Raw genomic sequence first — 230,686 nt, forward strand, 5'->3', positions numbered from 1 at the left:
GCTATCGAGGTGCCCGTCGCAAAGACCAATATGAACGTCCCCGGGAACTTTTCAGCGCGATTTCGCGTCTTTGTAGAAAAAGTCTCCGCAAAAGGCGGTTTGCGTTGGGCAAGCCGAAGTTTTACAGACATAATGTCTATGTGACATCTGCGACCCATGCCCCCAGTACCCCTGCGCACCCCACGCTGAACCGCCCGAACATGGTCTCCGTCGGGACCGTCGTCTGGCTCTCCAGCGAGTTGATGTTCTTCGCCGGTCTCTTCGCCATGTACTTCACACTCCGGTCCACTTCCGGGCAGATGTGGGCGGAAGAGACGGCCAAGCTCAACTTCCCCTTTGCGCTTGTTAACACGATCGTCCTCGTGGCAAGTTCCTTCACTTGCCAGATGGGCGTATTCGCCGCCGAAAGGCTCCAGCCGCGACGCAGCGGCAGGCCGCTCCAGTTCACCCGCTGGGGCATGAACGAATGGTTCACCCTGACCTTCCTCATGGGCGCATTCTTCGTTGCCGGCCAGACCACGGAATACGCCATGCTGGTCTCCGAGCACGTGTCGCTGTCCTCCAACGCCTACGGCTCCGCCTTCTACATGACCACCGGCTTCCACGGCCTGCACGTCATCGGCGGCCTGGTCGCGTTCCTGCTCATCATGGGCCGCTCCTTCGCCGCCAAGAAGTTCGGTCACTTCGAGGCGACCTCGGCCATTGTCACCTCTTACTATTGGCACTTCGTGGACGTCGTGTGGATCGGCCTCTTCCTGGTCATCTACGTCCTCCAGTAGTCCAGACTTTTCTCCCTCTTCTCCAAGAGAACGAATTTCAAGAAGCGGCTCACGGAGCCGACGCACGATCGAATAAAGGAACCACCACGTGAAGGCACTCTCGCAGAAGCGACGTCACCCACTGGCAGCAATAGCCCTGCTGTTGATGGGCCTCCTCCTCACTGGTGGGCTGTACGCCGTTGCCACTACCGTCAACGAGGCCAAAGCCAGCACTGCAGAGTTCACCGCCAGCGATACGCAGGAAGGCCAGAAGCTCTTCGAAGCCAACTGCGCCACCTGCCATGGCATGGGTGCCAGCGGAACGCAGGATGGTCCCTCACTGGTTGGCGTCGGCGCCGCCGCTGTTGACTTCCAGGTCGGCACCGGACGCATGCCCATGCAGATGAATGGCCCCCAGGCCTACAAGAAGCCGGCCCAGTTCAACGACACCCAGACCCACCAGCTGGCCGCATACGTAGCCTCGCTGGGTGCAGGTCCGGCCATCCCGGCCGACGAATACCTGGATGAGAAGGGCAACGCCGCCGAAGGTGGCGAGCTGTTCCGCGTGAACTGCGCCATGTGCCACAACGCTGCGGCAGCCGGTGGCGCACTCACCCGCGGCAAGTTTGCCCCGGCCCTGGCCGACGTCACGGGCAAGCACATCTACGAAGCCATGGCGACCGGACCGCAGAACATGCCGGTGTTCAATGACTCGAACATCTCCCCTGAAGGCAAGCGCGACATCATCACCTTCCTGAAGCAGATTGAAGCCAACGGTTCCCCGGGCGGCGCAGACCTGGGTGCACTTGGTCCTGTTTCTGAGGGCCTGTTCGTGTGGATCGCCGGCCTGGGCGTCATCATCGCCTTCACCATCTGGCTGACGTCCCGCTCGTCATAGCCACACCAGGCACAACAAGAACGTCCTGCTGATTACACAGCAGGTTTGGAACTGAACATAACTCGGCAAAGGCCGAGACGAGAGAAGGATGAGGCGAATCATGGGCAACCATAGTGACGGCAGTCCGAACCACTCGGGCACCGTAGCTACGGCTGGTCAGCATGAGGTGGAGAAATTCCAGGATCCTGGAATTCCCCCGCACCGCTTGCGCCTGGCTGACACGGACCCGAAAGCCGCCAAGCGGGCAGAACGGCAGGTTGCTGCTCTGTTCGCAACCTCAGTCATTGGCACGGTGGTCTTCCTGGTGGCGTACTTCGCCATCGACCTGGGAGACGACTCCAGCATTGCCACCATCCGGCTGCAGAATGCGCTGCTCGGCATTGGCACGGCGTTCGCCATGCTTGGCATCGGCACGGGTATCGTGCACTGGGCCAAGGCTCTGATGCCGGACCACGAAGTCTCCGAGGAACGCCACGCGATCCGCGAGGAGGACGACCGCCAGGCTGCGGTCCGCATCGTGGACGACATCGTGGAGGAAACGGGCATCAAGCGCCGTCCCCTCATCCGGAACACCCTGCTTGGCGCCATGGCACTGGCACCCCTGCCGGCCATCGCCATCTTCGGTGACCTCGGACCGCGCCCGGACGACAAGCTGGCGCACACGATGTGGGCCCCCCAGGACGGCAAGCTCAAGCGACTCACCCGCGACCCCGATGGAACCCCCATCAAGGCCTCGGATGTCACCATCGGTTCCGCCTTCCACGTGATCCCGGAAGGCCTCAACGAACTGCACGAGGGCAAGCTGAACGAAAAGGCCAAGGCCGTCGTTCTCCTGATGCGCCTCGACCCCGCGTCGCTGAACCCCTCCGCGGGACGCGAAAACTGGGGCTACAACGGCATCGTTGCCTACTCCAAGATCTGCACCCACGTCGGTTGCCCTGTTGCCCTCTACGAGCAGCAGACGCACCACCTGCTGTGCCCGTGCCACCAGTCAACCTTCGACCTGACCCAGGAATGCAAGGTTATCTTTGGCCCGGCCAGCCGCCCGCTCCCCCAGCTGCCCATCGCAGTTGACGATGAGGGCTACCTGGTCGCCACCAGCGACTTCAAAGAACCTGTAGGACCAAGTTACTGGGAGCGTGATGAGCATGAGCGCAGCATCAACAGCTGAAGCCCCCGCCTACGTAGCCAACACCAAAGTCGGACGTTTCACTGATTTCGTCGACGAGCGCGTCGGCGGGTCGGGAATCCTCCGCGAATTCGGCCGCAAGGTATTCCCGGACCACTGGTCCTTCATGTTTGGCGAGGTGGCGCTGTATTCCTTCGTCATCCTGCTCCTGTCGGGAACGTTCCTGACGTTCTTCTTCGATCCGTCGATGGCCGAGACGCACTACGCCGGCTCCTACACGCCGCTGAAAAACGTCGAAATGTCCGTCGCCTACAGCTCCTCGCTGGACATCTCCTTCGACGTCCGCGGCGGTCTGTTCATGCGCCAGGTCCACCACTGGGCAGCGCTGCTGTTCGTGGCCTCCGTTGCGGTGCACATGCTCCGTGTGTTCTTCACCGGCGCGTTCCGCAAGCCCCGTGAGATGAACTGGGTGGTGGGCGGTGTCCTGCTGATCCTGGCCATGGCTGCCGGCTTCACCGGTTACTCGCTCCCCGATGACCTGCTGTCCGGTAACGGCCTGCGCATCATCGACGGCGTCATCAAGTCGATCCCCGTGATCGGCACGTACATCTCCTTCTTCCTGTTCGGTGGAGAGTTCCCCGGCACGGTCATCATCAGCCGCCTCTACACGCTGCACATCCTGCTCGTTCCGGCACTGATCCTGCTCATGATCGTCGTGCACCTCTTCATGGTGGTTGTCCACAAGCACACGCAGTACCCCGGCCCGGGACGCAACGACCGCAACGTCGTCGGCTACCCCCTCGGCCCGGTCTATGCTGCGAAGGCCGGCGGATTCTTCTTCATCGTCTTCGGTGTCATTGCGCTCATGGCCGGGTTCTTCACCATCAACCCGATCTGGAACTACGGCCCGTACGATCCCTCCCCCGTGTCCGCAGGCACCCAGCCTGACTGGTACATCGGCTTCGTCGACGGTGCCTTGCGCCTGATGCCCGGTGTGGTCAGCGGCTTCCACTTCGAATACATCATCTTTGGCCACGTCCTCACGCTGAATGTCCTGCTTCCGGCACTTGTTCCGGCTGGCATCATTTTTACCGTGCTGTTCACCTACCCGTGGATCGAGCGCTGGATCACCAAGGACAACCGGGAGCACCACGTGCTCGACCGTCCCCGGAACGCTCCCACGCGTACCGCGATCGGTGTAGCCGGCTTCACCTGGTACAGCGTCATGTGGGCCGCCGCCGGTTCGGACCTCATCGCCACGCACTTCCACGTGGCACTGAATGACGTCACGTACTGGCTGCGCGCACTGTTCTTCATCGGGCCGGTCATCGCGTTCGTCGTCACCAAGCGTGTGGCCCTGGCCCTGCAGCGCAAGGACCGCGAAATCGCCCTCCACGGCCGCGAGACCGGACGTATCGTCCGCCTCCCGCACGGCGAGTTCATTGAGGTTCACGCTCCGCTCGACGAGTACAAGCGCTACAGGCTGGTTGGCTTCGAGTCGCCCGCACCGCTGCCGGCCGAGCCGAACGAGCACGGTGTGGTGACCCGCAAGGAAAACCGCCGCGCCAAGCTGTCCCGCTGGTTCTTCGAGGACCGGGTTGCTCCGGCATCGCCGGCCGAGCTGGAAGCCAGCCACGGCCACCACGAGGCCGTTGAAGCCGGCGAGGGACAGAAAACCCTCAGCCACTAAGGCAGCAACGCTTCACCAAGAAGCACACAGAGAAGGCCCGGTCCGCCAGGACCGGGCCTTCTCTGCATCTCCGAACAGAAGTCTTTGCGGCAGGCGGCAGCCGGCCGGGCTACTGCTGCCGGTAACCCGATGCGTAGTTGCGGGTGGGCCGGACTCCGGGCCGCTGCAGCGGCACCCAGAGCTTGTACCGGTCAGCGCGGTAATAGGAGACGGAGTAGTCCACCATGGCCCGGGCAACGAAGGCATGCCGCTGGATCTTCAGCAGCGGCGCGCCGATTTCAACGTTGAGCAGCCGGGCGGTGGAGGGCGATGCGGCCGTGGCCTCGATCATATCCTCGCCCCATTCCATGACGAGGCCGAACTGTTCGCTCAGCACGTTGTAGAGCGAGGTGGGCGGCTCGCCGTCGAGCAGCCCCGGCACCCGGTGGGCCGGGATGAAGTTCTCATCCACGCTCATTGGCTCGTTATCGGCCAGCAGGAGGCGCCGGAAGCGCACCAGGGGTGTTCCCTCCTCCAGCTGCAGTTCGCGGGCCAGGAAGGCGCTGGCGGCGATCTGTTCGAAGCTCAGCACCTTCGCTGCGGGCACCATGCCGCGGCGCTGCATCTCCTCGCTGTAGGAGGTCAGCTTGACCTGGAGGTCCAGCTTCGGTTTCCGGACGAAAGTGCCCAGGCCGACGACCCGTTCGATGACCTCCTCCCCCACCAGGGCGTCGATGGCCTGCCGGACGGTCATCCGGGCCAGGCTGAAACGTTCAGCCAGGTCCCGTTCGGACGGCAGCGCCGAGCCTGGCGGGCAGGACGTCGCAATGTAGGTCCTGAGGATCTCACGGAGCTGGACGTAGATGGGCGTCCCGCTGGTTCTGTCGATTTCACCGGCGATGCCGGCGACGTTAGCCGCCACGGCGGCGGCTCCTGTAATGCATGCTCACAGTTCAAGGGTAAGCCAACGAGGCCACAGGTCTAGACCAGGCCGTCCCCGGCAGAAGGGCGCCACAGGGGCCGATATTCTTAGAGGCGAACAAAATGGAAAGACGACGGCGGCTTCCCCCCAAAGTGCCATCCCGTCCAAGACGAAGGAGTCCAGTTGCCCGTTCGTAAGGCAATCGTTTCTGCGGCCATCGGTCTGCACGCCAGGCCGGCAGCGGTGTTCGTCCGTGCGGTCACGGAGACAGGGCTACCGGTGACCATCCGCAAGGACGGCATTGACGCCGTGGATGCCCGCTCCCTGCTCGAGGTCATGACTGCTGACTTCAACTACGGCTGCGAGGTTGAGCTGGCAGTCAAGGAATCGGCCCTGCCTGCGGGCAAGAGCCTCGGCGAGGCCGAGGCGGCCCTCTCGTGTCTCGTGGAGCTGCTGGCATCGCAGAAAGCCAGCTAGTGCCGCTTTAAAGACAAGTAGAACGACGGCGGGCCCCACCAAAAGGTGGGGCCCGCCGTCGTTCTATGAAACAGAAAACGCTAGTGTGCGTGGTCTCCGCGGCTGTACTCGTAGACCCAGCCTACGAGGGCCACCAGCGCCATACCGCCGGCGATGAACACGATCCAGAACCCTACGGCCAGACCGAGGAATCCTGCGGCGCAGGACAGGCCCAGGACCAGCGGCCACCAGCTCCAGGGGCTGAAGTGGCCCTGCTCGCCGGCGCCTTCGTGGATTTCTGCGTCAGCCCGGTCCTCGGGACGCATGCCCACCCGCTTGCCGGTGAAGCCCAGGTAGGCACCGATCATGCCTGCCAGGCCACCCACCAGGAGGATTCCCAGGATGCCGACCCACTCAGACCAGTTGGTGAGGAAGCCGTAGATGATGGAAACCGGAACGAAGAAGAAAACTCCTGCTCCAAAAATCCAGGACTCGATTCTCATTGCGCAGTGTCCTTCTGATCGGCGTTGCCCAGCACGCTTGCTGCAGGTGCCGGCGACTCAACGGTGTGTGACTGGGAGAGCTCAGGGTGGTGCAGGTCCAGTGCCGGACGCTCCGAGCGGATCCGCGGCAGGGACGTGAAGTTGTGCCGCGGCGGCGGGCAGGACGTGGCCCACTCCAGCGAGGCACCGAAGCCCCAGGGATCGTCAACCTGAACCTTCTCCGCACTGCGTGCGGTGATGTACACGTTCCAGAAGAACGGGATCAGGGAGGCACCCAGGACGAACGAGGCAATGGTGGAGAACTGGTTCATCCAGGTGAAGTTGTCCTCGACCAGGTAGTCGGCGTAGCGGCGGGGCATGCCCTCGACGCCGAGCCAGTGCTGGATCAGGAACGTGCCGTGGAAGCCAAGGAACAGGAGCCAGAAGTGGATCTTGCCGAGGCGCTCGTTGAGCATCTTGCCCGTCCACTTCGGCCACCAGAAGTAGAAGCCGGCGAACATCGCGAACACCACGGTGCCGAACACCACGTAGTGGAAGTGGGCCACCACGAAGTAGGAGTCGGAGACGTGGAAGTCCAGCGGCGGGGAGGCCAGGATGATGCCCGTCAGGCCGCCGAAGAGGAACGTGATGAGGAAGCCGATGCTCCACAGCATGGGGGTTTCGAACGTCAGCGAACCGCGCCACATGGTGCCGATCCAGTTGAAGAACTTCACACCGGTGGGAACCGCGATGAGCATGGTCATGAAGGAGAAGAACGGCAGCAGCACGGATCCGGTGACGTACATGTGGTGCGCCCACACGGTCACGGACAGGGCAGCAATCGCGATGGTCGCGTAAACCAGGCCCTTGTAGCCGAAGATCGGCTTGCGGCTGAAGACCGGGAAGATCTCGGAGACGATGCCGAAGAACGGCAGCGCGATGATGTACACCTCGGGGTGGCCGAAGAACCAGAACAGGTGCTGCCACAGGACGGCGCCGCCGTTCTCCGGGTCGAAGATGTGGGCGCCGAAGCGGCGGTCCGCACCGAGGGCGAAGAGTGCTGCGGCCAGCGGCGGGAACGCCATCAGGACCAGGATGGCCGTGACCAGGGTGTTCCAGGTGAAGATCGGCATGCGCCACATGGTCATGCCGGGGGCACGCATGCAGATGATGGTGGTGATGAAGTTGACCGCGCCCAGGATGGTGCCGAAGCCGGACAGCGCCAGGCCGAAGACCCACAGGTCACCGCCGACGCCGGGGCTGAAGGTGGTGTTGGAGAGCGGCGCGTAGGCGAACCAGCCGAAGGATGCAGCACCCTGCGGGGTGATGAAGCCGGAAACGGCGATGGTGGAGCCGAACAGGAAGAACCAGAAGGCCAGCGCGTTCAGTCGCGGGAACGCGACGTCCGGTGCACCGATCTGCAGCGGCATGATCACGTTCGCAAAGCCGGCGAACAGCGGGGTGGCGAACATGAGCAGCATGACCGTGCCGTGCATGGTGAACAGCTGGTTGTACTGCTCCTTGGTCTGCAGGATCTGCATGCCCGGCTCGAAGAGCTCGGCGCGGATGAGCAGGGCCATCACGCCGCCGAAGCAGAAGAACACGAAGGACGCGATCAGGTACATGTACCCGATGGTCTTGTGGTCCGTGGAGGTGATCCAGTTGACGACGATGCGCCCCTTGGATTTGGGTACTACGGGAGCCTCGAGGATCCCGGGGGTCTGGGTGTAAGTAGCCACTTCGCTTCCCTTACTTCGATTCGTTCAGGTTCGGGTTGCGGTCATACTCATCGCCAAGCAGGCCCGTGTTGCCGTCCTGGCGCAGCTGGTTCATGTGAGCCTGGAATTCGGACTCGGAAACAACCTTGACGCGGAACAGCATTTCGGAGTGGTACTCACCGCAGAGCTCGGCGCACTTGCCGTCGTAGGTGCCCTCTTTGGTGGGGGTGAACCGGATGTAGTTGGTCTTGCCCGGGATCATGTCCCTCTTCTGCAGGAATGCAGGAACCCAGAAGGAGTGGATGACGTCGCGCGAGTTCAGTTCCAGGTCAACGGACTTGTTGACGGGCAGGTAGAGGGTGGGGAGCTTCTCCTTGTCCACTTCCTCGCCTGTCAGGTGCGCCTGGACGCCGGCTTCGTGGGCGTCCTCGGTGATGACGTCGCCCTTTTTGTAGTTGAAGTCCCATGCCCACTGCTTGCCGCGGACGTCCACTACGACGTCGGCCGGCTGCGAGCGGTCATCGATCGCCTGCTGGTCACGGTCGGTGAAGTAGAAGAACACCAGGACCATGAAGAGCGGGATCGTCAGGTAGAAGACCTCAAGGGGCAGGTTGAAGCTGGTCTGCCGCGGGAAGCCCACGGTGCCCTTGCGGCGGCGGTAGGCAACGAGGCACCAGACGATCAGGCCCCAAGTGATGATGCCCACCACGAGGGCGGCAATCCATGAGTTGACCCAGAGGTCCATGATGCGGTCAGTGTGATTGGTGGTGCCACGCTCAGTGGGCAGCCACCCCTTCTCTACCTCTGGCGAACATCCAGTCAAAACCAACGCGCCGGCAGTTGCCAAGCCAGTGATCGTAGTGATCGTTTTGCGTCGGCTGCCGGTTCGGTTCTGCGAACTCACAGACGGCCCTTCCTACTTGTTGCTGTTGCCAGGGCGGCAAAAAGCTTCCCGGGCACACTAAAAGTTTTACTACTCGGTGTAGAGCTTACCGCTCCCCGCAGGTTTTCGCCCACATGTCCCCACCGTGTGGCGGCGCCGGTTTTCACCGGCGCCGCCAAGAGGTTCAGGAAGGGCTTACTTACCCTTTAGTGGAACGAATCACCGCAGGCGCATGAGCCGCCCGCATTCGGGTTGTCAATGGTGAAGCCCTGCTTGGAGATGGTGTCTTCAAAGTCGATGCTGGCACCGCTGAGGTACGGCACGCTCATCTTGTCGACGACGACCTCGACACCGTCGAAGTCGCGTACCGCGTCACCTTCAAGGAGGCGCTCGTCGAAGTACAGCTGGTAAATGAGGCCTGAGCAGCCACCCGGCTGAACGGCTACGCGGAGGCGAAGATCGGTACGGCCTTCCTGCTCCAGGAGGCTGCGGACCTTGCCTGCTGCAACGTCCGTCAGCTGAACCTCGTGGCTCGCCAGTTCCGCACTGGCCGTGCCGGTGGATTCGGTGCTGTTTTCATTGGTCGTAGTGCTCATTGGCCTACCTTACTAACGACGGTTGTGGCTGCCCCGCTTGCACGGTGCCTGCCCCTACGGAAACAGTACGGGCTATAGCTACATGCTACGTCGATCCGGCGCGGAGCTCTAACTTCAGGCGTAACCCTTCCAGGCCCTTCGTTGTTCCCTCCGCGGCCTGCTAGTCCGCGGCCTGCTAGCGGAGCCCCTCTGAATTCAGCCGCGCCAGGAGCAGCGCCTCGGCAACCACCGCGTTGCGGAAGTCCCCCAGGTGCAGCGACTCGTTGGCGGAGTGCGCGCGCGAATCCGGGTCCTCCACGCCCGTCACCAGGATCTGGACCTCGGGGTACAGCTCGGTCAGGTCGCTGATGAACGGAATCGAACCGCCAATCCCCATTTCCACGGCCGGAACGCCCCAGGCCTCGCCGAGCGCCCACAAGGCGATCCCGGCAGCTGCCGAACCTGTGTCCGTCTGGAAGGCGTTGCCGCTCTCCCCCGGCGTGAAGGTCACCTTGGCGCCGAACGGTGCGTGGGTTTCAACGTGCCGGCGCACCGCTTCCATGGCCTCCGCCGGGTCCTGCCCGGGGGCCAGCCGCAGGCTGAACTTGGCCCGGGCGCAGGGCAGCAAGGTGTTGGAGGCGACGCTGACGGCCGGCGCATCGAAGCCGATGATCGACAGGGCCGGCTTGGTCCACAGCCGCGAGGCGATCGTCCCCGTGCCTGCCAGCTTCACGCCGTCGAGCACTGACGAATCCGCCCGGTACTCCTCCTCTGTAAGGTCCACGGCGGTTTCGTCCCTGCTCATCAAACCCGCAATGGCCACGCTGCCATCGTCATCGTGCAGTGTGGCGATCAGGCGCGAGAGCAGTGTAGGCGCATCGAGCACCGGCCCGCCGAACATTCCCGAATGCACGGCGTGGTCGAGGACCTGCACCTCGATGGTTCCGTCGACCAGTCCGCGCAGGCTGGTGGTCAGCGCCGGCACGCCCACCTTCCAGTTGCTGGAATCGGCCACCACGATGACGTCGGCACGCAGCAGTTCGCGGTGGGTTTCGAGGAACGTCCTGAAGGTCGGCGAACCGGCCTCCTCCTCCCCTTCGAAGAACAGGGTAACGCCCAGCCCGAATTCATCACCGAGTACCCGCGTGACGGCGCCGTAGGCGGCGACGTGGGCCATGATCCCGGCCTTGTCGTCGGCCGCGCCGCGCCCGTAGAGGCGCCCGTCGCGTTCGACGGCGGTAAACGGCTCGGACTCCCACAGTGCCGGATCACCGGGCGGCTGGACGTCGTGGTGGGCGTAGAGAAGAATCGTCGGCTTGCCGGGTGCGGCCTCGCGGCGGGCCACGACGGCGGGCCCGCCGGGGGTGCCGTCCTCCTTGTCGCACCGCAGGATCCGGACGTCCCCGATGCCCGCCGCGCGCACCAGGCTGGCGACGGCCTCGGCGCTGGCGTCCAGCGGGGCGGGGTCAAAGCTGGGCCAGGCGATGCCGGGTATGGCCACCAGGTCCTTCAGCTGTGCAACTGTGGCGTCGAAGGCCGCATCAACGGCGGCCCGCAGGGCACCGGTGTCGACGCCGGCCACGGCCTCGCCGTACTGTTGCGGGGTCGCCGCAGGGAATGTAGTCATGGCCAAACACTACCTGTGTCAAAAGCCACAACAAACACCGCCGTCAGCGGGCACCGCTCGCCGCGGCATGGCGTTCCGCGGGCAGCCGGACATGACCGGGGGCACAGCCCGCCAAGGTATTCTGGTGTGGTGTTCGGACGTAAAAAGGAAGCGCCAGTGGCGCAGGATGTAGTTGACCAGCAGGCTGCCGAGGCAGCCGCAATAGCAGGCAAAGGCGCTCCCACGCCCAAGCGCAGGGCACAGGAAGCGGCCCGCAAGCGCCCCCTCGTGCCGGAGGACCGCAAGGCCTCCAAGGAAGCGGAGCGTGCCGCCGCCCAGGAGCAGCGGCTGAAGATGCGCCAGGCACTGGATACCGGCGACGAACGGTTCCTGCCGATCCGCGACAAGGGCCCGCAGAAGCGGTTTGCCCGTGATTATGTGGACGCCCGCTTCAGCCTGGGCGAGTACCTGATGTTCGGGGCCCTGGTGTTCGTCATCATCTCCCTCGTCGTTCCGTCCAACAGCAGCATGATGATTTACGTGCTGGGCGGCTTCTGGGTCATGTTCCTGGCTGTTTTCGTGGACGTGTTTATCCTGTCCCGCAAGCTCCGCAAGCGCCTCGCCGAGAAGTTCGGGGAGGTGGAGCGCGGCACCGTCTGGTACGGCTCCATGCGTTCCCTGCAGTTCCGCAAGCTTCGCCTGCCCAAGCCCCTGGTCCGCCGCGGGCAGTACCCGTCCTGATTCCTCGTCCTCCTGCGGCCCAGCCCGCCAGGAGCCGGTCCCGGACCTAAACACAGCAGCCCGGCGGTGAAACCGCCGGGCTGCTGTGTTTAACGGGTTTTCCGGTGGTTCCTGGCCAGTTCCTTGTTGATCCGGGCGGCCCAGAACGGTCCCTCGTACAGGAAGGCGGTGTAGCCCTGTACCAGGGTGGCGCCGGCGTCGAGTCGGTCCTGGACGTCCTCGCCGGTCTCCACGCCGCCCACGGAAATCAGCGTCAGCCTGTCCTGCGTGACCGACTTCAGTCGGCGCAGCACCTCCAGCGAACGGCTCTTCAAGGGAGCACCCGACAGACCGCCGGCACCGCAGGCCTCCACCTTTTCCGTTGCGGAATCCAGCCCGTCGCGGCTGATCGTGGTGTTCGTGGCAATGATGCCGTCCAGGCCCAGGTCCATCGCCAGCCGGGCGACGTCGTCGATGTCCTCGTCGGTGAGGTCGGGGGCGATCTTGACCAGCAGCGGGACGTGCCTGCCGGCGGACTTGTCAGCTTCCTCCCCCACTGCCTTCAGCAGCGGCCGGAGCGTCTCCACGTTCTGCAGGAGCCGGAGCCCGGGCGTGTTCGGCGAGCTGACGTTCACCACAAGGTAGTCCGCTGCCGGGGCGAGGCCGCGCGCGCTGATGAGGTAGTCCTCCACGGCTTCGTCGAGTTCCACGACTTTGGTTTTGCCGATGTTGACGCCGATCACGGGCCGCACCTTGGCATGGCGCCGCTGCAGCGCGGCCCGGGCGGCCTTCAGCCGCGGAGCCACAGCAGCGGCGCCGTCGTTGTTGAATCCCATCCGGTTGATGACGGCCCGGTCCTCGATCAGCCGGAACAGCCGGGGTTTTTCGTTGCCGGGCTGGGCCTGGCCGGTGATGGTGCCCACCTCAACGTGACCGAATCCAAGCTCCGTAAGGGCCTCGATCCCGTGGCCCTCCTTGTCGAAGCCGGCGGCCAGCCCGAACGGCGACGGGAAGATCAGGCCGAGCGCGTTCGTCTGCAGGGACGCCGGCGGTGCCGTAAACCGTTCCAGCAGCCGGCCCGCTCCCACGGAATGGACCAGCCGGATCCCTTTGAAACCGATCTTGTGGGCGCGTTCGGCGTCCATCCATGAAAAGGCCAGCCTGAAAAATGTGGGGTATACGCGCATGCCTCTAGTTTTCCGTCTTCGGCGGTACAGACCAAACCGGGCTGACACAACAGCACCCGGGCAGGGACTGGAAAGCCTACGCTGTTGACATGGAGTGGCAGAACGACATCCTGGGGCCGGGCTTCGAGTCCCGCGCCTTCGAAGCCGCGGGCGACGACGGCGTTCGCCGCAGGGCGACGCTGGTCCGTTTCACTCCCCCGGATGCCTCCGCGGTCCGTCCTCCCGGGCCGCGTCGGGCGGTGCTCTTCCTGCATGGCTGGAGCGACTATTTCTTCAACGTAGAGCTGGCGCGGTTCTGGGCAGGGCAGGGCTTCGAGTTCTTTGCCCTGGACATGCACAACCACGGCCGCAGCCTGCAGCCGGGCACGCACGGCGGCTACGTCGCGGATCTGGGAAACTACGACGCCGAGATCGGCACCGCGGTGGGTATGATCGCCGAGTCCGGCGGGGCGGGACCCGTGCAGCTCGCGCTCATGGGACATTCCACCGGCGGCCTGGTGGCAGCCCTGTGGGCCAGCCGCAATCCGGGCGCGGTTTCCCAGCTGGTCCTGAACAGTCCGTGGCTCGAAATGCATGGAAGTGCACTGGTCAGGCGAGCGGCCTGGACCATGGTGGAGCCGATCGCCCGCCTGCGGCCCGAGGCGGTGCTCAGGCTGCCGGAGCGCGGTTTCTACTGGCGCAGCATCAGCAGTTCCGCCGAAGGCGAGTGGGCCCTGGACGATGCCTACCGGCCGCCCCTGGCTTTTCCGGTGCGCGCCGCCTGGCTCAGTGCCATCCTGGCAGGGCAGGCCAAGGTGGCCCGCGGACTGGGCATCGCGGCGCCCATCCTGGTCCTCCTGTCGGCGGCGAGTGAGAACGGGATGGTCTGGAACGAGGAAATGCGCCGGACGGACGCTGTGCTGGACGTCAACACCATTGCCGCCCGTGCCATGTCGCTTGGCAGGAGCGTCACCGTGGAGCGTATTGACGGCGCGCTCCACGATGTGTTCCTTTCCCGTGCCGACGTGCGGGCCGACGCCTACGGGCGGCTGGCCAGGTGGGTCAGGGGTTACGCCGCCTGAACCGGTTGCAGGGTGGCCGGAACCTAGAGGGCCTGGCTTTAGAGGGCCTGGCTTTAGAGAGCTTGGGCGGCGTCCACCGCCCCGCCGTACCGGCGGTCCCGCTGCGCATAGATCTCCACGGCGTCCCAGAGGGTCCGGCGGTCGACGTCGGGCCACAGGGTGTCGAGGAAAACGAACTCCGCGTATGCCGACTGCCACAGCATGAAGTTGGACAGGCGCTGTTCACCGGAACTGCGGAGGAAGAGGTCGACGTCGGGAAGGTCCGGCTCGTCGAGGTACTTTTGGATCGTCTTCTCGGTGATGGCCCCGGGCTTGAGCCTGCCGTCGGCTACATCCCGGGCAATGGCGGACACAGCGTCAGCTATTTCCGCCCGGCCCCCGTAGTTCACGCACATGGTCAGCGTGCAGGTGCTGTTACCGGCGGTGTACGCCTCCGCCTCCTCGAGTTCGCGGATCACGGAACCCCAGAGCCGGGGACGCCGGCCGGACCAGCGGATCCGAACGCCCCAGTCATCGAGCTGGTTGCGCTGCCTGCGCAGCACCTCCTTGTTGAACCCCATCAGGAAGCGGACTTCCTCGGGAGAACGGCGCCAGTTCTCCGTGGAGAAGGCGTACACGCTGACGTATTCGATGCCGAGTTCAATGGCGCCGGCCACGACGTCGAGCAGGGCGGGCTCCCCTGCCTTGTGGCCTTCGATCCGTGGCAGGCCGCGCTGGTTGGCCCACCTGCCGTTGCCGTCCATCACAATGGCCACGTGCCGGGGCACGAACTCGGCCGGAATCGACGGCGGAACCGCGCCTGACTGGTGCGGGTACGGCGCCACCACCGGAGCGGTGCGACGCCGGGCAGGACTGGTCTTCTTTCCCAAGGACACTGTTAGGTACGCTCCACATGTTTGAGGGATTTCAGGACACGCTCCAGGTGCCACTGCAGATAACTGGCCACCAGACCCGCGGATTCCCGGCGGTTCAGCGGAAGGGAGGCATCCGCCGTCGGCCAGTCCCCGGTGAGCAGCGCACCCAGCAGGGAGACGGTCTCCGGCGCCGGTGCCGGTGAGCCCGGCGGGCGGCAGTCGCCGCAGACCATGCCGCCCAGCGGGGCAGAGAAAGCGGTGTGCGGTCCGGGCGCCCCGCAGCGTGCGCAGTCCGTGAAGCTGGGTGCCCAGCCGCCGGTGGAAAGGGCCCGCAGCAGGTAGGAATCCAGGATCAGCTCCGGTGCGTGGTCCCCGCGGCTCAGCGAGGCCAGGGCGCCGACCAGCAGGTTGTACTGCGCGGTTCCGGCTTCACCGTCGACGTCGGTCAGCTTTTCGGCGGTTTCGGTCATGGCCGCGGCCACCGTGTACCGCCCGTAGTCGGCGGCGATGTTGCCCCCGTATGCCCCTTTCGCGACGGCCTGCGTCACGATGTCGAGGGTCTTGCCGGACACGAGCTGCAGGTCTGCCACCATGAAGGGCTCCAGGCGGGCTCCGAAGCGGCTGGTGGTCCTCCGGACCCCTTTGGCCACTGCCCTGACCTGGCCGTGGTGCTTGGTCAGGAGGGTGATGATGCGGTCCGCTTCGCCCAGCTTGTGGGTGCGCAACACCACGGCGTCGTCGCGGTAGCTGCGCGCTGCAAATGATTGGACCACGCTTAATCTTCCCATTGACTCCGTGAAACAGCTCAGCCGCCGAAACAGCTGCGCCGCCGGTGTGGACCGGCGGCGCAGCTGTCAGGAAGCTCAGGCCTGGGCGTCCCGGATGGCCCGGTTCACGGCGGAGATGACTGCCTTCAGCGCCGAGGTGCTGGTGTTTGAATCGATGCCGACGCCCCACAGGACGCGTTCTCCCACGGCGCACTCCACGTAGGCCGCAGCGAGGGCGCTGCCGCCTTCAGACAGGGCATGCTCGCTGTAGTCCAGCACCCGTACGTCCACACCGTCCTGGCCGAGGATGTCCAGCAGCGCGGCGATGGGGCCGTTGCCGGTGCCGGTGCGGCTGACGTGGGTGCCGTCCACGCCCAGCGAGGCGTGCAGGGTCATGGACCCGTCCTCGTCGGTTTCGGTTTTCACCGAACCGAGCGAGTAGCGGCCCCACTGGCTTTCCGCCTTGGCGGAGGGCAGGTACTCGTCCTGGAACAGCTGCCACAGCTGGGCACCACTGACCTCGCCGCCCACGGTGTCGGTTTGCCGCTGGATGACGCCGGAGAATTCGATCTGCGCCCGCCGCGGCAGGTCCAGGCTGTGCTCGTTCTTCAGCAGGTAGGCCACGCCGCCCTTGCCGGACTGGGAGTTGACGCGGATCACAGCCTCGTAGCTGCGGCCGAGGTCCTTCGGGTCCACGGGCAGGTAGGGAACCTGCCAGGTGAAGTCGCTGACATCCTTGCCTGCGGCTGCCGCGTCCTTTTCCAGGGCTTCGAGGCCCTTCTTGATGGCGTCCTGATGGGACCCGGAGAACGCGGTGAAGACGAGGTCGCCGCCGTAAGGTGCACGCTCCGCGACGGGCAGCTGGTTGCAGTATTCCACGGTGCGCCGGACGTCGTCGATGTCGGAGAAGTCGATCATCGGGTCAATGCCCTGCACGAACATGTTCAGGCCCAGGGTCACCAGGTCCACGTTGCCGGTGCGCTCACCGTTGCCGAACAGGCAGCCCTCGATCCGGTCGGCGCCGGCCTGGTAGCCCAGCTCAGCCGCGGCCACGCCGGTGCCGCGGTCGTTGTGCGGGTGCAGGGAGAGGATGATGCCTTCACGGGGGTGCAGGTGACGGCTCATCCACTCGATGGAGTCCGCGTAGACGTTGGGGGTGGCCATTTCCACGGTGGCGGGCAGGTTGATGATCACCTGGCGGTCGGCGGATGCCTCGAAAACGTCGGCGACGGCGTTGCAGACGCGGACCGCGTACTCCAGCTCGGTGCCGGTGAAGGACTCGGGCGAGTACTCGTAGGTGATGTGGGTGTCCGCCAGCGTTTCTTCGTACTTCTTGCACAGGCGGGCGCCCTGAAGCGCAATGTCCAGGATGCCGTCCTCGTCCTGGTTGAACACCACGCGGCGCTGCAGGACGGACGTTGAGTTGTACAGGTGCACGATGGCCTGCTTGGCGCCCACCAGGGACTCGTAGGTCCGCTCGATGAGGTGTTCGCGGGCCTGGGTCAGCACCTGGATGGTGACGTCATCCGGGATGTGGTTGCCCTCAATCAGCTGGCGGACGAAGTCGAAGTCAGTCTGGGACGCGGAGGGGAAGCCGACTTCGATTTCCTTGTAGCCCATCCGGACCAGCAGGTCGAACATCTTCATCTTGCGCGCCGGGCTCATGGGGTCGATCAGTGCCTGGTTGCCGTCCCGCAGATCCACGGCGCACCAGCGCGGGGCCGTGGTGATGATCTTGTCCGGCCAGGTGCGGTCCGGCAGATCGACCTTGATCTGGTCCTGGAAGGGGATGTAGCGGTGGATCGGCATTCCCGAGGGCTTCTGTGCGTTTCGCATTAATCTGGCCTTTTCTGTGATTCCTGAGTGAAAGGGTGGCCGGGCAACGCAAACTCCGCGACGAGGGTGGGCCTTGCGCTAGATCGCGTCTGAGGCCTCGCCGCGGCAGCTAAGAAGAAGGAGTTCTGCACGCACCATTTCACACTAACACGGGTGCGTAAGATGAAGGGGCAACACCTCCAGCAACGTCCACCATGCAGACGCTGCACCGGTGAAAGTGCCGGCCGCAGCACGTCATCGAAGGAGCTCCTGTGCCAATTTCGGGGATCGCCCTGTCAAACATCGACCACAGCGTGAGGCCACAGGACGACCTCTACCAGCATGTGAACGGCGCCTGGCTCAAGGACACCACCATCCCTGACGACCGTCCGCTGGAAGGCACCTTCACCGCCCTTCGCGACGGCTCCGAACTGGCAGTCAAGGAAATCATCGAGGAAGCCGCGGCCAAGGGGTCCGAGGCCAGCGGTATCGAGCGGAAGATCGGCGATCTCTACAGCAGCTTCATGGATGAGCCAGCCATCGAGGCCAAGGGCCTTGACCCCATCCGCGGACGTCTGGCCGAGGTCTTCGCCACGGCCAGCATTTCCGAGCTGCTGGCACTGGCTGGCCGGCTCTTCCGTGCCGACGTTTCGGGACTCTTCTACATTTACCCGGCGCCCGACGCCGGCAACCCCGACCGCGTGCTGCTGTACACGGGCCAGGGCGGCCTCGGGCTTCCCGACGAGTCATATTACCGCGAAGCGAAATTCGCCCCGGTGGTGCAGTCCTACCGGGAGTACGTGGGCACCATGTTCGGCCTGGCCGGCGTGGCCGATCCCGAAAACGCCGCGGCCCGGGTGGTGGCACTGGAGACCGCCCTCGCCTCGCACCACTGGGACAACGTCACGCTCCGCGACCCGCAGAAGACCTACAACCTGAAATCGGCGGACGAGGCACGCGAGCTGTTCCCCCTGCTGGACACGTGGTTCGACGCCGCCGACATCGCTGCGGACAAGCGGCAGGAGATTGTGGTCAGCACCCCTGACTTCTTTGCCGGCGCTGCCGCACTGCTGGCCTCGGAGTCGCTGCCGGTGTGGCGGGAGTGGCTTGCCCTGCGGGTCATCAATTCGGCGGCCCCTTACCTGTCTTCCGCCTTTGTGGACACGAACTTTGCCTTCTACGGCACTACCATCAGCGGCACGCCGCGGAACAAGGACCGCTGGAAGCGGGGCGTCGCCGTCGTCGAGGCGGCACTGGGCGAGGCCGTAGGCCAGATCTACGTGGCCAAGCATTTCCCGGAGGGCCACAAGGCTCGCATGCAGACGCTCGTGGGCAACCTGATCGAGGCCTACCGGCACAGCATCAGCGCCCTGGAATGGATGGGCGAGGACACCAAGGCCGAAGCGCTGAAGAAACTGGGGGCCTTCCGGGCAAAGATCGGCTTCCCCGACGAGTGGATCGACTACTCGGCAGTGGTGATCGACCCCGCCGACCTGCTGGGGAATGTGGAACGGGCGCACAATGCCGACGTCGACCGGCACCTGGACGAGGTGGGCAAACCCGTGGACCACAACAAGTGGCTCATGACCCCGCAGACCGTCAATGCGTACTACCACCCGATGCTCAACGAGGTCGTCTTCCCGGCCGCCATTCTGCAGCCGCCGTTCTTCACCGCCGAAGCGGACGATGCCGTGAACTACGGCGGCATCGGGGCCGTGATCGGCCACGAGATCGGCCACGGCTTCGATGACCAGGGCTCACAGTTCGACGGCACGGGCGAACTGCGCAACTGGTGGACAGAGGATGACCGCAAGGCCTTCGAAGCCCTGACCGGACGCCTCGTGGACCAGTTCGACGCGCTGTCCCCGTACGCCGCACCCGGGCACAACGTCAACGGCAAGCTCACGCTGGGCGAAAACATCGGCGACCTTGGCGGACTCACCATTGCGCACAAGGCCTACCGCCTCAGCCTCGACGGCCAGGAACCCCCGGTGCTCGACGGGCTGACGGGTGAACAGCGCTTCTTCGCTTCCTGGGCCGCCGGCTGGCGCCAGGTGATCCGCACCGAGGAGGCCATCCGGCGCCTCGCCACGGATCCGCACTCCCCCAATGAGTTCCGCACCAACGCCATAGCCAAGAACCTCGACTCCTTCCACGCCGCGTTCGGCGTCACGGAGGAGGACGGCATGTGGATGCCTCCGGAGGAGCGCGTCAGCATCTGGTGAGCGCAGAAATGCCGGGCCGCCCCGTTCGGGGCGGCCCGGCATTTTTGTGTCCGGCTACTGGATGATCACTGCTGGACGATCAGCTCCGGGTTTGCCTGCTGGCAAACCGTGTCGCTGGCTGTCTGGTTGACGATGTCCTTGGGAACCGTGGTCTTGCCGTACTTGGTTCCGGACGGGAAGTCGCTGCCCAGGTACAGCTGCACTCCCGTGACGCCGGAGGACGGCGCCACCTGGGCGGCCGGAATGCCGAACAGGGCTGCCACATCTGCGGCGACGTCTGCGAACTCGGGTCCGTAGTACACCATGGTCTTTGCCGTGGTGTCGGCTTCCAGCTGCCCCACCTGGGTGAAGCCGCCGGCAACAACGGCCTCAACGATTTCCTGCGTCCTGGTGCCTGAGCCGCTTCCGTTGGCCACGGTGATGGGCTGCAGCGCCTTGTCATACGGCGCCGCCGTCGCCGTGGGCTTCGGAGTGGCCGTCGGAGTGGAGCTGGCCGAAGGTTTGGGCGTCGCCGACGGTGAAGGGGTTTCCTTCCCGTCCGGGTCCGTCAGGTCGATGTCCTTGCGCAGGGCAGCGAACAGCTGGGAGGACGCCGGCTGCGCGGCTTCCAACCGGTTGGGATCGCTGCTGGCCGGGACAGTCGGCAGCGCCACAAACGCGACCTTGCCGACGTCGATCGTCTTGAGCCGGTTGGCGATGGTGATCATCGACGGTACGGAGGAGAGTCCGTCGTCGACAGTCAGGTTCTTGGTGATCACGTCGGCGATGTTCAGCAGCTTCGCCGGGTTGGAGAGGGTGCCGTCGTCCTTGATCTTCCGGGTCAGCGAGGACAGGAAGCCCTGCTGCGCCTTGATGCGGCCGAGGTCGCCGCCGTCGCCGAAAGCGTGGCGCGTGCGGAGGAACGCAAGGGCCTGTTCGCCCTGCACCTGGGAGGTGCCCTTGGGCAGCCGCAGCCGCGAGTCGGGGTCATATACAGCATCGCTGATGCAGACCGAGACTCCGCCCACCGTGTTTGACAGCTCCTTGACGGCGTTGAAGTCGGCCATCATGAAGTGGTCCACCTCCATGCCGGTCAGCTTGTTGACCGTGTCCACGGCGCAGCCGATGCCAGCCTCTTTCATGGCTTCATTGATCATGATGCCGGTGCGCGCCGGATACTGCTTGCCGGTCTTCTGGTCAGTGCACTTGGGGATGTCCACGAGCAGGTCGCGGGGGAAGCTGATGACGTTGACCCGCTTGTTGTCCTCAGAGATGTCCATGAGCATCATGACGTCGGAATTGCCGTAGCCGGTGGAATCCTCGGTGCTGCCGTAATTCGAGTTCTTGCCGTCGCGGGTGTCGGAGCCCAGGATCAGGATCTGCAGCCTGCCGGTGGCGTCGTCCGTGGTGTCGGTGCGGCTGCTTCCGGCGCCCAGTGCGGCCGTGGAGATGTTGGACTGCAGCCTGATGTACCAGTAGCCGGCAAAGGCCAGGCCGCCAGCCAGGACCACAGCGACGACGGCGGTGGTCACCTTGAGCCACGTGGGCATGTGGCGCACATTCAGGTGCCGGGCAGCGCCCAGCCGGGAGTCCTCGGCATGCCGGGCAGCTGGCTCGGAACGGGCGGGAGTGCCCGGTCCTTGGGCGCGGTTGTCGCGGCGTCGCACCACAGGGTGTACCTTCCTCGAAAAAATGGGATCCGGCCTATTTTAGTAGCCGTTTCTGGGAAAACGCCGGAAATCCGGCGTTCGCGGCCCGGCGCACAGGCGCCAGCCCCGGAATGCAGGCGGCAGCGGGTCAGAACCCGAGCTTCACCAGTTGCTTGGGGTCGCGCTGCCAGTCCTTGGCCACCTTGACGTGCAGGTCGAGGTAGATGCGTGTGCCCAGGAGCGCCTCGATGCCCTTCCGGGCGTTGGTGCCCACCTCCCGCAGGCGGCTTCCGCCCTTGCCGATGATGATCGCCTTCTGCGACGGGCGCTCCACGTAGAGGTTGACGCGGACGTCGAGGAGCGGGTTGTCTTCGGTCCGGCCCTCGCGCGGAACGATTTCCTCCACCACCACGGCCAGTGAGTGGGGCAGCTCGTCACGCACACCCTCCAAGGCGGCCTCCCGGATGAGTTCGGCCACCATGACCGCCTCCGGCTCATCGGTCAGCTCGCCGTCCGGGTAGAGCGGGGGCGACGGCGGCATGTGGCTGATCAGGACGTCCGCCACCGTGCCCACTTGGAACCCGTCCGCAGCTGAAACCGGTACGATGTCCTTCCAGCCGTCCTCGCCCAGCACCTCCCTGCCGAGCTCGGCGACGGCCAGCAGCTGCTCCGTCAGGGCCTGCCGGTCCACCAGGTCTGCCTTGGTGACGAGGGCAATCACCGGCTTCCGGCCGACGGCAGCGAGCTGGGCGGCAATGAACTTGTCACCTGGGCCGATCTTTTCGTTGGCGGGGATGCAGAAACCGATCGCGTCCACTTCTGAGAGTGTGTCGGCCACGAGGTCGTTCAGGCGCTTGCCCAGCAGCGTGCGGGGCCGGTGCAGGCCCGGGGTGTCCACGAGGATCAGCTGGGCGTCCTCGCGGTGGACGATTCCGCGGATGGTGTGCCGCGTGGTCTGCGGCTTGGCGGACGTGATGGCCACCTTCTTGCCCACCAGGGCGTTGGTGAGGGTGGATTTGCCCGCGTTGGGCCGACCCACCAGCACCGCGAATCCGGCATGGTACCCGCCGAACGGTTCGCCGCCGTCGGCCTTATTCTGCTTGCTCACGTGGAACTCCCTGTTGCATTGATTCGGCCTCGTCGAGAAGTTCTTCAAGGTCAGTATTTTGTGGAACGGGGCCTTTCGGCGCGGCGCCCGCAATAATGTGGCTGACGCGGTTCCGGCGGCCCTCCAGCCGCTCGGCGCGCAGCGAAACGCCGTCGACGTCAACGGCGCTGCCCACGATCGGGACCCGGCCGAGGGCCTTGGCCAGCAGGCCGCCCACGGTGTCCACCTCGTCGTCGTCCAGTTCGATGCCGAACAGCTCGCCGAGATCGTCGATCCCCATCCGGGCACTTACCCGGTACGTGCCGTCGCCCAGATCGACGACGGCGGCGCTCTCGGAGTCGTATTCATCCACGATTTCGCCGACGAGTTCTTCGATCAGGTCCTCGAGCGTCACCAGCCCCGCGGTTCCGCCGTATTCGTCGATGACGATGGCCACGTGGGTGGATTCCTTCTGGAGTTCCCGCAGGAGGTCGCTCACCGGCTTGGAATCCGGAACGTAGCGGACCTCTCGGGCCAGTGCGTCCACCACGGGCGGTTCGGCCTCCGGGTCCATGCTGTGGATCGCGGCGGCCACATCCTTGAGGTAGATAATGCCCAGGATCTGGTCGGTGTTTTCGCCGATGACGGGGATCCTGGAATAGCCGGATCGGAGGAAAAGGGCCATCGCGCTGTGCAGGCTCGAACCGGCGTCGATGGTCAGGATGTCCGTCCGCGGCACCATGACGGCGCGGACCAGGGTGTCGCCGAATTCGAAGACGGACTGGATGAGTTCGGCCTCGTTGTCCTCGATCATGTCCGACTCGGTGGCCCGGTCAACCAGTTCGCGGAATTCCTCCTCGCTGAAGTAGGAGTCGTCGCCATTGGGCGAACCGGGGGCCACAGCGCTGCCCAGCCGGACCAGCCAGGCGGGGATCGGCCCGAGTATCCAGGCCAGGAACCGGACCAGCGATGCCGAATACTGCGCCACGGCCGCCGGATGCGAACGGCCCAGCTGGCGGGGCGAGACCCCCACCAGCACAAACCCGAGGACCGCCATGATGCCTGTCGCGGCCAGGCCGGCCAGCCAGACGCTGTCCAGCAAGCTGTAAAGCAGCACAGCCACGGCCACGGCGGAGGCCGACTCGAACCAGATCCGCCAGAAACGCAGGGCACGCATGTGCGTCATCGGCTGATCCAGGATCCTCCGCAAGGCCGGGCCCTGGCTCCCCTGCACCGCCTGCTCGGCGTCGTGGCGCGGCAGAAAGCTGAACGCCGCCTCGGCAGCAGTCAGCAGCGCTGCGGCACCGAGAAACGCCAGCGCCATGCAGACAAGGAGCAGGGAGGTCACTGGGTGGTCTCGGCCGGTGCTTCTTTGCCGGTGAATGCCGTCAGCAGGTCGCGCTGCAGGCCGAACATTTCTGCCTTCTCCTCAGGTTCGGCGTGGTCATAGCCGAGCAGGTGGAGGATTCCGTGCGTGGTCAGCAGCAGCATCTCGTCCTGCGTGGAGTGTCCGGCGTTGCGGGCCTGGACCTCAGCCACCTGCGGGCAGATCGCGATGTCGCCAAGCATGCCCTGCGGCGTCGGCTTGTCCGGGGTTCCCGGGGTGAGCTCGTCCATGGGCACGGAGAGCACGTCGGTGGCTCCGGGCTCATCCATGAGTTCGATGTGCAGCTTTTCCATGGCCGGCTCGTCTACCAGCAGGATGGACAGTTCCGCCTGCGGATGGATGTACAGCTGCTCGAAGATGAAGCGTGCCAGCGCCACCAGCTGGGCTTCGTCCACCTGGATGCCGGATTCGTTGTTAACTTCGATGCTCATGCGTGCTCTCCCGTCGTTCCCGGGGAACGGAATGCTTGACCCGGTTGCGTTGTGCTTCGTCCCAGATGCTGTAGGCGTTGACGATGTCCCCCACCAGGCGGTGGCGGACGACGTCGGCGGCGTCCAGAACGGAGAAGCTGACGTCGTCGATTCCGGTGAGGATCTCCTCGACGATGCGCAGGCCGGAGCGGGTTCCGAATGGAAGGTCCACCTGCGTGACGTCGCCGGTGACCACCATTTTGGAGCCGAAGCCGAGGCGGGTCAGGAACATCTTCATCTGTTCCGGCGTGGTGTTTTGTGCCTCGTCAAGAATGATGAAGGCGTCGTTCAGCGTCCGGCCCCTCATGTAGGCCAGCGGCGCCACTTCGATGGTTCCGGCCGCCATCAGCCGGGGGATGGACTCGGGGTCCATCATGTCGTGCAGCGCGTCGTACAGCGGACGCAGGTACGGGTCGATCTTGTCGCTGAGCGTGCCGGGGAGGAAGCCAAGCCGCTCGCCCGCTTCGACGGCGGGGCGGGTGAGGATGATCCGGCTGACTTCCTTCTGCTGCAGGGCCTGCACCGCCTTGGCCACCGCGAGGTAGGTCTTGCCGGTACCGGCGGGGCCGATCCCGAAGATCACTGTGTTCGCGTCGATGGCGTCCACGTAGTTCTTCTGGTTCAGCGTCTTAGGCCGGATGGTTTTGCCGCGGCTGGACAGGATGTCGTGCGTCAGCACCTCTACCGGGTTCTGCAGCGACTGGCTGCGGAGCAGCGAAACCAGCTGCTGGAGAACTGCCGGCGTAATAATGGTGCCGCGGGCCACGAGCCCCCGGACCTCGTGGAGCAGGCGCATGATCCGCGGAACATCGGCCGCGGGTCCGTTGATGGAGAGTTCGTTGCCGCGGACGTGGAAACTGACGGCCGGGAACTGGTCCTCGATGAAGCGGAGGGCCTCGTCGTGGCTTCCCAGCGACTGCACCATCTGATCAGAGTTATCGAAGATGACCACCTCCGTCCGGACACCGGGAAGAGTATGGGGGAATTCGCCCGTGGTTCGGTCCCCCGTGTTGAGGCGGCGCTTTCCGTTAGCTGATTCAGTCATGGTGACGGCCCACAGGCCTTCAGTTCCCTCCAGTTCGGAATATAACTCGTTTGTGTCTTTACATCTTACGCCAGCGCACGCCTCGGCCCGCCGTCCCGGAAGGTCACAGCGGACCGCAATTCCGTAACGCGTTCCCGCAATTAGGTATCAACTTTGTATCGGCCTCATATCGTTCCCGTTGCAGTTCGGCCGTCTGCCGCGAAAGGCACGCAGTGCCCCAAAGACTCGTGTAATGCTGGAAAAGGAGCTCGCCGGCAACGGTCCGGCGTGCCCGCAAGCAACTGCTTATTCGAAGGGATCGCCAGCATCAGTCAGCCAGGAACTCCGGGACGGAAAGTACCGCGGATGCGCTCCGTGCTGCTGTCCGCGCTGCTTCCGGCTGCCCTGCTGATGTCCGGCTGCATCGCCGATCCAGATCCCGCGGTGACCTCCGCCAACTCTCCGACGTCGTCGTCGCGCCGGGCCGCCGGCACGGATGGCGTCCCCACTACCAGCGCGCCGCTGGAAACAACGCAGTCCTCGAACAAGGCGCCGGTCTACTGGATCGGGCGCAGCAACAGCAACGTGTTCCTGTACCGCGAGTTCCGCGACGTGCCGGACGATGAGAACCCGATCACGCGGGCCCTTCGCGCCATGATGTCGGAGACGCCGCTGGATCCGGACTTCTTCACGCCGTGGCAGAACCCCAAGAACCTCGCGACGTCGATCTCGGGCACCAACGTCATTACCGTGGACGTTTCCGCCGATGCCTTCAACAGCAACCTTGACGCGGACATGGCCCAGCGGGCCATCCAGCAACTGGTATACACCGCAACAGCCGCCGGAGCCAGCTCTGGCCTGATTGACGCCGGCCAGCAGATCGAAGTGGTGATCCTGGTGGACGGGCACACCGATTACCTGGCCTTCAAGCACGTCAAGCTCGGTGCCCCCACATCCCGCAGCGCCGGAATGGTGGCGCCGGTATGGATCATCGATCCGCAGCAGGGCACCGAAGTCGGCGACGGCCGGGTCAAGATCTCCGGACGAAGCACCGTCCCCAAAGGCAAACTCCAGTGGCGCATCCTCAAGGTCCAGGAGAACGGCGACAAGGAAAGCTACCTGACTGGAGAAGCCACGGCTGCCGCGGATCCCGCCGCCTCCGGGGTCTTCGGCATCACGGTCAATCTCGCGCCCGGCAACTACGAGGTGCGCGTCTCCCAGATCGACCCGGGCAAGCCTGAGGACGAACTCAACGTGGACTCGCGCGGGTTCACCGTTCGTTAAGTCCACCGTTCGCTAGATTCGATGTTCACCGGTTGCTGCCGCTGTCGAATCGTTCGCTGGTTGGAGCTACCAGCGGCCCAGGACGTCGCTTGCTACCACGACGCCGGCCGGTCCCGCCGTCGATGACCGCAGGACGTGCGGACCCAACAGTGCCGTGACAGCCCCCGCGCTGCACAGCCGGGTAACCTCCCGGGGACTGATGCCCCCTTCGGGACCAACGATGAGGAGGATCTCACCGGCGCCAGCCGCCTCTTGGCGCTCCTCAGACCACTTGCCGAGGACCCGCCGCAGCGGCGTCACCGCATCTTCGTGCAGAATCACGGCAAGGCCGGCCTCCGCCACGGTCTTTGCCAGGGCCTGGGTGTCGACGGCGGGGCGCACCTCAGGAATCCAGGCACGGCGCGCCTGCTTCGCAGCCGCAGCCACGGTGGACTGCCATTTCCCGTGCGCCTTGGCCGCCCGGTCACCCTTCCACCTGACGATGGAACGTTCGGACTGCCAGGGAATCACGGCGTCGATCCCCAACTCGGTTGCGGTTTCGATCGCGAGTTCGTCCCGGTCACCCTTGGCGAGGGCCTGGACGAGGACCAGGCGTACGTCCGGCCGCGGTTCCACGCTGACGGAGGTGCATTGGACCGTCAGCACGGCGGGGGCGGCATCGGTCACCGTTCCGGTGATGCGCTTGCCGGCGCCGTCGGCAAGGTCCACCTGCTCGCCCACCGCCAGGCGCTTGACCGTGACCGCGTGCCGGGCCTCGGCGCCGTCGAGGACGAACACAGAACCGGGAACCGTGCCGTCCAGCGCGCCGGCCGGGGTGAAGAATACGGGGTTGCTCACCGCTACAGGTTACCGAGGCGGTCCCGCAGTTTGGCGAAGACGCCGCCGCTGGCTGCAAGCTTGCCCTCGGAGAACTGCTCGCCGCGGAGCTTGGCCAGCTGCCGGAGCAGGTCCTCCTGCGCGGAGTCGAGCTTGGACGGGGTTTCCACCTGCAGGTGGACCTTGAGGTCACCGCGGCCGTAGCCCCGCAGGTGGGTGACGCCGAGGCCGCGGAGGGTGATGATCTCGCCGGATTGGGTGCCCGCCTTGACGTCGATCTCCTGCTTGCCGTCGAAGGTTTCCAGGCTCAGTTCCGTGCCAAGGGCAGCGGCGGTCATGGGAATGTTCAGGGTCGCGTGGAGGTCGTCGCCCTCGCGGACGTAGGTGGCGTCGTTGTTGACCCGGATTTCCACGTAAAGGTCGCCGGACGGGCCGCCCGCGGGGCCGGCCTCACCCTGCCCGGAGAGCTGGATCCGTGTTCCGGTGGCAACACCGGCCGGAACCTTGATGGTCAGGGAGCGGCGGCTGCGGATGCGGCCCTGGCCGCTGCATTCGTTGCAGGGGTCCTTGATGACGGTGCCGAAGCCCTCGCACGAGCCGCAGGGGGCGGCGGTCATGACCTGGCCGAGGATGGAACGGACCGCCCGCTGAACCTGTCCGCTGCCGCCGCAGATGTCGCAGCGCTCCGGATGCGTGCCCGGCTGGCAGCAGGAGCCTTCGCAGGTGGGGCAGGTGACGGCCGTGTCCACTTCCAGCTTCTTGTTGACGCCGAAGACGGCATCGCGCAGGTCGATCCGGACGCTGATGAGCGCGTCCTGGCCGCGGCGGACGCGGGACGCGGGCCCGGAGGTCCCGCCCGCGCCGAAGAAGGTGTCAAAGATGTCCTGGAACGCGAAGCCCTGGCCGGCGTAGCCGCCGCCGCCGAAGCCGTTGTCGGTGCCGTTCTCGTTACCGGTGGTGTCGTAGACCCTGCGCTTCTGCGGATCGGACAACACTTCATAGGCGTGGGTGACGGCCTTGAACCGTTCGGCTGCGTCTTCCCCGGAGTTGACGTCCGGGTGCAGCGAGCGGGCCAGCTTGCGGTAGGCCTTTTTGATCTCCTCGCCGGTGGCTTCCGGGGAGACTCCAAGAACGTCGTAGTGGCTGCTCAAAGTTCGTATCTCTTCCTGGTTGTACTGCCTGTGGTCAAAGGATGTCCGGGGCGTGCGGTCACGGGCCCAGAATCCTCGAAAGGTAGCGGGCCACCGCGCGCACGGCGGCCATGGTGGTGGGATAGTCCATCCGGGTGGGGCCAAGGATGCCCACCTTGGCGCTGGCGTCAGGGCCGTAGCCGGTGGCCACCACCGATGCCTCGGCCAGCCCGTCGTAGGGGTTTTCGCGGCCGATGCTGACGGCTACGCCCCTGGGGTCCTGCGCCATGTCGCTCAGGAGCCGCAGCATCACAACCTGCTCCTCGAGGGCTTCCAGCACGGGTCCGATGCTGAGCGGGAAGTCCACGTTGGACCGCGCCAGGTTCGCCGTTCCGGCCAGGACCATCCGGTCCTCCCGGCTGTTATGGGCGAGGCCCTCCAGTCCCTTGGCGAGGGCCATGGCAACGGGGCGCTCGGCCGGCGTGCAGCCAGCCACGACGGCGGCCAGGTGCTGGGGCAGGATGGCCACCGGTGTGCCGGCCAGACCGGTCAGGAACCGGGTGCGCAGGGCGGCGAGTGTGTCGTCGGACAGGTCCTGTCCGGCGTCGACGACGCGCTGGTCCACCTTGCCGGAATCGGCGATCAGCACGATCAGCACCTTCCGCGGCGCCAGCAGCACGAATTCAATGTGCCGGACCACGGCGCGGCTCAGGTGCGGGTATTGGACGACGGCGACCTGGTTGGTCAGCTGGGACAGCAGCCGGGCCGTCCGGTCCAGGACGTCGTCAAGGTCCTCCGACCCCTCAAGCAGGGTCTGGATGGCGCGCTTCTCCGCCGGTGAGAGCGGCTTGACCGCCGAGATCTGGTCGACGAACAGGCGGTAACCCTTGTCCGTGGGAATCCTGCCTGCGCTGGTGTGCGGGGCCGTGATCAGGCCCTCGTCCTCCAGTGCCGCCATGTCGTTGCGGATGGTGGCACTGGAAACGCCCAGGTGGTGCCGTTCCACCAGGGCCTTGGAGCCGACAGGTTCGCGGGAATGGACATAGTCCTCCACGATGGCGCGCAGCACCTCTAGCTTCCGTGGTTCGCTCACAGTCCACCTCCTTTTGGCCATAACCGCGCCGGGCGTTAATCCTGCCCGCAACGCTGTGGTTAGCACTCGACATGCCTAAGTGCTAACAAGTCTAATATGAGTCGCCGCGTTGTTAGCATTGGTACCGCTCCGGGCGAAATTCCGGGCGCCTGTCCCCCGGCGGCATGTCCGCGGCCGGAGCGGCTCCTTCCGAGTGCAGAGCGGTGAACGAATGCAGTACCAGACCTGGGGCGCGCAGGAGATCGCAGCGCCCGCCAAGAACAGCCTGCCCGAGGTGCCGGTGGAGCGCGGCATGGTGCTCGAGGATGTCCAGTCCGGCTGGGTGGGCGCAGTGACCCGGGTGGAGAAGTCCGGCGGCATGCACCTGGTGGCGCTCGAAGACCGCCGCGGAAAGTCACGGTCCTTCAAGCTGGGCTTCGGATTCCTCCTGGAGGGGCAGCCGATCCGCCTGATGCCCCCGGCCCCCAAGGCAAAGCCCGCAGGGCAGGGCGCCGCACGGACGGCGTCGGGTTCGGTCCGGGTGGAAGGGCAGCGCGCGCAGGTCGCCAAAGCGAGCCGGATCTGGGTTGAAGGCAAGCATGATGCCGAACTCGTGGAAAAAGTCTGGGGCGACGACCTCCGGGTGGAGGGCATCGTCGTCGAGCCCCTCCATGGCATCGACGACCTGGCGGCCGCAGTTGCCTCCTTCCGCCCCGGTCCCGGCCGCCGGCTGGGCGTTCTGGTGGACCACCTGGTCCCGGATTCCAAGGAGTCCAGGATCGCCGACGCTGTGATGGCGTCCCCGGGCGCCGCCGGGAACGTGCTGATCGTGGGCCACCCCTACGTCGACGTCTGGCAGGCGATCCGGCCATCGGTACTTGGCATTCCGCAGTGGCCGGTGGTGCCGCGCGGCACAGACTGGAAAACCGGTATCCTCACCGCCTTCGGCTGGCCGCACGAGACCAAGGAAGACATTGGCCTGGGCTGGCAGAAACTCCTCGGCGCCGTGCGCACCTACGCCGACCTCGAGCCTGCCCTGCTGGGCCGGGTGGAAGAAGTCATCGATTTCCTCACGGTTCCATAGATCCGGTCCCGCGATTCGGCGTTGAGCCCGCGATTGCCCGTACGGGCCGGTATCCTTGGTACGGCACCACGCCGCACCGCGGCCCCGGCGCCCTCCAACGCACTATCGCACCAACGCAAGCTAAAGGAAGACACCGTGGCAGACGACGCTCGCGACCGCAGGGACACACAGTCCGGCCAGGACCTGCCCCAGTACCATGGGGTTCCGGCCAACGCGCTTCCGCTGACCGCCAGCGAGGACCGGCAGTGGGCCACCCTGGCGCACTTCGGCGGCATCCTCGGCTGTGTTCCGGCGCTGCTGATTTACCTCATCTTCCGCGACCGCGGCCCATTCACCGCACAGGAGTCCAAGGAAGCCCTCAACTTCACCCTGCCGCCGACGATTGCGGCCTTCGTGGCCAACCTGCTGGTGCTGCTTCCCGTCGTCGGCAATCTGTTCGCCGTCGTGGCCACGCTCATCTGGATTGCGCTGACCTGCTTCGCGGTGTCCGCGGGCGTCCACGTCAACAAGGGCCAGCCGCACCGGTACCAGTACAACCTCCGCTGGATTAAGTAGTCCCCACCCGCACCCTAGCGCAAGCCCGGCCAGGGAACCCTGCGGGCGCGGGCTCAGCGCAGGCAGGCGGCGTGGCCATACGCTAGTCGGGCAGGATCCTGCGGACCACGGCGTCCGCCAGCAGGCGGCCCTTCAGCGTAAGAACCAGGCGGCCCCGGAAGGCCTCCTCGGGCACCACGAGGCCGTCGGCGATCAGCCCGGCCACGGCCTTCCGGCCTGAGGGCGAGAGCGCAGCGGTTTCCAGCCCGGAAGAAAGCCGGGCTTCCAGCATGACCTTTTCGACGCTCCGGGTTTCCGCGTCAAGGGTCTCCCGGCCTGCCGCCGGTGAAGCGCCTGAGCCAAGCCGGCCGGCATACGCGGTGGGGTGCTTGACGTTCCACCAGCGCACCCCGCCCACATGCGAGTGCGCGCCGGGTCCGATGCCCCACCAGTCGTCCCCGCGCCAGTAGGCGAGGTTGTGACGGCACGCCTGCTCCGGCGTCGCGGACCAGTTGCTGACCTCGTACCAGCGCAGGCCGGCGTCGGAAATCATCCGGTCGGCGAGTTCATATTTATCGGCGTGGTCGTCGTCGTCGATTCCCGGAACTTCGCCACGGCGGATCTGGGCGGCGAGCTTGGTGCCGTCCTCCACAATCAGCGCGTAGGCGCTGATGTGGTCCGGCCGGTACGAGAGTGCGGTTTCCAGCGAAAAGCGCCAGTCCTCCAGTGACTCGCCGGGGGTGCCGTAGATGAGGTCCAGGCTGACGGCGAGTCCGGCGTCGCGCGCCCACTGCACCACGAGCGGGACACGGCTCGGAGTGTGGGTGCGGTCGAGGACCTTCAGCACGTGCGGCACGGCCGACTGCATGCCGAAGGAGACGCGTGTGAAGCCCGCGTCCGCGAGCAGCTGCAAAGACTCCGGCGTGACGGAATCCGGGTTGGCTTCCGTGGTCACCTCGGCACCGGGTTCGATCCCCCAGGTGTCGATGGCGGCCCGGAGGATTCGCGCCAGGTCCTCGGCCGGCAGAAGCGTGGGCGTGCCGCCGCCGAAGAAGACGGTGCTCAGCTTGCGGGCAGGCAGGCCCGACTCCGCAAGGACCCGAGCGGCAAAGTCCACCTCCGAGATGGCGGTAGAGGCGTAGGCGTCCTGGGATGCGCCGCCGCCAAGCTCGGTTGCTGTGTAGGTGTTGAAGTCGCAGTAGCCGCAGCGCACCGCGCAAAACGGGATGTGCACGTAGAGCCCGAAGGCCCGGTGGGCTGCACCGCTGGCCGCCTGCGCCGGCAGGAGGCCATCCGACGGCGCGGGGTCACCCAGGGGAAGAACGCTAGGCATGCGTGCGGCCTCCGGAGGTTCCAGCCACGGTCTTCACCACTACTTCTTGGCCTTGTCCTTGGATTCGTCGGTGGTCAGGGCGGCGATGAAGGCTTCCTGCGGCACTTCCACGCGCCCCACCATCTTCATGCGCTTCTTGCCTTCCTTCTGCTTTTCCAGCAGTTTGCGCTTACGGGAGATGTCACCGCCGTAGCACTTGGCCAGAACGTCCTTGCGGATGGCGCGGATGGACTCGCGGGCGATGATCCGGGACCCGATGGCCGCCTGGATGGGCACCTCGAACTGCTGGCGCGGGATGAGTTCGCGCAGCTTGCCGGTCATCATCACGCCGTAGGCATAGGCCTTGTCCTTGTGGGTGATGGCGCTGAAGGCGTCCACCTGTTCGCCCTGGAGCAGGATGTCCACCTTGACAAGGTCGGCGACCTGTTCGCCGTCGGCCTTCCAGTCCAGCGAGGCGTAGCCGCGCGTCTTGGACTTGAGCAGGTCGAAGAAGTCGAAAACAATTTCGGCCAACGGCATCCAGTACCGCAGCTCAACCCGGTCCTCGGACAGGTAGTCCATGCCGCGCATGACGCCGCGGCGGCCCTGGCAGAGCTCCATGATGGCACCGACGAACTCGTTGGGCGCGAGGATTGTCGCGGCCACCATGGGTTCGCGGACCTCGTTGATCTTCCCGGAGGGGAATTCGCTGGGGTTGGTCACAGTGACCACGTTCTTGTCCTCGAGCGTGACCTCGTAGACCACGTTCGGGGCCGTGGAGATCAGGTCCAGGTTGAATTCGCGTTCGAGGCGCTCACGGACGATCTCCAGGTGCAGCAGGCCGAGGAAGCCCACGCGGAAGCCGAAGCCGAGTGCTGCGGAGGTTTCCGGTTCGTAGATCAGGGCGGCGTCGTTCAGCTTGAGCTTGTCCAGCGCGTCGCGGAGCACCGGGTAGTCGGTGCCGTCCAGCGGGTAGAGGCCTGAGAACACCATCGGCTTGGGATCCGCATAGCCGCTCAGCGATTCCGCGGCCGGCTTGGCGAGGTTGGTGACGGTGTCGCCCACCTTCGACTGGCGGACATCCTTCACGCCGGTGATGAGATACCCCACCTCGCCGACGCCCAGGCCCTTAGACGGGATGGGCTCCGGGGAGCTGACACCGATTTCCAGGAGTTCGTGGCTGGCCTTGGTGGACATCATCTGGATCCGCTCACGCGGGTGCAGCATGCCGTCCACCACGCGGACATAGGTGACCACGCCGCGGTACGTGTCGTAGACGGAGTCGAAGATCATGGCCCGGGCAGGCGCCTCGGGGTCGCCGACCGGCGCGGGCAGGTCGCGCACGATCTTGTCCAGCAGTGCCTCGACACCCACGCCGGTCTTGCCGGAGACCAGCAGCACGTCTTCGGGATCGCCGCCGATCAGGCTGGCCAGCTCGGCGGCGTACTTCTCCGGCTGGGCGGCCGGCAGGTCGATCTTGTTCAGGACCGGAATGATGGTGAGGTCGTTTTCCATGGCCAGGTAGAGGTTGGCGAGCGTCTGGGCCTCGATGCCCTGCGCTGCGTCCACCAACAGAACGGCACCCTCGCAGGCGGCGAGGGAACGGGACACCTCGTAGGTGAAGTCCACGTGGCCCGGCGTGTCGATCATGTTCAGGGCGTAGCTCTTGCCATCGAGCTCCCAGGGCATACGGACAGCCTGGGACTTGATGGTGATGCCGCGCTCCCGCTCGATATCCATGCGGTCCAGATACTGGGCCTTCATGTCGCGGGACTGCACGACGCCGGTGAACTGCAGCATGCGGTCGGCCAGGGTGGACTTACCGTGGTCAATGTGCGCGATGATGCAGAAATTCCGAATAATGGCCGGATCTGTCGCGGCGGGCACCGGGGCGGTGCGGGCCATGGGAGACACGCAGGGTCCTTACTGTTGGCATTTCAGCGGCGTTGTTCAGGCTGAACTCTGGCCATCCTGCTGCCTGCCGCAATATCTGAACTTCTAGTCTCCCACGTCCCGGGCGCTGGCAGTACATCTTGCGCGCCCCGCACGCCCTGAGGCCCGGCAGTTCCGGAGGCCGCGCCGGTAGGGTGGCCCGCATGGCATTGAACTTCTCCTCCATCGGCGGCGCCGTCCGAGCATCGCTCCGCTTCCTCGGCGTGCTGAGGAAACCGGCGGACCCAACTCCGGCACCCGCCACTCGGGCGCCCGCCCGGGGCAGGTCCGGAAACGCACCCCGGCTCCGGGCCGGCGTAACGGGGACCTACCCGGGCGACTTCACCGGCACGGCGGCGCTGCGGTACTCCCCTTCCCCGGACGGTCACCCGGACCCCGGCGAGATCGTGTGGACCTGGGTTCCCTTCGAAGAAGACCATTCACAGGGCAAGGACCGGCCGGTCCTCCTCGTTGGCAGCCATGGGCGGTACCTGCTGGGTCTGATGCTGACCAGCAGGGACCATGACGGCCACCCGCGTGCCCGCCGCGATTACGTGGATATCGGCACGGGCCCCTGGGACAGGCAGGGTCGCCCCAGCGAAGCCAAGCTGGACCGCGTCCTGCAGATCCATCCGGCCGACATACGGCGCGAGGGCTCGGTTCTGGAGCGGAAGAAGTTCAGGCTGGTGGCGGACGAGTTACGGCTGCTGCACGGCTGGAAATGACGCCGGCGCGCCGTCCGCGGGCTAAATGGCCACAAATGGCCGCGACCTGCTAATATTTATAGCTGTGTGTCCGTGCAGGTCGACGGTCACTGATGGCTGGCCGCCATAGGTATCCCCACGCCGCTCAGTCAAGGCCAGCTTGAAAGCCCTCTAGACCATTTCCGCATTACAAAGAGAGTTCACACGTGGCAAATATCAAGTCCCAGAAGAAGCGCATCCTGACCAACGAGAAGGCTCGCCTGCGCAACAATGCAGTCAAGTCCGAGCTGAAGACGGCCATCCGCGCCGTCAACACCGCCGTTGAGTCCTCCGACAAGGAAGCTGCTACTACTGCGCTCGTTTCTGCCAGCCGTAAGCTGGACAAGGCTGTCAGCAAGGGTGTTCTGCACAAGAACAACGCTGCAAACCGCAAGTCGGCGATCTCCAAGAAGGTCAACGCACTCTAAGGTTTTCCAGTTCATCTGAACTGATGCTTGTGGCCGGCACCGTTGGTGCCGGCCACTTCTCTTTTAACCTCCGACGGCGGTGCTTCCGACGACGGCCCCGGACCCCCGCCCCCTGGCCGCCTAACGTGGGCAAGGGCGAGTCCGGTCGTCAGTCACAACTGCCCCCTGACCCCCGGCCTGCAAATTGACCGGGTCTGCAAGCTGACCCGGCGCCTACATGCCGGGTTAGTACTAGCGGCCGCGGGCAGCAGCGGCTATCACGGTCACGGCGTGTTCCACGGCGTAGACAGGATCACGCGATAGTCCCTTGACCTGCGCGTCGGCTTCGGCGGTGACCTGGATAGATCGCGCAAGGCCCTCCGGCGTCCACCTCCGAACGTCCCGCTGCGCCTGCTCCACCAGCCACGGCTGCATGCCCAACTGCTTGGCGATGTGCGCCGCCGAGCCCTTGGCGCCGGCGACCTTGGCGACTGTCCGCAGCTTCGCCGCCAGGGCCGCGACCAGCGGCACCGGGTCGGCGCCCGTGGCCAGAGCGTGACGGAGTGTGGACAGGGCCACCGGACCGTTGCCTGCCATCGCGGCGTCTGCCACCTTGAAGGCCGTTGCTTCGACCCTGCCGCCGTAGTAGCGGTCGACCATGTCAGCGTCAACGGCCGTGGAGGCGTCGGCAATGAGCTGGCTGCACGCCGCCGCCAGCTCGGACAGGTTGGCGCCGACCGCGTTGACCAGGGACTGCACTGCTTCCGGAGTGATCCGCCTGCCGGCGGCCTTGAACTCCGCGGTGACAAAGGCTGTCTTTTCCGCATCTTTTTTCAGCGGCTGGCAGTCGACGGTCGGCCATCCCCCGGCCTTTACGGCGTCGAGCAGCTTCTTGCCGCGGGTTCCGCCGCCGTGCCGGAGCACGAGGACAGCGTCCTGTTCCACGTGCTTGAGATAGGTCAGTGCGTCTGCCAAGAAGGCGTCGTTCATCGCTTCGAGGCCGTCCACCTCGATCAGCTTGCTCTCGCCGAACAGTGACGGGCTGACATTCATGGCCAGCGCCCCGGGCTCGTACGCTCCGGCGCTGAGCCTGGTAACTTCCACGTCCGGCGCGGCCGCCCGTACCTGTGTCCGGATACGGTCCATCGCCCGGATGCCGAGGTACTCCTCGGGACCCGTGATCAGGACGACTGCCGCAGGGGTTACGTCCCGCCAGGACGCCGAATTGGCTGCCGGCGTCTTCGGTCGTTGCTGGGCAGCGGCCACTGGTGATTCCTCCCGGAGTTCAGATTGCAGACTCTAAGTCTCCCATGACCGCTCGGGCCGCCGCGGCGTAACGTGGCCTCCGGCAGGCGGTCCAGGAGCCGGACAATGCCGGCGTGCGCGGCGAGAACGAGTTTGATGGTGCCTGCGGGATGCGCGGCCATCCATACGGCGAGCAAGGTCACAATGGAGAACAACACCATGGTCAGCAACCCGAACACGCCCTCCGGCCAAGGAGGCGCGGCGCCGGGAAGACCCGCCGTGAACCGGGCGATGGATGCCACACCACCGGCAAAGAAGCCGGCCACGCCGATCAGTACCGCCGCCAGCCAGGGTGCGAAGGGCAGCAACGCCACGGCAGCCGTGCCCAGGATGGTCACGGGTGCTACGAGCGGGGCAACAAGCACATTGGCCAACAGCGAATACGTCGAAAACTGTGGCTGCAGCACCACGATGACGGGGCCGCACAGGACTTGGGCTGACAGGGGTACGGCGATAGCTGCCGCCACCCAGCGTGGCACGCTCGCTGGAAACCAGCCCATGACGCACCGGCCCAGCACGATGATCCCGAGCGTGGCAAGGACCGAGAGCAGGAACCCGAAGCTGACGCCCAGTTCGGGCTCCACGAGCAGCAGGGCAATCACGGCCAGGCAAAGGAAACTCAGCCCGCGGCCGGCCCGGCCGCCTGCCAGGGACGCGACAGCAACCGCGCCCATCAGCGATGCCCTCAGCACGCTGGCATCGGGACCCACCATGAGGACGAACAAGCCGAGTCCGGAGAGCGCGACGGCCGCGGCCGGACGCCTGGCAAGGCGCAGCGAGCGTGCCGCCAGCAGCAGGGCGCCGAGTATGAGGCTGCAGTTGGCCCCGGAGACGGCCGTCAGGTGAGTCAGGCCCACGGTTTTCATGGCTGTCTCGAGCTCCTCGCTCAGGCCGCCGGTATCGCCCGTGACCATGCCCGGGAGGAGACCCCTGGCGTCGGGGGCCAGCCAGGCGGCGTCCGACGCGAAACGCTTGCCCAGGGCGGCAGGCGCCTGCTGCCAATCCTGCGCTGCTGCGACCCTGACGGGCGGTGAGGACGCGCTCAGGATCGCAGCCTCCACCCGGCCGGCGTCCGGCGGCCGGAGCTTTCCGGTGACCCGGAGCACCTGGCCGGTGCCAGCGCCCTGCCACTCCTGCCCGCCGATGATGACCACCGGCAGACGCGCATGCGTTACCTGGCCTCCCGACGTCAATGACAGGGCCACCGCAGCCACTGCCCAGCGTTCGGCACGCCCGGAGGGGCCGGGCGTCTTGAGTGCACGGGGTGCCGCGCCGATCTCAGCTTCCGCCACCACCGATGCCCGCCCTTCGACCAGTCCTGCCACCTGCTCGTCGTGGCGCTGGGCCGACGAGACTGCCGAATGGGCAGTCGATGCCGCGGCAAGCATGAGTGCAGCAGTCAGGGTGGTCAGGAAGCTGTGCCGCCAGTGACCTGCGGCCTTCTTCCTGCGCAAAACGATGGCAAGCAGCGCTCCGGCGCACATGGCGAGACCGCCCCACGCGAGCAGGAGTGTGGCTGGTGTCAGCCATGGCGCCGCGACGGTGGCTGTCCACACCAGTAGTGCAGCCGGGGCAAGGCGAAGGTCGGTACGGCGGCGGGTCGATTCGGTTGCGGCAGCATCCCGTTCGTCGGGCAGCAGACGACGGCGGACGTCAGCCCGGATCTTCTGTCCGAGTGCTCTCGCGGGACCGGAGCGGGACGTAGGCTGTGACGGCCAATAGTCAGCAGACGCGGAATCGCCAGGGGAAGGTTCGCCCGGCGTGGAGCCGGCCCGTGGGCAATCCACGGCCGCCTCGACGTAGCGGTGCCACCGGCTGGGCGCGCGTCCGTTCCTGCCGTCCATTTCAGACGGTCACCAGCGGAAGCAACGTTTCCAGCATTTTGGGACCAACTCCGTCGACGGCGTCCAGTTCCTCAGGGGATTTGAAAGGGCCCTGTTGTGTGCGCCAGTCGACGATGCGCTGGGCCAACACGGGGCCAACCTTCGGCAGCGCAGCGAGTTCTTCCGCAGTGGCGGTATTGAGGTTGATCTTGCCTCCGCTGCCCTCGCCCGCAGGCCCGCCGGTTCCTTCGGTTTCGGCGGCGCCTGCTCCTGATGTGCCGGCCGGGGCAGATTTGTCAGCTGGTGCTGCCTTGCCCGGTGCTGCCTCGCCGCGGCGCGTCACGTAAATTTTCTGGCCGTCTTCCAGCAGGGAGGCGAGGTTGAGTCGGTCGAGGTCCGCCTCCGGGCTGGCTCCCCCGGCGGCAGCGATGGCCTCATGTACCCGGCTTCCCCGCGGGAGCCGGACCACTCCGGCCTTCTTCACCGCACCGGCGACGTGCACCACGACGTTCCCGGCCGCCGTCCCATGACTGCTCGTCCCGTCAGTGTTAGTCCCGTCAGTGTCGTTCCCGTTTCCGTCCGGCCCACTGCTTTCCGTGCCGCCGCTATCAGGGCTACTGCTCTCCTGGTCATGAGTGCTGGCGGCTGGCTTTCCCGCCGCGCCGTGGCTCACCGAACTGAGCGGAAGGACAACAGGACCGTTGGCAGCCACCTGCCACCAGAGCAAGGCTGCGGCAATCAGCGACAGCACACCCACCAATACCGCGGCACGGATGCCCAGGCGCCAGCGGAACCGCGGTTCGGCCACTACGCGGGACATCCCAGATCCCGGGGCACCCGTCTGCCGGCCGTAGGCGAAGCCGCCGCCCGTTCCCGCGTCCAGCAGTCCCGCGGAGCCACCCGGCTGCCTGATGGGCTCTTCATCGCCGGTAAGGCCCGGCACGGCAGTCGGCCCGAGCGAGGCGGCCAGCCTTCTGGCTGCCCGCCCATCCGTGGCACTCCGCTGCACGGAGCCACGTCCATGACCGGCGCCCTCACCAACGCGCGGTTGAGCGCTGGCTGCGGCTCCAGCGGTCCGGCGTGACATATCCACCACGCTAGGAAACGGGCGGCCCTCCCGACAGCCCCGTCATGCCCTATGTGGATAGCGGCACTACCGCTGGTACGTGATGTACGCCTCGTACTGCACGCGCCACTTCTCCGGCTCCTTGGGATCAGGGATTGTGGTGGTGAGGAACTGGACGCTGGTCACCTGGCCTTTCAGGTACTTCAGCCATTTCGTGACTTCGTCGGCCACGTCCCGGTCCAGTTGGGCTACGTGGTGGACTTGCATGGACATGGAAGCCTCCTTGCTCGGTGGGGAGACTGTACTACCAGTGGCAAACCACTGCTAGGGCGTGATAATCCCCCAGGCAGCGGCATGTGTGCGCGCCGCCGGACGGTCTGTTGGGTGGGCGCAGACCGACGGCAGCGCAATCTTATGCTGCGTCGAATCTTCCCCAGTCAGGCAGGGGACCTACCGGCAGCAGTGGTTCCAGGCCGTCGAGAGGTCTGGGCCCATTGCGGCGGCCGAAATCCTCTGACCCGTCTGGCTCGTCCTCCCAGTCCGGCGGCTCTGACCCGTCTGGTGGATCGGGCCACTCTGGCGGCGCGGACCAGTGTAGCCATTGCCGTTCTTGGCCGGGCGGCGGATCCGGCCATAGTGGTGGTTCCCAGTCCTGGCGTTCACTGGGATAGGACCGACCCGAGGGTGAGATCCAGCCGGGCGACATGTCCTTGGTGGCGCCGGTGGGTTTCCATGCGGTGTTGTGTTTCAGGCGGTGGTGCTTAGGGCAGGGCTGGCCGAGGTTGGTGATGCCGGTGGTCCCGCCGTCGGCCCAGGCCAGTATGTGGTCGGCGTCGTTGTCCAGGGAGTGGTTGTTGCAGCTCGGGAACGTGCAGCGCGCGTCCCTGAGGTGCAGCCATTGGCGCATCGGCTTCGTCAGCCGGTAGCTGGTGCGGCCGATTTCCAGCGGCGCCCCGTCCCGCGGGTCGGTCAGGACCCGCAGAAATGATGTCCCGCCGTCGGCAACGAGCCGGCGGGCCATGGACAGCGGGATCGGCCCGTACCCGTCCAGCGTGGCAGGTTCGGTGCCGGCACCGAGCAGCGAAAATACCGGGACGCTGACCAGGACCTGCGCCGCCGGGGACGGGATTCCTTCGGCCATCCCGCCCAGCAGCCAGGCGGCGGCGACATCGGCCCGCAACTGGGTCAGGGTCCGTGACTCTGCCGGGCCCTGCAGGGTCCGGGCGGCGGCGGTGGTACGTCCCAGATCCCGGCCGCCTGGTCCGCGGGCAGATACGCCGAGAGCCAGGCCATGCCGTCCCGGTCCGGGACGTACTCCAGCCGCCGGTCCTTCGCACTCTTGGTGTGGCGGGCCTCGATGCTGACCGGGTGGTGCCGCTCCCGCCAATACCGTGCCTTGGCCCGGAACCTGCCCGGTGTCAGCTCCCCGGCCGGGCACCCCCGCGCCGGGTTGGGAGCGTGCGGGTCCAGGAAATGCGCCTCCAACGCCGCGGCGGCCGCCGGATCCAGACCGTCGGTTTCATCGCACATCACCCGCGCGTGCTGCCACGACACAGTCCCCGCCTGAAGGGCGGCCAGCGTCAACGGCAGGTCCGTGCTCACCTTGGCCGATTCAGCGAGAAGCCGAGCCGCCGACCCCTCGCTCACGGTCAGGGCGCCAGCAACCTCAGCGGTCACGGACATCCGCCGGGCGGCGCGGTCCTGCACGGACGCGTCAGGCGGGGTCATGGCCTCCTCCGCCGCGGCGAAACCGGCAGCGAGCTGCACCTTCACAGCCGCCAGCCGGGCCTCCATCCCAGCCACATCTGCCAGCCCGTCCAGGCACGCATCCGCCTGATCCGCCAGTGGATCCGCGCCATCCGGCTGCGGACCCGCGCCCGCCGTGCCCGGATCAGCCGCACCGCGAAGCTCAGCAGCCAGCGAAAGAGCGGCACCGATGGCCTCCAACGTCTTCACAACTGCATTGTCGTTCATGCTGAGAGCATCCCACGAGGCGCTGACAATTTAGCCGCGGCACCGCATCGAACCAGACGCAGCTGGGCCTCAGGTGGCGGCCTCAGTGCCGCCGGCACCGGCGGCGAGGCAGCCTGCCACGGACGAGCTGCTCTCCCCCACGATCACCGCGAGGACGCCAAGCCCGGCGTGCGCCGCCAGTACCGCGGGCAGCGAGCTGATCTGGGCTGGCGGAACGGCCGGGAGCTTCGCCGCGAGCCGGGCGGCGAGCATCTCGGCCTCGGGCCGGTTGCCGAAGTGGTGGATGGCCAGCCGGGCCTCGCCCAGTGGCCGTCCCGCGGCCTCCGCCACCACGATCTCCTCAAGCCGGGCAATGGCTTTCGCTGCGGAGCGGACCTTTTCCAGCGGAACGATCTTGCCGTCGTCGACAGCGAGAATGGGCTTGATGGCGAGCATGGCTCCCACCAGCGAGGCAGCAGCTCCGATGCGTCCGCCGCGCCGCAGCTGCTCCAGGCTTGGCACGTAGAAATACACCTTGGACCGTGCGGCGCGTTCCTCGGCGAGTCGGCGCACTTCGCTGGCATCACGGCCGTCCGCGGCTGCCACCACGGCGCTCTGGACGGCGAGTCCCTGCGCCATTCCCACGGTGCGGGTGTCCAGCACCTCCACGGGAATCTTCACCCGGCCGGCAGCAAGGCGGGCGGCATCAGCGGTGCCGGATAGGCCACCGGAAATATGAATGGACACAACGGACTCAAAGCCCTGCCGTTCGGCCGCCAGGTAGGCCTGCTCAAACTGGCCCGGCGACGGCCGGGAGGTCTTGACGGGCGTCGCGGCAGCCAGGGCCACCGCGATGGTACCGGCAATGTCGTCCTCGCCCTCGCCGTAGATCTCCTCACCCACCATGACGGGCATGGGGATGACGGCCAGCCGGCCGTTGATGGAGAAGGCCCGCACCCAGTCGGCGGGCAGGGCGGCGGCCGAATCCGTCACCACAGCGGTGCGGACGACGACGGCGGGCTCACCCGTGGGCGGGACCTGGCCCGGCCTGGTGGCCTGGCGGAGACGGACCAGGTGCTCCTTTAACCACAGCCAGGCTGCCGGTTCGCGGTCAATCACGGCACACCCCCTGCAGTTGTTTCCGGCCGCCGGCATTGCCGGCGGCCGGAACCCGGCCAGTCAGTCGGTCCCGTTAGGCCGGGACGATGTTCACCAGTTTAGGTGCACGCACGATCACGGTCCGGATGCCGCGGCCGTCGAGGGCACGCTGAACGTTCTCGGAGGCCAGCGCAAGCTCGCGCAGGTCGTCCTCGGAGATAGCCGGTGAGACCTCAAGCCGGTCCCTGACCTTGCCCTGGACCTGGACCACCGCGGTGATGGTTTCCTGCACCAGCAGCGCCTCGTCGTGCGAAGGCCAGCCGGCGTTGGCCACCGATGCCGGGTGCCCCAGGACGTTCCACAGGTCTTCCGCCGTGTAGGGCGCGAAGAGGCTCAGGATGACGGCGACAGCCTCGGTAGCCTCGCGCACCGCCGGGTCAGCACCGCCGGCGCCCGAGTCGATGGTCTTGCGGGTGGCGTTGACCAGTTCCATCAGCTTGGCCACCACGACGTTGAACTTGTTGTTGTCCAGCAGCTCGGCAGCGTCCGCGATGGTCCTGTGCGTGACCGAGCGCAGCGCGCGGTCACCGGTGCTGAAGTCAACACCGGGGGCGCTGGACACGTCCTGCCCAAGGCGCCATGCGCGGGCCAGGAACTTCGCCGAGCCCGACGGCGAAACGTCAGCCCAGTCGACGTCGTCCTCCGGCGGGGAGGCAAAGATCATGGTGAGCCGGACGGCGTCGACGCCGTACTTGTCCAGCTGCTCGCCCAGGTCAACACCGTTGCCCAGCGACTTGCTCATCGCCTTGCCGCCATTGAGCACCTGGCCCTGGTTGAGCAGGGCGCTGAAGGGCTCGTCCGCTGCCAGGAGCCCCATGTCATGAATGACCTTGGTAAAGAAGCGGGCGTACAGCAGGTGCAGAATGGCGTGCTCGACGCCGCCGACATACTGCCCGACCGGCATCCAGTCGTTGATCTTCGCGGGATCGAACGGACCCTCGGTGTAGTGCGGGGAGACGAAGCGAAGGAAGTACCAGGACGAGTCCACGAACGTGTCCATGGTGTCCGTGTCCCGCTGGGCTGCACGTCCACAGTTGGGGCATTCGACATTGACCCATTCGGCGGCAGCGGCCAAGGGGGAGGTCCCCCTCGGGGACAGTGCCTCGCCACGCAGGTCCTCGGGAAGCGTCACCGGCAGTTGCTCGTCGGGCACCGGCACTTCGCCGCACTCGGCGCAGTGGATGATGGGGATCGGGGTGCCCCAGAAGCGCTGGCGGCTCAGGAGCCAGTCGCGCAGCCGGAAGTTCACAAACTTCTCGCCTGTGCCCTGACCTTCGAGAATTCGGATGGCTTCAGGAATCGCTTCGCTCTTGGGCAGGCCGTCCAGCGTGCCGGAGTTGATGAGCGTGCCCTCCCCCGCCGTTGCCTTGCCCGAGACGGCGGGATCCTCTTCGCCGGTGTCCAGCACCGCGCGCACAGGCAGGCCAAACTCCTTGGCGAAGTCGAGGTCGCGCTGGTCGTGCGCGGGGACGGCCATAATGGCACCCGTGCCGTAGTCGGCCAGGACGTAGTCCGCTGCCCACACGGGCAGCTTCTCACCGTTCAGGGGATTGATGGCGTAGCGGCCGGTGAAAACACCGGTCTTCTCGCGCTCGGTGGACTGGCGTTCGATGTCCGAAAGGGCCTTGACCTTTTCACGGTAGGCCATGAGTGCGTCGTGGTGTTCAGAAGTGACGAGGTCCAGTGCCAGGTGCGCGTCCGCGGCCACCACAAAGAAGGTGGCCCCATACAGGGTGTCCGGACGCGTGGTGAAGACCGTGACTTCGCGCTCGGCACGTCCATCCGACGCCTCGATCACGAAACGAACATGCGCCCCTTCCGAGCGGCCGATCCAGTTTCGCTGCATCGCCAGTACTCGCTCGGGCCAATGCCCCTGCAGCTCGGACATGTCGTCCAGCAGACGGTCCGCGTAGTCGGTGATCTTGAAATACCACTGGTTCAGCGACTTCTTGGTCACCGCAGTGCCGCAACGCTCACAGGCGCCGTTGACCACCTGCTCGTTGGCCAGCACGGTCAGGTCTTTGGGACACCAGTTGACCGGTGAGTCCTTGCGGTAAGCCAGGCCGCGCTCGTAGAAGCGCTTGAACAGCCACTGGGTCCAGCGGTAGTACTCGGGGTCGGAGGTGTGCAGCCGGCGGGACCAGTCGGCGGAGATGGCGTAGCGCTTGAACGAGGCCGCCTGGGTGTCAATGTTGGCGTAGGTCCACTCGCTCGGGTGGGCGTTGCGCTTGATGGCCGCGTTTTCCGCGGGGAGCCCGAACGAGTCCCAGCCGATCGGGTGCAGCACGTCGTATCCCTGCTGGCGCAGGTACCGCGCCACCACGTCGCCCATGGCAAACGCCTCGGCGTGACCCATGTGAAGGTCGCCGGACGGGTAGGGGAACATGTCCAGGACATAGCGTCGCTCCCGGGATCCGTCGTCGGCGGGGGTGAAAACCTTCAGGTCTTCCCACACCTGCGGCCACCGGGCCTCCATCGCCGCGAAGCTGTACGCGCCCTCTTCGGGCATCCCCGCTCCACCTGCTGCTGTTCCGGTTTCGGTCTCCGGCTGAACGCTCACTGCTGCCCTCTTCTGTTCTGTCATGACCCTCTGTCCTGTCACAACGGTCTGATCCCCGCCGCCTGCCGGGAAGGTCTCCCCGGACACACAAAAGCCCCTCGACATGGAGGGGCGGCCGCTCGATAATCCGTATTTGTTCGGGATACCAAGCGGCTAGCTAAGCAGAAGGATCGCACGCATACAGCCACCTTACCGCTTGTCCACCAATACATGGAAACAAGCGCCGGCGGCGGGCAGCCCCGGAAAGGTTGAGGGAAGGCGGCCCCTCGCCCGGGTGTGGTGGGCACCGCGAAGCGGGCGGGGCAGGGGCCGCCTTTTCTCAACCGCGAACCGGCTACCTCACGTCCGCATCGACCCAGTCCATGGACTTGGTGACGGCCTTCCTCCAGAGCCGCAGCTGCCGTTCCCGCTCCTCGGTGTCCAGGTTCGGCTCCCAGCGCTTGTCCTCCGACCAGTTGGCGGACAGCTCTCCGAGGTCCTTCCAGAAGCCGACGGCGAGGCCCGCCGCGTACGCCGCACCCAGAGCCGTGGTTTCCACCACCTTCGGGCGGATGACCGGCACGCCGAGGATGTCCGCCTGGAACTGCATGAGGGCATCGTTGGCGACCATCCCGCCGTCGACCTTCAGTTCCGTGAGCGGAACGCCGGAGTCAGCGTTGACAGCGTCCAAAACCTCGCGGGTCTGGAAAGCCGTGGCCTCGAGCGCGGCCCTGGCGATGTGGCTCTTGTTAACGAACCTGGTCAGGCCGACGATGGCGCCCCGGGCGTCCGAGCGCCAGTAGGGCGCGAAGAGTCCGGAGAACGCGGGCACGATGTACACGCCACCGTTGTCCTTGACCGAGGCGGCGAGGGCCTCCACCTCGGGGGCGCTGCTGATCATGTTCAGGTTGTCGCGCAGCCACTGGATGAGCGAACCGGTGACGGCGATCGACCCTTCCAGCGCGTAGTGCGGTGCCGCGTCCCCCAATTTGTAGCCGACGGTGGTCAGCAGCCCGTTCTTGGAGTGCACGATCTCCTCGCCGGTGTTGAAGATCAGGAAGCACCCGGTGCCGTAGGTGTTCTTCGCTTCCCCGGTTTCGAATGCAGCCTGGCCGAAGGTGGCGGCCTGCTGGTCACCGAGGATGCCGGCCACCGGGACCTCCCGCAGCAGCTGCGAGGTGTGGACCGTGCCGTAGACCTCGGAGGAGGACTTGATGGCGGGCATCATGGACGCCGGAACACCGAAGATGCCCAGGATCTCCTGGTCCCACTGCAGCGTGTCGAGGTCCATGAACATGGTCCTGGAGGCGTTGGTCACGTCGGTGACGTGCACGCCGCCGTCAACGCCGCCAGTGAGGTTCCACAGCACCCAGCAGTCGGTGTTGCCGAAGACCAGGTCCCCGGCCTCGGCCTTCTCCCGCGCGCCGTCGACGTTGTCCAGGATCCACTTGATCTTGGTTCCGGAGAAGTATGTGGCGAGCGGCAGCCCCACCTTCTGCTTGAACCGGTCCGCTCCCCCGTCCTTCGCCAGTTCGTCCACGATGGGCTGGGTCCGGGTGTCCTGCCACACGATCGCGTTGTAGATCGGCTTGCCGGTGGTCTTGTCCCAGACCACCGCCGTTTCACGCTGGTTGGTGATGCCGACGGCGGCAATGTCGTGCCGGGTCAGGTTCGCCTTGGACAGAGCGGAGCCGATGACTTCGCGGGTGTTGTCCCAGATTTCCGTGGGATCGTGCTCCACCCAGCCGGCCTGCGGGAAGATCTGCTCGTGTTCCATCTGGCCGGAGGACACGATGTTGCCGCTCTGGTCGAAGACGATGGCGCGGGTGCTGGTGGTGCCCTGGTCGATGGCGATTACGTATTGGCTCATGATGACGTCCTTGTCGTTGTGCTTGCGTTTGAAGAGATGTGGCTATGGATATGGTTTCGGAAATGGGTGCCGCTTATAAAGGCACCGTTCGAAAACGGCTATAAAGGCACAGTTCGAAAACGGCGCCGGTCGAAAAAGCCCCGGTTCAGGTGGCCGCAGTGAACACGATGGGAAGCAGCCCCACGAGGCCGGCCAGGGTGCCGCCGACCAGCGGGCCCACCACCGGGATCCAGGAGTAGCTCCAGTCGCTGGATCCCTTGCCTTTGATGGGCAGGACGGCGTGCGCGATGCGGGGTCCGAGGTCACGGGCAGGGTTGATGGCGTAGCCGGTGGGTCCGCCCAATGACACGCCGATGCCGACGACGAGCAGCGCAACGGCCAGCGGGCCAAGTCCCGACGGCGTTCCGCCGAAGGTGAGGATCACGAAGACAAGCACAAACGTGCCGATGATTTCCGTGATCAGGTTCCAGGGGGTGGAGCGGATCGCCGGACCGGTGGAGAAGACGCCAAGTTTGTTCGCAGGCTCGGGTTCGGCGTCGAAGTGCTGCTTGTGCGCCAGCCAGGTCAGCACGGCACCAAGGAAGGCGCCGGTAAGCTCACCGCCGAAGTACGTCAGCGTGGAGGCAAAATCCACTGGAACGCCTGTCGCATACTCCGGTTTGCCATTCACAAGAAGGCCCAGCGTGACGGCCGGGTTCAAGTGCGATCCCGACCTGGCGGCGACGTACACGCCGGCGAAGACGGCGATGCCCCACCCCCAGGTGACCATCAGGAATCCCCCGTTGTTGCCCTTCGTGCCTTTGAGCGCAACGTTGGCCACCACACCACAACCCAGCAGGGTCAGCATGGCGGTTCCGAAAACTTCGGAAAGAAAAACCAATCCAAGAGACATCTTTGACTCCTCTATTTTCTGTTGTCAGTCCTTCGCGTATTTGAAGGACTGTTTCCCGCTAGGCGACGAGGCTGTGGACCTCGACGCCGTGGTACCGCTTCAGCACCTCCTGAGCGTGGTTGATTTCAGCGGCAACTCCTGCCGCATCCCAGCCGAGGGGTTCGGCCAGGGCCCCGGCAACTTCGTTCAGCAGCTCCCCGGTGACCAGCCCGCGGAAGGCGAGCGAGGTGCGCCGGATCAGCACGTCCACGAGGTGGCCGATCTGTTCGTGGGCCGCCATGAACTGCAGTTCCCTGAAGCTCAGCTCCCGGGTGGAGCGGAGCAGGCGGTCGGGCCCGGCGTCGAGATAACTGATGACTTCCTCGGCACGGGTGCCGTACCTGGTGAGGAGTCCGGCGGTCCGGTCGGCGTCGCGGGCTGCGGTCATGTGGGCCTTGATCCACTTCTGGATTCCGGCCTCGCTGTCCGGGAAGCCGGAGCCGCCGCCGATGGCGAGTTTCGCCGTCGAAATTTTCCGTTCCATGCCCAGTTCGGCGAGGACGTCGTCGGCCAGGTGTTCGGCCAAGGCACGGAAGGTGGTCCATTTGCCGCCCACCAGGCTGAGCACTACCGCGCCGCCCTCCTGGGAGCCTGGCTCCGGAGCACGCCGTTCGATGCGGTAGTCCCGCGATACGAACCCCGGCTGGGTGGCGTCGTGCCGGGGCAGCGGACGCACGCCCGAGAACGTGTAGACGACTTGTCCGCGATTCACGGCGATATCCGGGAAGACGTGGCCGATCAGGTCGAAGAAATAGTCGATCTCGCCGTCCGTGCAGACGGCGTCTTCGGACATGTCGGCGTCGACGTCGGTGGTTCCCACGAGCACACGGTCGCCCATGGGATAGATCAGAACGATCCGGCCGTCAGTGTGTTCGAAGAAGATCTCCCGTCCCTTGCAGGCAGCGAGCAGGCCCGGGTGGTCAAGGACGATATGCGAGCCCTTCGTCCCGCCCATGAACGAGGTGGGCGCACCCATGGCCTGGTTGGTGAGGTCCACCCACGCGCCGGTGGTGTTGACGATGACGTCCGCTGTGAAAGTGAACTCCTCGCCGTTGAGTTCATCACGGAGAACCGCGGTACTGGAACCGTCTGCGTTGGGCCTGACGGACGCCAGGGACAGGTAGTTGCTGGCCCGGCCGCCCGCCTTCTCACCGTCCTGCAGGACGTCGAGGGTGAGGCGCTCGGGGTTGTGCACGGACGCGTCGAAGTAGGTGGCCGTGTATTTGACGGCCGGGTGCAGCATCGGAAGTTCGGCCAGGGCCTTTTGCCGTGTGCGGAACTGGTGGCGCGGGACGCTGCCGCCGTCGCGGGAGAAGGAGTCGTAAAGGCTGAGTCCCAGCTTGATGAGGAACGCGCCGCGCTCCTTGGGCTTGCCCTGCTGCTTGTGGGTCAGGAACCGCAGGGGCGCGGCCAGGACACCGGAGAATGTGCTGAAGATCGGAATGGTGGTCTGCAGCGGCTTCACGTAGTGGGGTGCGATCCGAAGGAGCCTGTTGCGCTCAACCACGGATTCCCGGACGAGGCGGAATTCGCCGTTTTCCAGATAGCGGATGCCGCCGTGAATCATGTGCGAGGAGGCACCGCTGGCGCCCTGGCAGTAGTCGCCGCGCTCCACCAGCGCCACGTCGACGCCCTGCAGGGCGAGGTCGCGGAATGTTCCGACGCCGTTGATGCCGCCACCGATGATCAGGACCCGGGCGTTGGGCCGCCGGCGCAGCCGGGAGACGGACCCGCGCTCCGCCCCGCGGGCGGTAGCGCTGTTGGTATGGCCGGATGAATCCTTGAGTCCCAAATCTGCTCCTTTGGGTTTGGTTCGAAGGGTTGTTGCAGGCGGCGCACCGAAAGGTGCGGGGCCGTTCACCACTATTGTTTGAATTATTGGAAAATAACGTCAAGCACTATGCACAAACGTGCAGAACGGAAAGATGCATGCCCCGTCCCCGACACTCTGACGCGCTGCGCGCCGCCCAGCTGTACTACATGCAGGACCTCACCATGGACGCCATCGCCCGGGAATTGCGGACCTCCCGCTCCACGGTTTCCCGGCTGCTTTCAACGGCCCGGGAAACGGGCCTGGTGCAGATCCAGATCCGCAGCCCGCTGGACACAGGCCCGGAGCTGGAGCGGCTGATCCGGGCGCATTACAAGGTGGATGTGCACGTGGTGCCCGTCCTGGACACCCTGAATGAGGCGGAGACGCTGGACCGTGTGGCAATGCAGGCCGCACGTACCATCGGCCCGGTTGTGGACTCCAACGCCATCATCGGCGTGGCCTGGGGCTCCACCCTGAGCGCGGTGAGCCGGCACCTGACGCGCAAGATCACCCACGACAGCGTGGTGGTGCAGCTGAACGGTGCGGGCAACATGCAGACCACCGGCATCACCTACGCCAGCGACATCATGCGGCGCTTCGGCAGCGCCTACGGGGCGCGGGTTGAACAGTTTCCCGTGCCGGCCTTCTTCGACCATGCCGCCACGAAGACCGCGATGTGGAATGAGCGGAGCGTGCAGCGCATCCTCGATCTGCAGTCCCGCATGAGCATCGCGATTTTCGGCGTGGGTTCAGTGGATGCCGATTACCCCAGCCACGTGTACGCCGGCGGCTACCTCGACGAGGACGACCTGGCCACCCTGGCGAAGTCCGACGTCGTCGGGGACGTGGCCACGGTCTTCTTCCGCGGCGATGGCTCCTCGGACGGCATCACCCTGAACGAACGCTCCACCGGACCATCCTTGGACCAGCTCCGCCAGGTGCGCCGCCGGATCTGCGTGGTGTCCGGCGCGTCCAAGATCAACGGGCTCCGCGGGGCGCTGGTGGCCGGGCTGGCGACCGACCTGATCCTCGATGAGGCCTCGGCCCGGCGGCTGGTTAGCTTCGAGGAGGCCGTCTGAACTGCGGGCGGGACAGGTGAGGCAGCCGGCGTTGTCCGGACGCCGTCAGCCGGCTGCTCCGCGTCGGTGCCCCGCGCCGGCCGCATCTGCGGCCGGCGCGGATGCCCCGGTCAGGACAGGTCGAAGCGGTCGAGCTCCATGACTTTCACCCAGGCTGCCACGAAGTCGTTGACGAACTTCTCCTTGGCGTCATCGCTCGCATAGACCTCGGCCAGTGCCCGGAGCTGCGAGTTGGAGCCGAAGACCAGATCGACCGGTGTCGCGGTCCACTTCAGCTCGCCGCTGGCGACGTCGCTGATCTCGTAGACGTTCTCCTCTCCCTCCGACGCCTTCCAGCGGGTGCCCGGGGAGAGCAGGTTGACGAAGAAGTCGTTTGTCAGGACCTGGGGCCTGTCGGTGAGGACGCCGTGTGCGGAACCGCCGACGTTGGTGACCAGGACACGCATGCCGCCGATGAGCGCTGTCAGCTCCGGCGCGGAGAGGTCCAGCAAGTACGCCTTATCGAGCAGGAGGGTCTCGGGCTGGAGCTTCTCGCCGGGGCGCACGTAGTTGCGGAACCCGTCCGCCCGCGGCTGCAGGTACTGGAATGACTCGACGTCGGTCTGGTCCTGGGAGGCGTCGGCGCGGCCGGGCCGGAACGGCACCGTGACGTCGAAGCCGGCGTCCCTCGCGGCCTTCTCCACAGCCGCGCAGCCGCCGAGGACGATCAGGTCTGCCAGCGAGACCTTCGTGCGCCCGGTCTGGGCGGAGTTGAACTGCTGCTGCACCCTCTCGATGGCCTGCAGCGCCGTGGCCAGCTGTCCGGGTTCGTTGACTTCCCAGCCGCGCTGCGGCTCCAGCCGGATCCGTGCCCCGTTAGCGCCGCCGCGCTTGTCGGTCTTGCGGAAGGTGGACGCCGCGGCCCACGCCGTGCCGGCAAGCTGGGAGACGGACAGGCCCGAGTCCAGGAGCTGGGCCTTGAGCGAGGAGATGGCCTGCTCGTCAATCAGCTCGTGGTCAACGTCCGGGATGGGGTCCTGCCAGAGCTGCGGCGCGGGGACCCATGGTCCGAGCAGGTGGGGGCCGACGGGGCCCATGTCGCGGTGCAGGAGCTTGTACCAGGCCTTGGCGAACGCGAGTGCGAAGTCGTCCGGGTTTTCCAGGAAGCGCCGCGAGATCTTCTCGTAGGTGGGGTCGATGCGCAGCGAGAGGTCAGTGGTGAGCATTGTGGGCCGGTGCTTCTTCGCCGGGTCGTGGGCGTCCGGGATGATCTCCGCGCCGTCCTTGGCCACCCACTGGTGGGCACCGGCAGGGCTCTTGATGAGCTCCCAGTCATGCTCGAACAGGATCTCGAAGAAGCGGTTGCTCCATTGGGTCGGCCGGTCCGTCCAGGTGACTTCAAGGCCGGATGTGATTGTGTCGGCCCCCTTGCCGGTCCCGTAGGTGCTCAGCCAGCCCAGGCCCTGCGACTCGAGGTCGCCTGCCTCCGGCTCCGGGCCGACATGCGCGTCGGCGTCGCCGGCGCCGTGGGTCTTGCCGAAGGTGTGGCCGCCGGCGATCAGCGCGACGGTTTCCTCGTCGTTCATGGCCATGCGTTTGAAGGTCTCGCGGATGAACGCCGCGGCCTTGGCAGGATCCGGATTGCCCATCGGGCCTTCCGGGTTGACGTAGATCAGGCCCATCTCGGTGGCACCCACGCCCTCCGCCATTTTGCCTTCGCCGACGTAGCGTTCGTCGCCGAGCCACGTGTCCTCGGGACCCCAGAAGATCTCCTCGGGCTCCCATACATCCTCGCGGCCGAATGCGAAACCGAACGTCTTGAAGCCCATCGACTCAAGGGCGACGTTGCCTGCGAGGACGAGAAGGTCGGCCCAGGAGAGCTTTTGGCCGTACTTCTGCTTCACAGGCCACAGCAGCCGCCTGGCCTTGTCGAGGTTGGCGTTGTCCGGCCAGCTGTTGAGCGGCGCGAACCGTTGGCTGCCGTCCCCGGCACCGCCGCGGCCGTCGTGGACCCGGTAGGTGCCCGCAGCGTGCCAACTCATCCGGATCATTAGGCCGCCGTAGTGGCCGAAGTCCGCGGGCCACCAGTCCTGTGAGGTGGTCAGGACGCCGATGATGTCCTGCTTGAGCGCCTCGACGTCGAGCTTCTGGAACTCCTTGCGGTAGCTGAACGTGGGGCCGAGCGGGTTGCCTGCCGGGTGGTGGGCGTGAAGCACGGAGAGGTCGAGCTGGTTCGGCCACCAGTCCGCGACGGTCCGCGGCCGGTGCGCCTTGGGCTGAGGCGCGTCGATCGCCGGGTTCTCGCTCTCGCTGCCGTGCGCAGTCACGCTGTCAGGGTCGGCCGGGCCCCCTCCCGCGGCCTTGACGTCCGGGTCCTGGGAGCTTTCCGGAGTGGGGACCGGGGGCTGGTCCTGGCGATCGCTCATGTTGTTCCTTCCATATGGCCGAGGCCGTGGTCGGACTCGGGCAGCCGGTCTAACCCTCCTATTTGACCACGGGCGGAGGCCGCGGGGAGAGCCTCCTCGGCACTGGCAGGTCCGGTCGTCCGCCGCACCGGCTGCGTGAGCGCTACACCGATGCCGGGTGGGAGGCGGAGCGCGTGTGATGGCGCCTCCCGTGAACACCGGTCCGGCCAGCTCCCGCCCTGAAACTCTCGGCAAATCGCTGCCGTCATGCAAGGATGACCGCATGAAAATCACCAGAGAGATTGTCGTGTTCGACGCCGCCGACCTCCCTGCCGAGAGCGCCTTCTGGGCCGGACTGCTCGGTGGCATCGTGGACGCGGAGGACGACTGGCACACGGTAAGCGTCGACGGGAACCCGCGCCTCGGCTTTCAGCTTGCGCCCAACCACGTGCCGCCGGAATGGCCTGACGGGAACCCGCAGCAGATCCACCTTGACCTCTATGTTGAGGACGTCTCGTCCGCCCACGAGGAGGCAATGTCGCTCGGTGCGCGCCTGCTGAAGCCAGCGGACGACATCACCTCCGCCGAGGGCTTCCAGGTCTACGCGGACCCGGCCGGCCACCCCTTCTGTCTCTGCTGGGGCTGAGTCCCAGCCAAACCAGGGGCTAACACTGCGACTGCCGGTCACGCGCGCCGCGGCGCGGTATCGGTAGAGTCGTATCCATGACTACCTCTCCCCGGCTCAGCCTGAACAACGGCGTGCTGATCGACCAGTTGGGCTTCGGGCTTTACAAGGTTCCGCCAAAAGACACCGCCAACCTGGTATTGACCGCCTTGGACGCCGGGTACCGGCATTTTGATACGGCCGCCATGTACGGGAACGAATCCGGAGTGGCGCGCGGCCTGGTAGACCTGTTCGCCACGGAAGCCGCCGCCGGCGGTTCAGGCGAGGCGGCCCACAGTACTTCCCGCGAGGATCTGTTCATCACCACCAAGGTCTGGAACGACGACCACGGCTACGACGCGACACTGCGGGCCTTCGACAAGTCCATGATCAACCTCGGCCTGGAATACGTGGACATGTACTTGATCCACTGGCCGTGCGCGAAGCGGGGACTGTTCCAGGAGACGTACCGCGCCCTGGAGACGCTGTACCGCGAGGGCAAGGTGAGGGCCATCGGCGTGTCCAACTTCCAGCCGCAGCACCTGGACCAGCTGCTGGAGACAGCCGAGGTGGTGCCGGCCGTCAACCAGATCGAACTGCATCCGTGGCTGCAGCAGGCCGAGCTCCGGGAAAAGCACCGCGGGCTGGGAATCCTCACCGAGGCGTGGAGCCCCCTGGGCCGCGGCCAGGTGCTGGAGGATCCCGTCATCGGCGCCCTCGCGGCCGAGCACAAGGTGAGCGCCGCGCAGGTCATCCTGCGCTGGCAGCTGCAGCTGGGCCACGTCACCATTCCCAAGGCAAGCTCTGCCGCCAGGATCCGCGAGAACCTCGACGTCTTCGGCTTCGAGCTCTCTGCCCTGGACATGGCTGACATCGATGCCCTGGACCGCGGCCACCGCACAGGCTCCCACCCCGACAACGTCAACTAGGACTCCCCCAGCAGATGAGAACAGCCGACTCCGAGCCCGCTACAGCACCGTCCTTCGTCAGCAGCGGACTCGCCGCCCGCACCCGTGCATCCACAACGCAGCTGGCCGGCAGTAACGTTGCCTACTGGGTCTACGAACCGGAAAAGACCACGGCTGAAACGCGGACCGTCCTGGTCATCCACGGCTTCCGCGGCGACCACCACGGGCTGCTGCGGGTGGCCGACCAGCTGCCGGAGATGCGCCTGATCATGCCGGACCTTCCCGGTTTTGGCAGCTCCGGCCCGTTCACCGACGCCGCCCACAGCGTGGAACGCTACGGCCGCTTCATCAGCGACTTCATGGCCGCCCTGGGACTCGGGCCGGACACCGTCCTGCTGGGCCACTCGTTCGGCTCCATCGTGGCCGCCCACTTTGTTGCCGCCCATCCCGACGCCGTCCGCCCGCTCATACTGGTCAACCCCATCGCAGCGCCCGCGCTCGAAGGCCCCAAGGGCCTCATGACCCGGCTGGCCGTGCTGTACTACCGCCTCTCCGCGCGCCTCCCCCGCCCCCTTGGCCTGGCCCTGCTTCGCAGCCCGCTCATCGTGCGGGTGATGAGCATGGCTATGGCGAAGACGAAGGACAAGGACCTGCTGCAGTTCATCCACGGGCAGCACCACGCGTACTTCAGTGCGTTCGCGAACCGGGAAAGCCTGCTGGAATCCTTCACCGCGTCCGTCAGCAGCAACGTGGCCGAGGTCGCGCCCCGGCTCACCCTGCCCGTGCTGCTGGTCGCCGGCGAAAAGGACGAAATCGCCCTGCTGCGGGACCAGCACCGGCTTGCCGGGCTGCTCCCCGACGCAACGCTCGATGTCATCCCAGGCGTCGGCCATTTGATCCACTACGAAACGCCCGAACCTGCCGCAGGATTCATCCGCAGCTTCCTTAAGGACCACCCCGCGTGAAGATAGTCATCGACGCCCGTTTCACCCGGACGGACCACCACGACGGGATCAGCCGCTACGGCTCCAGCCTCATCGCCGCCGTCTCAAAGATCGCCGATGTGTCCATGCTCATCAGCGACCTCCGGCAACTGGCCCTGCTTCCCGATGTTCCGTACACGCTCATCAGCAGCCCGCTCTCCCCCGCCGAGCTCTTCGTGGCGCGGAAAGTCAATCAGCTCGGGGCGGATGTGGTGGTGTGCCCCATGCAGACCATGGGCACGTGGGGGCGCAAGTACGGCCTGGTGCTGACCCTGCACGACCTCATCTACTACGAACACCCGGCACCGCCGGGCTTCCTGCCGGCCCCGGTGCGGATCCTGTGGCGCCTGTACCACAAGGCGTTCTGGCCCCAGCGGCTCCTGCTTAACCGTGCCGACGTCGTCGCCACCATCAGCAGGACCACCGAGGCCCTGATGTCCAAGTACCGCCTGACGAGCCGCCCGGTGCGGATCGTCAGCAACGCTCCGCAGCCGGCCCAGCAGCCCCGCGACCCGGCCGTAGCGCCGGAGAAGACACTGCTGTACATGGGCTCGTTCATGCCCTACAAGAACGTCGAAACGATGCTCGCCGGGATGGCCGGACTGCCTGGCTACACGCTGCACCTGCTCAGCCGGATCACCCCGCACCGCCGCGCCGAGCTGGAAGCGCAGATCCCCGCCGGCGCGAACGTTGTGTTCCATAACGGCGTCACCGACGACGAATACACGGCCCTGCTGAACCGCACCACCGCGCTGGTCACCCTGTCCAGGGCCGAGGGCTACGGCCTGCCCCTGGTGGAGGCCATGGCACTGGGCACCCCGGTCATCGCCAGCGACATCCCGATCTTCCGCGAGGTGGGTGCGGATGCCGCCACCTACGTAGATCCGGGGTCGGCGCCGGAGTTCGCCGCCGCCGTGCGCCGCCTCGCCGACGGGCAGCACTGGCAGGACGTCTCCCGGCGGTCGGCGGCGCGCGCACGGCAGTTCAGCTGGGACGAATCCGCCCGCCAGCTGGTGGACGTTGCGGCAGAGGTAATGGCGCTCCGCCGCAGGTAACCTGACAGCCGGGGTCAACGCATTGGCGTCAGAGCACGTCGACCCCGTCGAGCCGCAGCTGCACCGGGTCCTCCGTGCGCTTCGCCGCGCCTGCGGCCTTCGCGGCCCGCAGCACCCTCGTGACGGTAGCGGCCTGCGCGTACGGAATGAACAGCAGCGTGCGCACATCCTCGTTTTCCGTCCTTGCCGTCTGCAGCAGCGGTGCCGGGCCCGCAACGCGCAGCTCCACGCCCTCGGCGGCGAGAAGCTTTGTGGCCGAGGCGGTGAAATGCCCGACGGCGGTGCTGCCGCCGGTGACGGCGGCTACCCTCACCGCCGGGGGAAGCTGCAGCTCAGCGCGCAGCCCCAGCTCACGCTGGGCATAACCGGCCGGGTCCCACCGAAGCAGCGCGCCGACGGCGGCAGTGTCGTCCGCGGTGATGACGACGATCCCGCCCTCAGTGAAAGGCCGGACGAGGGCAGCGGCGTTGAACCAGCGGCGTACGGCGTCCTCGCCCGCGCGCAGGTTCTCCCGGCGCAGCAGCGAGTCACCGTCGAGCAGCAGCGCCGCAGCGTACCCGCCCGGAGCCACAGGCTCGGCGCCCACCGTGGCCACCACCAGCGCACAGGCATCCGGCACCGTGGCCTTGACGTTCTGGCCGGAGGACGTGACCACGGCCTTGCCTGGAAACGCCCGGCCCAGCTCCTCAGCCGTGCGGAGCACGCCGGCCGCACCACGGCGCAGCCGGGTGCCGTTACAGTGCCCGCAGCGCCACTCCGGTGCCGGCGTCGAACACCACCGGCATTGGGGGACGGCGGCGCTGCCCGCAATGGCGAGCGGTCCCTGGCAGGATGGGCAGCGCGCCGGTTCCCGGCAGGTTTCGCACGCCAGCGACGGCGCATACCCGGCACGGGCAACCTGCACCAGGACCGGGCCGCGTTCCAGTGCTTCCTTGGCGGTGCGCCACGCTGCACCTGGCAGCCTTGCCAGCCGGGCGAGCGGGTCGCGCTCCTGCTCAAAGCTGTCGGCGGTGTTGAGGACCCGGGGCACCGTGCGGCGCAGCACCGTGCGTTCGGCTTCCACAGGCATCGCCCAGCCGGCGTCCACCAGCCGCTGCACCTCCGTGCTGCGCGCGTGACCTGCCAGCAGGCACGCAGCCCCCTCCTGCTCGGCACGGAGCAGCAGCACCTCGCGGGTGTGGGCGTACGGGGAACGCTGTTCGGTGTGGAGGTCGTCGCCGTCGTCCCAGCACACCACGAGTCCCAGGTTCTGTACCGGGGCGTAGGCCGCCGAGCGTGTGCCCACGGCGACGCCCGCGGAACCTTTGAGGATTCTGAGGTAGTTGCGGTACCTGGGTGACTGGCCGTCGTCGGCCGTCAGCCGGGCAACGTCATCGGCGGGAAGGATGTCCTCGAGGGCAGCCTGGACGCGGTCCAGATCGCGGTAGTCGGGAACGACGACGACGGCGCCGCGTCCGGATGCCCGGACCGCCGCCACAGCGTCCGCGATGAGCCGCGGCCAGCCGTCCGGGCCAAACCCCTGCAGCGAACTGAGGGCAGCCCTGGGTGAGCCTCCGGACGCAAGATGGCGGAGGAAGGCGGCGCCGTTGCGGTAGGCGGTCCAACCGGAGCCGGACAAGTCATGATCCGCCGCGGGAGGCCCGGCCGGCTCAGCGTCGGCAAGCTCCTTCTCCACCTTGACCACCCGCGGCGGGATAGCCACGCGGAGGACGTCGCTGACGGTGCCCGCGTAGCGTGCGGCCACGCGCCCGGCGAGTTCCTGCAGGGCCGTGGTCAGGACGGCGACCGGCGAGACGACCTTGTGCAGCGGGACGAGGGGCTGGCCGGCGTCGGACTCCTCAACCCGGTCCAGGATGTAGCCGCCGAGTTCCTGGCCGCTGAACTTCACGCGGACACGGACGCCCGGCTGGGCGTCCTCATCCAGTTCGGCCGGAACGCTGTAGTCGAAGGGCCGGTCCAGGTGCGGCAGCGACGACTCGATGAGCACGCGCGCCACCGGACGGTCGGCCGCCAGCGGCGGGCCGCTGGCCGGCCTGGCCGTGGCCGGAAACCCCTGCAGCAATGACAGCTGCTGTGGCTCCGGCGCGGGGTGCGCAGAGGTTGGGTGCGCAGACGTTGGGTGCGCAGACATGCGGTTCGAAGACCTGCTGTTCGAAGACCTGCTGTTCGAAGACATGCTGTTCAAAGACATGGCGCCTTACCTCCGTCCTGGCTTACTCATCAGCCAAGCACACGGGTCTGACATCCCGGTGCTGACGGCCGTGGACAGACGGCTCAGGCGTTGAAGTAGGCCTTCAGGTCATCCACGCGGTCCAGGCGCTCCCAGGTGAAGTCCGGATCATCGCGGCCGAAGTGGCCGTGGGCGGCCGTCTTGGCATAGATGGGCCGCTTCAGGTCCAGGGCGTCGATGATGGCCCGGGGGCGCAGGTCGAAAATCTCCGCAATCGCGGCGCTGATCTTGGCCGGGTCCACGGTCTCGGTCCCGAACGTCTCGACGTAGGTTCCCACCGGGCGGGCCTGGCCGATCGCGTAGGCGATCTGGATTTCGGCGCGCTTGGCGAGTCCCGCTGCCACCACGTTCTTGGCAACCCAGCGCATGGCGTACGCTGCGGAGCGGTCCACCTTGGACGGGTCCTTGCCGGAGAAGGCACCGCCGCCGTGGCGGGCCATGCCGCCGTAGGTGTCCACGATGATCTTGCGGCCGGTGAGGCCTGCATCGCCGACGGGGCCGCCGATCACGAAGGCGCCGGCCGGGTTCAGGATGTTGACCGTGCGGGAAATGTCCAGGTCCGCGAGGGCGAGGACGGGGTCAATGACGTGCGTCGCGAGGTCGGCCCGCAGCTGGTCAAGGCTGAAGCCGTCGGCGTGCTGGCTGGAGATCACGATGGTTTCCACCGAAACCGGCCGGTCGCCGTCGTAGCCGATGGTGGCCTGGGTCTTGCCGTCCGGGCGGAGGTAGGAGAGTTCGCCGTTCTTGCGGACCTCGGTGAGGCGCTCCGAGAGGCGGTGCGCGATCCAGATCGGCGTGGGCATGTAGGAGGGGGTCTCGTCGCTGGCGTAGCCGAACATCAGGCCCTGGTCGCCGGCGCCCTGGAGGTCGTAGTCGTCCTCCTGGCGGCCCTCGCGGGCTTCCAGGGAATTGAAGACACCGCCGGCGATGTCGTTGGACTGCTGGCCGATGGACACGGAAACGCCGCAGCGGGCGCCGTCGAAGCCGTTGGCGGAGGAGTCGTAGCCGATGCCCAGGATGGTCTCGCGGACGATCTGCGGGATTTCGACATAAGCGTCGGTGGTCACTTCGCCGGCGACATGGACCAGGCCGGTGGTGGCCATGGTTTCGACGGCGACGCGGGACTCGGGATCCTTGTCCAGCAGGGCGTCCAGGATCGCATCACTGATCTGGTCACAGATCTTGTCCGGGTGCCCTTCAGTGACCGACTCCGAGGTGAAGAGCCGAAGCGCGGCGGGCGTGGACCCGTGGGATTCTGGAATGTGCAGCGGTAAAGTCACTCAACTACCTTACTGGTTGGCAAACGGAGGGGCGGCAGCGTGTGTCCCCATGCTAAGGAGACGTTGCTTACGCCGGTCAGGTTCGCGGAAAGACCCGGCTTAGTTCGGAGCCGATGCGGTCAATGACGATGGCGGCGACGTCCTGCTTGGAGCCGGAGGCCGCCTGGGGCTCGGAACCGGCCCGCGAGAGGATCACCACGGAGTTGTGGTCCTGGCCGAACACCTTGTCAGCGCCCACGTGGTTCACCACCAGCAGGTCGCAGCCCTTGCGCTTCAGCTTGGCCTCCGCGTAGGACAGCACATCACCCTGCTCATCACCCGTCTCGGCGGCAAAGCCCACCACGAGCTGGCTGCTGCCGGCGGTGTCACGGACCGCGACGAGCTCGTGCAGGATGTCGGGGTTGCGGACCAGCGTGATCACGGGGTCGGCGGTGTCGTCCCGCTTCTTGATCTTGCTTCCGGAGACCTCCGCCGGCCGGAAGTCGGCCACCGCCGCCGCCATGATGACGACGTCGGAATCGGCTGCCGCTGCCAGCATGACTTCGCGGAGCTGCAGGGCCGTTTCGACGGCGATGAGTTCGACGCCCGCCGGGGCGGGCACTTCCATGTGGGCGGCTACGAGCCGCACGGTGGCTCCGGCGTCGCGGGCGGCGGCGGCCAGCGCCACGCCCTGTTTGCCGGAGGAGCGGTTGCCCAGGAACCGGACGGGGTCCAGGGGCTCCCGGGTGCCGCCGGCGCTGATGGTCACGGTGCGGCCGGCCAGCGGGAGATGCGCCGGAACGCCCGTGTCCTGCATCAGGGCGATGGCGGCGTCGAAGATGGCTTCGGGCTCGGGCAACCGGCCGGGCCCGGAGTCGCTGCCGGTCAGCCTTCCGCTGGCGGGTTCCAGGACGGTCACGCCACGGCTGCGCAGAGTTTCGACGTTGGCCTGGGTGGCCGCATGCTGCCACATCTCGGTATGCATGGCCGGGGCGAACAGCACCGGGCCGCTCGCCATGAGAAGCGTGTTGGTAAGCAGGTCATTAGCCTGGCCGGTGGCGGCACGGGCCAGGAGATCGGCGGTGGCGGGGGCCACCACGATCAGGTCTGCCTCGTGGCCCAGCCGGACGTGCTTCACCTGGTCAACGTCGTCGAAGACGCTGTTGGTCACCGGGTTACCGGACAGCGCCTCCCATGTGGCCACGCCGACGAAGCGGGTGGCTGCTTCCGTGGGAATGACGGTGACGTCATGGCCGGCTTCAGTAAAAAGCCGGAGGAGCGATGCCACCTTGTAGGCGGCGATCCCTCCCCCGACTCCGAGGACTATGCGCACGTGAACTCCGTCAGCAGGCAGTCTGTTTACTCTGCGGTGGTTACTCTGCAGCTTCGATCGGCGTGGAAACCAGCTTGCCTTCGTTGATCTCGCGCAGGGCGATGGACAGCGACTTCTCGTTCAGCTTGGTGTCAACCAGCGGTCCGACGTACTCGAAGAGGCCCTCGTGCAGCTGTGCGTAGTAGGCGTTGATCTGGCGTGCACGCTTGGCACCGAAGATCACCAGGCCGTACTTGGAATCGGCTGCCTCGAGCAGCGAATCGATCGGCGGGTTGATGATGCCTTCAAGGTTCGTGGACACGAATTCTCCAAATATCTAGCGGGCTGATGGCGTCTGCGGCTGGCGCGGGTGCGGGGTCAGCCCCATGAGTGAAACAAGCTCGTCCGCTGCCCGGCGGACGTCGTCATTGATGACGGTGTGGTCGAACTCCGGTTCAGCAGCAAGCTCTACTTTACCGGTTTCCAGCCGGCGCTGCTGTTCCTCGACCGATTCCGTGCCGCGGCCCACCAGCCGGCGGACCAGTTCTTCCCAGCTGGGCGGTGCCAGGAACACGAACTGGGCATCCGGAACCGCCTGCTTCACCTGGCGTGCCCCCTGCAGGTCGATCTCCAGCAGCACGGAGCGGCCCTCGGCGATTGCCTGGTTGACGGTGCTCTTCAGGGTTCCGTAGGTGTTCTGCCCGTGCACCACGGCCCACTCCAGGAATTCGCCGGCGGCCACGAGGGACTCGAACTCTTCCTTGGACTTGAAGTAGTAGTGCACGCCGTCGATCTCACCGGGCCGCGGGGCCCGGGTGGTGGCCGAAACGGACAGCCAGACTTCGGGGTAGTTGTCGCGGATATAGGTGGACACGGTGCCTTTGCCAACAGCCGTAGGACCAGCGAGGACTGTCAGTCCGGGTTTGTTGCTCACGTATTCCTTTGGGCGGTCTGCAGATGAATCTGTTCGGATAAAGCTATTTCTCGTTCATAAAATCTACCAGCGCCCGGCGCTGGTGAATGCCCAGCCCACGGACCCTGCGGGACGCTGCGATGCCGAGGCTGTCCATGATGGCCGCGGCCCGGACCTTTCCGATCCCCGGCAGGGCCTCAAGGAGTTCCGAAACGCGCATCCGCGCTATGGCCTCCTCGGTGCCGCCGGAGTCCAGGATCTGGGCCACGGTCAGCTCTCCGGATTTGAGCCGTTCCTTGGCCGAGGCCCTGGCAGCCCTTGCCGCCGCGGCCTTCCTGAGTGCGTCGGAACGTTCCTGCGGTGACAAGGGTCGCAAGCTCACGGTCATTTCCCCTGGGGTCAGCCAACGGATCCGCGGCCGGCGGCGTTGAAGCAGCCACGGATTTGTCCTGAACCTACTCCCTGCCGGCCGGAGAAATCAATGGACTATTCGGAGCGGAGTCCGGCGAGGGTACGCTGCGCCGCCTCGGTCAGCTCCCGGACGCCGGGGCCGGCCTTGAGGATGTCGCGGCTGGAGGTTCCCAGGACCTGGGAGTAGGCGCCGCCGAACGTCCTCCGCAGGTCTGCGGGTGTGGCCCCCTGGGCGCCCAGGCCCGGCGCGAGGATCGGGCCGCGGACGGCGGCCAGATCCAGCTGCAGGTCGGCCAGCGCCGTGCCCACGGTGGCTCCCACCACAAGGCCCACCGAGCCCAGGGGCCCGGAGTAGCGTTCGTTCTCCGCGGCTGCGGCCTCAACAATCCGGCGCGCCACGGAATCGCTTCCGCCGACGTGCTGCACAGAAGCGCCCTCCGGGTTGGAGGTCAGCGCCAGGACAAACACGCCCCGGCCGTGCTCGGCAGCGAGATCCAGGGCCGGCCGGAGGGACTCGAAGCCCAGGTACGGGCTCAGGGTCACGGAATCCGCGGCGAGGGCAGAGCCGTCACGGAGCCAGGCGTCGGCGTACGCGGCCATGGTGGACCCGATATCGCCGCGCTTGGCGTCCGCGATGGTCAGCACCCCCTCGTCCCGTGCCACGGCAAGAACTTCTTCCAGCACGGCCATGCCGGCCGAACCGTGGCGTTCGTAGAGCGCCACCTGCGGCTTGACCGCGGCAGCGAGTGAACTGACTGCCTCCAGGGCGGTGAGCGAGAAGCGCCTGAGGCCGGCGGCGTCGTCGTCCAGTCCCCAGCTCTTCAGCAGGGCGGGGTGCGGGTCAATGCCGACACACAGCGGACCGCGGTCCGCCATGGCCCGGCCCAGCCGGGAGCCGAACGACTCCCGGCCAGCGCCTGCGGCAATGCTGCCGCCTGCGGCAATGTTGCCGCCCGCGGAAGTGTTCCCTGCCTCAGGCATTCTGCGCTGCCGGGCTCTGTGCGGCTGCCTTCTGCAGCGCTGCCTCCTGCGAGGCAACGAGCGCCGCGGCGTGCTCCTGCAGGCTGGTCACGGACCAGGCGTAGGTGCGCAGTGCCTCGATGGCCTGGACGGCGGCGTTGAACTCGGCCACCGTGGTGATGCAGGGGATGCCGATGGAGGTAGCCGCGGCACGGAGTTCGTACCCGTCGCTGCGGGCCTCGCCGCCGGAGGGGGTGTTGAACACCATGTCGATTTCGCCGGCAATCACGAGGTCGGCGATGGTGCCTTCACCTTCGGCGCTGCTGCCCTCGGCCACCTTGCGCACCGGGGTGGCCTGGATGCCGTTGCGGCGCAGCACGTCGGCGGTGCCGCCTGTGGAGACGATCTCGAAGCCGAGGTCGGAGAGGCGCTTGACGCCCATGATCACCGAGCGCTTGTCCCGGTTCGCCACGGAGACGAAGATCTTGCCTTCCGTGGGCAGGGCGTTGTTTGCAGCAGCCTGGCTCTTGGCGAAGGCGGTGTCGAAGTGCTTGTCGATACCCATGACCTCGCCGGTGGAGCGCATCTCCGGTCCGAGCAGCGAGTCAACGACCTTGCCCTCCGGGGTGCGGAAGCGGCTGAACGGCAGGACCGCTTCCTTGACGGAGACGGGCGCGTCCAGCGGCAGCGTGGAGCCGTCGCCGGTTTCCGGCAGTATCTTGTACGCGCTGCGGAGCTGGCCGATGGTCACACCGGTGCCGATCAGGGCAGCGGCCTTGGCCATCTGCACTCCGGTGGCCTTGGACACGAAGGGCACGGTCCGGGAGGCGCGCGGGTTGGCTTCCAGGACGTACAGGACGTCGGAGGCCAGCGCGAACTGGATGTTGATGAGGCCGCGGACGCCCACACCCTCGGCGATGGCCCGGGTGGCGGTGCGGACGCGTTCCAGCACGTTGTTGCCCAGAGTAATCGGCGGCAGGACGCAGGCTGAGTCGCCGGAGTGAATGCCGGCCTCCTCGATGTGCTCCATGATGCCGCCCAGGTACATGTCCGTGCCGTCGAACAGCGCGTCGACGTCGATCTCGACGGCGTCTTCGAGGAACCGGTCGATCAGCACCGGGTGCTCGGCGGTGATCTCGGTGGCGTTGGCGATGTAGCGGGACAGGTTCGGCTCGTCGTAGACGATCTCCATGCCGCGGCCGCCCAGGACGTAGGACGGGCGGACCAGGACGGGGTAACCGATTTCGTCGGCGATCTTCTTGGCGTCCTCGAAGGAAACGGCGGTGCCGTTCTTCGGGGAAACCAGGCCGGCCTCGTCCAGCACGCGGGCGAAGGCGCCGCGGTGTTCGGCGAGGTCGATCGCTTCCGGCGAGGTGCCCAGGATGGGCACCCCGGCGTCGGCCAGCTGCTGGGCCAGCTTCAGCGGGGTCTGGCCGCCGAGCTGGACGAAGACGCCCATCACGCCGCCGGTGCGTTCCTCGGCGGCGATGACCTCGAGGACGTCCTCGAGGGTCAGCGGCTCGAAGTACAGCCGGGTGGAGATGTCGTAGTCGGTGGAGACGGTTTCCGGGTTGCAGTTGACCATGACGGTCTCGTAGCCGGCCTTGCGCAGCGCCATGGAGGCGTGAACGCAGGAGTAGTCGAACTCGATGCCCTGGCCAATGCGGTTGGGACCGGAGCCGAGGATGAGGATGGACGGCTTGGAGTGCAGCGCCACCTCGTCCTCTTCGTCGTAGGCCGAGTAGTGGTACGGCGTGTAGGCGGCAAACTCGGCGGCGCAGGTGTCCACGGTCTTGTAGACCGGGCGGATGTCCAGTGCCTGCCGGACGCCGCGGACCACGGCCTCGGAGTTGTGCGTCAGCGAGCCGATCTGCTCGTCGGAGAAGCCGTGCCGCTTGGCGCGGCGGAGCATGTCCTCCGTGAGGGCGCCGGAGCCGCCGATCTCGTGGGAGATCTCGTTGAGCAGCTGGAGCTGGTCCAGGAACCAGGGGTCAATCTTCGTGGCCTCGTGGAGTTCCTCCACGCTGGCGCCGCCGAGCAGGGCGCGCTGCACCTGGTGCAGGCGTTCCGTCGTCGGGCGCTTGGCCTTTTCGATGAGCTCCGGCACTTCCCATTCGGGGACCGAGCTGAAGTCCAGCTGCGAGCCCTTCTGTTCGAGGGAGCGCAGGGCCTTCTGGAGGGCTTCGGTGAAGTTGCGGCCCATGGCCATGGCCTCGCCCACCGACTTCATGGTGGTGGTGAGGGTGGGGTCGGCGGCCGGGAACTTCTCGAACGCGAACCGCGGGACCTTGACCACCACGTAGTCGAGCGTGGGCTCGAAGGAGGCGGGAGTCTTCTGCGTGATGTCGTTGGGAATCTCGTCCAGGGTGTAGCCGAGCGAGAGCTTGGTGGCGATCTTGGCGATCGCGAAGCCCGTGGCCTTGGACGCCAGCGCCGAGGAGCGGGACACGCGCGGGTTCATTTCGATGACCACGACGCGGCCGGTCGCGGGATCGATGGCGAACTGGATGTTGCAGCCGCCGGTGTCCACGCCGACTTCACGGATGACCGCGATGGAGATGTCGCGCAGCCGCTGGTATTCGCGGTCAGTGAGGGTCAGTGCCGGGGCAACGGTGATGGAGTCGCCGGTGTGCACGCCCACGGGATCAAAGTTCTCGATGGAACAGACGACAACCACGTTGTCGTTCTTGTCCCGCATCATCTCGAGCTCGTATTCCTTCCAGCCCAGGATGCTCTCTTCGAGCAGCACCTCGCTGGTGGGGCTGTACTGCAGGCCCTGGCCGACGATGCGGCGCAGGTCCTCTTCGTTGTAGGCCAGGCCGGAACCGAGGCCGCCCATGGTGAAGGAGGGGCGGACCACCATGGGGTAGCCGAGGTCGTCGGCTGCCTTCAGGGCCTCGTCCATGGTGTGGATGATGTGGCTGCGGGCGGATTCGGCGCCGCAGCGCTCCACGACGCCCTTGAACTTCTCGCGGTCCTCGCCGAGCTCGATCGCGGCGATGTTCGCGCCGATCAGTTCCACGTTGTACTTCTCCAGCACACCGTTCTTGTCCAGCGCGATGGCGGTGTTCAGGGCCGTCTGGCCGCCCAGGGTGGGCAGCACGGCGTCCGGGCGCTCCTTGGCGATGATCTTCTCCACCACCTCGGGGGTGATGGGCTCGATGTAGGTGGCGTCGGCGAACTCCGGGTCGGTCATGATGGTGGCCGGGTTGGAGTTCACGAGGATGACGCGCAGGCCTTCCTCCTTGAGGACGCGAAGGGCCTGCGTGCCGGAGTAGTCGAATTCGGCGGCCTGGCCGATGACGATCGGGCCGGAACCGATGACCAGGACGCTCTTAAGGTCAGTTCTCTTGGGCATTACTTCTTGTCCTCAGTCTTGTTGTCAGTCGTGTTCGGCTCGGCGGCCTGGTTTTGAAGGGCACCGTTCTGCTGGGCCTCTGCAGGGTGCTGGGCGTCCACGGGTTCCTTGGAGAGGTTGGCGGTGCGGCCGTCCCGGGTTCCTTCCATCAGCTCGATGAAACGGTCGAAAAGGTACGCGGCGTCGTGCGGGCCGGCGGCGGCTTCGGGGTGGTACTGGACAGAGAAAGCCGGGATGTCCAGGCAGGCCAGGCCCTCCACGACCTCGTCGTTCAGGCTGACGTGGCTGACCTCGACCCGCCCGTAGCGCTCTTCCGGCGCGTTGGTGGGTCCGTCCAGCGGGGCGTCGACGGCGAAGCCGTGGTTCTGCGAGGTGATCTCCACCTTGCCCGTGCGGCGGTCCATGACGGGCTGGTTGATGCCCCGGTGGCCGTAGCGCAGCTTGTAGGTGCCGAAGCCGAGGGCGCGGCCCAGGATCTGGTTGCCGAAGCAGATGCCGAAGTACGGCAGCTTCTCGTCCAGGACGGTGCGGAGCAGCTTGACCTGGTTGTCGGCGGTGGCGGGGTCGCCGGGGCCGTTGGACATGAAGAAGCCGTCGGGGCTGACGGCCTTGACGTCGTCGATGGTGGCCGTGGCGGGCAGCACGTGCACGCGGACGCCGCGCTCAGCGAAGCGCACCGGCGTCATGGCCTTGATGCCGAGGTCGATCGCCGCGATGCTGAAGCGCGCGTCGCCGTCCCAGCCGTGGTCCTTGGGCTCCACGACGTAGGCTTCATCGATGCTGACTTCCTCGGCAAGCCGGGCGCCCTCCATCGGCTCACTGGCGAGCACGGCGTCGATGAGTTCCTTGTCGGTCGCCTTGGCCGCCTCGCCGGAGAAGATGCCGGCGCGCATGGTCTTGTGCTCGCGCAGGTGGCGGGTGATGGCCCGGGTGTCCACGCCCTGGATGCCGACGATGCCCTGCTCGACGAGTTCAGAGTCGAGAGACCGCTCAGACCGCCAGTTGGACGGACGGCGGGCGGCGTCACGGACGATGTAGCCGGCCACCCAGATGCGGCGGGATTCGGCGTCCTCGCTGTTCACACCGGTGTTGCCGATGTGCGGTGCCGTCTGCACCACCAGCTGGCGCGCGTAGGACGGGTCCGTAATGGTCTCCTGGTAACCGGTCATGCCGGTGGCGAAGACCGCTTCCCCCAGGGCGGTGCCCTGCGCGCCGTAGCTGCGGCCGCGGAAGATGCGGCCGTCTTCGAGCACCAGGACGGCGGGGGCGGAGCTTGCTGTGTTGTTGTCCGTCACTTTATTACTTTCCACTATGGGCACCTGTCTGAGGGCCTGGGGAGATCATTTCCTGAAGTTGTTGAAGGATGGCCGGCTTGTCCGCGGCGCGGCGGGTGCGGAAGCCGGTGTCCAGGGCGTGGGTTCCGAGCATCCAGCTGAGGATCAGCAGCCCGTCCTTTTCCACGAACTTACCTGCCATGCCGCTGTCCTGCCGGACGCCCGCCAAAGTGGCCGCCGGGATGAACAGCGGACCGGCGCCGGAGCGGTCCAGGAGCACGCCCTCCGGATGGATGGAAAGCTGCGCGTTGGTGCGGATGCCGAGGCCGTGCACGGCAATCCTGTCCAGCCAGTCACCCGCGGTGGTCGAGGCCACATACTGGCCCTCCGCCGAGAGCAGCGGTTCGCCCAGCCCGGCAGGAACCGCGGGCAGCGCCTCGATCCCGGTTTGCCGCCGGAGCCGGTTGCGCCAGCCCAGCCACATCAGGCCAAGGACGACGGCGACAAGCACCGCCGTGATCAGCCCGGCGAGGAGTTCCTTTTCCATCAGTTCGCACCCGCGGCGCCGGCAACCGGCGCTTCGGAGGGGTAGCGGTAGGGCGTGTTGAGCTTGCCGTCCAGGACCGTGGGGTGGCCCCTGAAGAACGTGGCCACCACCTTGCCGGGGAGTTCCATGCCGCGGAACGGCGAGTTGCGTCCCATCGTTGCCATCGCGGAAGGATCCACGGTCCAGCGCGCGGCCGGATCCACGAGGACGATGTTGGCGGGTTCGCCCTTTTCGAGCGGCCGGCCCTGGTCCGTGAGCCGTCCGATGCCGGCCGGCGCGGTGGAGGTGACCCTGGCAAAGTCGGCCCAGGTCATGAGGCCGGTCTCGATCATGGCGTGCTGGACCACGGACAGGGCGGTTTCCAGCCCCGTCATGCCCATGGCCGCCTGCGCCCACTCGCACTCCTTGTGCTCGCTCGGGTGCGGGGCGTGGTCGGTGCCGACGACGTCGATGGTGCCGTCGGCGAGGGCGGCGCGCAGTGCCTGGACGTCGTCGTTGGTGCGCAGCGGCGGGTTGACCTTGTAGACGGGGTCGTAGCTGCGGACCAGGTCATCGGTGAGCAGCAGGTGGTGCGGCGTCACTTCGGCGGTGACGTTGATGCCGCGGCCCTTGGCCCAGCGGATGATCTCCACTGAACCCGCGGTGGACACGTGGCAGACGTGGAGCCGGGAGCCCACGTGCTGGGCCAGCAGGACGTCGCGGGCGATGATGCTTTCCTCGGCGACGGCCGGCCAGCCGGTCAGGCCGAGGACTGCGGACACTTCGCCTTCGTTCATCTGGGCACCGGCGGTGAGGCGCGGTTCCTGCGCGTGCTGGGCCACCACGCCGTCGAACGCCTTGACGTACTCGAGGGCGCGGCGCATCAGGACGGGATCGTGGACGCAGATGCCGTCGTCGGAGAACATGCGGACCTGGGCGCGGGAATCGGCCATCGCGCCGAGCTCGGCGAGCTGCTCGCCGGCCAGCCCCACGGTGACGGCGCCCACCGGGCGGACATCCACCCAGCCGGCGGACCGGCCCAGGCTGTAGACCTGTTCCACCACACCGGCGGTGTCAGCCACCGGTGTGCTGTTGGCCATGGCGTGCACGGCGGTGAAGCCGCCGAGCGCTGCGGCGCGCGTGCCGGTTTCCACCGTTTCGGCGTCTTCGCGGCCCGGTTCACGGAGGTGGGTGTGGACGTCCACCATGCCCGGCAGGGCGACGAGGCCGTCGGCGTCAATCACCGTGGCTCCGTCCGCTGCGTCTGTCTTCGACAGATCGGAGCCCCGGGCCGTGATCACGCCGTCGCGGATGAGCAGGTCCTCGCGGTCGCCGCCAAGGATCGCGGCGCCCCGGATCAGGTACGTGGTTTCGTCAGCCATCAGTTGCTCTCCTTCAGGGTGGTGGCTGGTTCACGGGTATCCCCGGAGAGCAGCAGGTACAGGGCGGCCATGCGGATCGACACGCCGTTCTTGACCTGTGCGAGCACGGTGGAACGGGGCGAATCGGCGGCGGCCGCGGAAATTTCCAGGCCCCGGTTCATGGGTCCGGGGTGCATGATGATGGTGTCCTTCAGGCCCAGCCTGTCCAGCGCGCGGAGCCTGTTGTCGTCGAAGCCCCAACGGCGGGAGTACTCCCGGGTGGACGGGAAGAACGAGGCGTTCATCCGCTCGCCCTGGACGCGGAGCATCATTACCGCGTCGACGCCCTTTTCCAGGGTCTCGTCCATGTCATAGCTGATGCTGCAGGGCCACTGTTCGACGCCGATGGGCAACAGTGTGGGCGGCGCCACCAGGGTGACGTCGGCGCCGAGCGTGCGCAGCAGCCAGACGTTGGACCGCGCCACCCGGGAGTGCAGGACGTCCCCGGCGATGGCGACGCGCATGCCGCGCAGGTCCGCCCCCGTGGAGGGCAGGCCGGAGAGTTTGGTCCAGTGCCGCCGCATGGTGAAGGCGTCCAGCAGTGCCTGGGTGGGGTGTTCGTGGGTGCCGTCGCCGGCGTTGATCACTGCGGCATCGATCCAGTCGGTGGCCGCCAACCGGTGCGGGGCACCGGAGGCCCAGTGGCGGATGACGACGGCGTCGGCCCCCATGGCGGACAGCGTCTGGGCGGTGTCCTTGAGGGACTCGCCCTTGGAGACCGACGAGCCCTTGGCGGCGAAGTTGATGACGTCCGCCGAGAGCCGCTTGGCTGCGGCTTCGAAGGAAATGCGGGTCCTGGTGGAATCCTCGAAGAACAGGTTCACCACGGTCCGTCCGCGCAGGGCGGGAAGCTTCTTGACTTCGCGCTCCCCCACGGTCGACATCTCTTCGGCGGTGTCGAGGATGCGGACGGCGTTGGCCAGGCTGAGGTCTTCGGTGGAGAGCAGGTGCTTCATGCGCCGCCCTCGATTACCACTTCGTTGACTGCCTGGCCGTCGACGGCATCGGTCTCCTCAAGCCGGACCCGGACCTTTTCTGCGGAGGAGGTGGGAAGGTTCTTGCCCACGTGGTCGGCGCGGATGGGAAGTTCGCGGTGGCCCCGGTCAATCAGGACAGCCAGGCGGACAATGCGCGGCCGGCCGAGGTCCACCAGCGCGTCCAGGGCGGCGCGGATGGTCCGGCCGGAGTACAGGACGTCGTCAATCAGCACAACGACCTTGTTGTCGATGCCCGTCAGCGGCAGCTGCGTGTGGTGCGGCGGCCTGGTGGGCTGGGAGGAGAGATCGTCCCGGAACATGGTGACGTCCAGCTGGCCGACAATGGCGCTGGCATCCACTGCGGGATCGGCGGAGGCGATTTTCTGGGCGAGCCGGACGGCAAGCGGGTAGCCGCGGCGGGGAATGCCCAGCAGCACCAGGTCCTGGGAGCCCTTGTTGGCCTCAAGGATTTCATGGGCGATACGAGTGAGGGCACGGTCAATGTCCGCCTGGTTAAGAACAACCCTGGCCGGAACCGGTGCCTGCGTGACAGGAGTCATCGCTCGTCTCCCCTTTCCCCGCCTCACGGGACGGAATTAAAAAAGGAACATTTGCCTTCCAAAATTACCACACGGGCGCCTGCCCCCGGCCCCGCCAGAAGGCGTCGTCCGTCACACCAGGGGGCACTGTGGTTTGTTGCGCTCCCCGGCGCCGCCAGCCCCTGTGCTTTGTTGCCTACCCTGCGGCACATAGGCTCGTATCTATGTCGATCAACCCGCAGCAGCCGCCCTCCGGCCCGGGCCGGAACAGCTCAGCCTGGAACCGCCCGGGCGGTCCCGGGCGGCAGTTCCAGGACCAGCCCGCGAATCCCAGCTGGATGGGCCATGTCCAGCCGCAGAACTACCGGCCGGCGCCCGGGCACAGCGGCGGAGCCGTGCACCAAGTCATCCCGGAAGCCGCCTCCACCGTGGCCGCCCGCCCGGGGGCAGGGACCCTGGGACTCGTCGTGGGCGGCGGGATACTCGCGTTCGTCAGCCTGTTCCTTGTGGTGCCGTTCCTCCTGGCGAGCACCGGCGTCACCGGTTTCGTCGTCGGGTTTGTTGCCTCGCTGATCCCGCTGGCGGCGGTGCTGTCCGCCGTGGCCGTCATTGACCGGTGGGAACCCGAGCCGAAGCGCCTGCTGCTGTTTGCCTTCACCTGGGGCGCAGCCGTGTCCATTGCCGTGACGCTGCTCATCCAGCCGGTGTTCGCCCTCGCGGCTCCGGCCACTGATGAGGCGGCCTTCCGGGATTTCATGACCACAGTGCAGGCGCCGGTGGTGGAGGAGTTCGCGAAGTCCCTGGGCCTGCTGCTGCTTCTCTTGTTCGCCCGCCGCAACTTTGACGGCCCCGTCGACGGCGTGGTGTTTGCCTTCACCATCGCCGGCGGCTTCGCGTTCACCGAGAACATTCTCTACTTCGGCCGGGCGATCGCCGAGTCCGGAACGCCCGGCAGCGACCTTGTGCAGATTTTCTTCCTGCGCGGTGTGATGTCGCCGTTCGCGCACGCCATCTTCACCGGGACCACGGGACTGATCATGGGCCTGGCGGCGCGGCGCTGGCACTCGGGCGTCTCGGTGCTCGCGTTCTTCGTGGGCCTGGTTCCGGCCATGATCCTGCACAACAGGTGGAACAGCATGGGACAGGACTTCCTGGCCCAGTACGTGCTGGTGCAGGTTCCCATCTTCCTGCTCGCTGTGGTGTGCATCGTGGTGCTGCGGGTCGCAGAAACGCGCCTCACCCGGCAGCGCCTCCAGGAGTACGCCGCAGCGGGGTGGTTCGCGCCGGCGGAGGTGGAGCTGCTGTCCACTCCCGGAGGCCGCCGGCAGGCTGTGCGCTGGGCGGGGTCGTACAACCGGGGCCACGAGATGAAGGAGTTCGTCAAGGCGGCGACGCGCCTGGCCTTCACCCGGCAGCGGATCCTCAGCGGCAGGGACGTGCCGCTGCACCAGCAGGACGAGGTGCAGCAGCTGCGCCACCTGACCGCGCTGCGGGCCGCCGTTCAACAGTAGGTGGGCTCCAATAGCGAGGAGTTTACGCATAAAGCCCCTGCCGGGGTAACCCGGCAGGGGCTTTCTGCGTATGGCCCAGCTCAGGCGAGCAGGGACGGCTTCAGCTGCTGAAGGCGCCCCAGGAGGCCGTTGATGAACGACGGCGACTCGTCGGTGGAGAGCGTCTTGGCCAAAGCGACGGCTTCGCTGACGGCGACGCCGTCGGGAACGTCGTCGTTGTAGAGCAGCTCCCAAGTGCCGATCCGCAGGATGATCCGGTCCACGGACGGCATGCGCTCCAGTGTCCAGCCCTGTGAGTAGGTCTCCAGGAACTCGTCGATGGTGGCCTGCATCGACACCACGCCTTCGACGATCTCGAGGGTATACGGATTGACGATCTGGTCGGTCCTCTCGCGGCGCGCACGCAGCACGTCGAAGGCCGAGACAGAGCGCTGCTCGGCTTCGAAGAGGACCTCAAGAGCCCTGTTGCGGGCTTTACCGCGGGCGCTCACTAGTCGTTGACCCGGCCCAGGTAGCTGCCGTCGCGGGTGTCGACCTTGACCTTGGTGTTGTTCTCAACGAACAGCGGCACCTGGATCTCGTAGCCCGTCTCCAGGGTGGCGGGCTTGGTGCCGGCGGAGGAGCGGTCGCCCTGCAGGCCCGGCTCGGTGTAGGTGATTTCGAGGACAACGCTCGGCGGCAGCTCGATGTACAGCGGGGTGCCTTCGTGGATGGCGATGTTGACCATCTGGTTTTCCAGCATGAAGTTGGTGGCGTCACCCACGGTGGCGCCCGAAACGGTGATCTGGTCGTAGTCCGAGGTGTCCATGAAGACGAAGTCCGCGCCGTCCTGGTACAGGTACTGGTAGTCGCGGCGGTCCACGGTGGCGGTCTCGATCTTGAGGCCAGCGTTGAACGTCTTGTCCACTACCTTGCCGGACATGACGTTGCGCATCTTGGTGCGCACGAAGGCGCCGCCCTTGCCCGGCTTGACGTGCTGGAACTCGATGACGTTCCAGAGCTGGCCCTCGAGCTTCAGGACGGTCCCGTTCTTGATGTCGTTTGTGGTTGCCACTGGTTTCCTCTGGTTGTGTGTGACTGGTTCTGGCTGCCAGCTGGTTATGCCAAGCAGGCATGCCGAACGGCGCGCCAGCGTGTGTTTATCAAAAATCCAGAAACTATTCTAGCGGAAAAGGCTGGCACGCTTTTCGGGCCCCCTGGCGGTGCGGCCGGAGGACCGCTGCGGCGCAGCCGGAAGACCCGTCAGGAGGCCAGTTCGAAGACGTCCCGTGCCCGCTGCAGCGCCACCGTTGAGGAGTAGATAAGCGCAGCGTCGGCGGACTGCGCCACCCGGAGATCGAGCGCCCGGGTGAAGGATTCCACCGCAGCGCCGATGTTTCCCGCGGCGAAGTACGCCCGGCCAAGGTACTGGTGGGCGAGGGCTTCGTTGGCCGTGCCCTGTGCCTCGGTGAGGAGCTGCCGGAAGAGTTCGACCGCGCGGTCATAGCGGTGGGAGACGCGCAGGACATCCGCTTCATACGCCCGGAGCCGGAACGACTCGGGGTCCCGGTAGCGGGCCTCTGCCAGCACTTCGGCCGCGTCGCCGGCGCGTCCCTCGGCGAGCAGCACAAGGACCCGCTCGGCGGGGTCGGTGGATGCCTCAAGCGCGGCGGCGCACGTCTCTTCGCTGATAATTTCGGGAAGCAGCGATTCGGGGTTGACCCGGATCCCCGGGAATCCGCCGTCGGGCCATTCGATCGTTCCGGTCTGGTCGTCGCGCATCAGGAAGCAATCTCCTGGTAGGCGGCGAAGAGCAGGGAGGTATCGGGCACGTCCAGGATCCCCGGCTTGGCGATCCCGTCGAGGACGACGAAGCGGAGCAGGTCGCCGCGGGACTTTTTGTCGCGGCGCATGCCGTCCAGAAGGCCCTGCCAGCGGTCGCGCCGGTACGTGACGGGCAATCCGAGGGATTCGAGGATGCTGCGGTGCCGGTCGGCGTCGGCGTCGCTGAGCCGGCCCACGCTGCGGGACAGCTCGGCCGCAAACATCATGCCCACCGAGACGGCAGCGCCGTGCCGCCAGGAGTAGCGTTCCACGAGTTCGATGGCGTGGCCCAGGGTGTGGCCGTAGTTAAGGATTTCCCGGAGTCCGGATTCCTTGAGGTCCTCCGAGACGACGCGGGCCTTGACGGCGATGGCGCGTTCGATGAGCTCACGCAGAACGTCGGAGCCTGGATCGGTCACGGCATCCGGATCCTTTTCCACGAGGTCCAGGATGGCGGGATCGGCAATGAAGCCGCACTTAATGACCTCGGCCATGCCGGAGATGATCTCGTTCCGGGGCAGGGTCTTGAGCGTGTCCAGGTCCGCGAGGACAGCGGCGGGCGGATGGAAGGACCCAACCAGGTTCTTGCCTTCGGCCGTGTTGATCCCGGTCTTGCCGCCCACGGCGGCGTCGACCATGCCGAGGAGGCTGGTGGGCATGTGGATGACCTTGACGCCGCGCAGCCAGGTGGCGGCCACGAAGCCGGCAAGGTCGGTGACAGCGCCGCCGCCGACGGAGACCACGGCATCAGAGCGGGTGAAATCGTTCTGGCCCAGCACCTGCCAGCAGAAGGCGGCAACCTGGATGTGCTTGCCTTCCTCGGCGTCGGGGATTTCCGCGGTGACGGCGGTGAAGCCGGCAGCGGCCAGTTCATCCCGGACGGTGTCGCCGGTGAGCCGGAGGGCCCGCGGGTGGATGACGAGGACGCGGCGGACGCGCTCCCCCAGCAGTCCCGGCAGCGTGCCGAGCAGGCCGCGGCCAACTACGACGTCGTAGTTGTCCCCGGCGGACTGGCCGGTGACCTTGATGACGGTTGATTCGCTCACTTTTCAACTTCCTGTTTCGCGGCAGCACTTCCGTTGGCTGCCGTCGTCGCGGTTTTGTTGATCTCGCGGGTGGTGGTTTCGTGCGGTTTGCCGGCGGCGAAATCACACAGCGCCGTTTCCAGTTTGAGCCCCAGCTGCGGCACGGTTCCCTGCCGGACGTCCAGCACGATGTCCGCGAGGCGCTCATAGACCGGCTTCCGGGTGGCGAACAGCGCCTTCCAGCGCCGGATGCCGTCACCGGCCAGCAGCGGCCGGCCGGAATTCTTGGCGATACGGGCGGCGACGGTATCGGCGTCACACTCCAGATAGACCACCGTGCACCGCTCCAGCAGCTGCTGCGTGCCGGAGTCCAGCACCGACCCGCCGCCCAGGGAAACCACGGTGGCGGTGCCGGCCGCGGCCTCGAGGATGCGGGCCACCGTCCGGGCTTCGATCTCCCGGAAGGCACGCTCGCCGCGGCTGGCAAAGATGTCCGCGATGGAACCGTGGCCCTCCACGATGACCGCGTCGGTGTCCACGAACGGGGCGTCCAGCTGCTGCGCCAGCTGCTGCCCGATCGCCGATTTGCCGACCGCCATGGGCCCGATGAGCACAATGGGCCGGTCCCCTGCGGCGCAGGGTGTATTGCTCCGGGGCACTAGAGTCCGATCGTATCCAGCGACGCCGGAATGCTCTCGAGGTAGCCCTTGATGTTGCGGGCGGTCTCGGCCACGGAGTCGCCGCCGAACTTTTCGGTCACGGCCTCGGCCAGGACCAGCGCAACCATTGCCTCGGCCACCACGCCGGCAGCCGGAACCGCACAGACGTCCGAGCGCTGGTGGTGGGCCTTGGCCGCCTCGCCGGTGCTGATGTCGATGGTCTTCAGGGCGCGCGGCACGGTGGCGATGGGCTTCATGGCAGCCCTGACGCGCAGGACGTCGCCGATGCTCATGCCGCCTTCGATGCCGCCGGCGCGGTTGCTGGTGCGGATGATCCTGCCGTCAGCGTCCTTGATGATCTCGTCGTGGGCGGCGGAGCCGCGGCGTGCGGCGGTGAGGAAACCGTCGCCCACCTCAACGCCCTTGATGGCCTGGATGCCCATGAGGGCGGCGGCCAGGCGGGAATCAAGGCGGCGGTCCCAGTGGACGTAGCTGCCGAGGCCCGGGGGCAGTCCGTAGGCGAGCACTTCCACCACGCCGCCGAGGGTTTCGCCTTCCTTGTGGGCGGCGTCCACCTCCGCAACCATGGCGTCGGACGTTTCGCGGTCAAAGCAGCGCAGCGGATCGGCGTCGAGCGCGATCACGTTGTCCGGCAGCGGCAGCGGCCGGCCCTCCGGAACGGTCACGCTGGCGATGGAGACTGTGTGGCTGACCAGCTCAATGCCCAGGTGTTTCAGGAACTGGGCGGCGACCGTGCCCATGGCAACGCGCGTGGCGGTCTCGCGGGCGCTGGCGCGCTCAAGCACGGGACGGGCCTCGTCGAAGCCGTATTTCTGCATGCCGGTGAAGTCAGCGTGTCCGGGGCGCGGCCGGGTCAGCGGGGCGTTCCGGGCCTGCCCCGCGAGTTCCTCGGGGTCCACCGGATCGGCTGACATGATCTGTTCCCACTTGGGCCATTCGGTGTTTCCCACCTGGATGGCAACCGGGCCGCCCTGGGTGATGCCGTGGCGGACACCGCCGAGGATGGTCACGACGTCCTGCTCAAACTTCATCCGTGCCCCGCGGCCGTAGCCGAGCCGCCGGCGGGCAAGGGCATCGGCGATCTGCCCGCTGGTGAGTTCAACACCTGCGGGGACGCCTTCAATAATTCCGACCAGTGCCGGGCCATGGGATTCACCGGCGGTCAACCAACGCAACATAAAAACCATCCTGCCATGTCTGGCGGTCAGGACACCCGCCGGGGTGCCCCGACTGCGTCGCACATCACATCTATGACTTCGGCACTGCCGGCCTCGGCGAGGCCGGTGAAATGGCGGACCTGCTCCACCGCCTGGTAGAGCAGCATTTCAAGTCCGGGGACCACTGTTCCGCCTCCGGCGTGCCAGGCCGCGGCGATTTGGCTGGGCCAGGGGTCGTAGGCGACGTCCAGCAGGACGCCGTCCGTGCGCCGCCCCAGCGCTTCGAGTTCTGCTGCCATCCCGTCGGCCGCCCGCGGCGGCAGTGTGGAGATTACGACGCCGGCACCGGCCATCGCTTCGACGGCACCGTCGAGGGAATGGACGGTGATGTCCATGCCGAGCCCGCTGGCCGCAGCCCTGGCTTCTTCAGCCCGGGCCGTGTTCCGCACGTACAGGTCCACCTTCACGGCACCAAGCTCCTGCAGGGCTGCCACTGCCGCGGCTGCCGTTCCGCCGCCGCCAAGAATGACGCCCGAGGGGCCGTCACCGGCCCCGGCGTTGCGGAGGGCGTTGACGATCCCCGCGACGTCGGTGTTGTAGCCGATGCGCCGGGTGGAGTCCCCGACGCCCTCGAACACCACCGTGTTGATGACGCCCAGGACCCGGGCCACTCCGCGGACCTCGTCCACCTCGGCGACCATGGCTTTCTTCAGCGGCATGGTGATGGACAGTCCCCGCCAGCCGGGCTCGGCGCGGACGGTGTCCATGAACGCCGGCAGTGACTCTTCGGTCACGTCGATGGCGCTGTAGCCGATCTCCGCCCCGAGCCGGGCGTAGGCGGCAAGGTGCAGCGCCGGTGACTTCGAATGGCCGATGGGGTGCCCCAGGACGGCCGCCCGCAGGCTCATACGCAACGGCCCGGATTAGCCTCGCACCAGGCGTTGTACTGTTCGACGTAGCCGTTGTGCTCGGCCAGCGTCTTGGAGAACTTCGTCTCCTTGGTGTCGAGGTTGATGGTCACCCAGTACAGGTAATCGTTGTTGTTCGGCTTGGCCGCCGCGTCGATGGCCGTCGTGCCCGGCGATCCGATGGGCCCGGCAGGCAGGCCTTGGATGGCGTACGTGTTGTAGGGGTTGGACTTGTCCGCCTTTTCGGCCTCATCGATGTGGAAGGTCTTCTTGCCCAGGCCGTAGGTGACGGTGGCGTCCGACTGGATCAGGCCGTTCGTTTCGGTGTTGGTGGGCTTGAGGCGGTTGTAGATGGCACCGGCAACATCCTTGTACTCAGCCTGGCCGCCCTCTGCCTGCACGATGCTGGCGACGGTCACGACGTCGTACTGTTTGGCGGCGTCCGTCACGCCCTGCGACTTGAGTTCATCCTGGGTGCTCTTCACCAGCTTGGTGAGAATCTCCTTGGCGGTGGTGCCCAGCGGGAAGCGGTACTCCCCCGGGGCCAGGAAGCCTTCCAGGTTCTTCGCCTTGGAGGTCAGCCCGAACTGCTTGGGCGAGTTGCTGAGCGCCTTCAGCTGGGCCAGGGAAAGGCCCGAGCCCTCCGAGATCGCCTCCAGCGATTCATCGATCCGCAGGCCCGCGCTGAGGGCAAAGTACATGACCTTGGCCTGTCCCTCGTTGAGAAGTACGGAGACGGCGTCGGAGTTCTTCATCTCCTGCTTGAAGTCGTACTCCCCGGGCGAGAGCGTGCCGCCGGATGCGGACAGCGCCGCCATGAAGGTGTCGGCGTTGGCCACGACCTTCGCGTCCTCCAGTTTGGCCGCGACTGATACCGGGCCTTCGCCCGGAACGACCGATACCTTGACCTGGCCGGTACCGGGGCCGGGATAGTCGGCCGGCTTGTCGTTCCCCAGCAGCGGCTTCAGGAACTGCGCGCCGACGACGGTGGCTGTGACGAAGAGCGCGAGGGTCAGCAGCAGGGCCACGAGCCGGCGCCGGCGCCGGACTTTCTTGGAGGGCCGTGTCACTGTGGCTGCGTTCTCGGCGCCGGCCAGGAGCTGGTGCCCCACGGCCTGCTGCTCGTAGGGCACATGCTCCTCGTAGGGCGGGTGGGCTACTGCGTCATGGTGGACGTCATAATGGTGGCCATCCTCATGGTGGACAGCTCCGTGATGGCCATCCTCGTGATGGACGGCTTCGTGGTGAATGTCAGCGTGGGACTCGGCGTGGCCGTGCGCAAACTCGGCAAAATGCGGGGCGTCCTCAGACTGGGCGCCGTGGACCTGGGCGGCAGCGTCCCCATGCACGGCGGGGTCCGCATGTTCAGCAGGGTCGTGGATGGTTGGCGGAACCGGCGGAACGTCGGGAACCTCGACGGCCGGAACAGGCTCTGCAGTGGGAACGGCAGCCGGAGGTGTGGCTATTGCCGCCGTCCGGGGGCTGCCAGAACCGGAAGCCGCAGCCGATGACCCGGTCCGCTGCGCGGCGCCCACGCCCACGTGCAGCTCTTCGACGGACTCGTAGGCCTGCTCGGGCACGGCATCGCCGGACTCGGCGGTGACGGCCTTCTCGCGGGCGCGGATCTCTTTGCGTGTCAGGGGCCGTCCGGCGTCCGCGAAGGGGTCGCCGGCGGAGTCGTCGCTATTGACCGGGCTCACTGTAGCTGTCCATCCTCTGAAGATCGTGTTTCCTTTTCCGGGTCAGGCCGTTCAGCAGTATCTGCGGCGGCATGTCCGGGCAGCCCCGTACGGGGAAGCGCGCGCACACGGCTCCCCACATCCGTTCCCCTGGCTTTTTGCATGTCGATGGCGTGCTGCAATATTCCTGCAGCCGCAACCTGATCCACCACTTTACGGTGATTTTTGCTGCTCATGCCAGCTTCGTGAAGGTTGCGGTGGGCCGTGACGGTGCTGAGCCGCTCATCAACCAGGTGCACCGGGACGTCCGAACCTGTGCGGTCCAGTTCGTCAGCCAGCAGCTGGGCGTACTCCGTGGCCATGCGGGCTGAGGCGTGTTCCTCGCCCTTCATGGTCCGTGGCAGGCCAACGAAAATCTGCACGGCTCCCCGGTCTGCCGCGAGGGCGGCAATGACCCTGACATCCGAGTTTTTCTTGGCATTGCGGTCCAGCGTCTTCAGCGGTGTGGCCAGGATCTCGTCCCGGTCACAAATGGCGACGCCGACACGGACGGTCCCCACGTCCACCCCCAGTTTGATGCCTCGGGGGTGAACGTGCGGCTCAGCGGATGAAGTCACGGTTGGTTAGCGCCTGGTGACGGCGTCGACGACGGCGGTCAGTGCGGCGCCAACCTTGGAGGCGTCGGTGCCGCCGCCCTGGGCGACATCGTCCTTGCCGCCACCGCCGCCACCGAGGATTCCGGCGGCGAGCCGGACCAGGGCACCTGCCTTCACGCCGGCTTCACGGGCGGCTTCGTTGGTGGCCACCAGGATGACCGGGCGGTCGTTGCTGACGCCGGCCACGGCAACCGTGGAGGCTTCGGACCCAAGCCGGTTGCGGAGGTCCAGGGCGAGACCGCGGATGTCGTCGGCGCCGCTGACCTGGCCGGCGTCGTGCGCGATGACCCGGACGCCGGCGGCGTCCACGGCGGTTCCCGCGAGCTGGGCGGCAGCGGCGGCGAGCTGCTCCTTCCGGAGCCGTTCGAGCTCCTTTTCCGTGGCCTTCAGCTTGGCGAGGGTCGCGGAGATGCGGTCAGCCAGCTGCCCGGAGGGCACCTTGAGCATTTCGGTGAGTTCGGTCACGAGTGCGCGCTCCGCAGCCAGGTGCCGGAAGGCGTCCATGCCGACGAACGCCTCGACGCGGCGGTTTCCCGACCCGACGGACTGCTCGCCGAGCAGGGACAGGCTGCCGATCAGCGAGGTGTTGGACACATGGGTGCCGCCGCACAGCTCACGGGACCACGCGCCGTCGATCTCCACGACCCGGACCTCGCTGCCGTAGTTCTCGCCGAACAGCGCCATGGCGCCCAGGGCCTTGGCCTCGGCGAGGCCCATGACCTTGGTGTCCACGTGAAAGTTGTTCCGGATGGCGAGGTTGGAGACTTCCTCGATTTCGGACTTGGTGGCGGCGCTCAGTCCCTCACCCCAGGCGAAGTCGAAACGCAGGTAGCCGGCCTTGTTGAACGAGCCGCGCTGGGTGGCCTGCGGGCCGAGGATCTGGTGCAGTGCCGCGTGCACGATGTGCGTTCCGGTGTGCGCCTGCTCGGCAGCGTGGCGCCGTTCACGGTCCACAGCGGCACGGACCAGTGCGTCGGAGGCGATCTCGCCTTCGCGGACGATGGCCTTGTGGACGCTCAGGCCCTTGAGCGGACGCTGGACGTCGAGAACCTCGACGACGAAGCCGTCGCCGGTGATGAGACCGGTGTCGGCTGCCTGGCCGCCGGCCTCGGCGTAGAACGGGGTCTCGGCGAGCACGAGTTCGATTTCGTCGCCGGTGGCAGCCTGGGACACCTTGCTGCCGCCGCTGAGGATGCCGCGGACCCGGGATTCGCCTTCGAGGTCGGTGTAGCCGGTGAAGACGGTTTCGCCCTCTGCCAGCAGCTCCTGGAAGGCAGAGAGGTCAGCGTGGCCGCCCTTCTTGCCCTTGGCGTCGGCCTGGGCGCGCTGGCGCTGCTCGAGCATGAGCTTGCGGAACTCGGGCTCGTCCACCTTCAGCCCGGCTTCCTCGGCCATTTCGAGCGTCAGGTCGATGGGGAACCCGTAGGTGTCGTGCAGGGTGAAGGCGTCGGCGCCGGAGAGGGGGCGGCCTGCGGCCTTGGATTCGTTGACGGCGTCCTCGAGGCGGGCCGTGCCGGACGCGATGGTGCGCAGGAACGCCTTTTCTTCGGCGTAGGCGATCCGGCTGATCCGGTCGAAGTCGGTGTCCACGATGGGGTACACGCCCTTCATGGCGTCGCGCGAGGCGGGCAGGAGGTCCGGAAGGCAGGCCTGTTCCACGCCGAGCAGGCGCATGGAGCGGACCGCGCGGCGGATGAGGCGCCGCAGCACGTAGCCGCGGCCTTCGTTGGAGGGTGTGACGCCGTCGGCGATGAGCATCAGGGCCGAGCGGATGTGGTCGGCGACGACGCGCATGCGGACGTCATCGGTGTGGTGCGGATCGTCCTCGGTCTCGGCGGAGGTGTATTCCTTGCCCGAGAGCTTGGCGGCCATGTCGATGACCGGGCGGACCTGGTCGGTCTCGTACATGTTCTCGACGTCCTGCAGGATCATGGCAAGACGTTCCATGCCCAGGCCGGTGTCGATGTTCTTCTTGGGCAGTTCGCCCATGATGTCGAACTCGACCTTGGAGCGGACGTTGTCGATCTGGTACTGCATGAACACGAGGTTCCAGATCTCCACGTAGCGGTTCTCGTCGGCGATGGGGCCGCCCTCGGCGCCGTAGGCCGGGCCGCGGTCGTAGTAGATCTCCGAGCAGGGGCCGGCGGGGCCGGGCTGGCCGGTGGACCAGTAGTTGTCCGACTTGCCCATGCGCTGGATGCGCTCAGCGGGTACTCCGGTGTTCTTGAGCCAGAGTTCCTCGGCTTCGTCGTCCTCTTCGTAGACGGTCACCCACAGCCGTTCCGGCGGAAGTCCGTACCCGCCGTCGGCGACGCCCGTGGTCAGCAGCTCCCACGCGAACTTGATGGCGTCTTCCTTGAAGTAGTCCCCGAAGGAGAAGTTGCCGCACATCTGGAAGAAGGTGCCGTGGCGGGCGGTCTTGCCCACTTCCTCAATGTCGCCGGTGCGGATGCACTTCTGGACGCTGGTGGCCCGGGTGTAGGGCGGTTCCTCTCGCGCGGTCAGGTACGGGATGAACGGAACCATGCCGGCAACCGTGAACAGCAGGGAGGGGTCGCTGGAGACCAGCGATGCGGAGGGAACCGCCGTGTGGCCTTTGCTGACGAAAAAATCGACCCAGCGCTTTGTGATCTCCTGCGACTTCATGAGCTGATTACTTACCCTTCTTGGTTCACGCATGCTGGCGCGTGACAGTTTGATTCAGAGGCAGTTCCGGTCTTGGACGGCACTGCAGGTTTTAATTCTCGCGCGTTTAGCGGCGGACGACGTCCTGGGACTCAACACCCAGCGCGGAGCGCAGGTCCGTTTCCCGTTCGCGCATGCCGGCGCGGACGGCATCGGCGAAGTCGTAGACTCCGTCGGCGAGCCGGCCCACGGCCCGGTTCAGGCCTTCGGGGCCCAGCGCTGACTGCGCCTCGGTGACCTTGCGGAAGGCAATGACCCCGATGGCCACGCCGATTCCCATCCAGACAAGTCGTTTCATTTCAGTTCTCCGGGTGGGCTTAGCGGCTGCGGCGGCCGGTGGCGGGCTTCTTGCGGGTGGCGAACGCGGTACGGACGCCGTAGCTGAACGCGGCCACCTTGATCAGCGGCGAACCGACAGTCGCGGCCACGAGGGAGGACAGCGCGGAGATGTTGGCAGAGGCGTCCGAAACGTTGGAGGCAATGCCGTCCACTTTCTTCAGCTGCTGGTTGGTGGTGGAGACCGTCGCGGTGACCTCGTCCATGAGCGGGGTGGCGCCGTCGCTGATGGAACGGATGGATGTCCGGACCTCGTCGAACACCCGCCCCAGCTTGAGGATGGGCACAGCCAACAACAGGACCAGGAGCGCAAATACCCCGGCCGCGATCAGGCCGGCAATATCGCCACCAGACATAGACGTTCATCTCCTTGAAACTCCGTGGAACTGTACCGGACGTGCGGCGGCCAACATGCTGCAGCCGAAAATGTCCCCCAAGTACCTTACATACAAAGAAGCCCGCGGCGCTTGCCACGGGCTTCTCTGTATACGCTGCCGGAATTTAGCGTGCGTAGAATTCGACGACGAGCTGCTCTTCGCAGGTCACGGGGACCTCGGCGCGCTTCGGGCGGCGAACCAGGCGGGCCTGCAGGGCGTCCAGCTTGACGTCCAGGTAGGCCGGAACCTGGGGCAGGACGTCGCGGTGTGCGCCGGCTGCTGCAACCTGGAACGGAGGCATGGTTTCGCTGCGGCTGTGAACGTGGACCAGCTGGCCCTCGCCGACGCGGAAGGACGGGCGGTCAACGCGGATGCCGTCAACCAGGATGTGGCGGTGCACAACCAGCTGGCGGGCCTGTGCGATGGTGCGGGCGAAACCGGCACGCAGCACGAGGGCGTCGAGGCGCATTTCGAGCAGTTCGATGAGGTTTTCACCGGTCAGGCCCTTGGTGCGGCGTGCTTCTTCGAAGGCACGGGTCATCTGAGCTTCGCGGATGCCGTACTGGGCGCGCAGACGCTGCTTTTCGCGCAGACGTACGGCGTAGTCGGAGTCCTGCTTCTTGCGGGCACGGCCATGCTCACCGGGGCCGTACGGGCGGCGCTCCATGTACTTGGCGGCCTTGGGGGTCAGAGCGATGCCGAGGGACCGCGAGAGGCGGGCCTGACGGCGAGCACGAGTGTTGTTAGCCACTTGTGTCCTTCCAATATCTGCGGTGTGTCAGTGTTACTGGCCTCCACGATGGAGAGCATCGGCCAACCGCTGCCTTTTGCTACTGGGCACAGGGCACAGCTCCGTCGAACTAAAATTCGGTGGATTGTGCGTCCGTGCCTTGCCAGACAAACATCCATCCTACCACGGCGGTCACTTCCCCCGGACGATCTTCCGCAGCCGTTCAAGCCGGACGGCGATGTCCCGCTCGGCACCGTTTGCAGTGGGCTCGTAATAGTCGCGGCCCACGAGGTCGTCCGGCGGGTACTGCTGGGCGGCCACCGAGTGCGGGGCATCATGGGCGTACTTGTAGCCCACGCCGTGGCCCAGCTGCTTTGACCCTGGATAGTGCGCGTCGCGCAGGTGCGCGGGAATCCCGTTGCCCAAGCCCGCCCGCACGTCTGCGATGGCCTTGTTGATGCCCATGTAGGCCGCGTTGGACTTTGGCGCCGTGGCCAGGTGGACCACCGCCTCGGCGAGCACGATGCGGCCCTCGGGCATTCCGATGAGCTGCACGGCCTGCGCCGCGGCCACGGCCGTCTGCAGCGCCGTCGGATCCGCCATGCCGACGTCCTCCGCGGCCGAGATCACGATGCGCCGGGCCACGAAGCGCGGGTCCTCCCCCGCCTCCAGCATCCGCGCGAGGTAGTGCAGGGCCGCGTCCACGTCGGACCCGCGGATGGACTTGATGAATGCGCTGGCCACGTCGTAGTGCTGGTCCCCGGCGCGGTCGTAGCGGACGGCTGCGGCGTCCAGGGCACGCTCGGTGTGCCGCAGTTCGACGGCGACCGGCTGGCCAGCGCCGCTGTCAACTGGTCCGCTGTCGCCGGTGTCACCGTCCCCCGCACCGGAATGTCCGACGTCGTCCGCGTCACCGAACGCAACGCCGGCGGCGGCTTCCAGCGCGGTCAGCGCCCGGCGGGCGTCGCCGCCGGAAAGCCGCACGAGGTGTTCCAGGGCCTCGTCGCTGAGCCGGACGTTGCCGTTCAAACCGCGGGGATCCTCGACGGCCCGCACCAGCAGGCCCTCGATGTCCGCGTCGGTGAGCGGCTTGAGCGTCAGCAGCAGGGAGCGGGACAGCAGCGGGGAGACCACCGAAAACGACGGATTTTCCGTGGTTGCCGCTACCAGGACGACCCAGCCTTTTTCGACGCCGGGCAGCAGCGCATCCTGCTGCGCCTTGTTGAAGCGGTGGATCTCATCGAGGAACAGGACGGTGGTGGTCTTGTACAGGTCACGGGCGGTCAGGGCGTCGTCCATGACGCGGCGGACATCCTTGACCCCGGAGGTGATGGCTGAGAGCTCCACGAACTTGCGCCCGGGCCCGCGTGCGATCACGTGGGCCAGCGTGGTTTTCCCGGTGCCCGGCGGCCCCCAGAGGATCAGCGAGCTGGGGCCGGCAGGACCGGCGGCGTCGGCACCTGCTGCCAGCTGCCGCAGCGGGGACCCCTGGCCCAGCAGGTGCTGCTGGCCCACCACCTCGTCAAGCGTCCGCGGGCGCATCCGGACTGCCAGCGGGCTGCGCGGCGTTGAACGGGACTGCGTTGAACGGGACTGGGCGGCGTCGCCGGCGTCGTCGTTGTCGCCGTCGTCGCTGTCCTGGGCCGCCGAACCAAAAAGATCATCCACATAGATAGGCTACTTCTAGATTCAGCAGGAAAAGTCCGGCCACGAAAGCGGGGAATTCGCAATGCCAGGCAGCCGTCCGACGCAGGGACGTCCGGCGTCCACCAGGACCGCGTTCATCCCCGGCACGCGGCTGGCCGGCTGGGTGGAACGGTTCGCCGCCAGCCACGGTCACCTCGAATATGAGGACCACGACGACGGCGTGCGGCTGGCTGCCGCGGACGGCGCCACCGCCCTGCTGGTGGCGCCGTGGCCCGACGACGGCCGGCCGGGGCGGGGATCCGGCCTCGTGGAACGGCTGGCTTCCCTGGCTTCCCAGCCGCGCACGGTCGGCCTTGTCCTGGTCCGCCGTGGAGGGTACGGCGTGGCCGTCGCCAGCGAGGGGATCATTCTCGCGGCCAAGACCGGTTCCAAGTATGTGCAGTCCCGCACCGCCGCCGGTGGCCAGTCGCAGCAGCGGTTCGCCCGGCGCCGCGCCAACCAGGCGGACGCGATGGCGGAAGCGGTGGCGGAGCAGGCGCGGCTGGTTTTTGCCGGCCAGGCCTTCGAGTACATCCTCCCGGGCGGTGACCGCGGCCTGGCCGACGAAGTCCTGGCGCTGCCTGCCCTGAAGCCCTGGGCGGGCCTGCCGCGCCTGGCCTACCTCGATGTTCCCGATCCCCGTGCCGCTGTCCTGAAGAAGGCCGCGGCGGACGCGTGCGCGGTGCGGGTCACGGTGACTGACCCGCCCGGGAGTTAGCTCCCTGGCCCTGGCCGCGGCCTGGCCTTTACTCCTCAGGGGCCAGCGTCACGGTCGCCCCGTTGAGGTCCCGGCTGAAGCCCACCTGGCAGGAGAGCCTGGAGCCGCATTCCCGGTAACCCTTGGCCTCCACGAGCAGCTCGAGTTCGTCCTCGCTGCGTTCCTCCAGGGTGTCGAAGACCTCCTGCTCCAGGAACACGTGGCAGGTGGCACAGGAGGCGGTGCCGCCGCACGATGCCAGCACGGGCAGGTCGTTGTCCCGGAGGGCCTCCATCATGCTCTGGTCCGGCTCCCATTCGAGGTCATGGGTGGCGCCTTCGCGGTCGACGACGGTAAGTGTGTTGTTGCTGATGGCGGTGTTGCTCATGCTGGTGTTGCTCATGTCGGTTTCCTTAGGATCGCGCTGCCGTAAGGTCAGCGTCGGAGTGGTTGGGTGTGCCGGAAATGGCCTCGGCGAGGGGGATGCCGGGGTCCGCGGCCAGCAGCGGGTCGATCCAGGCTCCGTGGCCGATCAGCCGTTTGGCCGTGCGGAAGTCGGAGAGATTGGCGATGGTGTCGACGGCGGCGAGGCGGCCGTCGCGGAGGTAGACCACGGAGAATTTGCCGCCGGAGGGTTCACCGCGGACTATCACCTGGTCCTCCGGATGGCGGACGCCTGCTGTCTGCAGCCGGACACCGTGCTGGACGGTCCAGAACCAGGGGATTTCCGGTTCAGCGGCCACCTGGCCGGCGATGTGTGCGGCCACGCAGTCTGCCTGTGCCAGCGCGTTCTGGATGCATTCGAGCCGCTGGCTGGCACCGTCGATGGGACTGGTGAACCGCGTCACGTCCCCGCTGGCGTAGACGGCAGGATCGGAAGTCCTGCCGTCCCCGTCCACGAGGATGCCGTCCCGGCAGTCGATGCCGGCACCGGCGGCCAGCTCCTGGTTGGGTATGACGCCGATGCCCGCGAGGACGACGTCGGCAGGAAGGACCGTGCCGTCGGCGAGGGTCACGCGTTCAGCCCGTCGTCCGCCGTCAATCGAGGTGACCGCGGCGCCGAAGACAAACCGCACCCCGTGCCGCTCATGGAGCTGCTCGAAGTGGCGCGAGACGGGCGCTGACGTTACCCGGCTCATCACGCGGTCCTGGAATTCGAGCACGGTAACCTCGCAGCCCTTCGCGGCCGCAGCAGCAGCCACTTCCAGCCCGATGTACCCGGCACCGATGATGGCCACGCGCGCTCCCGGAACCAGCAGCTGCTTGAGTTCGAGGGCGTCGCCCCGGGTCCGCAGGGATCTGACTCCCGCCAGACCGGCACCCGGCACGGTGAGGGGCCGCGCCCGCGTACCTGTGGCGATGACCAGCCGGTGGTAGGCCTGCCGCGTCCCGTTGGACAGCAGCACTGTCCGGCCGTTCCTGTCGATGGATTCCGCGGTGACCCCGGCGAGCCGGCCGATGCCCTTGTCCGCATAGAACTTCTCCTTGCGGAGCACGGCTGACTCATCCGGGGCGCCGTCCTTCAGGAGTTCCTTGGACAGCGGCGGCCGCTCATAGGGCAGTTCGTTCTCCGCGTCGATGAGCAGAATGCCGCCTCCCCAACCGCGGGTGCGGAGCCCTGCGGCGACAGCGACGCCGGAGTGTCCGGAACCGACAATGACCACCGGGTCCTGGATCGCCACCGGGTCCTGGGCCAATGCCGGTGCTGCAGTTCCCGTCCCGCTACGCATTGGTCTGCCCTGCGTTTACCTGCTGCAGCAGCACGTGGAGGTGCTCTGGGCCCGAGTTCGTCAGGTTGTTGCCGCGCACGTATTCGATGGGTTTGTCCGGGTCCAGCGTGAGCGAGGCAAGTTTGCCAAGCCAGGAGCTTGACTGTGACCAGGACCTCAAGCCTGGCAAGGGGCGCGCCGAGGCAGCTGTGGACCCCGTGCCCGAAGCCGAGGTGGCCGTCGGTGTTGCGGTCAATGTCGAAGCGCTCGCCGTCGGGATACTTGCTGCTGTCCCGGTTGGCTGCGGCGGGCAGCAGGCGGACGATGGCGCCGGCGGGAATCGTCACGCCGGCAACTTCCACCTCCTCCGTGGTGATCCGGCTGGCCCGCTGGACGGTGCCGCGGTAGCGGGCCAGTTCCTCAACGAAGAGGTTCGCATCGTCTGGATTCAGGCGGATCCGTTCCAGCAGGCCCGGCTGTTCGCTGAAGATCCGGAACGCGTTGGCCAGCAGGATGGTGGTGGTGTCATGGCCGGCGACGAAGACAAAGGCGCAGAGTTCCTTGGCTTCCTTCTCGCTGAGCAGTCCTTCCTTCCACATCCGGGCGATGTGTCCGCCGACAGAGTCGCTCCCCTCGCGGTACAGGCGCTCCATGGTGTCTTTCAGGTAGGCGAAAAACTCGAGGGTGCTCTGCTCGTCGGTGCCGGTGCCCTGGGCGTTTCGGGCGAGCCGGCCGAAGTAGCTGAAGGTCTCGTCGGACCAGAATTTCATCTTCTCGAAGTCCTCGGCCGGAACGTCGAGCAGGGCGCTGATAGTGGACATGCTGAGCGGGATGGCGTAGTCGTCCACGGCGTCCCCGCCGCCCGCGGCCAGCATCGGTGCCAGGTACATTTCGGCGTTCTGCCGCACCCGGTCCTCGAAGCGGGCGATGGCCTTGGGAATGAAGGCCTGCGCCACCACCTGGCGGAGCCTCGTGTGGTTCGGGGCGTCGAACAGCGTCAGGAAGGTCAGCGGGACCGGGTCCACTACCTGCGAGGAGAAGACTTTCGGTGCCCGCATGGCCCGGCGGACGTCGTCGTACCGGGAGATGAACCAGACATCGGATACGGGTGAATGCGCGCGGAGCACCGGAGCGTTCTGGCGCATCCACTGGTAGTGGCGGTAGGGGTCGCCCTGGGTCCCGTCGTCCACCACCTTGAACGGCGCCAGGCCCTCGGGCCAGTCCAGTTCATGCGAGTAGGGCGGCAGTGCGGTGACTTCGCCTGCATTTCCACCGGTGCTGATGTGCGTGGAGACCGGGGGTGTTGCTGTCATCGGGCAAGACATCATCGTCCTTCTTTCCGGTTGGCTGCGGCGTGATCCGGTGTGATCCGCCTCTCACTCCACCTTGCGGGATGCTCCATGGCCGCCCCCACAGGTCTTCCGTTCATCGGTTGCGAAAGTCCGCCTGCCCTTCAGGCTGGGCGGATTTCAGCTGGACCGGCCGTCAGGCCGGGCGGATTTCAGCGCGCGGGAGATCCCGTGCGCAGCGGTCAGCAGGGCCGGGACGATCAGCGGAACAGCCGCTTCTTGCCGCGGCACGATGGCGTTGAGCGCTGCAGCTATCGTGTTCCCGGGCCCGAAGACGGGCACGGCAATGCCCATCCATTCGGTGACGCCAATGCCGGGCAGGGCCACGTAGCCGCGCTGCCTGATCTCGGCCAGGTGCTTGCGGATGAGGGCAGGGTCGGTAATGGTTTCAGGGGTCACGGCCGTCAGCGCCTTGGACAGCACCTCGGCCTGGACGGCGGGCGGCGAGAACGCCAGCAGCACCAGGCCGGACGAGGCTGCGTGGATGGGCATCCGCTGGGCAATGTGGGCGGCATCCAGGCTGGAGTGCGGCGAGGAAAGGCGCTCCACGTACAGCACGGTGCCGTGGTCCAACACGGCGAGGGTGGTGTGCTGGTGGACGGCTGCCTGGACGTCCTCCATGAACGGCAGCGCCAGCTCACGAAGGTTAAGTGCGCGGGAGCCCCGGGCCGCGAGCTCCCACATGCGCATCCCGGAGCACAGGTTCCCGTCAGGCAGCCGCTCAATCAGGCCGTGGAGGACCAGGTCGTCCACGAGCCGGTGCGCGGTGGTCAGTGGCAGGTCGGCGCGGCGGGCGAGGCCGGAGAGCGTCATGGCCGGCAGGTCCCGGTCGAAGGCGCTCATGAGCCGCACCACGCGGCTGATCACCGATTCCCCCGAGGGAGAGTTGGCCATGGCGGTCTCCGGGCCCGGTACCTAGCGGCCCGCCACGTTGGACGGACGGGACGCGTTGCGTTCCCCGGCAAGCCTGGCGATGTCCCGTCCGGCGCGGTAACCGAACACCAACGCCGGGCCGATGTGGGAGCCGTAGCCGGGGTAACCGCCGCCGAAGACGCTCACCGCGGCCGCCCCCACGGCCAGGAGCCCGGGAACCACCGATCCTTCAGCCGTGACCACTTCGGAGTGTTCATTGATGCCGAGGCCGGCGAAGGTGCCCAGATCGCCCATTTGGATCTTCGCCGCGTAGTACGGGCCCTTGCCCACAGGCGCGAGGTTCGGGTTCGGCTTGTGCTCGAGGTCGCCCCGGAAGTGGTTGTACTGGGTGGAGCCGCGGCCGAACGCGGGGTCCTCGCCGCGCTCCGCTGCCGGGTTGAAGTCAGCGACGGTGGCTTCAAGGCCCGCGGCATCGATGCCGAGCTTGCCGGCCAGCTCAGCAAGGGTGTTCCCCCTGACCAGGTAACCGGTCCGGTAGAAGTAACCGCGCGGCATCGGCCAGGGCTTGGCATAGCCGATGCCGTATTTATGCATCGTTTTCGCGTCACCGATCACGTAGCCGAAGGTCCTGTCCTCGTCCTTGTTGTGCTCGATCATGGCCCCGCCGAAGTCGTGGTAGCTCAGGGCCTCATTGCCGAAGCGCCTGCCGTGGCGGTCGACGGCGATCAGCCCGGGCAGGCCGATGGCCCGCAGGTGCGGAAAGAGCCGCTGTTCGCCGCTGAGGTACCTGAACACGGTCACCGGCGCCCAGGAGCCGACGCTGAACACGGAATCGTCGATGTAGCCGCCGGCGCCCATCGCCAGGGTGGCGGCGTCCCCGCCGTGGCCCACAGTGGGAGTGAAGTGGTCGTCGCCGCCGGCGTCATGCGGGAAATAGCGCCGCCGCAGTTCCCTGTTCCCGGAGAATCCCCCGGCGGCGAGGATGACGCCGGCGCGCGCCGTGACGGTGACGGCGTGCTCTCCCCCGATGACCGCCCCGGTGACGGTTCCGGCGTCGTCCCTGGTGAGGGACAGCGCCGGTGAGGCCTTCCACAGCCGGACGCCCAGGTCGTCGGCGCTCTTGACCATGCGGGTCATCAGGGCGTTGCCGTTGGAGCGCAGGACCGGACGTTTGTAGCGGGCGGCGTCGGCCCAGGTGCGCAGCAGCTTCTTGGCGACATAGATGAAGGACTTGACCGACTGGTTCACGTGGAAGAACTCCTTAATGTCCGGCCCCACCTGCGGCATGTAGCCGAAGACTGTATACGAGCTCATGTACGGCTGCATCAGGAGCCGCTTGTCCCCGAGCACCCGTGCGTCGACGTCCTGCGGCAGGATGGCCCGGCCGGACAGCCTCGCCCCGGGCAGGTCCATCTGGTAGTCCGGGGCCTTCTCCGGGTACGTGAACTTCACGTCGGTTTCGTTTTCGAAAAAGGAGATCGCCTCCGGCACAGTGTCCAGGAAGGTCCGGACTCCCGCTTCGTTGAACGTCTCCGGCGCCAGGTTTTTCAGGTAGGTCTCGGCGTCCTCGCGGGTGTCGCCCTGTGCAGCGCCGTGCTTGTTGCCGGGGACCCAGGCCCATCCCGCGGAAATGGCGGTGGTCCCGCCGAAGTACTGCTCCTTTTCCGCGACGATCACGCTCAATCCCTGCGAAGCGGCCTTCAGTGCTGCGGCCATCCCGGCCACGCCCGATCCGATGACGAGGACGTCACAGACCGCCGTCGTTGCAGTTTCTGTCATGGTTCCTGCTCCGTTCTGCCTGCAGGCCACTCCTTTGCGGCGGCAGGCGTTGACTGACAAACCCCCAGTAGATCCGGCAGCACGGCCCCCCGGGAGGAGGATTACCATTGAGCGGGAATCGACAGGAGGAACCGTGGCCAACTCCGCATCCGGCGAGTCGATCATCGGCCGCTTCGTGAAGATCGTGAGCGCCTTCGATGACCGGCACCCCGCCATGAGCGTTGCCGAGCTCGGGCGGCGCACCGGCCTGCCGGTGACCACCACGTACCGGCTGGTCAACGACCTGCTGCTCGAGCGTCTGCTGGAACGCGAGCCCGGCGGGGACATCCACATCGGCACGCGGATGTGGGAACTGGCTTCCCGGGGCTCCAAGATGCTGGGCCTGCGCGAGGCCGCCCTGCCCTTCATGGAGGACGTCCAGGCCGTGGTGCAGCACTCCACCACGCTGGGCATCCTCGATTCGGACGAGGTTCTGTACATCGAACGGCTCGGCTCGGACAAGACCATCGTGGACATCACCAAAATCGCCGGCAGGCTCCCGGTCCACGCCACGTCCTCGGGACTGGTGCTGCTGGCACACTCCCCCGCCGCGTACCAGGACGCCTTCCTGGCCCGGCCACTGACGAAGTTCACCGAGACGACCCTGACCGAGCCGGCCGCGCTCCGGCGCCACCTGGCCGAGATCCGGCAGCGCGGCTTCGCCGCCATGCCCGGGGTGATCGTGCCGGAGTCCAGCGGCATCGCCGTGCCGGTGTTCGGTCCGGACAACACCGTCCGTGCCGCGCTCAGCGTGGTGGTGCCGCGCCACGAGGAGAACGCGCCTGCCCGGGTGCCCGTCCTGATGGCCGCCGCGCGCGGGATCTCACGGGCCTTGGGCTGGCGGGGCGAGCTGAAGGGGACGCTCCGGCAAAGCCACTAAAGGCCGGCCTTGCCGTTCATCGGTAATCGTGTGGTTCCGCTCACAGATCCCCTGCCACGCTGGCTGGAAAGCAGCGACGAGGCTGCAGGATCACGAGGAGCACCACATGAATCCCATCCAGAAGCGCGTGGCCGGAAAGACCGCCATTGTGACCGGAGGCCGCGGAGACCTGGGCGGCGCCACTGCCGCCCTCCTTGCCGAACACGGCGCGAAGGTTGCCAGCCTGGACGTTGCCGGCATCCCCGCCGCCGCGGCACACGCAAACATCACTGAGTACGACGTCGACGTCACCAGCGAGGCCAGCGTTGCCGGAGCTATCGGCCGGGTCCGCGACGAACTGGGCACCCCGGACATCCTGGTCAACGCCGCAGGCATCATCGGCCCGGCAGGAGCCTCCCACACCGCCTCGGCGGCCGACTTCGACACGATTTTCAACGTCAACGTCAAGGGCGTTTGGCTGATGACCAAGCACGTGGTCCCAGGCATGATCGAACAAGGCACCGGCAGCATCGTCAACTTCTCCTCCATCCACGGCCTCACCGGTGGCCGGAACGTTCCGCTGTACCACGCCACCAAGGGTGCAGTACGGCTGCTGAGCAAGTCGGACGCCGCGGCCTATGGCCGCTACGGCATCCGGGTCAACTCGATCCATCCCGGGTCCATGAACACCAGGATGAGCCGCCGCTCCGCCGAGCAGTCGGACATCGGCCCCGAGGCCTATTACCGGCAGCTGGTGGGCTCCAACCCGCTGCCCCGCCAGGGCGAACCGGATGAGATCGCCTACGGCGTGCTCTACCTGGCCTCGGACGAGTCGCGCTTCACCACTGGATCCGAGCTCGTCATCGACGGCGGCTACACAGCCGTCTGACGCCGCCCCCACCCAGCATCACCGCAGCTGCAGCAGCACCCATCAACTTCCGTTTGAAAGGCAACACCCCATGAAATTCGTCAACGGCACCTCCGCAGACACTTACGACGTCGTCGTCGTCGGTTCCGGTGCGGGAGCACTCACCGCGGCGGCCACCGCCGCCCGGGCCGGCAAGTCCGTCGTCGTCCTCGAAAAGAGTGACCTCCTGGGCGGGACCTCCGCCGTATCCGGAGGCATGCTGTGGGTGGCGGATAACCACCACGCACGGAAGGCGGGGATCACCGATTCCAAGGCAGCGGCCGCGGAGTACGTGCGGGCCGTCGCCCGCGGCAGGGGCAGGAAGGAACTGCTGGACGCTGCGCTGACCTACGGCGACCAGATGCTCCGCTTCGTCGAGGCGGAGTGCGGCGTCCGCTTCATCTTCCTCGACAACTTCCCCGATTACCGGCAGGATCTCCCCGGAGCCGTGACGGGCGGCCGCACGGTGGAGCCCGAGCTGTTCAACAGCACCGAGGCGCTGGGCGCACTCCGGGCGCACGTGCGCAGTGATGGCCGTGCCCCCTTCACCATGCAGGAATACGAGGAGTGGGGCGCCTTCACCAAATTCCCCTGGGACGACCTGGCCGGCCGCCAGGACGACGGCCTCGTGGCCAAGGGACAGGCCCTCGTTTCCATGCTGCTCGCCAGCCTGGTCCGCGACAACGCCGCGCTCGTCACCGGGGCGCGCGGGCACCGGCTGCTCACCGATGGCGGCCGGGTGGCCGGCGTCGAACTGGAAACCGGCGAGGCGTTCCATGCCCGCGACGGCGTGGTGCTGGCGACGGGCGGCTTCGAATGGGACAAGGTCCTGGCCGATTCGATGCTCGCGTCCCGGCTCTACACGATGTGCTCGCCGCCATCGAACACCGGCGACGGGCTGCGGATGTCTCAGCGCATCGGCGGCCAGACCCGCGGCACCCGCGAAGCCTGGTGGGCACCGATGTCCGTCACCGGCGACACCCGCGACGGGCAGGCGATCGGCACCCTGCTGCGGTTCGAACGCCAGGGCCCGGGGTCCATCATGGTGAACCGCCACGGCCGCCGCTTCGCCAACGAGTCGCAGAACTACAACGACCTCGCCCGCAGCCTGCAGTCCTGGGACTCCGCCGCCAACCGCACACTGAACACCCCGGCGCACGTGATCGTGGACCACGGCTACCTGGAGCGCTACGGCATCCTGGCCCACCGCGCAGGCCAGCCGACGCCCGATTACCTGATCGAAGCTCCCACGCTGGCTGAACTCGCCGCGAAGATCAACGTTCCGGCGGAGAACCTGGAAGCCACAGTGGCCCGGTTCAACGAGTTCGCAGCCAGGGGCGAGGACCCCGACTTCGGGCGCGGCGAAAGCGCCTACGACAAGTACTGGGGCGACGCCGACTGCCCGTGGCCGAACCCCTCGCTGGGCCCGCTCGAGGCCGGCCCCTTCTACGCGCTGGAGGTGGTGAACGGCGCCTTCGGCACCAACGGCGGCGTGGCCACCGACGGGTCGGCCCGCGTGCTCGACGTCGACAACCGCCCCATCCCGGGCCTGTTCGCCGCCGGGAACACCACCGAAAACGCCTACGCGGCAGGTTACCCCGGAGCCGGTGCCACCCTTGGGCCCATCATGACCATGGGCTACCTCGCCGGCCGGACCCTTGCCGGCCAGTCCCCCGAATATGTTTCTGCGGCGCCGTCACCGGTGGTCGAGCTTGTCGAGACCGGTGCCTGAGATGATTCGCCACACTGTGCTCTTCCAGTTCAAGCCCGACTTCCCGCCGGCCGCCCGGCAGGCCTGGATTGACGGGCTCAACAACATGGCCGGAAAGATCCCCGGCATGCTCAGCCTCAGCCACGGCCCGGACGTCCTGAACACCGAACGCTCCTTCGACTACGCCATCGTGGCCGACTTTGAACGTGTCGAGGACATCGCCGTGTACAACACACACCCACTTCACGAGCCGCTGAAGGCGTACTCGTTCCCCAACAGCCAGCAGATCCTTGCGGTGGATTTCCACCTCCCGGACACCCTGCCGGCGGCCATTGAGACAACGCAGTCTTAAGGAGATTCCCGTGACCACTAGCCCATCACCCCAAGCACCAGAGGCACTGCGGAAAACGCCCCGGAAGGCCGCCCTGGCATCCTTCCTCGGCAGCACGCTGGAGTACTACGACTTCTTCATCTACGGCACCGCGGCAGCCCTGGTGTTCCCCCACCTGTTCTTCCCCTCCGCGGACCCGGCCATCGGGCTGATCGGCGCCTTCGCCACCTTCGGCGTCGCATACGTGGCGCGGCCTGTTGGCGGACTGGTGATGGGCCACTTCGGCGACAAACTGGGCCGTAAGAAAATCCTGCTGCTGACCCTCGGCATCATGGGCCTGGCGTCCCTCGGCATCGGTTTCCTGCCCACCTACGAACAGCTCGGCGTCTGGGCCCCCATCCTGCTGGTGGCGGGCCGGCTGGCGCAGGGCTTCTCCGCCGGCGCCGAATCGGCGGGCGCCTCGACGCTGACGCTGGAACACTCACCCGAAGGCAGGCGCGGGTTCTTCACCAGCTTCGTGATGACCGGGTACGCCTCCGGCATGGTGCTGGCCACCCTGGTCTTCATTCCGGTTACGTCACTGCCCCGGGAGGCCATGATGAGCTGGGGCTGGCGCATCCCGTTCTGGCTCTCCATCGTGGTCCTCGCCATCGCCTACTGGGTCCGCACGCACCTGGACGAAACCCCGGTTTTCGAGGAGGCCCAGGAACGCCGCCAGGTGGCCCCGATGCCCATCAAGGAAGTGCTCCGCTTCCAGGCCGCGGATGTGCTGCGGGTGGCGGGAATGTCCATCATGTCCGTGATGCAGACCATCTTCACGGTGTTCGGACTCGCCTACGCCACGTCCGGCGCCGGCTTCGACCGGGCGTCCATCCTGACCGTGAACGCCGTGGCCATTGGCCTGTCGATGTTCGCCATGCCGCTGGCGGCCAGGTTGTCCGACCGGATCGGCCGCCGCCCCCTCCTGCTGACCGCCGCGATCGGCTGCTCCGTCACGATCTTCCTGTACTTCCTGGCCCTCTCCTCCGGCAACATTGTGCTGGTGTTCCTTGCCGCGTTCCTGAACATGACGGTGCTGTACTCGGGCTTCAACGGCGTCTGGCCGGCATTCTTCGCCGAACAGTTCGCAGCGCCCGTCCGCTACTCCGGCATGGCATTGGGCAACCAGTTCGGCCTGGTTCTCGCCGGCTTTGGCCCGATGATCGCCGGGATGCTGCTGGCCCCCGGAGCCTGGGGCTGGGTGCCGGTGGCCGTCTTCGGCACCGTGTGCATGCTCATCGCCGCAGGATCCGTATTCTGGTCCCGGGAGACTGCCGCCACGCCCATCGGCGAACTCGGCGGACCGTACCTGGCTGGCACCGCACGCCGGCGGCAGGCCGAGGCACAGCAGCCCGCCCTCGAGCACCGCTGAGCCGACGCACGGCTTCCGGCGGGGTGGGGACGCAGCTCAGCAGCCGCTCAGTGAACGCCGCGGCCGCTCCTGCCGGTAGTAATAGCGGGACACTTCACAGAAACCTGCCCGGGAGTACAGCTCCCGGGCAGCGGTGTTCGACGCCATCACCAGCAGCCAGTAACCGGCCAGTCCCCGCGCCGCTCCTGCGCTGAACAGGCCCTGCTGGACCCGGGTGGCGTAGCCGCGGCGTCGGGCATCGGGCCGGGTGGCCACGCAGTACAGCCCACCCCAGCTGCCCGGCGCGCCGGGGCCGGCAGTCCCGCCGGGAACAACGGCAAGGCGTCCGACGGCGGCCGGCCCGCCGTCGTCGTCCCTCACCAGGGCGTACAGCGCCGGGCAGCCGGTGAGGATGGCACGGGCAGTCTCCAGTTCCGCGGCGGCGCCGCGGCCGTCAACGGACCACCACAGCTCCAGCCATTCCGCCGATGGTTGCCCGGTAATTTCGACGCCGGCGCCAGGTTCCGGAGCATCCCCGCCGGCCGCAGGTGCCACCTCAGCCGCACGCGCCATGATCAGCGTCTCGGACTGCCGGGTGAAGCCTTCCTCATCCAGGACGGCGTTCAGCGCAGAGCTGCCGGGAGTGTCGAAAACCTGAAAGATCACCGGCAGCCGGCGGCCCCGGTACCAGGCCCGCGCCTCCCGCAGCGCAGCGAGCCGTCCATCCCGGGTGCCTCGGGGCTCCGAACGCGGCCAGACGGAGTTGGCACGCTGGGTCACTCCGGCGGCGGCGCGGAGAACCCAGCCGCCGGACAGCTCCCGGTCCGGCGCAGGCCAGGCGGCGTCCATCAGTACATCCAGTCCGACGTCCAACCCGGGGATTGTCTGCCGATCCATCGGATTCCTCCTTCCGCCTGGGACAGCAAAGGCTCCCCGGTTTCCCGGAGAGCCCTTACTGACGTTCAGGTCACTCTACTTGGCTGCGTCCTCGGCCTTTTGGGGTACAGGCTCGGCCTTCTTGGCCTCGGGCTTGAAGTCGACGCCGGCCTCCTTGCGCTGCTGCACGGTGATGGGAGCCGGGGCGTCGGTCAGCGGGTCGTGGCCGCCGCCTGACTTCGGGAAGGCGATGACGTCGCGGATCGAGTCCACCCCCGCCAGCAGCGCCACCACGCGGTCCCAGCCGAAGGCGATGCCGCCGTGCGGCGGGGCGCCGTACTTGAAGCCCTCCAGCAGGAACCCGAACTTCGTCTGGGCATCGGCCTTGTCCAGGCCCATGAGCTCAAAGACGCGCTCCTGGACTTCGCGTTCGTGGATACGGATGGATCCGCCACCGATCTCGTTGCCGTTGCACACGATGTCGTAGGCGTAGGACAGGGCAGCCTCCGGGTCCTGGTCAAAGGTGTCCAGGAACTCCGGCTTCGGCGAGGTGAAGGCGTGGTGCACCGCGGTCCACTGGCCAGCGCCCACAGCCACGTCGCCCGACGCCACCGCGGCAGCGGCGGGTTCGAACATGGGGGCGTCCACCACCCAGCAGAAAGCCCACGCGTTGGGGTCGATCAGGCCGGTGCGGTGCCCGATCTCAACGCGGGCAGCACCCAGCAGCGCGCGGGACGGGGTCTTCTCGCCGGCAGCGAAGAAGATGCAGTCGCCCGGCTTGGCGCCAACAGCGTCGGCCAGGCCGGCGCGTTCGGTCTCAGTGAGGTTCTTGGCCACGGGGCCCGCGAGCTCGCCGTCCTCCTTATAAAGGACGTAGGCCAGGCCCTTGGCGCCGCGCTGCTTGGCCCATTCCTGCCATGCATCGAGTGCGCGGCGGGCCTGCGAGGCACCGCCGGGCATGACGACGGCACCGACGTAGGGAGCCTTGAAGACGCCAAAGTTGGTGTCCTTGAAGAACTCGGTCAGTTCGGTCAGCTCCTGGCCGAACCGCAGGTCGGGCTTGTCCGACCCGAACCGGGCCATGGCGTCGGCGTAGGTGATGCGCTGGATCGGCGTCGGGATTTCGACGTCGATCAGGTTCCAGACAGCCTTGACGATGTTCTCGCCGAGCCGGATGATGTCGTCCTGCTCGACGAAGCTGGCCTCGATGTCGAGCTGGGTGAACTCGGGCTGGCGGTCGGCGCGGAAGTCCTCATCGCGGTAGCAGCGGGCAATCTGGTAGTACTTCTCGAAGCCGCCCACCTGCAGGAGCTGCTTGAACAGCTGCGGCGACTGCGGCAGCGCGTACCAGGAACCCGGCGCCAGGCGTGCGGGGACCAGGAAGTCACGGGCGCCTTCCGGCGTCGAACGCGTCAGGGTCGGCGTCTCAATTTCAACGAAGCCCTCTTCGTGCAGCAGCTCGCGGGCCACGCGGTTGGCCTCGGACCGGAGGCGGATGTTGCGGCTGGGGCCGGGGCGGCGCAGATCCAGGTAGCGGTGCTTGAGCCGGGCTTCCTCCCCCACTTCCACGTGCTCATCAATCTGGAAGGGGAGGGCGTCAGCGGTGTTGAGGATGACGACCTTGTCCGCCATGACCTCCACCTCGCCTGTGGCAAGGGCAGCGTTCTCGTTGCCTTCCGGGCGCTTGGAGACCGTACCGGTCACCTGGAGCACGTATTCGTTGCGCAGCCCGTGGAAGACCTCTTCCTCCCGGACCACCACCTGCGCCACGCCCGAGGCGTCACGCAGATCGACGAATGCGACACCACCGTGATCACGACGGCGGCCAACCCAGCCTGCCAGGGTTACGGTTTGTCCAATGTGCTCGGAGCGAAGGGATCCGAGGTCATGTGTGCGCAGCACAGCATTCCTTTCAGAAGGAAGACAGAATGAAGTTCAAATACGATCGTTGCGGAAACGATCCCGTCCGAGTTTACCCGTTTGAAAGGTTCCTGCCCCGCCATGACCAAGCACCAGCCACTGCAACGAAGGCTCGGTGTGGCCGACGCAACAGCCATCGGGCTCGGATCCATGCTCGGGGCCGGCGTTTTTGTCGTCTTCGCACCGGCTGCCCGGCTGGCCGGAGAGCTGCTCCTCGTGGCCATAGCCCTGGCCGGCGCCGTGGCCTACTGCAACGCCGTCGCCTCGGCCCAGCTCGCGGCAAAGTATCCACAAAGCGGCGGCACGTACGTCTACGGGCGGAAGCAACTCGGCGAGTGGCCCGGCTTCCTCGCCGGCTGGGGTTTCGTGACCGGCAAGTCGGCCTCCTGCGCGGCCATGGCCCTGACCTTCGGCCAGTACGTTGCGCCGGGGTACGCCACCCCTGTGGCCATCGCAGCGGTCGCCGCACTGACCGGCGTGAACCTGCTGGGCATCACCCGGACTGCCTTCCTGACGCGCATCCTGCTGGCCGTGGTCCTGGCGACCCTGGCCTTCGTGGCCGCCGCGAGCATTCTGGGACCGCATGTTCCCGACGGCGCGACAGTTTCCGGACAGGCCGGCAGCGGCTGGGGCATCCTGCCCGCCGCAGGCCTGGTGTTCTTCGCCTTTGCCGGGTACGCGCGCATCGCCACGCTTGGCGAGGAGGTGAAGGACCCGGCGCGGGTCATTCCGCGCGCCGTCCTCGGGGCCCTGGCCGGCGCCCTGGTGATCTACCTGCTGCTGGCGGCGCTGCTCCTGGCGCATCTTCCGGTGCACGTGCTGGCCTCCTCCACGGCGCCGCTGCTGGACGCCGTGGAACAGTCCCGGCTGGCCGCCGGGGCACCGGCCGTCCAGGCAGGCGCCGCCGCCGCCTCGCTCGGCGCTCTGCTCGCCCTCATCACCGGGGTGGGACGCACGGCCATGGCGATGGCCCGCGAACGCGACCTCCCGGGTCCCCTGGCCAGGGTGGGCGGTCGCCATCCGGTGCCGGTAACGGCCGAACTGGCGGTGGCCGCCGTCGTCGTTCTGTTGTTGCTGACCACCGACGTGCTGACGGTGGTCGGCTTTTCCAGCTTCGGCGTCCTGCTGTATTACGCCGTGACGAATGCCGCCGCGTTCACGCTCAAGGACCGGCCCCGGCACGCGCCCAAGTGGCTGAACGCCGCAGGGCTGGCCGGGTGCCTGGTCCTGGCATTCACCCTGCCGCCGGCCTCTGCCCTCGGCATGGCGGCGGTGATGGCCGCCGGACTCGCCGGCCGCGCCGCCGTCCTGGCGTTCCGGAAGCGGCGGCTGCGGCAGCCCGGGAAGCGGTAACTCAGGAAGCGGGCGCTCAGGAAGCGGGCGCGGCGACGACCTGGACGTGAATGTCCTCGTCCGACGGCGTCCACGTCGCCGGATCGGCGTCCACCTGCACGCCGGAGCGGATGTCCTTGACCTGGTGCTTGCCGTCCTCGTCCGTGAACCAGACGAAGGGGATGCCGCGCCGGTCCGCGAACTTGATCTGCTTGCCGAACTTCTCTGCCTTGGCGGCCACCTCGGCGGCGATGCCGCGGCTGCGCAGCTCCGTGGCCACGTCCTGGGCCTCGCCCCAGCTCTCGTCCGAGGTGAGCGCCACAAACACCGCCGTGGGCACGGAACGGGAAGCCTTGGCCAGGTCCTGGCTGAGGATGCGCGAGACCAGCCGGGTCACGCCGATGGACAGTCCGACGCCGGGGAACTTCCGGTTGCCTTTGCTCGCCAGGGCGTCGTAGCGGCCGCCGGAGCAGATCGAGCCGAGCTGCTCGTGGCCCACCAGGACGGTTTCCACGACAGTTCCGGTGTAGTAGTCCAGTCCGCGGGCAATGCTAAGGTCCGCGACAACCTTGCCGGGGACCCGCTTCACGGCCGCCTCGATCACCTGTTCGAGTTCGTTCAGGCCCTCTTCCAGGAGGTCGTTGCTGACCCCGAGCGAGCGGACCTGCGCAACGAAGGACGTGTCCTCGGTCTTGATGCCGGCCAGCTTCAGGGCCGCCTGTGCCTGCTCGTCGGTGGCGCCGAGCTCGGACTTGAGGAGTTCAGCCACCTTGTCCGGTCCGATTTTCTCCAGCTTGTCGATGCTGCGCAGCACTCCGGCGGTGTCGGGCAGACCGATGCCGCGGTAGAAGCCCTCCGCAAGCTTCCTGTTGTTGATGCGCAGCCGGAACTCCGGAATCGGGAGGGCGCCCAGCGCCTCGGCGATGACCAGGGCGATCTCGACGTCGTAGCGGAAGGGCAGCTCGCCGTCGCCCACCACGTCGATGTCCGCCTGGGTGAACTCGCGGGCGCGGCCTTCCTGCGGCCGTTCCCCGCGCCAGACCTTCTGGATCTGGTAGCGGCGGAACGGGAAGGCCAGGTAGCCGGCGTTTTCCACGACGTACCGGGCGAAGGGCACGGTGAGGTCGAAGTGCAGGGCCAGGGCGTGCGGATCGTGCTTGCCCTTCGCGTCCTCTCCCTCATCGTCCTGGAGCCGGCTCAGCCCGTAGACCTCTTTGTCGATCTCGCCCTTGCGCAGCAGCTGGCCGACAGTTTCCACGGCGCGGGTCTCGATGGAGCCGAAACCGTGCAGCTCGAACGTGCGGCGCAGCGAGTCCAGGACATGCTGCTCCACCAGCCGCTCCTCGGGAAGCCACTCGGGGAATCCGGACAGGGAGGCGGTGCGTGCCATGGTGGAGTTTCTCCTCAGGTAAACGAAGGCCGGAGCCGCTGCGCCATGTTCCGCGTCGCTATTTGAATCAAACAGCTGCGGCAGCGGCGGGAGTCCAGCCTGTTCTGCATAAACTTATGTGCGGCAGTCAGTTTATGCTTTCGGCGCCTGCATCTCTAATGCGGGAGACCGGCGGTGGCGGGCTGCCGCAGTTCAAATCTGCAGCAGCGCAATCTGCAGCCGGGGATGCCTTCAGGGGCCTGCCCGGGCAGTCCGATCGATGAGGAGGACCCGTGGCGGCCAGTCCACGCGAAACACGCGAAGCCAAGAGGCGCATCCAGCAGATGGAAGCCAAACGCGAGCTTCGGCGTGACCAGGAGAAGCGCCGCAAGCGGGACAACCTGGTAGCGGGAGGTGCGGCGGCCGCAGCGGTGGTGCTCGCCGTCGTGCTTCAGCTGACGGTGTTTGCCGGGAACCCCACCGAAGAGGAATTTGCTGCTGCCGAGGCTGGCCTTGCCACGCCGTCAGCCTCCCCTTCCGCCTCCGCCACTCCGACTGCGGCGCAGACGAACGCGGCGAACATCCCCAAGCCCGCGACGGCGGCCGGCAAGACGTTCACCGGCTCACTGAAGCTGAATAGCGGCACCTTGGGCGTGCAGCTGGACGGCTCCAAGGCCCCGCAGGCAGCCGCCGTGTTCAAGTCCCTGGCTGACCAGAACTACTACAAGGGCATCAGCTGCCACCGGCTCACCACCGCCGAGAACTTCGGCGTCTTGCAGTGCGGCTCCAAGACCGGCGATGGCCAGGGCGACCCCAATTACACCTGGGGGCCGCTGGAGAACACGCCGGCAGACAACAAGTACCCTGCCGGCACCATTGCGGTGGCCCGCACGGGCAACAACGCCTACGGCAACGGCACGCAGTTCTTCATCGTCTACAAGGACACCGTCATCCCGGCCGACTCCGCCGGCGGCTACACCATCGTGGGCAAGGTGACGTCGGGCCTGGATGTCGTGACGAAGATTGCGGCTGCCGGTCTTAAGACCGGCGAAAGCGACACGGACGGCGCACCTGCGGAAGCAGTCACGATAGACTCGTTTTCTCTGAAGTAGGAACGTTGTGGCGCCAGCCGCCACGGGCGACCTATGAACGAGTATCTTCCTCCAAGCGAAAGACTTTTAGCGGTGACAGACAGTCAGAAATCCGACGAAACAGCAGCCGAAGTGACCGAGGTCCAGGCTTCCCCCGAATCAGTGGAAACGGCACAGTCCGTGGATACGGCCGAGCCTGCGGAGGCGGCGGGGCCGGCGGGTGAGGCGCAGGCCGACGCCCCGCAGCCCGAAGAGGCTGCGCCGGCGGAGGCTGCGCCGGCGGAGGCTGCGCCGGAGGTGACTGCGCAGCCCGAGGCGACGCAGGAAAGCCCGCAGCCCGAAGCTGCGCAGGAAGCACCGGCACCTAGCCCGGCACCGTCACCGCGTCCGACGCCGGCACCCCGGCCCGCGCCGACGCCGGCAGCGTTTGCTGGCCGGCCCAAGGCCGGCCCTGCTGCCACTGTAGCGCCGGTGCAGGCACCGCCCGCCACGTCGCTGGCCGAAGCCGCCCGTTGGGGCCGCGTTGAGGGCGACGGCCACGTGTTCCTGACCATCGACGGGGAGGAGCACCCGGTCGGCCAGTACCCGGACGTCAGCAACGACGAGGCCCTGGCCTACTTCGCACGGAAGTATGACGACGTCGTCGCCCAGATTGTCCTGCTGGAACAGCGCGTGGCCTCGAAGGCCCCGACCACGGACATGCAGAAAACCGTGACGCACCTGCGCGAGCAGCTCGCTGAACGGAACATGGTGGGCGACATCCGCTCCGCGGAGGGCCGGCTGGACACCCTGTCCACCCAGATCACCGAGCTGGAGAAGGCGGAAAAGGCACAGCACGACGCCGTTCGAGCCGCCGAACTGGCCGCCCGTGAGGCCATCGTGGCCGAGGCCGAGGCCATCTCCGGCACCGATCCGGCCCAGGTGCAGTGGAAGACGTCCAGCGCGCGCATGAACGAGCTGTTTGAAAGCTGGAAGACCGCGCAGAAGAGCGGAGTACGGCTGGGCCGCAGCAACGAGGACGCACTGTGGAAGCGTTTCCGTGCCGCCCGGACCGTCTTTGACCGGCACCGCCGCGCCTACTTCTCCCAGCTGGACAGCAACAACTCGGCGGCGAAGGCTGCGAAGGAGAAGTTGATTGCGGAGGCCGAGGCGCTGTCGACGTCCACCGACTGGGGCTTCGCCGCCGGCGAATACCGCCGGCTGATGGACGAGTGGAAGGCATCGCCGCGTGCCAGCCGCAAGGATGACGACGCTCTGTGGGCCCGGTTCCGCGCCGCGCAGGACGTCTTCTTCAGCTCGCGCCAGGCTGCCAACGACGAGATCGACCAGGAGTACGCCGCCAACCTTAGGGTCAAGGAGGCGCTCCTCGAGGAGGCATCGTCCATCGTTCCGGTCAAGGACATCGCGGCCGCCAAGAAGGCCCTGCAGTCCATCCACGACCGCTGGGAAGTGGCCGGCAAGGTTCCGCGGGCGGACATGGGCCGGATCGAAGGCGCGTTGCGCCGGATCGAGGATGCAGTCCGCCAGGCCGAGGACGAGAAGTGGCAGCGCTCCAACCCGGAGACCAAGGCGCGAACCAACAGCGCCTTGAGCCAGCTCGAATCCGCCATCGCCGGCCTGAAGGATGACCTGGCCGACGCAGAGAAGGCAGGCGACCAGCGCAAGATCAAGGCCGCAAGGGAAGCCCTTGAAGCCCGCCAGGCATGGCTGGACCAGATCCAGCGGTCAGCGAGCGAGCTCTCCTAGGCAGGATCTGCTCTCCTCAGCAGGACGAGGAAAGGCCCCGTTCCGGTTATCCACATAGCCGGAACGGGGCCTTACCCGTTAAGGCCGCTTCCGGCAGGATGACGGAATGGCACCGTTCTCGCAGCCCCCTGTTTCGCAGACACCTGCATTCCAGGCCCATGCCTCCCAAGTCCGGGGCGATTCCCCGTGTCCGGACTCCCCCGCACAACTGCTGGAGCTCTATTCGCCGGGGCTGCCCTTCACTTGGCCCGAGCTCCAGTCCATGGCGGCCGACGGTGTGCTCACCCAGCTCTATCAGCACGGCTACACGGTTCCCGGGACTGCAGCCTCCCCGCAGCTGCGGGCACGCGCCGCGGCCCACGGGGTTCCGGCCCCGGTCCGGCGGCGCGTGGTGGCGGGCAGGATGACGGCGGCCTGGATTTACGGCTGCGCCCGCGAGCCGGACCGGCTGGCCCTCCTGGTGGACGCCAAACGCCGGATTTCCAGCCTTCGCTCCACCCGCGGCTGTACGCTCCACGAGGTCCGGCTGGGTCCGTTCGACGTCGTCAGCCTGGGCGGCCTGATGGTCTCCAGTCCGCTCCGGACAGCACTGGACATCGCCTTGCATGTGGAGACCGAGAGGGCAGTTCCGGCCCTGCGGCTGCTCCTGGCGAAGCCCGAACTCGACGTCAGGCTCCGGCTCCTGGTGCTGGCGGTCGAGGCGATGCCCCGGCTGCCGCACAAGAACGCAGCCCTGGAGAAGCTCTCGCTGCTAGCTTCTCCGGCGGTTGCCCGTGGTCCGGTAGACGTCGAACACCCCGTCGATCCGACGTACAGCACTGAGCACGTGGCTGAGGTACTTGGGGTCGCCCATCTCGAAGGCAAACTTTGAGATGGCCACGCGGTCCGTGGACGTGTGCACACTGGCGGCCAGGATGTTCACGTGGTTCTCGGAGAGCACACGCGTCACGTCGGACAGGAGGGACTTCCGGTCCAGAGCCTCTACCTGGATCTCGACGAGGAAGACGCTTGACTGCGTCGGCGCCCAGTCGACGTCGACGATCCGGTCAGGCTGGTCCTTCAGGCCTGCCACGTTGGTGCAGTCCGTCCGGTGCACCGACACGCCCGAGCCGCGCGTGACGAAGCCGAGGATCGGGTCCGGCGGGACAGGCGTGCAACAGCGGGCCAGCTTCACCCAGACGTCGCCCACGCCGCGAACCACCACGCCCGAATCCGAGAACCGGGCCTTGCTGACCTGGGTGGGAATGCTGACTTCGGTGAGGTCATCATCGGGTGTTTCATTGCCGCCCAGGCTCTCCACGAGCTTTTCCATGACGGACTGCGCGGAGGTGTGGCCGTCGCCCACTCCGGCATACAGCCCGGAAATGTCGACGTACTTGAAGTCCTCGGCCACGGCGGCCAGCGCGTCGTGCGTCATGAGGCGCTGCAGCGGAAGGTTCTGCTTCCGCATGGCGCGGGTCAGCAGCTCCTTGCCGCGGTCTATCGCCTCTTCGCGGCGTTCCTTGCTGAACCACTGCCGGATCTTGTTTCGTGCCCGGGCGCTCTTGACGAAGTGCTGCCAGTCCTGGCTCGGGCCGGCGCCCTCGGCCTTCGAGGTGAAGATCTCCACCCAGTCGCCATGGTTGAGTTCGCTGTTGAGCGGCACGAGCTTGCCGTTGACCCGGGCTCCGATGGTGCGGTGGCCCACCTCGGTGTGCACGGCATAGGCGAAGTCCACCGGGGTGGAGCCGGCCGGCAGCGCCATGACCTCGCCCTTGGGGGTGAACACGAACACTTCTCGGGCGTTGATCTCGAACCGGAGCGAGTCAAGGAACTCGCCGGGATCAGAGGTTTCCTGCTGCCAGTCCACCAGGGAGCGGAGCCAGCCCATGTCGCCGTCGCGCGGGCTGCCGGGTCCGGTTGCTGTCCGGTTCGGCTGGTCCTTGTACTTCCAGTGCGCGGCCACACCGTACTCGGCGCGGCGGTGCATCTCGTGCGTGCGGATCTGGATCTCAACCGGCTTGCCGCCGGGGCCGATCACCGTGGTGTGCAGGGATTGGTACATGTTGAACTTCGGCATCGCGATGTAGTCCTTGAACCGGCCAGGCAGCGGGTTCCAGCGCGAATGCAGGGTGCCCAAGGCGGCGTAACAGTCGCGGACCGAGTCCACCAGGACGCGGACGCCCATGAGGTCGTTGATGTCGTCGAAGTCCTTGTCCCGGACGATCATCTTTTGGTAGATCGAGTAATAGTGCTTTGGCCGGCCGGTGATCGTGGCCTTGATCCGGGCCGTGCGCAGATCGTCGGCGATCTGGTTCCGGATCACGCTGAGGCTCTTTTCGCGCTCCGGCGTGCGGTCCCCCACCATGCGGACGATTTCCTCGTACACCTTGGGATAAAGCGCCGCGAAGGACAGGTCCTCGAGCTCCCACTTGATCGTGTTCATACCGAGCCGGTGCGCCAGGGGTGCGAAGATTTCCAGGGTTTCCCGGGCTTTGCGGGCCGAGGACTCGGCGGACACGAACCGCCACGTGCGCGCGTTGTGCAGCCTGTCCGCAAGTTTGATCATCAGGACCCGGATGTCCTTGGCCATGGCCACGACCATCTTGCGGACGGTCTCGGACTGGGCTGCCTCGCCGAAGCTGACCTTGTCCAGCTTGGTAACGCCGTCAACCAGCATGGCGACTTCAGGCCCGAAATCCGCCCGGAGGTCCTCAAGGGTGTAGGGCGTGTCCTCCACGGTGTCGTGCAGCAGTGCCGCCGCCAGCGTGGTGCCGCTGAGTCCCAGCTCGGCGAGGATCGTCGCGACGGCGACGGGATGGGTGATGTAGGGGTCGCCGCTCTTGCGCTTCTGCCCGCGGTGGCTCTGCTCCGCGACCACGAAGGCACGCTGGATAAGGTCGAAGTCTTCCTTGGGGTTGTTCGCCCGGACGGTCCGCAGCAGCGGCTCCAGGATGGGCGAGTACGTCGCGGTGCTGCGGCCCGTCAGACGAGCCAGGCGGGATCTCGTGCGCTCACGCCGGCCCGGGAAAGTGGGCCGGACACCGGAGTTGTCCACGGGCACACCGGGCGCCGGGCGCCCTGCAGCCACCAGACCAGTCTGCTGTCCCTGGCCCGGACCGTTGCCTCCGGCTGCCGTTGGCGCCGACGTCGAACCTTCTTCCAATGAAGTACCCCTCACGACCCGTTTAATTATCCCAGTCTATTCCCGCTCCGGGTCTACCGATAACCGCGTCCGTCACCAAAGCGCAGCCCGGTACAAAGCCCGGCACCTGGACGGCCCGACGCGACTAAGACAGGCGCTAACGCAAGGACCGGACGCCGTCGCGGTGACGGCATCCGGTCCAAGGGCGGGGCTCTACGCTTTCGCGGGCGCCCCAGGCACTACACGCCCTAGGCTTTCGCGGGCTCGGCTGCTGCAGCCTTGGCGGCAGCATCAGCGCGGCGCTGCTGAACACGCTGGGCCTGCTTGACCAGTGGCGCCTCACCCTGGCGCAGCCAGGCATACATCGGGGCCGCAATGAAGATCGTCGCAGCCGTGCCGATCAGGATCCCGACAAACAGGGCCAGCGAAAGGTCGCGCAGGGTTCCCGCGCCCAGCAGGCCGGCCCCGATGAACAGGATCGCCCCGACCGGAAGGATGGCCACCATCATGGTGTTGATGGAGCGGACCAGGGTCTGGTTGACGGCCAGGTTGACTTCTTCACCGAACGTCCGGCGCGTGGAGGAGTCGATATCGGCTGTGTTCTCACGGATCTTGTCGAACACCACCACGGTGTCATACAGCGAATAGCTAAGCACCGTCAGGAACCCGATGATCGCCGACGGCGTGACCTCGAAGTCGCTCAGGGCGTAGACACCGGCCGTAATGAACATCGTGACGAGCATGCCCACGATCGCCGAGAGGGACATCTTCCAGGTCCGGAAGTACAGGGCCATCAGGACCGTCGCGAGGGCAACGAAGACCACGAGGCCAATCAGGGCCTGCTTGGTGACGTCAGCTCCCCACGTGGGCCCGACAAAGGTGGAGGTCACCTCATTGTCAGTCACGCCGTAGGCCTTGGTGAGGCCCTCCTTGATCTTGAGGGTCTCGTCATCGGAGAGCTTGTCCGTCTGGATCCGCATGGTGGTTCCGGCGACGTTGGCGACGCGCGGCACGCTGCCGGGAACAACGTCGTGGACAGCCTTCTCGCCGACGGATGCTTCGGTGGTCTTGACGTTGGACACCGTGAACTCGGAACCGCCGCGGAACTCAATACCGAGGTTGAAGCCGCCCTTGACCGCCGGGATCAGGATGGACAGCGCAACCAGCACAGCGGCCACGGCGAACCATATCTTCTTGGACCCGACAAAGTCGTAGGAACGCTTGCCCGTGTAGAGCTCGTTACCAAATTTCGCGAAACTGGACATTACTTGCCCTCCTTGGCCGGGCCCTTGGAGGAACCGGCGAGCTGCTCCTGCTGCTCCGCGCGGCGGCGTTCAGCGATGGTCATCCGGCGCTCAGCCTCAGCCGCGGCGCCGGTGTTCTTGGCGCGCACCACTGACGGCTTGTCCTCGGGACTGCGGAGCCTGCCGGCGCCGCGATAGAGCGGCACCGCGCCGAGACGCTCAGGGTCAAGGCCGGAGAACTTGTGGCCTTCGCCGAAGAACCGGGTCCTGGCCAGCTGCTGCAGCGTGGGGTGGGTGAACATGAAGACGACGATGAGGTCGGCGATGGCGGTCAGGCCGAGCGTGAAGGCAAAGCCCCGCACGTTGCCGACAGCCACGAAGTACAGCACCAGTGCAGCCAGGAGGTTGACCGCCTTGGATGCCAGGACGGTCCGCTTGGCCCGCTTCCAGCCGTTCTCCACCGCCGACACCAGGCCGCGGCCTTCGCGGAGCTCATCACGGATGCGTTCGAAGTACACGATGAACGAGTCCGCTGTCTGGCCGATGGCCACGATGAGGCCGGCAACACCGGCGAGGGACAGCCGGTAGTTTTCGGTCCAGCCCAGAATGGCAATCGCCAGGTACGTCAGTGCGCCAGCCACCACGAGGGAAAGAATGGTGACGAAGCCCAGCGCCCGGTATTGGAACAGCGAGTAGACAACCACCAGCAGCAGGCCGATCAGGCCCGCGAGGAGGCCCATCCGGAGCTGCTCACCACCGAGGGTGGCGGAGATCTGCTGCTCGCTCTGGATGTCGAAGCTGATGGGCAGAGCACCGAACCGAAGCTGGTCGGACAGCGCCTTGGCGGACTGTTCCGTGAAGCCGCCGGTAATCTGCGGGCGGCCGTCGGTGATCACGGCCTGGGACCGGGGGGCCGAAATGACCTGGTCATCCAGGACGATGGCGAACTGCGACTTGGGATCGCTGCCGGTCTCACCGCCTGCAGCAACGTAGAACTGGTTGAGGCGTTCGGTGACCGTCTTGAACTTGGCCGTCCCCTCCGCGTTGAACTGGATGTTCACAGCCCATTCGTTGGTGACGGCACCTTGGGCGCCCTGCTGGAGCTGGAACGTCGAGCCCTGGATCTCCACACCCTTGACCTCGACCGGACCCAGGATGTACTTGATCGCTGGCGTCTGGTCCGTGGCAGGCTCGCAGGTGACCAGCGGCTTGGCCGGGTCGGATCGTTCCTGCTTGTCCTGGGCCGGGTTGTCACAGTCAAGGGCTTCGAACTGCTTCTGGACGTCCGCGGTAATCCAGTTCGAATCGCTGGCGTTCGTCGGTTTGGCCGTCGGCTTCGGCAGCTGGGCAGCAGGTGTCCGCTCGGCGGCAGGAACCGCTGCCCCGGCGCCCGTGACGAGGACGGGGCGGAAGTTCATGTCCGCGGAGGCCTGGATGAGGGCGCGGGTCTCCGTGGACGGGGTGCCGGGAAGGCTCACCACCACGTTGCGGCCGGACTGCGTGCTGATCTCAGCCTCAGCGACACCGGAGCCGTCCACACGCTGGCGGATGATGGCCACCGCCTGGTTGAGCTGCTCCTCGTTGATGTCCGAGCCACCCTCAACCTTGGGTGCCAGGATCATCTGGGTGCCGCCCTCGAGGTCAAGGGCAAGCTTCGGGCTCCAGCTGGCAACCCCGGACATTGTGCCGCCCGCAAGGACGGCCGTCATGGCAGCCAGGATTACGCCAAGCCAGACCAGCACCCGAAGGGATGGTTTATTGCGGCCAGTTCGTGCCATTGCCTATCTTTCTATTAATTGCGGAGGGCCGCCGGAGCGAGCTTTGTCGCACCCGGCGGCTCCGCAGCCGTAGACAGCTGTGCTGCGCGGAAGCGGCGGACTAGAAGTCCTTCTTGCCCTCGTCATTGAGGCGCTTGAGGGTTTCGTCCGGAGTCTCGTCGGCCCTGCCGGCCTTGGCCTCAGGGGCCAGCGGTTCCTCGGCCGTCAGTGCTGACGCGTCGTCGGGAACGGCCTGGGTCTCGGCGGCGGGTTCCACGATCTTGTTCACCGCCTGGCGGTGGACGGTGGCCAGGTTGCCGGGCGAGAGCTCCAAGACAACCTTGTTCTCCGCCTCATCAATCGACACGATGCGGCCGAACAGTCCGAAGCTGGTCATGACCTCGATGCCGGGAGCGAACTCCGACTGCAGCTTGGCCTGCTGCTGCTGGGTCTTCTTGTTGCGGCGGAACATCATGAAGATGAAAACGCCGAGCATGACGAACAGCAGAATGGTCATGATGTCGATGCCGCCGCCGGCCTGCGGCTGGGCCTGGGCACTAATATGTCCGAACAAGTGAAGTTCCGTTCTGTACTTGCGTAGCTGGTTGACAGCGACGTCCGCTTTGCGCCGCGCTGCCCGCCCAGACGCGGGAGACCGGCCGCAGGCGGCCCGCCGTAGCGGGACACGGAAACAAAGCCCGGACGTGCCGAGCGTCTTTCCAGTCTAGAGGGAAAAGCTGGGAAGGCGCTGCTACTGGGTGCTGGAAACCCATTCGGATGACGATTCTTCGTCGTCCGGCCGGGCCTCGAAAAGATCCAGGGTTTCCTGGCCAAAGACCCCCGCCGGTACGGCCAGCCCCAGGTGGGTCCAGGCCGGTGCCATGGCGATCCTGCCCCTCGGCGTCCTGCCCAGCAGCCCCTCCCGGACCAGATACGGCTCGGCGACCGTCTCCACGGTCTCCGGCTCCTCCCCCACGGCGATGGCCAGGGTGGACAGGCCCACGGGGCCGCCGCCGAATTTGGTGATCAGCGCCTCCAGCACTGACCGGTCCAGCCGGTCCAGCCCGCGCTTGTCCACTTCGTACATGTCCAGCGCGGCGGAGGCGGAACGGGCGTCAATCTGTTCGATCCCGTGGACCAGCGCCCAGTCCCGGACCCGCCGCAGCAGCCGGTTGGCGATGCGGGGGGTGCCGCGTGACCGTCCGGCGATCTCAGTAAATCCGGCCGAATTGACCTTCAGGTCCAGGAGGCCGGCGGACCTGCGCAGCACCAGCTCCAGCTCCTCCACCGAATAAAACTCCAGGTGGCCCGTGAACCCGAACCGGTCCCGGAGCGGACCGGGCAGGAGTCCGGCACGCGTGGTGGCACCCACCAGCGTGAAGGGCGGCAGCTCCAACGGAATGGCCGTGGCGCCGGCGCCCTTGCCCACCACGATGTCAACGCGGAAGTCCTCCATGGCCATGTAGAGCATTTCCTCGGCCGGACGGGACATCCGGTGGATTTCGTCCAGGAAAAGGACTTCACCCTCAGACAACGAGGAAAGTATGGCGGCGAGGTCGCCGGCGTGCTGGATGGCCGGACCGCTGCTGATCCGCAGCGGCGCATTCATTTCGGCCGCAACGATCATGGCGAGCGTGGTCTTGCCGAGGCCGGGGGGTCCGGAAAAAAGGACGTGGTCGGCGCTGCGCCCGCGCATCCGGGATGCCTTCAATACGAGGGAGAGCTGTTTGCGGACCCTGTGCTGGCCCACGAAGTCATCGAGGTTCTTGGGCCGGAGCGCCGCCTCGATGGCCCGCTCCTCCGGCTCTTCTCCCCCGGCGACCAGGGACGGCTCAGCCACGGCTGCCTACCCTGTTGCCCGCCCGGGCGCCATCCTGGCCCAGCCAGCGCAACGTGGTGCGCAGGATCTCGGCAACGTTGCCTTCGCCGGCAAGTTCCGGCGCATCTGCCAGGGCCTTGTCGATGCTGCCCGTGGCGTCCTTTTCGGACCAGCCCAGGCTGGTCATGGCGGCCACAACCTGCGGCTTCCAGACGCCTTCCGATGACGCAGCCGGCGCTCCCGCGGGAGCCGCCGTGCCGTGTGGAACCAGTTTCCCGGCGAGTTCCAGCACGATGCGCCCGGCAACCTTCGGGCCGATGCCGGGGACCTTGGTGAACGTCTTGCTGTCGCCGGTGTGCGCCGCGACCCGGATGGCCTCTGGATCGTGCACCGCGAGGACCGCGAGGGCGAGCCGCGGACCCACTCCGCTGACACTGAGCAGAACGTCGAAAACTTCCCGTTCGTCGTCGCTCGCGAAGCCGAACAGGGTCAGGGAGTCCTCGCGGACGATCAGGGAGGTAAAAAGCTTCCCCTCTTCGCCGGTCCGCAGCTTGCTGAGCGTCTGGGGCGTCGCATAGACACTCATGCCCGCGCCGTTGAGGTCGATGACGGCGGTGGACAGTCCGACGTGCGCCACGGTTCCGCGGAGAAAACTAATCAAGGCCGGGGCTCCTGAACTTGCGCCGGCAAAAACCGACTATCCGAACATATCTACGAATACCCTAGCAAGGCCCGGCAACATTCAGCGCGCGCGGCGCGCCTTCGCCTCAGCCTCGGCCCAGGCGCGCTGCGCCGGAGTCAGTGACTGGCTGCCGGGACCGGTGGTGGCTACACTGGCGCCGCTGCCTGCCCGCCACGCGTGCGTGATGGCGAGGGCCAGGGCGTCCGCCGCGTCCGCGGGACGCGGCGGAGCATCGAGCCGGAGAATCTTCGTGACCAGCTTGGTGACCGCTTCCTTGTTCGAGGATCCGCTGCCCGTCACCGCCGCCTTGACCTCCGACGGCGTGTGCAAAGCCACCGGAATGCCGCGCCGGGCCGCGGCGGCAATCACGACGCCGGAGGCCTGGGCAACGCCCATGACCGTGCTGACGTTGAGCTGCGAGAAGACCCGTTCCACCGCGAGCACGTGGGGCTCGTATCGGTCGAGCCAGTCGTCGATGGCGAGGGCGATCACGAGCAGCCGCTGATCGAGCGTTTCCTCGGGTGACGTTCCCACCACGCCGACGGCCACCATGGTGGCCCGGCGATTCTTTTCGACGTCCACTACGCCGATGCCGCAGCGGGTCAGCCCGGGGTCTATTCCCAGTACGCGCAGCGTCACGTGCAACCGCCCCGGTCCGCCACGCGGAATATCACTCGGCTTCCAGTGCTGCCTGAACTTCGTCGCTGAGGTCAGCGTTGCTGTAGACGTTCTGGACGTCGTCGAGGTCCTCGAGGGCGTCTACGAGCTTCATGAACTTCTTGGCGGCGTCAAGGTCCAGCGGCACCTCCATGGAGGGCACGAACTCGGCCTCGTCGGTGTCGTAGTCGATGCCGGCTTCCTTGAGCGCATCGCGGACAGCCTGCAGGTCCTTCGGGTCCGAGTGGATCTCGAAGGTGTCCCCGTTGTCCTTGACTTCCTCGGCGCCGGCATCCAGCACGGCCATGAGGACGTCGTCCTCGGTGAGGTCGTTCTTGGGCAGGGTGACAACGCCCTTGCGGGTGAAGAGGTAGCTCACGGAGCCGGGGTCAGCAATGGTGCCGCCGTTGCGGGAGATGGCCAGCCGGACCTCGGATGCGGCACGGTTCTTGTTGTCGGTAAGGCACTCGATCAGCAGCGCGGAGCCCTGCGGGCCGCGGCATTCGTACATGATCTCCGTGTAGTCCACGACCTCGCCGGTGAGCCCGGCGCCGCGCTTGATGGCGCGGTCGATGTTGTCGTTCGGAACCGACGTCTTCTTGGCCTTGGTGACGGCGAGTTCGAGTCCGGGGTTTCCCGCGAGGTCCGGGCCGCCCATGCGGGCCGCGACTTCGATGTTCTTGATCAGCTTGGCGAACGACTTTGCCCGGCGGCTATCAATGATGGCCTTTTTGTGCTTGGTCGTTGCCCATTTGGAGTGGCCTGACATGCTTTACGCTTCTCCTCTGATCATGCGGATAAAAAGTTCATGCACGCGCTTCTCCCCTGTCACTTCCGGATGGAAGGAGGTGGCCAGCAGCTGGCCGGAACGCACTGCAACAATTCTAGCTGTCCCCTGCAGATCGGCCGCGTGGGAGGCGTGCTCCTGGTCGGCAGGTTCCACCTGCGCCAGGACCTCGACGCCGGGCCCGACGCGCTCAACCCAGGGGCCGCGGATGAACACCGCGTGAACCGGCGCCACGCCGTGTTCGGTGGCGCTGAACTCCAGGCCCTTGAAGTCGAGGTCGGTCTCGAAGGACTCACGCTGCCGGCCGAATGCGTTGCGGCGCACCGTGATGTCCAGGCCGCCGAAGGTCTGCTGGGGGTTGCCGGCGAGGTCTGCGGCGGGGTCGGCGATGTCGTGCGCCAGCAGGATCATGCCCGCGCACGAGCCGTACACCGGGAGGCCGTCGGCGATCCGCTGCCGCAGCGGCCCGGCAAGGTCGAAGGCGCGCGCAAGCTTGTCGATGGCCGTCGACTCGCCGCCGGGGATGATGAGTCCGTCGAGTCCGTCGAGCTCGGCGGGGCGGCGGACACCCACACCTGCAGCGCCCGCCGTCTCGACTGCCCGGAGGTGCTCACGGAAGTCGCCCTGCAGCGCCAGAACGCCGATGCGCAGCCCTGTGCCGGGCTTTTGGGGCACGCCGGCGGGGCGCGGAAGGGCGCTGGAAAGGGAATTGGTCATCTAAACAGCATAGTGTCCCGACGGCGGGCAGCCGCTCCCGCCGTCGGACGTCCGCCACATTGCATGGCGTTGCTGGGATATATTACAGAGCATGTTTTCCCTCAGCGTTCCGCTCGGCAAATTCGTTCGCCGGGTTTCCCGGCTCAGGGGCGGAGGCTCTGCACTACCCGGCCTGGTGGTCGAAAAAATCGACCCCGGCTTCATGCAGCGGACCCTGTCCACCCTCCCCCACGGCGTCGCCGTAGTCAGCGGCACCAACGGCAAAACCACCACCACCAAGATGGTGGTGGAACTGCTGGAAAGCCAGGGCCTGAAGGTGTTCACCAACCGCACCGGAAGCAACTTCACCCGGGGCGTCGCCGCCGCACTGCTCGGCGACGTCGACTGGCGCGGACGGCTCGACGCCGATATCGCCGTGCTGGAACTGGACGAGGCCCACGCCGTGCACTTCGTCAACCGTGTCCCGCCGCGCTACAGCCTGCTGCTGAACGTCCTCCGCGACCAGCTGGACCGTTTCGGTGAGATCGACAAGACCGCCCAGCTCCTCCAGCACATCGCCTCCAAGACCACGGGGACTGTGGTGCTTAACCGCGAGGACCCGCGGGTGGCGCGGATCGCCGACACGCTGCATGGTCCCGAGGTCCTCTACTTTGGCCTGGACGACTCCCTGCTGGGCACCTTCCCCAGCGACGATGAACTCCGTGCCGGACCGGGCAGCCCCGTGCCTGCGGTGCCGGAACGGCCGCAGGCCGACGTCGTCCTCCGCCGTGTGGGTGCCGATGACGCCGATTTTGAGTACGACGGCGTCACTGTCACCACCGGGATGAAGCTCCGCGGCGTCTACAACATCTTCAACGCCGCTGCTGCGCTGGCCCTGGCCCGCAGCATCTGCGGCAGCGGCGCCGCCACGGCGGACCACAGCACCCTGCTGAAGGCCCTGTCCGAGGTGGCCCCGGCGTTCGGGCGCGGCGAAAGCCTCACGGTGGACGGGCTCCCGCTGGATCTGGTCCTGGTCAAGAACCCGAGCGGCTTCCGGCTTGGCCTCAAGTCGTTCCCCTCGGGCGGCTACGCCACCATGATTGCCATCAACGACAACTACGCTGACGGCCGCGACATGTCCTGGCTGTGGGACGTTGATTTTGACTCGCTGCGCGCGGAAGGCGTGGACCAGGTCACCGGCTCCCGGGCGTATGACATGGCCCTGCGCCTGCAGTACGACGAAGTGCAGGTCGGGGCGGTTGGCACTGACATCCCGGCCTCCCTGGCCGACTTCATCCGCAAGGGCAAGGGCCAGCCGAAGCGGGTCTTCTGCACCTACACCGCGATGCTCGCCATCCGCCGTGAGCTGTCCAAAATCACTACAGTGGAGGTGGTCTCTTGACCCCCGATTCAGCCGCCGGCACCACCGCGTCAAAGGGCACCATCCGGGTCGTGCAGCTGTACCCGCGGGAGATGAACATCTATGGCGACTGGGGCAATGCCCTGGTGTTGCGGCAGCGCCTGAAGTGGCACGGGTACACCCCGGAACTGCTTGAGTACGACGTGGGCGACGAGTTCCCCGAGGGGGTGGACATCATCCTGGGCGGCGGCGGCCAGGACAGCGGCCAGCTTGTCATCCAGGACGACCTCCAGTCGCGGGCCGGCCTCCTCAAGGGGATGGCCGAGGACGGCACGCCCATGCTCCTGATCTGCGGCATGTACCAGCTCTTCGGCCGCTTCTTCAAGACCCGCTCGGGCCCGGTCATTCCCGGCATCGGAGTTCTGGACGTGGAGACCCACGGCACGGATGAGCGGCTGATCGGCAACGTCAAGGTCACCACCCCCGAATTCGGCGAGGTCCTGGGATACGAAAACCACAGCGGCCAGACCACCCTGGGTCCCGGCGTCGAACCTCTGGGGACGGTGGCGAAGGGCACCGGCAACAACAGCAGGGACGGCCAGGAGGGCGCCCGGTACCGCAATATCGTGGCCAGCTACCTGCACGGTTCCCTGCTCCCCAAGAACCCGGCCATCGCCGACTTCCTGATCCGGACCGCCGTCGAACGCAAGTACGGAACCTTCACTCCCGGCGAACCGGACGACCGCTACGCCGTCCTGGCCCGCGAGCACGCGGCCCGTCGGCCGCGCTAGCAGCAAACGGACCAGATCACCGCTCCTTGGTGACCAGCAGCTCGTGGGCTCCGGCCTGCGCCGCACCCATGGCCTCCACCACCTGTTTGGTCCGCAGCCGGGTGTCGGCGTCCGCTGCGGGACTGGCGCAGACGCCCTGCGGGGCGTCCGCGGCCACGGAGCACCAGCGGTAGGGGCCGCTGACGATGACTGACGGCGCCCAGGCGACGTCGGCTGCGGTCCACTTGCCGGCACTGTCCTGGCTGAACTGTGCCCGGAGCAGCAGGCCCTCGTTGTTGACGACGTACGTCGGCGACAGTTCTGTCACGCCGTTGCCCAGCCCGTAGGCGATCCAGGTCCCCTTGTACTTTTCCACGGGGAGGACCGAGTGCGTGTGGTGCCCGTAGATCATGGTGAACTGCCCGCTGTCCGCCAGCGCGTGCGCCACCTCCAGCTGCTGGGCGTTGGGCGCGCTGGAATACTCGTCCCCCGCGTGCATGGCGCCCAGCACGATGTCCGCGCCCTGCTCCCTGGCCTCCTTGGCTTTGGCGATCATGGCGGGGGCGTCGAGCATGTCCACCTGCCACGGCTGTTCCGGGACCTGCCCGTTGAGTCCGTAGGTGCCTGCAATGACCGCAATCCGGGCGGTGTCCGTCTGCAGGATAAGGATGCCCCGGGACTCGGCCTGCGTCCGGTAGGAGCCGGTGTGCTCCAGCCCTGCGGCATCCAGCACATCCAGTGTTCTGGCGAGGCCCTCGGTGCCCTGGTCGACGGTGTGGTTGCTGGCCGTGGTGCAGGCCCGGTAGCCGACCGCCTTGGCGGCAGCGGCGATCTGCGGCGGGACGTTGAAGGAAGGATACGCGGAGAAGGGGCCACCGGGCAGGGCCACCGGCGTTTCCTGGTGGCAAATGGCGAGGTCGCTCTGTTCGATGTAGCGCCGCTGGCCTTCCAGTAGCGGACCGAAGTCGAGTCCCTTGACGCCGCCGGCCACGGCGTCCTCGTGGGCCTGCTGCCACAGCTGGGTGTGGACCAGCATGTCACCGGTGACCAGGACGGACGTGCAGCGGACCGCCTTGCATGCGGGGCCGGCACCCGGCGTGGGCGTCGTTTCGGCGCCCGGGGTGGAGGCCGCCGTCGGCGTTGGGGCTGCAGTGTCACCGGCGCCCGGCTGCGCTGCCGGGGCGGAGGGCTGGCTGGCCGCACTCGAGGGCTGGCCGCCGGATTGTGGCTGGGCCTGCTCGGCGATCACGCCGCAGGACGCCAGCGCCAGCATCAGCAGTGCGGCGGCGGCCACCTGTTGCACACGGCCAGACACGTTCTTGTTCCCCATGACCCCAGCCTAAGTCCGGGGCATGCCGACGGCGGGCAACCGGTCCGCAGAAACCCGCCGAAACATTGTGCGCCGCAGAGCTGCATGAAAGGGTTGCTTCATGACCAATCCCCTCCTTTCCCCCAGCGCCCTGCCCTTCGGACTGCCGCCGTTTGCCGACATCGAGGACGCCCACTACGCCGAGGCGGTTGACGCCGGGCTCGCCGAACACCTGGCCGAGATCCAGGCCATCGTGGACACCCCTGAGCCGGCCACGTTCGAGAACACCGCACTGGCCATGGAAAGGTCCGGCCGACTGCTGGACCGCGCCGCCGCCTCGTTCTTCACGCTGGTCTCCGCCGACGCCTCCGAGGCAATCAGGAAGCTGGAAACCGAACTGTCGCCCCGCTTCGCCGCCCATCAGGACGCCGTCTATCTTAACCGGGCGCTCTACGAGCGGTTCGACGCCGTGGACACCGGGGGCCTGGACGCCGAATCGGCCAGGCTTGTCGAGGAGTACCTCAAGGAGTTCCGCCAGTCAGGCATTCAGCTGGACGACGCCGGCCAGGACCGGCTCCGTTCCCTGAACGCCGAGCTGTCCCGGCTGGGCACGGAATTCGGCCAGCGCGTCAAGGAAGCGATGAAGTCCGCCGCCCTGCTGCTCGACAGCGTCGAGGACCTCGCCGGCCTTCCCGGGGACGAGATCGCCAGCGCCGCGGAAGCGGCCCGCGTTGCCGGACATGAGGGCAAGTTCCTCCTGACGCTCATCCAGCCCAGCAACCAGCCCGCCCTGGCGTCACTGGACAACAGGGACGTGCGCCGGCGGCTCTTCGAGGCGTCCGTGGCCCGCGGCAGCTCCGGCGGAGACCTCGACGTCCTGGACCTCGTGAAGTCCATGGTCCGGCTCCGCGCCGAAAAGGCCGCGCTGCTGGGCTTCGCCAACTATGCCGAGCTGGTGGTGGACCGGCAGACGGCCCCGGACTTCGGCGCTGTGCGGACCATGCTGAACCGGCTGGCGCCCGCGGCCGTCCGGAACGCGGACGCGGAGGCGGCCGCCCTGGCCGAGAGCGCCGGCCACCCGCTGGAGGCCTGGGACTGGGCCTACTACTCCGCCAAGGTGCGGCGGGAACGCTACACCGTGGACGAGCAGGCGCTCAGGCCGTACTTCGAGCTGGACCGGGTACTGGCGGACGGCGTGTTCTTCGCCGCCACCTCGCTCTTCGGCATCACTTTCCATGAGCGCAAGGACCTCGCCGGCTACCACGAGGACGTCCGGATCTGGGAGGTCCGGGACGCAGACGGAACAGGCCTGGGACTGTTCCTGGGTGACTACTACACCCGCGAAACCAAGCGGGGCGGCGCGTGGATGAACTCGCTCGTGGACCAGTCGGCCCTCCTGGGCACCAAGCCGGTGGTCATCAACAACCTGAACATCTCCAAGCCGCCCGCGGGTGAGCCCACGCTGCTCACGCTCGATGAGGTGCGCACCGCGTTCCACGAGTTCGGCCACGCCCTGCACGGGCTGTTTTCCAATGTCACCTATCCGCGGTTCTCGGGCACGTCGGTGCCGCGGGACTTCGTGGAGTACCCGTCCCAAGTCAACGAGATGTGGATCATGTGGCCGGAGGTGCTGTCCAACTACGCCCGCCACCACGCCACCGGGGAGCCTCTGGCCCAGGACGTCGTCGACCGGCTCAACGAGTCCCGCCTCTGGGGTGAGGGGTTTGCCACCGCAGAGTACCTCGGCGCTGCACTGCTGGACCTTGCCTGGCATGTCCTGGAAGCCGACGGCGTTCCGGAGGACGCCCTCGAGTTCGAGGCGAAAGCACTGGCGGCCGCGGGAGTGGCACATCCGCTCATTCCCCCGCGGTACCGGACGGGCTACTTCCAGCACATCTTCGCCGGCGACGGCTACGCTGCGGGCTACTATTCCTACATCTGGAGCGAGGTGCTGGACGCCGAGACCGTGGATTGGTTCACCGAGAACGGCGGGCTGAGCCGGGCCAACGGCGACCGCTTCCGCGCCGAACTCCTCTCCCGCGGCAACAGCCGGGATCCGCTCGAGTCGTTCCGCATGCTGCGCGGACGCGACGCCGCACTGGAGCCCCTGCTCAAGCGCCGCGGCCTGGAGTAACCCCTCTGCTAAAAGCAAACGACGGCGGCGAGCCACCCAGCAAAGGTGACTCGCCGCCATCGGACTAATGCGGATCGCGCCGTTCGGCGCGCCACGAGAGGCGAACGCTACCAGCCGCGCTCGGCGAGGCGGTGCGGCTGCGGGATCTCGTCCACGTTGATGCCGACCATGGCCTCGCCCAGGCCGCGGGAGGCCTTGGCAATAACGTCCGGGTCATCGAAGAAGGTGGTGGCCTTCACGACGGCGGCCGCACGCTGGGCCGGGTTGCCGGACTTGAAGATACCGGAGCCCACGAACACGCCGTCGGCGCCGAGCTGCATCATCATCGCGGCGTCAGCCGGGGTGGCGATGCCGCCGGCGGTGAACAGCACCACCGGGAGCTTGCCGGTGGCGGCAATTTCCTTGACCAGTTCGTACGGGGCCTGCAGTTCCTTGGCCGCGACATACAGCTCGTCCTCGGGCAGCGAGGCAAGCTTCTTGATCTCGGCACGGATCTGGCGCATGTGCGTGGTGGCGTTGGAGACGTCCCCGGTGCCGGCCTCGCCCTTGGAGCGGATCATGGCCGCGCCCTCGTTGATGCGGCGCAGCGCCTCACCGAGGTTGGTGGCACCGCAGACGAAGGGAACGGTGAAGTTCCACTTGTCGATGTGGTTGGTGTAGTCGGCCGGGGTCAGGACCTCGGACTCGTCGATGTAGTCGACACCGAGGGACTGCAGGATCTGGGCCTCGACGAAGTGCCCGATCCGGGCCTTGGCCATCACCGGGATGGACACGGCGTCGATGATCTGGTCGATCATGTCCGGATCGGACATGCGGGACACGCCGCCCTGGGCGCGGATGTCGGCCGGGACGCGCTCGAGCGCCATAACGGCAACGGCACCGGCATCTTCGGCGATGCGGGCCTGCTCGACGTTGACGACGTCCATGATGACGCCGCCCTTGAGCATCTCTGCCATGCCGCGCTTGACGCGGTTGCTGCCCGTCACGCTGTTGGCGGACGAGCCGGCTTCGTTGCTTACATCAGGTGTAGACACAAAAACCCCTATGGGTAGCTAGATGACCTTCGCCGGCAGTGCAGGCGGCAAGGACATGCCGTTTTTGCACACACCGGATTACCGGATCCATTGACCGGGCAGTCCTAATACTAGTCCCACCGCGGCAGCCCGGCTTAATCAGCTTTGTTCGGAGTCTTCCAGCGACTGGACGCGCACGGCCAGGACGCGCTGGACCACCGTGACGAGGCTCGCCGCGGCCAGCAGCACCAGAGTCGCCAGCAGCACCACGGGCGGCAGCCCAACACCGGTCAGGCCGGTGATCACCAGGACGGAAACCAGCCGTTCAGCACGCTCGGCAATGCCCACGTTCGCCTGGAAGCCGAGGGATTCAGCCTTCGCCCGGACATAGGAGACCACCATGCCAAGAACCAGGCAGACGACGGCGGCAATGGCTATGGGGGCATCCGCACCGCCGGTGAAAAACCAGATGGCAAGGCCGGCAAAGAGGGCACCGTCAGCCAACCGGTCAAGGCTGGAGTCCAGGAAGTTGCCCCAGCGGCCGCCGAGGTTCTGCATCCGGGCCATGATGCCGTCGATGACATCGGAGAAGATGAACGCCGTGATGAAGACGGTTCCCCAGAACAGCTGGCCCAGCGGATAGAACACCAGGGCCCCCACCACCACGCCGGCAGTTCCGACAATGGTGATGGCATCCGGCGAAACGCCAATTTTCAGCAGCCAGCGTGCAAGCGGGGTAAACAGCGCGGTGAAGAACCCGCGGGCATGCCTATTCAGCATGCGTCTCCCCGGGCCAGGCGTCGGCAACCTGCTGGCGGACCTCGTCGAGCGTCTGGGTGATCGCCTTGGTCTGGGCGATGATCGGGAAGAAGTTTCCGTCCCCGCCCCAGCGCGGAACGATGTGCTGATGCAGGTGGCCCGCGATGCCGGCCCCGCCCACGACACCCTGGTTCATGCCCAGGTTGAAGCCGCCGGGATTCGCCACCTTCCGCAGCACGCGCATGGCGGTCTGCGTCAGGTCGGCGAATTCGGCGGTTTCCTCCACCGTTAGGTCCGTGTAATCGGGGACGTGGCGGTACGGGCACACCAGCAGGTGGCCGGGGTTGTAGGGGAACAGGTTGAGCACCACGTAGCTCGTCCGCCCCCGGTACACGATGAGCGACTCCTCATCGGTGCGCGCCGGCGCGATGCAGAACGGGCAGTCGTCCGCGTTCTTGAACTGGTGCTGGCCGCCCTTGATGTAGGCCATGCGGTGCGGAGTCCACAGCCGCTGGAAGGCATCCGGAACTCCGGCGAGGCCAAAATCGTCCGTCACTTCCGCGTCGCCCGAATAGCCCGACTCTGTGTTGTCCTGCACGTGTTCCCCTCCGCCGCGGCTAGCTGGTCCGGTTGCGGACGGCGTCCACGATCCGCTGGACAGCCTCGGCCACGGGCACGCCGTTGTCCTGGCTGCCGTCCCGGAACCGGAATGAGACTGCGCCCGCCTCCGCGTCCTCACCGCCGGCAATCAGCACGAACGGGATCTTGTCCTTGCTGGCCGTGCGGATCTTCTTCGGGAAACGGTCCGAGGAGATGTCCACCTCGGCGCGGATGCCGGCAGCCTTGAGCTTGTCCACGACGTCGAACATGTAGTCGTTGAAGGCCTCCGCGACGGGGATGCCCACCACCTGCACGGGAGCGAGCCAGGCCGGGAAGGCGCCGGCATAGTGCTCGGTGAGGACGCCCAATGAACCGCTCCACCGATCCAAACAGGGCCCGGTGGATCATGACGGGACGCTGGCGGGTGCCGTCGGCGGCCTGGAACTCGAGTTCGAAGCGCTCAGGCAGGTTGAAGTCGAGCTGGATCGTGGACATCTGCCAGGTCCGACCCAGGGCATCCTTCGCCTGGACCGAGATCTTGGGCCCGTAGAACGCAGCTCCGCCCGGGTCCGGAACGAGCTCCAGCCCGGAAGCCTCGGCAACTTCGGCCAGGGTGCGGGTGGCTTCCTCCCAGGTGGCGTCGTCGCCGACGAACTTGTCCTCGTTCTTGGTGGACAGCTCGAGGTAGAAGTCGTCCAGGCCGTAGTCCTTGAGCAGGCCGAGCACGAAGTTCAGCGTGGTGGTGAGCTCGTCCTTCATCTGCTCGCGGGTGCAGTAGATGTGCGCGTCGTCCTGTGTCATGCCCCGCACGCGGGTCAGTCCGTGAACCACACCGGACTTTTCGTAGCGGTAGACCGAGCCGAATTCGAAGAGCCGCAGCGGCAGTTCGCGGTAGGACCGGCCGCGGGAGCGGAAGATGAGGTTGTGCATGGGGCAGTTCATCGGCTTCAGGTAGTAGTCCTGGCCGGGCTTGCGCACGGTGCCGTCCTCGTTGTGCTCCGCGTCGATGTGCATCGCAGGGAACATGCCGTCCTTGTACCAGTCAAGGTGGCCCGAGACCTCGTACAGGTGCCCCTTGGTGATGTGCGGGGTGTAGACGAACTCGTAGCCGGCGTCCACGTGGCGCTGCCGGGAGTAGTCCTCCATGGCCTTGCGGATGATGCCGCCCTTGGGGTGGAAGACGGGCAGGCCCGATCCCAGCTCGTCCGGGAAGGAGAACAGGTCCAGCTCGGCGCCAAGCTTCCGGTGGTCGCGGCGCTCGGCCTCGGCGATGCGTTCCTGGTACGCCTTCAGGGCATCCTTGGTGGGCCACGCGGTGCCGTAGATGCGCTGCAGCTGCTGGTTGTTCTGGTTGCCCAGCCAGTACGCGGCCGACGACCGGGTCAGGGCAAAGGCGTTGGAGATGAGCTTGGTGTTGGGCAGGTGAGGGCCGCGGCACAGGTCGCACCAGACGCTGTCCCCGCTCTTGCGGTCGACGTTGTCGTAGATGGTGATGTCACCGGCGCCGACTTCGACGTTGACGCCTTCGCCGGCGTCCGCGGCGTCATTCTTCTTGCCCAGCAGTTCGAGCTTGTAGGGCTCGTTCTTCATGGCCTCGCGGGCCTCGTCCTCCGAGACCACGCGGCGGACGAACTTCTGATTCTGGTTGATGATCTTGAGCATCATCTTTTCCAGGGTCTTCAGGTCTTCAGGGGTGAAGGGCTCGGCGACGTCGAAGTCGAAGTAGAACCCGTCCGCGATGTACGGACCGATGCCAAGCTTGGCGTCCGGGCGCAACTGCTGCACGGCCTGGGCCATGACGTGGGCGGTGGAGTGGCGCAGCACATTGAGACCGTCGGGGGAATCAATGGTGACGCCTTCTACCTCGGGCGCCCTCGGGAAGGGGCTGGTCCAGGTCCTTGAGCACGCCGTCGACACGGGCCACAACGACGTCGCGGCGCTCAAAGAAGAGTTCCGCGCCGGTGGTCCCGGTAGTCACCTTCATTTCTTCGCCATCGACGATGAGGGTGATCTGCTGGGCATCTGACACGGGTGTCTCCTATTCAAAGTTCAGGCTTCGTAGCTTGTGGCGTACGGGGACCACAGCCAGCCTCGTCAATGTTATCTGTTGCGGAAGAGGCGAGCCAAAGCGCCACGGCGGCGCCCAGCCGGAACAATTGGAAAAGAGATGGGACGGGTCAGCTTCCCAGGCCGGTGATGGCCAGGTTCCTGCTGATGCCTTCCAGCGGTCCCGGCTGCCTGAACTCCTGGTCGATGCTTCCTGGTTCGCGGGTCGCTAATTCGCCGTTCCCTGGCCCAAGGTTTCCCGCCTCGCCGTTGCCCGGGTCAGCGTTCCCCCGTTCGGCGGTCCCCCGCTCAGGGAACGGCAGGGTGTCCACCCGGCTGAGGTCCCAGGCCATGCTGGCGCTGAGGCTGATGCCGCGCGGACCGGTCCGCCGGGTGGTTCCCCGGATAAGCAGCAGCCGGGTGCCGAACAGCAGCGGGCCGGCGTGCTCCTGCGCCTCGTGGAAGAACACGGAATCCACGCATCCGGTGCCGTCATCGATGCTGATGAAGACCACCCGCCTGCCGCCGCGCATGGGCGGGGTCTGGGTGGCGATGCGGACCCCGGCAACCAGGACCTCCGTGCCGTTGCGCAGCCCCAGCAGTTTGTCCGCGGTGGTGACGCCAAGCCGGTCCAGGAGCGGCCGGTGGCTGGACATCAGGTGTTCACTGACATCCACAGCCATCAGGTCAAGTTCCGCCCGGACGTTCTCCACCATGGTGGGCTCCGGAAGCCCGGCCTTAACGTTCCGCAATTCGACATCCCCAAGCGGCAACGCGAGCTGCCCCTCAATGACATCGGCGCCTTTCTTTGCCGGCTTGGTCTGCAGGCTCTGCAGGTGGTGGACCAGGTCTGCCCGGTTGGCTGTCCCGCCGGATTCCCGGTGCAGGGTGTCAAAGGCACCCAGTTGCGCGAGCCGCTTGATGCTGGGCTTGCTCAGCCTGGAGCGTGCCCTCAGATCCGCCAGCGAGTCATAGGGCTGGCCTGCAACGATCCGCTTCAGTTCAGAACCGGACAGCCCGAAGATGCCGTTGAGGCTCAGCCGGATGCCCAGCTTCCCCCGGTCCGGGCCTTCCGCGACGCGCTCCACCCGGTACTCCGCGCCGCTGCGGTTGATGTCCAGCGGAAGAATGGGGATGCCCATGCGACGTGCTTCGGCCACAAGGAGGCGTTTGGGGTACATCCCGGGATCGTGTTCCCACAGGCCGGCGAGGAAGGCTTCCGGATGGTGGGCCTTCAGCCAGGCCGACTGGTAGGTGGGCACGGCAAAGGCGGCGCCGTGGGCTTTGCAGAACCCGAAACTGGCGAACGATTTCAGGGTGCCCCACACTTTGTCCACGACGTCCGGCTGATATCCCCTGGCTTTGGCCTCGCGGCGGAAAAACTCCTCAACCTGCCCTTCCATGACGTCGTTGCTCAACGCCCGGCGGAACTCGTCGGCTTTTGCCAGCCCGCAGCCGGTCATCACGTCAAAGGTCCGCAGGATCTGCTCATGGAAGACCGTCACCCCGTGGGTTTCCTGAAGTACGGGCTTCAGGTCCGGGTGCGGATAGGTCTCTGGCGCGAAGCCGTGCCTGTGTTCCAGGAAGGGCCTGACCATGTCCGATTTCATGGGCCCCGGGCGGAACAGTGAGATGTCGATGATGAGGTCGTTGAATTCTCGCGGGGCCATCTTGCCCACCAGCTCCCGCTGGCCCGGTGATTCGATCTGGAAGCACCCCAGTGTGTGGGTGCTTCTGATCAGCTCATACGTCGGCTCATCCTCCAGGGGCACGGCATTGAGGTCGATCAGGCCGTCCTCGGCAATGTAGTCCGGACCGCTGCCGTCTGCTGCCACGGGATGGGCTCCGGCTGCCACCACTTCAGCCTTGGATGGATGGATGCGGATGATCTCCCGCACCGCAAAGGCCATGGCGCTTTGCATCCTGACTCCCAGGACATCCAGCTTGAGCATGCCCATAGGGTCCATGTCGTGTTTGTCGAACTGGCTCATGGCCAGCCCAAGGCCGCTGGGCTGGACGGGGGTCCGGTCCAGCAGGGTGGCATCACCGAGGATCACCCCGCAGGGGTGCATGGAGATGTGGCGGGGAAGCCGGTCCAGCCGTTCGGTGAGGTCCACCAGCAGGTCCAGCTGCTGGTTCTCAGAGAAGTTCCGCTGTTCCACCCGTCCGGCGAACTCGCGAAGTTCCGGCTTTTCCTCCAGTGCCTCCCGGAACTTCCGTGCCGAAAAGCGCCACAGCTGCTTGGCGATTTCGCCGACATCGCCGTCGTCCATCCCCAAAGCCATGCCGGCGTCCCGCACCGCACCGCGAGCGCGGTAGCCGTTCTGCATGCTCATCAGCGTGACGCGCTGGGATCCGAACCGGTCAAAGATCTTCCGGTAGACGTTGTGCCGCTCAGCACTTTCAACATCGATGTCGATGTCAGGCAGCGTTGACCGGTCACCGGAGAGGAACCGTTCGAAGATCAGGTCGTGCTGGAGAGGGTTCACCTGGCTGATGTCGATCAGGTAGTTCACCAGGCTGGAAGCCCCCGATCCCCGGGCTGCCGCCCTCACACCCATGTCCAGGATCATGCGGGAAACTTCGGCCACGGTGAGGAAGTAGGAGGCAAAGCCGAGGCGGGCAATGATCTTCAGCTCATGCTGCAGCCGTGCACGCATGTCCGCTTCCGCCTGCCCGGAGATGCCGGGGAATCGCCGCGCAATTCCGGCCTCGCAGCGCTGGGCCAGTTCTGCCAGCGGATCCCCTTCAATGCCGATGACGGCGGCCTCCGGCACCACCGGCTGCTTCCAGCCCATGTCCGACACCGGATCCATGCGGCAACGGTCCGCGAGCGCCTCGGTCTGCGCGAGCAGCACCTGGAGATCTGCAGACCCGTAACCGGCTGCATGGATGACTTCCTTGCCCAGTTCCACCATTTGGTCCGGGGTTTTCAGCCAGCCCTGCCCGTTGGGCTGAAGCAGCGGGGCGGCGGATAGTTCGGGAAGCGACTTCAGGGTGCGGGCCGAATCCAGGACATCGGCGGTGGCCGCCCCGTCCTCCTCGCAGTACCGTACTGCATTGGTGAGCACGGCCGGCACGCCATACTCCTGCGCCAGCTTAAGCATGCGGACGGCATGGGCGGTGCTTAACGGCTCACCCGGAGCACTGAGGTGGGTGACGATCTCTGCCGCGACGCTTCCGGCCGGCATGGCGTCCAGCCAGCCCTTGAAAAGGGTGCGGGGCCGAAGGTAACGCCGCCCGCCCAGCGCGGTGCCGACGTCGGAATCCGGGCCCAACAGCACGGTGAGCACCGGTTTCAGGGTTTCCGGATCCAGGACGCGTGAGGCGAGTTCAGCCCTGGTGACAGCAACGGGCACCGTTCCCCCGGCCTTGCCCGTGGTACGGGCATGCGCGTCGGAGATCAGCCGGCACAGCGCCTTGTATCCCGCACCGTTGGTGTGGCCGTGCGCGAGGACAACGACCCGCCCGGTGACACGGGATGCCGAAAACCGGGTTTTGGCAACCCGTGCACCGGCCATCCCGGGATCGTGGTCCCCCTCGTCGTCGAACACTGACAGATCCACGCCGACCACCGGATCAATTCCGGCAGCCATGCATGCCTTGAGGTGTTTTACGGTGCCGTACAGGCCGTCGCGGTCCGTGCATCCGAGGGCGGTTGCCCCCTGGGCAGCCGCTGCCTGGGCGAGTTCATCCGGCCAGGAGACACCGTAGTGGGCGCTGAAGGCGGTGGAAACGTGAAGATGACTGAAGCTCATGCTGATTTGTGCTGGAGTGCGTCTTTGGGCCGGAGGGCGTCGTGGATCCGGAGCAGCCGCCAGCGTCCGTTGCCGGCATGCCGCACCAGGTCAAGGGTTAGAGGTTCAGTCTGTTCTGCAACCGGAGTTTCCGGTGGGCTGCTTCTGCCGGCAGGCAGGACCTGCACCCGCCAGATCTCATGGTCCACAAGACCTGGGCCGCTTCCCAGCGGAGCACGCCGTTCTTCGGCCCACCACTGGCGGCGTTCATACCAGCGCAGGGGTTCAGCGCAGACCCGGTAGTCCCTGCCGCCCCACCGAAGCTCCGCCGGCTCACCGGTAGGTGCGCAGACGACGTCAACAGACTCGCTGAACGTTCCCATGGGTGCCTCCGGATACCAATCTCATCCTGCAGAAAATACGCAGTCATTCGAATATGTATTCGAACGACTCCAGTCTACGCCGGGCCGGAGGCAAAACCTAGATGGGTGTGGACGGACGGCGGCTCACAGGGCAGGATGGTCCCATGAGTTCCAATGACGCGCTCCTGAAGCAGGTAAGCATCGCCGCCAAAGAAAGCACATTGGTGGCCAAGTTCGATATCGACGGCAACATTCCAGCATCGGGCGCCTTTGTTGTGGGGCTCGTGGCTGCCACTCCCGATTATTCACATCAACGGAGGCTGGGAATCGAGTTCATGAACGGCGAGGCGGTCTCGATCTACTCCTTCAGCCATGACGGCACGGAGGAGAACTTCGACCTCAGCAGCGTTGAGCACTCGGGCAACACCATCACGGGCAACTTCCCCATGAGCACGGTACTGGGTCTGGACAAGAGCCACCTCATGTCCGCGTTCAGCGAGGCCGACGGGCGGGAATTCCAGTCCGGCGTCCCCGTCGAGGAGAAGCTTTAGAGGGTCAGCGCCCCCGCAGGCGGCACCGGGCACCAGCCCTATCAGCCGGCCCTGCGCCGCGGCGCGCCTAACAACAGCCCGGCACGCCTAACAACAGCTCAGCTGTTGTCGTTGTGGATTTTCATCTCAAGCTCGATGAACTTCGAGATCATGGCCCGGTACGTGCTTTCCACGATGTCCGGGTCTATTTCTTTTTTCTCGGCCGCCGAGCGCACATGCTCGATGACCCGCTCCACGCGCCCCGGCGCACGGACTTCGGCGTCGTCACCCTTGAGGGTTCCCGCGATGCGGATCAGGCGCTCCCGGCGGGCGATCAGCGTGACGATCTGCTCGTCCACCTCATCCACCGCGACCCGCACGGCAGCGAGCTGTTCCCGGTCAGCCTGGGCGTTTTTCTCGTCTCCGTGATTTGTGGGCATGATCATGACAGTATCGAACCATGCAGCCCAGAGTCGATTTTATTTCATTGGGAGTGCGCAGCGTGGCCGCCTCCCGGCGCTTCTACGTGGACGGCCTGGGCTGGCCGGTCCACCGGGAGGTTTCCGACGAGGTGGTCTTCATCCAGGCCAACCACGGCCTGATTCTCTCCCTGTGGGATGCCGGGCAGATGCAGGCTGAGGCCGCAGTCGACGCTCCCGCCGCCGTTCCCTGTATTACGCTCAGCCACAACGTCGGCAGCGCCGAGCAGGTGGACCAGGTGATGGCGCAGGCGGAGTCTGCCGGCGCCGCCGTCGTGGCCCCTCCCAAGACCCAGCCCTGGGGAGGCTACACCGGATACTTCGCCGATCCGGACGGCTTCCGCTGGGAGATTGCGTTCAACCCCACCTGGACAGTGGACGACGGCGGCCAGGTCACCGTCTGATTGCAGGCTTGGGTCTGGTTCGGGCCGGTCCGCTTATCCAGAAGGCAAGCTCAGAACAGTGCCTCCACAGGCTCGATGAGCTCCGGGGAGTTGTTGCGGACGTTGCCCACCGCCTTGCCCACGGAATCCACCCGCCAGCCGGCGGCTACGTCCTTCACGCCTGACCGGACGAGGTCCACCAAGCCGGGGGCGTCGTCCACCTGGGGGTCAAGCCAGGCCGCCATGGTGTCGCGGCTCATGGGCAGCGGGACGCGATCGTGGAGCGCTGTGAGTTCGGCGAACACCGTGCCTTCAGTTCCCGCCGGCGGCGAGTCCGCCGTCATGATGGACATCGACAGCATCCACTGCCCGGGTTCACCCGGCGGCAGGGACGGATCCTTCCACCACTCGTAAAGACCGGCGAAGGCCATGGCGGACTCGTCCCGGGGGTGGACGTAATAGGGCTGCTTGCTGCGGCCCTCGCCCTGCTTCCACTCGTAGTAACCGTCCGCCGGCACCGCGCACCGCCTCGACTGCACCGCCTTGCGGAACGCCGGCTTCTCAAGGACCGACTCGCTTCGGGCATTGATCATCTTCGCTCCTATGCCCGGGCTTTTCGCCCAGGACGGCACCAGACCCCAGCGGGCGACGTGCAGCTGGCGGACCGTGGCGCCGTCGATCAGCCGCTCCAGGACAATGGGCGCGCCGTCGGTGGGCGCAACGTTCCACGACGGCGGGATTTCGGTTTCGTTCTCAAGTTCGGCGTCGAATTCGGCCAACAGGTCCCCCACTGCCCGGGCCATGACGTAACGTCCACACATGGCACCAGCATGCCACTGCAACAGAGGCTGGGGAATACCGGTGCCCGGGTTACGGTTGTGGGGAGGGAAACCGACAGGACCATATCAATCAGAGGAGAGCCCGTGGACTTTACCCCCGAAGACGGCACCATCACCATGTTCTCGACCACCTGGTGCGGCTACTGCAACCGGCTGAAGAAGCAGCTGGACGCCCAGGGCATCGGCTACACCGAGATCAACATCGAAGAGGTCGACGGCACGGCCGAGCTCGTGGAGCAGATCAACGGCGGCAACCGCACCGTCCCCACCGTCCTCTTCCCGGATGGCACCGCTGCCACGAACCCGTCTGCAGCAGAGGTCAAGAGCAGGCTCGCCGCCTAGGGCTGACGCCGCAGTACGTTCAACAGTAAGGGCACCGGAGACCGGTGCCCTTACTGTTTCCATTTGCTGTTTCAGGGCGCTCGGATCAGACCTTTTCGCCGATCCGGTCCTGTATGGGCCTGGGCGCGCGGGTTTCCTGGTGGCGGGGCTCCTTGCGGCGGGCCAGGAAGGCCCACAGCCTGGTGTCGTCCGCGTGGGTCCGGGGTTCCGGATGGTCCACAGGCAGCGGGTTCCCCGGCGCAGCTTCCGGCGGCACCGGTTCCCGGTGCGCCTCAGGCTTTCGGACGGTATCCTTTCGGGTGTCCCAGCCGAAATCCGCCCGCGATGAATAGCACATCACCGACCTCCTTTTCAGCGGCTGTTCCTTAATCGTCCTCTCCCCTGCGTTTGAAATCGACAGGCCTGGGTAAGAAAATTCCGGACCCGTCGCCGCTTCTGGCGATTGCCAGTCCGGCGCGTTACAGTTCGAGTTCCTTCCCGCGTTCCAAAAGGATTGCTGTAAATCCAGTTTCCCCGCAGATCGGCACCGTCTTCGTCCCCGTCAGCGATATCGAGGAAGCCCGCGACTGGTATTGCGGCATGCTGGGCGTGCCCGCCGACGACAAGGTCCTGCTGGACCATCTGTACATACTCCCCATGGAGGGGGCCGGCCTCGTCCTGGACAGCAGGACCTACTCCCCTGGCGCGGTTTTCCAGGTTCCTGCGTTCCACTTCAACACCGCCGACATCCATGCGGCCCACGCGTTCATGAAAACCCGGGGCGTGGAACTCACCGACGTCAACGATGACCAGTGGTTCAACTTCCGGGACCCGGACGGAAACGTCCTCATGATCTGCCAAATCCCCCCGGCCACCGAGTAGCAGCCGCTGAACAGAACGCGCCGAGTGAGCCGCACCCCAGCGGAGTCCTGCGCTTGGCAGCGCCGGTGTCACAGCGCAGAGCTAGGCGCGGAGACTGCTGAAGTCCGCCTGGCCCATCGTGGCGTACTCCGCATAGGTCCGGACCACAGCGTCCTCGATGGCCTGCACGTCAAGGTCGGGCACAAGGTCGTTGACCGCGCCGGCAGTCGCCGGATCCCAGTCCAGCCCCAGGGCCGCGTAGCTTTCCGTGAGCACCTTCCGGATGGGCGCCGAGTTCTCCACCACGACGACGGAGCTGAACAACCAGGCGCCGGACACCACGCGCTGGGCCGTGCCCACCAGCTTGATCCGTTGGCCCGGAGCCTCGGGTGCAAAGCCATGGACGCTGTATTCACCCGGGCAGTACTCCCCGGGGATCTCGCCGACGGCGGCATGCACACCGACGCTTTGGAGCGCCCCCGCCAGCATCTCGCCGAAAAATGCGAAACGGCCTTTGGCTCCGGCGATCGCATCGCTGTCCGGCTCCACGTGGTCGATGATCAGGGTGCCCTCATGGTAGGCGGCGGCGCGGCCTCCCGCCTTGCGGATCAGCGGCTCGAACCCCAGGTCGCGGCAGGCCTGGGCGGCGGCACCGAAGCCGGGCAGGCGGGTGTCGCGCTGGCCGAAGGCCACAGTCGGTGCGGGCCGGTAGAGCCGAAGGGTGGGTCCGATGTCCCCGGCCCTGGCCTTGCCGAGGAGTTCGATCCCGAAATCAAGGTCCCGGACTGCGCCAAGTGACTGCTCCTGCCGGACGAGGGTCAGAGTCCGTGAATCAGCCCCGGCCTGCTGCATGTTGCTAAGCTCCCTTATGGTCGTATTGCAATTTCTGGTCGTCGCGGCTGCCTTCGCCGTGATCGACGCCGTGTGGCTTAAGCTCATGAACCCGTTCTACCGCAGCCACATCGGTGAATTGCTGGCCGACCGGCCCCATCTAGGGTACGCCGTGGCGTTCTATTTGATTTACATTGCCGGCATCGTTTTCTTTGCCCTGCACCCGGCGCTCGACGGCGGCACCTGGCTGGCCGCCGTCGGCCGCGGGGCGGCGCTGGGCGCCTTCGCCTACGCAACGTACGACCTCACCAATGCCGCGACGCTCAAGACCTGGCCGCTGCAGCTCATTGTCGTGGACATGGCGTGGGGCGCCCTGCTGACCGCCCTCGCCACGCTGGTGGGCTGGCTGGTCTTCCACTAGGGCGGCATCAGCCAGCGGCCGGCGGCAGTCACTGCCCGGCCGCGGTCAGCTCTTCCGCAGCGTGAGGATCTGTTCCGCCCGGCCGAACGGCCCGGACCGGTCATGGAGCACCGTCGAGGTGAGGCCGATGCCGTCAGCACCAAAGGACACGGCGTTGTCCAGCCCCAGCCACTCGCCCTCCGGCCGCCGGTACATGTGGATCTGGAGGTCCAGGTTCGGAAAGGCGTAACTGTCCTTGCCCGGCGGCACCCGCGCGGCAATGCCGTTGGCGGTGTCCACCAGCCCCATGAGCCGTGCCATGTCCGTGCTGTCGTTTCCGTCCGTCAGCGGATGGTCCGTGCGCAGCCACACCTTCCCGGCCCCCGGCCGGTGGCCTTCCGCCACCCGCATTTCCAGGGAACGGATATACCCTCCCGGCCACACGCTCGCACCGTCATAGGGCTTGCACTCTTCCGGCCCGGGGATAGGGCCATCCTCGACGTCGGCCACCGCGGAAGTGTCGCTGGTGATCATGCGCCAGGCTGTTGCCCTGATAGCCACGCGCCCGGCCGCCACCAGTTCAGCCTGCAGCAGCTCGATGGTGCGTCCCGGGCGTAGCGTCGTGGTGACGATTTCACATTCACCGCCGGGGATCAGCCCCAGGATTTCGTAGCTGAGCCTGGCCACCCGCATGTCGTCCCGGGGTTCGTGCCGGTCCAGCCGGTCGGCCAGGAGTCCCGACGCCGGGGCCATGTGCTGCTCGTGGGCGTTCCAGGCCCCCTGGGCGTGGATGGTGGAGCGGAAGCGGCCGCCGCCCAGGTCCTGGTAGTAGAAGTCGCCGTCGGCGAGTTCCGGGAGTTCAGCAGTCAACGTCGACTCCTTCAAAGCGTGATCGGTTAATCCCGGTTCACTCTATCGCTTCCCGCGTAGGGGGCCGTCTCAGGCCTCGATCCGGACCCCGTGCCAGAAGGCCACGTGGTCCCTGATGCGGGCAGCCTCGGAGGAGGGGTCGGCGTAGTACCAGGCGGCGTTCTCGTTCCGTGCGCCATCAACACGCAGGCTGTAGTAGCTTGCCTCCCCCTTCCACGGACAATAGGTGGAACGGGAGCTGTCCTCCAGGTATTCCGTGCGTACCGACGCTTTAGGGAAGTAGTGGTTGCCTTCCACCTTCACGGTGGCGTTACTCTCCGCGATCACGGCGCCGTTCCAGACCGCTCTGACCATCGTGCTTCCTCCTCAGGGATGGTTCCGTTACTCCTCCAACACGTGGCTGTCCGCAATGATTCCAGCAGCGGAAGTGCGCCCACGGGCCGGAAGCCTTCACAATTCCTCAAATGCCCGGCTCACGGTCAGCATAAGTCCGGTCCATACAAATGATGCATGACCTTCCAGCAGAACTCCCCCACCGAAGAAATCCAACCCGCCGACGCCCAGCAACCCGCCAATCTAGGCCTCGAAGCCCAGCACATCTCCGTCAGCGGCGGCACGGTCACAGTGACGGCCACTGATGACGGCGTGAACGCCTCCGGCGGCGCCCCAACCGCAACACAGTCAGGTGGCGGCATGGGCGGCGGGCCCGGCGGCGGAGAATCGGTGGGCGGCTACTCCGTGGACATCTCCGGCGGTTCCCTCACTATCAACTCCGAGGGCGACGGCCTGGACTCCAACGGCAACGCCTCCATCTCGGGCGGCACGTGGTGGTCAACGGGCCCGAAAGCAACGGCAACGGCGCACTGGACGTCAACGGCGAACTGGCAGTCAGCGCCACATTTGTGACCACCAAAGCCACCGACTCGCTCGTCTTTTCCTCGTCGGCCATCGAAGCAGGCAAGCAGTACACGGTGTACACCGGCGGCACGGAGCAGGTGGAGTCCGGACTGAGCGGCGAGGGCTCGCTCGAGGGCGCCACGGAGCTGGGCACGGTCACGGCCGGTGAATACACGCAGGGACACGGTCCCGGCGGGAGGTAACAGGGGCAGGTGACAAGCGGCAGGTCTGAGGCCACAGCATCCTGTGGAATCCGTATACGTCCGGCGCGGCATATTCTTTGCCCCGCCGGACGCGCGCTTAATATCCGGACCTCCATATGATGATCTGGATAGACTCGGAGACTGGTCCTTCTAGCAGCCCTCGGAAGAGGTGTTCCACTGATGCGCGTTATTAGCTACAACCTCCGTAAGCACAAGGCGAGTGGCGAACTGGTGAATCTGGCCCGCAACTTTGAGATAGACGTCCTGTGCCTTCAGGAGTGTGACTCATCCGATTTGCCTGACACGCTCGGGCCGCTCCACCTGGCCGACTACACCAAGGGCAACAGGCTGGGCCTGGCCATTTACTACCGGACTGACCGGTTCACGGCCCTGGAAACCAAGGCCTTCGCCCTGAAGAAGTCCATGCACGACCGCGTGATGGCACCGGCCCACGAGCGGCTGATCGGCACCCGGATGGTGGACAACGAGACCGACCATGAGCTGGTGGTGGGTTCGTTCCACGCCGCCCCGCTCACCGCGTCAAACTCGCTGCGGCGCAAGCAGATCCACGCGGCGCATGCCGAGCTGCTGAGCATGGGCACCGGGCTCATGACACTGATGGTGGGCGATTTCAACTATCCGTTCTTCACCAAGAGCCTTGACACGCACATGAAGAACTCCGGCTACGCCCTGTCCCTGAGCAACCGCAGGACCTACACCCGGTACAAGGTATTCAAGGGCCACTTCGACTTTGCCACGTCACTGGGCCTGGACATTGAAAGCGTGGAAACGCTCCCCCGGGGGAAGTCGGATCACCTGCCCATCCTCGTGACGGCCGAATACGGCGCCGACCGGGCACCGATCAAGGGGCAGCCTGTTTCCTGAGGCTTCCGTGTCCATGCTTCAGTCATGAGAGTGCGTGGTCCCGTACCGGGATGACATCGATCCGGGCGTCGGGTCCGACGACCACCAGCACCCGCTCAGCAATCACGCCTTCCAGTGCCGCCATAAGCTGCCCGGGATCCGGCGCCCTGCCTGCGGAGGGGACGGCAGCACCGCCGTCGGACGCGTGGTGCGGTCCTGCCGTCGGGCCGGACTGCAGCCATACCGTCACGTCGGCCCCGGTGGCTTTACGGATGGCATGTGTCAGCGGAACGGGATCGGAGCCTGTCACCAGGACCACCTGCCCGATGGTGCGCCGCTCGTTCCGTACCGGGCCGGTTTCCTGCACGGGACCAGCTTCCTGCACTGGGCCAGCGTCCGGCGGCAGTGCGGCACGCTCCCGGCGCCAGATGCTGTAGTGATAGGCGGCCACGAGCGCGGTGGCAGTCAGGAGTCCGAGCGGCGCCCGGATCCGACCTATAAGGTTTCCCGAGCGCTCCGGGTCCAGCAGATACTCAAAGGCCTGGTACCCGACCACCAGCAGGGCGACCAGCGCCACCACGGCGCTGATCCCGAAGATAGCCACGAGGTAGATGCGCCGTCCGGCAGCGGTGGGGTTCGCCGGCTGCCACGCCCTCCACCAGATGGCCCCGCCTACGGCCAGGGCACTGATGCCGCCCAGCAGCAGCGTGCGCGTGCCCGTTCCCGCCAGGGTCGTTTCGGCAAAGCCCAGCGCCGCGTTGACAACAACTCCCACACCTGAGGCCGCGGCGAGCAGCGCCACTCCGGATGCCAGCAGCAGCCCCGCCTCCCGCATCTTCTCCGACCGCGCGGCCGTAAGCACCGAGTGGTAGCGCCAGACGAGGGCTCCGACAGCTGCCGCGGCCAGCGCGGGGCCCAGGGGATCCACAAGCCGGATCACCTCTTCGGAGCGGTCCAGTACCAGCCGCAGCAGGACGAACACCACCGTGATGGCTCCGGCCACTGCAGTTATGCAGCCGCCAAGCACACCGAAGACTGCCGCGGCCACGTTGGCCAGCGGCGAGGCCAGGCGCCGCGCTTCACCGCGAACCCAATGCCACCACCACACCAGGAATCCGCCGCCGGCCCAGATGAGCGGCTGCAGCACCGAAACCCACCAGGGCAGTCCCACGTCCTGTGTGTCGGCCAGCCCCCGCAGCGCCGCGTCGAGAAGACTGCCGAGGGCAGTCACGGCCCCGCCGGCAAATATCAGCAGCCCGAACACCGACCCTGCGAGCGCCGGGACGGTGTCCAGCCGGCGCGGTCCCTTGCCATGGTGCTGCCACATCCACCGGTGCCATGCCCAGACGGCCGCCCACACCACACCTGTGGCCAGGGACGAACGCCATGCCGTTCCTTCAATCGCCCCGTCCGCACCCGCCATACCGGATCCGGCGCGGGCCAGCAGCCCGAAAAGCCGGGACGCAGCGCCGAGCAACGCCGTGACAGCGGTGACGAGGGCGACGGTGTAGACGCCTGCCACATACAGTCCCCAGGCAACAGAGGAGCGCTCCGCTTCCTCCCCTTGCCGGCGCCAGGCCAGCCACCACAGAACAGCGGCCATGCACCCGCCAACCAGGCCGAACGCGAGGGACCGGGCGAGGCTGCCGACGTCGTTCCCGGCCAGCGCTGCGCCGGAGGCAAACAGCCGCTCAAGCAGGCCGGCCAGGCCGGAAGCGCCAATCACGACGAGGACGAAGAGAAGTACAAACACCACCAGCCGCCGCACGGTGGGCAATGCCGGCGATGATGATCCGCGTGTGCCGGGCCGGACCGTACTCACGGCTTTGCCGCCGGAACCGGACAGATGGTGAGCTGCCACGGGGCGGTCGCAACGAGCCAGTTGCCGTTAACCCGTTCCAGGCCAAACACGGCCTCGGTCTCATATTCGGGATTCCCGAAAGGACCGCTGCCGTTGGACGTGGCCAGGACGACGTGCACCTCCGCCGTGTCGGCATGCGCGACGGTGGAGGCCAGCGTGACCCGGAGCGCGCCTGAGGCCGGACGGTCCGCCGGCACGCACGGCCTGTCCGGGTGCGAAGTCCCCAAGCGTCCGTCTGTCGAGTAGCGTGCGGCTGCGGCGCCGTCATTGTTGAGGACGGCGGCAGCGTACCGCTGGACCACACCCGCCGGCGTGCTCTCAGCCAGCGGCTCAGGCACACCGCGGAAAAAGACCACGGCGAGCGCCACGGCGACGAGACCGGCGATGATGGCAAGGACTGTAATCAGGGTCCGGTCGGGCCGTGGCGGTGCAGTCATCCGGGCAGCTATGTGGTGTGGTGCTCGACGGTGAAGTCGCCGCCGGGGTAGAGGATGGTCTCGTGGCCATCGTCGAAACGGACGTGGTACGGCGGCGCTCCGTTCGGGCCCCGGACCTCCAGAATCTCACCGTGCCGGTCCGAGGACTCCACTGTCCTGCCCCGGATGATGATGCGGTCTCCCTGGGTTGCCTGCATGGCAATCACCTCCCAGCCCTAGAGTACGATGCTCTTCCCTCCGGCGGAACAGCTGCGAGGCATCCGTGGAAGCGGAGCCGGGATTACGCCCGGCTGCCCGTGTGGCGGATGCAGAAGGGAGTCCAGGGACGGGCCTCGAGCCGCCCTTCGGCGATCTGCTCTCCGCACACCGTGCATATCCCGTAAGTGCCCGCGTCGATCCGCTCAAGCGCAGCGTCCACCTCCGCCAGTCCGGTCCGGCTTTGGTCCAGGAGTGCCGATGCCTGCGAAAGTTCAAAGGCGATGGTTGCACCTTCGGGGTCATGCTCGTCGTCGACGTTGGAGTTGTGCCGGGCGGCGTTGGCTGAGGCTATGTCGGCTCGCAGGGCCGGCAGAAGGGCGAGCTTTCGCGCCCGTTCCTCTTCCAGCAACAGCCGGAACTTCTCAATGTCCATGGTCGGAGCCGTCCAGCAGCCTGCCGCGCAGCTCCGGCCAGGAGGCGGCAAAGGAAGGATGCAGGTTAATGCCGGCCACCTCCTCGACGGGAATCCACAGCAGCTCGATGCTCTCCGGGTCGCTGATGGCCGGTTCGAACGGCTCCAGCACCCGCACGGCGACGGTGGTGTAGGACCAGTAGCCGACGTCGAATACGGACGTGAAGAGCACTTTGACGCTCTGTTCGGGAACGGCCGCCTCCTCGTGGGCCTCACGCAGGGCGCCCGTCACGGCGTCCTCGCCCTGGTGCAGCGCGCCGCCGGGGAGCCCCCAGGTTCCGCCGTGGTCACTCCAGGTCGCGCGGTGCTGCAGGAGGACGCCCTTCTCCGGATCATGGACCAGCAGGCCGGCGGATCCGAAGCGCCCCCAGAACCGTCCGCGGTCGCCCTCCACCCAGGCATCGCCCGGGTCGCGGGGGCCAAGGGGACGGCGGGGATCACCGGGTGAAGGCGGGACGATTTTCTCCATCGTCCCAGTCTGCCCCATGGGAAGATGCTTCGATGAGCCTGCGCCTGGTCTTTGTTGCCGACACCCACGTCCCGAAGCGCGCCCGTGCACTGCCTGATCAAGTGTGGGCCGCCGTCGACGACGCTGACGTGGTGTTCCACGCGGGGGACTGGGTCAGCACCGATCTGCTCGACGAGTTCGAACAGCGCAGCACGCGCCTGATCGGCGTTTACGGCAACAACGACGGCGACGGGCTGCGGCGGCGCTTACCCGAGACGGTCAGTGTGACCCTCGACGGCGTCCGGTTCAGCATGATCCACGAGACCGGACAGGCGAAGGGCCGGGAGCAGCGCTGCGAGGCCCTCTTTCCGGATGCCGACGTGCTGGTTTTCGGCCACTCGCACATTCCCTGGGACAGCGTCGCACCCGGGGGGCTGCGCCTGCTCAACCCCGGCTCCCCCACCGACCGCCGCCGGCAGCCTGTGTGCACGTACATGACCGCTGTCGTCGTGAACGGCAGCTTGGGTGACGTCCACCTGGTGGAGGTCAGCACCAGCCCCTGACTGGCCGCACCAGAAAGGGAGCCCTGCCGCGGTTGCCCGGGCGGGACTCCCTTCGAATCTCCGCTATAGACGGAGCTCAGGCGTGGTGATCCTTTTTGGTCAGTCCTTCTTGAAGGCGTCCTTGACCTTTTCACCGGCCTGTTTCAGATCGGCCTTGGCCTGGTCAGTCTGGCCCTCGGCCTCCAGGCCCGGGTCGTCACTGGCCTTGCCCGCACCTTCCTTGGCCTTGCCGCCAAGTTTTTCTGCTGCATTGTCGATTTTGTCGTCCAGACCCATGCCACTGTCCTTCCGTCTGCGCAGCCCGCTGGGTGCAGGCCGGCTCGTGCTCCCAGTCTAGGTCGGGCACCTATCCGGGTGAAGGGCAGCTACCACTCATATGCCCGTGCTTGCCAGCAGACGGTCGGTGGCGGCGTCGGCTTCCCCGCCGAAGTAGTGCTCCAGCACGCGGCGGAACACCGGTTCGTCCGGTGCCGCGCGCAGGAACAGCGTCATGGAGGACTGGAGCTTCCGGGCATCGATGCCGCCGAAAATCTCTGCCGCGCCGCGGTTGCCCACATTGTCCACCGCGGTGGCACACTCGATCAGCCGCGGTCCCAGCACGGGATGCTGCAGGTACGCCCGGGCTTCATCAAGGGATGCGATGGCGTACCTTCTGGAGGTGGCGCTTTGACCCAGACCGGCAACCTGGGGAAAGACGAACCACATCCAGTGGCTGCGCTTACTGCCTGCGCGGAGTTCCTCAAGAGCCTGGGCGTAGGTGGCACCGTCATTCTGCGCGGTGACGAACCGTTCCAGGTTATGCGGGTCGTTCATGGCGGTTCCTAGCTGGAAACATCCCGTTCGATGTCCTCCGCGAGGCTGTCCACGTCTTCGGGCCGCATGCTGATGCCGGCGCCATCCAAGCGTTCCCTGAGGACGTGGCTGACGTCGTCCTCCACATGGCCCAGCCGGATCTCGTCGCGCACCTCCTCGGCGATGTCTTCGACGGTATGAGGGCTGTCCGTCCCTGCCGCAGCATCTGCGGCTCCCGCCGCAACGTCCGCATGCGGATTCTCAGTGAAGTAGTCATCGCCGGTAGCTGCAGATTCAGTCATATCCCATGGTGGCGGCCGCGCTCAGATCCGGTCAACAGGTCCGGCACGAAACCGTCAAGGCGCCCGACACTACGGCGGCAATCAACCTGGACGTGGATACGTTTCATTCACGTATTAGTAACGCGGCCTTCCAGCGGAGGCTTTCACTGCGGCCCACCGGATTCGTCCCGCCGTTCCGGCCTAAAGGCTGCTTGGTCAGCATAAAAGGCACCCGGCCATCAGATGTCGTTAACAAATCCGAAACACGGCAGTCACGCCGGCTTTACGTAGACGCGATTTTTGAAACCCGCGTGTAACTTGCCACACCCAGACCCGAAACATGGATCCACGAATATCAATGAGGGGCGTGGCGCCGGCATCACCGGTCCGCGGAGAGGATGAGTTTCCTGGGAAGGGAAAACGCGTGGAAATCACTGCGGCGAACGTTTGGATGATGGTGTCGGCGGCATTGGTGCTGCTCATGACCCCGGCACTGGGCCTCTTCTACGGCGGCATGACCCGCGCCAAGGCCTCCCTCAACATGATCATGATGAGCTTTGTGTCCGCCGGTATCGTCGGCGTCGTCTGGGTGCTCTGGGGCTACTCCATGAGCACCGGCGAAGGCGTTCTCGGCCTGTTCGGCAACCCGTTCGCCAGCTTCGGCCTGAGCGGGCTGATGGGCACCCCCGACCTGATCAAGGCCGGTTTTGCCGGAACCTTCGCGATCATCACTGTGGCCCTCATCAGCGGCGCGATCGCCGACCGCGCCAAGTTCACCGCCTGGGTTCTTTTCGTGCCGCTCTGGATCACGGCCGTGTACTGCCCGCTCGCTTTCATGATCTGGGGCGGCGGCCTCATGAGCCAGGGCGGCGCTGTGACCGCCATCTTCGGTCAGGTCATCGACTTTGCCGGCGGCGCCGTCGTCGAAATCAGCTCAGGCATCGCGGCCCTTGTACTGGCCCTGATCGTCGGCAAGCGCCACGGTTTCGGAAAGGACCCGGGGCACCGCCCTCACAACGTCCCGTTCATCATGCTCGGCGCCGGACTCCTCTGGTTTGGCTGGTTCGGATTCAATGCCGGCGCCGCCACCACGGCAGAACAGGCCGGTCTGATCTGGGTCAACACCCTGGTTACGCCGTGCGCCGCCATGCTCAGCTGGCTCCTCACGGAGAAGATCCGTCACGGCCACCCCACGTCCCTGGGCGCAGCGTCCGGTGCCGTCGCCGGCCTGGTGGCCATCACGCCGTCGTGCGCCAACATCAGCCCAGTGGCCGCCATCGGCCTGGGCCTGGTTTCCGGCGTGGCTTCGGCGCTGTTCGTCGAACTGAAGTTCAAGTATGGCTTCGACGATTCCCTGGACGTTGTCGGCGTGCACCTGGGCTCCGGCCTGGTCGGCACCCTCGCCCTCGGCTTCATCGCCCTCCCCGTCAACGGCGCAGGCGGCGGGCTCTTCTACGGCGGCGGCGTCCAGCAGCTCATCGCCCAGACGGTTGCCGTTCTCATCACCCTCGCGCTCTCCGGGCTGATGACCGCAGTCATCGGTCTCGCGATTCACAAGACCATCGGCTTCCGGGTCAGCCATGAGGCCGAAGTTGCCGGCGTCGACCGTTCAGAGCATGCCGAAAGCGCCTATGAATTCGGCAGCATGGGCCACAGCCAGTTCCACCCGCTCCGGCAGCACATCCTCACAGCTCCGGCCGTTCGCCCGGGCGCGGACGACGCCGCCGCGGACGACGCCGTTTCCGCCGAGGCGGCAGAGGAACTGCAGCCCGCACAGGCTTCCGCCTAGTACTTCCGCTGTTCGCGGGACCTGGGTCCTAGCGGCGGAAGGCGAGCCGGAGCTCCGGCCTTCGCTCCGCAACTGCGTCCAGCACGGCGTCAACGGCCTCCTGGTCAGGGCCGCTGTCCTGGCTTGTCTCGCCCGCGGTTGTCTCCGCCGGTGCTAGGTCCGAGGCGGTTTTGGCGCGGCGGACAAAGCCATCCCAGTCACCGCCTCCCGCCCGGAGTGCCCGCAGCGGTGCCATCAGGGATGCGCGGCGGAGCCAGGCGTCCGGGTCCCCCGCCCACCGGTCCAGCACCGCGTCGGCACGCACGCGCGGCTGGCCCTCCAGCGTCTCCACCAGCGGACCAACGACGTCGACGGCGATCGGGTCGACGAGCGACGGCATCCGTGCGTCGCGCACAAAGCCCTCAATGCGGGTCAGGTCGGAGTTGGTCAGCAGCTCCACTTTGGACTGCAGGAGGACGACGGCGGCCAGGCGCCGCTCGTAAACAGGCACCTCCCACAGTTCCGAACTAAGGGCGGTGACCTCGTCGTGGGACAGTCCTGCATGGCGGCGGAGAGCGTCACGTACCGTTCCGCGCACCGCGCCCACTGATGCGCCGTAGTACTGCATCCTGCTGCCGAACCTGTGACGCAATTCCTCCGCCCGGTACCACGAGGCCTCACGCTGCAAGGTGTCATCCACGAATTCGCCGGCAGCACTCACCCGCCCATTCTTTCCGTACAGGCACCGGGCAGTCCAACTCCCGGACTGGAGACCTATCGACGGTCTTTGACGACGGACCGGCTCCTTATTTCCGGCCCGCGTCATAAATGTGTTCCCGCAGGTCAGTTCAGGGAAACGGCTGGACCGCCCGTCCGCGGACTTCCCGGCATTTTGCGGGCGTTGGTAACGATCAAGTAACGTTGACGCCTGTTCCACAAGGGACGGCCCCGTTGGGGCCCCGGAGGCCGGCGCTGGGCTCCGGATGCGCAGGGCGGCAACTCGGCCGCTCCGGCCCCGTCGACCGGGGCCCAGAATTGCTTCGTGCTTTTCTTTACCACCTAGACTGTGGCTGCCTTCTGCGCGGCAGCCGTATGCCCGGAGGGGTCTTTTGCTTAAGAAGAACATAGCCATTGCCATTAGCATCGGCGCACTTTCGCTGACCGGATGCGGCCTCACTCCCTCCACGGAACAGGCTGCCGACGCTGCAGGCACGACGTCCACCAGTCAGGCCGCCGTGCCGTCGTCCACGGCTTCCGCGAAAACCGTCCCGTCGTCGAACGCCGCCAGCAAGGCAGCAGCGGCGAAAGCTGCCGCAACCAAGGCTGCCGCAACCAAGGCTGCCGCCAAGAGGGCTGCTGCTGAGACGGCCGCTGCCAAGGCGGCTGCGCTGAAGGAAAGCGCCGCTAAAGCCGCTGCGGCGGCGAAGGCGGCTCCCGCCGTCGTCGCCCCTGCCGCCGCCCCTGCAGTCAAGCCGGCAGCGCCTGCCGCGCCTGCCGCGCAGACTGTTGCTCCGAAGGCGCCCGCGGTTCCCGCTAAGCCTGCCCCGGCACCCGCCACCGCCGGAAGCGGGACCCAGGCCGCCAGCACTCTTGGCTGGGGTCCCGTCGTTGCCGGCGACGAGTTCAATTACACGGGAGCCCCGGACCGGACCAAGTGGAGCGTCTACGACAGCTCCGGCCATGCGGGCAAGGGCCTGCGCAGCCCCCAGGCCTGGTCCGTGGCGAACGGTGTGGCCACGGTCAGCGGCGATTCGGCAGGTACCACCGGCGGCATGTCGGCCAAGTTTGCCAACCAGAAGTACGGCCGCTGGGAAACCCGCATGAAGACGAACCAGCGGGATTCCGAATACCACCCGGTCCTCATCCTGTGGCCCGACAGCAAGTCGTCGACCTGCGCGGAGATCGACTACGCCGAGAGCACTTCCGACACAGCCCTGGTGAAGTTCTTCCTGCACTATGCATGCAGCGGCAGCAGCAAGCAGACGTACTCCGCCAAGGCAGTCGATACCACCCAGTGGCACAACTACGCCGTGGAATGGACCCCCACCGGCATCACGGGCTACATCGACGGCGTGAAGACGTTTACCGACACCAACCCGGCCCACCAGCCCTCCGGCAGCATGCACCAGACGCTGCAGCTCGACTGGTTCCCTGACGGTTCCCGCACCACGCCTTCCCAGATGCAGGTCGACTGGATGCGCGTTTACAAGTAAAGCCAGGCTGTTCCGAAGGGTGCCCGCAAATGTGAACTGCTCCCCAAAAGTTGGACTGAAAATTCAGTTCTGACTTTTGGGGAGCATTTTCATGGATAAGAGAAGTTTGCTGTCTGAGCAGCAGCGCGAGGCGGCGGTGGCCCCGTTTGAGCGCGGTTGGGGAGCCAAGGCTGTAGCAACAAAGCTTGGGGTGGGCACGAGAGCGGTCCTCCGGTTGTACGACAGATGGCGCGTTCGCGGAGATACGCTCGAGTGACCAAACCAGGCAAGCCGCTGTATTCGTTCGAGCTCGAGCTATCGTCCCCACACTTGATCACTGTGTGGGTGGGGCAGTATCGGGCTCAAGGCGAGGAAGCCCTGCGCCCGAAACCAAGAGGCCGGCCAAGGAAAAATCAGGAGGCCCCGGCGCAGCCGGGACCTGAGCTGCAGCGGCTGCGCCGCGAGAACTCACGCCTGCGCGCAGAGGTGGCCTTCCTGGGAAAAGTAAACGCCTTGAGGGACGGGGAACAGCGCTAAAGGTGCGCGCTGTCATCGCTCTCAAGGCTGAGCATCGATTGGAAGTTCTCCTGGACGTAGCCGGGTTAGCCCGGTCCACGTTCTTTTACCACCAGTCCCGCCTCCAACGCCCCGATCCACGGGCGTCCCTGAAGACCGCCGTCACCGAGATTTTCGAGAAGAGCCACGGCCGGTACGGGCACCGCCGGATCCATATCGAACTGCTCAAGCAAGGCTGGACGGCCGCAAAGATTACCAGGGCGAGCGGGGCATTGTTGCCCCGAACCTGCTGAACCGGGAGTTCGACGCCGTTGCCCCGAACCAGAAGTGGGTCACCGATGTGACCGAGTTCAGCGTCGGCGACCGGAAGCTTTACCTCTCGCCAGTCATGGACCTTTTCGACCGGCAGATCATCTCCTACGCCATCAGCACGTCCCCGAACCTGGCACTCACCAACGGCTCGCTGCGCACGGCTCTGACAACGCTCGAAGTCGGGCAAAAACCACTTGTGCACTCCGACCAGGGTTTCCAGTATCAACACAACTCATGGCGCACACTCCTGAAGAACGGCGGCGCGGTCCAATCGATGTCACGCAAAGCCAACTGCTACGACAACGCCGTCATGGAGAATTTCTTCGGACACCTCAAGGAAGAGCTCTTTCACCGTGTCCGGTTCCTCACCACCGACGCCCTGGAAACGACACTGCGTGAGTATATCCACTGGTACACACCGAAAGAATTTCGACAAAGCTCAGGGGCCTCAGCCCGGCGCAGTACAGGGCTCAGACCCTCGCGGCTTAGGCCCTTAATTAGCCGCACAGATTTGGGATCCTTCGACCTGGAGACGGTCCCGGGCGCGCCGTGCTCGACGAGTACCGGCACGTAGCCGCGAACGGGATTCCCAGCGAGCTTGGCGTAGGCCCCGCTCAGCACCGCCGTTATGTGACCGCGGTCCTGACCTGGAAAGCGGTCGGCAAGCCGATCGATGACAGCTTGAATGGCCTGATCTTCATCAGCGGTCGGCATGCGGCCCAGTTTCCCGGCAGCCGCGCTTTCCCACAAGGCGGACTAGTTGCTGCCTCGTGCAATCGGACACGGGAGCCTTGCACTTGCACTCTCTGCATACGAACAGCGGCTCGAATCAGCGGACGCGTCTTCGGCGGAGCTGATTGACGCTGCGACGGCGGACTTAGTGCGTACCCGAGAGTTGATCTCGACGGATTCGCAATCGTGTCTCAGCTCGAGCCCTTAGCGCCCGCCTGAACGAAGCAGGCGCCGGGGTCGCCTCTCCCGCTTGGCAATGAGAGCTCCTGGCCGGTACGACGCGGTCGAGGTTGTCACGGCGGGGGTCAGGTGGGGCGGATGGCGTCCATTGCCTGGTCGAGCAGATCGCCGAACGGTTGTGCCTGGTTTGAGGTGAGCCAGGTGGTCCAGGCGGCGATGAGGCAGGAGAAAGCAGCGCCGACTATGGCAGGGGTGCGTGGGTCGGCCGGGTCCTGCTGGCCGGTGCGGGTGCGGGCCTGGTCGAGGACGAGTTCCTGCATCCGGGACACCCGTTCGAGGTAGCTGGCGTTGAGGGTCGGATGGTCCCGCACGATGTTTTCCATGGCGACCGCTGTGGCTCCGCGGACTTCGCTCTCGAAGTATTCGACGACTCGGCCGAACATCTGCCGCAGTGACGCCCAGATGGGTTCGTCGGCCGGGCGGGCGGCGAGGTCCTCGGCGAGTTGCTCGCCGAGGACTTCGTATTTGCCCATGACGAGCTCTTCCTTTGAGGCGAAGTAGCGGAAGAACGTGCGTTTGGACATGCCGGCGGCCGCCGCCAGGTCGTCGATGGTGGTCTCGTCGTAGCCCTTTTCGACGAACAGGTCTTTGGCGAGTTGCGTCAGCTCGTCGCGGACGACCCGGCGGGTGCGTTCCCGGACCGGTAGTGGATCGCGCTTCATGAAGTGAAGATTAGCACAAAGACGCATGCTTGACACCGAGTGTCATGCATGGCGTAGAGTGGCTGCGAAGTCCATGAGTGATTGGGCCCCTGTCCCGCCCCACGAAACCAAAGGAGCAACCGCCATGCCCCCTACCAAGCGCCGCGCACTGATCCTCATCTCGTCCGGCCGCCAGCTGCCGCTGGTCGAGCCGGCCGACGTCAAGTCGATCTCGACCGGGTTCTTCCTGGTCGAGATGGCCCAGGTGCTCAAGGAGTTCGAGCACGACTACGAGTTCACCTTCGCCACACCCGACGGCAACGCCCCGCAACTCGACATCAACGGCATGGCACTGTCCGTGCACTCCATCGAGAAGACTGGCGCCAAGACCCTCCCCCTGCGCATGCAGCAGCGCCGCCGCTCGTTCGACGTCAGCAGCTTCCGGCAGCGCCACCCCGAGCTGGTCGCCCGCCGCGAGCAGGAAGTCCGGCTGCTGGAACGGCACATCGGCCGGATCCCGGTCTCCGAACTACTGCCCAACAGTGAGCCGGAGCTCGCCGAGTACCGCCCCGAACTGATCCTCCGCCTCGACAAGCTGCCCGAGGGCACCTTCCACCCGCTGCCCGAACTCGTCGGGCGCCACCGCGACCCGGCCGACCCGTTCACCTTCGCCGACTTCGACTTCATCCACGCCCCCGGCGGTCACGCCCCCATGGTCGACTTCCGCGACGACCCGTGGCTCGGCGAAACCCTCCATGTGGCCCGGGAGAACGGCGTCACCATCTCGCTGATCTGCCACGCGCCCATAGCGGTGACCTCCACCCGACAGCGCGTCGACGTACAGGGCCGCCCCTACCTCGTCAGCGACAACCCGTTCCTCGCCGCCCCCATCTCGACCGTCCCCACGATCGGCGAGCGGTTCGCGCTGCGGTTCCTCTACCCCCGCGTCCCCGGCAAGACCACCCGGCTGCCCTACTTCGTCGACGTGGCCATCAAGGAAGCCGGCTTCACCCTCGCTTCCTCCCCCAACATCTCCGCCCCGAAACTGGCCTACGAGCCGTCCGTGCGGCTGCTCACCGGCAACGGCCCGCAGGCCATCGACCAGCAGACCGCCAAGCTGCGCAGCGTCCTCACCGGCGACGGAGCCGTCAAACGCGCCAGCGGCAAGCAGCTGAGCAGGTAACCGTGACCGCGCACACCACTGACCACACAGCGGTGGTCGGCCAAGGAGACGGATCAGTGGCGGGCTTATACGGCCGCCAGATCACCGGGGCGAGCTTCCCGCAGGAGATTCAGGCCCCTGAGTCCAGAGTCCGTTTGTGCAAGGCCGCTGACCGTGGAGCTCGGGCCGCTACCGCCGCCCACCTACACAACGAACTCAAAACAATCCGGATAGCCCTCCCCCTTGCGGGTGGCCGTCCATACCAACCGGAGGTTTACACCATGAGCAAAGTTTGGTTCATCACCGGCGCGTCGAAAGGATTTGGCCGCGAGTTCGCCCTCGCCGCCCTCGAGCGTGGCGATCTGGTCGCAGCGACCGCCCGCAACACGGACACTCTGAGTGACCTGGTCGAGCAGTACGGCGACGCCGTCCTCCCGGTCGAGCTCGACGTCACCAACCGCGACCAGGTGTTCGCTGCGGTGAAGTCCGCGCACGAGACGTTCGGGTGGATCGACGTCGTCATCAACAACGCGGGCTACGGGCTCTTCGGAACGGTCGAGGAGATCACCGAGCAGCAGCTGCGCGACCAGCTCGAGACGAACCTATTCGGCGTTTTCCATGTCACGCAGGCGGCCCTCCCGATCCTCCGCGAGCAGCGCGCGGGCCACATCATCCAGATCTCGACCATGGGCGGCATCGTCGCGTTCCCGACCCTCGGTGCCTACCATGCGTCGAAGTGGGCACTGGAAGGGATGACGGACGCACTCGCTCAGGAAGTCGCCGGCTTCGGCATCAAGGTCACCCTGGTCGAACCCGGCGGCTTCGCCACCGACTGGTCCGGTGCATCCGCCATCGTCGCCGACGCGCATCCCGCGTACGCGGCTCTGCACGAGAACATGGCCGCGCGGCGGGCGCAGGTCGTACTCCCGGAGCCGGTCGGCTTCAAGTCCGCGATCCTCAAGGTCGTGGACGCCGAGGTCGCTCCGAAGCGTGTCTTCTTCGGGGAGGGGCCGACTCAGATGGCACCGCAGGTCTACCAGCAGCGCCTGGCCGAGTGGGCCGAGTGGGCGCACGTGTCCAAGGCCGCAGAAGGCAAGTAGAAAACGCCCGGCCCGGTGCAATACCGTGCCCAGGCCCTCGCGGCTTAGGATCTTGTTTGGCCAGTCCAACTTTCGGACCGCAGTTCAAATGCGGGCACCCTTTTTCTGTTGGCATTCTCGTGTCCCGCCCACCCGTTGAGGGCGTTAAATGTCAGACCCCCTTGCCAGACTGTTTTCATGGACGGCTTCGGGAATTCAGCACTGACAGCAGGAGCACCGCACGGCGGCGTTCGGCAGGCTGCCGCCTTTCCTGATGCCGCTTTCCCTTTCGAAGCGTTCCCGGAAGGCGCCATTCCATTCGATGAGTTCGCGGACGACGGATTGCCGTGTGACGATGACCTCGACGCCGCGTTCCCGGCATCGTTTCCTGAGGACCCGTTTCCCGAGGCCCTCTATGCGGACGTTCTGTTCGCCGATGGCGCCGCCACGAACGCAGCCACCGGCACTGATGGGCGCGGGCCCGGTAGCCGGCGGCCGGCTTTGGCGGACCGGGTCGCGGCGGCAACGGCCCTTCTGCGGGCCGATCTCAGCGCCGACAATGCCGGGCTGATCGACCAGACGCACGCGTACGAGAACGTCAAGAACATGCTTGCCGGGCAGCAGGCGAGGCTTGCCGTGACCTTCGAGGCCCGGCACAGCCAGGAGCACGCCCACCGGGTGACACTGACCGCCGAGGATCTGGGCAAAGACCGCAGCAATGACCGGGGCCCGGGCGCGGCCGAGCAGATCGCCCTGGCCCGGGGTGAGTCCCCGCACCGCGGCGGCCGGCTGCTCGGCACAGCCAAGGCCCTGGTGCAGATGCCCCACACCCTGGCCGCCCTGGACACCGGACAGCTCAACGAAGAGCGCGCCATGCACATCGTGAAGGAGACCGCCTGCCTGAGTGCGGCCGACCGGACCGCCGTCGACGAGGAACTCGCCGCCGACACCGGAACCTTCACCGGCGCCGGGACCCGCACCGTCATCGGCGCGGCCCGGGCCGCCGCCACCCGCAAGGACCCCCGCTCCGTCGCCCAACGGGCCAGCCACGCCGCGTCCGAGCGGACCGTCAGCCTCCGCCCGGCGCCGGACACCATGACGTACCTGACCGCGCTGCTCCCCGTCCACCAGGGCGTCGCCGTCTACGCGGCCCTGACCCGGCACGCCGACACCCTCCACGCCGCCGGGGACCCGCGCTCCCGCGACCAAATCAAAGCCGACACCCTCGTCGAACGCACCACCGGCACCCCCGGCGGCATCACCGGCATCGAGATCAACCTCGTCATGACCGACCGCACCCTCCTCCAGGACGACACCGAACCCGCCCGGATCCCCGGCTACGGCACCGTCTCCGCGGACTGGGCACGGAACCTCATCAGCCAGGAACAATCACCGGAGCATGGACAGGAACCTGGACAAGAACCCCGGGCTGGTGGCTCAAACGCGTCCGACTCAAACACCAGCCAGAAGGACCCGCTGAAAGAACTCAATACCTGGATCCGCCGGCTCTACACCGCCCCCGGAACCGGCGACCTCGTCGCCATGGACTCGCGACGGCGGCTGTTCCCGGCGCCGCTGCGCCGCTTTATCCAGATCCGCGACGACACCTGCCGCACCCCCTACTGCGACGCCCCCATCCGCCACCACGACCACATCATCCCCTGGCACAACGACGGCCCAACCTCGTTGAGTAACAGCGCAGGACTGTGCGAAGCATGCAACCACACCAAGGAACTCCCCGGCTGGAAAGCAAGACCCAGACCGGGCCCTCGGCACACCATCGAACTCACCACACCCACCGGCCACACCTACTACTCCACCGCACCGCCACTGCCAGGATCTGGACTGGCCGAATCTGGACTGGCCGGAACGCTCACCGGCGTCCCGATTGTGCCAGGAGTCATGGGCTAATGGTCTGCGAGCGCTGATGCCTGCGCGCGCCGCGCCTGTGAGACACTCGGTGTCATGCGCGAACTCGTCGTCCTTGGAACCGCATCGCAGGTGCCGACGCGGACGCGCAACCACAACGGATACCTGCTGAGGTGGGATGGCGAGGGCCTCCTCTTCGACCCCGGCGAGGGCACCCAGCGGCAGATGATTCATGCAGGTGTTTCCGCCAACCAGATCACCCGCATCTGCCTGACCCATGTTCACGGTGACCATTGCTACGGGCTTCCCGGCGTGCTCTCCCGCATGGCCCTGGACGGCGTGAAGCACCCGGTTCACCTGCACTATCCGGCTTCCGGAGAGGACGTTGTCCGGGCGCTCGTCTCTGTGGCCTCGCCCGGCATTGATCTTCGCCTGCAACCCCACTCGGGTGCCGGGGAAATCGCCCCGGGGCTCGAAGTGCGGCCCTTGCGCCACCGCATTGAGACCTATGGCTACCGGCTGACCGAGCCGGATGGCCGGACCATGCTGCCGGGGCGGCTGGCGGCGGCGGGGATCACGGGCCCTGACGCGGGCCGTCTGCAGCGGGAAGGAGTCCTGCGCGGTGTGCGGCTTGAGGACGTCAGCATTCCGCGCGCCGGCCAGGGCTTCGCCTTCATCATGGACACCGCCCCGTGCGAGGGGGCCGAGGGTCTGGCCGACGGCGTCGACCTCCTCGTCACGGAATCCACCTTCAGTGATGACGACGCCGCTTTGGCGGCGCAGTACGCACACCTCACTGCCGGGCAGGCCGGGGATCTGGCCGCCAACGGTGGCGCCGGAACGCTGGTCCTCACCCACTTTTCCTCCCGGTACGGCGACGTGGAGTTCCTGGCCCAACAGGCACGGGCCCGCTCAGGAGGGACCGCCGTCGTACCTGCCAATGACCTGGACCGGATAAGCCTTCCCAAGCGGCAGCGGCCGCCGTCCTGACCTGCGGCCAGAAGAAGCCTGCAGAAAAAGTAGAATTAACCAGACATGCAATGTTCCTACTTCGATGCCGCCCGCTGCCTCTCCTGCACCCACATGGGCAGGCCCTACGATGAGCAGCTGGCCGGCAAGCAGCTGCACTGCCAGACGCTCCTCTCCGACCACGCGTCCCTAGAGTGGCTGCCGCCTGTGGCGAGCCGCGAATCCGGCTTCCGCAACAAGGCCAAAATGGTGGTGGGCGGAACGGCCAAAAACCCCACTATCGGGATCCTTGACGCCGAGGGCCGCGGCGTGGACCTGCGCGAATGCGGCGTCTGCTCACCCGGGCTCCTCGCCTGCTTTGCGGTCCTGGCGGCCTTCATTAGCCGGGCACACCTGACGCCCTACGATGTCCCGCGGCGCAGCGGCGAGCTCAAGCACCTCATCATCACGGAGTCGCCCGACGGCGAGATCATGCTGCGTCTGGTCCTGCGTTCGGAAAAACTGGTGCCGCGCATCCGGCAGCACCTCCCCACCCTTCTGGCCGCCCTGCCGCAGGTGAAGGTTGTCTCGGTCAACCTGCACCCGGAACACAAGGCTGTCCTGGAAGGCGACCGCGAGATTCTGCTCACCGGGCAGTCCACGCTGCGGATGCGCGTCAATGACCTCGACCTCCACCTCCGGCCGGAGAGCTTCTTCCAGACGAACAGCGACATGGCGGCGGCGCTGTACCGGCAGGGACGCGAGTGGGTCAACGAACTGGCGCCGGCGTCGGTCTGGGACCTGTACTGCGGCGTCGGCGGTTTTGCCCTGCACTGCGCTGACCCATCCCGCGACGTCACCGGCATCGAAACCAGCCGCGAAGCCATCGTTTCGGCCAGACTCAGCAGCAACGAGGCAGGCCTGCAGCGCATGAACTTCCAGGCGGGCGACGCCACCGCCTTTGCTGTCGCCGCGGACCAGGCGCCCGAACTGGTTATCGTCAACCCGCCGCGGCGCGGCATCGGCAAGGAACTGTGCGGCTGGCTGGAATCGTCCTCCGTGCAGCACGTGGTGTACTCCAGTTGCAATGCACAGTCACTGGCCCGTGACCTGGCGGCGCTCCCCTCGTTCACCGCCCGACGGGCACGGGTGCTGGACATGTTCCCGCAGACCACACACTACGAAGTGATGGTGCTGCTCGAGCGGCCCTAGCCGGTCCGCATTCTTGATCCGAACATCGGCAAAAGTTTCTCCGGTCTTGAGGTCCCCGCGGGAAAGTGTCAGGTAAGCCGCGCAGCAAGGTCGCGGCACCGACCGATGGGCGGGGCATGCAGGGGACAGCAGCAGGCGGTGGGAAGTGACCGGCCCAGACGACATCCCTGTCCTGGACGCCGGTCCTCTGCAGGTCCTTTCCGCCGAAGTGGGCCCCGCTTTCGCAGAGGCCTTCATCGATGACTACCTGCAGATGTTGCCGGAGCGGGCGTCGAAGATCCTCCGCGCACTGGCCGGCGGTGACCCGCGGATGGCGGCTGACGCCGTCGTGAGCCTGAGGGCGACGTCGGCCATGGCGGGAGCGCTGCGGCTGGAGCGGTGCTGCAAGGAACTGGAATCACGCATCCGGCGCGGGCAGCGGCTGGAGCCCGACGCGGTCAGGGCAGTGCTGTACGCGAACATCCGGCTACTCGTGCGTGAAGCCGGACGCCAGGGGTACCTCCCGCAGTCCAGGCCCAAGGGCCAGGACTAAGGACGACGGCGGGTACCCGGCGCACCGGACCAAAATCCCCCGAATCCCCGACCTCCCGCGGACATAGAATCGTCGGACAAGATCGCCTGAAGAGCAGCCGACCGGCTGAACCGTTTACAGGAGGATTCGCATGAGCCGCACGAGCACCAGCCCACTCGCCCCAGTGGCCGCCACAGCAGCACAAACCATCTTCCGCGTGGGCCTGGGCGGTGTCCTCATTGCCCACGGCACCCAGAAGCTCTTCGGCTGGTTCGGTGGCGGCGGGATCGAGGGCACCAGCAAGGGCATGCACGCCATGGGGTTCCGGCCCGCGAAGCCCAGTGCGGTCCTCGCCGGCCTCGGCGAAGCGGGCGCCGGCCTGGCTCTGGCGCTTGGACTTGGCACTCCGGCCGCCGGGGCAGCTGCCGCGACCACCATGGGTGTTGCGGCCAGCGTGCACGCCCCCAACGGGTTTTTCGCCACCGAAGGCGGCCTTGAATACCCGGCCGTCCTGGGACTTGCCGCAGCATCCTTCACGATCGGAGGGCCGGGCAGCCTCTCCCTCGACTCCGTCACCGGCCACGTCCTGGACCGCCCCTGGATGCGGGCCGTGGCCCTGGCCGTCATTCCGACGGCCATTGCCATCCAGGTGTACCGCCGGCAAAAGGCCCTGGCCCACGACGCGTCCGGCCCGGACGCGAGCAGCACGGGCACGGACACAGGCAGCGCCGCGAGCGCGGACAGCACGAGCTCGGCGACCGAGGGTCAGCCAACCGTTAGACGTACTTCTTGAACCAGGCCAGTGTGTCGTTCCAGGCGGCAGTTGCCTGTTGCTCGTTGTAGCGTTCGCCGGTGTCGTTGTGGAAGGCGTGGTCGACGCCGGGATAGACCTTGAGCTGGTTGCGCACGCCCGTAGCCGCCAGGGCATCCCGGAGTTGCGGCATGGGGCCGGTGATCCGGTCGTCCAGTTCTGCGTAGACACCAAACACCGCAGGCTTGATGGACGGCACCCTGTCCAGATCGGGCGCCGGACCGTAGAAGGCCGACGTCGCTTTGAGGCCGGTTATCTCTACCGCCGACTGCCAGGTGATGCCCCCGCCGAAGCAGTAGCCGGTCATGGCAATGCGGTCCTGCTCCACGAAGTCCTGCTTCTGCAGGTAGTCGAATCCCGCGGCGAAGTCCGCAACGTGCCGCTGGGCGCCCGCCTGCGTCAAGGCTCCCGGAACGGCATCGCGGTCCAGGCTCGCGGTGCCGCCTTCCCTGCTCAGGAGGTCGATCGCCAGGGCCGCGTAGCCTTCCTTCGCGAAGCGCCGGGCCACGTCCTGGATATGGGGTGTCAGGCCGCGGTTCTCGTGGCAGACCAGGACGGCGGGGCCGGGCTTCCCGCCTTCGGGCCTGGCGAGGTACCCACTGATCTCGGTGCCGCCCGACGGGAACTTCACTGTCGACGTCGTAATTCCGGCCGCCCCCTCGGGGACGGACAGCGGGCTCTTCGCGCCCGGAACGGCGCCTCCGGAGGCGGTGCCGGTGGCGGAGCCCGACGTCGGGGTGGGAGTGGGCATGGGGTCGGTGCTGCGCGGAACTTCCTGGGGTGTGCACCCAACCAGGAGCATGGCGGCGGACGCGGCAGCCATGCTGCCGGTGATGAACGCGACCCGGCGTGTGAAGGTGTGCTGGCTCATGGCCCCGGCACGGTAGTCGTCGAAGAATTCCTCGATCAGGTACTTCTCAAACTTGCCAAGCTGGGTCATCACGGCCTCCTGGAGTTTTTGCCGCTTATCCTCCTCTGAACGCCAACGTCAGACAAGGCGCCGGCTGGCAACCCGCTGCCTGCTAGCCCTGTACGCCGCCTTTCAGGCCCTTGGCGTAGGCGGCCTGCCCCGCGTGCTGAAGGCAGTCCGCAATTGTGCTGACCAGCCGGACGCCGAAGGTGACCGGCGGGTCCCAGCGGGTATCGACGACGCGGTCAAGGTCGTCGTCGCTGAGCGTGCTTAGAACGTCCGTGGTCTGTCGGTGGACCGCCTCGTAGTACTCAGCGAGCAGCTCCCGCGGGGCCCTCACGGCGTCGACCTGGTCCGACGAATGGCCGTAGCCGGTGTCCCGTTCGGGAAGCGGCAGGCCGAATCTGCCGGCAAAGCCCTGCGAGGCCCAGACCTGTGGCAGCCCGGCTGCGGAGGCAACCTGCGTGTCCTCTATTCGACTGAGGTGCCAGATGAGCCAGGCAATGGAGTTGCCGTTACCGGCGGGCCGGCGGACCAGGCTCGCGTCGTCGAGCCCTTCGAGCGTGGCATCCACGATTTCGCGGATGCGGCCAAAGGCGTCCAGCAACAGGTCGTTGGTTTTCAAGGGGTCCCCTTACATTTGGCTGTGGGCGGCGACGGCAGGATCAGAACCGATGCGGGCACCGGCTTCAAGGGCTGTGATGTCGGCCATTTCGGCGGGTGTCAGTACGACGCCGACGGCCGCCAGGTTGTCCCCTCATCCGGCCGCTGTTGGCTGACTTGGGAATGACGATGCTGCCCTGGGCGAGGTGCCAGGCCAGCACAACCTGGGCAGGGGTGACGCCGTACTTGTCGGCTGCGGATGTCACCGCCGCAGCATCCAGATCAGCACCCTGGCCCAGGGGGCTGTACGCCTCCACGGCAATGCCCAGGGAGCGGCTCTTCGCCGCGAGTTCAGGCTGCTGGAAAGTGGGGTGCAGCTCAAACTGGTTGACCGCCGGAACAACGTCCGCCGACTGGAGGAGCGTATCCAGGTGCTCCGCCAGGAAGTTTGACACGCCGATCGCGCGGATCTCGCCGCTTGCATGCAGCTCCTCCATCGCTTTCCATGCCTCGGTGAAAAGGTTCCGGGACGGCACCGGCCAGTGGATCAGGTACAGGTCAACATAGTCGACGCCCAATTCACGGCGGCTGTTCCGGAAGGCTTCCCGGGCCGTGCCCTGCTCGCCGTTGCGCAGCTTGGTGGTGAGAAAGATGTCCTCACGGCGGATCCCAGAGGCAGCAATGGCGGCGCCGACGGCGGCCTCGTTGCCGTATGCCGCCGCGGTGTCGATGTGGCGATAGCCGGCTTCCAAGGCGTCCTCGACAATGCGCTGGGTCTCTTCCGGCGGAACCTGGAAGACACCGAAGCCAAGCTGCGGGATCTGGACACCATTGTTCAGGGTGACATTGGGTACGGCTTGGTGTGGCGTCATCAGATTCTTCCGTTGCTGGGGCGGGTCGTCCTAAGTATGCCTGCCACCGGGCCGGCAGCGGAGCAACCTAAGGGTGAGCGGGCCACCTGGACCATTGGTATGACTTCGGGAAGTCATGCGCCCAACACGGCCAGCGCAATAGCCCAGGTTGTTCTCTGCCGTTTCGGGCCCGCTCACAGATAGTGGCCCCGGGACCATTTCACATCACGACGCCGACCGGGCGCCAGCGGTTTTGGGCGCGGGACCATTCATCCCTCGGACGCCAGACAGATGGCGCCTTCCGGCGTGAACCAGCCGGGACTACGATTTTGCCTGTCGTACCCGCCAACCGGCACCGGTTCGGGAGGCCAGAGCACATAAGGGGAAGCGCGGTGAGCAGGGAGACCAGACAGAGCGGGCCGCATTGGCGGCGGGTGATGGCGGCTCTCGCCAACCGTGACGCGCGGACCGCCTACGCACAAATCGTGCTGGGAGCCGGTCCCGGCGCCGCTTCGTCGGCTCCGGCCGGCCAACGGCGCGACCGGGCCATCGCCGCCCTGCTCGACGCAGGCCTTGTGGAACGGACCGCCGGCAATGAACTGGAGGCTTCCGAGTCGATCTTCCGCGACCTTCTCACGCAGCAGCCCAAACGCCAGCCGCAGACTGGAGTGGCCCGGTTCATGCGTCTTGGCCGGATCGACAGGTATCCGGCCAACCAGGCAGAACGGCGGGAACTCCTGGCCTGGATCGCCGGCGAGACCTTCGAGCCGGGCGAGGAGCTCAGTGAACGGAAGGTCAACGAACGGCTCCTGAGCTACACCGACGATGTGGTGCTGCTGCGCCGGTACATGATCGATTTCGGGGTGCTGGAGCGGACGCCGTCGGGATCCTCCTACTTTCGCCCGAAAGACGGATAGGCTCAGTCGCCCCGCGCCTTGCGGGTGGCGGCATCGTTGGCCTTCTGGAGCGCCTCGACAAGTTCGTCCTTGTCCATCTTCGAACGTCCTTCGACGTTCAGTTCCTGGGCCAGCTTGTACAGGTGCTCCTTCGAGGCGTTCGCGTCCACGCCGCCCGTAGTGGGCGCCGATGAGTCCAGTCCCTCCGCCGCATGCTGATCAGAGGGGCCGCGCTTCTCCTTCGGTTCCCAGTGGTCGCCCACCTTTTCGTAGCTGTGCTTTAGGGATGCGAAGGCCGTCCGGGCAGCCCGGCTCTCGTCATTGTCATAGGACTCCAGCGCCGAATCGTAGGTCTTGGCGAAAGTGTCCTGGGCTTTCTGTTCCGAACGCTGCAGGGTCGAGGGAAGCTCTTCCTTGCGGGCGTGATCGTTCTTGCCAGTCTTGGGCATGCCACCCACGCTCCTTCATCAACAGACAAATCATGCAGATGGAACCAGCTTGGCACCGATGCTGAGCTTTCGCATGGGTCTTCCCGGTAGAGCCGTACATCAGTGCCTGGTGCTGGGCATCCTCTGGGTGCTAGGCATCCTCGGAATCCAGATCGAGGTCCGGGATGTCCAGCAGGCCCAGGTCCTCCAGCACTGTTGGGTCCTCGTAGGTGTTCGCAATGCACCGGACCAGGGCAGGCGGTACCCGGAAATGCGTGTCGATCGTCAGGATCCCCTGCCCGGCAAGTGCTTCCAGTTGGTTCATGGCCGCGGCCTTCAATGACTCGACTGTGGCCCTTTCCTCTGGCGACGCACCCGTCCGGGGGTCCAGCACAGTGTCCGTCCGCGGAGGATCCTCCGAGGCCGCTGCCAGCAGGATCGAGGCCACCGTTGCGGCAACGAGGACTTCCCACGGCTGCTCAGGGTCGTAGCCGAGCACGGAGGCCGCGAGGAACTGGTCGACGAAGAACACCAGTTCCTCCAGCCGGTCCGGGCCGTTGCCGGCCTGGAAGACGGCGGAGGCCGGCGAGGGCACCGCCTTCGTGGGGCCGACCGTGATGAGTTCAGTGCGGGCCAGCGCCTCCCACACCTGCGCCAGCAGCGGCACTTCATACATGCTGCGGACTGTCGGGACGGGCTTTTCCGAACCGTTTCCGGCGTGCGGGACCTCAGTCTGCTTGGGCCCGCCCCTGACCGTCAGTCCGACGCACGCCGCCGCCGCTTCGATGTCCTTCGTCCGGAGCGCGCCGGTTCCGGTCACCGGCTTGGCATCGCCGATCCACTGAAGCAGTGCCATCGTCCGCTGGACCAGCGGTAGTTCCGAGAAGACCTGCAGCGCGTCGTCGTCGGAAATGACCGGCACGTCAACGAGGCTAAAATCATTCGTCTCCCCCAGAAGCCCGTTGAGCAGGTCAAGGACGTCGGCGAGCTGTTCCGCTGAACCTGACCACCGGTCAGTGTCCCCGAGAAAGTCTACGAACCCGTGCACGGCGGCGATGACAAACTCACCATGGTCGTCCTCTTCGTCTATAGCAGTGGAAGCGAGGTCGGCAGCGAGAGCGTCCGCCAGGATCACAGGATCAAGGCGTGTCAGGTCAGCAGCGGCCACACGGTCCATGTAACGGCCCATAACGCTTTCTATGGCTGCCAGGCACTCGAGGGCGGTGGCAGCAGCACCCGGAGTACCGTCGTCGAACCACCGGACAAATGCCGGAGCGAGCGCGTCGATTGCCCGCCCGGCCCGGAAAGAGCTCAGGGAAGCGGGCGAAGAGCCGCGTGGGCCGGAGCTGCCCGCACCCGCGGACCCCTTGCGCTTGTTCCGGTTCCTGGTGTTCTTGCCCATGCTGCCCCTGACTATTGCGCGTTGGTTCTTACGACGACGGTACTTACCATTCGCGCGGCGTGCCACCAGGCGCGCTGCACTCATGGGCGTGCTCCTGGCCGCTAGGATTCCCGGGACACTCGGCGGTTCTGTCCCTGGTAGAGGCGGCGGTAGCTGGACGGGGTGGTGTTGAGCTCACGCATGAAGTGGAGGCGGAAGTTGGCGGCCGTTCCCAGGCCCGTTCTGGCCGCGACTGCCTGCACGGTCAGATCGGTTGTCTCCAGCAGACGGGACGCCTCGGCAATGCGCTGGCTGGTCAGCCAGCGCAGAGGTGTTGTTCCCGCGTCTGCCAGGAATTTGCGCGCGAAACTGCTCGGCGCCCAGCCGGCGTGGACGGCCATATCGACGACGGTCAGCGGCTCCGCCAGCTGCTGTCTGGCCCAGGCGCAAGTTTCTGCGAAGTGGGTTAGCGGCGCGGCAACGGGGCGTTCAATGAACTGCGCCTGCCCGCCCTCGCGGTGGGGGGCCACGACCATCCGCCGGGCGATGCGGTTTGCTGCCTCCGTGCCGTGGTCTTTGCGGACCAGATAAAGGCACAGATCGATGCCCGCCGCAACGCCGGCGCTGGTGCTGACACCGCCCTCGTCGATGTACAGCACCCCGGCGTCGACGGCGATCGCAGGGTGCAGCGTCTGGAGGCGCTGGGCATTTTTCCAGTGCGTTGTGGCGCGTTTCCCGTCAAGGAGGCCGGCAGCCGCCAACACGAAAGCCCCAGTGCAGACGGACACCACCCGGGCTCCCTTGGCCGCCGCCTCACGGAGTGCTTCGCAGACACTGGCCGGAGGGTCGTTGAGCGGGCTGAATCCGGGCACAACAATGGTGTCGGCTGACAGAAGGGCGTCGAGTCCCGCCGCGGCGTGGATGGCATACCTGGTTGTGGTCGGGACCAGGCCGGGTTCGGCGGCGCAGACACTGAAAGAGTACAGTTTCCGCTCGTCCTCATGGCCGAAAACCTGCGCTGGAATCGCAAGGTCAAAGGCGACGACGTCCGGCAATGCCAGTGCAACGACACGCGGGGGCCCGCCGCATCCTGCCGGCTTTCCGCCTGCGGGCCGGCCGGCTCTCACAGAGCCGGAAGCCGAACCACCGTGTCGCCGTACTGGACGGTGACTTCATCAGTCGGGTCAATGCCTTCAGGTGTCCGGATCACGTAGGTGCGTCCAACCCAGTCGCTGGTGCACACTGGCCCGCCTCTTGTGCCAATGCCGATTGTCATCCGGTGCTTATCCACGACCTCAAGCGACGAAGGATAAGCCGGGCAGCTGGAACTTCCGCCAATGACAATGGCAAACTTGCGGCCGCTTTCGAGCCAGCCCGCCAGGGGAAAGGGCAGCGTCGGGTCGCCAGCGCGGGGAGGAGGCGGTGCAGATGTAACAGCCTCCCTGGGGAGAAGCCCTTGGCTTTCCGATTCAACCTGCAATTCTGGTGATGACTCGGGCGGCGCTGCACAGGCCGCGATCATTAGTACAGCCGCGATCGACACCAGCCATGGCACCTTTCCCATGTCACGACGCTACGCCCATGCAACACTTCAATCCATGCCCTGAAGAGCCTGGCCCGGGCTTGCTCGGCTCCTGAAGGCCCCGAATCCGGCGATCCCGTTCCCGAGTGGGTGGGTCACTGCTCGACGCAAGGCGCCGGCGCACCGTTCCCCTCAATTTGGGGGTGGCGATCGCGTTTCCTGCCGGTCGACTCCCACTTTTTCCTAGGGCTCGACACAGACAGTGGGATCGTCCTGAAGTTGAAGGTTGGGGAGACCTCACTCAGGACAACCGGGCCCGATGCATTCCCCAGCTGCAGCGGGCACACGCCTAGTCCAGCCACGGTCTGAAGCAGGTCTCAAACATGCGCGATCAACAAAAAACTGGGGCGTTGACTCGCGCCAGGGCTACAAAGCTGTCCTCTCGGCGCCCGCTGCGGCGGCAACGCCGCCGCGTCTGGAGTGCCCTTCTGTCGGCAGCACTTGCATTCGCCGGGCTGTGCGTCAGCGGAGTCGCCGTCGCGGACGTCGGGACGATTGGCCACGATACGCTTCGGACCGGATGGGATAGCAACGAGAGCACGCTCTCGCCGTCGTCCGTCTCGTCCTCGAACTTCGGCAAGCTGTTCTCCACGGTGGTGGACGGGCAGGTCTACGCCCAGCCACTCGTGGTCGGCGGCACCGTGATTGCCGCGACGGAAAACAACGCCGTTTACGGGCTGGACAGTGTCACGGGGGCGACGAGGTGGCAGCGTTCCCTCGGGCCGGCATGGCCGGCGTCGACCGTGAGCTGCGGTGACCTCACGCCCAACATCGGAATCACGTCCACGCCGGTCTTCGACCCGGCGACAAACAGTGTCTTCCTGCTGGCGAAGACAAACGACGGAGCCAGCCCGCAGCTCCCGCACTGGTATATGCACTCCCTCGACCAGGCGACCGGGGCAGAGCGGCCCGGGTTCCCTGTCCTCATCAGCGGCGCCCCGACCAACGACCCGGCCCGCCCCTTCAATGCAATGACCGCCATGCAGCGGCCCGGACTGCTGCTTATGGACGGGGTGGTGTACGCGGGGTTCGCCAGCCACTGCGACTACACCCCATTCGTCGGCTACATCATCGGCGTGTCCACCAGCGGACGGCAGACAACGATGTGGGCCACGGAGTCAGGGAACGCCAACGCCGAGGGCGGGATCTGGCAGTCCGGCGGAGGACTGGTATCCGACGGTCCCGGTCAAATCCTGTTCGCCACCGGGAACGGCATCTCCCCGAAGGCTGGACCGGGCAACATGCCTCCCAGCACCCTGGCGGAATCGGTGGTCAGGGTCCAGGTGGGAAGTGACGGCAATCTGAGCCCAACGGACTTCTTCAGCCCTGCCAACAACCTCAAGCTGGACCAGAACGACACCGATCTGGGTTCCGGGGCCCCGATTGCCATTCCTGACGGCTATGGCACGGCCGAGCACCCGCACCTGCTGGTCCAGGTCGGCAAAGACGGTCACGTCTACCTGCTGGACCGGGACAATCTGGGCGGCATGGGGCAGGGGCCGGACGGGACCGATGCAGTCCTCGACGTGGCCGGACCGTACAACGGGGTCTGGGGACGGCCCGCATTCCTCGGGACGGCGGACGGCGGGTATCTCTACACCGTCGAGAACAGGGGGTTCCTGCGCGCGTTCAAGCTTGTGCCGAGCGCCGCGGGCGAGGTCAGGCTCGCCTCCGTCGGAACGTCCGCAGGCACCTTCGGGTACACGTCCGGCGCGCCCGCGGTGACCTCGTCCGGCACGGACGGGTCCTCCGCCCTTGTCTGGGCGGTCTACTCCACGGGCGGGCCCGGGCTGAACGCGGAACTGCGGGCCTACCGTGCCCTCCCGGATGCCACCGGGTCCCTTCAGCAGGTGTTCAGCGCCCCGATAGGGACAGCCGCCAAGTTCTCCTCGGTGGCCACCGACAACGGCCGGGTGTACGTCGGCACCCGCGACGGCCATATTCATGGCTTCGGCGCCCCGACAACTGCAGCCGTGGGCGCGACAGACACCGACCTGGGCACGGCCGAGGTGGGCGCCACCCACGCCGGCAACGTCACGATCACCGCCACCCGGGCGGTGTCGGTCAGTTCCGTCACAGCCGGGGCGCCGTTCGGGATCGGAACTTCGGCCGGCCTGACCGGGACGCTGCAGAGCGGCGAAAGCCTGACCGTACCGGTGACCTTCTCGCCGACGGCTCCCGGGCAGGCTGACGGCACGCTGACAGTTAAGACGGACGACGGTGAGACCGTGCTCCTGGGCATCCACGGCGTCGGCACCCGGGACGGCCTGGGCGCCACCCCGGCCGCGCTCCAGTTCACCGACGTGCCGACCCTGGCGAGCAACCGGCAAACTGTCAACATCGTCAACACCGGTGCCACCGTCGTCGAAATCACCGGCGTCACCCTGCCGGCCAGCGCGGAGCTGAGCGTCGACGCGGCCACGCTGCCGGTGGTGGGCCAGCAGATCCAGCCCCTCGCCTCGGTTCCGGTGTCTGTGATGTTCAGCCCCACGACGGCGGACCCGGTGGCCGACTCCCTGGTCATCGCCAGTGACCGCGGTTCCGTGACCGTGCCGCTCGCCGCGACCGCCGTGTCCGGGGCGGCGCACCTTGAGATGCCGCCCGCGCTGGACTTCGGGGACGTCCCGGTGGGAACATCGGCCACGGCGGATTTCACCATAGACAACACGGGCAATATCCCGATGACGATCACCAAGGCGAAGGCGCCGCAGGGTGTCTTCTCGACCACCACGCCCATCTCCGAGGGCCTCATCATCCCGCCGGGGGAGTCTGCCTTCCAGAGCGTGACCTTCACGCCGGCGGCGCTGGGGCAGGCCGGCACGCTGGACACGTTCTACCTGATCACCACGGATGACGGCCAGGGCGAGCTGAAGGTCATGCTCACTGGCAACGGCATCGACGACCCAATCGCAGTCAAGGCACAACAGATCGGCGCCGGCCGCCCCTCGTCGTCCCTCGGGCGGGCGCTCACCGGGCAGTACGTCGTTGCGGATGGAAAGTGCCAGGATTTTGTCACCGGGGTGATCTGCTGGTCGCCGGCCACAGGTGCACATGAGGTCCATGCCGCGGTCTACACCAGCTACAAGGCCGCGGGCGGCGCCGCGGGCATGCTCGGTTTCCCGACCACCGACGTGAAGATCACCCCGGACGGGGTGGGGCGGTACAGCCACTTCTCCGGGGCGGGCGGGGCGTCGATCTACTGGTCGCCGAAGAGCGGTGCGCATGAGGTGCACGGTGAGATCCGGGTCAAGTGGGCGTCGCTGGGCTGGGAGAAGGGCGTGCTCGGCTATCCGACCACCGACGTGGCGGCAACCGCGGACGGGCTGGATCAGCACAGCGACTTCTCCGGTTCGGGTGGAGCCTCAATCTACTGGTCGCCCAAGACAGGCGCGCATGAGATCCACGGTGCGATCCGGACCAAATGGGCGGCCCTGGGCTCGGAGAAAGGCCCGCTCGGCTACCCAACCACCGACGAGAAGACCACGCCGGACGCGGTGGGCCGCTACACCGACTTCTCCGGTTCGGGCGGAGCCTCAATCTACTGGTCGCCCAAGACAGGAGCGCATGAGATCCACGGTGCGATCCGGACCAAATGGGCGGCCCTGGGCTCGGAGAAAGGCCCGCTCGGCTACCCAACCACCGACGAGAAAGCCACGCCGGATCGGATCGGCCGCTACACCGACTTCTCCGGTTCGGGCGGAGCCTCAATCTACTGGTCGCCCAAGACAGGCGCGCATGAGATCCACGGTGCGATCCGGACCAAATGGGCGGCCCTGGGCTCGGAGAAAGGCCCGCTCGGCTACCCAACCACCGACGAGAAAGCCACGCCGGATCGGATCGGCCGGTTCACCCACTTCTCCGGTTCGGGCGGGGCCTCAATCTACTGGTCGCCCAAGACAGGCGCGCATGAGATCCACGGTGCGATCCGGACCAAATGGGCGGCCCTGGGCTCGGAGAAAGGCCCGCTCGGCTACCCAACCACCGACGAGAAAGCCACGCCGGATCGGATCGGCCGGTTCACCCACTTCTCCGGTTCGGGCGGGGCCTCAATCTACTGGTCGCCCAAGACAGGCGCGCATGAGATCCATGGTGCGATCCGGGCCAAGTGGGCATCACTGGGCTGGGAGAAGGGCCGGCTCGGATATCCAGTCACAGACGAGTACTCGGTCCCTGTGGGCCGGGCATCGGATTTCCGCGGCGGTCGGCTGGTCTGGACGGCGCGGACAGGAGTAGTTAGCGGATAGCGTTGGCGCTCAGGAAGGCCAATTTCTCCGAGTGAAGGACCGGTCCTCATCAGAGCAGTGTTGATTGAGACCCAAAAAATGGCGGCCCCCCGCTGCCCTATTCGGGAAGCGGGGGCCGCAGGAGGACGTAAAAGAAGGAAAGAAGAAAAGATGTGAGATGTTGATCTACTTGGAAGAACTTCCAGCAACGTATCAGTGGAATCCGGCGGGGCACTTGTCCTGAGAGCTGGCGCGAAGTGGCCCGTCTAATTGGAAGTTTGTGGCGCCGGCTCCGTAGTTTTGCCGTATCGGTCACGGTGCAGTTCGGAGCTAGAGATAGATACCTACCCCTTTCGGTACAGATCTTGGTGACCCCTTCAGGACCAGAGTTCGCTCTTTTGATGCCGGGCCGTTCGGCTCCCGTCGTGGCGCCAGGGATGCCGCGTTGAAACGCCTCGTAGACACCGACGTGCCCGGCGTGGAGTTCGCTGTCGCCGTCGTCACCAAGCTGGACCAGGAGCGGTCACTGGAACGCCACTTGGTCACCTCGCCCCGCGCAACAAGGTCGGCTACGCACTGGCACCCTCAGCTCCGACGGTGCGATGGCTCCCGTTGAAGCGTAGGGCTCTGAAGTCACGTGTGCGGGGGTCCGGCGACGGTCACCGGCTCTCCACGTGCTCCGCCTCTGTGAGAGATGAAGAAGACCCCCGCCCAAGGGCCGAGGTCTTCTATTAGGTGGTATGCAGGCGGGTCAGGAACCGAACGCAGCCTTGTACTGAGTGTTTACGCTCGGGCTCAGCTTGCCGCTGACGCGCAGCAGCGTGGTCCCCTTGAGGTGGTGCCATTCGGTGCCGAATGCCGGCCCCATCTCCTTGAGCACGCCCAGGATGTACTCGGAGCGTGTCTTCGCGTCGGCTGCCGTTTCGAAGACCTCCACTGTGGCCCCTCCATCGACGCCTGTCTCCCCCGGTGTTGCACCCGAGTCGGCAATCCAGGCTGCGGACGTGTATTGGCCAGGACGGCCCAGGAGCTTGTTGGAGTCCAATGCCTCAGTGACGGTCGTGATCTTGGTGACGCTGGGAACCTTTGGCTTCAGTGCAGTGGCGATTGATGTCGCGTCGGTGGCCACTGTGGGCGTAGGTGTCGGAGTCGGCGTAGCGACAGCTGCTGTCGTGGTCGCCGGAGCGGCAGCCGAGGAAGTACCGGGCGAGGCGGAGCCGGTGGACTGGGTGGAGGGCGCCGAGCAGCCAGCAAGAAGTACTGCCGAGCCGCGCGCCGAGGCAGATGAGGCCAGATGGCAGGGGCGTCTGACGGCACTGATCGCCTACCGGGCGGCGGGTCACGACTGGCCGAGGCACAAGGCCACCATCACCGGAGAAGAGCACGAACTTGGTGTCTGGCTGCACACCCAGCGGTTCAAGCAGCGCCGCGGCGAGCTCGAGCTGGGGAGGGCTGACGCCTTGGACGCTGGCGTGCCGGGGTGGCGGGCAGGGAGGCCGCGCGGCCGACAGCCCCTAGGCAGATCCTGACTCCTGCCGGAGGTCGCGGCGTCTGTCCAGGCGGTGCTTGTAACCGGAGCTCGAAGGGCTCGCTCAAGCCGGTGGCGCCCAGCTCTGCAGCTCGACGGCGTTGCCCTCGGGATCGGTGACGTAGCACCAGGTGACCCGGCGCCCGTCGGCTGTCGTGAGGGTGACGACCTCGCCGACCGCGCTCCCGCCCTCATCGAGGACGCGGCGTCGAGCGGTGTGGACGTCCGCGACCGCGAAGGCGATGTGGCGGAAGCCCGGCCGGTCAATGCCCCCTTCCGACGCTCCGTCCGTCGTGGCGAACGTGTAGATCTCGAGCGTCGGGCCGTCATCGCCATGCCCGGGCAGCCGCAGATGCACGCCCTGGAGGGCGGCTTTCGGCACGGCGGTGCCCCGCTCGAGGTCGGGCCCCGAGTAGTCGCGCTCCGGCGGAACCGGCGTGCATCCGAAGAGTCGCACGTACCAGTCGGAGAGGCGGCGCCAGTCGCGCGCGATCAGATTCGTGTGCCCGTATCGTGCGCCATCGATGGGTCCACTTGCGTCACCAGTCATGGACGCATCGTACCCAGTGCGGGCCCAGAATGAACCGATGCAGACGGCCGCTGTGATCCTGGCCGCGGGCTTGCCGACAATGAAACGCTGCAGTGTTGACGAGACGCTGGATGCATGCCAACGTTGCGTCATGTCCACAGGAACTGTGCGCATCGCTGCCATCCAGGCCACCCCGGTAATCCTCGATGCGGAGGCATCGGTGTCAAAGGCGCTCCATCTCCTGAACGAGGCATCAGACCAGGGCGTGAAGCTCGCGGTTTTTCCTGAAACGTTCATCCCCCTGTACCCGTCCGGGGCATGGGCTTACCAAGCGGCCCGGTTCGACGGATTTGATGAGATGTGGACCCGTCTCTGGGCCAACTCTGTCGACGTCCCCGGCCCCCAAATCGACCGTTTCATCAAGGCATGTGCCGAGCACGACATCTACTGCGTGCTTGGAGTGAACGAACGGGAATCTGCTAGGCCCGGAAGTCTCTACAACACAATGATCTTGCTTGGTCCTGAGGGTTTGCTCTGGAAACATCGCAAGTTGATGCCCACGATGCACGAACGCCTTTTCCACGGCGTCGGTTACGGACAGGACCTGAATGTCATCGATACTCCAGTCGGGAGGGTTGGCGGCCTCATCTGTTGGGAGAACCGCATGCCTCTTGCTCGATATGAGATCTATCGTCAAGGCGTGCAGATCTGGGCGGCTCCGACGGCCGATGACTCTGAGGGCTGGATCTCCACGATGAGTCACATAGCGATCGAATCCGGCGCGTTCGTGGTCTCGGCCCCTCAATACATCCCTCGGTCTGCGTTTCCCGATGACTTCCCGGTTCAGTTGCCAGACGATGGTAAGGCGCTCGGACGAGGTGGAGCGGCGATCTTCGAGCCACTTAACGGCCGTGCCATAGCAGGTCCTCTCTATGATCAGGAAGGGATCGTTGTCGCAGACGTCGACCTTGGTCGCTCCATGACCGCGAAGCGAATTTTCGACGTCGTGGGGCACTACAGTCGTGAAGACGTCCTCTACCCGCCGGCCCCAACCAACCACGCTACGGATGGCCCAGCATTTGGGTCGCGGACTCGACCTCCCCTTGGGAACTAGGGCCGAAGCCGCCCCCAAAAGCTGAACCGGTAGCGGAGCTCGGCGAACTGCAACTGCGTAGCAGTTTCGAGATCCCGCTGCGTTCTGCGACGGCGCTCGACCCACGCTCCCAATCCGACGCCGGTGCCGAGCAGGCCCCACCTATTCGGAGCAAGTTGGTCCAACGGTCAACTTGCTCCGAAGTGGGTCAACTTGATCGGAAAAATCCCATCTAGTTCCGAATCTCACAGCCGATTTGGAAGACTACCAACTAGACGATGCGTTTCTTCCAAATGGGAGCGGTTCTCCCACTTAGATCGACATCTCACAAAAGACTAGAAGTCCCAGTCCTCGTCCTCGGTGTTGACCGCCTTGCCAATGACGTACGAGGAGCCCGACCCCGAGAAGAAGTCGTGGTTCTCATCGGCGTTCGGCGACAGGGCCGACAGGATCGCCGGGTTCACGTCGGTGACGGAGGCCGGGAACATGGCCTCGTAGCCCAGGTTCATCAGGGCCTTGTTGGCGTTGTAGTGCAGGAACTTCTTGACGTCCTCGGCCAGGCCGACGCCGTCGTAGAGGTCGTGCGTGTACTGGACTTCGTTTTCGTACAGCTCGAAGAGCAGCTCGAAGGTGTAGTCCTTGATCTCCTGCCGGCGTGCCTCGGAAACCCTCTCCAGGCCCTTCTGGAACTTATAGCCGATGTAGTAGCCGTGCACGGCCTCATCGCGGATGATCAGGCGGATCAGGTCGGCCGTGTTCGTCAGCTTGGCGCGCGAGGACCAGTACATCGGCAGGTAGAAGCCGGAGTAGAACAGGAAGCTCTCCAGCAGCGTGGAGGCCACCTTGCGCTTCAGGGGGTCGTCGCCCTGGTAGTAGTCCATGACGATCTGGGCCTTCTTCTGAAGGTTCTCGTTCTCGGTGGACCAGCGGAAGGCGTCGTCGATCTCCTTGGTGGAGCACAGGGTGGAGAAGATCGAGGAGTAGCTCTTGGCGTGCACAGCCTCCATGAAGGCGATGTTGGTGTACACGGCCTCTTCGTGCGGGGTAAGCGCGTCCGGGATCAGGCTGACGGCGCCGACGGTGCCCTGGATGGTGTCCAGCAGCGTCAGGCCGGTGAACACGCGCATGGTCAGCTGCTGTTCGGCCGGGGTCAGCGTGTTCCACGACTGGACGTCATTGGACAGCGGCACCTTCTCCGGCAACCAGAAGTTGTTGACGAGGCGGTTCCAGACCTCTACGTCCTTGTCGTCCTGGATGCGGTTCCAGTTGATGGCCTCGACGTGGCTCAGCAGCTTGACCTTCTCGGTCATGTCATCCCCTAAAAAGTTGGGTGGGTTCTTACTTAAAGCGTACGACGGCGGGCGGACACCCGCCGTCGTACGCGTCCCTCGGTCTCGACAGGCTCGACCAGCGGGTTACAGCATGCAGCTGACGCAGCCCTCAACCTCCGTCCCTTCCAGCGCGAGCTGGCGGAGACGGATGTAGTAGATGGTCTTGATGCCCTTGCGCCAGGCGTAGATCTGGGCCTTGTTGATGTCTCGGGTGGTGGCGGTGTCCTTGAAGAACAGCGTCAGCGACAGGCCCTGGTCCACGTGCTGCGTGGCCGCGGCGTAGGTGTCGATGATCTTCTCGTAGCCGATCTCGTACGCATCCTGGTAGTACTCCAGGTTGTCGTTCGTCAGGTACGGCGCCGGGTAGTACACCCGGCCGATCTTGCCTTCCTTGCGGATCTCAATCTTGGACGCCACCGGGTGGATCGAGGAGGTGGAGTTGTTGATGTAGGAGATCGAACCGGTCGGCGGAACGGCCTGCAGGTTCTGGTTATAGATGCCGTGCTCCACGACGGAGGCCTTCAGTTCGCGCCAGTCATCCTGCGTGGGGATGTGCACGTCCTTGAAGAGCTCCCTGACCTTCTCGGTCTGCGGCACCCACTCCTGCTCCGTGTACTTGTCGAAGAACTCACCCGAGGCGTACTTGGACTTCTCGAAGCCGCCGAACATCTGCCCGGTCTCGATGGCAAGCAGGTTCGACGCGCGGACGGCGTGGAACACCACGGAATAGAAGTAGATGTTAGTGAAGTCCAGGCCCTCTTCGGAGCCATAGTGGACCCGCTCCCGCGCCAGGTAGCCGTGCAGATTCATCTGGCCCAGGCCGATGGCATGCGACTGGTCGTTGCCGCGGGCGATGGACGGCACCGAGGTGATGTTGGACATGTCCGAGACCGCGGAGAGCGAACGGATGGCCGTCTCGATGGTCAGGCCGAAGTCCGGCGAATCCATCGTCTTCGCGATGTTCAGGGAGCCCAGGTTGCAGGAGATGTCCTTGCCGGTCTCGTCGTAGGACAGGTCATCGTGGTACGTCGTGGGCTGCGAGACCTGGAGGATCTCCGAGCAGAGGTTGGACATGATGATCTTGCCGTCGATCGGGTTTTCCCGGTTAACGGTGTCCTCGAACATGATGTACGGGTAGCCGGATTCGAACTGGATCTCGGCGAGGGTCTGGAAGAACTCGCGCGCCTTGATCTTGGTCTTCTTGATCCGGGAATCGTCCACCATCTCGTAGTACTTCTCGGTGACCGAGACGTCGGAGAACGGCATCCCGTAGACGCGTTCGACGTCGTACGGCGAGAACAGGTACATGTCCTCGTCCTTCTTGGCCAGCTCGAAGGTGATGTCCGGGATGACGACGCCGAGCGAGAGGGTCTTGATGCGGATCTTCTCGTCCGCGTTCTCACGCTTGGTGTCCAGGAACCGGTAGATGTCCGGGTGGTGGGCGTGCAGGTACACGGCACCGGCGCCCTGGCGGGCACCGAGCTGGTTGGCGTAGGAGAAGCTGTCTTCGAGGAGCTTCATCACGGGGATGACGCCGGAGGACTGGTTCTCGATCTGCTTGATCGGCGCACCGACTTCGCGGATGTTGGTCAGCGCGAACGCCACACCGCCGCCGCGCTTGGACAGCTGCAGCGCGGAGTTGATGGAGCGGCCGATCGACTCCATGTTGTCCTCGATGCGGAGCAGGAAGCAGGAGACCAGCTCGCCGCGCTGCTTCTTGCCGGCGTTCAGGAACGTCGGGGTGGCCGGCTGGAAGCGGCCCTCGATGATTTCGTCCACCATCTGCAGGGCAAGCTGCTCGTTGCCACGGGCCAGGTGCAGTGCGACCATGCACACGCGGTCCTCGTAGCGCTCCAGGAAGCGCTTGCCGTCGAACGTCTTCAGCGTGTAGGACGTGTAGAACTTGAAGGCGCCCAGGAAGGTCTCGAAGCGGAACTTCTTCTTGTAGGCGCGGTTGAACAGGTCACGGATGAAGTTCATCGTGTACTGGTCGAGGGTTTCGCGCTCGTAGTACTGGTTCTTCACCAGGTAGTCGAGCTTCTCCTCGAGGTCATGGAAGAAGACCGTGTTGTTGTTCACGTGCTGCAGGAAGTACTGGTGCGCAGCCTCGCGGTCAGCCTCGAACTGGATCTCGCCGTTCGGACCGTACAGGTTCAGCATTGCGTTCAGCTCGTGGTAGCCCAGGCCCTTATAGGCAGTGGGGAGCGCCGGCTTCTCCTGCTTTTCAACAGCCGTGTCCATGGACGCGTCCTTTCCTTCGGGCCTGGTTACTTCTGTGTCTGCGACAGTCGTGTCCAAAACTCTTCCAATCCTTCTTGTACACGGGAGACGTCTTCCGGCGTGCCCATGAGTTCGAACCTGTATAGGTGGGGGACCTTGCACTTGGCGGCGATGATGTCGCCTGCCATGCAGTAGTTGTCCCCGAAATTCGTGTTTCCGGCCCCGATGACGCCACGGATCAGGCGCCGGTTATCCGGGTTGTTCAGGAACCTGATGACCTGCTTCGGCACCGAACCCTCGCCGCCTGTCCCGCCGTAGGTGGGGACCACGAGCACAAACGGCTCACAGGCAACGAGGGGTTCATCCTTCGCATGCAGGGGGATCCTGGCGGCGTCCGCACCAAGCTTGCCGATGAAGCGCCTGGTGTTCTCGGAGGCCGAGGAAAAGTAGATGAGGCGGCTGCGGGTCTGGTTCACGGGCGGTGTCTGACTGACGGGCGTCGTGTCCGCAGCACGGGCTGCGGCCGGCGCATCGGCAAGTGCCGGCGCGGCCATGTGAGTCACCTCATCTACTTGGGAATTCTCTGCCGGAAACGGCGTGGGCGCAGCCTTAGGCCACGGAAGCGGACGCGCTGAGCGCCAGCTCTTCGATCTTGTCCGGACGGAAACCGGACCAGTGGTCCTGGTCCGTGACGACGACCGGTGCCTGCATGTAGCCGAGCGACTTCAGGCGCTCAAGGGCGTCCGCGTCCTGGGAGATGTCCACGCTCTGGTAGGCGATGCCCTTCTTGTCCAGCGCACGGTAGGTGGCGTTGCACTGTACGCAGGCCGGCTTGGTGTAAACCGTAACGGTCATGGTTCCTGTCCCCTTTGTTGAAGTCACTGCTGCTGCACTCTTCTGAGACCTTGCTGGTGTCTCTGTCTTTAAATCTCTGGCATCGTAGCGGTGGACTCTGCCCGGACCTTACCGTCCAGTACTGGCTGCGCCGGTCTCCCGCTCAATCTGTATGTCGATACTACATGTAGTGCGCGGCCCCGGATGGGACCCCAAGATGATGTATTACAAGTATGTCATTTAATGCACTTTTAATCCACAGGCCAAGGCCCTCAAAATGTCCGGATTTCCGGCTTTTTGGCGGACGCAATCCACACCCTGTGGAGTAGTTAGACACATTTAAACGCCAGCGTGTCGTCCCGCAGGCGGCGTGTCGCGGCACCCCGTCCGGCACCTTTTGAGTGGCCCGGAACACAGCAGCGAGGGCCCTGAAGCGCGCTTCGGGGCCCGCACTGTGATTAAGCAAACGCCGAACTAGAGTTGAGCCTCCCGGCGGTCCAGGACGATCTGCTGCACGTCCAGGTATCCGGACTGGAAGCCGGCCCGCGAGTAGCAGAGGTAGAACAGCCACATCCGCTGGAAGACCTCATCGAATCCGAGCTCGCGCACTTCCTGCCCACGCTGCAGGAACCGCTCCTCCCACAGCCGCAGGGTGGCCGCGTAGTGGTCGCCCATCCCCCGGCGCTCACGCACCCGGAGGGTGGTGTGCTGCTCCGCGACGCTCTCGATCGCCCGCACGGACGGCAGGAACCCGCCCGGGAAGATGTACTTGTGCACCCAGGTGTAGGCGTTGCGGGTGGCGAGCATCCGTCCGTGCGGCATGGTGATGGCCTGGATGGCAACCTTGCCGCCGGGTGCCAGCACCCGGTCGATGGTCTGGAAATAAACGGGCCAGTATTCGTAGCCCACCGCTTCGATCATCTCCACGGAGACGACGGCGTCGTACTCGCCTTCCACGGCGCGGTAGTCCTGCAGTCCCACCGTGACCTGGCCGGAGAAGCCGGCTTCCTCGATCCGCTGCTGCGCGAGCGCCTGCTGTTCGCTGGAGAGGGTGACCGAATGCACGGTGGCACCACGGGCTGCGGCCCGCAGGGCAAGTTCGCCCCAGCCGGTGCCGATCTCAAGCAGCCGGGTGCCCTCCCCCACGCCGGCCTTGTCCAGCAGCCTGTCGATCTTGGCCTGCTGAGCTCCGGCCAGGGCATCCCAGCCCGCCTCTGCCAGCTGGCCGGCCGAGGCCGGGAACAGGGCCCCGGAGTAGCTCATGGTGCTGTCGAGGAAGTTGGCGAACAGCTCGTTGGAGAGGTCGTAGTGCCGGGAGATGTTGCCGCGGGTGTTCTGCTCGGTGTTGCGCTCCTGCCGGGGTGCCCTTGGCAGGTACAGGCTCCGGAGTTTCTGCAGGGGCACGGGGATGAGCGTGTCCACCGAGGAGGCAAAGACCTCGAGGACGCCGGCGAGGTCTGACGCTTCCCAGTCCCCCGCCATGAAGGACTCCCCCAGCCCGATCAGCCCGTTGTCGCCGATCCGGAGTGCGAAGTCCTCCGGATGCACCATGATCATCACCGGCTCGTCCGGGCCGCCGGTGCCCAGCACCGTCCCGTCGGCGTATTCCACCCGGAGCGGCAGGCGGCGGACCGCCGCCCGGAACAGCGCATCGGCTGCCGTGCCGGCCACCTGCGACTTTATCCCCCCAGGCGGACGGGCGACGCCGGGCCACACCTCCGCGTCGATGGCCGCCGGCGCCGGCGGCACACGGAAGGCCCCGCCGGGCGTGTGTCCCTGGCGTGAAGAATCCGTGTAAGCGGGATTGGTGTATGCCGGTTCTGTGAGAGTCACGAGATGGCCTCCTGTGCTCGGTGGTCGGGACGGTTGGTGATGGGCAGCCCGCGGGCCCAGAGTTTGATTCCCTGCCAGTGGATCTGCAGGACAACGCGGAGCGGCGCCAGCGGAACCGCAGCCGCAGCAGCCAGGATGCTGCGGGCTGTGGCGCGCCGCCGGTCGCCGGTCATCGTGGCAGTGAAGGGCTTCCGTCCGGCGCGCTCCAGCACTACTGCCACGGCGAGTTTGCCCGCAGGTTCGGGCAGGCTCAGCCGGTAGCTGCCGTCCACCCCGTTGAACGGGGAAACGAAGAATCCCTTGTCCGTCTAGGCGCGGCCGGTGGCATCCGGGCGCAGGAGGTAGCAGTGCCGTTCGCCATAGGTGTTGTGGACCTCAGCGATGACAGAGCGCAGGGCTCCGTCAAGTCCGTGGCACCAGAAGATGCTGATCGGGTTGAAGACGTGGCCCAGGACCCTGGCGTTGGCCAGCATGGTGACCTTGCCGCCGTCGTTCTCTTCGCCGTTCACGGCGAAGAAGCGGTCCACGTTCTCGCGGATGCTCGCCGCGGGATCCCCCAGGTGGTCCTGCGCGTGGAATCCGGCGAGGGGCCGCAGCCACCAGGGCAGTTGCGGCAGGTCATCCAGGTCGACGTACCAGCTGTAGCTGCGGTAGGTGAAGGCGTTCCTCAGCGGATCCTGCCGCACATGGCGGATGCTGGTCCGGTAGATGGCCGCGGTCATGGCACGAGCTCCGCGGCCTGTCCGGCATCGGATGCAGCGGGCTCCGGCACCCGAACGAAGGGGTCCTCCCACTCGCGGCCCAGTTGAGCGGCTGCCCGCACACCGGAGGCGGCGCCGTCCTCGTGGAAGCCCCAGCCCTGGTAGGCGCCCGCGAAGGCCAGCCGGTGGTCGCCCAGTTCCCCAAGGCGTTCCTGGGCGGCCACGGATTCGGGCGTGTACCGGGGGTGCTCGTACACGAGGTCCTGCAGCACTGAGTCCGGTTCGATGAGTTCCGATTCGCCGAGGCTCACGATGTAGCTGCCGCCGTCGTCGGGGTTGAGGCGCTGCAGTCGGGTCAGGTCGTAGCTGACCAGCACGTGCCCGGGGCGGGCGGCACAGGACGGCAGCCGGTAGTTCCACGACGCACGCGCGGCGCCGCTGCGCGGCAGCACCGCCGGATCGCGGTGGAACTTGATGTGGTTGACGGAATACGGGATGTTCCCCAGGACCTGGACCTCCGCCGGCGTCGGTTCAGCCATCATGGCGAGCGCCTCGCGGGGGTGGGCGGCGATAACCGCGGCGTCGAAGTGCTCGGTTCCGGCCGCCGTCGTAATTTCCACTCCGGTTGGGGTCCGGCGCACGGCGAGCACAGGGCTGCCGAGGCGGACATCCTGGAGACCTCCGACCACACGATCAACGTAGCGCCGGGATCCGCCCTTCACTGTTTTCCACTGCGGCGAGCCCTTGATGCCGAGCATGCCATGGTGTTCGAGGAAGGTGAAGAGGTACCGGGCGGGGTAGGCCAGGGCGGTGGTGGGGTCGCAGGACCAGACCGCGCTGACCACCGGCGCCATGAAGTGCGAGGTGAAGTAATCGCTGAAGCGTTCACGTTCGAGGAACTCGCCCAGCGTTTCCTCCGGTCCCCCGCCGGCCGCAGAGCTGGCCAGCACCGCCCGTGCTTTCCGCCAAAACCGCAGGATCTCGGCAAGCATCAGCAGGAACCGGGGCCGTGCAAGGTTGGCAGGCCTGGCAAAGACACCCGAAGCGCCCTTGGCGCCGGCATACTCCAGGCCGCAGCCGTCGCAGCGGATGCTCATGCTCATGTCCGAATCCTGCGTCTCCACGCCCAGCTCGGCGAACAGCCGGATGAGGTTCGGGTAGGTGCGGTTGTTGTGCACAATGAAGCCGGTGTCCACGGCGAGGCTCCCCGACTCCTGCCGCACGTCGTGCGTGTGGGCATGCCCCCCCGGCCGGGAATCCGCCTCGAAAAGGGTCACGTGGTCCCGGCGGCTGAGGATATGCGCGGCCGTCAGCCCCGCCACCCCGCTTCCGACGACGGCGACGTGCCGCCTTTCGCCTCCACTCCGTGCTGGGCTCGGTGACAATCTTTGCTCCTCCGCTGAACAGTTGCCCCTGAATTGGGTAGTCAACGGCTATTCGGAGCTGCCAGGAGTGCCGGATGGGTGCGGCGTCTTTTTCTTGTCCGACAGCACCCGCAGTAAGGTTGGCTGGTGGTCAACCCCGTGCATTTAAGGACGCTCCTTGAGGTGACGCGGCTCGGTTCCTTCGCGGCCGCGGCGACCCGGCTTGGCTACACCGCCTCGGCGGTGTCCCAGCAGATGTCTGCCCTGGAGCGGGACACCGGCGTCCGCCTGTTCCAGCGCTCCGCCCGGAGCGTTGTTCCCACCGACGCTGCGATGGTGATGGCGCGCCACGCGGCCAAAGTCCTCACCGACATCGAGGCGCTGATGGCCGCGGCCTCTAAAACGCAGGACACCACCACCCAGGAGCTCCGGCTGGGTATCTTCCCGAGCCTGGCCACCTACGTCCTGCCGCGGATCCTGCGCAGTCCCGCATGGAAGAACCTGGGCATCGACCTGAAAGTTTCCGTCGCGGAACCGGCCCAGACCATCCAGGGTCTGCGCACCGGCGGCGACACCGATGTGGCGCTCGTGTACCAGGTGGGGCAGTCCGGGCTCGCCTGGCCGCACACCATCAACCGGCAGTGGATCGGCGACGACAACTTCCGCGTGGTCCTGCCCGCCGGGTGGGGATTCCGCACCGACGCGAAGGTGGCTGCGGACCATCTTTCGGACATGCCATGGATCATGCACCATCCCGGCACGAGCGATGCCACCGTCATTGAGCGGCTCTTCGCCGGCTGCAACCTGCACCCCCGCGTGGTGGCCTACAGCGACGACTTCCATGCCAGCCTTGAGATGGCCGCCGCCGGGCTGGGGGCAGCACTGGTGCCGGAACTTGCGCTGCTCCACCGCCCGGCCGGCGTCGTGGTGCTGGACGTCCCGGAGATCCGGCTGGCCCGCAACGTCTTCGCACTGCTCATCAATGACAAGAAGACGGCCCGCGTGCAGCTGTTCGTGGACCTGCTGGCGGAAACGATGGGCGGCCTGGGGCGCTCAGTTAAATGATCCCCGAAGCTGGAATGCTCTGCTTTTCGGGTCTATGTTGAAGATATGACCACCAAGGTAGCGAGCCAGCACTTCGGAGTAATCGAGCTGAACCACGGCAGGGACCATAACGTTGCCGCGGAGCATGAGCTGGCCGGACAACGCCTTGAGCTCGACCTGAACATCAACGCCCATGACCACTTCGACGAAGCGGCCATGCATAAGGTGGACTACCGCCTCCGGTATCTCCCCGAGCTCGTGGACGAGGTCAGGGAAATGATTGCCGAGGAGCTCGAGCAGGAAGGCACCAGCCCGCAGGAATACCTCCGCTTTCACTGCAACGCCATTAAAGACGAGTACCTGCAGAAAATCTTCGGCGTGAAGGACAAGAGCCAGCTCACCAATGCGGTGTTCCTCAAGGCCCTGAAACTCGGCCACGTCGGAATCTACCCCGGCCAGCCCGAACGCTACTTTGTACTGGACTTCACCCTGGGCGAGCACTTCACGGACGAGGTCCTGGTGGCCTCCGCGGACGAGGACGGCGTCGTCGATGACGAGATCGTCTGGGAATCCTGAACTGGTTCCCTGGCCGAGCTTGCGAGGCGAGGGTGCTGGTGGGGAGCAGTCGATGGGTAAAGAACGACGGCGCCCGTCACCTTTTCGGTGACGGGCGCCGTTCGTGGTGCTTTTCTTACTTGGCGCCTTCGAGCAGCTCGGCGCGGACCGTCTTGGTGGCCGTGACCAGGTTGCGCAGGGACGCTTCAGTCTCAGCGTAGCCGCGGGTCTTCAGGCCGCAGTCCGGGTTGACCCAGAGCTGGCGGGACGGAACGTGCTTTACGGCGGTGCTCAGCAGTTCGGTGACTTCCTGCTCGCCCGGGACGCGCGGCGAGTGGATGTCGTAAACGCCGGGTCCGACGCCGCGGCCGAAGCCGTGGGACTCGAGGTCGTGGACAACCTCCATGCGGGAGCGGGCGGCTTCGATCGAGGTCACGTCGGCGTCCAGGCCGTCGATCGCGTCGATGATCACGCCGAACTCGGAGTAGCACAGGTGGGTGTGGATCTGCGTGGCGTCCGCTGCACCGGCGGTGGCCAGGCGGAAGGAGTTGACGGACCAGTCCAGGTAAGCGGGCTGGTCGGCCTTGCGCAGCGGGAGCAGTTCGCGCAGGGCGGGCTCGTCAACCTGGATGATCTTGATGCCGGCGGCTTCGAGGTCGGCGATCTCGTCGCGCAGCGCCAGGCCCACCTGGTTGGCGGTCTCGCCCAGCGGCTGGTCATCGCGGACGAAGGACCAGGCCAGGATGGTGACCGGACCCGTGAGCATGCCCTTCATCGGCTTGTTCGTGAGGGACTGTGCGTATTCGGCCCACTTCACGGTGATGGGGGCGCTGCGGGTGACATCGCCCCACAGGATGGACGGACGCGTGCAGCGGGAGCCGTACGACTGGACCCAGCCGTGGACCGTGACGTCGAAGCCTTCCAGGTTCTCAGCAAAGTACTGCACCATGTCGTTGCGCTCGGGCTCGCCGTGCACCAGGACGTCGTAGCCGAGCTCTTCCTGCAGGTCGACGACGCGCTTGATCTCGTCCTTCATGAGCTGCTCGTACTGCTCGTCGGTCAGGTCGCCCTTGTTGTTGCGGGCGCGGGCCGAACGGATTTCCGAGGTCTGCGGGAAGGAACCGATGGTGGTGGTGGGCAGCGGCGGCAGGTGCAGGGCCTCTTCCTGGGCAGCTTCGCGGACCGCGTACTCGGAGCGGTTGAAGTCGGCCGGGGTCAGGGCCGCGGTGCGGGCACGGACGTCGGCGCGCTGGACGCCTTCGGCTGCGGCGCGGGAGGCGATGACGCGGGTTGCTTCGTCGATGGCCGGCTGAACTGCGGCGGCGTCGGTCAGCAGGCCGGCGAGGGTAACAACCTCAACGGCCTTCTGGTCGGCGAAGGCCAGCCAGCTGCGGAGCTGCTCGGACAGCTGGACCTCTTCCTCGACGTCGTGCGGGACGTGCTGGGTGGAGGTGGAGGTGCTGATGGCCAGGCTGGCGGTGCTCTTCTGCAGCTCGGCGATTTTGGTGGCAGAGGCCTGCAGGTCGTTGCGCCAGATGTTGTGGCCGTCGACGACGCCGGCGACGAGGGTCTTGGTGCCCAGTGCAGCCAGTGCTGCAGCGGAGGGAACCTCGCCCTTGAAGACGTCGATGTGCAGGGCGTCGATGTTGGTGGCGGCGAGGGTGCCGAGCTGGCCGTTCAGTGCGCCGTACGGCGTGGAGACGAACAGCTGCGGGCGGCTGGCTGCAGCCGTGAGGACCTCGTACGCGCGGGCAACGGCGGCCTGGATTTCCTGTTCCGGAGTGTCCTGGTCCACAACCAGGGCGGGCTCGTCCAGCTGGACCCAGCTGGCGCCGGCAGCTGCTAGCTTCTCGAGCAGCGCGGTGTAGACCGGCAGGACGTCCTCGAGGCGGGACAGCGGGCTGAAACCGGCCGGGGCGTCGTCGGAAGCCTTGCTCAGCAGCAGGAAGGTGACCGGGCCAACGATGTACGGACGGGTCTCCACGCCGTTGGCGAGGGCGTATTCGAACTCTTCAACGATGCGGTTGGACGTGAGCGCGAAGTTGGTCTCCGGGCCGATTTCCGGCACGAGGTAGTGGTAGTTGGTGTCGAACCACTTGGTCATTTCCAGGGGCTGCTGTTCCTTGTTGCCGCGGGCCAGGGTGAAGTAGCCGTCGATGTCCAGCTGTCCCTCGGCGTTGAGGAGGTTGCCGAAGCGGGCCGGAACGGCACCGACGTGGGCGGCGGCGTCGAGCACCTGGTCGTAGAAGGAGAACGTGCCCGGAACCGCAGCGGCTTCGGTCAGGCCAAGGCCCTGCAGGCGCTTGGCGGTGCCCAGCTGGATTTCCTTGGCGGCGGCGTCGAGGGCAGCGGCATCAATCTTGCCGGCCCAGTACGCCTCCACGGCCTTCTTCAGTTCGCGGCGGCGGCCGATGCGGGGGTAGCCGAGGATGGATGCGGACGGGAAGGGCGTGCTCTGCACGGAAGTCTGTTCAGTCATGTGAAATTTCCTTAAAACGTTGGAAAGAAGCTGTGAATGTCTAGGGGAGGAATGTGGGTCAGCTGGCGAGCTGGCGCCGGGCGAGCGCGGTCAGGCGGCTGGACGAGCGGGCCGGCCGGGCAAGCGACATCTTGTCCAGCACCTCCAGCGCGCTCTGGTGCTCGTTGAACGTGTAGATGTGGAGTCCGGGCGCTCCGGCGTCCAGGGCCGCGTTGGCCAGGTCCACGGTTGCGCTGACACCAATATGGAGCCGTTCGGCGTCGGTATCCGCCGCCGCCAGCCGCTCGATGAGCTCCGGTGCGGGTTCGACGCCGGTCAGCTCGCCGAGGCGCTTGAGCCTCCGCAGGCTGGTGAGCGGCATGACGCCGGGGATGATCGGGATGGTGACGCCGGCCCGGCGGGCCCTGGTGAGCAGATCGGCATACTGGTCCGTGTGGAAGAACACCTGGGTGATCGCGAAGTCCGCGCCTGACCGCTGCTTGGCGAGCAGCACCTCGACGTCGTGGGCCTCGCTGGGCGATTCCGGGTGCCGCGTCGGGTAGGCCGCCACACCAACGGCAACCTTTCCCGCGCACAGCAGGGCCGAGCGCCGCTGCTCCACCCGGCGGATGAGCTCAATGAGATCCTGGGCGTAGCGCAGCGACCCGCTGACCGGTTCACCGCTGTCCTTGGGCAGATCGCCACGGAGGGCGAGGATGCCGCGGACGCCGGCGTCGAGCAGTTCACCGATGATTTCCGCTAGCTCCGCCGGTGTGTTGCCAACACACGTCAGGTGGGCAAGCGGGCGGAGGGTGGTCTCCAGCACCAGCCGGTTGATGAGTTCGACGGCAGTGTCCCGGTTGGAGCCGCTGGCACCGTATGTGACCGACACATAGTCGGGGTCGGTGGCTTCCAATTCCCGGATGGTGGTCCACAGGGTCTCGGCGGCTGCAGGCGAACGCGGCGGGAACAGCTCATAGGAGAGCGCCACCGGTGCGGTGTCGGAGAGATTTGGGTGTGTGTCTATAAGGCTTGGTGGTGACATTTGCGTCCTTGGCTTTGGGCCATTGAAGGCTGCGCTGCCGTGGCGGAAAGCCCGTGCAGCATGCGGTCAATGAATTGAGTTTGGGGAACACGGGACGGACTTCGGCAGGGCGCAGCCGCGACTGTTACGCCTGTAAAGAAGTCCACCGTGAGCAAATGTCAGGCCCACATGGGGGCACCCACACCCTCCTTGGCGGCCGGCAGGCGGCTCACCGCAGCGGAGGATCGCTGACACGTTACCTCGGTAACTTGTATAGAACTCTAGAAGCCGTCCGGGGACGCCTTCAAGTTGACGCCGAATTAAGACGCCGCTTTACGCCCGATTGGATAGCCCGTTCAGAATTATCTTCGCCGAAAGAGACTCCCAGGGGCAATGACCGCCGGGAGCCGGCCCGGCGTGCCTCTTTTCAAACTGCAGAAATTAGTCCATTCTTTTGTCACGTCGTATCGGATTCGGCAAGGTCTCAGGTTGAGGAGGCTGGATGCTTCTTCTGCTTCCTGCTCGGTGAATCACCCCGAGCGAACATAATCCGCGCCCGTCGATTGGCCGCCGTCGCACCGTCCCGAGAACCGCACGTCCCGGGATACGCCCGCTGGCAGGGGCGCGGTTCGCCAGCGTTCTGCTGCGGGCCGGGCACGGCACTGACGGCGCGGCGGGGTTGCTGGAAGCCAGAAATCCCCACGGCGAAAGGCCACCGAGATGTCCCAGGTTCATAAACCACCGCTTCACAAATCACCGGCAGGGCCGGGCTCCGCCCTTGTGCTCCTTCTGGCGCTGACCACCGTGACGTCGTGCGCCCCGCAACAAAATACCGCCCCGCAGGCAACCTCCGGTTCCGCCGCACCGACAGCGACGTCGGCCCCGGCCACTTCAACCGGCTCTGCCTCAACCGGTACTGCGGCCACCTCTCCCGGCACGACCGGGACAGCCGGCGCGGATGAGTTGTGCGGTCCGGGTTCCGCGATCAACTTCGATGCCTCCCAGTTCCAGTCTTCCCCCAACGTGGACAACAAGTGGTTCCCGCTGAAGCCGGGCATGCAGTACACCACCACGGGGAACGTCAAGAATGCCGAGGAAACCAAAAAACGCACTGTGGTGCACACGGTGACGGGGCTGACCAAGATGATCGACGGCGTTAAGACCCAGGTCATGTGGGACCGGGACTACGCCGATGGTGAGCTGGTGGAATCCGAACTGGCATTCTTCGCCCAGACCAACAGCGGCACGGTCTGGCTCTTCGGTGAATACCCCGAGGAATACGAAAACGGGAAGTTCACCGGCGCTCCCTCCACCTTCGTCCATAGCCTGGACGAGGCCCAGGCCGGCATCGCCATGCAGGCGGACCCCCAAACCAACACGCCCGGTTACGTCCAGGCCCACGCGCCAAACGTCGACTTCCTGGATTGCGGCCAGGTCTTCAAACTGAACGACCATGTGTGCGTCGCCACGGGTTGCTATGACGACGTGCTGGTGATTGACGAACGGAACCCGCTGGAGCCTGCGGTGGGCCACCAGCGGAAGTTCTACTCGGCCGGAACGGGCCTGGTGAAGGTGACCGCTGTGGGCGGCACCGACCAGGAGACGCTGGAGCTCACCAGGATCGAGCAGCTCACCGACGCCAAGCTGAAGGAGGTCAACCAGGAGGCCCTCAAGCTGGACACGCATGCCTACCAGGTCAGCAAGAACGTCTATGCCAAGACGGACCAGGCTGAGGTTGCCACTGAAACGTCTGGGCCTGCCAGCAGCAGCCCGGCTACCAGCGACAGCCCAACGGCTCAGCCCGGCTACTAGTCAGTGCGAGCGTCCAATAACGGAAAGGTGCCCGGAGCGGACGCTCCGGGCACCTCCCTTTGGCACATGAACAGGTCTATTCTGATGCCATGATCCAGCTACCAGCCAGCTACGAGGAATATCTCGTTGGCAAGGACCCGAGCTTCGTTGACATGGTCCGTCCGGTCCTTCTCCAGTCGGCAGCGGACCAGCTGCATGGCGTCCGTGTGCTCTTTGTTCCGCGGGGACACCAGGCACACCTCGACGACACGATTCCCTACGGGACGATCGTCGAAGACATCGACTGAAGCCTGGCTCTCAAGCAGGCCCAGCCCTCAGGCATGTCTAGCCCTCAAGGAGCAGCCGCTGGGCCCGGGGCGCAAGGGTGTGTTCTAGGACCAGGCAGGCAGCACCCACGGCTCCCACGTCCTCCCCCACGCCTGTGCCCACCACTTCGACGGCGTGGATGTTGCCGGTGTCGCTGCTTTGCTGGATCAGGCCGGGGATCTTCTCCAGGTAGCGTCCGGACAGCAGCGGCCAGAAGGGGCCACCGAACACCACCCGGTCCACGTCCAGGGTGTTGGCCACCGCTGACGCCGCCCGGGCCACGAGTTCGGCTGACTTGTCGATGATGGCGGCCGCTTGGCTGTTGCCGGCGTCGGCGGCTTCGCAGAGCATGGCGAACCGTTCCTGGACGGCAGAGCCGCTGGTGGCGGTGCCGGGCTCATCCAGTATGCCGGCGGCCTGGGCCTGCGCGACCAGGACCTGCGGAATACAGGTGGACTTGACGCAGCCGCGCAGCCCGCAGTCGCAGGGGGCTCCATCCGGATCAACGATGATGTGGCCGATCTCGCCGGCGTTGCCCGATGTGCCGCGGACAACCTCGTCGTTGAGGACGATGCCGCAGCCGATGCCGGTGCCCATGTACATGAAAACAAAGCTGCCGGCGCCGCTGGCCCCGCCGGCCCAGGTTTCGGCGACCGCAGCACTGGTGACGTCCTTGTCCATAAGTACGGACAGGCCCGTTGCCTCGGCCAGCGCATCCCGGAGCGGCACACTGTCCCAGCCATCAAGGAGCGGCGGCTCCACCACCCGTCCGTTGTCGTGGTCGATGGGGCCTGGCGCCGCCACGCCCAGTCCTGCAATCTTGGCCCGGTCCACGCCCGAGGCCTCGATCAGCTTGTCGATTTCGGTGGCGATGGCGGTAATGACTGCCTCGGGCTGGGAACTGTCCGGCGTTTTCAGGCTCGAATGCTGGACCACTGCGCCCAGCAGATCCAGGACAACGAACGTTGCCACAGCAGGGTCCAGGTGCACACCCACCGCGTACATGCCGGCGGGATTCAGGCGCAGGATGGTCCGTGGCTTGCCGGGTCCGCTGCCCTCTTTGCCGGCCTCAACGATGAGATGCTGGTCCAGCAGCCGCCGGGAGATGTTCGAAATGGTTTGCGGGGACAGGCCCACGATTTGGGCCAGTTCCACGCGGCTGAGCCCTCCGGCGGCACGGCGGATGGCATCAAGGATGACAGTCAGGTTGAAGTCGCCCATCCGGGGCAGGTTGGTTCCGCGCCTCGGTGAGGGCTGGCGGATCTCGGTCAAGGATTCCCCTATCATCTGCTGTTGGCCACTATCAATGTCTGAATCGTACGTTACGCCCCGGGTAACGGGTACGCCCACGCGCCGGGCGGCGCAGGGCGGTTCGATGACGGCCGGCGGCGCTCAACCGGCGGCTCGACTGACACTGGCGGCCACCGTGAATTTGGGGTTCCGGCCCTTCACCGTGGTGGGCCCAACCAGCCGCTCCAGGGCCGGCACATAGCGCAGGTGGCTGTTGAAAACCGTCCAGAGCTGGCCTCCGGGCGCCAGCACCCGGCCCGCTGCCTCGAACAGCTTCAGCCCCGCTCCGGCGTGGACACTGGAGCCGAGGTGGAACGGCGGGTTGAGGAGGATCAGGTCCGCGCTTCCGGCAGGAAGGGTGCTCATTGCGTCATCCTGGACGGCCGTGATGCTGGCGGCCAGGCCGTTGGCCCGGGCAGTTGCCCCTGCCGACGCCACTGCGGCCGCGGACCGGTCCGTGGCCAGGACCTCGGCTCCGGGGTTCCGGCGGGCGTACATGGCTGCCAGGATCCCGGTGCCGCAACCCAGGTCCACGGCCCTCGCGACGGCAGGGATCTCCGGCAGGAACGTCAGCAGGAACCGGGTTCCAATGTCCAGACGGGTGCCCGCGAAAACGGCCCCGTGCGCGCAGATGTCCAGATCGAGTTCGGCGTTGTGTTCCGTCACGGGATAGGGCGGAGTTCCCTCCGCACGCAACAGGTCCGAGGCAATGAGAAGCCGTGATTTTTGCCGGGCGAGCTGCGGCTGGACAGTGCCGAAGTACTTTCCCAGCACCGCATTCATGCCGAGGGACATGTGCTTTACCCGGCCACCGGATAGCAAAACAGCACCGGCAGGCGCGTGCCGGGCAACGGCGTCGGAAACCTCTTCCAGTTCAGCGAGCGTCTTGGGAAGCTGCAGCAGCACCAGGTCCGCGCCGGACAGCAGTTCGGCGCCGAGCGGCAGCTGGGTAAATCCTGCCGCTATTCCCAGGGCCGCCGCATTGTTGCGCAGCGCCCGCTCCCCCGTCACCAGGTCCTGGTGGACCCTGACCTCGGCCGGCACCGGGCCGGCACCGCCGGCCAGCAGCCCGAGCGTGAGCGCCCCGTAGTTGTCCCCGATGACGGCAACCGTGCTGTCCGGGGTGAGCAGATCCGAGGCGGCGTCCAGCAGGAGGGAGTCGGTGGCGTCCCACGCCTGAAGGTTGGCGGCCTCGACATCCGGGTGCCTTCGAAGCGAGCCCAGGACCTGCCCAAGACCATTGCCTGTCACGTGTTGCCGCCGCCTCTTCCTTGCTTGCTGCCAGGGCGGAAAACCGCCTGTGCAAAATTCACCTGTGCAAATCTACCGTGGATCCGCCGCGGCTGCGGGGGCCGCCAGGAGTTTGAGGATTTCCGTCACCGCTGCCCTGCCGGCGCGGTTTGCGCCGATGGTGGACGACGACGGGCCGTAGCCCACCAGGTGCACCCGGGGTTCCGCCGCCACCTGCGTTCCTTCCATGGCAATCCCGCCGCCTGGTCCCCGTAGGTGCAGCGGTGCCAGATGCTCCAGCTCGGCGCGGAAACCCGTGGCCCACAGAATCACGTCCGCCGCGAGGAACCCGCCGTCCGCCAACCGGACGCCGCCCGGTTCTATCGCGGTGAACATCGGCCGCCGGTCCAGCACGCCGCGCGCGGCTGCCGCCCGCAGGGCCGGAGTCCAGATGAGTCCGGTGGCAGCCACGACGCTTTGCGGCGGCAGCCCCTGCCGTACCCGGTCTTCCACCAGTGCGACGGCGTCGTGCCCGGCCTGCCGGTCGAACCCGTCCCGCCACACGGGCTCGCGGCGCGTGAACCAGCTTGTCGAGGTGACCTTGGAGATTTCGTCCAGCAGACCGACGGCGGAAATCCCGCCGCCAACAACGATGACGTGCAGGCCCCGGAACTCCTCGGCGGACACATAGTCGGCCACATGCAACTGACGGCCGCCGAACGTGAACTGACCCGGGTAGATCGGCCAGAAGGGCCTCGTCCACGTTCCAGTGGCGTTGATGACTGCCCGCGCCGCCCAACCGCCGTCGGACGTGGTGATCCTGAGCCGCCCGGCCGGATCAGCGTCTTCGCGTTCGACGGCGAGCACCTTGACGGGCCGCTCGACGGCCAGACCGACCTCCTGTTCGTAGGCGGCGAAGTAGCGGCTGAGGAAAGCGGAACTCGGTTCCGCCGGGTCGACGTCCGGTTGCGGTAGTCCGGGAAGGTCGCTGATGCCGTTGACCGTGGCCATAAGCAGGCTCTTCCAGCGGTGCCGCCAGGCTCCGCCCGGCCCGTCCTCCGCGTCCAGCACCGCGTAGGTCCGCCCTGGACCGGCAGCCGACGCCGGATCCCCCGGCCGTTCTGCGGCCACGGCGGGCGTGAAACCGCGGCGGGCCAGGTGGAAAGCGGCGGAAAGGCCGGCCTGCCCTGCACCGATGACCACAACGTCGGCGTTCCGGGTGGCCCTGCCGCTCCCCGGCTCGTTGATCCGCTCCACGTCTTCATCCTAGGCGCCGTCCCGACCCGGGCTGCCGCCCGTCGTCGGCACGCGAAGGGTCCTCCTGGACACCAAGGTGCAGGAGGACCCTTTTGAACTGTCGGTCGGTAATCCCGTTTCTCAGTCGTCGCTGCCGTGGCCGCCGCTTCCGCTGCTGTCGTCGCCGGGCTCTGCGGCGTTGTGGTCCCCGCCCTTGTCGTCGCCGGGCTCGGGCGTCGTCCGCAGCCCGCCGTGGTCGTCGCCGGGTTCCGCCACCCGGGGGGCCTGGTCTGAACGGAGACCGCCCTTGTCATCGCCGGGCTCCGGGATGGTCCGAAGGCCGCCCTTGTCGTCACCCGGTTCTATGGAGAGGGAACCGCTGCCGACGAAATTCTCGGCCGCCGCCGCCGCGGCTCCGCCGTTGTCATCACCGGGGTCCGCGGCGGTCCGAAGACCACCCTTGTCGTCGCCCGGTTCAGCCGGCTTGGACGCCTTCTTGGCCGCTGATGCCTTCCTGTGGTCAGCTTGCGTGTCATCACTGGCCTTCGCGGTTGCCGTGGCGGAGCTGACGGCGGGGACCGGGGTTCTGGTGGCAGTGTCGTCCGTTACGGGGACGCTCCTGGTGTCGTCACTGGTACCCGGGCCGGTGTTGCTCAGCGACTGGGTGGTGGCGAAGGCGGCACCTCCGGTGAGGAGAATGCCGGCTACGGATAGTGCGAGGGCTGCTCGTGTCTTCATGGCCTACAGTAGGAATTCGCTGTCGAGGATAGGTGCAGAGGAAATCCAAGACTTGTCCAAGATTGCCCTCGCGGTTTCCGTTCAGTCGTCGGCGCCGTGGCCGCCGCTGTCATCGCCGGGCTCCGGTGCCTTCCGCAAGCCGCCCTTGTCGTCCCCCGGCTCAACGGGGACCGCGCTGACCGGAACGGGGACAGGCTGAACGGTCACCGCTCCGCCGTCGGTCCCGCCACCGGGGCCGGATGACGATGGTGCGGCCGCGGAACCGCCGGCATTCCCGGGCGCGATGACCGGGGCAGAGTTTGCCGGGTTCGGTTTCGCTGCGTTTGCTGCCGCGGCACCGGACGTTGCGGGGCCCGGCTTTGCGGGGCTGGATTTCGCAGGGGTGGCCGCCTTGTGCGTTCCGGCGGCCGTGTCTGTTGCCTGTGGTGTGGTCTCCGGCCCTGCAGTAGAGGCAGGAGCCGGTGACACGGGACCATTCGGCAGTAGGACGATGTTGGCGGTGCCGGTGCCGGTGGGCGGGACGCTGAGCACCTGCGTATTGACGGCGAGTGCGGCAGAGCCCGCTGCGAGTATTCCTGCAACGGACAGCACCAGGGCCGCTCCCGTTTTCATGGCTCCACCCTAAGGGCAAAGCGGGAAAGACGGGGCCAACGAATATCCAAGATTCGTCAAAGATTGGCGGCACCGGCAGAGCGGGCTTAAAGGGAAAAGCCGCCGGTGCATGGTCTGTTCCATGGTCCGGCGGCTACTTGGTGGAGCTGAGGGGACTCGAACCCCTGACCCCCTGCATGCCATGCAGGTGCGCTACCAGCTGCGCCACAGCCCCAAGCTGTTCCCTCCGGAATCTTTGCGTTTTCCCGAAGCAACCCGACCAGCGTAGTCCAGAATTCGCCAAGACGCGAATCGAGGGCGTGTGGCTTCCGTCACGTTGTTTATGGGGTCCAAAAAGCAGGGTCAGCGCCACTTTCGGGCAAACAAAAATCCGCCGGAATCTTTCGATTCCGGCGGATCATCCGGTGGAGCTGAGGGGACTCGAACCCCTGACCCCCTGCATGCCATGCAGGTGCGCTACCAGCTGCGCCACAGCCCCGTATTCTTGCTGCTTCAGGCCTCGGGCTTGGCCCGTGGGATCCGTCCTTCGGTCCGGATCTCTCCGAAGCAACTCAAATATCTTAGACCAGCGTTTCCGAAAATTCCAAATCGGGCATATTCGGACGCGCGGCCTATTCCTGCTCGGCGGCGGCAGCGGCCTTTGCCGAAGCGTCGTCTCCCAGCTGCAGGTCCACTACCGGGCAGTCCTTCCAGAGACGCTCCAGGGCATAGAAGACACGGTCTTCCTCATGCTGTACGTGGATGACGACGTCGGCATAGTCCAGCAGGACCCAACGGCCGGCCGAACGGCCTTCCCGGCGGACCGGACGGAGGTCCTGTTTGATGAGTTCCTCTTCAATGCCGTCGACGATGGCGTTGACCTGGCGTTCGCTGGGTGCCGAGGCAATGAGGAAAACGTCCGCCAGGGCCAGGCGTTCGCTGACGTCAAGGGCGACGATGTTTTGGGCGATCTTGTCCGCCGCGGCCCTGGCTGCGTGCCGGGCTGTGGTGACGGACGATTCGGATGCGGTCACGGGACTCCTTGTGGTGATGAAAAGCGTAGGTGGTGGTACTGGCTGAAGTCAGCGTGAAAGGCCGCTGATGATCATGATGACGCCGGCGACGAGGGCGATAACTCCGAGCGCCACGACGCCAAGCTGAATCAGCCTCAACCGGTTGGCCCGGGCGAGTCCGGCGGTGGCTGCGTCCAGGGGTTCCAGCCCGTAGGCGGACTTGGCTGACACCGGAGGCAGCGCCGTAACGTCTTCGCCGGACTCGTCGGTCCAGGCGTTTTGGCGGGCGCCCGCCGGAGGCGCCGCTGCCGAGCGTGCCGCGGCTTCGGCCCGGGCTATGACCCGTGACCGCCCCGTGGATGGCGCGCTGGTGCGAGACGCCTTGGCTGTCCGGTTGCCCCGGGCCGGAACACGGGGCCCGGGGTTTGTCACGACGGGAACATGCGAGGTGGCCGGCCGCTTCATGACGGGACGGTCGACACCGGGCACCTGTTCAAACTCCAGCGGCGTCACCATGGCGAGGTTGCTGGCGGTGGACGGACCGTTTTGTCCGTTCTGCTGGGGCGTGTTCTGTTCGGCGAGCTTCTGCTTGGCCATGGCCCGCTTGTTGAGCACAGCGGCGCGTTCGGCCAGGGCAATCTGCTGGGCCAGGATTTCCGGATCCACGGCTTCAGGGTCCGTCGCCGCGATGTGTTCCATCTTGGCTATCTGGTTCCTGGCCTGCTCGGCGAGGAGTGCACGCGCTTCCAGGGCCTGCTCCACCGTCATGCCCTCGGGGAGATCGTCCCCCGCCGGCGTCGCGGGCCGAGGGCCCTGACCATTGGAGGGCTGGCCGGCCGGCTTGGGCCCCGTGGCTGCAGCCGGTTTGCCGGTCGTAGCCGACGAAGAGCCGGACGAAGAAGCGGACGATTTCCCGGTGGGTGCCCCGCCGTCGGCCGGCGGCACAACGGGCATTGCCGACGTAATCGCCTGCTCCTTGAGCTGCATCAGCCGCAGCTGACGGCGCGTCGGCGGGCCGCCGCCGGAAAGCTGCTCTTCCTTTTCGGCGAGCTCCTTGATGGTGCGCAGGGCTGCCCTGTCGCGGGCACGGATTTGGGACGAGCGTTCGGCGGCTGAGCCGGCCGGCGGGGAGTCCACGGGGCCCGGCGCAACCCGGCGCACGCGTCCAGTGGCATTGTCCTGCCTGTTGTCTTCGGAAGCACGCGAAGAGTCCGTCTTCTCCGGGCCGGCAGGAGCGGACGTGCCTGAGCCCGGGGCGGCCGGACGCTTCGACGCAGGCGGGTTTGCGGCGGGACCTTTTGAGGCAGGAAGTTTCGAGGCAGGGGCTGACTCGCCGGCACCCGGAGGGGCGGCGTTCCGGTTCCTGGCCAGGGCTTCATCCCGGGCCTTGCGCAGTTCCCGGCGGCTGCGGATCGGTTGCTGTTCCTGACTCATCTCAAACTCATTCAGTGCTGGCTGGATCGTTTGTCTCGGTAGTTTCGGAGCTGCAGTTCCCGGCCGGTGCGGCATAGAGCCCGTATTTCGCGATGTACTGCACCACTCCGTCCGGCACCAGGTACCAGACAGGGTTATGGGCGGCAACGCGGGCGCGGCAGTCGGTTGACGAGATCGCCATCGCGGGGACCTCGAGCAGGCTGACGTCCTTTCGGCCCATGCCGTCGAGCTCATGGCCAGGCCGTGTCACTCCCACGAAGTGGGCCAGCGACCACAGCTCGTCGATGTCCTTCCATGACAGGATTTGCGCCAAAGCGTCAGCGCCGGTGATGAAGAACAGGTCGGCGTCAGGCCGCTGCGTCCGCAGGTCGCGGAGCGTGTCGATGGTGTACGTGGGACCGGGACGGTCCACATCGACGCGGCTGACGGTAAACCGCGGGTTCGACGCCGTGGCGATCACCGTCATCAAATAACGGTGCTCGGGTTGGCTGACCTGCTTGCTGGACTTTTGCCACGGCTGGCCAGTAGGCACGAACACGACTTCATCGAGCCCGAACTTGGCAGCCACCTCGCTGGCGGCCACAAGGTGGCCGTGATGGATGGGATCGAAAGTCCCGCCCATCACGCCCAGCCGCAGCCGGCGCTGCGTATCCCTGTGGTGCAATGCGGCGGAAATGTTAGTGGCCCTGGCCGTGGTCGTGCTTGTTGGGGTGCTGGCGGTGCGGGTCAGAGTGCTCATCAACCGCAGAGTGGCGGTTGCCGAGGTTGGTGTAGGAGAGGGTGACGAACATCAGCACTACGAAGATGGAAAACATCGAGATGCCGAAGACCCACGGCTCGGCCCACAAGGGTGCCCTCTCTTCGTGTTCTGCAACTGACGCGGCAATCTGCTGGAGCAGCATTTTCTCCCCTAGGAATAAAAAGGATGACGACGGCGGAAATTCCCGCCGTTCCGGACTTCTTTACTATGTTACCGCTATGTCAGGCGCGGACTTGGCCCTCGCCCTGGACAATCCACTTCGTGGTCGTCAGCTCGGTCAGGCCCATCGGGCCGCGGGCGTGAAGCTTCTGCGTGGAGATGCCGACCTCGGCACCCAGGCCCAATTCGCCGCCGTCGGTGAACCGCGTGGACGCGTTCACGATGACCGCAGCGGAATCGATTTCCGCGATGAAGCGCTCGGCGTTTCGCAGGTCATTGGTCAGGATGGCTTCGGTGTGCCCTGTCGACCAGGCCCGGATGTGCTTCACGGCGTCGTCCAGGCTGTCCACCATGGCCACGGCCAGGTCCAGGTCCATGTACTCGGTGGCCCAGTCGTCTTCCGTTGCCGGCAGGGACTCCACCGACGCCGGAAGCGCAGCCCGCACGCGGTCATCGGCATGCAGCCGGACACCCGCCTTGCTCAGGGCTGCGGCGACCGCGGGCAAAACCGTGGAGCCGGAATGCACAAGGAGCGTCTCCACAGTGTTGCAGACGCTGGGGCGCTGCGTCTTGGCGTTGAGGAGGATCTCCACTGCCATGTCTTCACTGGCTGACTCGTCGATGAAGATGTGGACGTTGCCCTCGCCGGTCTCAATGACCGGCACGGAGGAATTGTTGACGACGGTCTGGATCAGTTCACGGCCGCCGCGGGGAATCAGCACGTCGACGCGTCCGCGGGCACGCATGAGCACATTGGCGCCCTCACGGCCGTACTGGTCCACTGTCTGCACCGCATCGGCCGGCAGGCCAACGGACTCCAGGGCATCGCGCAGCACGCGGATGAGGGCCTCGTTGGTGAAGGCTGCGGCCGAACCGCCGCGGAGGATCACGGCGTTGCCGCTCTTAAGCGCCAGGCCGGCGATGTCCACCGTCACGTTCGGACGCGCCTCGTAAATGGCCGCCACGACGCCCATGGGGACGTTCACCTGGCGCAGGCGCAGGCCGTTGGGCAGGGTCTGTCCGCGCACCACATTGCCCACTGGATCGGGCAGCCCCGCCAGGTTCTCCAGGGCGTCGGCGAGGGCGGAAATGCGGGTCTCGTTCAGGGTCAGCCGGTCCAGGAGGGCGGCGGACGTGCCGTTGGCGCGGCCCGCTTCCACGTCCTTGGTGTTCGCGGCCAGGATCTGCTGCTTGTTTGCGAGCAGGGCGCCCCCGATGGCGCGCAGGGCCTTGTCCTTCCAGGCCCGGTTGGCGCGGCCCATGCTGCGGGCGGCCTGGCGGGAACGGTCGGCGATGGCGTAGACGGCCGACTCGACGTCAGCCGGTGCGGGCTGGCTGTCTGCCGGCAGGGAGGGGACCTTCGTAGCGTCGTTGGATGTCTCAGCTGCTTGGTTCATCAGTGCCTCAGTCATCATTCAAGTCTAGGCGAGTCCGGCCCTTAGACCAGAACCAGGTCGTCAACGTGAACAACCTCACGGTCGAAACCGCGGCCCAGGGACTCCCCCAGTTCCACGGTGGAGCGGCCCAGCATTTGCGGCAGTTCGTCGGCTGAATAGTTGACCAGGCCGCGGGCAATGACGGTGCCGTCGGGCGCAACCATTTCGACGGCGTCGCCCGATTCAAAGTGGCCTTCAACTGACGTAATACCCGCCGGCAGCAGCGAGGCACCGTGGTCCCGGACGGCGGCCACAGCGCCGTCGTCGAGAAGCAGGCGGCCCTGCACGTGCGCCAGGTGGGCAAGCCACATCATCCGCACGGACTTGCGGCCGCTGTTGACGGAGAACCACGTTCCCACGTCTTCGCCGGCCAGGGCGGCGGCCGCATTGGCCGTCGACGTGACGAGGGCGGGAATGCCCGAATCGGCGGCCATCGTGGCGGCCTCGACCTTGGTCTGCATGCCGCCGGTGCCGACGCCGGCCTTGCCCGGGGTGCCGATGTTGACGCCTTCCAGGTCCTGGGGGCCGTCAACCTGCGGGATCCGCTTGGCCCCCTTGGCGGGCGGGCCGTCGTAAAGGGAGTCGACGTCGGAAAGCAGCACCAGCGCATCGGCACGGACCAGGTGGGCCACGAGGGCCGAGAGCCGGTCGTTGTCGCCGAAGCGGATCTTGTGGGTGGCTACGGTGTCATTCTCGTTGACCACGGGAACCACGCCCAGGTTCAGCAGACGGTTCAATGCCCGGAACGCGTTCTGGTGGTGGCTGCGCCGCATCAGGTCATCCGCGGTCAGCAGCACCTGGCTCACGGTCACGCCGTGCGCCGCGAAGGCGTGGGTGTAGCGGGCCATGAGCAGCCCCTGTCCAACGCTGGCTGCGGCCTGCTGCGTTGCCAGGTCGCGCGGGCGCTTGATAAGGCCCAGAGGTGCCAGCCCCGCTGAGATGGCACCGGAGGAAACCAGAATGATTTCGGTGCCCTCGTTGCTCTTGGCGGCCAGCGCATTGGAGAGTTCGATCAACGCCTCTTCGGAGATTCCGCCCTTGATGCTTGTGAGCGACGACGATCCGACCTTGACGACAATGCGGCGGGCCCTGGCGAGCATGCTGCGGTCGTCGGTTCTTGGTTCCTCGATGACAATTGCGGAATTATCAGACACGTGTGCGGGTTCACTCCTCATGTTGGGTGTTCAGTCCACTCTCCTTGAGCGGCCGTGCTGCACGGCGCCCACTGACTGATTCGGTCCAGATGCCCGCCTTGCGCTCGGCTTCCAGCTCGGCACGCGCCGCTGCTTTGGCCTCACGGCGTTCGATCTGTTCCTCACGCTTCTGGCCGCGGGTGGGACGGTCGCCGATGTCTGCGAACCGGACGTCCGTGCCGCGCGGCGAAGCCAGCAGCTCGGCGCCAGCCATCATGGTCGGCTCCCAGTCGAACACCACGCCGTCGTCCTCACCGATCACTACGGTGTCGCCGGGCTTCGCGCCCTGCTTGAACAGCTCGGTTTCGACGCCGAGCTTGGCCAGCCGGTCGGCAAGGTAGCCAATGGCTTCCTCGTTGGTGAAGTCCGTCTGCTTGACCCAGCGCACGGGCTTCTCGCCCAGCACGCGGAACAGCGGCTCCAGGTTCTTCTCCTCGCGGCGGATCCGGAAACCGGTCTCGTTGACGGCGCGGGGCCGGAGTACCGGTGCGTGCACCTTCGGCGGTGTGGCCTCCACACTGTCGCGGGCGGCCTTGACGATCTCCGCCATGGCAAATCCGAGTTGCCGGAGGCCTTCGTGGCTCGTGGCCGAAACCTCGAACACGCGGTAGCCCCTCGACTCCAGCTCCGGGCGGACGAACTCGGCCATGTCCTTGCCGTCAGGCAGGTCGACCTTGTTCAAAGCCACCAGCCGGGGCCGGTGGTTCAGCGGAACAACCTCGCCGTCGGTGCCGGCATAGCTCATATCGACGGCGTACTTCTCGAGTTCAGCTTCGATGATGGCGAGGTCGGAGAGTGGATCTCTGTCAGATTCCAGCGTACCGCAGTCCAAAACGTGAACCAAAGCGGCGCACCGCTCGACGTGCCGCAGGAAGTTGTGTCCCAGGCCCTTGCCTTCGCTTGCGCCTTCAATGAGCCCGGGGACGTCGGCGATAGTGAAGCGCACGTCGCCCGCCTGCACGACGCCGAGGTTGGGGATGAGGGTGGTGAAGGGATAATCGGCGATCTTCGGCCGGGCGGCAGACATCGCCGCGATCAGGCTGGACTTGCCGGCGGAGGGGAACCCCACCAGGGCGATGTCGGCAATCGACTTCAGCTCGAGGACGATATCGCTGGCGTCACCCTCGATGCCAAGCAAGGCGAATCCCGGCGCCCGCCGCTTCTGGGAGGACAAGGCGGCGTTGCCCAGCCCGCCCTGCCCGCCGGACGCCGCGATGAATTCGGTGCCCTCGCCAACGAGGTCAGCAAGGACCTTGCCGTCCTTGGTCTTGACGACGGTTCCGTCCGGAACCGGCAGGACCAGGGTTTCGCCATTCTTGCCGCCGCGCCAGTCACCCATGCCGGGGCCGCCGTTGGTGGCGTGCCGGTGGGGTGCGTGGTGGTAGTCGAGCAGCGTGGTGGTCTGCGAGTCGACGCGCAGGATGACGTCGCCGCCGTCGCCGCCGTTGCCGCCGTCGGGGCCGCCCAACGGCTTGAACTTCTCACGGTGCACGGAGACGCAGCCGTGGCCGCCGGTACCGCCCGATACGTGCAGTACTACCCGGTCTATAAAGCTCGCCACGGTGAATCTCCTCTATTGCTAACTCGGCCGTCTTGAACGTCCAAATTGATTGTAATGCGGTTAAAAGAACAGTGGAGCGGGCCATCATGGCCCGCTCCACCGGTTCAGATCCTGTTGTTACTCTGCAGCTGCAGCTGCAACGATGTTCACGACCCGACGGCCGCGGCGGGTGCCGAATTCAACAGCGCCTGCCTGCAGTGCGAACAGCGTGTCGTCGCCACCGCGGCCAACGCCTGCACCGGGGTGGAAGTGGGTGCCGCGCTGGCGAACGATGATCTCGCCTGCGGAAACTACCTGGCCGCCGAAGCGCTTGACGCCGAGGTACTGGGCGTTGGAGTCACGACCGTTGCGAGTGGAGCTCGCGCCTTTTTTATGTGCCATTTGGAATGCCTGCCTTTAAATTCTGGGGAATCTGCTGAAAACCTGAACAGTAACCGTCGGTTACTTGATACCGGTGATCTTGACCTTGGTCAGTTCCTGACGGTGACCCTGGCGCTTCTTGTAACCGGTCTTGTTCTTGAACTTCTGGATGACGATCTTCGGACCACGAAGGTCCTGGAGGATCTCAGCCGTAACCGTTACCTTGGCCAGGTCCGCAGCTGCGGAGGTGACCTTGTCGCCGTCTACCAGGAGCAGCGCGGGCAGCTCAATGGTGCTGCCGGCTCCACCGGCGACGCGGTTCAGGGTAACGAAGTCTCCAACGGAAACCTTCTCTTGGCGGCCGCCTGCGCGGACAATCGCGTACACCACTTGGGCACTCACTTCTCTCGACGTCTATTACTAAATTTGCGTGCGGAACCTGGGTCCAATGATTGGCCTGGCTCTCGCTGTGCCTCAACGCCGTGGATTGCCCGGGGGGAACCCGTGAGCTATCCCAGGAACAAGCCCGATTGGACGATCCCGGGTCATAACCCAAGTGTTGGCGTAAGCACCGAAGATCTAGAATACGCTAATTCCGTCGTCGGCCGCAAATGAGGCTGGCACCGGCGGGTTGTCCGTGATAGGCGCCACACGGGCGCTGTTCCGGACATCCGATGCCGTGCGCGACTATCTTACCCGGCGCAGCGCGCACTTCCGCTCAGCTGTGACGGCTCGGCGCGTCGAAGAATTCCACCTCGTAGCGGCAGGACTGCCGGAACGCGGTGATCATCGCTTCACGCTCCCCCGCCGACGCGGCCCGGCCGGCGTCGTCGGCGATTTCGATGGCCCGCAGGGTCGCGGCAGCGAACTCCTCGTCAGCGTATGTCCGCAGCCACTCGGCGTACGGGTGCCCGGCCTGCGCCCCGGCGGCCACATATTCGGCGTGCAGGGTCTCTCCCACCTCGGCGTACAGCCAGAAGCAAGGCAGGACCGCGGCGACCAGTACGGCGTAACTGCCGCCCGCCGAAGCCGCGACCAGATGATCCACGTACGCCTTCGTGACCGGGCCAAGCTCCGTCTGCACGGTGCGCGTACTGAGCCAGTTGCGGTGCAATTCCGATTCAACTTCAAGGCATTGCTGGGCCGAGCGCGCCCAGAACAGCTGCTCGGACTCGGTTGGCGCGAGTGCGCTGGCCCGCGCCAGGACACGGGAGTAGCCGTTGAGGTAAATGGCATCCTGGGCCAGGTAGTACGCGAATTCCCGCTCCACCAGGGTGCCTTCGGCGAGTCCACGGATGAAGCCCAGGCCATAGATGGCTTCCAGGTCGGCAACGGTCTCAGCGCGCAGCAGTTCCGCGAACCCGCCCTTCCGTTCGGGCTGGGCCAGGTGGTGGAAGTGGTTGATCGGTCCGTTGCCTGCGCCGACCTCCAGCTGCCCGGAGGTACGGAGGGCCCCGGCCAGCCAGGGCTTGACCGCCCGCAGTGACGCCTCCCAGTCGCCCAGCCGTGCCTGGGCCGTGGCCATGGCCGAGGAGAGCGAGCACCCGGTGCCGTGGCTGTTCCGCGTGATGATCCGTTCGCCCGCAAACTCCACCGCCTCCGCAGACAGCAGCCCGGCCGTGTTCACGAGGGCATCCGGACAGGTTGAGCCGTTCAGGTGACCGCCTTTGACGAGGACCGTGGCACCGGTCCGGGCCGCGAGCCGCCTGCCCTGGTCAAGGGCGCCGGTCCAGTCCGCGGCCTCCGGTTCCCCGAGCAGCATGGCCAGTTCGGGCAGGTTGGGGGTGATCAGGTCCGCCAGCGGCAGCAGTTCGCCGAGTGCTGCCTCCGCGGACTCCTGAAGGAGGCGGTCACCGCTGGTGGCCACCATCACCGGATCCACAACCACGACGCCGGGCCGCACCTTTTCGAGCCAGCTGCGGACTGCGGCAATCACTTGTGCATCGCCGAGCATGCCGATCTTCACGGCGTCCACCTGGATGTCGTCGCTGACGGCGTCCAGTTGCGCTGACAGGAAGGTTGCCGGCGGAACGTGCACGCCCCGCACGCCGGTGGTGTTCTGGGCGGTGAGGGCCGTTATGGCGGCCATTCCGTAGCCACCGTGGGCGGCAATACTTTTCAGGTCGGCCTGGATGCCTGCGCCGCCGGACGGATCCGAGCCCGCAATGGCCAGGACCCGGGGAATGTCGCGGGAGGTCGGAGCGGCCGGCGCCACGGTTTCCAGAAGGGAACCGGCAGCAGCCGCGGGTGCGGGCAGGAGTGATGCTGATGACAAGGAAGACATCCCTTCGCCGGTGCTAACCGGACAGGTTCAACGGGTTTGGATCTCAGCCGGCCCGTGCGCGGCACCCCGTGTCAGTCCCCCAGCCTAGCGGTTCGTCCGGGCCGGGACACGGAATTTGACGTTTGCGACAGGCTTCCGCGGGCTGTGCCCCGCCGCCTGGACTTTGATCGAGCACTGGCCCGTGCCACATCCCCCGGGAACCCCAAAGGTCCGGCATCGCAGGCGCGGTGCCGGACCTTTCCGTGAGTCAGCTCAGAGTTCGCTGGTCCTAGAGCTCTGAGGCAGGTACCCCGACGCCCAGGATGATGGGTTCGCTGGCGGACTGCTGAGTCGCCTTGGGCGTTCCCTGCGCATTGCCTGCCTCCGGCGCCTTGGCCTCGTGCGAGTGCCCGGCAGCTGCCATCGGAGCAACCTCGTGGTGTTCCACGGATGTCTCATTGGCTGCACCCTGGGCGCGGCTGGCACTGCGGTTGCGGCGCGGACGGCGGCTGTGGGACGGCGCAACAGGGCTTTCAGCGCGCTGGCCTTCCGGCTGCTGGCTCTCCGGCTGCTGGCTTGCCGGCCGGGCCGTGGCGGGAGCCTCCTCCTCGGCGGGGGCGGCCGGAGCACCGAGGTGCGCGAAGGCTTCCTCCAGGCGGTGCAGCGTCAGCGCCGGCGCTTCCTTGGCCGGCACCTCGCTGTGATCGACAAACGGAAGAATGACTTTCTCGCCGCCGAAGGTGAGCACGGCGCCGGGCCGTCCGGAGACGCTCTCCGTTTCCGGAGCGCGGTGCACCACGGGGCTTTCCGGTCCTGCGGCCGCGGGTGCAGCCGGCCGTGCGGCCTCACCCGACGCTGCGGCGCTGTGCGCTGCTTCCTCGTGCAGGTGGGCGGCGTGGGCTGCTGCCGCGATGTTGGCAAGGGCAGCGCGGGTCGCTTCAGCCTTGGCGTGGCGTTCTGCTTCCGACGGTTCCGGGTGGTGCACGGCGGCAGGGGCAGCCGGTGCAGGCTCGAAGGACGGCTGTCCCCCCTTGCCGCGGCGGCGCTTCCGCTCGGAACGGGCAGGGGGCTGGACTTCTGCGCGGTGCACGTGGTGCTCCGCGGCCACGGTGTTGGCGCGGCGGTGCTCTACCGGCTCGTCATGGGTGACGACGCCCCGGCCGGCGCATGCCTCGCACTGCTCGCCGAAGACTTCCAGGAGCCCGGTGCCCATGCGCTTGCGCGTCATCTGCACGAGTCCCAGGGAGGTCACTTCGGCCACCTGGTGCTTTGTCCGGTCGCGGCCCAGGCATTCCACCAGGCGGCGCAGGACAAGGTCGCGGTTGGATTCCAGCACCATGTCGATGAAGTCGATGACGATGATGCCGCCGATGTCGCGCAGCCGCAGCTGGCGGACAACTTCCTCGGCTGCCTCCAGGTTGTTCTTGGTGACCGTCTCTTCGAGGTTGCCGCCGCTGCCGGTGAACTTGCCGGTGTTGACGTCAACCACAGTCATGGCCTCGGTCCGGTCAATGACCAGCGAGCCGCCGGACGGCAGGAAGACCTTGCGGTCCAGGGCCTTGTGGATCTGCTCGTCAATGCGCCAGGCGGAGAAGATGTCCTCGTCCTTGGTCCACTTTTCGAGCCGGCCCACCAGATCCGGAGCAACGTAGGTGACGTAGGCCTCGATGGTGTCCCACGCTTCGTCGCCGGACACGATCAGCTTGGAGAAGTCCTCGTTGAAGACGTCCCGCACCACCTTGATGGTCAGGTCCGGTTCGCCGTAGAGCAGTTCGGGGGCGAGTACCTTGGTGGACTTCGCCTGGCTCTCAATCCCCTCCCACTGGGCACGGAGACGGTTGATGTCGTGGGTCAGTTCCTCTTCGGAGGCGCCTTCAGCGGCCGTCCGCACAATGACGCCCGCGTCCTCGGGGAGGCGGTCCTTGAGGATCCGCTTCAGGCGGTTCCGTTCGACGTCGGGCAGCTTGCGGGAGATGCCGGTCATGGACCCGCCGGGGACGTACACGAGATACCGGCCGGGCAGGGAGATCTGGCTGGTGAGCCGTGCACCCTTGTGGCCCACCGGATCCTTGGTGACCTGGACCAGGACGGAGTCGCCGGACTTCAGCGCGTTTTCGATCCGGCGCTGCTTGCCTTCAAGGGTGGCTGCGTCCCAGTTGACCTCACCGGCGTACAGCACGGCGTTGCGGCCGCGTCCGATGTCGACGAAAGCGGCTTCCATGGACGGCAGGACGTTCTGGACCTTGCCCAGGTAGACGTTGCCGATCAGGGAGTCCTGCTGCGTCTTGGAGACGAAATGCTCAGCCAGGACGCCGTCTTCCAGGACGCCGATCTGGATTCTGTCGTCGCGCTGGCGGACGATCATCTGGCGGTCCACGGATTCCCGGCGGGCCAGGAACTCGGCCTCGGTAATCACGGTGCGGCGGCGGCCGGTGTCCCGCGATTCGCGGCGGCGCTGCTTCTTGGCCTCCAGGCGGGTGGATCCCTTGACGCTGGTCACGCGGTTGCTCGCCGGTGCCTCGCTGATGGTCCGCGGGGCGCGGACGCGGGTGACCGTGTTGGGGGGATCGTCGTCTCCCCCGCCGGTCAGTTCCAGGTCCTGGTCACCGCGGCGGCGGCGGCGACGACGGCGGGACGTCACGCCGTCTTCCGGCTGCGCACCCTCATCTTCGCCGGCTTCGTCGGAATCGTCTGTTCCATCATCGCCGTCGGTGACCTCGCGGTCGGTCCGGCTGCGGCCGCGGCGGCCGCGGCTGCGCCGCCGGCGGCGGCCGCCCTCGTCCTCCAGCTCATCCTCGCCTTCCTCGGCGGCCGCGTCCTCTTTGGCTGGAGCGGCAGGGCGGATGACGGTGTTCAGGTCAGGGGCTTGGAAAATGATGGATGTAACTGAGGCAGGCTCCAGGAAGAGGGAACCCAGGTGCGACTGCCCGGCAGCCTCTTCTTCGGCCTCTTCCTCGGCAACGGCTTCCTGTGCAGCCGACTGCTCGGCAGGGACTGCTCCGGCCGGCGCTGCCTGGGCTGCAGGGACGCCAGCGGCCGGGGCGGGCACCTCCGTCCGTCCGGTTGATGCCGCCTCAGCGGAAGTCACGGCAGCGGCAGGCTCGGCAGACTCCGCCGGCTCAGCGGGGCTTTCGGCCGGCTCCGCGGCTTTCGGCTTTGTTGCCCGGCGGCGGCGCACAGGCTTTGACTCGGCAGAAGGTTCCTCTGCAGAAGGTTCGTCGGCGGCCGGAACGGCCGCAGCCTCGACTGCCGGCTCCGTGGCGGCTGCCTGTTCCCCGGCTTCCTGCACATCTACTTCGGCCCCGGCGGCTTCCGCAAAAGCGGGCAGCGGCTCTTCGGCAACCTTCTTCCGGGCGCGGGTCCGGCGCACCGGGGTCTTTGCCGGGGCTTCCGCGCTTTCCGCGACAGCGGACTCCGGCACTGCGGCATCAGCCGCTGCAGTTTCCGACGACGCCGCGGACTCCGCGTCCAGTGCTGTGGCCTTGGGCGGTGTCTTGCGCCGGGTCCTGGTGGCTTTCTTGGGAGCCTCGGCGGCGGCTTCGCCGGCGGCAGCCGGTTCAACATTCACGGCTATAACCTGGTCATTATCCATATGTGGCAACACTCCTGCCCCTGACGTACCGCCACATTCGGCACCCATTGGGGCACATATTGTCAAAACCCGCAGGCATTGACAGAAGTCAATTGGATACCAGCAGGCTCGCACCGGCAGTGGGGTGCGGCAGGCCTGACAGGCCGGCGGGATTGTTACTGGAACCCGTTGTTCTGACAACCACAACCAGGTGCCGTCCAATGCAAGGTGGGAGGCTGGATCTTCTTTCCAAAGCCTGCACCACTGCTCATTGGCGGTCTTGGGAACAAGCCACCGGACTGGAGTTCGAATGTGGTTCGCGCTCCAGCCACGTTTATTCTCTCATATTGCTGTTCAAATACGCTGTAATTGTGTGACAAAGCCGGTCAATGCGGCCTTTGACGGTGAGTACAGACTGCCCCAAGCTGGCGGCGATACAATCTGGGCAGGAGCACCCCGGACAAAGGACGCCATCCCATGCCACGCATATCGCCTTCCACAGGCACGGACTACGACCAGGACCACCAGGACGGTGCCGGGCCTGCCGCGGCTTCGGCCGGTGCCGCCGTACCGGCCATGACACGCGACCGCCCCTTCGGCTGGCTGCTGGTCATCACCGGCGTCGTGGGCTGGCTGGCATCCGGCATCCTGGTGCTGGAAAAGCTCGAGGTCCTCAAGGATCCCAACCACGCCACCGTCTGCGATGTGAACCCCTGGATTTCTTGCGGGCAGGTCATGCAGACATGGCAGAGTTCACTCTTCGGCTTCCCGAATATGTTCATTGGAATTGTCGCCTTCGCCATCACGATCACCGCGGGAATGGCGCTGCTCGCCGGCGCCCGGTTCGCCCGCTGGTACTGGCTTGGGCTGCAGGCCGGCATCACGCTCGGCTTCATCTTCGTGGTGTGGCTGTGGTCCCAGGCGCTGTACTCCATCCGCATCCTGTGCCCGTTCTGCATGGTTGTTTGGGCAGCGATGATTCCGCTCTTTGTCTGGGTGACCGTGCGGAACGTAGTCCACGGCGTGATTCCGGCGCCGGCAGGCCTGGCCCGGATCCTGGGCGACTCGGGCTGGATCATCACGGCGCTGCTCTACGTTGCCGTGATTGCGACGATCTTCTTCGCGTTCATCCAGGTGTTCGCCGGCACCTCAGGCTTCTAGGCACCTCAAGCTTCTAGGCACCGCAGGCTTCTAGGCACCTCAGGCTTCTGGCAGCGCGAACGCACATTTAAGCCCCGCTCATCAGCGCGAACGTACAGTTGTGGCCCCCCACTCCGAGGAGTGAGGGGCCACAACTGTACGTTCGCGCTTAACCTGCCGGCGCGGTCAGCTGGCGGGAGGTTTTAGGCCTGGAACCAGATCTTGATTTCGCGCTCGGCCGAGTCCACCGAGTCCGAGCCGTGGACGAGGTTCTGCTGGACCTTCAGGCCCCAGTCGCGGCCGAAGTCGCCGCGGATCGTGCCGGGGGCCGCCGTCGTGGGGTCGGTGGTGCCGGCCAGCGACCGGAAGCCTTCAATGACGCGGTGGCCTTCGAAGATCGCTGCGACTACGGGGCCGCTGAGCATGAACTCCACGAGCGGCTCGTAGAACGGCTTGCCCACGTGCTCCTCGTAGTGCTGCTCAAGCAGTTCCCGGCTGGCGTTGGTCTTCTTGAGTTCGGCCAGGGTGTAGCCCTTGGCTTCGATCCTCTTGAGGATTTCGCCCGTCAGGTTACGGGTGACGCCGTCCGGCTTGATCAGGACAAGGGTGCGCTCAATGCTCACAGGTGCTCCAATGAGGTTGGTTGTGGGTTTCGACGGTAAGTCTACGGGGTCTGGCCGGTGCCTTCATTGCCGGAGGCCTCCGGGTGGGCGGCCTCCCACTCGGCCTGCTCGCGGTCCCGCTGGGCGGACTCGCGGTCAATCCGGATGCCGGCCCGGATGCCGTACCACCAGGCGAGGGCGAACAGCGCGCCCACGAGGAACATCATGGGTTCCGCGAAGCCGCTGAGGATGAGCACCAGCTGCAGGACCCAGCCCAGCCCGATGCCCCACGGCTTGGACAGCACGGCGCAGGCCAGGATCATCACCACGCTCAGACCGATGCCCACCGAGAGGATCAGCGCCGGGGAGATCTCGGCACGGCGCAGGCCGAATACGGCCAGCGTGGCGAAGAAGACCACGAAGGCTTCCAGCAGCAGGACCGTAGAGGCGAACATGACCTTGGTGGACCGGCGCTTCTTGGGCATCCCCGGGCGCCATTCACGCTGGGCCTTGGTGAGCCGCGCCATCAGGCGGCTGCCTTGCCAAGCAGGATGCGGGCGTCCGCCACCAGCGTGATCGACCCGGTCACCAGCACGCCGCCGGCGAGGTCGTCGTTGGCTTCGGCGCGCTCAACGGCCCACTCCAGTGCGTCGTCCAGCTTTTCGGCGATGTGCACGTTTTCCTCGCCAAAGCCGAGGTCGACGGCGAGCTCCGCCAGTTCCGCTGCAGGCACCGCCCGCGGGGAATTGGACTGGGTGAAGCAGAATTCCTCCGCGAGGTCGCCCAGTGATTCCTTGAGCTGGCGCAGGATCTCCCCGGCGTCCTTATCCTTGAGCACGCCCACCACGACCACCAGCTTGCTGAAGCTGAAAGCCTCCTGGATTGCCTCGGCCGAGGCCCGGATGCCGTCCGGGTTGTGGGCAGCGTCCACGATGATGGTGGGGGCTGTCCGCATCACCTCGAGCCGGCCCGGGGACGAGACGGTGGCGAATGCCTCCTGCAGGACCTCCAGGGACAGCTCCTTCTCCCCGCCGCCAAGGAACGCCTCCAGCGCGGCCACGGCCACGGCGGCGTTCTCGGCCTGGTGGGCGCCGTGCAGCGGGACCATGAGGTCCGGGTAGCGTCCGGCGATGCCCTGGATCGTCACCACCTGGCCACCCACGGCGACCTGCCGGGACTCGACGCCGAATTCCACGCCTTCGAAGCGGAACGGCACCTGCACCTCCTTGGCCTTCTCCAGCAGGACCTGCGCGGCATCCAGCGGCTGGGCCGCGCTGACGAGGAAGCCGCCGGGCTTGATGATGCCGGCTTTCTCATAGGCGATGTCCTCGGTGGTGTCGCCCAGCAGGTCGGTGTGGTCGAGGGAGATCGGGGTCACCACGGACACCTGGCCGTCGCCCACGTTGGTGGCGTCGGTGATGCCGCCGAGCCCCACCTCCATGATCGCCACGTTGACCGGCTGGTCGGCGAACACGGCGAAAGCCAGGATGGTCAGGCACTCGAAGTAAGTCAGCCGGGGCTGGCCCTCGGCGGTGAGTTCGTCGTCCACGATCTGCAGGTAGGGCCGGATCTCGTCCCAGATGCGCACGAACGTCTCGTCGGAGACGGGCGCGCCGTCCAGGCTGATCCGCTCCGTCACCTTGGACAGGTGCGGGCTGGTGTAGCGCCCGGTGCTGAGGCCGTGGGCGCGCAGGCCGGCCTCGATCATCCGGGCCGTGGACGTTTTACCGTTGGTGCCGGTGATGTGGATGATCGGGTAGGCCTTGTTCGGCTCCCCCAGCACGTCCATGGCGCGGAACAGCGGCGCAAGCCGGGGCTCCATCTTGTTTTCGGGCGCCCGGCCCAGCAGCTCGGCGTAGACGCTCTCCACGGAGAATTCGTCGGTCATGTCTCAGGCCCCCACTTTTTGGACGGTGATGCGCGGTTCCGCGGCGTCGGCCGGCACGGCCTCCAGCTCGAGCGTCAGCGTTTCGGTCTTCACCAGCTCGGCGTTCGCCAGCAGGGCGTCGATGACGTTCTGCGCGGCGTTCACGGTGGTCCGGATCCGGTCGCTCACGTTCAGCGCGGCGTCCTTGCGGGCCTGCTGGATGGCTCTGACCATGTCACGGGCCAGGCCTTCGGCCTCAAGCTCGGGGGTGAGCTCGGTGTTGAGCACCACGAAGCCGCCGGTGGGCAATACTGCGGCAGCAGAAGACGCGGAGGCGGAACCGCCGTCGGACTCTGCCACCACCGTCTCCAGCGTGTACTCCTGCGGTTCCAGCTCAAGGCCGCCCGCGGTGACGACACCGGCGTCGGAGACGGACCAGTCGCCGGACTTGGAACCCTTGATGGCCAGCTGCACGTTCTTGCCGAGACGCGGGCCGGCGGCCCGGGCGTTGACCACGAGTTTCTGCTCGATGCCGAACTCTTCCGGGGAGGCGCTGGCGGCATCCAGCAGGCGGACCGAGCGCAGGTTCAGTTCGTCGGCGACGACGGCGGCAAAGCCTTCCAGCGCATCTGCACCGGGTGCCACGACGGTGAGTTCCTGCAGCGGCAGGCGGACGCGCAGGTTGGCGGCCTTCCGCAGCGAGGAGCCGGTGGAGCAGATCTGCTGCACGCGGTCCATCGCCTCGACCAGCGCGGCGTTGGACGGGAACAGTTCGGGGTCCGGCCAGTCGGCGAGGTGCACGGAGCGGCCGCCGGTGAGGCCGCGCCAGATCTCCTCGGAGACCAGCGGCAGCAGCGGGGCAGCCACGCGGCAGACCGCTTCCAGGGCGGTGTACAGGGCGTCGAAGGCGTCGGCATTCTCGTCGAAGAAGCGCTGCCGGCTGCGGCGGACGTACCAGTTGGTGAGCATGTCCAGGTAACTGCGGAGTTCGTCGCAGGCCCCCGAGATGTCGTAGGTGTCCAGCTGGGCTGTCATGTTCCGGACGAGGTCGCCCGTGTTGGCCAGCAGGTACTGGTCCATTGTGTCCGTGTAGCCGTCGTACCGCAGCTGGGCGTCGTAGCCGTTGCCGCCCTTCGCTGCGTTCGTGTACAGGGTGAAAAAGCTGTACACGTTCCACAGCGGCAGGATGACCTGGCGGACGCCGTCACGGATGCCCTGTTCGGTGACCACGAGGTTGCCGCCGCGCAGGATGGGGCTGGACATGAGGAACCACCGCATGGCGTCGGAGCCGTCGCGGTCCAGTACTTCGGAGACGTCCGGGTAGTTGCGCAGGCTCTTGGACATCTTCTGGCCGTCGGAGCCCAGCACGATGCCGTGGCTGATGACGTTCCGGAAGGCCGGGCGGTCAAACAGCGCGGTGGACAGGATGTGCAGCATGTAGAACCAGCCGCGGGTCTGTCCGATGTACTCCACGATGAAGTCGGCCGGGTTGTGGGTGTCGAACCAGGCCTCGTTCTCGAACGGGTAGTGCACCTGGCCGTAGGGCATGGAGCCGGAGTCGAACCAGACGTCCAGCACGTCCTCCACGCGGCGCATGACCGACTGGCCCTCTTCGGGAGTGCGGGGGTCGTCCGGGTTGGGCCGGGTCAGTTCGTCAATAAAGGGCCGGTGCAGGTCGACCTGGCCATCCTTGTTCAGCGGCAGCCGGCCGAAGTCGGCCTCGATTTCCGCGAGGGAGCCGTACACGTCCGTGCGCGGGTACTCGGGATCGCTGGACTGCCACACCGGGATGGGGCTGCCCCAGTAGCGGTTGCGGCTGATCGACCAGTCCCGGGCGTTGGCGAGCCACTTGCCGAACTGGCCGTCCTTGACGTTGCCGGGGATCCAGTTAATCTCCTGGTTCAGCTCGGACATCCGGTCGCGGAACTTGGTGACCTCGACGTACCAGGAGGAGACCGCGCGGTAGATCAACGGGTTGCGGCAGCGCCAGCAGTGCGGGTAGCTGTGCTCGTAGCTGGCCTGGCGGACCAGGCGGCCCTGGGCACGGAGCACCTGGGTGATGGGCTTGTTGGCTTCGAAGACCTGTAGCCCGACGATGTCGTGCAGGTCCCCATGGGCGAACAGGTGCAGGAACCTGGCGCCCTCGTCCACGGAGAGGACCACGGGGATGCCAGCTTCCTCACAGACCTTCTGGTCGTCCTCACCGTAGGCCGGGGCCTGGTGGACGATGCCGGTTCCGTCGGTGGTGGTGACGTAATCCGCCACGAGGAACTGCCAGGCGTTCTGGGTGCCGTACTTTTCCGTGTCGGCGAAGTCGTGCCAGAGCGGCTCGTAGCTGAGCCCTTCGAGTTCGGCGCCGGTGTGGGTGGACGTGACGGCGGCGGCCGCGGCAGCGGCGTCGTCGTATCCGAGGTCCTTCGCGTAGGTGCCCAGCAGGTCCTCGGCGAGCAAGAAGCTGCCGGTGACCGGCGCCTCCGCCGAGGCCGCCTTGACGCCGTTCGGTCCGGCGGGCAGAACGGCGTAGCTGATGGAAGGCCCGACGGCGAGCGCCAGGTTGGTGGGCAGCGTCCAGGGCGTGGTGGTCCAGGCGAGCGCCTGCACACCGGACAGCTGCTGGGACAGTTCCGACTCCCCCGCTTTGACGGGGAAGGTCACCGTGACGGTCTGGTCCTGGCGGTTCTTGTAGACGTCGTCATCCATGCGCAGCTCATGGTTGGACAGCGGCGTCTCGTCCTTCCAGCAGTACGGCAGCACGCGGTAGCCGTTGTAGGTCAGGCCCTTCTCGTGCAGCTGTTTGAAAGCCCACAGCACGGACTCCATGTACTCGACGTTGAGCGTCTTGTAGTCGTTGTCGAAGTCCACCCAGCGGGCCTGGCGGGTGACGTACGCCTGCCATTCGTTGGCGTACTTCATCACGGAGGCGCGGCAGGCGTCGTTGAACTTGTCGATGCCCATGGCCTCGATCTGGGTCTTGTCCGTCATGCCCAGCTGTTTCATGGCTTCCAGCTCGGCGGGCAGGCCGTGGGTGTCCCAGCCGAAGCGGCGTTCAACGCGTTTTCCGCGCTGCGTCTGGTAGCGGCCTACCAGGTCCTTGGCGTAGCCGGTGAGCAGGTGGCCGTAGTGCGGCAGTCCGTTGGCGAAGGGTGGGCCGTCGTAGAAGACGAATTCGTTGCTGCCGGGGGCGCCGCCGGGAAGGTCGGCGCTGCGCTGGTCAATGCTTGCCTGGAAGGTTCCGTCCTCGTCCCAGTACTTGAGGATCCGCTCTTCGATCTCCGGGAACTTCACGGAGGCGGACACTCCTGCAGAGGAGCCCGGACCGGACGGGACTGCTGAGGCCTTGGGGTAATACGTCATCTCGACATCCTGGGTTGAGCTGGTGAACATGTGGAACATTCAGGATGCGAGGACGGCGCGTGCGCAGTCATGCGACTGCACCGGCACCGCGGTACCACCTCACTTACCGCTACCCAACCCCGAGGGAGTTCGACGGCGGCCGCTCATTTGCTGCTGTGACGGGCTTACCCGTCCGGTTCTACTGGCCTGGTCCCCCGCGATCGGTTTGTCCGCACCGCGGGCCGGGTGTTCTTCCGGAAGCTCACCGGTGATGGCCGGGTCAAAGCTGTTGGCTCCAGTCTAACTGCTGTGGCCGCGGCGGCCACAACCAGGAGCGCCCTCGGCCTAGACTCGGTCCATGACTGCTTCGGCCAGGGTGTTGGCGCTCTGCATTCTCCTGCCGGTCGCATCGCTTTCGGTATTCCGTGCCATCCCGGCCGAGTGGCCCACACAGGTGGTCCAGCTGCTGTCCTTCACGCCGTGGCTGGTCATTCCTGCCGCCCTTGCACTGGCCCTGGCACTGCTGGGCCGGCGGCCCGTGGTCACGGCCGCTGCCGTACTGCTCCTCGGAGCCCAGCTGTTTTGGCTTTGGGCGCCGGACGCGGGACAGGCACACGCAGGACAAACGGAGCCAGGCCGGACGGGCGCCGGCGCGTCCGATCCCGGTGGTGCGGTTTCCTTGACGGTGATGAGCATCAATTCCCGCTTCGGCAGGGCTGACGCGGCCGAGATCGTCCGGCTGGTGCGGGACAACGGGGTGGAACTGCTCGCCATCCAGGAGCACACCCAGGCGCTGGAGGACCGGCTCGCCGCCGAGGGACTGGGGAGACTCCTTCCCCACCGGATCAGCAGCCCCGTGGACAACGGCTCGGGCAGCGCAACGTACTCAAAACACCCCATCCAGGCCATCGGGCTGATTCCCGACACGCCGTTCCAGATGCCGACCTTCCGGCTGACAGTGCCCGTTGCGGATGCCGGCAACACAAGTCCCGGCAGGGAAGCCGCCACGCTCGAGGTCACGAACGTGCACACCCTCCCTCCGGTGGCTGGCCGCGTCGGGCAATGGCGCAGCGACCTGGAATCGCTGGGCCGGCTGATGGCCCGCAACGGGGCGGACGGGCAAGGCAACCAGCTCCTGCTCGGCGATTTCAACGCCACCTATGACCACTTCGAGTTCCGCAGACTGCTCGACGGCGGCCCGGGCGGCCGGAAGCTGGTGGACGCCGGCACGGCAACCGGGGCGCGGTTCACGCCCACCTGGCCGATGGACGGGCGGCCGCTGCCCGGCATCACCATCGACCACGCGGTCACCAGTCCGCGCGTTCCGGCGTCGGGCTATAAAGTGCACCGCGTCGCCGGGACGGATCACGCGGCGGTGCTGGCCACGCTGGACGTTCCGGTGAACGGATAGACGCTGGACTAGCCGGCTCAGGCCTGTTTGCGGATCAGCTTATAGTTCGAGGCCTGGGCCACCGGTCGGATGACGATCTGGTCGAGGTTCACGTGGTGCGGAGCGCTCACGGCGTAGCGCACCACATCGGCCACGTCGCCGGCGGTGAGCGGCTTCTCCACGCCCTGGTACACCTTGCTGGCCGCCTGAGCGTCACCCAGCCGGTTAACGGCGAACTCCTCGGTCTGGACCAGGCCGGGGGCGATCTCGATGACCCGGACGTTGTGCTCGGCCTCTTCCAGCCGCAGCGCCCCGGTCAGGGCATGCTGGGCGAACTTCGCCGCGTTGTAGCCGCCCCCGCCTTCATAGGCATCCAGCCCGGCGGTGGAGGTCAGGTTCAGGACGGTGCCCTCGCCGTTTTCGCGCAGCATAGGCAGGAAGGCTCGCGTGAGCTTCATGGTGCCGAGGACGTTCACGCGGTACATCCACTCCCAGTCATCGGTCACGGCCTGCCCCACACGGTCCGCCCCGCGGGCACCGCCGGCGATATTGACCAGCGTGTCGATCCCGCCGGCGGAGGTCACCTCTGCCAGCAGGCGGGCCACGTCCGCGTCCTCGGCGATGTCCGCGGCCAGCGCGACGGCGCCGGTCTCAGCTTCCAGCGCGGCCAGCCGTTCCTGGCGGCGGGCGACGGCGTACACGGTCCAGCCATCGGCACGGAGCGCGCGCACGGTGGCCTCACCAATGCCGGAGCTGGCGCCCGTAACGAGGGCGGCTTTGTTGCTGGACACGTCAGAGCTTGCGGAAACCTCAGTCATGGCACCACCCTAGCGCCAACCGTTGGTGGGCGAGCCCAATGTTTACTTCCGCGAACCGCTGACCTTTCCGGTCCGTTCAGTGGGCCCCGGCCACTCACTTGGCCCGGCCACTCACTTGGCCCGGCCACTCACTTGGCCCGCCCACGCGCTGCCAGGAACTCCAGCAGGACCCTGGCATGGTTCACCTCCGGATCCCGGGCCGCGTACAGCAGCGTCACTTTCCGGTGCTTTGCCGCCAGTTCCAGGAGCTGATCCACCGCCGGATTGCCCGCCAGCTCGTCCTCATAGCGGGCACGGAAGTCCTCGAACCGCTCCTGCATGTGGGCGAATTCCTGCCGGAGCGGCGGCGACGGCGCGACGTCCTTGAGCCACAGCTCCAGCTGGGCCCGTTCCTTGCTGACCCCGCGCGGCCAGAGCCTGTCCACCAGAACCCGGCAGCCGTCGTCGTCCGCCGGTTCCTCGTAGATGCGTTTGATCGCGAAGGAAGCGTGTGCTTTGGCCATAGGCCGCATGCTACTCCCGCTGTCCGGCAGCGGGCACGCACTGCGGGGCAGGAAACAAACGCGCGGCAGGAAACAATTGCCCGGCATGAAACAATTGCTCCATGGCTGAATCAACGCAGGGTACAGACACGCCCGCCACCGCCCCCATCAACGTCCCCGACAAGCCGGCCCTGGAAGGCCTGGAAGCTGCCCTCACGCAGCGCTGGCTCGAGGAAGGAACCTACCGGTTCGACCCGGACACCACCCGGGAACAGGTCTACTCGATCGACACTCCCCCGCCCACCGCTTCCGGTTCCCTCCACGTGGGCCACATGTTCTCCTTCACGCAGACCGACGTGCAGGCACGCTACATGCGCATGACGGGCAAGAACGTCTTCTACCCCATGGGCTGGGACGACAACGGCCTGCCCACCGAGCGCCGCGTCCAGAACTACTACGGTGTCCGCTGCGATCCCGCCATCCCGTACAACCCCGATTACCAGCCGCCGGCCCAGCCGGCGAAGAACCAGCGGGACTTCGACGTCGTCTCGCGGCAGAACTTCATCGAACTCTGCGAAGAGCTGGCCGTCGAGGACGAAAAGGTCTTCGAGAACCTGTTCCAGACCCTCGGCCTGTCCGTCGACTGGAACCTCACCTACCGCACCATCGACGACACCTCCCGGGCCGTCTCCCAGCGCGCGTTCCTCGCGAACCTCGCCGCCGGCGACGCCTACATGGCCGAGGCCCCCACCCTCTGGGACGTCACGTTCCGCACCGCCGTGGCGCAGGCCGAGCTCGAGGACCGCGAGGTCCCCGGTGCGTACTACCGCTACCCGTTCTTCACCGCCGACGGCGAGAAGATCTTCATCGAGACGACCCGTCCCGAACTGCTCGCGGCCTGCGCCGCACTGGTGGCAAACCCCGACGACGAGCGTTACCAGCCGCTGTTCGGCAAGACCGTCACGTCCCCCCTGTTCGACGTCGAACTGGAGGTCAAGGCCCACCCGCTGGCCAAGGCGGACAAGGGCTCGGGCATCGCGATGGTCTGCACCTTCGGTGACCTGACCGACGTGACCTGGTGGCGCGAACTCCAGCTCCCCACCCGCGCGATCGTGGGCCGCGACGGCCGCATCCTCGCCGAGACTCCGGAGTGGATCACCACGGATGCCGGCCGCGAGGCCTACGCCGCGATCGCCGGCAAGACGGTCTTCTCCGCCAAGGAGGCCGTCGTGGAGATGCTCACGGAAGCGGACCTGCTCGACGGCGAACCCAAGAAGATCACCCACCCGGTGAACTTCTTCGAGAAGGGTGACAAGCCCCTTGAGGTGGTCACATCCCGGCAGTGGTACATCCGCAACGGCGGCCGCGACGAGGACCGCCGCGAACGCCTGATCGGCCGCGGGCAGGACATCGACTTCCACCCGTCCTTCATGCGCTCCCGGTACGAGAATTGGATTGCCGGCCTCAACGGTGACTGGCTGGTCTCCCGCCAGCGCTTCTTCGGCGTGCCGATCCCGATCTGGTACCCGCTGGACGCCCAGGGCAACCCGGACTACGACAACCCTGTCCTGCCGTCCGACGACCTGCTGCCGGTGGACCCGGCGGCCGACGCCGCACCGGGCTACGACGAATCCCAGCGCGACCAGCCCAATGGCTTCACCGGTGACGCTGACGTGCTGGACACCTGGGCCACCTCCTCCCTGACCCCGCAGATCGTGGGCGGCTGGAGCCGGGACGAGGACCTGTTCGCCAAGGTGTTCCCGTTCGACCTGCGCCCGCAGGGACACGACATCATCCGCACCTGGCTGTTCTCCTCCGCCGTACGCGCCGATGCCCTGCAGGACGTCGCGCCCTGGAAGCATGCGGCCATCTCCGGCTGGATCCTGGACCCGGACCGCAAGAAGATGTCCAAGTCCAAGGGCAACGTGGTGGTGCCGACCGACGTCCTGAACGAGTACGGTTCCGACGCCGTCCGCTACTGGGCTGCCTCCGCACGCCTGGGCGCCGACACGGCCTACGAGATCGCCCAGATGAAGATCGGCCGCCGCCTGGCCATCAAGCTGCTGAACGCCTCGAAGTTCGTCCTGAACCTTGGCGCCACGGAGAACTCGGTGGTCTCCACAGACCTGTCCGTTCTGACCAATCCCCTGGACCGCGCCCTGCTGGCCCAGCTCTCCGAGGTCGTGGCCCAGGCCACCAAGGCGTTCGACAACTACGACTACGCCCGGGCCCTGCAGATCACCGAATCGTTCTTCTGGCAGTTCACCGACGACTACGTCGAACTGATCAAGGACCGGGCGTACGGTGCCGCCGGCGAGACCGAGCAGGCCTCCGTGCTCGCCGCCCTGGCCACCACGCTGGATTCGCTGCTGCGCCTCTTCGCGCCGTTCCTGCCCTTCGCCACCGAAGAGGTCTGGAGCTGGTGGCGGACCGGTTCCGTGCACCGTGCCGCCTGGCCGGCGCCGCTGGAAATCACCGACGGCGACACCGGCATGCTGGGCACCGTGGGCATTGCGCTCAGCGGCATCCGGAAGGCCAAGTCCGAGGCCAAGGTCAAGCAGCGCACCGAGGTCCTGTCGGCGACGATTACGGCCCCGGAGTCACTCGTGGCCCAGCTTCAGGCAGGGCTCGGAGACCTCAAGGCCGCGGCCAACGCGCAGGAGATCTCGCTCAACACGGGCGAGGGCGAGCTTACGGTCAGCAGCGTGGAGCTGGCCCCGGCCGAGGAGCCGGCGTAGGCCTAACCGGCCTTGGCCGAACACTTCGAAGCCCCATCAGCGCCTGGCGCTGGTGGGGCTTCGGTTTTTGGGCAAAGGGGAAGCCCCATCAGCGTTTTGCCGTTGGTGGGGCTTCGACTTTTCGGCTGTCTGGTGACATCTTTGACAGTCTGGCAAGATCCTCAGAAATTTCAGGTCTTCCTACCTTGTCACCGGTAGCCTGCTTCTAACTTTGCCGAAGGCTGCGTTGGAAGCATGTCACTGAATCTTTGGTTCTTGCGTCTCACTTCTTTCGAAGTGGGTAAGTTCTATCTTTGTCCTCCGGTTCCGGATGCGCAAGAGCCCCGGCAGAACTACTCTCATGTAGTTCTACCGGGGCTCCTGAAGACGCCCGACGGCGGCCCTCTGGATCAGTGGAAGGCCGGGTCAGTCGAAAGGCCGGGTCAGTCGAAGGCGGGGCTTTCGGTGCGGCTGCGCTTGATCTCAAAGAAATGCGGGTAGGCCGCGAGGGTCACCGTCGCGTCCCAGATCTTCCCGGCTTCCTCTCCCCGCGGAATACGGGTGAGGACAGGTCCGAAGAACGCGGTGCCGTTGAAGGCCACCACCGGGGTTCCGACGTCCTGGCCCACGAGGGAGATGCCCTTTTCGTGGCTGGCCCGAAGCTGGGCATCGTACTCGTCGGAGTCAGCGACGGCTGCCAGTTCGGCGGGAAGGCCGCAGTCAGCCAGTGCCTTGCTGATGACGATCGAAAAGTCCTTCTGGCCGCCGTCGTGGATCTGCGATCCCATGGCGTCATACAGCGGCTTGACCACGTGGTCGCCATGCTGCTCCTGCGCGGCGATGATGACCCTGACCGGGCCCCAGGCCTTGTCCATGGCTTCACGGTACTTGGGGTCGAGGTCGCGGCCCTCGTTCAGCACGGACAGGCTCATGACGTGCCACTCCGTCTTGATGTTACGGACGCCTTCCACCTCGCCGATCCAGCGGGAGGTGATCCAGGCGAACGGGCAGAGGGGGTCGAACCAGAAGTCGGCCTTGTTGGCGGCGGTCTCAGACACAGCAAATCTCCTCAGGGAAGTCTTCGGGGTGTGGCGTGCCGCAAAGCCGTACTCGCAGCGCACGCTTAAGCGACAGCGACCGATCGGGCGGATTTATTCCGGCTAGGCGGACTTATTCCGGCTAGGCGGACTTGTTCCGGCGTTTGGCCACGACGTCGTGCGTGATCATGGTGGGCTGGGCCTTCTTCGCCACGACGTCCGCCGTGATGACCACGCTTGCGATGTCGTCCCTGCTGGGCAGGTCGAACATGACCGGCAGGAGGACTTCCTCCATAATGGCGCGCAGTCCGCGGGCTCCGGTTCCCCGTTCCAGGGCCTGGTCGGCAATCAGGTCCAGGGCGTCGTCGTCGAACACCAGCTCCACGCCGTCCAGCTGGAACATTTTCTGGTACTGCTTGACCAGGGCGTTCTTGGGCGTGGACAGGATCTGGATCAGGGCCGGACGGTCAAGGTTGGATACCGTGGTGATGACCGGCAGGCGGCCGATGAATTCCGGAATAAGCCCGAACTTCAGCAGGTCTTCCGGCATCACTTCGCCGTAGGAGTCGGTGTTCTTGACCTCGTTCAGCGGTGCACCGAAACCGATGCCCTTGCGTCCGGAGCGGGAACCGATGATGTCCTCCAGGCCGGCAAAGGCGCCGGCAACGATGAAGAGGACGTTGGTGGTGTCGATCTGGATGAATTCCTGGTGCGGGTGCTTGCGGCCGCCCTGCGGGGGAACCGAGGCAACCGTTCCTTCCAGGATCTTCAGCAGGGCCTGCTGCACGCCCTCGCCCGAAACGTCGCGGGTGATCGAGGGGTTTTCGCTCTTGCGCGAGATCTTGTCGATCTCGTCGATGTAGATGATGCCCTGTTCGGCCTTTTTGACGTCATAGTCGGCGGCCTGGATGAGCTTGAGGAGGATGTTCTCCACGTCCTCGCCCACGTACCCGGCTTCGGTCAGGGCGGTGGCGTCGGCAACGGCAAAAGGCACGTTCAGCCGGCGCGCCAGGGTCTGCGCAAGGTAGGTCTTGCCGCAGCCAGTGGGGCCAATCAGGAGAATGTTGGACTTCGCGATTTCAACGTCATCGTGGTGTACACCGTCCGCCAGTGTGCCGCTCTTGGGCGCATGGCCGGCCTGGATCCGCTTGTAGTGGTTGTACACCGCGACGGCGAGGGAACGCTTGGCCGGTTCCTGGCCAATGACGTATTCCTGCAGGAAGTCAAAGATCTCACGGGGCTTGGGCAGTTCGAAACTGCCCAGATCGGCGACCTCTGCGAGTTCTTCCTCGATGATCTCGTTACAGAGCTCGATGCACTCGTCGCAGATGTAGACGCCGGGCCCGGCAATGAGCTTGCGCACCTGCTTTTGGCTCTTGCCGCAGAAAGAGCACTTGAGCAGATCCGCGCTCTCGCCAATCCGAGCCATATGTGAACCCCTTAGTATCTTGCCGCAAGGGCAGCTTTGCACCGGTTGCTGGAATCACGGCCCTACCTGGCGGATCCGGCAATGATTACATCCACTCTAGGTCACATTCGGCCCGAGGGGTGGAAACCGGGCGCCGGTGCGGTTCAAAAATCTCAACCGCACCGGCGTCCGTTACTGCTATTTACCCGGCCTGGGCCCGCATTTAGCGGGCAAGTGCCTGCGGCTTGATCTTGCGGGAATCGAGGACCTGGTCGATCAGGCCGTAGTCCTGCGCCTCTGCGGCGGTGAGGATCTTGTCCCGCTCAATGTCGTTGTTGACCTGTTCCGGCGTCCGGCCGGAGTGCTTGGCCAGGGTGTCCTCCAGCCAGGTCCGCATGCGCATGACTTCGGCCGCCTGGATCTCCAGGTCGGACGCCTGTCCGCCCTGGCCGCCGGACAGCGCCGGCTGGTGGATCAGAACGCGGGCGTTGGGCAGCGCGAGCCGCTTGCCCGGTGTTCCCGCAGCCAGCAGCACGGCCGCGGCACTTGCCGCCTGGCCCAGGCACACGGTCTGGATCTCAGGGCGGATGTACTGCATGGTGTCGTAGATCGCGGTCATGGCGGTGAACGAGCCGCCCGGCGAGTTGATGTACAGGGTGATGTCGCGGTCCGGGTCCGTGGACTCCAGCACCAGCAGCTGCGCCATGATGTCGTCGGCGGAGGCGTCGTCCACCTGGACACCGAGGAAGATGATGCGGTCCTCGAAGAGCTTGGTGTAGGGGTCCTGGCGCTTGAAGCCGTACGGCGTGCGCTCCTCGAACTGCGGCAGAACGTAGCGGCTTGTCGGCAGGTTACCGGCAGACGATCCGAAATTGTAGTTCATGTTCATTGCTCCTGGATTCAGTTCTGTCGTGATGCCGGTTAGCTCTGGCCGTTGGATGACGCATTCTGGGTTCCGCCGCCGCCGGCGACAGATCCCGCGTGCGCCGAGATCTTGTCGAAGAAGCCGTATTCGAGCGCTTCGGTGGCGGTGAACCACTTGTCGCGGTCGTTGTCCTTGAGGATGGTTTCCACGGTCTGGCCGGTCTGGTCTGCCGTGAGCTCAGCCATGACCTTCTTCATGTGGAGGATCAGCTCGGCCTGGATCTTGATGTCCGAAGCCGTTCCGCCGATGCCGCCGGAAGGCTGGTGCATCAGGATGCGGGCGTTCGGGGTGGCGTAGCGCTTGCCCTTGGTGCCGGAGGACAGCAGGAACTGTCCCATGGAGGCAGCCAGGCCGGTGGCGACGGTAACGACGTCGTTGGGGATGAACTGCATGGTGTCGTAGATGGCCATGCCGGCTGTCACCGAGCCGCCGGGAGAGTTGATGTAGAGGTAGATGTCCTTGTTGGGATCCTCGGCGGACAGCAGCAGCAGCTGTGAGCAGATGGCGTTCGCGTTCTCGTCGCGGACCTCGGAGCCAAGCCAGATGATGCGCTCTTTCAGCAGGCGGTTGTAGATGTAGTTGTCCTGGGCTGCAGGATCGACGGTTGCCATGCGGGGGGCCGCTGCTTGCTGTGACATGTGTACTTACCTCTCGCTGGTGACGGTGACATCACTGAACGACATCACTGAACTTCACTACTTGGACACTAACCGCTTTCGGGGCGGAATTGTTCGTCGGAATCGCGCTGTTCGCTGACGGCGCACGATTGCCCGCGGGAGCTGTACACCGGCCGTTAACGCGCCAGCCCCCGGATCCGAGGACCCGGGGGCTGGCGGCACTGATGCGTGCAGCTGCTAGAACTTCACGGCTGCGGGATCGTCGTTCGCGACGGCCTCGCCGGCCTCTTCAGCTTCGGTTTCCGCTTCGGCTTCGACGGCCGGAGCTTCTTCGCCGCCGGGGCGGACGAAGTCGCTCAGGTCGACCTTGTTGCCCTCGGAGTCGGTGACCTCGGCCTGGCCCAGGACGACGGCCAGCGCCTTGCGGCGGCGGACCTCGGAGACCATCATGGGGACCTGGCCGCTCTGGTCGATGATCTGGGCGAACTGGTTCGGGTCCATGCCGTACTGGCTGGCGGTGGTGACGATGTAGTCGATCAGCTCGTTCTGGCTGACGCCCACTTCTTCCTTCTCGGCGATGGCGTCGAGGATGATCTCGTTCTGGAAGGCGCGCTCGGTGTTGGCCTTGACCTCGGCGCGGTGCTCTTCGGTGTCGTGCTCGCCTTCACCGTGGGAGTTCTCGGCCTTGAAGTGCTGCTCGAGCTGCTCTTCGACGACGGATTCCGGAACCGGAACCTCAACCAGCTCAACGAGCTTGTCCAGGACCTTGTCGCGGGCTTCGACGCCCTGTTCGACGACCTTGGAGTCGGCGGCCTGCTTGGCGAGGTCCTCGCGCAGTTCGGCCAGGGTGTCGAACTCGGAAGCCAGCTGGGCGAAGTCATCGTTCGCCTCGGGCAGCTCGCGCTCCTTGACGGACTTGACGACAACCTTGACCTGGGCGGACTCGCCGGCGTGGTCGCCGCCCACGAGGGTGGTGTCGAAGATGGCGTCCTCGTCAGCGCTCAGGCCGGTGACGGCCTCGTCCATGCCCTCGAGCATGGTGCCGGCGCCAACCTGGTAGGACAGGCCGGAAGCGGAGTCCACCTCGGCGCCGTCGATGCTTGCGGTGATGTCGATGCTGAGGAAGTCGCCGTCAGCGGCCGGGCGCTCAACGGTCTTGAGCGTGCCGAAGCGGCCGCGCAGCTCGTCCAGGGCCTTGTCGACGTCGGCGTCGGAGGACTCGGCTGCGGCAACCTCGACCTTGATGCCGGAGTAGTCGGGCAGTTCGATTTCGGGGCGGACGTCAACCTCGGCCTGGAACTTCAGCTCGCCGTCAGTGGCGGAGGGGTCCGGAACCTCGGTGATCTCAACCTCGGGACGGCTCAGGGGGCGGATGCCGGATTCCTGGACGGCCGCCTGGTACCAGCCGTTGAGGCCTTCGTTGATGGCGGTCTCCAGGACGTAGCCGCGGCCGACGCGCTGGTCGATCAGCTTGGCGGGAACCTTGCCTTTACGGAAGCCAGGAACCTGGATCTGCGAAGCAACAGTCTTGTATGCCTCGTCGATGCTGGGCTTCAATTCCTCAAAGGGGACCTCAACATTGAGCTTGACCCGCGTGGGGGTGAGGTTCTCGACAGCGCTCTTCACGGTCTAAGTACTCCTGGTTTTGTTGGATGGGTTCTGCAAACGCGTTGTTGTGACCAGGCCTGGGGCCCGGGCCGCAGAGTCGGGGTGACAGGATTTGAACCTGCGACTTCCTGCTCCCAAAGCAGGTGCTCTAGCCAAGCTGAGCTACACCCCGTAATGCACAGGACAGTCTACGTTCATCCCTGCCGCGTTTGCACATTTGACACTGGGGGCATGAATTAGGTTTAGTTATATCCGGCTTGAACAGCCGCCGAAGAAAAGCCCAAAGGCCAGTGCGCCGGAACGCTTTCCTCGGGGACGTAGCTTAATGGTAAAGCCTCAGTCTTCCAAACTGATTACGCGGGTTCGATTCCCGTCGTCCCCTCCGGATAAAAGAGGCCCCTCGATGAGGGGCCTCTTTCTGCTTTAAGCCCTAACGGGCCCCGCTTGGCTTGGCCGCTAACCGCTTGGGGGCTTAGGACTTAGGCGTGGCCCCCGGCATCCACGGTGCCCAGGGTGAGGCGCGTTTCGGACTGGAGGAAGTTCCCGACCCGCTCCGCCTGCCGGTCCAGCTCCTCCAGCTGGGATGCCCCCGCCGGCTGGAACAGTTCGGCGGTGATCTCCACTTTCTTTCCGGAGCGGCGCTGGTGCCACAGTCCGCGGACAACGCCGTCGATGACTATGACGGGATAGTTACCTGCCTGCCCCCTGGCCAGGGCACGCGTACTTGCCACGCCCGGGAACAGCAGATTCCGGGGCTGGCCTGCCACCACATAGGAATCGAAGTAGGGAAGCAGCCTGACGCCCGAAGGTTCCGCGGTGATGGCCCCGGCGTCGCTGCGCAGCACCCAGGCCGGCGTCCCTGCCACGGTGACCTGGGCCAGCTCTCCGCGGTGGTCATCAAAGAGGCCGGACGCCCACTCGCGCGGAACCGCCAGCCAGCGGGCGAAATGTGCCGGCGTAGCGGGTCCGTATGCCTGCAGGTAGGCCCGGAGGAGCCAGCCAAGCGACGGCGCGGCATCGGCCGGCCGGAACCCGGGAAGCAGCTGCCCGGGGCTACGGTAGGTCGATGCCCTGCCCCTGCCGGCGCCAAGGCACAGCGCCCCGCGGAAGCCCGCGGTCCCCATTGCCGCGCGCCAGCGCGGCCACATGGTCTGAAAGGCGGGCATCACCGGTTCAGCCGCCCAGGCGCCGGTTCTGGCGACTATGGCGTCAGTGAGTTCATCGGCGGTCAGGTCACTGTCCCGCAGCGCATCTGCGATGGCGGCCACGATCTGGTCCGTCTGGCCGGGCGTCAGGAATTGTCCCAGCGCCGGATTGGACGGAACGGTACCCAGCGCACCGGTCCACTGGGAGAGGTCGGCTGCGGGCAGCAGGTGCACGGTGCCGCGTGGCCCAAAAGTCCTGACGAGGGTTCCGTCGTCCCAGAGCGCTTTGCGCACATCGGACCGGGAAATTCGTGCGCCGCGCATCCCCACGGACAGCTCGGCGGCCTGCATTACCTGGGCGTGCGCGCCGCACATGGCCCGCACGATGCCGGCCGGGGTGGCGGTTTGCGAAGGAGCCGCCAGCCATTGGCGCTCCAGGCGCCTGGCGCAGACCTGCTCCCACGAATACTCCCGTACCGGCCCGTCAGCCATCGCCCGTCACCTCCCGCCTGAAGCCGGCCAGCTCAGGCGGTCTGCTGGCAGGATGGACACCAGTACAGTTTGCGGGCGGCGTGTTCGGCCAGGGCAACCGCGGTGCCGCAGACGCGGCAGGGCTGGCCCTGCCGGCGGTAGACAAAGTGCGCCTCCTCCCCCGGCGGAAGCTGATCACTCCGGGTCCAGAAGCCGGCGGTGGTGGTGATGATCCGACCGTCGCGGACGCCGTCGGCCATCACCGCGGCGGTGTCGTCCCAGAGGAGGCCGGCGACGTCCGCCGTTAGCGCGCGGCCAGGAAGCAGGGGGTCGATCCGGCCGCGGAACAGCACTTCGGCCCGGTAGACGTTCCCGACGCCGGCAATCACCTTCTGGTCCATCAGCAGCGTGGCGAGCGGGGTCCGTTTCGCCAGGATGCGCCGGACGAAGTCGTCCCGGCTCCCGCCGGTGTTGTGGAGAGGATCGGGGCCCAGCCGGTCCAGCACCGCTGCCGCTTCGGCCTCGGTGATGGCCGCGCAGGTGGTGGCGCCGCGCAGGTCGGCCCAGCCGTGGTCACTCACCAGCCGCACCCGCACGGCTCCCACCGGCGCCGGCGGTCCGGCGTATTCGGCCGGAGCAGTACCGCTTGTGGGATCAGTACCGTCGTCGGCCACTTCCCGCTCCCCTACCCTGCGGGGCGCGCCGATGCTGGAGGCACCGCGGAACTGGCTGTCCCCGCCGAAATCCCAGGCCCCGTAGAGTCCCAGGTGCACGTGCAGCACCAGCCCGTGCTCGAAGTGCAGGAACAGGTGCTTGCCGTGCGCGGACGCGTGCATCATGGTGTGCCCGTCCAGCAGGGCGGCGCCGGCGGCAAAGCGGCCCTGGGGGCTGCTGACAGCCAGCCGCCCGCCGGCAAACACGTCACCGAACTGGCGGGCCAGCCGGTGGATGGAGTGGCCCTCCGGCACTATTCGACGATCTCGCCGGTGGTTTCGTAGGTGGCGATCTTGCCGATGCGGCGGACGTGCCGCTCGTCGTTGCTGAAGGGTTCCTTCAGGAACGCCTCGATCAGGGACGTGGCCTCCTCGACGCTGTGCTGGCGCCCCCCAACAGCCACGACGTTGGCGTCATTGTGCTCGCGGGCCAGCGTGGCGGTGGCATGGTTCCAGGCGAGGGCGGCGCGGACGCCCTTGACCTTGTTGGCGGCGATCTGTTCACCGTTTCCGGATCCGCCCAGCACGATGCCCAGTGCGTGGACGCCCGCTTCCTGGTCCGCCACCACTGCGAGCGCCGCGTTGATGCAGAAGGACGGGTAGTCGTCCAGGGCGTCGTATTCCTTGGGGCCATGATCCACCACGTCGTAGCCGTTCGCCGTCAGGTGCTTGACCAGATGGGCGCTCAGCTCCATGCCGGCGTGGTCGGTGGCGATGTGGACCCGCGGAAATGCAGGGTTTGTTGTCACGGTAGGTTCCGTTCGTCATGAGCACCGGGGCGCAGCCGGGCTGGTACAGGTCAAATCAACAGATCCAAGAGTACTCGGTGTGCCTGCGCCAGCGGGGTGTGCCGCCCGGGCAGTTACGCGGCAGTTACGCTTCCGCGTCGCCCTGGGCCGGCGGGCGGGTGTCGCGGCGCGCCCTTGCCGCAACGCGGGTCAGGACCTCCGCCAGAAGGGCAGCGGAGTCGGGATTTCCGCCGCTGACGGCCAGCCGGTGGCCGTCCGTTTTGCGGACGACGACGGCGGGGCCGCTGCTGACGAGCACCGCTGCGGTTCCGTCGTGGTTGCGGTAGCCCCAGCCGCCGTAGTCGGCGGCGCGGACGTCGGCCGGATGGGCTGCAGAGATGGCGGTCGCGGGGACATCGATGACGCGCAGGATGCCGGCCAGGAAAACCCGCAGTCCGCTGCGGTCCGCGGTGACCCTGGCGAACAGGAACGCGGCCCCAACCAGGGCGGCCGCCACCAGCAGGGCCCCCAGCCACGGCACGGCGATGGCAATCAGCGAAGCGGGAAACAGGCTGGCGATGGCGATCATGACAAAGACGGAGCTGCGCGCATGTACCCAGAACCGCACGGAATCCCCGGCCAGATCGGGATCGAGCTCCTGCTCCAGCGCGCGCTGCAGGGCGCGGTCATCCTCGGGAGTCCACTGGTGGTCCGCCTTGAAGACGAACCCGATGATGACCCCCAGGGACAGTGCGGCACCGCTGCCCGATGCCAGGACAATCACATCCACACTGGATTCCCGGGCGTCCGCCACCCCGGCCTGGCCTACCAGGGCGGCCGCCAGCACGGCGGTGATAAAGAGGCTCACCGTCAGCCCTGCGCCCATCATGATCCGGCGCATCACGGTGGGCCGCGAGAGCGGCACAGCCTGCAGCAGTACCAGCCAGCCGACGAGGACAATCAGGGCGGCCCCGCCGCCCACAAAGGCGGGGAACGGCGCGAAGGCGGTGCCGCCGTCGTTATTCCACATGACCGCAAGCGGCTCCGGCAGATCCGGCCGCAACAGTACGGCACAGACCGCGAACCCGGCGGCAAGCAACACTGGGAAGCCGATCGCGAACCGCAGCGCCTTGGTGTCCACAGCATCGAGGAACTTTCCCATGCCTTAACGCTACCCCTGCGCGGGCCGGCTGGAGAGGACACCGGCAGCAATGACCAGCCACGTGAGCCAGGTAACTTGCCAAGCGGCGCCGAAATGAAACAATGGCTTCACAGTGATGCAAACTGCGCTCGTGAACACCGGGCGCAGCAGCCCGCGGGCCGGGCCAGTCCGGCCACCACAACCTCTGGAGGCACAACCTTGCCAGGCATGAACCTGACCCGCGCCGAAGCACGCGAGCGCGCCGCCCTGATCGCCGTCGACTCCTACGATGTCAGCCTCGACCTGACCAAGGGTGAGACTGTCTTCGGTTCCACCACCGCCGTCAGGTTCACGGCGACGCCCGGATCGTCGACGTTCATCGATGCCGTGACGGATGCCGTCCACAGCGTGACGCTGAACGGCCGCGAACTGGATCCCGCCGAGGTGTCCGACGGCGTCCGGATCCTACTGCCGGACCTTGAGTCGGACAACGAGCTGACCGTGGTGGCGGACGCCCCCTACATGAACACCGGCGAAGGCCTGCACCGCTTCGTGGACCCGGTGGACGGCGAGGTGTACCTGTACACGCAGTTCGAGGTGCCGGACTCGCGCCGGATGTTCGCCGTCTTTGAACAGCCCGACCTCAAGGCCACCTTCCGGTTCCAGGTCACCGCGCCCTCGCACTGGGATGTCATCTCCAATTCCCCGACGCCGGAGCCGGTGGCGGCTACGCCGGGGAACGACGGCGCCGCCCGCTCGGTCTGGGACTTCACGCCCACGCCCCGCCTGTCCTCCTACGTCACCGCGCTGATCGCCGGGCCGTACCAGTCGGTGCGCAGCGACGTCACCAGTTCGGATGGCCGCGTTGTGCCGCTGGGCGTCTTCGCCCGCAAGTCCCTGATGCAGTACCTGGACGCGGACAACATCTTTGAGCTCACCCGGCAGGGATTCGAGTTCTTCCAGGCCGAGTTCGGCTGCCCGTACCCATTTGAGAAGTACGACCAGCTCTTTGTGCCGGAGTTCAACGCCGGCGCCATGGAAAACGCCGGCGCGGTCACCATCCTCGAGGGCTACGTCTTCCGCGGCAAGGTCCCGGAGGCGCAGGTGGAACGGCGCGCCATCACCGTGCTGCACGAACTGGCCCACATGTGGTTCGGCGACCTCGTGACCATGCGCTGGTGGAACGACCTCTGGCTCAACGAGTCCTTCGCCGAATACATGTCCCACCTGGCCGCAGTGGAGAACACCAAGTTCCAGAGCGCCTGGA

The 230,686-nt window shown here is 66.4% G+C and carries 209 protein-coding genes, 4 tRNA genes, 6 pseudogenes and 1 riboswitch (1 of these 220 running past the window's edge); of the genes and pseudogenes, 68 read left to right on the plus strand and 151 right to left on the minus strand.

From position 1 onward, the window contains the following. The first annotated feature begins 140 nt into the window (after positions 1 to 140). From ctaE to qcrB, 4 genes are all read left to right on the plus strand, one after another. Positions 141 to 779 carry an aa3-type cytochrome oxidase subunit III gene (gene ctaE, locus QF036_RS14785; protein ID WP_444875983.1) on the plus strand — a complete coding sequence of 213 codons (639 nt, stop codon included), beginning with the start codon at positions 141 to 143 and terminating at the stop codon, positions 777 to 779. An 88-nt stretch (positions 780 to 867) separates the two neighbouring features. Next, the gene (gene qcrC / locus QF036_RS14790; RefSeq protein WP_307103034.1) at positions 868 to 1,656 is read left to right on the plus strand and encodes a cytochrome bc1 complex diheme cytochrome c subunit; all 789 of its coding nucleotides are present in this window, start codon (positions 868 to 870) and stop codon (positions 1,654 to 1,656) included. Positions 1,657 to 1,756: 100 nt separating this feature from the next. Continuing rightward, entirely contained in the window at positions 1,757 to 2,827 is a 1,071-nt protein-coding gene (gene qcrA, locus QF036_RS14795) for a cytochrome bc1 complex Rieske iron-sulfur subunit (protein WP_306923777.1), read from the plus strand. After that, a complete protein-coding gene (gene qcrB, locus QF036_RS14800; RefSeq protein ID WP_307103036.1) occupies positions 2,805 to 4,475 on the plus strand; it encodes a cytochrome bc1 complex cytochrome b subunit in 1,671 nt (556 codons plus the stop codon). Before qcrA ends, qcrB begins: the two co-directional genes overlap by 23 nt. Positions 4,476 to 4,584: 109 nt before the next feature. Here the strand turns inward: qcrB and QF036_RS14805 are convergent, their stop codons facing one another. Continuing rightward, a complete protein-coding gene (locus QF036_RS14805) occupies positions 4,585 to 5,376 on the minus strand; it encodes a GntR family transcriptional regulator (RefSeq protein ID WP_307103038.1) in 792 nt (263 codons plus the stop codon). 183 nt (positions 5,377 to 5,559) lie between these two features. Here QF036_RS14805 and QF036_RS14810 point away from each other — a divergent pair, with 183 nt between their 5' ends. Then, a complete protein-coding gene (locus tag QF036_RS14810) occupies positions 5,560 to 5,853 on the plus strand; it encodes an HPr family phosphocarrier protein (RefSeq protein ID WP_307103040.1) in 294 nt (97 codons plus the stop codon). A gap of 80 nt (positions 5,854 to 5,933) precedes the next feature. On the opposite strand, the gene QF036_RS14815 is transcribed toward QF036_RS14810, so the two are convergent. From QF036_RS14815 to QF036_RS14835, 5 genes are all read right to left on the minus strand, one after another. Continuing rightward, on the minus strand, positions 5,934 to 6,335 hold the full coding sequence (locus tag QF036_RS14815; RefSeq protein WP_102974540.1) for a cytochrome c oxidase subunit 4: 402 nt from the start codon (positions 6,333 to 6,335) through the stop codon (positions 5,934 to 5,936). After that, positions 6,332 to 8,053, minus strand: a complete 1,722-nt coding sequence (gene ctaD, locus QF036_RS14820; protein WP_307103042.1) for an aa3-type cytochrome oxidase subunit I — start codon at positions 8,051 to 8,053, stop codon at positions 6,332 to 6,334. Before ctaD ends, QF036_RS14815 begins: the two co-directional genes overlap by 4 nt. A gap of 10 nt (positions 8,054 to 8,063) precedes the next feature. Then, complete coding sequence (ctaC, locus tag QF036_RS14825; RefSeq protein ID WP_307103044.1) at positions 8,064 to 8,936, minus strand: aa3-type cytochrome oxidase subunit II; 873 nt, start codon at positions 8,934 to 8,936, stop codon at positions 8,064 to 8,066. A 185-nt stretch (positions 8,937 to 9,121) separates the two neighbouring features. Next, on the minus strand, positions 9,122 to 9,511 hold the full coding sequence (locus QF036_RS14830; protein WP_307103045.1) for a HesB/IscA family protein: 390 nt from the start codon (positions 9,509 to 9,511) through the stop codon (positions 9,122 to 9,124). A gap of 175 nt (positions 9,512 to 9,686) precedes the next feature. Beyond that, positions 9,687 to 11,117, minus strand: coding sequence for a dipeptidase (locus QF036_RS14835; RefSeq protein ID WP_307103047.1), 1,431 nt, complete (start codon positions 11,115 to 11,117; stop codon positions 9,687 to 9,689). A 129-nt stretch (positions 11,118 to 11,246) separates the two neighbouring features. Here QF036_RS14835 and QF036_RS14840 point away from each other — a divergent pair, with 129 nt between their 5' ends. Continuing rightward, positions 11,247 to 11,837: a DUF3043 domain-containing protein gene (locus QF036_RS14840; RefSeq protein WP_307103049.1), complete on the plus strand. Its 591-nt coding sequence runs from the start codon at positions 11,247 to 11,249 to the stop codon at positions 11,835 to 11,837. An 89-nt stretch (positions 11,838 to 11,926) separates the two neighbouring features. Here QF036_RS14840 and QF036_RS14845 read toward each other — a convergent pair whose 3' ends face one another. After that, complete coding sequence (locus QF036_RS14845) at positions 11,927 to 13,003, minus strand: quinone-dependent dihydroorotate dehydrogenase (RefSeq protein WP_307103051.1); 1,077 nt, start codon at positions 13,001 to 13,003, stop codon at positions 11,927 to 11,929. An 89-nt stretch (positions 13,004 to 13,092) separates the two neighbouring features. Here QF036_RS14845 and QF036_RS14850 point away from each other — a divergent pair, with 89 nt between their 5' ends. After that, positions 13,093 to 14,064, plus strand: a complete 972-nt coding sequence (locus QF036_RS14850) for an alpha/beta hydrolase (protein ID WP_307103053.1) — start codon at positions 13,093 to 13,095, stop codon at positions 14,062 to 14,064. 53 nt (positions 14,065 to 14,117) lie between these two features. On the opposite strand, the gene QF036_RS14855 is transcribed toward QF036_RS14850, so the two are convergent. The 3 genes from QF036_RS14855 to leuA all read right to left on the minus strand — a co-directional run bounded on the left by QF036_RS14855 (position 14,118) and on the right by leuA (position 17,521). Next, complete coding sequence (locus QF036_RS14855; protein WP_307103055.1) at positions 14,118 to 14,939, minus strand: isoprenyl transferase; 822 nt, start codon at positions 14,937 to 14,939, stop codon at positions 14,118 to 14,120. A gap of 2 nt (positions 14,940 to 14,941) precedes the next feature. Continuing rightward, on the minus strand, positions 14,942 to 15,706 hold the full coding sequence (recO, locus tag QF036_RS14860; protein ID WP_307103057.1) for a DNA repair protein RecO: 765 nt from the start codon (positions 15,704 to 15,706) through the stop codon (positions 14,942 to 14,944). A 75-nt stretch (positions 15,707 to 15,781) separates the two neighbouring features. After that, a complete protein-coding gene (gene leuA / locus QF036_RS14865; protein WP_307103059.1) occupies positions 15,782 to 17,521 on the minus strand; it encodes a 2-isopropylmalate synthase in 1,740 nt (579 codons plus the stop codon). A gap of 251 nt (positions 17,522 to 17,772) precedes the next feature. Between leuA and QF036_RS14870 the strand changes: the two genes are divergently transcribed. Next, positions 17,773 to 19,725 (plus strand): M13 family metallopeptidase, encoded by a 1,953-nt coding sequence (locus tag QF036_RS14870; RefSeq protein WP_307103060.1) that lies wholly within the window; start codon positions 17,773 to 17,775, stop codon positions 19,723 to 19,725. Between the two features lie 65 nt (positions 19,726 to 19,790). Here QF036_RS14870 and QF036_RS14875 read toward each other — a convergent pair whose 3' ends face one another. From QF036_RS14875 to QF036_RS14895, 5 genes are all read right to left on the minus strand, one after another. Then, positions 19,791 to 21,374, minus strand: a complete 1,584-nt coding sequence (locus tag QF036_RS14875; protein ID WP_307103061.1) for an LCP family protein — start codon at positions 21,372 to 21,374, stop codon at positions 19,791 to 19,793. A 127-nt stretch (positions 21,375 to 21,501) separates the two neighbouring features. Beyond that, positions 21,502 to 22,461 (minus strand): GTPase Era, encoded by a 960-nt coding sequence (era, locus tag QF036_RS14880; protein ID WP_003800837.1) that lies wholly within the window; start codon positions 22,459 to 22,461, stop codon positions 21,502 to 21,504. Continuing rightward, positions 22,445 to 23,788, minus strand: coding sequence for a hemolysin family protein (locus tag QF036_RS14885; RefSeq protein WP_307103063.1), 1,344 nt, complete (start codon positions 23,786 to 23,788; stop codon positions 22,445 to 22,447). The genes era and QF036_RS14885 overlap by 17 nt, the downstream gene beginning before the upstream one ends. After that, entirely contained in the window at positions 23,785 to 24,258 is a 474-nt protein-coding gene (ybeY, locus tag QF036_RS14890) for an rRNA maturation RNase YbeY (protein WP_003800833.1), read from the minus strand. Before ybeY ends, QF036_RS14885 begins: the two co-directional genes overlap by 4 nt. Continuing rightward, a complete protein-coding gene (locus QF036_RS14895; RefSeq protein ID WP_003800832.1) occupies positions 24,242 to 25,342 on the minus strand; it encodes a PhoH family protein in 1,101 nt (366 codons plus the stop codon). Before QF036_RS14895 ends, ybeY begins: the two co-directional genes overlap by 17 nt. Positions 25,343 to 25,687: 345 nt before the next feature. Here QF036_RS14895 and QF036_RS14900 point away from each other — a divergent pair, with 345 nt between their 5' ends. Further along, the gene (locus QF036_RS14900) at positions 25,688 to 26,605 is read left to right on the plus strand and encodes a GerMN domain-containing protein (protein ID WP_307103065.1); all 918 of its coding nucleotides are present in this window, start codon (positions 25,688 to 25,690) and stop codon (positions 26,603 to 26,605) included. Positions 26,606 to 26,671: 66 nt separating this feature from the next. Here QF036_RS14900 and QF036_RS14905 read toward each other — a convergent pair whose 3' ends face one another. The 3 genes from QF036_RS14905 to hrcA are packed head-to-tail and all read right to left on the minus strand — an operon-like array spanning position 26,672 to position 29,644. Next, the gene (locus QF036_RS14905) at positions 26,672 to 27,442 is read right to left on the minus strand and encodes a 16S rRNA (uracil(1498)-N(3))-methyltransferase (RefSeq protein ID WP_307103066.1); all 771 of its coding nucleotides are present in this window, start codon (positions 27,440 to 27,442) and stop codon (positions 26,672 to 26,674) included. Positions 27,443 to 27,444: 2 nt separating this feature from the next. After that, positions 27,445 to 28,572: a molecular chaperone DnaJ gene (gene dnaJ / locus QF036_RS14910; protein ID WP_307103068.1), complete on the minus strand. Its 1,128-nt coding sequence runs from the start codon at positions 28,570 to 28,572 to the stop codon at positions 27,445 to 27,447. 58 nt (positions 28,573 to 28,630) lie between these two features. Then, entirely contained in the window at positions 28,631 to 29,644 is a 1,014-nt protein-coding gene (gene hrcA, locus QF036_RS14915) for a heat-inducible transcriptional repressor HrcA (RefSeq protein ID WP_307103070.1), read from the minus strand. 211 nt (positions 29,645 to 29,855) lie between these two features. Between hrcA and QF036_RS14920 the strand changes: the two genes are divergently transcribed. Further along, positions 29,856 to 30,707, plus strand: coding sequence for a DUF3097 domain-containing protein (locus QF036_RS14920; protein ID WP_307103072.1), 852 nt, complete (start codon positions 29,856 to 29,858; stop codon positions 30,705 to 30,707). 135 nt (positions 30,708 to 30,842) lie between these two features. Beyond that, entirely contained in the window at positions 30,843 to 31,262 is a 420-nt protein-coding gene (locus QF036_RS14925; protein WP_307103074.1) for a DUF4870 domain-containing protein, read from the plus strand. Between the two features lie 82 nt (positions 31,263 to 31,344). Here the strand turns inward: QF036_RS14925 and hemW are convergent, their stop codons facing one another. Together hemW and lepA are read right to left on the minus strand one after the other, a co-directional pair. Beyond that, complete coding sequence (gene hemW / locus QF036_RS14930) at positions 31,345 to 32,574, minus strand: radical SAM family heme chaperone HemW (protein WP_307103076.1); 1,230 nt, start codon at positions 32,572 to 32,574, stop codon at positions 31,345 to 31,347. 39 nt (positions 32,575 to 32,613) lie between these two features. Continuing rightward, positions 32,614 to 34,467, minus strand: coding sequence for a translation elongation factor 4 (lepA, locus tag QF036_RS14935; RefSeq protein ID WP_307103078.1), 1,854 nt, complete (start codon positions 34,465 to 34,467; stop codon positions 32,614 to 32,616). Positions 34,468 to 34,649: 182 nt separating this feature from the next. Between lepA and QF036_RS14940 the strand changes: the two genes are divergently transcribed. Both QF036_RS14940 and rpsT read left to right on the plus strand, forming a co-directional pair. After that, positions 34,650 to 35,210 (plus strand): type II toxin-antitoxin system PemK/MazF family toxin, encoded by a 561-nt coding sequence (locus QF036_RS14940; RefSeq protein ID WP_307103080.1) that lies wholly within the window; start codon positions 34,650 to 34,652, stop codon positions 35,208 to 35,210. Between the two features lie 185 nt (positions 35,211 to 35,395). After that, positions 35,396 to 35,656, plus strand: a complete 261-nt coding sequence (gene rpsT, locus QF036_RS14945) for a 30S ribosomal protein S20 (RefSeq protein WP_003800822.1) — start codon at positions 35,396 to 35,398, stop codon at positions 35,654 to 35,656. A 231-nt stretch (positions 35,657 to 35,887) separates the two neighbouring features. Here rpsT and holA read toward each other — a convergent pair whose 3' ends face one another. The 10 genes and pseudogenes from holA to QF036_RS14995 all read right to left on the minus strand — a co-directional run bounded on the left by holA (position 35,888) and on the right by QF036_RS14995 (position 50,072). Then, complete coding sequence (holA, locus tag QF036_RS14950; RefSeq protein WP_307103082.1) at positions 35,888 to 36,901, minus strand: DNA polymerase III subunit delta; 1,014 nt, start codon at positions 36,899 to 36,901, stop codon at positions 35,888 to 35,890. Beyond that, positions 36,838 to 38,784 (minus strand): ComEC/Rec2 family competence protein, encoded by a 1,947-nt coding sequence (locus QF036_RS14955; RefSeq protein WP_307103084.1) that lies wholly within the window; start codon positions 38,782 to 38,784, stop codon positions 36,838 to 36,840. The genes holA and QF036_RS14955 overlap by 64 nt, the downstream gene beginning before the upstream one ends. Before the next feature lies 1 nt (position 38,785). Continuing rightward, complete coding sequence (locus QF036_RS14960; RefSeq protein ID WP_307103086.1) at positions 38,786 to 39,772, minus strand: ComEA family DNA-binding protein; 987 nt, start codon at positions 39,770 to 39,772, stop codon at positions 38,786 to 38,788. 144 nt (positions 39,773 to 39,916) lie between these two features. Further along, positions 39,917 to 40,102: a hypothetical protein gene (locus QF036_RS14965; RefSeq protein ID WP_307103089.1), complete on the minus strand. Its 186-nt coding sequence runs from the start codon at positions 40,100 to 40,102 to the stop codon at positions 39,917 to 39,919. A gap of 139 nt (positions 40,103 to 40,241) precedes the next feature. Then, a pseudogene (locus tag QF036_RS14970) lies at positions 40,242 to 41,803 on the minus strand (DUF222 domain-containing protein). 69 nt (positions 41,804 to 41,872) lie between these two features. Then, positions 41,873 to 42,901, minus strand: a complete 1,029-nt coding sequence (locus QF036_RS14975; protein ID WP_307103090.1) for a DegV family protein — start codon at positions 42,899 to 42,901, stop codon at positions 41,873 to 41,875. 73 nt (positions 42,902 to 42,974) lie between these two features. After that, on the minus strand, positions 42,975 to 45,500 hold the full coding sequence (gene leuS, locus QF036_RS14980; protein ID WP_307105940.1) for a leucine--tRNA ligase: 2,526 nt from the start codon (positions 45,498 to 45,500) through the stop codon (positions 42,975 to 42,977). Positions 45,501 to 45,834: 334 nt separating this feature from the next. Further along, positions 45,835 to 47,349 carry a glycerol kinase GlpK gene (glpK, locus tag QF036_RS14985; RefSeq protein ID WP_307103091.1) on the minus strand — a complete coding sequence of 505 codons (1,515 nt, stop codon included), beginning with the start codon at positions 47,347 to 47,349 and terminating at the stop codon, positions 45,835 to 45,837. Positions 47,350 to 47,494: 145 nt separating this feature from the next. Then, entirely contained in the window at positions 47,495 to 48,241 is a 747-nt protein-coding gene (locus QF036_RS14990) for an MIP/aquaporin family protein (RefSeq protein ID WP_307103093.1), read from the minus strand. 58 nt (positions 48,242 to 48,299) lie between these two features. Beyond that, entirely contained in the window at positions 48,300 to 50,072 is a 1,773-nt protein-coding gene (locus tag QF036_RS14995; RefSeq protein ID WP_307103095.1) for a glycerol-3-phosphate dehydrogenase/oxidase, read from the minus strand. Between the two features lie 137 nt (positions 50,073 to 50,209). Here QF036_RS14995 and QF036_RS15000 point away from each other — a divergent pair, with 137 nt between their 5' ends. Further along, entirely contained in the window at positions 50,210 to 51,172 is a 963-nt protein-coding gene (locus tag QF036_RS15000; RefSeq protein WP_307103097.1) for a sugar-binding transcriptional regulator, read from the plus strand. A gap of 110 nt (positions 51,173 to 51,282) precedes the next feature. Here the strand turns inward: QF036_RS15000 and katG are convergent, their stop codons facing one another. Beyond that, positions 51,283 to 53,577, minus strand: coding sequence for a catalase/peroxidase HPI (gene katG / locus QF036_RS15005; RefSeq protein WP_307103099.1), 2,295 nt, complete (start codon positions 53,575 to 53,577; stop codon positions 51,283 to 51,285). 262 nt (positions 53,578 to 53,839) lie between these two features. Here katG and QF036_RS15010 point away from each other — a divergent pair, with 262 nt between their 5' ends. From QF036_RS15010 to QF036_RS15025, 4 genes are all read left to right on the plus strand, one after another. Next, a complete protein-coding gene (locus QF036_RS15010; protein WP_307103100.1) occupies positions 53,840 to 54,202 on the plus strand; it encodes a VOC family protein in 363 nt (120 codons plus the stop codon). A gap of 77 nt (positions 54,203 to 54,279) precedes the next feature. Beyond that, positions 54,280 to 55,149 carry an aldo/keto reductase gene (locus QF036_RS15015; protein WP_307103102.1) on the plus strand — a complete coding sequence of 290 codons (870 nt, stop codon included), beginning with the start codon at positions 54,280 to 54,282 and terminating at the stop codon, positions 55,147 to 55,149. Positions 55,150 to 55,163: 14 nt separating this feature from the next. Next, complete coding sequence (locus QF036_RS15020) at positions 55,164 to 56,093, plus strand: alpha/beta fold hydrolase (protein ID WP_307103104.1); 930 nt, start codon at positions 55,164 to 55,166, stop codon at positions 56,091 to 56,093. Beyond that, positions 56,090 to 57,166: a glycosyltransferase family 4 protein gene (locus QF036_RS15025; protein ID WP_307103106.1), complete on the plus strand. Its 1,077-nt coding sequence runs from the start codon at positions 56,090 to 56,092 to the stop codon at positions 57,164 to 57,166. Before QF036_RS15020 ends, QF036_RS15025 begins: the two co-directional genes overlap by 4 nt. Positions 57,167 to 57,194: 28 nt before the next feature. On the opposite strand, the gene QF036_RS15030 is transcribed toward QF036_RS15025, so the two are convergent. Beyond that, positions 57,195 to 59,297 carry a primosomal protein N' gene (locus QF036_RS15030; RefSeq protein ID WP_307103109.1) on the minus strand — a complete coding sequence of 701 codons (2,103 nt, stop codon included), beginning with the start codon at positions 59,295 to 59,297 and terminating at the stop codon, positions 57,195 to 57,197. Here QF036_RS15030 and QF036_RS15035 point away from each other — a divergent pair. After that, the gene (locus QF036_RS15035) at positions 59,296 to 59,451 is read left to right on the plus strand and encodes a hypothetical protein (protein ID WP_307103111.1); all 156 of its coding nucleotides are present in this window, start codon (positions 59,296 to 59,298) and stop codon (positions 59,449 to 59,451) included. The genes QF036_RS15030 and QF036_RS15035 overlap by 2 nt on opposite strands. Here QF036_RS15035 and metK read toward each other — a convergent pair. The 12 genes from metK to pyrR all read right to left on the minus strand — a co-directional run bounded on the left by metK (position 59,441) and on the right by pyrR (position 72,367). Further along, positions 59,441 to 60,676 carry a methionine adenosyltransferase gene (metK, locus tag QF036_RS15040; protein ID WP_307103113.1) on the minus strand — a complete coding sequence of 412 codons (1,236 nt, stop codon included), beginning with the start codon at positions 60,674 to 60,676 and terminating at the stop codon, positions 59,441 to 59,443. The genes QF036_RS15035 and metK overlap by 11 nt on opposite strands. Positions 60,677 to 60,752: 76 nt before the next feature. Further along, positions 60,753 to 61,988 (minus strand): bifunctional phosphopantothenoylcysteine decarboxylase/phosphopantothenate--cysteine ligase CoaBC, encoded by a 1,236-nt coding sequence (coaBC, locus tag QF036_RS15045; protein WP_307103115.1) that lies wholly within the window; start codon positions 61,986 to 61,988, stop codon positions 60,753 to 60,755. A 40-nt stretch (positions 61,989 to 62,028) separates the two neighbouring features. Continuing rightward, positions 62,029 to 62,289, minus strand: a complete 261-nt coding sequence (rpoZ, locus tag QF036_RS15050) for a DNA-directed RNA polymerase subunit omega (RefSeq protein ID WP_003800778.1) — start codon at positions 62,287 to 62,289, stop codon at positions 62,029 to 62,031. A gap of 15 nt (positions 62,290 to 62,304) precedes the next feature. Further along, entirely contained in the window at positions 62,305 to 62,901 is a 597-nt protein-coding gene (gene gmk / locus QF036_RS15055) for a guanylate kinase (protein ID WP_307103118.1), read from the minus strand. Between the two features lie 43 nt (positions 62,902 to 62,944). Next, a complete protein-coding gene (mihF, locus tag QF036_RS15060) occupies positions 62,945 to 63,268 on the minus strand; it encodes an integration host factor, actinobacterial type (RefSeq protein WP_043418338.1) in 324 nt (107 codons plus the stop codon). A gap of 98 nt (positions 63,269 to 63,366) precedes the next feature. Next, complete coding sequence (gene pyrF / locus QF036_RS15065; RefSeq protein ID WP_307103120.1) at positions 63,367 to 64,272, minus strand: orotidine-5'-phosphate decarboxylase; 906 nt, start codon at positions 64,270 to 64,272, stop codon at positions 63,367 to 63,369. Beyond that, positions 64,265 to 67,609 (minus strand): carbamoyl-phosphate synthase large subunit, encoded by a 3,345-nt coding sequence (gene carB / locus QF036_RS15070; RefSeq protein ID WP_307103122.1) that lies wholly within the window; start codon positions 67,607 to 67,609, stop codon positions 64,265 to 64,267. The genes pyrF and carB overlap by 8 nt, the downstream gene beginning before the upstream one ends. Beyond that, on the minus strand, positions 67,609 to 68,928 hold the full coding sequence (carA, locus tag QF036_RS15075) for a glutamine-hydrolyzing carbamoyl-phosphate synthase small subunit (protein WP_307103124.1): 1,320 nt from the start codon (positions 68,926 to 68,928) through the stop codon (positions 67,609 to 67,611). The genes carB and carA overlap by 1 nt, the downstream gene beginning before the upstream one ends. Then, entirely contained in the window at positions 68,909 to 69,430 is a 522-nt protein-coding gene (locus QF036_RS15080) for a PH-like domain-containing protein (RefSeq protein WP_307103126.1), read from the minus strand. The genes carA and QF036_RS15080 overlap by 20 nt, the downstream gene beginning before the upstream one ends. Beyond that, the gene (locus tag QF036_RS15085; protein ID WP_307103128.1) at positions 69,430 to 70,791 is read right to left on the minus strand and encodes a dihydroorotase; all 1,362 of its coding nucleotides are present in this window, start codon (positions 70,789 to 70,791) and stop codon (positions 69,430 to 69,432) included. Before QF036_RS15085 ends, QF036_RS15080 begins: the two co-directional genes overlap by 1 nt. Further along, complete coding sequence (locus QF036_RS15090; RefSeq protein ID WP_307103130.1) at positions 70,791 to 71,786, minus strand: aspartate carbamoyltransferase catalytic subunit; 996 nt, start codon at positions 71,784 to 71,786, stop codon at positions 70,791 to 70,793. Before QF036_RS15090 ends, QF036_RS15085 begins: the two co-directional genes overlap by 1 nt. Continuing rightward, positions 71,783 to 72,367: a bifunctional pyr operon transcriptional regulator/uracil phosphoribosyltransferase PyrR gene (gene pyrR, locus QF036_RS15095; RefSeq protein WP_307103131.1), complete on the minus strand. Its 585-nt coding sequence runs from the start codon at positions 72,365 to 72,367 to the stop codon at positions 71,783 to 71,785. Before pyrR ends, QF036_RS15090 begins: the two co-directional genes overlap by 4 nt. 203 nt (positions 72,368 to 72,570) lie before the next feature. On the opposite strand from pyrR, the gene QF036_RS15100 reads away from it, so the two are divergent. Beyond that, complete coding sequence (locus QF036_RS15100; protein WP_307103133.1) at positions 72,571 to 73,857, plus strand: PrsW family intramembrane metalloprotease; 1,287 nt, start codon at positions 72,571 to 72,573, stop codon at positions 73,855 to 73,857. A gap of 80 nt (positions 73,858 to 73,937) precedes the next feature. On the opposite strand, the gene nusB is transcribed toward QF036_RS15100, so the two are convergent. The 14 genes from nusB to QF036_RS15170 form a co-directional block, all read right to left on the minus strand. Beyond that, positions 73,938 to 74,348, minus strand: coding sequence for a transcription antitermination factor NusB (gene nusB, locus QF036_RS15105; RefSeq protein ID WP_003800750.1), 411 nt, complete (start codon positions 74,346 to 74,348; stop codon positions 73,938 to 73,940). Continuing rightward, positions 74,348 to 74,911, minus strand: coding sequence for an elongation factor P (gene efp / locus QF036_RS15110; protein WP_003800749.1), 564 nt, complete (start codon positions 74,909 to 74,911; stop codon positions 74,348 to 74,350). The genes nusB and efp overlap by 1 nt, the downstream gene beginning before the upstream one ends. 188 nt (positions 74,912 to 75,099) lie before the next feature. Next, positions 75,100 to 75,618: a tetratricopeptide repeat protein gene (locus tag QF036_RS15115; RefSeq protein WP_307103135.1), complete on the minus strand. Its 519-nt coding sequence runs from the start codon at positions 75,616 to 75,618 to the stop codon at positions 75,100 to 75,102. After that, positions 75,618 to 76,706 carry a 3-dehydroquinate synthase gene (gene aroB, locus QF036_RS15120; RefSeq protein ID WP_306923870.1) on the minus strand — a complete coding sequence of 363 codons (1,089 nt, stop codon included), beginning with the start codon at positions 76,704 to 76,706 and terminating at the stop codon, positions 75,618 to 75,620. The genes QF036_RS15115 and aroB overlap by 1 nt, the downstream gene beginning before the upstream one ends. Next, entirely contained in the window at positions 76,703 to 77,344 is a 642-nt protein-coding gene (locus QF036_RS15125; RefSeq protein ID WP_307103137.1) for a shikimate kinase, read from the minus strand. Before QF036_RS15125 ends, aroB begins: the two co-directional genes overlap by 4 nt. Further along, positions 77,344 to 78,543, minus strand: coding sequence for a chorismate synthase (aroC, locus tag QF036_RS15130; protein WP_307103139.1), 1,200 nt, complete (start codon positions 78,541 to 78,543; stop codon positions 77,344 to 77,346). The genes QF036_RS15125 and aroC overlap by 1 nt, the downstream gene beginning before the upstream one ends. Before the next feature lie 26 nt (positions 78,544 to 78,569). Further along, a complete protein-coding gene (locus tag QF036_RS15135) occupies positions 78,570 to 79,430 on the minus strand; it encodes a shikimate dehydrogenase (RefSeq protein ID WP_307103141.1) in 861 nt (286 codons plus the stop codon). Next, positions 79,427 to 81,130 (minus strand): endolytic transglycosylase MltG, encoded by a 1,704-nt coding sequence (gene mltG, locus QF036_RS15140; protein ID WP_307103142.1) that lies wholly within the window; start codon positions 81,128 to 81,130, stop codon positions 79,427 to 79,429. The genes QF036_RS15135 and mltG overlap by 4 nt, the downstream gene beginning before the upstream one ends. Beyond that, positions 81,127 to 81,726: a Holliday junction resolvase RuvX gene (gene ruvX, locus QF036_RS15145; protein WP_307103144.1), complete on the minus strand. Its 600-nt coding sequence runs from the start codon at positions 81,724 to 81,726 to the stop codon at positions 81,127 to 81,129. Before ruvX ends, mltG begins: the two co-directional genes overlap by 4 nt. Before the next feature lie 6 nt (positions 81,727 to 81,732). After that, on the minus strand, positions 81,733 to 84,411 hold the full coding sequence (alaS, locus tag QF036_RS15150; RefSeq protein WP_307103146.1) for an alanine--tRNA ligase: 2,679 nt from the start codon (positions 84,409 to 84,411) through the stop codon (positions 81,733 to 81,735). 106 nt (positions 84,412 to 84,517) lie between these two features. Continuing rightward, positions 84,518 to 84,748: a DUF6167 family protein gene (locus QF036_RS15155; protein WP_307103148.1), complete on the minus strand. Its 231-nt coding sequence runs from the start codon at positions 84,746 to 84,748 to the stop codon at positions 84,518 to 84,520. Positions 84,749 to 84,767: 19 nt separating this feature from the next. After that, positions 84,768 to 85,142: a DUF948 domain-containing protein gene (locus tag QF036_RS15160; protein WP_307103150.1), complete on the minus strand. Its 375-nt coding sequence runs from the start codon at positions 85,140 to 85,142 to the stop codon at positions 84,768 to 84,770. Positions 85,143 to 85,287: 145 nt separating this feature from the next. Next, positions 85,288 to 85,914, minus strand: coding sequence for a 30S ribosomal protein S4 (rpsD, locus tag QF036_RS15165; protein WP_003800725.1), 627 nt, complete (start codon positions 85,912 to 85,914; stop codon positions 85,288 to 85,290). Positions 85,915 to 86,085: 171 nt separating this feature from the next. Further along, positions 86,086 to 87,561 (minus strand): replication-associated recombination protein A, encoded by a 1,476-nt coding sequence (locus tag QF036_RS15170; RefSeq protein ID WP_307103152.1) that lies wholly within the window; start codon positions 87,559 to 87,561, stop codon positions 86,086 to 86,088. A gap of 61 nt (positions 87,562 to 87,622) precedes the next feature. Between QF036_RS15170 and QF036_RS15175 the strand changes: the two genes are divergently transcribed. After that, a complete protein-coding gene (locus QF036_RS15175; protein ID WP_307103154.1) occupies positions 87,623 to 88,297 on the plus strand; it encodes an acVLRF1 family peptidyl-tRNA hydrolase in 675 nt (224 codons plus the stop codon). A 28-nt stretch (positions 88,298 to 88,325) separates the two neighbouring features. Here the strand turns inward: QF036_RS15175 and QF036_RS15180 are convergent, their stop codons facing one another. The 5 genes and pseudogenes from QF036_RS15180 to QF036_RS15200 form a co-directional block, all read right to left on the minus strand. Continuing rightward, positions 88,326 to 88,679 (minus strand): 2Fe-2S iron-sulfur cluster-binding protein, encoded by a 354-nt coding sequence (locus tag QF036_RS15180; protein ID WP_307103156.1) that lies wholly within the window; start codon positions 88,677 to 88,679, stop codon positions 88,326 to 88,328. Between the two features lie 10 nt (positions 88,680 to 88,689). Further along, positions 88,690 to 89,958: an NAD(P)/FAD-dependent oxidoreductase gene (locus tag QF036_RS15185; protein ID WP_307103158.1), complete on the minus strand. Its 1,269-nt coding sequence runs from the start codon at positions 89,956 to 89,958 to the stop codon at positions 88,690 to 88,692. Between the two features lie 200 nt (positions 89,959 to 90,158). After that, positions 90,159 to 91,313, minus strand: a pseudogene (locus QF036_RS15190) (cytochrome P450); the annotation flags it as partial. 141 nt (positions 91,314 to 91,454) lie between these two features. Next, positions 91,455 to 92,228: an IclR family transcriptional regulator gene (locus QF036_RS15195; protein ID WP_307103160.1), complete on the minus strand. Its 774-nt coding sequence runs from the start codon at positions 92,226 to 92,228 to the stop codon at positions 91,455 to 91,457. A gap of 21 nt (positions 92,229 to 92,249) precedes the next feature. After that, positions 92,250 to 93,986, minus strand: coding sequence for an FAD-dependent oxidoreductase (locus QF036_RS15200; protein ID WP_307103161.1), 1,737 nt, complete (start codon positions 93,984 to 93,986; stop codon positions 92,250 to 92,252). 133 nt (positions 93,987 to 94,119) lie between these two features. On the opposite strand from QF036_RS15200, the gene QF036_RS15205 reads away from it, so the two are divergent. The 5 genes from QF036_RS15205 to QF036_RS15225 all read left to right on the plus strand — a co-directional run bounded on the left by QF036_RS15205 (position 94,120) and on the right by QF036_RS15225 (position 99,244). After that, positions 94,120 to 94,905, plus strand: a complete 786-nt coding sequence (locus QF036_RS15205; RefSeq protein ID WP_307103163.1) for an IclR family transcriptional regulator — start codon at positions 94,120 to 94,122, stop codon at positions 94,903 to 94,905. A gap of 106 nt (positions 94,906 to 95,011) precedes the next feature. After that, on the plus strand, positions 95,012 to 95,773 hold the full coding sequence (locus tag QF036_RS15210) for an SDR family NAD(P)-dependent oxidoreductase (protein ID WP_307103164.1): 762 nt from the start codon (positions 95,012 to 95,014) through the stop codon (positions 95,771 to 95,773). A gap of 70 nt (positions 95,774 to 95,843) precedes the next feature. Next, the gene (locus tag QF036_RS15215) at positions 95,844 to 97,523 is read left to right on the plus strand and encodes an FAD-dependent oxidoreductase (RefSeq protein WP_307103166.1); all 1,680 of its coding nucleotides are present in this window, start codon (positions 95,844 to 95,846) and stop codon (positions 97,521 to 97,523) included. Position 97,524: 1 nt separating this feature from the next. Then, positions 97,525 to 97,854 (plus strand): Dabb family protein, encoded by a 330-nt coding sequence (locus QF036_RS15220; RefSeq protein WP_307103168.1) that lies wholly within the window; start codon positions 97,525 to 97,527, stop codon positions 97,852 to 97,854. A gap of 10 nt (positions 97,855 to 97,864) precedes the next feature. After that, a complete protein-coding gene (locus QF036_RS15225) occupies positions 97,865 to 99,244 on the plus strand; it encodes an MFS transporter (RefSeq protein ID WP_307103170.1) in 1,380 nt (459 codons plus the stop codon). 36 nt (positions 99,245 to 99,280) lie between these two features. Here QF036_RS15225 and QF036_RS15230 read toward each other — a convergent pair whose 3' ends face one another. Beyond that, the gene (locus tag QF036_RS15230) at positions 99,281 to 100,120 is read right to left on the minus strand and encodes a GNAT family N-acetyltransferase (protein WP_307103173.1); all 840 of its coding nucleotides are present in this window, start codon (positions 100,118 to 100,120) and stop codon (positions 99,281 to 99,283) included. A 75-nt stretch (positions 100,121 to 100,195) separates the two neighbouring features. Then, positions 100,196 to 102,001, minus strand: a complete 1,806-nt coding sequence (gene aspS, locus QF036_RS15235; RefSeq protein WP_307103175.1) for an aspartate--tRNA ligase — start codon at positions 101,999 to 102,001, stop codon at positions 100,196 to 100,198. A 99-nt stretch (positions 102,002 to 102,100) separates the two neighbouring features. Here aspS and QF036_RS15240 point away from each other — a divergent pair, with 99 nt between their 5' ends. After that, positions 102,101 to 103,372, plus strand: coding sequence for an APC family permease (locus tag QF036_RS15240; protein ID WP_307103177.1), 1,272 nt, complete (start codon positions 102,101 to 102,103; stop codon positions 103,370 to 103,372). Positions 103,373 to 103,388: 16 nt separating this feature from the next. Here the strand turns inward: QF036_RS15240 and hisS are convergent, their stop codons facing one another. Next, entirely contained in the window at positions 103,389 to 104,741 is a 1,353-nt protein-coding gene (gene hisS, locus QF036_RS15245) for a histidine--tRNA ligase (RefSeq protein ID WP_307103179.1), read from the minus strand. Between the two features lie 272 nt (positions 104,742 to 105,013). Between hisS and QF036_RS15250 the strand changes: the two genes are divergently transcribed. From QF036_RS15250 to QF036_RS15260, 3 genes are all read left to right on the plus strand, one after another. Continuing rightward, positions 105,014 to 105,832, plus strand: a complete 819-nt coding sequence (locus tag QF036_RS15250; protein WP_307103181.1) for a peptidylprolyl isomerase — start codon at positions 105,014 to 105,016, stop codon at positions 105,830 to 105,832. Positions 105,833 to 105,904: 72 nt separating this feature from the next. Continuing rightward, positions 105,905 to 107,557, plus strand: coding sequence for a DUF349 domain-containing protein (locus QF036_RS15255; RefSeq protein WP_307103183.1), 1,653 nt, complete (start codon positions 105,905 to 105,907; stop codon positions 107,555 to 107,557). A gap of 106 nt (positions 107,558 to 107,663) precedes the next feature. Continuing rightward, on the plus strand, positions 107,664 to 108,428 hold the full coding sequence (locus QF036_RS15260; protein ID WP_307103185.1) for a type IV toxin-antitoxin system AbiEi family antitoxin: 765 nt from the start codon (positions 107,664 to 107,666) through the stop codon (positions 108,426 to 108,428). Here the strand turns inward: QF036_RS15260 and QF036_RS15265 are convergent. The 9 genes from QF036_RS15265 to pdxT form a co-directional block, all read right to left on the minus strand. After that, positions 108,309 to 110,702, minus strand: coding sequence for a RelA/SpoT family protein (locus tag QF036_RS15265; protein WP_306923928.1), 2,394 nt, complete (start codon positions 110,700 to 110,702; stop codon positions 108,309 to 108,311). The two genes, QF036_RS15260 and QF036_RS15265, sit on opposite strands and share 120 nt — an antisense overlap. Positions 110,703 to 110,929: 227 nt before the next feature. Continuing rightward, entirely contained in the window at positions 110,930 to 111,946 is a 1,017-nt protein-coding gene (gene secF, locus QF036_RS15270; protein ID WP_307103187.1) for a protein translocase subunit SecF, read from the minus strand. Next, the gene (gene secD / locus QF036_RS15275) at positions 111,946 to 113,703 is read right to left on the minus strand and encodes a protein translocase subunit SecD (RefSeq protein WP_307103188.1); all 1,758 of its coding nucleotides are present in this window, start codon (positions 113,701 to 113,703) and stop codon (positions 111,946 to 111,948) included. Before secD ends, secF begins: the two co-directional genes overlap by 1 nt. A gap of 100 nt (positions 113,704 to 113,803) precedes the next feature. Continuing rightward, complete coding sequence (gene yajC, locus QF036_RS15280) at positions 113,804 to 114,199, minus strand: preprotein translocase subunit YajC (RefSeq protein WP_307105942.1); 396 nt, start codon at positions 114,197 to 114,199, stop codon at positions 113,804 to 113,806. Positions 114,200 to 114,433: 234 nt separating this feature from the next. After that, positions 114,434 to 115,522: a Holliday junction branch migration DNA helicase RuvB gene (gene ruvB / locus QF036_RS15285; RefSeq protein ID WP_307103190.1), complete on the minus strand. Its 1,089-nt coding sequence runs from the start codon at positions 115,520 to 115,522 to the stop codon at positions 114,434 to 114,436. Then, positions 115,515 to 116,162 carry a Holliday junction branch migration protein RuvA gene (gene ruvA / locus QF036_RS15290; protein WP_003800678.1) on the minus strand — a complete coding sequence of 216 codons (648 nt, stop codon included), beginning with the start codon at positions 116,160 to 116,162 and terminating at the stop codon, positions 115,515 to 115,517. Before ruvA ends, ruvB begins: the two co-directional genes overlap by 8 nt. 81 nt (positions 116,163 to 116,243) lie before the next feature. Beyond that, a complete protein-coding gene (gene ruvC / locus QF036_RS15295; protein WP_003800677.1) occupies positions 116,244 to 116,822 on the minus strand; it encodes a crossover junction endodeoxyribonuclease RuvC in 579 nt (192 codons plus the stop codon). A gap of 31 nt (positions 116,823 to 116,853) precedes the next feature. Continuing rightward, positions 116,854 to 117,609 carry a YebC/PmpR family DNA-binding transcriptional regulator gene (locus QF036_RS15300; RefSeq protein ID WP_003800675.1) on the minus strand — a complete coding sequence of 252 codons (756 nt, stop codon included), beginning with the start codon at positions 117,607 to 117,609 and terminating at the stop codon, positions 116,854 to 116,856. 3 nt (positions 117,610 to 117,612) lie between these two features. Next, positions 117,613 to 118,344, minus strand: coding sequence for a pyridoxal 5'-phosphate synthase glutaminase subunit PdxT (pdxT, locus tag QF036_RS15305; protein ID WP_307103194.1), 732 nt, complete (start codon positions 118,342 to 118,344; stop codon positions 117,613 to 117,615). A 91-nt stretch (positions 118,345 to 118,435) separates the two neighbouring features. Here pdxT and QF036_RS15310 point away from each other — a divergent pair, with 91 nt between their 5' ends. Together QF036_RS15310 and QF036_RS15315 are read left to right on the plus strand one after the other, a co-directional pair. Beyond that, positions 118,436 to 119,725 carry a Mur ligase family protein gene (locus QF036_RS15310; protein ID WP_307103196.1) on the plus strand — a complete coding sequence of 430 codons (1,290 nt, stop codon included), beginning with the start codon at positions 118,436 to 118,438 and terminating at the stop codon, positions 119,723 to 119,725. After that, a complete protein-coding gene (locus QF036_RS15315) occupies positions 119,722 to 120,474 on the plus strand; it encodes a type 1 glutamine amidotransferase (protein ID WP_307103198.1) in 753 nt (250 codons plus the stop codon). The genes QF036_RS15310 and QF036_RS15315 overlap by 4 nt, the downstream gene beginning before the upstream one ends. Before the next feature lie 16 nt (positions 120,475 to 120,490). Here the strand turns inward: QF036_RS15315 and QF036_RS15320 are convergent, their stop codons facing one another. Continuing rightward, entirely contained in the window at positions 120,491 to 121,783 is a 1,293-nt protein-coding gene (locus tag QF036_RS15320) for a CapA family protein (RefSeq protein ID WP_307103200.1), read from the minus strand. Between the two features lie 100 nt (positions 121,784 to 121,883). On the opposite strand from QF036_RS15320, the gene QF036_RS15325 reads away from it, so the two are divergent. Beyond that, positions 121,884 to 123,896 carry a M3 family metallopeptidase gene (locus QF036_RS15325; protein WP_307103202.1) on the plus strand — a complete coding sequence of 671 codons (2,013 nt, stop codon included), beginning with the start codon at positions 121,884 to 121,886 and terminating at the stop codon, positions 123,894 to 123,896. 107 nt (positions 123,897 to 124,003) lie between these two features. Here QF036_RS15325 and pdxS read toward each other — a convergent pair whose 3' ends face one another. From pdxS to QF036_RS15355, 6 genes and pseudogenes are all read right to left on the minus strand, one after another. Then, positions 124,004 to 124,930, minus strand: a complete 927-nt coding sequence (gene pdxS / locus QF036_RS15330) for a pyridoxal 5'-phosphate synthase lyase subunit PdxS (protein WP_306923942.1) — start codon at positions 124,928 to 124,930, stop codon at positions 124,004 to 124,006. A gap of 138 nt (positions 124,931 to 125,068) precedes the next feature. Further along, complete coding sequence (gene pgsA, locus QF036_RS15335) at positions 125,069 to 125,689, minus strand: phosphatidylinositol phosphate synthase (RefSeq protein WP_307103204.1); 621 nt, start codon at positions 125,687 to 125,689, stop codon at positions 125,069 to 125,071. Then, complete coding sequence (locus tag QF036_RS15340; protein ID WP_307103206.1) at positions 125,679 to 126,266, minus strand: HIT family protein; 588 nt, start codon at positions 126,264 to 126,266, stop codon at positions 125,679 to 125,681. The genes pgsA and QF036_RS15340 overlap by 11 nt, the downstream gene beginning before the upstream one ends. Positions 126,267 to 126,285: 19 nt before the next feature. Next, positions 126,286 to 128,252, minus strand: a pseudogene (thrS, locus tag QF036_RS15345) (threonine--tRNA ligase). Positions 128,253 to 128,445: 193 nt separating this feature from the next. After that, entirely contained in the window at positions 128,446 to 132,072 is a 3,627-nt protein-coding gene (locus tag QF036_RS15350) for a DNA polymerase III subunit alpha (RefSeq protein ID WP_307103208.1), read from the minus strand. After that, positions 132,069 to 132,434 (minus strand): DUF6504 family protein, encoded by a 366-nt coding sequence (locus tag QF036_RS15355; RefSeq protein WP_307103209.1) that lies wholly within the window; start codon positions 132,432 to 132,434, stop codon positions 132,069 to 132,071. The genes QF036_RS15350 and QF036_RS15355 overlap by 4 nt, the downstream gene beginning before the upstream one ends. A 143-nt stretch (positions 132,435 to 132,577) precedes the next feature. On the opposite strand from QF036_RS15355, the gene QF036_RS15360 reads away from it, so the two are divergent. After that, positions 132,578 to 132,964, plus strand: a complete 387-nt coding sequence (locus tag QF036_RS15360) for a hypothetical protein (RefSeq protein WP_003800653.1) — start codon at positions 132,578 to 132,580, stop codon at positions 132,962 to 132,964. A gap of 98 nt (positions 132,965 to 133,062) precedes the next feature. Here the strand turns inward: QF036_RS15360 and QF036_RS15365 are convergent, their stop codons facing one another. Continuing rightward, on the minus strand, positions 133,063 to 133,389 hold the full coding sequence (locus QF036_RS15365) for a chorismate mutase (protein ID WP_102972334.1): 327 nt from the start codon (positions 133,387 to 133,389) through the stop codon (positions 133,063 to 133,065). 14 nt (positions 133,390 to 133,403) lie between these two features. Between QF036_RS15365 and QF036_RS15370 the strand changes: the two genes are divergently transcribed. Continuing rightward, positions 133,404 to 133,826: a VOC family protein gene (locus QF036_RS15370; RefSeq protein WP_307103211.1), complete on the plus strand. Its 423-nt coding sequence runs from the start codon at positions 133,404 to 133,406 to the stop codon at positions 133,824 to 133,826. 50 nt (positions 133,827 to 133,876) lie between these two features. On the opposite strand, the gene QF036_RS15375 is transcribed toward QF036_RS15370, so the two are convergent. Further along, the gene (locus QF036_RS15375; RefSeq protein ID WP_307103213.1) at positions 133,877 to 134,626 is read right to left on the minus strand and encodes an SOS response-associated peptidase; all 750 of its coding nucleotides are present in this window, start codon (positions 134,624 to 134,626) and stop codon (positions 133,877 to 133,879) included. Between the two features lie 102 nt (positions 134,627 to 134,728). Here QF036_RS15375 and QF036_RS15380 point away from each other — a divergent pair, with 102 nt between their 5' ends. Continuing rightward, positions 134,729 to 134,986 carry a mycoredoxin gene (locus QF036_RS15380; RefSeq protein ID WP_078028863.1) on the plus strand — a complete coding sequence of 86 codons (258 nt, stop codon included), beginning with the start codon at positions 134,729 to 134,731 and terminating at the stop codon, positions 134,984 to 134,986. A gap of 85 nt (positions 134,987 to 135,071) precedes the next feature. Here QF036_RS15380 and QF036_RS15385 read toward each other — a convergent pair whose 3' ends face one another. After that, a complete protein-coding gene (locus tag QF036_RS15385; RefSeq protein ID WP_307103215.1) occupies positions 135,072 to 135,323 on the minus strand; it encodes a hypothetical protein in 252 nt (83 codons plus the stop codon). 50 nt (positions 135,324 to 135,373) lie between these two features. On the opposite strand from QF036_RS15385, the gene QF036_RS15390 reads away from it, so the two are divergent. After that, positions 135,374 to 135,847: a VOC family protein gene (locus QF036_RS15390; RefSeq protein ID WP_307103217.1), complete on the plus strand. Its 474-nt coding sequence runs from the start codon at positions 135,374 to 135,376 to the stop codon at positions 135,845 to 135,847. Between the two features lie 81 nt (positions 135,848 to 135,928). Here QF036_RS15390 and QF036_RS15395 read toward each other — a convergent pair whose 3' ends face one another. Then, positions 135,929 to 136,678, minus strand: a complete 750-nt coding sequence (locus QF036_RS15395; protein WP_307103219.1) for a lipoate--protein ligase family protein — start codon at positions 136,676 to 136,678, stop codon at positions 135,929 to 135,931. A 16-nt stretch (positions 136,679 to 136,694) separates the two neighbouring features. Between QF036_RS15395 and QF036_RS15400 the strand changes: the two genes are divergently transcribed. Beyond that, on the plus strand, positions 136,695 to 137,078 hold the full coding sequence (locus QF036_RS15400; protein ID WP_307103221.1) for a DUF2177 family protein: 384 nt from the start codon (positions 136,695 to 136,697) through the stop codon (positions 137,076 to 137,078). A 45-nt stretch (positions 137,079 to 137,123) separates the two neighbouring features. On the opposite strand, the gene QF036_RS15405 is transcribed toward QF036_RS15400, so the two are convergent. Then, positions 137,124 to 137,927 (minus strand): thioesterase family protein, encoded by an 804-nt coding sequence (locus QF036_RS15405; protein WP_307103223.1) that lies wholly within the window; start codon positions 137,925 to 137,927, stop codon positions 137,124 to 137,126. Between the two features lie 69 nt (positions 137,928 to 137,996). Continuing rightward, positions 137,997 to 138,281: a DUF427 domain-containing protein gene (locus QF036_RS15410; RefSeq protein WP_307103225.1), complete on the minus strand. Its 285-nt coding sequence runs from the start codon at positions 138,279 to 138,281 to the stop codon at positions 137,997 to 137,999. Positions 138,282 to 138,437: 156 nt separating this feature from the next. On the opposite strand from QF036_RS15410, the gene QF036_RS15415 reads away from it, so the two are divergent. The 3 genes from QF036_RS15415 to QF036_RS15425 all read left to right on the plus strand — a co-directional run bounded on the left by QF036_RS15415 (position 138,438) and on the right by QF036_RS15425 (position 139,912). Then, positions 138,438 to 138,833 (plus strand): hypothetical protein, encoded by a 396-nt coding sequence (locus tag QF036_RS15415; RefSeq protein ID WP_307103227.1) that lies wholly within the window; start codon positions 138,438 to 138,440, stop codon positions 138,831 to 138,833. Continuing rightward, the gene (locus tag QF036_RS15420) at positions 138,830 to 139,027 is read left to right on the plus strand and encodes a hypothetical protein (RefSeq protein ID WP_307103228.1); all 198 of its coding nucleotides are present in this window, start codon (positions 138,830 to 138,832) and stop codon (positions 139,025 to 139,027) included. The genes QF036_RS15415 and QF036_RS15420 overlap by 4 nt, the downstream gene beginning before the upstream one ends. 180 nt (positions 139,028 to 139,207) lie before the next feature. After that, positions 139,208 to 139,912, plus strand: a complete 705-nt coding sequence (locus tag QF036_RS15425) for an endonuclease/exonuclease/phosphatase family protein (protein ID WP_307103230.1) — start codon at positions 139,208 to 139,210, stop codon at positions 139,910 to 139,912. A gap of 22 nt (positions 139,913 to 139,934) precedes the next feature. On the opposite strand, the gene QF036_RS15430 is transcribed toward QF036_RS15425, so the two are convergent. The 5 genes from QF036_RS15430 to QF036_RS15450 all read right to left on the minus strand — a co-directional run bounded on the left by QF036_RS15430 (position 139,935) and on the right by QF036_RS15450 (position 143,328). Continuing rightward, the gene (locus QF036_RS15430) at positions 139,935 to 141,752 is read right to left on the minus strand and encodes a DUF5671 domain-containing protein (protein WP_307103232.1); all 1,818 of its coding nucleotides are present in this window, start codon (positions 141,750 to 141,752) and stop codon (positions 139,935 to 139,937) included. After that, a complete protein-coding gene (locus tag QF036_RS15435) occupies positions 141,710 to 142,189 on the minus strand; it encodes a hypothetical protein (RefSeq protein WP_307103234.1) in 480 nt (159 codons plus the stop codon). Before QF036_RS15435 ends, QF036_RS15430 begins: the two co-directional genes overlap by 43 nt. Positions 142,190 to 142,197: 8 nt before the next feature. Beyond that, entirely contained in the window at positions 142,198 to 142,386 is a 189-nt protein-coding gene (locus tag QF036_RS15440) for a DUF1918 domain-containing protein (protein ID WP_003800608.1), read from the minus strand. An 83-nt stretch (positions 142,387 to 142,469) separates the two neighbouring features. Then, positions 142,470 to 142,820 (minus strand): TraR/DksA family transcriptional regulator, encoded by a 351-nt coding sequence (locus tag QF036_RS15445; protein WP_307103236.1) that lies wholly within the window; start codon positions 142,818 to 142,820, stop codon positions 142,470 to 142,472. After that, complete coding sequence (locus QF036_RS15450; protein WP_307103237.1) at positions 142,810 to 143,328, minus strand: NUDIX domain-containing protein; 519 nt, start codon at positions 143,326 to 143,328, stop codon at positions 142,810 to 142,812. Before QF036_RS15450 ends, QF036_RS15445 begins: the two co-directional genes overlap by 11 nt. A 32-nt stretch (positions 143,329 to 143,360) precedes the next feature. On the opposite strand from QF036_RS15450, the gene QF036_RS15455 reads away from it, so the two are divergent. Next, the gene (locus QF036_RS15455; RefSeq protein WP_307103240.1) at positions 143,361 to 143,870 is read left to right on the plus strand and encodes a metallophosphoesterase family protein; all 510 of its coding nucleotides are present in this window, start codon (positions 143,361 to 143,363) and stop codon (positions 143,868 to 143,870) included. 99 nt (positions 143,871 to 143,969) lie between these two features. On the opposite strand, the gene QF036_RS15460 is transcribed toward QF036_RS15455, so the two are convergent. From QF036_RS15460 to QF036_RS15470, 3 genes are all read right to left on the minus strand, one after another. Next, a complete protein-coding gene (locus QF036_RS15460) occupies positions 143,970 to 144,146 on the minus strand; it encodes a CsbD family protein (protein ID WP_307103242.1) in 177 nt (58 codons plus the stop codon). 96 nt (positions 144,147 to 144,242) lie between these two features. Next, positions 144,243 to 144,683: a DUF1810 domain-containing protein gene (locus QF036_RS15465; RefSeq protein WP_307103244.1), complete on the minus strand. Its 441-nt coding sequence runs from the start codon at positions 144,681 to 144,683 to the stop codon at positions 144,243 to 144,245. A gap of 8 nt (positions 144,684 to 144,691) precedes the next feature. Beyond that, positions 144,692 to 144,964 carry a hypothetical protein gene (locus tag QF036_RS15470; protein ID WP_307103245.1) on the minus strand — a complete coding sequence of 91 codons (273 nt, stop codon included), beginning with the start codon at positions 144,962 to 144,964 and terminating at the stop codon, positions 144,692 to 144,694. Positions 144,965 to 145,367: 403 nt separating this feature from the next. Here QF036_RS15470 and QF036_RS15475 point away from each other — a divergent pair, with 403 nt between their 5' ends. After that, positions 145,368 to 146,732, plus strand: a complete 1,365-nt coding sequence (locus QF036_RS15475) for an ammonium transporter (RefSeq protein WP_307103248.1) — start codon at positions 145,368 to 145,370, stop codon at positions 146,730 to 146,732. Between the two features lie 28 nt (positions 146,733 to 146,760). On the opposite strand, the gene QF036_RS15480 is transcribed toward QF036_RS15475, so the two are convergent. Beyond that, complete coding sequence (locus tag QF036_RS15480; protein WP_307103250.1) at positions 146,761 to 147,432, minus strand: DNA alkylation repair protein; 672 nt, start codon at positions 147,430 to 147,432, stop codon at positions 146,761 to 146,763. 388 nt (positions 147,433 to 147,820) lie between these two features. Here QF036_RS15480 and QF036_RS15485 point away from each other — a divergent pair, with 388 nt between their 5' ends. The 3 genes from QF036_RS15485 (at position 147,821) to QF036_RS15495 (ending at position 150,305) form a co-directional block, all read left to right on the plus strand. After that, the gene (locus QF036_RS15485) at positions 147,821 to 148,924 is read left to right on the plus strand and encodes a glycoside hydrolase family 16 protein (protein WP_307103252.1); all 1,104 of its coding nucleotides are present in this window, start codon (positions 147,821 to 147,823) and stop codon (positions 148,922 to 148,924) included. Positions 148,925 to 149,442: 518 nt separating this feature from the next. Continuing rightward, complete coding sequence (locus QF036_RS15490) at positions 149,443 to 149,712, plus strand: IS3 family transposase (RefSeq protein ID WP_307103254.1); 270 nt, start codon at positions 149,443 to 149,445, stop codon at positions 149,710 to 149,712. Then, positions 149,655 to 150,305 (plus strand): IS3 family transposase, encoded by a 651-nt coding sequence (locus QF036_RS15495; RefSeq protein WP_444875988.1) that lies wholly within the window; start codon positions 149,655 to 149,657, stop codon positions 150,303 to 150,305. The genes QF036_RS15490 and QF036_RS15495 overlap by 58 nt, the downstream gene beginning before the upstream one ends. A gap of 29 nt (positions 150,306 to 150,334) precedes the next feature. Here the strand turns inward: QF036_RS15495 and QF036_RS25380 are convergent. Further along, positions 150,335 to 150,445 (minus strand): annotated as a pseudogene (locus tag QF036_RS25380) (three-helix bundle dimerization domain-containing protein); the annotation flags it as partial. Between the two features lie 46 nt (positions 150,446 to 150,491). Between QF036_RS25380 and QF036_RS25385 the strand changes: the two are divergent. Further along, positions 150,492 to 150,671 (plus strand): acyl-CoA-like ligand-binding transcription factor, encoded by a 180-nt coding sequence (locus tag QF036_RS25385; protein WP_373460160.1) that lies wholly within the window; start codon positions 150,492 to 150,494, stop codon positions 150,669 to 150,671. A 97-nt stretch (positions 150,672 to 150,768) separates the two neighbouring features. On the opposite strand, the gene QF036_RS15500 is transcribed toward QF036_RS25385, so the two are convergent. Continuing rightward, on the minus strand, positions 150,769 to 151,365 hold the full coding sequence (locus QF036_RS15500; protein ID WP_307103256.1) for a TetR family transcriptional regulator: 597 nt from the start codon (positions 151,363 to 151,365) through the stop codon (positions 150,769 to 150,771). 124 nt (positions 151,366 to 151,489) lie between these two features. Between QF036_RS15500 and QF036_RS15505 the strand changes: the two genes are divergently transcribed. From QF036_RS15505 to QF036_RS15535, 7 genes are all read left to right on the plus strand, one after another. Then, a complete protein-coding gene (locus tag QF036_RS15505) occupies positions 151,490 to 152,527 on the plus strand; it encodes a hypothetical protein (RefSeq protein ID WP_307103259.1) in 1,038 nt (345 codons plus the stop codon). Positions 152,528 to 152,787: 260 nt separating this feature from the next. After that, positions 152,788 to 153,606 carry an SDR family NAD(P)-dependent oxidoreductase gene (locus QF036_RS15510; RefSeq protein WP_307103261.1) on the plus strand — a complete coding sequence of 273 codons (819 nt, stop codon included), beginning with the start codon at positions 152,788 to 152,790 and terminating at the stop codon, positions 153,604 to 153,606. A gap of 177 nt (positions 153,607 to 153,783) precedes the next feature. Next, positions 153,784 to 155,496, plus strand: a complete 1,713-nt coding sequence (locus QF036_RS15515; RefSeq protein WP_307103263.1) for an HNH endonuclease — start codon at positions 153,784 to 153,786, stop codon at positions 155,494 to 155,496. Positions 155,497 to 155,550: 54 nt separating this feature from the next. After that, the gene (locus tag QF036_RS15520; RefSeq protein WP_307103265.1) at positions 155,551 to 156,444 is read left to right on the plus strand and encodes a ribonuclease Z; all 894 of its coding nucleotides are present in this window, start codon (positions 155,551 to 155,553) and stop codon (positions 156,442 to 156,444) included. Between the two features lie 45 nt (positions 156,445 to 156,489). After that, positions 156,490 to 157,614, plus strand: a complete 1,125-nt coding sequence (rlmC, locus tag QF036_RS15525) for a 23S rRNA (uracil(747)-C(5))-methyltransferase RlmC (RefSeq protein WP_307103267.1) — start codon at positions 156,490 to 156,492, stop codon at positions 157,612 to 157,614. A gap of 145 nt (positions 157,615 to 157,759) precedes the next feature. Beyond that, positions 157,760 to 158,146: an Hpt domain-containing protein gene (locus QF036_RS15530; protein WP_307103270.1), complete on the plus strand. Its 387-nt coding sequence runs from the start codon at positions 157,760 to 157,762 to the stop codon at positions 158,144 to 158,146. A gap of 130 nt (positions 158,147 to 158,276) precedes the next feature. After that, complete coding sequence (locus tag QF036_RS15535; RefSeq protein WP_307103272.1) at positions 158,277 to 158,918, plus strand: DoxX family protein; 642 nt, start codon at positions 158,277 to 158,279, stop codon at positions 158,916 to 158,918. On the opposite strand, the gene QF036_RS15540 is transcribed toward QF036_RS15535, so the two are convergent. From QF036_RS15540 to QF036_RS15550, 3 genes and pseudogenes are all read right to left on the minus strand, one after another. Then, positions 158,902 to 159,876, minus strand: a complete 975-nt coding sequence (locus QF036_RS15540) for a dienelactone hydrolase family protein (protein ID WP_307103273.1) — start codon at positions 159,874 to 159,876, stop codon at positions 158,902 to 158,904. The two genes, QF036_RS15535 and QF036_RS15540, sit on opposite strands and share 17 nt — an antisense overlap. Before the next feature lie 82 nt (positions 159,877 to 159,958). Next, complete coding sequence (locus QF036_RS15545; RefSeq protein ID WP_307103275.1) at positions 159,959 to 160,471, minus strand: mycothiol transferase; 513 nt, start codon at positions 160,469 to 160,471, stop codon at positions 159,959 to 159,961. A 9-nt stretch (positions 160,472 to 160,480) separates the two neighbouring features. Beyond that, positions 160,481 to 161,321: pseudogene (locus QF036_RS15550) on the minus strand (aldo/keto reductase). A gap of 371 nt (positions 161,322 to 161,692) precedes the next feature. Between QF036_RS15550 and QF036_RS15555 the strand changes: the two are divergent. Then, positions 161,693 to 162,217 carry a DUF2087 domain-containing protein gene (locus QF036_RS15555; protein ID WP_307103277.1) on the plus strand — a complete coding sequence of 175 codons (525 nt, stop codon included), beginning with the start codon at positions 161,693 to 161,695 and terminating at the stop codon, positions 162,215 to 162,217. Between the two features lie 2 nt (positions 162,218 to 162,219). Here the strand turns inward: QF036_RS15555 and QF036_RS15560 are convergent, their stop codons facing one another. The 4 genes from QF036_RS15560 to QF036_RS15575 form a co-directional block, all read right to left on the minus strand. After that, positions 162,220 to 162,645 carry a ChaB family protein gene (locus QF036_RS15560; protein WP_307103279.1) on the minus strand — a complete coding sequence of 142 codons (426 nt, stop codon included), beginning with the start codon at positions 162,643 to 162,645 and terminating at the stop codon, positions 162,220 to 162,222. A 130-nt stretch (positions 162,646 to 162,775) separates the two neighbouring features. Next, a complete protein-coding gene (locus tag QF036_RS15565; RefSeq protein ID WP_307103281.1) occupies positions 162,776 to 164,110 on the minus strand; it encodes a hypothetical protein in 1,335 nt (444 codons plus the stop codon). Positions 164,111 to 164,127: 17 nt separating this feature from the next. After that, positions 164,128 to 165,060, minus strand: coding sequence for a GlxA family transcriptional regulator (locus QF036_RS15570; RefSeq protein ID WP_307103282.1), 933 nt, complete (start codon positions 165,058 to 165,060; stop codon positions 164,128 to 164,130). A gap of 68 nt (positions 165,061 to 165,128) precedes the next feature. Beyond that, entirely contained in the window at positions 165,129 to 165,569 is a 441-nt protein-coding gene (locus QF036_RS15575; RefSeq protein WP_307103284.1) for a hypothetical protein, read from the minus strand. 368 nt (positions 165,570 to 165,937) lie between these two features. Here QF036_RS15575 and QF036_RS15580 point away from each other — a divergent pair, with 368 nt between their 5' ends. Continuing rightward, positions 165,938 to 169,831 carry an Ig-like domain-containing protein gene (locus tag QF036_RS15580; protein WP_307103286.1) on the plus strand — a complete coding sequence of 1,298 codons (3,894 nt, stop codon included), beginning with the start codon at positions 165,938 to 165,940 and terminating at the stop codon, positions 169,829 to 169,831. A 424-nt stretch (positions 169,832 to 170,255) separates the two neighbouring features. Continuing rightward, on the plus strand, positions 170,256 to 170,426 hold the full coding sequence (locus tag QF036_RS15585) for a hypothetical protein (RefSeq protein WP_307103288.1): 171 nt from the start codon (positions 170,256 to 170,258) through the stop codon (positions 170,424 to 170,426). A 135-nt stretch (positions 170,427 to 170,561) separates the two neighbouring features. On the opposite strand, the gene QF036_RS15590 is transcribed toward QF036_RS15585, so the two are convergent. Then, entirely contained in the window at positions 170,562 to 170,855 is a 294-nt protein-coding gene (locus QF036_RS15590; RefSeq protein ID WP_307103290.1) for a hypothetical protein, read from the minus strand. 7 nt (positions 170,856 to 170,862) lie between these two features. Between QF036_RS15590 and QF036_RS15595 the strand changes: the two genes are divergently transcribed. Further along, positions 170,863 to 171,339 carry a helicase associated domain-containing protein gene (locus tag QF036_RS15595; RefSeq protein WP_307103292.1) on the plus strand — a complete coding sequence of 159 codons (477 nt, stop codon included), beginning with the start codon at positions 170,863 to 170,865 and terminating at the stop codon, positions 171,337 to 171,339. A gap of 63 nt (positions 171,340 to 171,402) precedes the next feature. Here QF036_RS15595 and QF036_RS15600 read toward each other — a convergent pair whose 3' ends face one another. Beyond that, a complete protein-coding gene (locus QF036_RS15600; RefSeq protein WP_307103294.1) occupies positions 171,403 to 172,020 on the minus strand; it encodes a VOC family protein in 618 nt (205 codons plus the stop codon). On the opposite strand from QF036_RS15600, the gene QF036_RS15605 reads away from it, so the two are divergent. Continuing rightward, positions 172,019 to 172,981, plus strand: a complete 963-nt coding sequence (locus QF036_RS15605) for a carbon-nitrogen hydrolase family protein (RefSeq protein ID WP_307103296.1) — start codon at positions 172,019 to 172,021, stop codon at positions 172,979 to 172,981. The two genes, QF036_RS15600 and QF036_RS15605, sit on opposite strands and share 2 nt — an antisense overlap. A gap of 314 nt (positions 172,982 to 173,295) precedes the next feature. Here QF036_RS15605 and nrdF read toward each other — a convergent pair whose 3' ends face one another. From nrdF to QF036_RS15640, 7 genes and pseudogenes are all read right to left on the minus strand, one after another. Next, positions 173,296 to 174,270, minus strand: a complete 975-nt coding sequence (gene nrdF / locus QF036_RS15610) for a class 1b ribonucleoside-diphosphate reductase subunit beta (protein WP_307103298.1) — start codon at positions 174,268 to 174,270, stop codon at positions 173,296 to 173,298. Between the two features lie 105 nt (positions 174,271 to 174,375). Continuing rightward, positions 174,376 to 176,532 (minus strand): class 1b ribonucleoside-diphosphate reductase subunit alpha, encoded by a 2,157-nt coding sequence (gene nrdE / locus QF036_RS15615; RefSeq protein WP_307103301.1) that lies wholly within the window; start codon positions 176,530 to 176,532, stop codon positions 174,376 to 174,378. Between the two features lie 26 nt (positions 176,533 to 176,558). Further along, entirely contained in the window at positions 176,559 to 177,065 is a 507-nt protein-coding gene (gene nrdI / locus QF036_RS15620) for a class Ib ribonucleoside-diphosphate reductase assembly flavoprotein NrdI (protein ID WP_307103303.1), read from the minus strand. Positions 177,066 to 177,120: 55 nt separating this feature from the next. Continuing rightward, positions 177,121 to 177,366, minus strand: coding sequence for a glutaredoxin-like protein NrdH (gene nrdH / locus QF036_RS15625; protein WP_076802586.1), 246 nt, complete (start codon positions 177,364 to 177,366; stop codon positions 177,121 to 177,123). A gap of 453 nt (positions 177,367 to 177,819) precedes the next feature. Then, complete coding sequence (locus tag QF036_RS15630; protein WP_307105945.1) at positions 177,820 to 179,094, minus strand: class I SAM-dependent methyltransferase; 1,275 nt, start codon at positions 179,092 to 179,094, stop codon at positions 177,820 to 177,822. An 80-nt stretch (positions 179,095 to 179,174) separates the two neighbouring features. Further along, positions 179,175 to 179,900: pseudogene (locus tag QF036_RS15635) on the minus strand (DUF1365 domain-containing protein). Then, the gene (locus QF036_RS15640) at positions 179,897 to 181,264 is read right to left on the minus strand and encodes an NAD(P)/FAD-dependent oxidoreductase (protein WP_307103307.1); all 1,368 of its coding nucleotides are present in this window, start codon (positions 181,262 to 181,264) and stop codon (positions 179,897 to 179,899) included. Before QF036_RS15640 ends, QF036_RS15635 begins: the two are co-directional and overlap by 4 nt. A 126-nt stretch (positions 181,265 to 181,390) precedes the next feature. On the opposite strand from QF036_RS15640, the gene QF036_RS15645 reads away from it, so the two are divergent. Continuing rightward, positions 181,391 to 182,308 (plus strand): LysR family transcriptional regulator, encoded by a 918-nt coding sequence (locus QF036_RS15645; protein WP_307103308.1) that lies wholly within the window; start codon positions 181,391 to 181,393, stop codon positions 182,306 to 182,308. 45 nt (positions 182,309 to 182,353) lie between these two features. Next, positions 182,354 to 182,863, plus strand: coding sequence for a DUF2004 domain-containing protein (locus tag QF036_RS15650; RefSeq protein WP_307103310.1), 510 nt, complete (start codon positions 182,354 to 182,356; stop codon positions 182,861 to 182,863). A gap of 115 nt (positions 182,864 to 182,978) precedes the next feature. Here the strand turns inward: QF036_RS15650 and metE are convergent, their stop codons facing one another. Next, on the minus strand, positions 182,979 to 185,321 hold the full coding sequence (gene metE, locus QF036_RS15655) for a 5-methyltetrahydropteroyltriglutamate--homocysteine S-methyltransferase (RefSeq protein WP_307103312.1): 2,343 nt from the start codon (positions 185,319 to 185,321) through the stop codon (positions 182,979 to 182,981). A gap of 58 nt (positions 185,322 to 185,379) precedes the next feature. Further along, entirely contained in the window at positions 185,380 to 186,345 is a 966-nt protein-coding gene (locus QF036_RS15660) for a methylenetetrahydrofolate reductase (protein ID WP_307103314.1), read from the minus strand. A 699-nt stretch (positions 186,346 to 187,044) separates the two neighbouring features. Between QF036_RS15660 and QF036_RS15665 the strand changes: the two genes are divergently transcribed. Together QF036_RS15665 and QF036_RS15670 are read left to right on the plus strand one after the other, a co-directional pair. Further along, a complete protein-coding gene (locus QF036_RS15665; RefSeq protein ID WP_307103316.1) occupies positions 187,045 to 188,136 on the plus strand; it encodes a hypothetical protein in 1,092 nt (363 codons plus the stop codon). Between the two features lie 89 nt (positions 188,137 to 188,225). Then, entirely contained in the window at positions 188,226 to 188,423 is a 198-nt protein-coding gene (locus tag QF036_RS15670) for a hypothetical protein (RefSeq protein ID WP_003800990.1), read from the plus strand. 37 nt (positions 188,424 to 188,460) lie between these two features. Here the strand turns inward: QF036_RS15670 and QF036_RS15675 are convergent, their stop codons facing one another. The 18 genes from QF036_RS15675 to QF036_RS15760 form a co-directional block, all read right to left on the minus strand. Continuing rightward, the gene (locus tag QF036_RS15675) at positions 188,461 to 189,714 is read right to left on the minus strand and encodes an ROK family transcriptional regulator (protein WP_307103318.1); all 1,254 of its coding nucleotides are present in this window, start codon (positions 189,712 to 189,714) and stop codon (positions 188,461 to 188,463) included. 120 nt (positions 189,715 to 189,834) lie between these two features. Further along, positions 189,835 to 190,983: a class I SAM-dependent methyltransferase gene (locus QF036_RS15680; RefSeq protein WP_307103320.1), complete on the minus strand. Its 1,149-nt coding sequence runs from the start codon at positions 190,981 to 190,983 to the stop codon at positions 189,835 to 189,837. Positions 190,984 to 191,055: 72 nt separating this feature from the next. Next, a complete protein-coding gene (locus QF036_RS15685) occupies positions 191,056 to 192,219 on the minus strand; it encodes an NAD(P)-binding domain-containing protein (protein ID WP_307103321.1) in 1,164 nt (387 codons plus the stop codon). 120 nt (positions 192,220 to 192,339) lie between these two features. Then, positions 192,340 to 192,936: a hypothetical protein gene (locus QF036_RS15690; protein WP_307103323.1), complete on the minus strand. Its 597-nt coding sequence runs from the start codon at positions 192,934 to 192,936 to the stop codon at positions 192,340 to 192,342. 81 nt (positions 192,937 to 193,017) lie between these two features. Then, complete coding sequence (locus QF036_RS15695; protein ID WP_307103325.1) at positions 193,018 to 193,548, minus strand: hypothetical protein; 531 nt, start codon at positions 193,546 to 193,548, stop codon at positions 193,018 to 193,020. A 138-nt stretch (positions 193,549 to 193,686) separates the two neighbouring features. After that, positions 193,687 to 193,762, minus strand: a tRNA-Ala gene (locus tag QF036_RS15700). Between the two features lie 191 nt (positions 193,763 to 193,953). Further along, positions 193,954 to 194,026, minus strand: a tRNA-Ala gene (locus tag QF036_RS15705). Between the two features lie 133 nt (positions 194,027 to 194,159). After that, the gene (gene rsfS, locus QF036_RS15710) at positions 194,160 to 194,561 is read right to left on the minus strand and encodes a ribosome silencing factor (RefSeq protein ID WP_003803440.1); all 402 of its coding nucleotides are present in this window, start codon (positions 194,559 to 194,561) and stop codon (positions 194,160 to 194,162) included. 48 nt (positions 194,562 to 194,609) lie between these two features. After that, positions 194,610 to 195,974, minus strand: a complete 1,365-nt coding sequence (locus QF036_RS15715) for a hypothetical protein (RefSeq protein ID WP_307103327.1) — start codon at positions 195,972 to 195,974, stop codon at positions 194,610 to 194,612. A gap of 7 nt (positions 195,975 to 195,981) precedes the next feature. Next, positions 195,982 to 196,713: a nicotinate-nucleotide adenylyltransferase gene (nadD, locus tag QF036_RS15720; protein WP_307103329.1), complete on the minus strand. Its 732-nt coding sequence runs from the start codon at positions 196,711 to 196,713 to the stop codon at positions 195,982 to 195,984. Further along, positions 196,652 to 196,876, minus strand: a complete 225-nt coding sequence (locus QF036_RS15725) for a hypothetical protein (RefSeq protein WP_307103330.1) — start codon at positions 196,874 to 196,876, stop codon at positions 196,652 to 196,654. The genes nadD and QF036_RS15725 overlap by 62 nt, the downstream gene beginning before the upstream one ends. A gap of 79 nt (positions 196,877 to 196,955) precedes the next feature. Further along, on the minus strand, positions 196,956 to 198,305 hold the full coding sequence (locus QF036_RS15730) for a glutamate-5-semialdehyde dehydrogenase (RefSeq protein WP_307103332.1): 1,350 nt from the start codon (positions 198,303 to 198,305) through the stop codon (positions 196,956 to 196,958). A gap of 26 nt (positions 198,306 to 198,331) precedes the next feature. Beyond that, a complete protein-coding gene (gene proB, locus QF036_RS15735) occupies positions 198,332 to 199,429 on the minus strand; it encodes a glutamate 5-kinase (protein ID WP_307105947.1) in 1,098 nt (365 codons plus the stop codon). A 64-nt stretch (positions 199,430 to 199,493) separates the two neighbouring features. Beyond that, on the minus strand, positions 199,494 to 201,083 hold the full coding sequence (obgE, locus tag QF036_RS15740) for a GTPase ObgE (protein WP_307103334.1): 1,590 nt from the start codon (positions 201,081 to 201,083) through the stop codon (positions 199,494 to 199,496). A gap of 117 nt (positions 201,084 to 201,200) precedes the next feature. Beyond that, positions 201,201 to 201,464, minus strand: coding sequence for a 50S ribosomal protein L27 (gene rpmA, locus QF036_RS15745; protein ID WP_003803426.1), 264 nt, complete (start codon positions 201,462 to 201,464; stop codon positions 201,201 to 201,203). Between the two features lie 60 nt (positions 201,465 to 201,524). Further along, positions 201,525 to 201,833: a 50S ribosomal protein L21 gene (gene rplU, locus QF036_RS15750; protein WP_003803420.1), complete on the minus strand. Its 309-nt coding sequence runs from the start codon at positions 201,831 to 201,833 to the stop codon at positions 201,525 to 201,527. 328 nt (positions 201,834 to 202,161) lie between these two features. Then, entirely contained in the window at positions 202,162 to 203,727 is a 1,566-nt protein-coding gene (gene thiD, locus QF036_RS15755) for a bifunctional hydroxymethylpyrimidine kinase/phosphomethylpyrimidine kinase (protein WP_307103336.1), read from the minus strand. Next, positions 203,710 to 203,806, minus strand: a riboswitch (TPP riboswitch). (Overlaps the previous gene by 18 nt.) Before the next feature lie 189 nt (positions 203,807 to 203,995). After that, the gene (locus QF036_RS15760; protein ID WP_307103338.1) at positions 203,996 to 207,298 is read right to left on the minus strand and encodes an Rne/Rng family ribonuclease; all 3,303 of its coding nucleotides are present in this window, start codon (positions 207,296 to 207,298) and stop codon (positions 203,996 to 203,998) included. Between the two features lie 456 nt (positions 207,299 to 207,754). Between QF036_RS15760 and QF036_RS15765 the strand changes: the two genes are divergently transcribed. Further along, on the plus strand, positions 207,755 to 208,438 hold the full coding sequence (locus QF036_RS15765; protein ID WP_307103339.1) for a vitamin K epoxide reductase family protein: 684 nt from the start codon (positions 207,755 to 207,757) through the stop codon (positions 208,436 to 208,438). 182 nt (positions 208,439 to 208,620) lie between these two features. Here QF036_RS15765 and ndk read toward each other — a convergent pair whose 3' ends face one another. From ndk to ileS, 4 genes are read right to left on the minus strand one after another with little or no spacing between them, the layout of a single operon-like run. Beyond that, complete coding sequence (gene ndk / locus QF036_RS15770) at positions 208,621 to 209,040, minus strand: nucleoside-diphosphate kinase (RefSeq protein ID WP_003803412.1); 420 nt, start codon at positions 209,038 to 209,040, stop codon at positions 208,621 to 208,623. 41 nt (positions 209,041 to 209,081) lie between these two features. Next, positions 209,082 to 209,546 (minus strand): DUF4233 domain-containing protein, encoded by a 465-nt coding sequence (locus QF036_RS15775; protein WP_307103341.1) that lies wholly within the window; start codon positions 209,544 to 209,546, stop codon positions 209,082 to 209,084. Further along, positions 209,546 to 210,907 (minus strand): bifunctional folylpolyglutamate synthase/dihydrofolate synthase, encoded by a 1,362-nt coding sequence (locus QF036_RS15780; protein ID WP_307103343.1) that lies wholly within the window; start codon positions 210,905 to 210,907, stop codon positions 209,546 to 209,548. The genes QF036_RS15775 and QF036_RS15780 overlap by 1 nt, the downstream gene beginning before the upstream one ends. A 3-nt stretch (positions 210,908 to 210,910) precedes the next feature. Continuing rightward, a complete protein-coding gene (gene ileS / locus QF036_RS15785; RefSeq protein ID WP_307103345.1) occupies positions 210,911 to 214,240 on the minus strand; it encodes an isoleucine--tRNA ligase in 3,330 nt (1,109 codons plus the stop codon). Positions 214,241 to 214,577: 337 nt separating this feature from the next. Between ileS and QF036_RS15790 the strand changes: the two genes are divergently transcribed. Beyond that, entirely contained in the window at positions 214,578 to 215,630 is a 1,053-nt protein-coding gene (locus QF036_RS15790; protein ID WP_307103348.1) for an endonuclease/exonuclease/phosphatase family protein, read from the plus strand. Between the two features lie 17 nt (positions 215,631 to 215,647). On the opposite strand, the gene QF036_RS15795 is transcribed toward QF036_RS15790, so the two are convergent. After that, positions 215,648 to 216,427, minus strand: a complete 780-nt coding sequence (locus QF036_RS15795; RefSeq protein WP_307103350.1) for an SDR family oxidoreductase — start codon at positions 216,425 to 216,427, stop codon at positions 215,648 to 215,650. Positions 216,428 to 216,555: 128 nt separating this feature from the next. After that, on the minus strand, positions 216,556 to 216,930 hold the full coding sequence (locus tag QF036_RS15800; protein ID WP_307103352.1) for a DUF488 domain-containing protein: 375 nt from the start codon (positions 216,928 to 216,930) through the stop codon (positions 216,556 to 216,558). 101 nt (positions 216,931 to 217,031) lie between these two features. Here QF036_RS15800 and valS point away from each other — a divergent pair, with 101 nt between their 5' ends. Continuing rightward, a complete protein-coding gene (gene valS, locus QF036_RS15805; protein ID WP_307103354.1) occupies positions 217,032 to 219,647 on the plus strand; it encodes a valine--tRNA ligase in 2,616 nt (871 codons plus the stop codon). 422 nt (positions 219,648 to 220,069) lie between these two features. Here valS and QF036_RS15810 read toward each other — a convergent pair whose 3' ends face one another. From QF036_RS15810 to QF036_RS15835, 6 genes are all read right to left on the minus strand, one after another. Then, a complete protein-coding gene (locus QF036_RS15810; protein ID WP_307103357.1) occupies positions 220,070 to 220,684 on the minus strand; it encodes a mycothiol-dependent nitroreductase Rv2466c family protein in 615 nt (204 codons plus the stop codon). 121 nt (positions 220,685 to 220,805) lie between these two features. Next, positions 220,806 to 222,092 (minus strand): ATP-dependent Clp protease ATP-binding subunit ClpX, encoded by a 1,287-nt coding sequence (gene clpX, locus QF036_RS15815; RefSeq protein ID WP_307103359.1) that lies wholly within the window; start codon positions 222,090 to 222,092, stop codon positions 220,806 to 220,808. A gap of 202 nt (positions 222,093 to 222,294) precedes the next feature. Further along, positions 222,295 to 222,954 (minus strand): ATP-dependent Clp protease proteolytic subunit, encoded by a 660-nt coding sequence (locus QF036_RS15820; protein WP_111905627.1) that lies wholly within the window; start codon positions 222,952 to 222,954, stop codon positions 222,295 to 222,297. Positions 222,955 to 222,992: 38 nt separating this feature from the next. Next, complete coding sequence (locus QF036_RS15825) at positions 222,993 to 223,607, minus strand: ATP-dependent Clp protease proteolytic subunit (RefSeq protein WP_003803391.1); 615 nt, start codon at positions 223,605 to 223,607, stop codon at positions 222,993 to 222,995. 243 nt (positions 223,608 to 223,850) lie between these two features. Further along, on the minus strand, positions 223,851 to 225,239 hold the full coding sequence (gene tig, locus QF036_RS15830) for a trigger factor (protein WP_307103363.1): 1,389 nt from the start codon (positions 225,237 to 225,239) through the stop codon (positions 223,851 to 223,853). Between the two features lie 79 nt (positions 225,240 to 225,318). Then, positions 225,319 to 225,393: transfer RNA gene (locus QF036_RS15835), tRNA-Pro, on the minus strand. Between the two features lie 139 nt (positions 225,394 to 225,532). Between QF036_RS15835 and QF036_RS15840 the strand changes: the two genes are divergently transcribed. After that, a tRNA-Gly gene (locus QF036_RS15840) sits at positions 225,533 to 225,603 on the plus strand. Between the two features lie 97 nt (positions 225,604 to 225,700). On the opposite strand, the gene QF036_RS15845 is transcribed toward QF036_RS15840, so the two are convergent. The 4 genes from QF036_RS15845 to QF036_RS15860 form a co-directional block, all read right to left on the minus strand. Further along, the gene (locus tag QF036_RS15845; protein WP_307103365.1) at positions 225,701 to 226,858 is read right to left on the minus strand and encodes a winged helix DNA-binding domain-containing protein; all 1,158 of its coding nucleotides are present in this window, start codon (positions 226,856 to 226,858) and stop codon (positions 225,701 to 225,703) included. A gap of 32 nt (positions 226,859 to 226,890) precedes the next feature. Further along, positions 226,891 to 227,805, minus strand: coding sequence for an Fpg/Nei family DNA glycosylase (locus tag QF036_RS15850; protein WP_307103367.1), 915 nt, complete (start codon positions 227,803 to 227,805; stop codon positions 226,891 to 226,893). Then, complete coding sequence (locus tag QF036_RS15855) at positions 227,805 to 228,299, minus strand: ribose-5-phosphate isomerase (RefSeq protein ID WP_307103370.1); 495 nt, start codon at positions 228,297 to 228,299, stop codon at positions 227,805 to 227,807. Before QF036_RS15855 ends, QF036_RS15850 begins: the two co-directional genes overlap by 1 nt. A gap of 124 nt (positions 228,300 to 228,423) precedes the next feature. Beyond that, positions 228,424 to 229,440, minus strand: coding sequence for a hypothetical protein (locus QF036_RS15860; protein WP_307103372.1), 1,017 nt, complete (start codon positions 229,438 to 229,440; stop codon positions 228,424 to 228,426). A gap of 207 nt (positions 229,441 to 229,647) precedes the next feature. Here QF036_RS15860 and pepN point away from each other — a divergent pair, with 207 nt between their 5' ends. After that, on the plus strand, positions 229,648 to 230,686 hold the 5' end (the start) of the coding sequence (pepN, locus tag QF036_RS15865; RefSeq protein ID WP_307103374.1) for an aminopeptidase N. The gene runs 1,514 nt beyond the window's last position; 1,039 of the gene's 2,553 nt are visible here — the first part of the coding sequence; the start codon lies at positions 229,648 to 229,650; the stop codon falls past the right edge of the window.

This window comes from Arthrobacter globiformis (assembly GCF_030817195.1).
GTDB classification, from domain to species: Bacteria; Actinomycetota; Actinomycetes; order Actinomycetales; family Micrococcaceae; genus Arthrobacter; species Arthrobacter globiformis_D.

Coding starts and splice junctions, on each gene's coding strand:
- katG (WP_307103099.1), bottom strand. CDS start 53,577: ATGAGCGATCGCCAGGACCAGCCCCCGGTCCCCACTCCGGAAAGCTCC.
- nadD (WP_307103329.1), bottom strand. CDS start 196,713: ATGAGCACTCTGACCCGCACCGCCAGCACCCCAACAAGCACGACCACG.
- QF036_RS15765 (WP_307103339.1), top strand. CDS start 207,755: ATGCCACGCATATCGCCTTCCACAGGCACGGACTACGACCAGGACCAC.
- nrdH (WP_076802586.1), bottom strand. CDS start 177,366: ATGACCGTTACGGTTTACACCAAGCCGGCCTGCGTACAGTGCAACGCC.
- QF036_RS15135 (WP_307103141.1), bottom strand. CDS start 79,430: ATGAGCCTGCGGGCGGCCGTCCTGGGGCACCCCATCGGCCATTCGAAG.
- QF036_RS15780 (WP_307103343.1), bottom strand. CDS start 210,907: ATGACCGACGAATTCTCCGTGGAGAGCGTCTACGCCGAGCTGCTGGGC.
- glpK (WP_307103091.1), bottom strand. CDS start 47,349: ATGAGCCAATACGTAATCGCCATCGACCAGGGCACCACCAGCACCCGC.
- QF036_RS15360 (WP_003800653.1), top strand. CDS start 132,578: ATGAGTTCCAATGACGCGCTCCTGAAGCAGGTAAGCATCGCCGCCAAA.
- QF036_RS15155 (WP_307103148.1), bottom strand. CDS start 84,748: ATGAAACGACTTGTCTGGATGGGAATCGGCGTGGCCATCGGGGTCATT.
- QF036_RS15460 (WP_307103242.1), bottom strand. CDS start 144,146: ATGGGTCTGGACGACAAAATCGACAATGCAGCAGAAAAACTTGGCGGC.
- QF036_RS15715 (WP_307103327.1), bottom strand. CDS start 195,974: ATGAGTCAGGAACAGCAACCGATCCGCAGCCGCCGGGAACTGCGCAAG.
- QF036_RS15695 (WP_307103325.1), bottom strand. CDS start 193,548: ATGAAAACGGGAGCGGCCCTGGTGCTGTCCGTTGCAGGAATACTCGCA.
- QF036_RS15565 (WP_307103281.1), bottom strand. CDS start 164,110: ATGAGTGCAGCGCGCCTGGTGGCACGCCGCGCGAATGGTAAGTACCGT.
- metE (WP_307103312.1), bottom strand. CDS start 185,321: ATGACTGAACAGACTTCCGTGCAGAGCACGCCCTTCCCGTCCGCATCC.
- QF036_RS15080 (WP_307103126.1), bottom strand. CDS start 69,430: ATGGAAAAGGAACTCCTCGCCGGGCTGATCACGGCGGTGCTTGTCGCC.
- QF036_RS15575 (WP_307103284.1), bottom strand. CDS start 165,569: ATGGGAAAGGTGCCATGGCTGGTGTCGATCGCGGCTGTACTAATGATC.
- QF036_RS15365 (WP_102972334.1), bottom strand. CDS start 133,389: ATGATCATGCCCACAAATCACGGAGACGAGAAAAACGCCCAGGCTGAC.
- QF036_RS15100 (WP_307103133.1), top strand. CDS start 72,571: ATGTCGATCAACCCGCAGCAGCCGCCCTCCGGCCCGGGCCGGAACAGC.
- QF036_RS15440 (WP_003800608.1), bottom strand. CDS start 142,386: ATGCAGGCAACCCAGGGAGACCGCATCATCATCCGGGGCAGGACAGTG.
- QF036_RS15195 (WP_307103160.1), bottom strand. CDS start 92,228: ATGGCCAACTCTCCCTCGGGGGAATCGGTGATCAGCCGCGTGGTGCGG.
- QF036_RS14895 (WP_003800832.1), bottom strand. CDS start 25,342: ATGACTGAATCAGCTAACGGAAAGCGCCGCCTCAACACGGGGGACCGA.
- QF036_RS15535 (WP_307103272.1), top strand. CDS start 158,277: ATGAGCCGCACGAGCACCAGCCCACTCGCCCCAGTGGCCGCCACAGCA.
- qcrB (WP_307103036.1), top strand. CDS start 2,805: ATGAGCGCAGCATCAACAGCTGAAGCCCCCGCCTACGTAGCCAACACC.
- secD (WP_307103188.1), bottom strand. CDS start 113,703: ATGGCACGAACTGGCCGCAATAAACCATCCCTTCGGGTGCTGGTCTGG.
- QF036_RS15520 (WP_307103265.1), top strand. CDS start 155,551: ATGCGCGAACTCGTCGTCCTTGGAACCGCATCGCAGGTGCCGACGCGG.
- alaS (WP_307103146.1), bottom strand. CDS start 84,411: ATGAAGTCGCAGGAGATCACAAAGCGCTGGGTCGATTTTTTCGTCAGC.
- QF036_RS14845 (WP_307103051.1), bottom strand. CDS start 13,003: ATGCGCGTATACCCCACATTTTTCAGGCTGGCCTTTTCATGGATGGAC.
- pyrR (WP_307103131.1), bottom strand. CDS start 72,367: ATGACTCCTGTCACGCAGGCACCGGTTCCGGCCAGGGTTGTTCTTAAC.
- QF036_RS15730 (WP_307103332.1), bottom strand. CDS start 198,305: ATGACTGAGGCACTGATGAACCAAGCAGCTGAGACATCCAACGACGCT.
- QF036_RS15435 (WP_307103234.1), bottom strand. CDS start 142,189: ATGACTGCACCGCCACGGCCCGACCGGACCCTGATTACAGTCCTTGCC.
- recO (WP_307103057.1), bottom strand. CDS start 15,706: ATGGGAAGATTAAGCGTGGTCCAATCATTTGCAGCGCGCAGCTACCGC.
- pdxT (WP_307103194.1), bottom strand. CDS start 118,344: ATGACCAATTCCCTTTCCAGCGCCCTTCCGCGCCCCGCCGGCGTGCCC.
- secF (WP_307103187.1), bottom strand. CDS start 111,946: ATGTCCAGTTTCGCGAAATTTGGTAACGAGCTCTACACGGGCAAGCGT.
- QF036_RS15180 (WP_307103156.1), bottom strand. CDS start 88,679: ATGAGCAACACCAGCATGAGCAACACCGCCATCAGCAACAACACACTT.
- leuA (WP_307103059.1), bottom strand. CDS start 17,521: ATGCGAAACGCACAGAAGCCCTCGGGAATGCCGATCCACCGCTACATC.
- QF036_RS15000 (WP_307103097.1), top strand. CDS start 50,210: ATGCCCCGTCCCCGACACTCTGACGCGCTGCGCGCCGCCCAGCTGTAC.
- QF036_RS15820 (WP_111905627.1), bottom strand. CDS start 222,954: ATGAACTACAATTTCGGATCGTCTGCCGGTAACCTGCCGACAAGCCGC.
- QF036_RS15240 (WP_307103177.1), top strand. CDS start 102,101: ATGACCAAGCACCAGCCACTGCAACGAAGGCTCGGTGTGGCCGACGCA.
- clpX (WP_307103359.1), bottom strand. CDS start 222,092: ATGGCTCGGATTGGCGAGAGCGCGGATCTGCTCAAGTGCTCTTTCTGC.
- QF036_RS15260 (WP_307103185.1), top strand. CDS start 107,664: ATGGCACCGTTCTCGCAGCCCCCTGTTTCGCAGACACCTGCATTCCAG.
- QF036_RS14835 (WP_307103047.1), bottom strand. CDS start 11,117: ATGACTACATTCCCTGCGGCGACCCCGCAACAGTACGGCGAGGCCGTG.
- QF036_RS15310 (WP_307103196.1), top strand. CDS start 118,436: ATGTTTTCCCTCAGCGTTCCGCTCGGCAAATTCGTTCGCCGGGTTTCC.
- QF036_RS15725 (WP_307103330.1), bottom strand. CDS start 196,876: ATGCTGCTCCAGCAGATTGCCGCGTCAGTTGCAGAACACGAAGAGAGG.
- QF036_RS15200 (WP_307103161.1), bottom strand. CDS start 93,986: ATGACAGAAACTGCAACGACGGCGGTCTGTGACGTCCTCGTCATCGGA.
- QF036_RS14830 (WP_307103045.1), bottom strand. CDS start 9,511: ATGAGCACTACGACCAATGAAAACAGCACCGAATCCACCGGCACGGCC.
- QF036_RS15350 (WP_307103208.1), bottom strand. CDS start 132,072: ATGAGCTTCAGTCATCTTCACGTTTCCACCGCCTTCAGCGCCCACTAC.
- QF036_RS15230 (WP_307103173.1), bottom strand. CDS start 100,120: ATGGATCGGCAGACAATCCCCGGGTTGGACGTCGGACTGGATGTACTG.
- QF036_RS15085 (WP_307103128.1), bottom strand. CDS start 70,791: ATGGCTGACGAAACCACGTACCTGATCCGGGGCGCCGCGATCCTTGGC.
- valS (WP_307103354.1), top strand. CDS start 217,032: ATGGCTGAATCAACGCAGGGTACAGACACGCCCGCCACCGCCCCCATC.
- rlmC (WP_307103267.1), top strand. CDS start 156,490: ATGCAATGTTCCTACTTCGATGCCGCCCGCTGCCTCTCCTGCACCCAC.
- QF036_RS15355 (WP_307103209.1), bottom strand. CDS start 132,434: ATGGGAACGTTCAGCGAGTCTGTTGACGTCGTCTGCGCACCTACCGGT.
- QF036_RS15605 (WP_307103296.1), top strand. CDS start 172,019: ATGTCCACAGGAACTGTGCGCATCGCTGCCATCCAGGCCACCCCGGTA.
- QF036_RS14955 (WP_307103084.1), bottom strand. CDS start 38,784: ATGGACGGCAGGAACGGACGCGCGCCCAGCCGGTGGCACCGCTACGTC.
- qcrA (WP_306923777.1), top strand. CDS start 1,757: ATGGGCAACCATAGTGACGGCAGTCCGAACCACTCGGGCACCGTAGCT.
- QF036_RS15115 (WP_307103135.1), bottom strand. CDS start 75,618: ATGCGCGACGACCAGACCGGAACGATCGAATGGCCCGACGGCGGATTC.
- QF036_RS14990 (WP_307103093.1), bottom strand. CDS start 48,241: ATGTCTCTTGGATTGGTTTTTCTTTCCGAAGTTTTCGGAACCGCCATG.
- ileS (WP_307103345.1), bottom strand. CDS start 214,240: ATGACGTATTACCCCAAGGCCTCAGCAGTCCCGTCCGGTCCGGGCTCC.
- aroC (WP_307103139.1), bottom strand. CDS start 78,543: ATGTTGCGTTGGTTGACCGCCGGTGAATCCCATGGCCCGGCACTGGTC.
- QF036_RS15375 (WP_307103213.1), bottom strand. CDS start 134,626: ATGTGTGGACGTTACGTCATGGCCCGGGCAGTGGGGGACCTGTTGGCC.
- QF036_RS14965 (WP_307103089.1), bottom strand. CDS start 40,102: ATGTCCATGCAAGTCCACCACGTAGCCCAACTGGACCGGGACGTGGCC.
- QF036_RS15800 (WP_307103352.1), bottom strand. CDS start 216,930: ATGGCCAAAGCACACGCTTCCTTCGCGATCAAACGCATCTACGAGGAA.
- QF036_RS14850 (WP_307103053.1), top strand. CDS start 13,093: ATGGAGTGGCAGAACGACATCCTGGGGCCGGGCTTCGAGTCCCGCGCC.
- yajC (WP_307105942.1), bottom strand. CDS start 114,199: ATGACCATTCTGCTGTTCGTCATGCTCGGCGTTTTCATCTTCATGATG.
- QF036_RS15385 (WP_307103215.1), bottom strand. CDS start 135,323: ATGTGCTATTCATCGCGGGCGGATTTCGGCTGGGACACCCGAAAGGAT.
- QF036_RS15860 (WP_307103372.1), bottom strand. CDS start 229,440: ATGGGAAAGTTCCTCGATGCTGTGGACACCAAGGCGCTGCGGTTCGCG.
- QF036_RS15090 (WP_307103130.1), bottom strand. CDS start 71,786: ATGAAGCACCTGCTCTCCACCGAAGACCTCAGCCTGGCCAACGCCGTC.
- QF036_RS15425 (WP_307103230.1), top strand. CDS start 139,208: ATGCGCGTTATTAGCTACAACCTCCGTAAGCACAAGGCGAGTGGCGAA.
- QF036_RS15660 (WP_307103314.1), bottom strand. CDS start 186,345: ATGTCACCACCAAGCCTTATAGACACACACCCAAATCTCTCCGACACC.
- carB (WP_307103122.1), bottom strand. CDS start 67,609: ATGCCCAAGAGAACTGACCTTAAGAGCGTCCTGGTCATCGGTTCCGGC.
- hemW (WP_307103076.1), bottom strand. CDS start 32,574: ATGCCTAGCGTTCTTCCCCTGGGTGACCCCGCGCCGTCGGATGGCCTC.
- QF036_RS15845 (WP_307103365.1), bottom strand. CDS start 226,858: ATGGCTGACGGGCCGGTACGGGAGTATTCGTGGGAGCAGGTCTGCGCC.
- mihF (WP_043418338.1), bottom strand. CDS start 63,268: ATGACCGTGAGCTTGCGACCCTTGTCACCGCAGGAACGTTCCGACGCA.
- QF036_RS15670 (WP_003800990.1), top strand. CDS start 188,226: ATGATCCAGCTACCAGCCAGCTACGAGGAATATCTCGTTGGCAAGGAC.
- ybeY (WP_003800833.1), bottom strand. CDS start 24,258: ATGAGCATCGAAGTTAACAACGAATCCGGCATCCAGGTGGACGAAGCC.
- QF036_RS15470 (WP_307103245.1), bottom strand. CDS start 144,964: ATGACTGAATCTGCAGCTACCGGCGATGACTACTTCACTGAGAATCCG.
- QF036_RS15015 (WP_307103102.1), top strand. CDS start 54,280: ATGACTACCTCTCCCCGGCTCAGCCTGAACAACGGCGTGCTGATCGAC.
- QF036_RS15515 (WP_307103263.1), top strand. CDS start 153,784: ATGGACGGCTTCGGGAATTCAGCACTGACAGCAGGAGCACCGCACGGC.
- QF036_RS15410 (WP_307103225.1), bottom strand. CDS start 138,281: ATGGTCAGAGCGGTCTGGAACGGCGCCGTGATCGCGGAGAGTAACGCC.
- nrdE (WP_307103301.1), bottom strand. CDS start 176,532: ATGGACACGGCTGTTGAAAAGCAGGAGAAGCCGGCGCTCCCCACTGCC.
- QF036_RS15300 (WP_003800675.1), bottom strand. CDS start 117,609: ATGTCAGGCCACTCCAAATGGGCAACGACCAAGCACAAAAAGGCCATC.
- thiD (WP_307103336.1), bottom strand. CDS start 203,727: ATGTCTTCCTTGTCATCAGCATCACTCCTGCCCGCACCCGCGGCTGCT.
- QF036_RS15395 (WP_307103219.1), bottom strand. CDS start 136,678: ATGCAGCAGGCCGGGGCTGATTCACGGACTCTGACCCTCGTCCGGCAG.
- QF036_RS15160 (WP_307103150.1), bottom strand. CDS start 85,142: ATGTCTGGTGGCGATATTGCCGGCCTGATCGCGGCCGGGGTATTTGCG.
- QF036_RS15030 (WP_307103109.1), bottom strand. CDS start 59,297: ATGTCTGCGCACCCAACGTCTGCGCACCCAACCTCTGCGCACCCCGCG.
- rpmA (WP_003803426.1), bottom strand. CDS start 201,464: ATGGCACATAAAAAAGGCGCGAGCTCCACTCGCAACGGTCGTGACTCC.
- QF036_RS15650 (WP_307103310.1), top strand. CDS start 182,354: ATGACCACCAAGGTAGCGAGCCAGCACTTCGGAGTAATCGAGCTGAAC.
- QF036_RS15450 (WP_307103237.1), bottom strand. CDS start 143,328: ATGGAGAAAATCGTCCCGCCTTCACCCGGTGATCCCCGCCGTCCCCTT.
- QF036_RS15560 (WP_307103279.1), bottom strand. CDS start 162,645: ATGCCCAAGACTGGCAAGAACGATCACGCCCGCAAGGAAGAGCTTCCC.
- QF036_RS15445 (WP_307103236.1), bottom strand. CDS start 142,820: ATGGACATTGAGAAGTTCCGGCTGTTGCTGGAAGAGGAACGGGCGCGA.
- proB (WP_307105947.1), bottom strand. CDS start 199,429: ATGCTCGCCAGGGCCCGCCGCATTGTCGTCAAGGTCGGATCGTCGTCG.
- QF036_RS15500 (WP_307103256.1), bottom strand. CDS start 151,365: ATGAAGCGCGATCCACTACCGGTCCGGGAACGCACCCGCCGGGTCGTC.
- QF036_RS15035 (WP_307103111.1), top strand. CDS start 59,296: ATGCGGTTCGAAGACCTGCTGTTCGAAGACCTGCTGTTCGAAGACATG.
- QF036_RS15760 (WP_307103338.1), bottom strand. CDS start 207,298: ATGGATAATGACCAGGTTATAGCCGTGAATGTTGAACCGGCTGCCGCC.
- QF036_RS15175 (WP_307103154.1), top strand. CDS start 87,623: ATGCCAGGCAGCCGTCCGACGCAGGGACGTCCGGCGTCCACCAGGACC.
- QF036_RS15415 (WP_307103227.1), top strand. CDS start 138,438: ATGACCTTCCAGCAGAACTCCCCCACCGAAGAAATCCAACCCGCCGAC.
- QF036_RS15540 (WP_307103273.1), bottom strand. CDS start 159,876: ATGACCCAGCTTGGCAAGTTTGAGAAGTACCTGATCGAGGAATTCTTC.
- QF036_RS15510 (WP_307103261.1), top strand. CDS start 152,788: ATGAGCAAAGTTTGGTTCATCACCGGCGCGTCGAAAGGATTTGGCCGC.
- QF036_RS15690 (WP_307103323.1), bottom strand. CDS start 192,936: ATGAAGACACGAGCAGCCCTCGCACTATCCGTAGCCGGCATTCTCCTC.
- nrdI (WP_307103303.1), bottom strand. CDS start 177,065: ATGGCCGCGCCGGCACTTGCCGATGCGCCGGCCGCAGCCCGTGCTGCG.
- QF036_RS14815 (WP_102974540.1), bottom strand. CDS start 6,335: ATGAGAATCGAGTCCTGGATTTTTGGAGCAGGAGTTTTCTTCTTCGTT.
- QF036_RS15775 (WP_307103341.1), bottom strand. CDS start 209,546: ATGGCGCGGCTCACCAAGGCCCAGCGTGAATGGCGCCCGGGGATGCCC.
- QF036_RS15220 (WP_307103168.1), top strand. CDS start 97,525: ATGATTCGCCACACTGTGCTCTTCCAGTTCAAGCCCGACTTCCCGCCG.
- QF036_RS15325 (WP_307103202.1), top strand. CDS start 121,884: ATGACCAATCCCCTCCTTTCCCCCAGCGCCCTGCCCTTCGGACTGCCG.
- QF036_RS15210 (WP_307103164.1), top strand. CDS start 95,012: ATGAATCCCATCCAGAAGCGCGTGGCCGGAAAGACCGCCATTGTGACC.
- QF036_RS15825 (WP_003803391.1), bottom strand. CDS start 223,607: ATGGCAACCGTCGATCCTGCAGCCCAGGACAACTACATCTACAACCGC.
- QF036_RS15010 (WP_307103100.1), top strand. CDS start 53,840: ATGAAAATCACCAGAGAGATTGTCGTGTTCGACGCCGCCGACCTCCCT.
- QF036_RS15370 (WP_307103211.1), top strand. CDS start 133,404: ATGCAGCCCAGAGTCGATTTTATTTCATTGGGAGTGCGCAGCGTGGCC.
- QF036_RS14920 (WP_307103072.1), top strand. CDS start 29,856: ATGCAGTACCAGACCTGGGGCGCGCAGGAGATCGCAGCGCCCGCCAAG.
- QF036_RS15465 (WP_307103244.1), bottom strand. CDS start 144,683: ATGAACGACCCGCATAACCTGGAACGGTTCGTCACCGCGCAGAATGAC.
- QF036_RS15455 (WP_307103240.1), top strand. CDS start 143,361: ATGAGCCTGCGCCTGGTCTTTGTTGCCGACACCCACGTCCCGAAGCGC.
- pyrF (WP_307103120.1), bottom strand. CDS start 64,272: ATGCCTGAGGCAGGGAACACTTCCGCGGGCGGCAACATTGCCGCAGGC.
- hisS (WP_307103179.1), bottom strand. CDS start 104,741: ATGGCACGCACCGCCTCCCTGTCCGGATTCCCCGAGTGGCTTCCCGAG.
- QF036_RS15215 (WP_307103166.1), top strand. CDS start 95,844: ATGAAATTCGTCAACGGCACCTCCGCAGACACTTACGACGTCGTCGTC.
- QF036_RS14900 (WP_307103065.1), top strand. CDS start 25,688: ATGCGCTCCGTGCTGCTGTCCGCGCTGCTTCCGGCTGCCCTGCTGATG.
- QF036_RS15795 (WP_307103350.1), bottom strand. CDS start 216,427: ATGACTGAGGTTTCCGCAAGCTCTGACGTGTCCAGCAACAAAGCCGCC.
- pgsA (WP_307103204.1), bottom strand. CDS start 125,689: ATGCTGAATAGGCATGCCCGCGGGTTCTTCACCGCGCTGTTTACCCCG.
- nrdF (WP_307103298.1), bottom strand. CDS start 174,270: ATGACCGAGAAGGTCAAGCTGCTGAGCCACGTCGAGGCCATCAACTGG.
- QF036_RS14940 (WP_307103080.1), top strand. CDS start 34,650: ATGGCATTGAACTTCTCCTCCATCGGCGGCGCCGTCCGAGCATCGCTC.
- QF036_RS15400 (WP_307103221.1), top strand. CDS start 136,695: ATGGTCGTATTGCAATTTCTGGTCGTCGCGGCTGCCTTCGCCGTGATC.
- QF036_RS15020 (WP_307103104.1), top strand. CDS start 55,164: ATGAGAACAGCCGACTCCGAGCCCGCTACAGCACCGTCCTTCGTCAGC.
- QF036_RS15790 (WP_307103348.1), top strand. CDS start 214,578: ATGACTGCTTCGGCCAGGGTGTTGGCGCTCTGCATTCTCCTGCCGGTC.
- QF036_RS15665 (WP_307103316.1), top strand. CDS start 187,045: ATGTCCCAGGTTCATAAACCACCGCTTCACAAATCACCGGCAGGGCCG.
- QF036_RS15505 (WP_307103259.1), top strand. CDS start 151,490: ATGCCCCCTACCAAGCGCCGCGCACTGATCCTCATCTCGTCCGGCCGC.
- QF036_RS15320 (WP_307103200.1), bottom strand. CDS start 121,783: ATGGGGAACAAGAACGTGTCTGGCCGTGTGCAACAGGTGGCCGCCGCC.
- QF036_RS15600 (WP_307103294.1), bottom strand. CDS start 172,020: ATGACGCAACGTTGGCATGCATCCAGCGTCTCGTCAACACTGCAGCGT.